Raw genomic sequence first — 230686 nt, 5'->3', positions numbered from 1 at the left:
GAGCGGGGCGATGAGCACCGCGACGATCCCCACCCACAGCGGAACGCTCGGGGCGCCGGTCGGGATCGGCGGCGCACCGCCGTAGACGATGAGGTTGGCGACGAAGTTCGAGGCGAGGAATCCGACCAGCAGGATGATCAGCATGAGCGCTCCCCAGGCCAGGTCCACCCATCGCCAGGGGCGGAACAGATCGAGGAGGCCGCGGCCTTCGGCGCGCATCGCGAGACCGACTGCGGCGAGCGCCGCGATGTCGATGACGACGACCAGGGCGTTGGCATAGATCAGGGACAGGTTCGCGGCGACGAGGATCAGGCCGAGGGCGAGCACGAGCACGGGCCGGACGGCGAGAACTCCGAGCAGGCGCAGCATCGGCGTACGGGGCGGGGAATCGTTGGACGCTGGGGCGGGGTTCGTCGTGGACATGGTCTGAATGTACAGTTTCCTTTACATCAAAGTCAAGGAAGCTTGACATCCGTTCCCCGTCGCACAGCCGCGGGAATACGACTGCCTGCCTCGCGTTGCATCCGCCATGAGAGCTTTCGGATTCCTATCCTTCGGGCATTACGGCCCCGTGCCCGGATCACGGGTGCGCTCCGCCGGGGACATGCTGCACCAGACCATCGAGCTGGCCGAGGGAGCCGACGAGCTCGGCGTGAACGGCGCCTACATGCGCGTGCACCACTTCGCCCGTCAAGCGGCCTCGCCGATCCCGCTGCTCACCGCCATGGCCGCCCGCACGAAGCGCATCGAGGTCGGCACGGGCGTGGTCGACATGCGCTAACGCATGTTGAGGTTGTGACACCCGTTCACGTAAGCTTCGTGACATGGTCGATCTGGTACCGCTGAGGGGGACGAACGAGGTCGCGGCGTACGTCCGTGCCTCCATGGACCGCAAGGGCGACCGCTGGACGGTAGACACGCAGCTGAAGAAGATCAGGGCGCTGGCCGAGGCCAAGGACTGGCAGGTCGTCGAGGTCTACGAGGACAACGCGGTGTCGGCGACGAAGAAGCGCCGCGCTGGCACACGTTGGGCCGAGATGCTGGAGGACGCCCGAGCGGGCCGGTTCTCGATGGTCGTCGCGGTGGATATGGACCGTCTCCTGCGCAGCACGAAGGACCTCAACACCCTGATCGACCTCGGCCTCCGCGTCGTCACCGTTGACGGCGAGATCGACCTCTCGACGGCGGACGGGGAGTTCCGCGCGACGATGCTCGCCGCCCTTGCCCGGTTCGAGGCGCGACGCAAGGCCGAGCGTCAGATCAGGTCGAACGAGCGACGCCGGGCCGAAGGCATCCCGGCGTCCACCTGGAAGGCGTTCGGCTGGACGCGAGATGGCGAGCTGATCCCCGAGGAGGCCGAGGCCGTTCGGCGGGCATTCGACGCGTTCCTCGGTGAACCGGCGCTGTCGATCCGGCGCATCCGCGAGGACCTGAACAGTGCCGGGCACGTCACCGCGCGCGGACAGGCGTTCTCCGTCGATGCCGTGCGGTACTTGCTGGCGAACCCGCTCTACGCTGGCTACATCAAGCACTACGCCTCGGGCGAGCTGTACCCGGTGCAGGGCGGGGCGTTCCCGCCCATCGTCAGCGAGCAGACGTGGCGGGCCGCGGTGGCGAAGCTGGAGGACAACGTGCGGAGGTCGGCGAGGCAGGGCAACCAGCCGAAGTACCTTCTGTCCTCGATCGGCCTGTGCGGGAGGTGCGGCGCGACGCTTGTCTCGGGGACGAACAGCCGCAAGCAGCCGACGTACCGCTGCGGCGAGCAGTTCCACCTCACCCGCCAACGGGAGCCCGTCGATGCGATGGTCACCGAGGCGGTGCTCACCCGGCTGTCCTCGGCGGACGTGCACGACCTCGTGATGCCGCAGGATGACGCTGGGCCGGACCGCGAGGAGCTGCTGACCGAGCGGAACGCCCTGGTCGAGCGTGTCAAGGAACTGAGCCCGCTGCTGCGGGACATCCACCAGCCCGTGCTGGAGATCACCGCGGCGATCAACGACGTGAAGGCCCGCATCGACGAGATCGACGCGGAGCTGCTCGACCGCTCGGTGTCGGCGGCGGCGAAGTTGCTCGCGGACGTGGACGAGCCGGTCGGCACCGCGGAGCGCCGCGAGGTCGTCGAGTCGAAGTGGAAGGAGCTGGACGTGGACCGCCGCCGGATGCTCGTGGACGAGCTGGTGACGGTGACCATCGAGCCCATCGCGCCTGGTCACGTGAAGTTCGACCCTGACCTCATTCGGATAGAGCCGCGTCGCGACTGACTCATGAGTCGACTCGTCATTGCAATGGTGAGTCGACTCATGGTAGAAAAGTTGCAGAGGCGAATGGACGGCGCTTCGTGGTCCGCGGGGGCAGCGAGGTGGCACGTCCCCGGGCAGGTAAACGGAGTGAACCTCGTGCGAGCGAGGGTGAGACACCCCCGGTGAACTGAAAGCTATCCCCGACGGGCAGGCCACCGTCGAAGCTCCGACCGAAAGGTCGCCAGGCGTGAGGGCTCCTGGAACTCCCGAAGAACGATCTTCGGGAGTTTTTCATGTCCACCACGGACACCCGCACCGCTGACCTCGATCAGGGCCGAGTGGTTCCTACCCAGGTCGAGGGCCTGGATGACGTCATCGCCACCGCCCGTGCCGCCGGTCGCCGCGCCGGTGAGCGCCTGGCGCTCACGCCGCTGACCCCGCGCCAGCGCGCCGCTGTCGCTTCCGTGATGGGCGGTGGTCGCTGATGAGCGCGAACTCCGCTGCCCTCGATCACGTCGAGGCGTTCCGCTGGCGTCAGGGCGATCCTGCCCTCTCCGACTCCGAGGCTCGCCTGTACGACCTCGGCGTGCTCCGCTCCGTGCTGGAGGAAGCCGTCGAGATCGCCGTCGCCGACGCCCGCGCCGACGGAGTGACCTGGGCCAGGATCGGCGACGCACTCGGCGTCACGCACCAGGCCGTGATCAAGCGCTACGGCCGGGGCGGTGGTCGCTGATGCACGCTGACGCCCGCAACTTCGTCTGGGTTTCGTACTCCAAGAGTTTCGGGAGCCTAATTCGTTCCTACGGGCGCGGCAAGGGCTTGTCGATTGCCGCGCTTTGCTCCAACTTCCGCGCCAACATGCGGATCCCGCATCCCACTGCCCCTGTGATCCCACGGGTTCATTTAGGGTCTCATTTGGGGGTCATTAGGGGGTCATTTAGGCCCCGCACCCCCTCTGAGACCCTCCGCGCCGCCTGCAGCGGGGGTGGTCGTCGTGGCTAAGCGGGAGAACAACCCGACGAGCATCGGCCTCACGCAGTACCTCGATCCGTCGTACTGGACCTGGGCCGCCGAGGATCCGAACGGTGCCGCACTGCTCCAGCAGGGGGCCGGGACGATCCTCGCCTACGTGGTGCAGCGGCTCGAGGCCATCGGCTGCGAGGTCACCGAGGCCTACGGCATCGTGCACGACAAGGACGAGCGCGAGGTCTGGAGCGACACGGAGAAGGCCCACGTGGTCGAGCCGAAGCCCGAGCACCTGCACGCGGTCATCAAGCTCGCCAGCCGTGCGAAGAGCGCGCCGCTGGATCGGCTGGCGTTCGCAATCGGTGTCGAGCCACAGTACGTCGAGAAGCCGGGTCGCGGCCGGTACGCCTACGACAACATGCTGTCGTATCTGACGCACGTGAAGTACGCGGACAAGCACCAGTACGCGCCGTCGGAGGTTGCCACGGTGCGCGGTCCGGACTACCTCGGCATCGACGCCCAGCGCCGGGAGGCGTGGCTCAAGGGCCGCGCCCACGTGAAGAAGAAGGTCGTCGCCGAGAACTTCGAGGACATGCGCGAGCGGGTGCTCCAGGGCGAGATCACGCGCGATCAGATCATGCTCACCGATGACCTGTTCGACATCTACTCTCGGCATCAGCGGGAGATCGACGACGCGCTGTCGGCCTATGGTCAGCGCCGCGCGTACCGGGCAGCCGCGAAGCTGCGCGCGGGTGAGTTCTCGACAATGGTCGTCTACATCCACGGGGATGCCGGTATCGGCAAGACCAGGTTCGCCACGGACTTCATCACCGAGGCGATCAATGCGGCGAACGCGCACGGCGAGCGGTGGCAGGTCTATCGGGCCGCGACGGGGAACCCGCTAGATGACTGGCGGGGTGAGGAGGTGCTGCTGCTGGACGACCTGCGGGCCTCGGCGATGGACGCGAACGACTGGCTGCTGCTGCTCGATCCGTACAACGCCTCGCCTGCGAAGGCCCGCTACAAGAACAAGGGCGAGGTGGCTCCGCGCCTCATCGTCATCACGGCCACCATCGAACCGGTCGAATTCTTCTACTACGCCCGACAGAAGGGCAACGTGGACGAGGCGCTGGACCAGTTCATCCGCCGCCTGGCGTCGGTCGTGAAGGTCTACCGGGCCGACGACATCAACCGCTACCTCGTGCAGCATATCGGGAAGGTCGAGCCCTACGAGTGGCATCAGTGCGACCTCCCGGCTGCCGTTCACACGCCGGGTGTCAACGGCAACGCCTACCACCAGCATGTGGCTCCGTCGCGCACGCTCACCTACGGCCCGGAGACCTCCGCGGAGCACGATGCTGAGAGCGCGGTCGTCGAGCTGTTGAGCGGGCTCGCGGTGCGTAGCCCGGACGTGCCGCTGGCGCTGATCGGAGGTGCGGCATGAGCACCGCCGCGGACGATCTGAGCAGGGTGAACCACGGGGGTGGGCCCCACGGAACGAGCGCAGCGAGTGCAGTGGGTGCCCCCGTCCCTGACGGCAACGGGAACGAGCGTAGCGAGTTTCCGGGGCCGGAAGGGTTGGTTCGTTATGTTGCGGACCGGGACAGTACAGCTGCGAGGCAGACCCGTACGGCGAAGCCGTTGGGTCGGCCGAAGCAGTTCCACGGGAAGCTCCGCGTGCCGATGACCGACGAGCAGCGCGAGAAGGTCGAGGCGCTGCGGGCGGCCTCCGGCTGCTCCGCTGCCGAGGCCGTGCGGAGGCTGATCGACGGCGTGCCGGTGCCTGCGCCGATCGAGCGCAAGGCGGTCGATCCGGACGACTACCGGGTGCTGCTCGACGCCCTCGGCGGCATTCGCACGGAGCTGAATCGCGGCGTCGGACAGCTCTATCGACTGACCCGCGACGCCTATCAGTCCTGGCAGGTACCGGAGCCCGATCAGCTCGACGAGCTGCGCGCCGATCTGGCTCGCGGGCTCGATGACCTCGGGGCGCTCGCGGAGCGCGTGCGGGAGGTGTCGCCGTGGTAGCCGCACCCCCGCCTCGCAGCTCGCGGAACGCCTCCGGTGGCATCCGCTACCTCACCACGGGCTTGGCGCACGACGGGTCCGACAAGCCGCGCTCCTGGTTCGTAGACGGCCTCGACTGCGCGCCCGAGACCGCCGCCGGGGAGTGGCGCGCCACGCGTCAGCGCTTCGGCAAGGACGGTCTGCGGACGCGGCTGGACGAGAACGGCCGCGAGGTCGTCGAAGGCACGCACGTGCAGGCCGTGCACGTCGTGCTGAGCTACGACGTGAGCGAGTACGACCCGAACGACCCCGAGGCCGTCGAGCGTGCGCACCAGCAGTCTCGCGAGGTTGCCGAGCGCATCCGCGCCGGGCACCCGGTGATCCTCGCGACGCAAACCGACGGCCTCGGCTCCGACGGTGTCGGGAAGACGCACACGCACATCTACATCAGCGCCGTGCACCCGGAGACGGGGCGCAGCATGAACGGGCGGCATCCTGCGAAGGACATCAACCGCCTGCGCCGTACGGTCGATGAGGTCGCGGCCCGCCATGGCTTCGACAATGCGGAGCTCATGGCCCAGCGGAACCGCTCGATCCGGCGCACGCCGGAGGAGATCGCACAGAAGGCCTCCGGCGAGTACATCTGGAAGGACGATCTCGCCGAGCGACTGGAGCGGTCGCTGACCGACGCGACGAGCCGCGAGGACTGGAAGGCCCGCGCCGACGCTGAGGGCGTCGAGATCGTCTACCGGGGCCGCACGGGCGTGTCCTACAGGTTCACCGACGACGAGGGCGAGGAGCGCAAGGTACGCGCCCGCGCGCTGGGCTCGCGGTGGACGGCGGAGAACACCGACGCCGACCTCGCCCAGAACCTCCAGCGCCTCCAGGCGCAGCAGGCCCCGGTCGTCGAGGCCGAGGACGAATGGGACTTCGAGGTCATCGAGCCCACCACCACCCACACTCACGAGAACAAGGAGAAGGACCATGCCGATGAGCCCCGCCGAGGCCATGCTGGAGTTGCGCGAGAAGGTCGCCGCGCTGATCGCCGAGCAGCAGAGCACGCAGGAGGAGGTCCGGAGCGCTCTGGCGCAGATGAGCCGCGCATCGACCTCGCAGCCGTCCGTCAGCACGTCGCCGCAGATCGCGAGCGTCGAGAGCAGGCTGAGCGAGATCGAGAGCACGCTAAGCGAGTTCGTGCAAAGTCTCGACGGGAGGCGGCTGCAGAGCGCCTCGCAGAGCTTGATCGCCGAAGCGCAGAAGAATCACGCGGCTACGGCCTCGGCGATTGACGGGCTCAAGGTGCAGGCCGAGGCGAACCAGAAGCTCGTTAGCCAGGTCGGCGGCGCGGTGCAGCGGATCGAGAAGCGCACCGAGGAGCGGGTCGAGAAGGCCGTCGAGGAGGTCGCCGGGGAAGCCTCTGCCACGATGACGGCGAACCTCGACGCGTCGAACGAGCGGGCCGAACGGATCATCGCCGCCACGGCGAAGCTGGAGGCCCGACAGCTCTGGTCGGCCGCCGCCGCGATGTGCCTCGCGCTCCTGCCAGGGGCCGTGGTCATCGCCGGGCTCTGGATGGCCGTCGCTGGACTCATCACAGGTGCTCAGTGGGCGCTCGACGTGGACGGGAGCGTGTGGCTCGGTATCGGGCGCTGGCTCGTGGTCGGCGCTGGCCTCTCCGGGGCCGGCTACGCCCTCTTCGTCTCCGTCCGCTGGGTCGCCGGCCTCGTGGGGACCTGGTGTGGCCGCGGGATGCCGGAGTGGCCTCGCTGGAGGCGGTAGTGTCCGCGTGACCTCCTGCCGGTGTCGACTCAGCTGCCCCGTCAACCCAGGCCAAGGGCGCACGCGCCCGCGGCAGCCCGCCGGGTCGCGGGTGTTACAACCTCGACATGCGCTACGAGAACCCGCTGTACTTCGCGGAGGAGGCGGCGGCGCTCGACCTCATCGCAGAGGGTCGGCTCGCGCTCGGCGTGAGCCGGGGATCCCCCGAGACCGCGCTCAGGGGCTACGAGGCGTTCGGGTACACGGGATCGAGGGATCCGCGCGGCGCCGACCTCGCCCGCGACAAGTTCGATCTCTTCATGCGCGCCATCGAGGGCGACCCTCTCGTCGACAGCGACCCGCAGATGGCGCCTCCCGGCAGGCTCGCGATCGAGCCGCGCTCCCCCGGGCTGCGCGACCGCATCTGGTGGGGTGCGGGATCCCGCGACTCCGCCGAGTGGGTCGGTCGACAGGGGCTCAACCTCATGAGTTCGACCCTGCTGACCGAGGCGACGGGGCAGCCGTTCCACGAGTTGCAGCGCGAGCAGATCGACCGCTTCCGCGACGCCTACCGGGAAGCCGGGCACGCCGGCACCCCGCGCGTCTCGGTGAGCCGCAGCGTCTTCCCGCTCGTGAGCGAGCAGGACGAGATGTTCTTCGGCGTGCGCGGTCGTGACGGTCAGGATCAGGTCGGGATCATCGACGGCCTGCGCTCGACGTTCGGCAAGACCTACGCCGACACCCCCGACCGCCTCATCGAGCAGCTGCGCGCCGATGAGGCCGTGATGTCGGCCGACACCCTCATGCTCACGATCCCGAACCAGCTCGGCCCCGAGTACAACCTGCACGTGCTCTCGGCGTTCGCCGAGCACGTCGCGCCCGCGCTCGGATGGAAGCCGAACACCGAGGGGCCGGTCGAGGGCTACGCGATCTGAATGCGCCTCTCACTCGGCCCCGGTGACGGTTCAGGGCGCTGAGGCGACCTCGAGGCGAGGGCGCAGAGCAGCCTCGGCCGCGCGGGTCATAGAATCGGCCCGTGCAAGAAGGAACCGCCCAGTTGAACATCCGAGCCGGCCGCGGTCCGGAGGAGTACGCGGAACTCATCGAGATCTGGCGCAGCGCGGTCCGTGCCACCCACGATTTCCTGGACGAATCCGACTTCGCCCGAATCGAATCCCGCCTCGCAACCGACTACTTTCCCGCCGTGAGGATCACTGTCGCCGAGAGGAACGGGCGACGAGTCGGGTTCGCAGGCGTGCTCGACGGCACTCTGGAGATGCTGTTCGTCTCTGACGCAGTCCGCGGCGAGGGCATCGGCTCCGCGCTTCTCGCGGAGGTCATCGAGAACCAGGCGGTCTCGAGGGTGGACGTGAACGAGCAGAACAGCGGGGCTCTCTGCTTCTATCTCAGTCGGGGCTTCAGACAGGTCGGCCGGAGCGACCTCGATGGGGATGGCCGGCCGTACCCGACCATTCACATGGCGCTTCGGGCCACACCCTGAACAGGTGAAGGAACCGCCGTCGAATCAGTGGCGGATTCGCGTCCCGCTCCCGATGCGCACCCCTCGAGAGGCGGGTTTCGCAGCTTTCGGTGAGGGAGGAGCTGCGGAATCAGCCTCTCGGCGGGTGCGGAGGATCAGGATCCCACAGCAGTGCACCGCTGCACGATCAGCGCAAGACCGTCAGTGGTCCCCCATACTCTGGAACCGACCCCGGGCCGACTCCGCACAGAATTGAGGGACGACATGAACCGCGAGAACTTCGAGTACCTGGTGGCGACGTTCTCGGGCCGCACCCGAGGCAAGAAGTACGAGAGCTTCGTGGTCAACCACATCTGGCACGCGCTGGGCGATCCCGATCTCCGCCCGGCGACCCAGCAGTACGTGAATCGGCGCGCCGCGAGCACCGGGGTGGGCCTGGCGAACCTGGCGCGAGTCAAGAACGACGGCGATGAGACCGACAGCCGTCACGCGTTCATCGACCTGTACTTCCCGCAGCTGCACCTCGGAGTCGAGTGCGACGAGGCCCAGCACTTCTCCCGCGGCGAAGCCCGGGCGGCGGACAGTCAGCGCACGAGCGACATCGCGCGGGTGATCCCCGACTATCTGGAGCTGCGCGTCAGCGTCGTCACCGACGCCGAGGGGAACGTGGTCGAGCCGAACGCGATCCTCTCCACGCTCGACGACGTCGTCGAACAGATCCGGGAGCGGAAGCGGGCGGTCACCGAGGGCGCCTTCGACTGGGCGACCGGCTTCACACCCTGGGACACCGCACGGAAGGACTGGGAGCAGGCGCGCGATGCGGGCGTGCTCCGCGTCTCCGACGAGTGGTTGTTCGCGCACAACGGCGAGATCCGCCGCCTCTTCGGACGCGGCAACCCAGAGGGGAGGGCGAGCACGTTCCAGACGAACTTCCGCTTGGACGACACCTTCGCCGTGTGGTGCCCGACGCTCAGCGAGGCCGACGCCGACGGCAGGTACCGCTCCACGAATTCGAAGGGCATCCTGAACGTGCTCTTCCCCGACGGCGATCGCGCGTGGATCGGCCAGGCGGATCCGACTCCCGAATCCGTCGCCCGCAGGCGCGATGCCCGACAGGAGAACGAGTCGAGGAAACTGCGGGGAGAGTCGCAGATTCCCCTTCCCCCGTTCGAGTACGGGGTGACTCGCGAGGAGTACGAGGCGACGCACCAGAGCTCGCACTGGGACACCTCGAGACGCATCACCTTCGCGCGCGTGCGCGACGCGGTGGGCCGCAGCGGTTACCAATTCATCGGCGTCTTCGCGATCTCGCCCGAGGTCTACGCGAATGAGAACGGCCTCTGCTACCGGCGGTGCAACTTCGAGTCGGACGAATTCGCGCTGCCGTGATCCGGCGGGCGGAGTCCGTTCGGTAGACAAGCTATTGCCACCCCGACCAAAAATGTTTACACTGCTCACATTGGAGTATTCACGAAGGGATCCCCGGTGCCAGCTTCAGCGCGCGACGCCTACCACCACGGCGATCTGCGAACGGCCCTGCTCGAGGCCGCGAGCGAGATGCTGGAGGCCGGCGAGAACTTCTCCCTGCGCGCCGTGGCCCGGCGGGCGGGGGTCTCCCAGACCGCCCCATACCGGCACTTCGCGGACCGGGAGGCACTCGAATCCGCGCTCGCCGTGCGCGGATTCGACGATCTCAGGCAGCGCCTCTCGCTCGATGGCAGTCCCGCACGGTCGGAGGAAGAGCTCATCGAGTTCGCCGTCGCGTACGTGCGTTTCGCCCTCAACCGGCCGGCGGTCTTCAAGCTGATGTTCGGTCAGGAGTGCGACGACAGCAACGACGATCGAGTGCGGGCAGCTGCCGAACTGCGCGCCCTGCTCGCCGATTCCCTGCGCGACGTCTTCCCCGGGGCGGACCACGATTCGCTCGCGGTCGCCCTGTGGGCACTCACCCACGGGCTCGCGTTTCTCCATCTCGACGGCAAACTCGCCGCGTCCGATCCATCTGCGGTCGCCTCCCGCGTGCGCGGCTCGGTCGGGGCGCTGCGCAGCGCATTCGGAGGCCCAGCCTGATCCGCCGCACCCCTCGACACCGGAAGAGAAGAGCTTCGCATGTCCGCACGCATCCTGCACGTCGTCACCAATGTCGGCCACTACGACGAGCCCAAGCACCCCACCGGGCTGTGGCTCTCCGAACTCACGCACGCGTGGGAGGTCTTCGAGCGGCAGGGCTTCGAGCAGTCGATCGTCAGCCCGCAGGGCGGATCCTCGCCGCTCGAACCGCGCTCCCTGAAGTTCCCGAACTCCGATAGAACCTCGAAGGCGTGGCTCTCCGCCCCGGAGAAGATGGCTCTGCTCGAACGCACGCTGCACCCCGACGACGTGGACTCCGCCGACTACGACGCCATCTACTTCACCGGCGGTCACGCGGTCATGTACGACTTCCCCGACAGCGAGGGCCTGCAGCGGATCACGCGCGAGATCTTCGAGCGCGGAGGGGTGGTCTCCTCGGTCTGCCACGGCTACTGCGGTCTGCTCAACACGCGGTTGAGCGACGGATCGCTCCTCATCGCCGGTCGCCGGATGACCGGCTTCTCGTGGAAGGAGGAGGAGCTCGCGCGGGTCGACCGCCTGGTCCCCTACAACGCCGAGCAGGCCGCGAAGCAGCGCGGCGCGCACTACGAGAAGGCGCGGATCCCGTTCATCTCGCACACCGTGGTCGACGGCAGGCTGGTCACGGGACAGAACCCGGGATCGGCGAAAGCGACCGCGAAGGACGTCGTCGCAGCGCTCTCCGCCGGCTGAGGCCTCGCACCCCTACGGGCGCATGTCGAGATACGCCTCGCGCATCGCGGGATAGTAGCTCTCGAAGCTCGGCCGCTCGGTGCCCTCGGTCGCGGCGACCAGCAGGTCGAGGTAGTACTCCCAGCCCGGCCCGATCTCGCCGACCTCGTCGAGGGTATCGAGGTGATGCACGAAGGTCAGCAGCGAGTCGTCGCCGTCCCGCTCGACGAGCAGTTCCATGTGCCAGCCGCCGACCTCGTCCTCGGCCTTCAGCACGAGTCGCTCGGGCGCCTCGCACGCGAGGATGCGGATGCCGATCGCGGGTTCGTGATCCTCGAAGCGCATGCGCACCCGCACCGCACCGCCGGTGCGCCCGTCGCCCTCCCACGGACCGAACCACTGCTCCGTCAGCTCCGAATCGGTGAGGTATGCCCATGCCTCCTCGGCGGGCAGGGCGAGGGATCGCGCGAGCGCCAGATCCGCACCCCGATCCGTCGCGGTGATCCGTCCGCTGGTCTCCATCGTCATGTCTGCTCTCCCGTCGCCAGGCTTCCAGCGTACGCCGGTCGCACCTCGCGAGCGCACGGATTCGGCCCTTCGACGCGCTCCGCGGCCGGGGCGGCCGACCGAGGCGGCGAGGAGGGCCCGGCGGAGAGCTTCGGAGCAGAAAAGGCTCGCGCTCCCGTCGTCGGTGGCGTACACTCTTGGGCGTGAAGAACTAACGCAGCTCCAAACCCCAGTTCGGTTCCGCCGGCCTCGATTCGAACGCCGATGACGGCTCCGGGGAAGCTGCACTTCACTCCGGCACGGTCCGCACGATCGTCGGGCGCAGTCGCATCGCCGCGAATTCGCGCCACCGCGCAATCGTAGGACCCCGGCGCCGCACCGCGATCCGGCATCGCCCTCGTCGTTCACCGGACGCGACCCGCCGCCCGCCACGTCACGAGACAGCCGCGCGCAGTCCGCAGCACCCCGCCGAGCCCCGCGGAACACCCGATTCCGAGAGGCGGCCACCATGCCCGCAACGCACACCACAGCTCCAGACCTCACCGCCGCGACCCGCGCGGCCTCCCGCCCCGCTTCGGAGGGCGCGGGATCGGCGCAGGGCGCCACCCACCTGACCGTCGACGGCGTCTCCAAGACCTACGGCGACCGCCGCGTGCTCAGCGACATCTCGTTCACCGCGAAGCCGGGCGACCGTATCGGCCTCATCGGTGAGAACGGCACCGGCAAATCGACGCTGCTCGGCATCATCGCTGCGGCGGGAGCGCCTGGAGCGCCTGGAGCGCCTGGCGATCTGGGCGTGCCGGGTGAGCCGGGTACGCCGGGTACGCCGGCGGCGAGCGCGGCGAGCAGGCCGGCATCGAATGCGACGAACGAGCCGCACGCGCCGCACGCGCCGATCCCGGAGACGACGCCCGACTCCGGCACCGTGACGTTGCCCGGATCCGTCGGGCTGCTCAGGCAGCAGCTCCCCTACCCCGATGCGACCCCGCTCGCGACGGTGCTCGACGACGCCCAGCGCGCCGCGCTCGACGCGCTCACCCGCATCGAGCGCCTCGGCGCGCGCTTCGCCGAGCAGCCCGAAGACGCCGCGGTGGCGGACGCCTACGCCCGGGCCCTCGAGGACGCGGAGCAGACCGATGCCTGGTCTACCGAGGCCCGCAGGGGTGAGATCCTCACCGGGCTCGGGCTCGGCGGCATCTCGGAGCGCCGTCCGATCGGCGAGCTCTCGGGCGGCCAGCGCCTGCGGCTCTCCCTCGCGGCGCTGCTGCTCGAGGCCCCGCAGACCCTGCTGCTCGACGAGCCCTCGAACCACCTCGACGATGCGTCGGCGACCTACCTCGAACGCGTGCTGAGCAGCTGGCCCGGCATCGTGATCGTCGCGAGCCACGACCGTGCGCTGCTCGACGCGGTCACCACGCGCATCCTCGACCTCGACGCCCTGCCGCTGCCCGCACGAGTACTCGCCGACGCCGAGCGCGCGACGGCGTCGGCACCCGCGGCGACCGAGTCCTCCGACGACGACCCGTCGACCGATGACACCGGTTCGGGCTTCGGTATCCGCCTCTGGGGCGTCGGCTACTCCGCCGCGCGCGCCGCGCGGCAGGCGGAGATGCAGCGGTGGCGCGCCCGCTACGCCGCCGAGACCGCCGAGCGGGACGAGCTGATCCACGAGATCGAGGTCGGATCGCGCGAGGTCAACCGCAAGCACGAGTCGAAGTCGGAGGCGAAGATCACGCGCAAGTTCTACGCCGACAAGGACGCGCGGGTGACGGCCCGCCGCGCCCGCAACGCCCGCGTGCGCCTCGAGGCGCTCGAGCGGGAGCGCGTGCGGCGGCCCCCTGAGCCGCTGCGCTTCAAAGGGTTCGGGCTCGCGTCGACCTCTGAACGCGGAGTCCCGATTCGCCGCATTCCCTCGCCCGATAGCAGCGCTTCGGGACTCCGCGATGAGCGGGCGCGGGCTGAGCGCGAAGAGCGGGCGCGGGCCGAGCGCGAAGAGCGCGATCACCGACTCGCCCGGAACTCTCGCTCGGAACCGGCGCCCGCGCCGCTCATCCGCGCGGATCGCGTCGCGCTCGCGGGGCGGCTCCGGGAGACCTCGCTGAAGGTCGAACCGGGCGGGCGGATCATGCTCACCGGCCCGAACGGTGCGGGCAAGTCGACACTGCTCGCGATCCTCGCCCGCCGCCTCGACCCCGATCGCGGCGAGCTCGAGACCGCGCCGAGCACGCGCGTCGGATACCTTCCGCAGGAGGTGGAGTTCGCACACCCGGATCGCTCTGCCGAACGCGCCTACGTCGACGCGGTCGGCTTCGAGATAGCGGACGCCGTTCCGCTCACGGCCACGGGCCTGCTGGCGCAGCGGGATATCGGGCGCCCCGTCGGCACCCTCAGCGTCGGTCAGCGCCGCCGGCTGGCGCTTGCCGCGCTCGTCGCGGATCCTCCCGATCTGCTACTGCTCGACGAGCCCACCAACCACCTCTCGCTCACACTCGTCGAGGAGCTCGAGGAGGCGCTGCGCGAGTTCACCGTCGATCCCGAGTCGGGAACGGGACTCGTGATCGCGACGCACGATCGCTGGCTGCGATCGCGGTGGGAGGGCGAGGTGCTGCGGTTGACCGCGCCCTGATCCCGCACACTCGGTCCGGCGGCGCTCCGATCCCTCGCCGCGGGGTGCGAGGATCCGCTCCCGCGCGGCTCCCGAGATGCCGAGCAGCCCCGAATGACGCCCGCGCGCACGCGTTCGAAGTTCGCCCAGGCGAACTTCGAACCGTCGCCGGACCGAGCTTCAGTCCGGGCTTCTCCCTCGCTCGGCAACCTTGCTACGGTTGCTGCGGTCGCGCGGCATTCCGCGCGGCAATGCCCTGCCCCGAACCGGCCGCTCCGCTCAGCGCTGCCCCGGTGACGGGCAGCGTCCGACTCCCGAGGATCCCATGAACGACACCCCCTTCAACATCGCCAACCCGCACGAGTACGACCACACCCACTCATCCTCGGCGGGCTCGGGTTGGCTGCGGGCGTCGGTATTCGGGGCGATGGACGGGCTGGTCTCGAACATCGGCCTCATCACCGGCATCGCGGCCGCGGGAGCGAGCCCCGGCATCATCGCGATCACCGGCATCTCCGGCCTCATCTCCGGAGCGATCTCGATGGCACTCGGCGAGTACACCTCGGTGCGCACCCAGAACGAGCAGCTCGCGGTCGAGGTGCAGACCGAACGAGAGGCGCTCGACCGCAACCCGGTCGGAGAGCAGGCCGAGCTCACCCAGATGTTCGAGCACCTGGGCATGACCCCCGAGACTGCGAGCGACGCGGCGACGCAGGTGCACGCGAACACGGAGCAGGCGCTGAAGGTGCACCTCGCCCACGAGCTCGGGCTGAGCCCCGACGACCGACCGTCTCCGCTCGTGGCCGCCGTCTCGTCATTCATCGCGTTCAGCGTGGGTGCGATCATCCCGGTGCTGCCGTTCCTGTTCGGCTTCGGTACGCTGTGGTGGGGGCTCGCCTTCGGCGGCGCGGGGCTGCTCACCGCCGGGTTCGCGGCCGCACGGTTCACGAACCGCAGCCCGTTCTCGGGCGCGCTGCGGCAGCTCGTGTTCGGCGGGATCGCCGTAGCCGCGACATACCTGATCGGCACGCTGCTCGGAGTCTCCTCGCTCGGGTAGCGGCACACTGCAGGCCGAGTCGGACCGAGTCGGCCTGGTTGTGTCGGCCTGTTTGTATCGGCCTGGTTGTGTCGACCCGGCCTGTTTCTATCGAGACGGCCGAGAATGCGCGCGAATCGCGGGTCGGCTCGATACAAACAGGCCGGGTCGATGGTCGCCGCGATCCGCAACCTGCGATCCTCGACCCTCGATCCTCGATCCTCGATCCTCGATCCTCCCCGAGGCGTACCCTGGACTCATGCCCAGCCCGGAGTTCGTCGAAGCGGTACTCGACATCGTCGAGCGGATCCCCGCCGGTCGCGTGATGACCTACGGGGACGTCGGGATCGCCATCGGCTCCGAGGCGCCGCGTGCGGTGGGCCGCGTCCTCGCCCTCTACGGGCACGCGGTCCCCTGGTGGCGGGTGGTGCCGGCGAGCGGGCTGCCGCCGCAGGGCCACGCGCGCCTCGCCCACCCGCACTACGTCGAGGAGGGCACCCCGCTGCGGCACGTCGAATCGCCCGAGCACTACCGCATCGCGCTCTCCTCGGCACGGCTCCCGTACACGCACGAGATCTACGCGAAGATAGCGCTGTGAGCGATCCCGAACTTCCCCCCGCCCCCGCAGCCGAACCGACCGCGCTGCGTCTCGGCTTCACGCGCGGAACAGCACCCGGCAAGTGGGCCAGGCGCTGGGAGAAGGCGGGCGGACGTGCACTCGAACTCGTCCCCGTCGAGGCACCCTTCGGACGCGGCGCACGGCCGACGGAGGTCGATGTGATGCTCGAGCGCGCGCGTGCCGGTGAACGCCCGGAGGGGTCTTCGGATCCCGCCCCCACCCGGCACGCGATGCGGCTCTACACGGAAGCGGTGTCGCTCGTGGTGCCCGCCGACCACGAGCTGGCCGACGCCTCGGACGTCTCGATCGACGATCTCGAGCTGGTCACGCTGCTCGACCACCCCGACCACTTCGCCGAGTGGCCCGCCCCGCAGCCGTGGAGCGACCCCTCCTGGATGCCCGCCGACGTCAAGGCCGCCCTCGCACTCGTCGCGACCGGGGCCGGCGCGATCCTGCTCCCCCTCCCACTCGCCCGGCACCTCATCGACAAGAGGCAGCACGCCGTCGTGCCCGTCGTCGGCGACCCGGAACTCGCGGGCAGCACGATCTGGGCGACTTGGGATCTGGATCGCGATGCCCCTGACGTGCAGCAGCTCGTCGGCATCATGCGCGGCCGCACCGCTCGCAGCTCGCGCCCCGCTGCGGCACACGACGAGAGCGCGCGTGCCGGTTCGAAGCCCGCGAAGCGAACCCAGCCGAAGCCTGCGGCGAAGAAGGCTGGACCGAAACCGGGCAGCCGAGGCGCGCAGCTCGCAGCGGCGAAGGAGAAGGCCGAGCGCGCCAAGGCACTGCGCCGCGCTGAGAAGAAGCGTAAGCGGCGCTGAGCGCGAGGCACTGCTGGGTGCCGGGCTGTCGGGTTCCAGTTGTGGCTGAGCTCCGCTCGTGTTTACAGCTCCGAGGCGGGCACGTCGAAGGTGCCGCACGCGGCGGGACCGCTGCGGTAGCCCGCCTGGAACCAGCGCTGCCGCTGCTCGGAGGTGCCGTGCGTGAAGCGTTCGGGGTTCACCTCGACGCCGGCAGACTCCATGATGTGGTCATCGCCCACGGCCGCCGCCGCGCTCATCGCGTCTGCGATCTGCTGCTGCGTCACCGGCTGCAGGAACGGCACGCCGGCGTCGTCGGTGACCGTCGAGGCGTCTTTCACCCAGGCTCCCGCGAAGCAGTCGGCCTGCAGCTCGAGACGCACCGACCCCGACGCGGGGCCGGTCTCGCGACCCGCCTGCTGCAGGGTACCGATGAGGTTCGAGATGTGGTGGCCCCACTCGTGCGCGAGCACGTACATCTGCGCGAGCGACCCGTCGGACGCGCCGTAGTCGCCGCTCAGCATGTCGAAGAAGGCGACGTCGAGATAGATCGCCTGGTCGGACGGGCAGTAGAACGGCCCGGTCGCGGAGGACGCGGTGCCGCACCCCGACTGGGTCTGCCCGTCGTAGAGCACGACGTCGGCCGGAGAGCGGTAGCCGTCGACCTGCCCCTCCCAGTACCGGTCGAGCGAATCGGCGGTGGCGGCCATGCGGCACTCCGCGTCGTCGTTCGCGTCGGCCCCGGTCTCGCACCCGGGCAGCGCCTCGGTGCGCTCACCGGAGAGGGAGCTGCCGCTGATGAGCTGATCGACGACGGGTGCGAACGGCATCAGGTTCACGCCGAGCATCTGCGAGCCGAACACGAGCAGCAGCGCGACGATGCCTCCGCCGCCGGCGATGATCCCGCCGCGTCTCGCGCCGCTCCGCTTCGACACCTTGCCGGTGTCGATTCGCGCGTTGTCGTTGAATGTCACAGGGTGCCCCGTCCGTTCCGCCCGCCGCTCTCCGCCTCGATCTCCTGCGGATCACCTACCGATGCCGTCGAGTCTAGAGGCAATCCGCGCGTGAGGATCGCGGACTCCGCGTGCTCTCGCACCTCCTGACCGTCGCGCGATCCGCCCGTCGACCTTCGCGCACCCTCCGCCCGAGCAGCAGCGCGCCTACCGGCGCGACTTCTTCTTCGCCTTGTACAGCTCCTTCTCGTGCACGGGCCAGGTGCCGGCGGCGCGCTGCGCTTCGACGTAGGCGTGCGCCTCCTCTTGGCGCTCCGCCTCGATCCCGGTGGCGATCTCGGCGCGCAGGAGCTCGGGCGAGAGGCCGAAGGCGTCGACCAGGTCGAGGGCGTGCGGACGCAGCCTGCCGATGAGCCGGTCGATGTACGCGGTCACGGCCTCTGCACGCTGCCCCGAGAGGCGTCCATTCACGAGGTACCAGGCGGCGTTGCTCTCGATGAGCCCGAAGCCGAAGAGGTCGCGCAACCAGGTCAGCACCTGACGCGATCCCTCGTCATCCATCTGCTCGACGGCCTCGGTGAAGGCCTCCCACTGCAGCAGTTCCGCGTGAGCGCGTGCCGCTGCGATGAGCTTGTGCTGCTGGGCGTTGAATGCGTCCTCGGCGGCGATCGCGCGGGCGCGCTTGTCGCCCTTCGGCGTGCCCTTCGACGCTTCGCGCAGCGCCATCGCGATCTCGGAGATTATCGTCTGCACGCGATCCGCCAGCAGCTCGCGCTGCGCAGCGGGGCTGCGCAGGCTCTCGACCGAGCGCGCGACCTGGCCCAGGTCGATGATGCTCTGCCCGACCTGGCGCAGCCCGAACCGGCTCACCTTGCCGCCCAGCTGACTCGCTGCCGCCTTGATGAGGGCCGCACGATCGGCGCCCTTGAACTGCTCGGCGTAGTCGGTGAGCAGGCGCTTGCCCACGAGCTGCAGCAGCACGTTGTTGTCGCCCTCGAAGGTGACGTAGATATCGAGGTCGGCGCGCAGCCCGGTGACCCGGTTCTTGGCGATGAACCCGGCGCCCCCGCACGCCTCCCGTGCCTCCTGGAGCGTGTCGAGCGCCGCCCACGTCGAGAGCGGCTTCAGCGCGGCGGCCAGCGTCTCCAGGTCCTCACGGTTCTCGGGGGTGTCGCGGGCGCCCGAGAACACCTCGTCGAAGACGGTGAGCAGACGCTCGTCCGCGAAGGCCATGGCGTAACTCTGCGCGAGACGCGGAATGAGCCGGCGCTGATGCAGGCCGTAGTCGAGCAGCACGGTCTCGCGGCCCGATGCGCCGGGGAACTGCCGCCTCTCGCTGCCGTAGCGGATCGCGATGGCGAGCGCCGCCTGCATCGCCCGCACCGACGAGCCGTCGAGCGAGACGCGGCCCTGCACGAGCGTGCCGATCATGGTGAAGAAGCGGCGACCGGGGCTCTCGATGTCCGAGGAGTAGCTGCCGTCTGCGGCGACGTCGCCGTAGCGGTTGAGCAGGTTCTCGCGCGGGATGCGCACGTGATCGAAGTACAGCCGACCGTTGTCGATCCCGTTGAGACCGCCCTTCACGCCGTCGTCTTCGCTGCCGACGCCGGGGAGCATCTCTCCCTCTGGCGTGCGGATCGGCACGAAGAACGCGTGCACGCCGTGGTTGACCCCGCGCGTGATGAGCTGGGCGAACACGACGGCGGCCTGGCCGTGCAGCGCGGCGTTGCCGAGGAACTCCTTCCACGCACCGGTGAACGGGGTGTGGATCTCGAACTCCTCGGTCTCGGGATCGTAGGTCGCGGTGGTGCCGATCGAGGCCACATCCGAGCCGTGACCGATCTCGGTCATGGCGAAGGCGCCCGGCAGCTTGAGGCTCATCACGTCGGGCAGCCACTTCTCGTGGTGCTTGCGCGTGCCGAGGTGCAGGATCGCCGCACCGAACAGCCCCCACTGCACACCGCTCTTGATCTGCAGGGAGGGGTCGGCCAGCACCAGCTCCTGGAACGCCGCGATGTTGCCGCCGTGGTTGTCGCCGCCGCCGAGGTCGCTCGGGTACGCCCGCTGGATCGCCCCCTCCTCCACGAGAATGCCGAGCTGCTCGAGCACGCGGGCCCGGTGCTCGTCCATCGGCTGGCCCGGGATCGTGTGCAGCCGGGAGTCCGCCGCGAGTCGCCGCGACTCGAGGCGCTCCTGCTTCCAGCGACCGAGCAGGGCGTCGCCGACCCTGGCGACGTCGATGCGTGGGGTTGACTGCGCGATGGTATCGCTCATCGATTCTCCTTCGACGTGATGCGCGGTTCTGCGGCGCCTCGCGCCGCGATCCGCTGACCTGCTGCCAGGCTAGGGGGCACCTCCGACACCGACAACCTCGCGCCGCTCTCCCCACAATCGAGGCCCGAGGTCACCCCGGTTCCTGTTGTTCAATCCATCCAAAAACAGTCTTGCGTTCATGGAGAACATCTCCACCGCGCAACCGAACACAGCCGCCCGGCTTCACACAACAGCACCGATGGAGCGAACAGCACCTCGATACGACGAAAAGAGGTGCTCCAGCGTGAATCGGTGCAGTTGCGCGACTCGGCGCGGCACCGCGACTCGGCGCGGCACGACTCGGCGCAGCACGACTCGGCGCGGCAGCGCGGAACGGCAGGGACTACGAGGCCGGCAGGGAGTCTCCGGGCTCGTGGTCGCCGAAGTACGTCGGCTCGATCCCCGCTTCCTCGAGCATCTCGCGCGTGCGCTTCTGACGGGTGCGCGGGATGACCGTGAGCACCATCCCACCGCGCCCGGCACGCGCCGTGCGACCGGCCCGATGCAGGTAGGTCTTATAGTCGTCGGGCGGATCCGCCTGCACCACCAGGTCGACGTCGTCGATGTGGAGACCGCGCGCGGCGACATCGGTCGCCACCAGCACCGCGGCCTTACCCGAGGAGAACTTCTCGAGGTTGCGCTCGCGTCGTGCCTGGCTGAGGTTGCCGTGCAGGGAGGTCACTCGGATCCCCTCGTCGGCGAGCATCTCGGCCACGCTCTCGGCATAGGCCCGGGTGCGGCAGAACACCATCGTCCGCGCAGGACCACCCGTGGGACCGGGGCGTGAGGCGAGCTCGACGAGCACCCGGCTCTTGTGCTCTCGCAGCACCACCAGCACCCGGTGCTCGGCCTCGCTCACCGCTTCCCCCGCGACCTCGTGCACGGCCGGATCGCGCAGGAACTCCGACACCAGCTCGCCCACGCCACTGTCGAGGGTCGCCGAGAACAGCAGCCGTTGCCCGCCGCGCACCGTCTCGCGCAGCACCCCCTGCACGGACTCGAGAAACCCGAGCTCGCACATGTGGTCGGCCTCGTCAATCACCGAGACCAGCACCTCGCGCAGGTCGAGCTTGCGGCGGTTCACGAGGTCGCGTACGCGCCCCGGCGTGCCGATCACGATATCGACGCCCCGCTCGAGCGCGTGCACCTGGGGATCGAGCGGCACGCCCCCGACGAGCTGCGCGGTGAAGAAGCCGACGGAGCGGGCGATCGGCCGCACCGTGCGGTCGATCTGAAGGGCGAGTTCGCGGGTGGGGGCGAGGATCAGCGCCTTCGGGTTGCGCGGCGGACGTTTCGGCGCGCGCTGCCGCTCGCCCCGCTTGGGACGGCTGCGCGCCGGGGCGGCGTCATTCGCGAATGCGCCCTCGGCTTTGAGTTTCAGCAGGCGTTCGACCACGGCCGCGCCGAAGGCGATGGTCTTGCCGGATCCGGTGCGGGCGCGCCCGAGCACATCTCGCCCGGCGACCGCATCGGGGATCGTCGCGGCCTGGATCGGGAAGGGGCGCTCAGCGCCGAGCTCGCCGAGCACGCGCAGGATGTTCGGCCCGAGGCCGAGATCGCCGAAGCTGAGGCCCTCGGTATCCGCGGCGGTCGTGATCCGGGCGTCGAGGCGCTCGAGCACCGGCTCCGTCGCTCGGGGTCCTGCGTCGGCTTCTCTCTTCTGTCTGCCGACCTCGCCCGGAGCGCGCCCCCGCTCCCGAGCGCGTTCGCCGCCGCGAGCGGCCCCGGCCGCTCCGTCTCGGCGCTCGGGCCGCGATCCCTCGTGTTTCGGCTGCTCGGATTCCGAGCGCTCCCCTGCCGGCCGGCCCGGAACGCGCCCGCCCGTCCACCGCCTACCGCCGCGAGCCGGCTTGCGGCCCGGCTCGTAATTCGCCGGCGGCTTGAATCCGCGGCGGCCTCTCTGCGCCACGCTATCGCCCGCTCTCGTCTTCGGAGTTCTCGCCGGGCCCACCGGCGCGGCCGTTCTCCTCCGCCTCGACCTCTTGCGTCGCCTGCCACATCAGCTGTTCCCAGTCGAGTTCGCCGGTCACGGGGGGCGCGGCTGCGGTGGTCGCGGCCGTACTCGCGGTCGTGTCATCCGGCGCGGCGTCGAAGTCGAGTTCGTGCTCCGTCCCGGCATCGGATTCGGGATCCGCTTCGGCCTCCGGCTCCGACTCCGGCGACGGAGTCGCCGGGTCCGGCTCCGACGCCGCACGGGGTGAGGAGTCGACCGTCTCAGGCTCCGGATCGGACGCCGGTTCAGGCTCGGACGCGAGCTCCGACGTCGAAACCGGCTCGGATTCGGGCTTCGACTCCGACTCGGATCCCTGCTCGGACTCGGAGAAGGAGCCGGGCGCGGATTCGGAGTCCTCGCCGACCGCGAGCTGGTCGCGCTCGTCGATGAAGCCGAGATCGGAGAGCGCGAGCGACATCTGCGCGGTCGCGGGTCCGACCTCCTGCTCTTCCTGCTCCTCCGGCTCCGGGGTGATGCGCTCCTCCGGCTCAGCGGCGCTGCGCTCCCTCAGCTCGGGGGCGGAGAGCCCGACGCGGATCAGTTCGCTGAGGATCGCGCGCTGGACCTCGGGGTCGGCCTGCGCGGGCATCGGAGCGGGTGCCGCAGGAGCGGCGTCAGCTTCGGCTTCAGCATCAGCATCAGCATCGGCATCGGCATCGGCATCGGCATCGGCATCGGCATCAGGATCAGCTTCTCCGTCGTTCGCCGGCATCGGCGAACCCTCGCCCTCGACTGCTGCTTCCGACTCCGCCTGAGGCTGAGCCCAGCCGTCAGTCACCTCCGCATCGGAAACGTCGCCCTCCGGGGCACCCTCGGTCTCAGCACCCGCCTCGAACGCGGCCTCGGCCTCGGGATCAACACCGGCATCGGGCCGCGCCTCGGCGTCCCCGTCCTCCCGGATCCCCTCGAACAGCTCGAACAGATCGTTCGGAGTCTCGGTGGGATACCCCGTCGCCGACTCGTCGTGCGCGGTGGGCGCAGTGCCGAGCACACCGACCGTTCCGACCGCACCGGCTGCACTCGCGAAGGCCAGTGCCTCGGTGCCGGCGACCGCCGCCGCCCCGTCGGAACCCGGGGCGCGCTTCGGCCCGCGTCGCCCGGAACCCCGAGCTCGGCGACCGCCCGGGCGACCCCCACGGCGATCTCGGCGCCGCTCACGGCGACGCTCGACCGCGTAGTAGAGGGTCGGCAGCACGATGAGCGTGAGCACGGTCGACGACAGCAGGCCGCCGATCACCACCACCGCGAGCGGCTGGGAGATGAACCCGCCCTTGCCCGTGATCCCGAGCGCCATGGGGGTGAGCGCCAGGATGGTCGCGAGCGCCGTCATCACGATGGGGCGCAGACGCTGCAGAGAGCCGTGCTCGACGGCGGCGAGCAGGGTGTCTCCGCGCGCACGATACTGATTCACGAGGTCGATGAGCACGATCGCGTTCGTCACCACGATGCCGACGAGCATCAGCACGCCGATCAGCGAGGCCACGCCGAGCGGGATGCCGGTGGCGATGAGCAGCAGGATCGCACCGGTCGCGGCGAACGGCACCGAGACCAGCAGCAGCAGCGGCTGCAGCAGGCTGCGGAACGTCGCCACCATCACCACGTAGACGATGAGGATCGCGGCGAGCAGAGCCAAGCCGAGCTGCCCGAAGGCCTCGCTCTGCTGCGACATCACGCCGCCGATCTCGGCTGTGGCGCCCGCAGGCAGGTCGACCGAGTCGAGCGCGGCGGTGACGGCGGCCCCGGCGACGCTGAGGTCGTCGCCCTCGGGCAGAGCCGACACCGTCACCATGCGCACGCCGTCCTCGGTGCGCACCGTCACGGGGCCGTCGGCCACCTCGATGGTGGCGAGCGTGTCGAGGGTCTGCGGGCCGAGAGCCGTCATGATCGGCAGGGCGGCAACGCCGGCACGGTCGGTCGCGGCGACGCCGTCGGCGAGGTAGACCGACACGGTGTCGGCGTCCATCGTGATCTGGCCGATCTGGCGGGGCTGCATCTGCTGAGCGATCTGTCCGGCGACCCCGGCCTCCGTCAGGCCGGCCGCCGCCGCGGCTGCACGGTCCACGGCCACCTGGAGGAACGGGCGGGAGGTGCCCAGATCGCTCTCGACCTGCTTGAGGCCGGGCTGCTGCTCGAGTTCGGCGAGGACGGCGTCACTGGCCTGCGCGAGGGTCTCCTGATCGGGGGCGGACACGTTGACCTCGATCGCGCTCGACATGGTCACGCCGCCGCCCGATTGCCCGAGCGAGAACTCGCCCGCATCGTCGAGTGCGTCGACGGCGGCGCGGATCTCGTCCTGCACACTCGTCTGGTCGGCGTCCGACGCCGTGGTGATCGAGTAGCTGACCGCTCCGTCGCCCCCTCCGCCGAAGATCGCGCCCATGCCTCCGCCACCGTTGCCGATGGTCACCTGCACGGTTTCGATGTCGTCGACGTCCGAGAGCGCATCCTCGACGCGCTCGACCTGGGCGAGCTGGGCGTCGAGGCTCGTGCCGGGGGCGAGCGTCTGCACGAGGCCGATCGAGTTCTGCTCGTCGGCGCCCATGAAGTTCGTCTTCATGAAGGGGCTGAGGGCGATCGTGAGGCCGAACACCAGCACCGCGGTGAGCAGCGTCACGGCGGGCCGCTTCAGCGTCCAGTCGATGATGGGGCGGTAACCGCGCTGCAGCGCGGTGAGGGGCTCGGCCGCGGTTTCGGCGGCGGCCGAGCGGGTCGCGAGCACGGGCTGGGCCGCCGACTCGGCGTCCGCCGGCTCGGAGGCGGGCCCGGTGGAAAGCGGGTCGGGATCGCCGTCGGCCGGATCCGCCGCCCGCTCCTTGCGCCGCTTCCGATCCGGTCGCAGGAACCAGTAGGCGAGCACGGGCACGATCGTGAGCGACACGAGCAGCGACGCCACGAGCGCGATGGTGACGGTGAACGCGAAGGGGCGGAACAGCTCGCCCACCATGCCGTCGACGAACGCCATCGGCAGGAACACCGCCACGGTGGTGACGGTCGAGGCGGTGATAGCGCCCGCGACCTCGCGCACGGCCTCGATGATCGTCTTCGCGCGGTCGGCGCCCGAGGTGAGATGCCGCTTGATGTTCTCGATCACCACGATCGAATCGTCGACCACGCGGCCGATCGAGATGGTGAGCGCGCCCAGCGTGAGCATGTTGAGGGTGTACTCGGCGAAGTTCAGCCCCACGAAGGTGAGCAGCACCGAGGTCGGGATCGAGATCGCCGTGACGAGCGTCGCGCGCACCGACATGAGGAACACGAGGATCACGAGCACGGCGAACACGAGCCCGAGCAGCCCCTCGGTGGTGAGTGTCTCGATCGACTGCTCGACGTACGGCGCCTGGTCGAACACGATCGAGAGCTGCGAACCGCCGAGCTGGTCCTGCAGTTCGTCGAGCTTCTGCTGCACCGCGTGGGACACGTCGACGGTGTTCGCAGCCGACATCTTGGTGACCGCGATCGTGAGCGCCGGGGCGCCGTTCACGCGGGAGATGCTCTGCTCGGGGCCCGGCTCGAACTTCACCTCGGCGACGTCGCCGATCGTGAGGGCGGCCGGGGCGGGCGCGGCCTCGAACTCCCCCGGCCCCTGCTGCGCGAGTTGCGCCTGCTGGGCTGCGATCTGCTCGGGGCCGAGTGGCAGCGGGATCGCGGCGACGTCCTCGACGGAGGCCAGGGCCGTGCCCGCCTGCACCGCGAGCGTCTGATCGCCCTCGGTGACGGTGCCCGCCGCCATCAGCACGCCGCTCTGCTGCAGCGCGTCGGCGATGGACTGCGAGGTCAGCCCGTTCGCCGCGAGCGTCTCGGCGTAGGGCGAGATCGAGATCCGCTCCTCGCGAGCGCCCGTGAGCTCCGCGTCGCGCACGCCCTCGATGTCGCTCAGTTCGGGGATCGCGACGCGCTCGATGGTCTGCGCGGCCTCCTCGGGGGTCTCGCCGTCGGCGGGCGTCACAGCGATCTGGATCACGGGGAAGTCGTCGATGCTGCCCGACATGACCTGCGTGTCGGCCGCCTCCGGGAGCATCTGGGAGATGCGGCTGACGGCGCGCTCCACCTTCTGCTCCGTCGCCGTGATGTCGACGCCGTAGGTGAACTGCGCCACCACCATGGAAGCGCCCGTGCTCGAGGTCGCGGTCGAGTTCTCGAGCTGCGGCACGCTGCGCAGCGCCGTCTCGATGGGGCCCGAGACATCGTTGTTGACCACCTCCGGCGAGGCGCCCGGATAGTTGGTGACCACGGCGATCGCCGGGAACTGCACCGAGGGCATCAGCTCCTGCTTGAGCGACCCCACCCCGATGAGACCGAAGACCGCGGCGACGATGGTGACGAGCGCGATCAACGCGCGGTTCTTCAGGCTGAGCGCCGTGAGAAGGTGCATGGAGTCGATTATTCCACGCGCCCCCGACGTTCCCGGGTCGCGCCTCGCCCGACCCACGCCGCCGTGGAGCATAATACAGAGATGCCGACGTCTCGCACCCGCCGCACACTGGGGGCCGTCTCCCCCGCAGATTTCGAACGGCTCGCAGAGCTGCGCCGCATGCAGCGCCTCGCCGTCGCCCTGCTCATCGGCATGGCCGTGGTGTTCGTCGTCTCGTTCGCGCTCCAGGAGCGCTACCCCTGGCTCGGGTACGTCAGGGCCGCGAGCGAGGGCGGCATGGTCGGCGCCCTCGCCGACTGGTTCGCCGTGACCGCGCTCTTCCGGCACCCGATGGGTCTCAAGATCCCGCACACCAACCTCATCTCGAGCAAGAAGGACGACATCGGCGAGGGGCTCGGATCGTTCATCGAGGAGAACTTCCTCGCCGACGACGTCGTCCACGACAAGCTCGCGAGCATCAGCGGAGCGCGGCACGCGGGCGAGTGGCTCTCGCAGCAGCCGAACGCCGAGCGCGTCGGCGACATGATCGCGAGCGCCGGCCTCGGAGCGCTGACGGTGCTCGACGACAACGATGTGCAGGAGCTCATCGAGCTGCTCGTGCGTCGGCACGTCGTCGATCCCGAATGGGGGCCGCTGCTCGGCCGCGCGGCCGAGTCCTTCGTCGAGGGCGGCCACCAGCAGGCCCTCATTGACATCGCGGCGTCCCGCGTCGAGGAGTGGCTGGTCGCGCACCCCGAGGCGTTCGACCGGGTGATCTCCTCGCGCCTCCCCGCCTGGGTACCGAGCATCGTGGATCGGTTCCTCGACGATCGTCTGCACGCCGAGACCGTGCGGTTCGCCCAGCGGGTGGGCGCCGATCCCGAACATCCGTTCCGCATCGCCATCGCCCGCTTCCTCGGCGATCTCGCGCGCGACCTGCAGCACCAGGAGCAGCTGCAGCAGCAGCTCGAGGCGTTCAAGCACGAGGTGTTCGACAGCCCCCGCATCCGCGCCGTCGCCGCGAGCACCTGGGAGACCGCGCGCGCCGCGCTCGTCTCGATGCTCGAGGACCCGGGCAGCGAACTGAGGATCCGGATCGTGTCAGCACTGCGCGACTTCGGACGCAAGCTCCTCGACGACCCCACGCTGCAGTACAAGATCGACGTGTGGGTGATGGAGGTGGTCGAGCACCTCGTGCACAACTACCGCCACGACATCGCGGGTGTCATCACCGAGACCGTGCAGCGGTGGGACGCCAGGGAGGCGGCCGAGAAGATCGAGCTGCAGGTCGGCAAGGATCTGCAGTTCATCCGCATCAACGGGACGGTGGTAGGCTCGCTCGCCGGTCTCGCGATCTACACGATCGCGACGGTCGCGATCGCCCCGCTCACCCACTGAGGTCCACGGGTCCGGGCGCGCCGCATCAGCCCGCGGCCCCGATCCCGTGGGTTCAGCCCGCGGCTTCGTCGAACGCGACCGGCAGCAGCATGTCCTGCACCCGATCGCTTCCGGCGGTGTGGTCGGCCCTCGTCGCAATCGCGCACCGCGTCGCCCGGCAGTCGAGACCCTCGCTCTCGGCCGCGGGGACGGTGAGCTCGGCGGTGAAGGATCCGCTCTGCGCGTCGTCGTATCCCTTCGTGGCGAAGGCCCGCCATGCCCAGTCGTCGGTGATCCACACGCTCGACAGGGCGGCCTGCTCCGCATGCCCCTCCTCGGCTCCCTCCGGAATACCGCCCAGACAGGGGCCGGGCTTCTCGTCCGGGCGATCCGGAATCGCGCAGATCGCGACATATATGCCGATTCCGGCATCAAAGCCGGTACCCCGGACCGTCAGCGACTCGCCCGGCCTCAGCGCGCCGAGTTCCGCCGGCTCGCCGTCCGATGTCTCGACCGCCAGCTCCCGGGTGCGTCCGTCCGCCCCCTTCGCGGTCGTCTGCGAGACGAACTCGTCGGGTACGCGCTGGCCGGATCCACCCGCGCTCTGATGGGTGAGGATCGGCACCAGCACTGCGATCGCGCCGACCAAAGCGAGCACCGCGACCACGAGCACGCCGATGAGCAGCAACCTGAGGATGCGGGATCGGCGCGATGTCATGCCTTCATCGTACTGGCCGCGCTTCGGCGGCTGTCGCGATCTGATAGAATCTGCTCCATACGTCTATTTGTATAAGTACCTGCCTCGCGGAGAATTGCCCGCGGGGCCTGAATGTGTAAGGGGGTCACGCATGGGGCGCGGCCGTCAGAAGGCAAAGCACACCAAGGTAGCCAGGGAGCTGAAGTATTTCAGCCCCAACACGGACCTCTCGCAACTCCAGCGCGAACTCGCGCAGAGTTCGCAGCACGGCTCCGATGAGGACCCCTGGGCTGAGTACGCCAGCAAGTACAACGCCGACGACGATATCGTCGAAGACGAAGACCCCTCGGACGAGCGCGGAGAACGCTGACTCCGCTTCGCTCGGATTGCGTGAAAGGACCCCTCCCGCGAGAGGGGTCCTTTCACGTTCGGCGAGCCGCCGTCAGTGCTTGCCTTGAGCCGCGACGGCTGCCGCGCCCGCCGCTGCAGCCTCGGGATCGAGGTAGCGCCCCTCGCCCGCGGGCGTGCCGTCCTCGTTGATGTCGTACACGAGCGGCATGCCGGTGGGGATGTTGAGGCCCGCGATGTCGGCGTCCGAGATGCCGTCGAGGTGCTTCACCAGCGCACGCAGCGAGTTGCCGTGGGCGGTGACCAGCACGGTCCTACCCGAGTTCAGGTCGGGCAGGATCTCGTTCTCCCAGTAGGGCACGAGACGCTCGATGACGTCTTTCAAGCACTCGGTCTGCGGCTGCTCGCCGTCGATATCGGCGTAGCGGGGGTCGCCCGCTTGCGACCACTCGCTCGAATCGTCGAGGGGCGGCGGGGGCGTGTCGAAGGAGCGGCGCCACTCCATGAACTGCTCCTCGCCGTACTTCTGCAGCGTCTCGGTCTTGTCGAGGCCCTGCAGCGCACCGTAGTGACGCTCGTTCAGCCGCCACGACCGGCGGACGGGGCTCCACAGCCGATCCGCGCTGTCGAGAGCGATGTTCGCCGTCTGAATCGCCCGGCTCAGCACGGAGGTGTGCAGCACGTCGGGCAGCACACCCGACTCCGCGAGCAACTCGCCCGCGCGGGCGGCCTCGCCGCGCCCCTGCTCGGTCAAGCGCACATCCACCCAACCGGTGAACAGGTTCTTCTGGTTCCAGTCGCTCTGCCCGTGACGGAGCAGGATCAGCTTGTTCGTCATGGGTTCTAGTCTATGAGGTTCCGAAGCGGGCGCGTCGACGAGCCCGCCCCGGGACGGCGCCCGCCTACAGGCGCTTGAGACGCGGAATATCTCGGGTGGCGCCGGCGTCGGCGGGTACGATCGGCTCCTGCGAAGCCGCGGCCCGCTCCGCGGTATCGGGCAGCTCGACCTCGAGGGCCGCGTCCTCGGGCAGCGCCCGCTTGAGCAGCGCGAGGGCGATCCCGCCCCACTCGTGGTGCAGCGCGGCCCGGGTGACCCGGCCCACCGGTCGCGCCCCGGGATCCCGATCCTCACCGGGCTCCGGCGCGCGGAACACGAGCGCCCCCGGCTGCGGCAGCTCGCCGCCCGAACCGTCGAGGTGCAGCATGGCCAGCCTCCGCGGCGGGTGCCCGAGGTTGTGCACCTTCGCGACCGTCTCCTGCCCGCGGTAGCAGCCCTTCGTGAGGTGCACCGCGGTGCGCAGCCAGTCGAACTCGTGCGGGATCGCGCGCTCGTCGACGTCGCCGTGCTGCGAGGGCCGCCAGGCGCGCACCTCGAGCGCCTCGAGCGCGAGCAGGCCGGCGGCGCGCAGCTCGCCGCCGCTCGCCAGCGCCGCGACGCGCGGCAGATCCTCGCGCGAGAACACGAACTGCGAGACCGACCAGCCCTCGGCTGCATGCGCCTCGGACCTCGCGTACTGCACTCCGCCCGCGGTCACGCCGGCCCATGGGTCGCGCCACTCGGCGAGCGGTTCGAGCGCCCGCAGCGCTTCCGCGGCGGGCCCGGCCCCAGTGAAGGCCAGCACCGTCGTGTACTCGGCGGAGACGTCGTGCACCTCGACGCGCAACGCGAAGCGCATGCGCTGCAGGAACGCGGTCAGCGGCTCGGCCGATCCCTCGTCGACGAGCAACCAGCTGCGCTCACCGTCGTCGACGAGGCGGATCGCCCGCTCGATGCGGCCGTTCGGGTCGAGCAGCAGCGTCTCCGTGCTCTCCCCCGGCCGCAGCCCCGTCAACTGCTGACTCGTCATCGAGTGCAGCCAGTTCAAGCGGTCGGGGCCCGAGACGGTGACGATGCCGCGGTGCGACAGGTCGACGATCGCGCGCCCCCGTTCGAGGTCGCGCTGCTCGGGCAGCGGCTCGCCGTAGTGCGAGGCGACACCGACCGGATCGGCGACGGCCCCGGGAAGCTCGAGGAACGACGACATCACGCCAGCCCCTTCATCGGGTGCGGCACGCGCGGATGGTTAACGCTGCCCCTTGAAGAGCTTGTAGACGACGGTGCCCGAGATCCACGCGATCGCGACGCCGGCGAGACCGAGGAGGCCGAGAAAGAAGAGTTCAAGCGCGAGAAGCATGACGCCAGTCTAATACACCGGCTCCGGCGCCGGCGCCTCGACCAGGGCCGTCCCCGACTCGGCCTTCGACACCGCCGGCGAGGTGACGCCTGCGGCCCTCAGCCGAACAGCATCCCGATCACGTCGATCACCGCGATCAGCAGCACTGACCCGGCGACGCTGAACGAGACACGGGTGATGAACCCCTCGCGCTGGGCCGTGCCGAGCTGCAGTGCGAACGTGACGAGCGTGCTCGCCCCGATGGCGAAGACGAGCCAGGCGAAGCGCCCCTCCTGCGGCACGAGCAGTGTCACGAGCGCGCCGATGACCGCGGCCACCGCCCACGCGGTGATCATCCGCGGCAGGTGCCAGGACTGCACGTCCGGCATCTCCGGGGCGTCGGGCTGCACGGGTTCGCTCACGCCCCCATTGTTCCACAGCGCGACACCCTTGCTCCCCGCGTCCCCGATCGATGAGCTCCGCTCCGGGCCGACGGCCGGCCCGCAGAGGCCGAGACCGCGAAACATCGGCGAAACGGTCGCGAAACAGTGCCCGCAGTACTATTTACCTCGAGTCGAACGCACAGCGAAGGGAGCCGGTCCATGCAGCTGCTCTGCCTCACCGATCGAGATCCCGCCGATTCGCTGCCCGGCCTGGACCTGCTGCCGCACGACGTGCGCACCTCACCGCTGTCGCTCCGCGTACCCGAGACGCTGGCCGGTCGATTCGACGCGATCCTCGTCGACGGCACGCTCGACGCCCGTCGCGCCCGCACCGCGTGCCTCGCGCTCGCGGAGGGCATCGAGACGCCCCGCGTGGTGATCCTGCCCGAACTCGCGCTCACCGCTCTCACCCGGGAGTGGGGTGTGAGCGAGCTGCTGCTGCCGACCGCGAGTCCCGCCGAGATCGAGCTGCGCCTGCGCCTGCTCGGTCAGCCCGCTTCGACGGCCACCACCCCTCCGCCCGCGGTCCAGGCCGCGGGCGTTGTCATTGACGAGTCCAATTTCACGGCCCGGCTGTTCGGCCGCCCGCTCGACCTCACGTACAAGGAGTTCGAGCTGCTGCACTTCCTCGCCGCGCACCCGGGACGGGTGTTCACGCGGGAGCAGCTGCTCAGCGAGGTGTGGGGCACCGACTACTTCGGCGGCACGCGCACGGTGGACGTGCATGTGCGGCGCCTGCGCGCGAAACTGGGTGAGCACGAGGGGCTCATCAGTACGGTGCGGGGCGTCGGATACGGCTTCGCGCGGGCCCGGGTCGATGAGGGGGATTGATGTCAGCACGGATCGATGTCGTCGAGGGAGCGTCCGAGCGGGCGCTCCGCATCGCGCGGGCGCTGATCGCCGAGGTCGAGGCCGCCGACGGCGTCTCGCCGGTGTCGGATCAGGCGCTACTCGCAGCGGCGCAGGGGCAGCGCGCGCTGCTGCTCTTCACGGACCGGGGCGACGCGGATCGCGGATCACGGGAGGCCGGTGCTGACCTCGAGAGCGCCGACCCGGTCGCCGTCGGGATCGTCGGCCAGGGCGAGGTCGATCTCGCGGTGCGTCCGGCGGCGAGACGGCGCGGGATCGGAGCGGCGGCGCTCGCAGCGCTGCTCTCCCGGGCCGACGGCGACCTGCTGGCCTGGGCGCACGGCGAGAATCCCGCTGCCGAGGCGCTGCTCGCGGGGGCCGGGTTCGCCCCGGTGCGCTCGCTGTACCGCATGGCGCTCGATCCCGCGCTGCTACCCGACGACGGGCGGGATCCGCTCTCCCTCCCCGCCCCGACCGACCTGCGCCTGCGCGCGTTCGACCCGGCGCGGCCCGCCGATGCCGCTGCCTGGGTGCGGGCGAACGCGGCGGCGTTCGCGACGCATCCCGAGCAGGGGAGGATCACGGAGAGCGACTTCGCGCTCATGCGCGACGAGCCGTGGTTCGACGCCGACGACCTGATCCTGCTCGCCGAGGCGTCGGGCGACGAACTCGCGGGGTCGACCTGGATCAAGACGGTGCGCGACGACGCCGGGGTCGAGTGCGAGCTCTACGCGGTCGGCGTGCGGCCCGAGTACGCGGGGCGCGGGCTCGGCAAGCTGCTGCTCGATGTGACGCTCGCCAGAATGGCGCAGCACTCCCCCGATCGCGTCAGCCTCTACGTCGACGGAGAGAACGAGCGCGCGGTGCGCATGTACGAGCACGCGTCGTTCACCGTCGATTCACGCAGCCGTCAGTGGGCGAGGCCCGCTTCGTCAGGGGTCGATGACACAATGGACGCATGACCGAAGAAACCCGAGAGAACGCCGTCGAACGGGCAGAGCTGCCCGCCGACCGGTACATCGATCGCGAGCTGAGCTGGCTCGCGTTCAATCAGCGCGTGCTCGAACTCGCAGAGGATCCGGGGGTGCCGCTGCTCGAGCGGGCCAACTTCCTCGCCATCTTCGCGTCGAACCTCGACGAGTTCTTCATGGTGCGCGTCGCGGGCCTGAAGCGCCGCATCGTCACCGGTCTCGCGCTTCCCACCAACGTCGGGCGCGCTCCCACCGACGTGCTGGCCGACATCAACCGCACCGCCTACGAGCTGCAGCTGCGCCACGCCAGGTGCTTCCGCGAGCAGGTGCAGCCCGGGCTCGCCGAGGCCGGCATCCGGGTGGTCGAGTGGGAGCAGCTCGACGCGGCCGATCGGGTGCACCTCACGAACTACTACGAGCAGCACATCTACCCGATCCTCATGCCGCTCGCGGTCGATCCCGCGCATCCGTTCCCCTATATCTCGGGCCGCGCGCTCAACCTCTCCATCCGCGTGCGCAACCCGCAGACCGAGAAGGTCGAGTTCGCCCGGCTCAAGGTGCCGCAGATGATCCCGCGGTACGTGCGCGTGGATCAGCGCGAGAGCATCGACGACGTGCGCTTCATCGCGCTCGAGGAGTTGATCGCCAATCAGCTCGACGGCCTCTTCCCCGGCATGGAGGTGCTCGACCACCACGTCTTCCGCGTGACCCGCAACGAGGACATGGAGATCGAGGAGGACGAGACCGAGAACCTCATCCAGGCGCTCGAGAAGGAGCTGCTGCGCCGCAGGTTCGGCCCGCCGATCCGACTCGAGATCTCCGACGATATGGACGAGGCGACGCTGGCGCTGCTCGTCAGCGAGTTCGACATCGACGAGCAGCAGGTCTACACGCTGCCCGCCCCGCTCGATCTCAGCGGCCTCTTCGCCCTCAGCGGCATCCGTCGGCCCGACCTCAAGTTCAAGCCGCACATCCCGGTCACGCATCCCCAGTTCCGCACGAACTCGCCGAGCGAGAAGCCCGATGTCTTCGGAGCGATCGCGCGGCGCGAGGTGCTGGTGCACCACCCCTACGAATCGTTCTCGACGAGCGTGCAGGCGTTCGTCGAGCAGGCGGCCACCGATCCCGACGTGCTCGCCATCAAGCAGACCCTGTACCGCACCTCGGGCGACAGCCCCATCGTCGCGTCGCTCATCAAGGCGGCCGAGGCCGGCAAGCAGGTGCTCGCGCTCGTCGAGGTGAAGGCCCGCTTCGACGAGGAGGCCAACATCACGTGGGCCCGCAAGCTCGAGCAGGCCGGCGTGCACGTGGTCTACGGTCTCGTGGGCCTCAAGACGCACTGCAAGCTCGTGCACGTGATCCGCGAGGAGCAGGGCCGCCTCGCCCACTACTGCCACATCGGCACGGGCAACTACAACCCGAAGACGAGCCGCATCTACGAGGACTTCGGCCTCTTCACCTCGTCTCCCGAGGTCGGCCGCGACGTGACCAAGCTCTTCAACGTGCTCTCCGGGTACGCGATCGAGACCGACTACGACCGTCTGCTCGTCGCTCCGCTGCAGCTGCGAAGCGGTCTGCTCGAGCGCATCGAGCGCGAGGCCGAGAACGCCCGCGCCGGCCTCCCCAGCGGCATCAGGCTGAAGGCCAACTCGATGGTCGACGAGGCCATCATCGATGCGCTCTACCGCGCGAGCCAGGACGGCGTGCCCGTCGACGTGTGGGTGCGCGGCATCTGCTCGATCCGCGCCGGAGTGCCGGGCCTCTCCGAGAACATCCGCGTGCGCTCGGTGCTCGGCCGCTACCTCGAGCACTCCCGCATCTACGCCTTCGAGAACGCCGGCGAGCGCGAGGTGTTCATCGGCAGCGCCGACCTCATGCACCGCAATCTCGACCGCCGCATCGAGGTGCTCGTGCGCATCGAGGATCGCGAGCACCTCGCCCGCATCGACCGCTTCTTCGATTTCGCCTTCAGCGACGAGGTGTCGTCCTGGCGCATGCTGCCCGACGGCAACTGGCAGCGCCGCGTGGTGAGCGAGGAGGGCGAGCCGCTGCCCGACCTGCAGGACCTCGTCATGATCGACCGCACCGAGGCTCGCTCCCGGAGAAACCGGTGAGCCCGACGGCCACGAAGAAGCGCTCCTCGAAGGGCGCCGCCGCGGGAGGCGCGGCGACCGAGGTGCTCGCGGCGGGCACCGTGTGCTGGCGCCGCGTCTACGACGAGCACGGCGATCCGCAGATCCTCGTACTGCTGATCCACCGCGCCAAGCAGCGCGACGTATCGTTCCCGAAGGGCAAGCTCGACCCGGGCGAGAGCATGCCTCGGGCCGCCGTGCGCGAGACCCGCGAGGAGACCGGCTACCGGGTGTCGCTCGGCGTCAACCTCGGCACGATCCACTACGCGCTCAGCGGCGGCCGCTCGAAGACCGTGCAGTACTGGGCCGCGAAGGTCACCGCGAAAGCCGAGGCCCGCGCCAAGTTCAAGCCGAACGACGAGGTGCAGGCCATCGAGTGGGTGCCCGCGGAGCAGGCGCGCGAGCGGCTCAGCTACGAAGCCGACCGCGAGCTCTACGACGTGTTCCTGAAGCTCGTCGAGCGCGACCTGGTCGATACGTTCTCGGTGACGCTGCTGCGGCACGCGAAAGCCGAGCCCCGCAGCAGCGCGTTTCCGGTCGACCATCTGAGGCCGCTCGCCGACGCCGGCGAGGAGCAGGCCGAGACGCTCGTGCCGATCCTCCGCTCCTTCGGACCGCGACGCATCTACTCGTCGACGGCGACCCGCTGCCTCTCGACAGTCGCCCCTCTGGCGGAGCAGCTCGGCAAACGCGTGCGCGCCAAGAAATCGCTCAGTCAGGACAACTGGGACGAGGGCGACCTCGCCTCGCTGCGCAAGCTCGTGGCGAAGGTCCTCGGGCGAGGCCGCAACGCGATCCTCTGCAGCCACCGGCCCGTGCTGCCCGACCTGGCGCGCGAGCTCGCGCTCGCGACGGGCAGCCCGCTGGGGCCCTACCTCGACAAGGCGGCCTCGCTGCCGCCCGCGGGCTTCTCGGTGCTGCACTTCTCGCGGTCGCAGCCGGAGGCGGGCATCGTCGCGGTCGAGACCTACCCGATCAAGCACTGAGCGGCCTCCCTCCCGTCATTCGGAGTTCGACACGCGGATCCGGACCGCGCTGAGATCCGTGCCCTCGCGGTCCCGCGCTTCCCCACTTGCACCCCGCGAGTTCACCCCCTGTTCACCTGCTGGCAGACCCCGCTTCACGAAGGATCCCTAGCGTGGGGGTGTGGCCGTTCGCGACCATTCCCTCAATTCAGCTCTGAGATTGGAAGATCCCACAGTGAAGCTTTCTGCATTCGCAAAGGTCGCCGCCATCGGCGGCATCGCCGCGCTCACCCTCACCTCGTGCGCAGCGAACGAGGGCGGCGCCCCCGCCGAGGGCGGCGACGCTCCGGCTTCGTCGCTCACCGGCACCCTCGTGGGCGGCGGCGCGTCGTCGCAGGGATCCGCTCAGGAGGCCTGGACCGCCGGCTTCCAGACGGCGCACGCCGACGTCACCGTGAACTACGACCCGGCCGGCTCGGGCGCGGGCCGCGAGACCTTCCAGCAGGGCGCATCGGCGTTCGCGGGCAGCGACCGCGCGTTCAAGACCGACGAGATCTCGGCCGGCCCCTTCGACAGCTGCGCCACCGACGCGATCGTCGAGTTCCCCGCCTACATCTCGCCCATCGCGATCATCTTCAACCTCGAGGGCGTCGACTCGCTCGACCTCGACGCGGCCACCGTGGCGAAGATCTTCAACGGCTCGATCACCAAGTGGAACGACCCCGCGATCGCCGAGCAGAACCCCGACGCGACGCTGCCGGATCAGAACATCACCGCCGTGCACCGCTCGGACGACTCGGGCACCACCGGCAACTTCACCGAGTACCTCTCGGCCGCCGCGGCCGACGATTGGACCGCGGGCTCGATCGAGACCTGGCCGACCGAGTTCGGCGGCGAGGGTGCGCAGGGCACCTCGGGCGTCGTCGAGGCCGTGACCAACGGCGTCGGCACCATCGGCTACGCCGATGCCTCCCGCGCCGAGGGCCTGGGCACCGTCGCGATCAAGGTGGGCGAGGAGTACGTCGACTACTCCCCCGAGGCCGCAGCCGCGATCGTGGACGCGTCGACCGTCGAGGAGGGCCGCACCGAGCACGACATCGCGATCGAGCTCGACCGCACCAGCAGCGCCGACGGGGTCTACCCGATCGTGCTCGTGAGCTACCTCATCGGCTGCGAGGAGTACCAGGACGCCGCAAACGCGGAGCTCGTCAAGGAGTACTTCAGCTACATCATCAGCGAAGAGGGTCAGGATCTCGCGGCCGAGGCCGCGGGCAGCGCCCCCATCTCGGCCGACCTGCGCAGCAAGATCGAGCCGGCCATCGCGGCGATCAAGTGACCCTGAGGAGCGGGGCATCGTCTCGGGTCAGGTCTCACCTGCTCGATGCGACGCCCCGCTCCTTCAGGTCATCCTGCGTGCGTGGAATGCTTGAGAGAAACGCGCCAGCGTTTCTCGCATTCCGCGGCGGCGCTACCGCGTCGCTGCGAATCGCAAGATCACGCTTGAACCACTTATATAGATTGAGATTCTGCGACTCGCAAGCTCACGCAGAATGACGGAACAGTCAGAAGGACATACCCCGTGACTTCAGCCACGACCACACGGAAACCCGTGCTGAGCCTCGGCGACCGCATCTTCTCGCGCTCCGCGGTCTTCGCGGGCAGCATGATCCTCGTCACGCTGGCCGCGGTCGCCGCCTTCCTCATCGCCCAGAGCATCCCCGCGTTCTTCGCGACCAACGAGACCGCCTCGCTGCTGCCCGAGAACTTCTGGTCGTACGTCTGGCCGCTCATCTTCGGCACGATCTGGGCCGCCGTGCTCGCGCTGATCATCGCGCTTCCCCTCGCCATCGGCATCGCGCTCTTCATCTCCCACTACGCCCCCCGCAGGGTGTCGGCGGTGCTCGGGTACATCGTGGATCTGCTCGCCGCGGTGCCCAGCGTAGTCTTCGGTCTCTGGGGCATCGGCGTGCTGGCGCCCGCCGCTCAACCGGTGTTCGTCTGGCTCAACACTCACCTGGGTTGGATCCCCCTCTTCGGCGGCACCGTCTCGGGCACCGGCCGCACGATCCTCACCGCCGCGCTCGTACTCGCCGTCATGGTGCTGCCGATCATGACCGCGATCTGCCGAGAGGTCTTCCTGCAGGCTCCGGTGCTGCATGAGGAGGCGGCACTCGCGCTCGGGGCGACCCGCTGGGAGATGATCCGACTCGCCGTGCTGCCCTTCGGCCGCCCCGGCATCGTGTCGGCCGCGATGCTCGGCCTCGGCCGCGCGCTCGGCGAGACGATGGCGGTCGCGATGGTGCTCTCGGCCACCGGCCTCGTCAGCATCCGGCTGCTCACCAGCGAGAACCCCTCCACCATCGCGGCCAACATCGCGCTCTCCTTCCCCGAGGCCTACGGCGAGAACGTCAACGTGCTGATCGCCACCGGCCTCATCCTCTTCATCGTCACGTTCCTGGTCAACGCGATCGCCCGCTGGATCGTGAGCCGCCGCGCCGAGTTCTCTGGAGCCAACTGATATGGCACTCACCGTCCGCCCCGTCTCGTCCGGCTCCGTGCTCACCGGCAACCGGCTGCCGAAGCCCGCCCCGTGGATCATCCTCGGCGCGAGCCTGGTCGTCTCACTCGCGCTCTTCGGCCTGCTCGCGGTGGCGGGCGGGGGCGAGTTCAACCTGGTGGGCGCGGTGCTCGTCGGCCTGATCCTGCACCTCGCCGTGACCACGGCCATCTCAGCCGCCGTCGAGGGGCGCCGTCAAGCGACCGATCGCTTCGTGACCAACCTCGTCACCGGCGCCTTCCTGCTCGCGATGGTGCCGCTCGTCTCGGTGGCGATCACCGTCATCGGCAACGGCATCGGGCGCCTGGATCCCGAGTTCTTCAACTCCTCCATGCGCAACGTCACGGGCGAGGGCGGCGGTGCACTGCACGCCATGATGGGCACGCTGATGATCACCCTCGCGGCGACCATCATCTCGGTGCCGCTCGGCCTCATGACCTCGATCTACCTGGTCGAGTACGGCAGCGGCCGGCTGGCCAAGGTCATCACCTTCCTGGTCGATGTCATGACGGGCATCCCCTCGATCGTCGCGGGTCTGTTCGCCTACGCCGCCTTCGCGCTGTTCCTCGGGCCGGGGGTGCGCATGGGCATCATCGGCTCCGTCGCGCTCTCGGTGCTGATGATCCCCGTCGTGGTGCGCTCGAGCGAGGAGATGCTGCGCCTCGTGCCCAACGAGCTGCGCGAGGCCTCGTACGCCCTGGGCGTCTCGAAGTGGCTGACCATCATGAAGGTCGTGCTGCCCACCTCGATCGCCGGAATCACCACGGGCATCATGCTCTCCATCTCACGCGTGATCGGCGAGACCGCCCCGCTGCTCATCACGGCGGGCTTCACCGCGAGCATGAACTACAACCTCTTCAACGACCGCATGCAGTCGCTGCCCGTGTTCGTGTACACCCAGTTCGCGAACCAGGGCAACCCGGCGTGGGCGTTCATCGACCGCGCCTGGGCCGCCGCGCTCGTGCTCATCCTCATCGTCATGGCGCTCAACCTCATCGCACGCTTCGTGGCGAAGAAGTTCTCACCCAAGACCGGCCGCTAGGCGCACACCCGTCATCCTGCGCGAACGGAGAGAGTCGCAGGATCCACCATTCACCAGAGAGATTCTGCGGCCCCGCCCAGAATGACCGGAGAGAAGAAACCACGCAATGTCCAAGCGCATCGAAGTCAACGACCTCAACGTCTACTACGGCAGCTTCCTCGCCGTGGAGGGCGTCTCCATCAACATCGAGCCGCGCAGCGTCACCGCGTTCATCGGACCCTCGGGCTGCGGCAAGTCGACGTTCCTGCGCACCCTCAACCGCATGCACGAGGTCATCCCCGGCGCGCGCGTCGAGGGCGAGGTGCTGCTCGACGGCGATGACCTCTACGGCCCCGGCGTCGATCCCGTGCTCGTGCGCCGCCAGGTCGGCATGGTCTTCCAGCGCCCCAACCCGTTCCCCACGATGTCGATCCGTGAGAACGTGCTCGCCGGCGTCAACCTCAACAACCGCAAGATCTCGAAGAGCGACGGCGACGACCTCGTGGAGCGCTCGCTGCGGGGCGCCAACCTGTGGAACGAGGTGAAGGATCGCCTCGACAAGCCGGGCTCGGGCCTCTCGGGCGGTCAGCAGCAGCGCCTCTGCATCGCCCGCGCCATCGCGGTCTCGCCCGAGGTGCTGCTCATGGACGAGCCCTGCTCGGCGCTCGACCCGATCTCGACCCTCGCGATCGAGGATCTGATCGACGAGCTGAAGCAGGAGTACACGATCGTCATCGTGACCCACAACATGCAGCAGGCCTCGCGCGTCTCTGACCGCACCGCGTTCTTCAACATCGCCGGCACCGGCAAGCCGGGCAAGCTCATCGAGTACGACGACACGTCGAAGATCTTCTCCACGCCCAGCGTGAAGGCGACCGAGGACTACGTCTCGGGCCGCTTCGGGTAGGCCGGCCTCGAGGCGGGGCGCTCTCCGCCATCGGTTTCCCGCAGAGCGGAGTCCCGAATTGCTGCTTCAGTTCGTGCTGAAGCAGCAATTCGGGACTCCGCGTTTCTGTGCGAGCGCACTGCGGAGCCCGCGAGGAGCTGCGGAGCCGCGAGCGCGCTACGGAGCCCACGAGAGGAGTCTGCGGAGTGCCGCGGCAAAACGGAGTAGGCCCCGCCGGGCTCGAACCGGCGACCCGCGGATTAAAAGTCCGATGCTCTACCAACTGAGCTAGAGGCCCGTGGTCACCCATTCTAATGGATTTCTCCGGGCGTTCAGTCCACGCGGGACGGCCCGCAGCGGCGTAGACTCGCGTGGCGCGCGGCCCCGCCGCCGATCCCCCGCTTTCACACCGAGGAGACATGTGACCCGAGAGCATCAGCGCCCCGTCTTGCAGCCGACGTCCGACTTCGACTGGATCATCGGCTCCGACGAACCGGGCGCTTCCCACCGCCTCGCCCAGGAGACCTCCTGGGCGTTGCTCGACCGCGTGCGCGCGGGGGCCGATCCCGCGGTGGTCGAGCGCGTGGTGGGTCTCGCCTCGACGGGTCCCGGCATCGATGACATCGCCGAACTGTGGGCGCGCGAGGGAACGCACTCGCTCGCCGGAGTGCTCTGGCGCCTCTACCTGTTGCGGCGCGTGGTGGCGGGCGACGCCGAGGGATCGGCCGAGCTGTTCAGACGAGGATCGGCCGCGGCCTCCACCATCGACCCCGTCGTGGCCGGTGCCGCCGAACCCGTCACGCCCGCCTCGATCGAGGAACTGTGCGACACGATTCTGCGCGGAGCCTTCGTCGGCGATCTGGGGAGCGCGCTCGACCGCGCCGCCAGCTACTGCCGCATCATGGCGCTCGGCGCCGCCGACCTCGCCGACACCCGCGACGTGCACGACGACGCCCACGCCGAACAGCTCACCAAGCGCGCGCTGCGCTACTCGACGATGGCGCAGGAACTGCACGCCGGCGCCCGGCGCTGGCGCGACGGTTCCCTCGCCTGACTGCGAGGTCGCGCCGGTGGGTGCGGCCCCTCGCGCCGATGGGTGAGGCCCCTCGCGCCGATGGGTGCGGCCCCTCGCGCACCTGCGTTACACTGGTGTCGCCGGGCCGCAGTAACCCCGGGCTCCAATTTTTGCCGCTTCGAGCGGCCTTCCGCCGAGAGGCGTTCTGCGGTCCGGTTTTTTCGTGCCCGTTTCCCTCCCGTTTCGCGCCCGGTCGAATCCTTCGAGCACCGATCGACGCTCAAGCATCCCGTTTTCGAGCTCCAAGGTGCTCGAACGTCGTTCGGTGCCGGAGGCACGATCCGCTACGGGGTCTGGTCGCGCAGGCGCACGAGGCGCTCGTGCCCCGTCTCCTCGAGCTCCGCGACGTCGGCGCGGGACTTCAGGAAATCCGAGAACGACCGGAAGCCCAGCGCCTTCTCGTTGAACGACGGGTCCATGCGGCGCATCTGCTGCTTCACGGCTGAGCTGTGCAGCCACCCCGAGTCGTCCTTCTCCTGGCCGAGCCACAGCGCGCGGATGAGCAGACCGGTCACCGCGATGTCGGTGTCGTCATCGTCGTCGCCCTCATCGGCATCGTCGAGGTCATCCGCGACGGACTCGGCGGGAGCCGGGGCGAGGTTGCGGCCCGCGGAGGCCCCGCGCTTCCCGCGCGTCGTTTCCGCGGCCGCTTCGGGAGCGTCGGCGGCCTCGCCGGCCCCGGCCGACTCCTCGCCTTCGCCGGATCCCCCAGCCTCGACGGCCTCCGCAGCCTCGATCGCGGAGGTCTCCTTCGAGGCGGCCACGGCCTTGCCCCGTCGCTGCCGCTTCGCGGGCTGCTGCTCGCGCTGGGGCTGCTCGACGCCGGGCAGCGAGTCATACGAGGCGAACTCGTCGCACGCCGCCGTGAGCGCCTTGGCCGTGGATCCGGCGACGCCGATCCCGACCACGTACCGGCCGAGCCGCTTGCAGCGCTGCGCCAGCGGAACGTAGTCGGAGTCCCCCGCCACGATGATCACGTGGGTGAGGTCGTCGAGGCGAAACATGTCTTCGACCGCGTCCACGGCGAGCCTGATATCCGCGCCGTTCTTGGCATAGGCCGCAGCCGGGAAGAGCTGCACGAGGTCGACCGCGCGGGCGACCAGCTGCGAGCGGTAGTCGGCGTTGATGGGCGAGGACCAGTCGGCGTAGGCGCGCGTGAGCACGAGCGTGCCGTACGACGAGGCGTAGTCGATCACGGCCCCGACGTCGATCACCGCGTCGCGGAGCCGGCCCGCGATCTCGGCGTCGGAGGGATCCTCGGCGATCCGCTGCCGGTCTCTGGCGTAGGAGTTGCGCCCGTGCACCCGGTCGTACCAGGAGAGCACGATGTTATCGAAGTCGAGGTAGACCGCGACACGGCCGTTCTGAGTATTCGCCACGGTCTCAGTCTGCCAGTTGTCGGCCTTACTCGATGCCGCGGTCGACCGGATCCGCGGTACCGGCGCCTCGGCGCCGCGAGAAGTAGAGGATGAGCGAGATGAAGAAGATCACGGCACCGGCCCCCATCAGGAGGTAGCCGACCATGTTGAGATCGATCCACGCGACCTGGACGTTGAGCGCGAACGCCATGATCGCGCCGATGACGAAGAGCACGATTCCCGACCCCATACCCATGAGCTTCTCCTCTCGCTGTTCCGGCGATGCCGAGCACGGGCCTGGGCCCCGCGCCAACCACTCGCCGGAGACGGATGTGCACCCAGACTCGCCCTCGAGCGGACCCCGGGCAAGGGGGTTGACATCGTGAGCGCCAATGCGAGCGCCCGCTCTCCCCGGCTCTGAGCCCGCACGCCATACCGAACAAAAACCTATTGATTTTCGATAGATAATGAGTGAAGATCGATGCATGCTTCAATCACGTTGGATCGTTCTCCTGCTCCGCGCCGTCCTCATCGTCGCCGCGCTCTGGCTCGTCGTGCTCCTCGCCCTCGCCATGCCCGGCGAACTCTCGGACGAACCGCTCTCCTTCCGCGTTCCCGTGCAGATCGCGCTCTCGCTGGTGATCCTCTGCGTCCTGGCGGTGATCGTCTGCATCTGGCGGCTGCTCACGCTCACGCGCCGCGACCGCATCTTCAGCGAGGCCTCGCGCCGCTGGGTCGACGCGATCGTGTGGGCGCTCAGCATCGGCTGGTCGGTGCTCGCCCTGCTCGCCCTTACCGCGACCTCGATCATCTATTTCACACCCGAGCTTCGCGACCCCGGCTTCCCCATGCTGCTGTTCGGGATCGTCGTGCTCGCAGTCCTGCCCGTCCTGCTCATGCTGGTGATGCGCGGGCTGCTGCGCCAAGCCACCGGCTACCGGTCCGAACTCGAAGAGGTCATCTGATGGCCATCGTCGTTCGCATCGACGTCGAGCTCGCGAAGCGCAAGATGAGCGTGGGCGAGTTCGCCGAGCGCGTCGGCCTCACCCCCGCGAACGTCGCCGTGCTGAAGAACGGCCGCGCCAAGGCGGTGCGCTTCACGACGCTCGACGCGATGTGCCGGGTGCTCGGGTGCCAGCCGGGCGACCTGCTCGAGTGGGTTCCCGACGACGACGCCTGATCCGCTCCTCCGGTCTCCCCGATCCCGCCGAGATGAGCGGCACGCCCGCCGTGTTCCCCTCGGCGATCTCGGGATCACCACCCGCCCCTCACCCGACGAACCGCTCGAGGCTCACGGGCCGCACCAGTTCGCTGCGGCGATCCCGCACCCACACCGCACCGTCGGCCCGATGCTCGGCTCGCGAGGCGAAGCGGTAGCGATACGACACCACGCGCACCCACCGGGGCCGCTCACCGCCGAAGGGGTCACGCCGCAGCAGGGCGAGGGTCGGGGCGTCGGCCTCGAGCAGGCGAGCGAGCAGCATCGTGAACCAGTCGTCGAGCGACCGGCCGAGCGGCAGGAACCACATGAGCCAGTCGAGCCGCAGGTGGTACGGCGCGAACTGCCGCGGCACGCGCCGCACATCGCCCGGCTTGCCCCTGAACTCGTACTCCCGCCAGTCGGCCGCGCCCGGGTCCTCGTCGACCGTCCCCTCGATGACATACTCGACGCGCACCCTCGTGACGGTGCCGAACGCGCCGTAGGCGTTGGCGAGCTGCCAGCGGTTGAAGCTCGCGTTCATGAGCTGACGGCGCGCGAAGAGGTTGCGCAGGGCGGGCCCGCTGAGCACGACCAGGAGCAGGGCGACGGCCGAGGTGATGACGAACCAGTAGAGCGGCAGGCCGCCGAGCCACGCGAGGGCATGGGATCCCGACGGTACTGCGCCAGGCGCGCGACCGTCGGCGGATCCGGATCCCGCAGTTTCCCAGCCGACGCCCGGCACCGAGACCGCCGAGCACGCGAGCACGATCGTGGCCCAGTTGAGCCAGGCGAAGTTGCCGGTGAGCACGAGCCAGAGCTGCGTCGCGATGATGATCGCGGCGGCCGCGGTGCCGACGATGCCGGGTACGGGGCCGGGGATCCAGAGACCGAGGACCGGCGCGAACAGGAAGAACGGCACGACGAGCTGGGCGAAGTGGCTGCCGATCGCCTCTCCTCGGTGGAACCACTTCGGCAGCAGGTGCGCCTGCCGACTGAGCGGACCGGGCATCGGCTGCGTCTCGTGGTGGTACATGAGCGCCGTCAGGTCGCGCCACTCCCGACCGCCGCGCATCTTGATCATGCCGGCGCCGAACTCGAGCCGGAAGACGAGCCACCAGAACAGCACGATCACCGCGGACGGCGGCGGCTGATCCCGCGATCCCAGGAACGCGGCGAGAAACCCGGCCTCGAGCAGCAGCATCTCCCACCCGAACCCGTAGAAGGTCTGGCCGATGCTCGAGATCGACATGTAGCCGATCCACAGCGCGAGGAAGGCGAGCATCGGCACCCACGGCGGGGCCAGCTGCGGCACGCCCGCGACGAGCAGCGCGGAGACCGCGATGCCGATCCAGCAGAGGGTCGCGAGGCGACGATCGGTGTACCGCACGCGGCGGAAGAGCGTGGGCCGGATCAGCTTCGCACGGGCGGGGGCGGATCGCACCCACTCGAGCAGCGCCGGCGCCGGCAGCAGACCGTGCTCCCCGAGCAGGGGTCTGAACTGGTTCAGCGTCGAGATGAACGCGATGAGGTACAGCGCCGCGATCCCCCGCTGGAGAACCTCGCGCGCGAGCCAGAAATCGACAGCCGCGAACCCGTCCATGCCGCAGAGGGTACGCCTGGCGAACCGGGGCCGCCAGGGGGTTGCCATAGAAGGCGAGCCCGCCGCAAGCCCTCTGGCACCGCGCACCCTCGCCACTAGACTGTGGTCACGCGCCGGGCGGGAGGGAAGCCGGGGCGCGTGCATGAGTCGATCTTCGGAGGTCACATGTCTGCGCCAGCTCTCACCCGTCGCGCGCTGCTCGGGGGCGCCGGCGCTCTCGCTCTCGGAAGCCTCGTCGGCTGCGCCCGCGGCTCGACCTCGGGAACGGGAGGCGGCGGAGCCGGCGGCGACGTCACCTACCAGCTGTCGTGGACGCACTCGGTGCAGTTCGGCGGCACCTATCTGGCGCAGGATCGCGGACTGTTCGAGGATCTGGGGCTGAACGTGCGGCTCGCCCCCGGCGGCCCCAACGTGGCAGGCGACACGACCACGGTGAGCGGGCAGGCGCTCATGAACATCTCGTCGGCCGACGGCGTGGCTCGATCCAATGCGGAGGGTGCCGACCTCGTGATCATCGGCGCCCAGTATCAGAAGAGCCCGGGCACGATCCTCTCGCTCGCGGATGCGCCGCTGCAGCAGCCGGGCGACCTCGTGGGCAAGAAGATCGGGGTGGCCGGCACCGATACCCCGGCGCTCGAGGCCTTCCTCGCGCTCAACGACCTCGAGCAGGAGCAGGTCGAGTTCGTGCCCAGCCAGTACGACCCGGCGGTGCTCACGGCCGGGCAGGTCGACGGCCTCTACTGCTTCTACAACGACCTGCCCGTCGCGCTCGCGGTGCAGGGTGTCGAAGCGCACTCGATGCTGCTCGCGGACTTCGGCTACAACCCGATGAGCCAGACCTACACGGTGCTGCGATCGAGCCTCGAGGACGAGCAGAAGCGGGATCAGATCGTGCGCCTCTTGCGCGGCGACGCCCAGGGGTGGCAGCTCTACCGGGAGGACCCGGGTGCCGCCGCCGACCTCGTGGTCGAGCTGTACCCCGATGCCGGGCTCGACCTCGCCACGCAGCAGAAGCAGGCCGAGGTGCAGCTCGACATCATGTTCTCGGAGGCGACGGACGAGTTCGGCTTCGGCTGGTTCACCGACGAGCAGGTCGAGCAGAATCTGCAGCTGTTCGAGCTGCTCGGCATCGAGGGGGCGACTGAGGAGCTGTGGGATCACTCCGTCCTCGACGAGGTCTACGAGAACGGTCCCACCGCGTGAGCACGGCTGCGCGCGGTCGAGCCGCCCCGGGCGAGCAGCGTGCCGCTCGGGGTGACCGGCCCGCCCCGCGGGTCGTGTGCTCGGCGGTCGCCAAGACGTTCCCTGCCGGCGGCTCGGGCGGCGCACGCGGGGCGGGCGAGGCGCTCGCGGCGCTCGAACCGCTCGACCTGACGCTCGATGCGGGATCGGTGACGGCTCTCGTCGGCCCGTCGGGGTGCGGCAAGTCGACGCTGCTGCGGATCATCGCCGGTCTGGAGCACCCCGACCCCGGGGGCGAGGTGCGGATCGACGACGACGCACCCGAGGATCTGCGCGGCCGCGGCGAACTGGCGATCGCCTTCCAGGACGCATCGCTGCTGCCGTGGCGCACGACCGCCGCCAACGTGGCCCTCGCCCAGCGACTCGCGCGCCGGCCCGTCGACCGGGAACGCATCGCGGAGCTGCTGCGCCTGGTCGGACTCGAGGGGTTCGAGCGGGCCCGCCCCGCCGAGCTCTCGGGCGGCATGAGGCAGCGCGCCGCCATCGCCCGCTGCCTCATCACCGAACCGCGGCTGCTGCTGCTCGACGAGCCGTTCGGGGCGGTCGACGAGCTCACCCGGCGGCGCCTCAACATCGAGTTGCCGCCGCTCTGGTCGGGCACCCAGACCACCACGCTGCTCGTGACCCACTCGATCTCCGAGGCGGTGCTGCTCGCCGACCGGGTGCTGGTGATGTCGCCTCGGCCGGGCTCGATCGTCGCCGATATCCCGGTGGATCTCGAGCGGCCGCGCAGCCACGAGCATCTGCGCGGAGCCCGGTTCGCCGAGCTCGTGGAGCAGATCGGCGCGCTGCTCGGCGTCGACGAGACCCCGACCGCCCGGGGCTGAGCGATGGTACTGAGCAGTCCCCCGACCGCGCACGAGCAGGAGCAGGCGGCGGCTCCTGCGATCGCATCGCGCGCCCGCCGCACGACGAGGGGCGGTTCGCGCGGGTCTGCGGTGGTGCGCACCGTGCTCGCGTGGGCCGTCGTGGTCGGCCTGTGGGAACTGCTCGGTCGCACGCTGCTCTCGGGGCGGCACCTCATCGGGTCGCCCTCGGGTATCGTGCTGAAGCTCGTCGAGAACGCCGAGGTCTACGGACGGGGGCTGCTGTTCACCGTTCGAGAGGCCGCGGCCGGCTATCTGTTCGGCAACCTCGCGGCCGTGCTGCTGGCGCTGCTCGTGGTGCTGCTGCCCGGACTCGAACGCATCGTGCTGCGATTCGCCCTCGTCGTCTACTGCCTGCCCCTCGTGGCGCTCGGGCCGCTGCTGAGACTCGTGTACGGGTTCGGTGACGGGCCGCAGATCACCCTGGCCGCGCTGGCCGTCTACTATCTGACGCTCGTGCCGCTGCTCGTCGGGCTGCGGGCCGTGCCTCGCTCGTGGCTCGACCTGACCGCCTCGTACGGCCGCGGCCGGTGGACCGCCCTCGTCACCGTGCGGGCGCGCGCGGCCCTGCCCTACCTGATGGCCGGACTGCAGGCTTCGGTGCCGGCGGCCTTCCTCGGCGCTCTGGTCGGCGAGTTCACGGGGGCGGAGCGGGGGCTCGGCGTGCTGTCGATCCTCGCCCTGCGCAGTCTCGACACCGACGGGCTCTGGGCGCTCATGCTGCTCAGCGCGGCGGTCTCGCTGATCGGGTACGGGATCGTCTCGGCCATCGCGCGCCGCGTCACCCCCGAGCGTCCCACCGTGCTGCTCACTCCTCCTCGCACGGGCTCGCGGAGGTCGCCGCTGGCGCGCTGGGGCCGGGCGATCGCGGGCACGGCGGTGACGGCCGCGCTCGTGCTCGTCGCCTGGATCGTGCTCTTCGAGGCGCTGGGGCTCGATCCCTACTTCGCGAAACGCCCGTGGGACGTGTGGGAGTGGCTCGTGGCCTCGAGCGACGCCGGGGAGCACCGCGTCGAGCTGCTCGCCGCGACGGGCGAGACCGTGGCTGTCGCGATCCCCGGCTACTTCGCGGGCCTGCTGCTGGGTCTGCTGCTCGCGGTCGCGTTCTCGCTGTCGGCGCGCGTGAGCCGGGCGCTCACCCCGGTCGCGGTCGCCCTGCGCTGCGTGCCGATCATCGCGATCGCGCCCCTGCTCGTCGCCGCGCTCGGGCGCGGCCCGTTCGGCACGGCCGTGGTGGTGGCGATCATGACGTTCTTCCCCACGCTCGTGTCGTGCCTCTACGGGCTCAGGCAGCTGCCGGGGCAGGTGGTCGACGTGTTCGCGACGTACGCGACGCCGTCACCGCGCGTGCTGCTGCTCGGGCGCCTTCCCGCGATGGCGCCCGCCTTCTTCTCGGCCGCGAGGATCGCCGCGCCGACCGCGATCCTCGCGGCGACCGTGGCGGAGTGGCTCGCAACTGGCACGGGCCTTGGCAACATGATGGCGGTCGACGCGGCGACGAGTCGGTACACGTCGCTCTGGTCGACCGTGGTGGTGGTCACGCTGATCTCGCTCGTCGCGTACGCGCTGGTGGAGTTCGTGGAGGCGCGCGTGCTGACCCGCGTGGCGCCCGAGCAGATGGGCTGGTAGGACGCGGCATTCTGCCCGCGGTATCCGGGACAGACTCCATTCTGCGACTTCGCGCGGAATGACGGGAGCATCACTCTGCGGGGCTCGAGCCCTTCTCTGTGAACGCCTCGGCGATGGCCCCGGCCGCGGCCTCCCAGGTCGGCAGGCGCGGTCGCAGTTCGGCCGCGCGAGCGCGCCAGTGCTCGCGGAGTTCGGGATCGCCCAGCCAGCCCCGCAGCCGGCCCGTCAGCTGCTCGACGTCGCCGGGCGCGAACTGCGCTCCCGCGCTCTGCTGCGCCTCGACGGCGCCGGTGCCGAGCGGCACGATCGAGGGGATGCCGCGCGCCAGGGCTTCGCTGACGACCATGCCGTACGCCTCGGCGCGCGCGGTGTGCACCAGCAGGTCGGTGCGCGCCCAGATCGCCTCGAGCTCGGCTCCCGTGCGCGGGCCCGTGATCTCGATCCTGCCGCCCAGGCCCGCGCGCTCGATGCGGCGCAGCAGTTCGCGGCGGAGCTCCGGATCCACCGTGTCGGGCCCCACCAGACGCGCCGACCACGGCAGATCCCCCACGCCGGCGAGCGCGTCGACGAGGGTGAGCGGATCCTTCGTCTCCGTGAGCCGCCCCAGCCAGAGCAGTGCGGGTGCTCCCCCGTCGCGCTCGGAGCCGCGCGCCGGATCCGCCCGCGTCACTCCCGGCACGGCGACCAGCGCGTCGGTGCGACCGTAGCGCGCCGCGATCTCCCGCGCGGTCCAGGCGCTCGTCGCCACGACCGTGCTCGCGGTCCGCACCGCCTCAGCCTCCGATGCGGCGAGCGCAGTCCGCTCGCGCGCCGGGAGCGCGGAGTCGTCGGAGGGGAAGTAGTGCATCAGCATCACCACTTTGCGGCCCGCTCGGGTCGCCTCCGCGATCGCCTCGGGCGCCGCGGAACCCACGATGTTCTCGATCAGCCAGCACCGCTCGGCGCGCAGCAGCGACGCGAATTCCCGCCGGTGCCCGGGACCGGGCACCGGCCACTCGCCCGTCACCGGATACTCGCGCAGATCGAATCCGAGGGTGCGCAGCGCGGCCGAGACCTCGTCGTCGTAGCGGTTGCCCCCGCTCGCGACGTCGCTGCGCCAGCGGGCGAAGCCGATCCGGCGATCCGCACCCCGCGCATCCCACGTACCCCGCGCACCAGCCACGCCCGTCATTCCTCGAGATCGCCGCCCGCGCGCTCGCGCCGCGACCCCCGATGCGCCGCACCCGCGGCCCGCTTCACCGTGCGCCCGACCGCGCCGGCGCCCGCCGCGATCGAACCGCCCGCCGTGCGCGCACCCCGCAGCACGCGGCGCTCGAGCTTCTCCGCGCCCTCGCGTGGTGCGAGCTCGGGCGCGAAGCCGAGAGGGGCGGGGCCGAACGCGCGGCGAGACGCGGCGACCACACGACGCCCGAGAATGTGGTTGCCCGCGCCGCCGACGGCGGCGCCGATCCCGAACGGCAGCGCCTTCCCCACGACCGAACCGCCGCCGATCTTCGCGAAGTGCCTGACGAACGAGCGCTGCAGCTTGTCGAGCACCGGACGCACCGCACCGCGGGGCAGCGACTTCGTGACCGTCTCGCCCCAGAACGCGGATCGCCCGATTCCCCTGCCCGCGACCTGCTTCGTGAACTGACCCAGCAGCTCGCCCGCCTCCTGCCCGAGCATGAGCGTCATCACGAGCATGCGGGCGCGATCCGGATCCTCGACCGGGATGCCGTGCACCTCCGCCACCGACTGCGCGAAGAGGGCCGTGCTCTCGAGGAACCCCGCGGTCTCGACCCCCGACAGCGCGAGCGTGACGGGGGTGCTGATACCGGGGATCACCGCTGTCGCCCCCACGGCCGCTCCCCCGCCCGTGATCGCGAGCAGGTAGCGGCGCTCGAGCATGCGGATCACCTGCTCGGGGCTCGCGTCGGGGTGGCGCAGCCGCACGCTGCGGATGTGGGCGAGCACGGCCGGGCGCTGCACCGCGAGCGCACGGTCGAGCGCGCGGGCGAGGCCGGGGCGGTGCTGCATCGTCTCGGGCTGGAGCGCGGGATCCGGCGCGTTCGCAGCGGGTTGCAGTTCGTTCACGCCGTGATTGTACGGATCGCGCATGGGAGCGCCGGGTGTGTTCTCAGTGTGCGAGCTTCGCATGTCGTCTCCTGCGTGTGGTTCTGCCTGACCGGATCGGGTCGGGGAGGGCTCCCGATCCGGCGCTCAGTGGAACGGGCATCGCCCCGTGCCCGACGCAGCGGCGATCCGCCCGCCCGACGCGGGCTTGGTCGGCAGCCTGCGTCGGTTCACCTCGAGGCCGTGACCCAGGATCCGCACCCGCTCGTCGCTCAGCGCCGCGACCGCGGCCGCGAGGCTCGCGATCGCCAGCTTCTCGCCGGGGCATCGATGCCCGCCCGCGACCGATCCGCCGCCCTGCGGCACGAACGCGGTCAGCGCCTCGTAGTCCTCGACCCCCGCGAAGCGCTCGGGATCGAAGCGTGCGGGCCGATCCCACGATCGCTCGTCGAGATCCGTGCCGAGCACGTCGAGCACGACTCGGCCGCCCGCGGGCAGCCGCTGACCGTCGAGCTCGATGTCCTCGAGCGCCCACGCCGGCAGCACGGGCACGAAGGGTGCGGTGCGGCGGATCTCCTGAGCGAAGGCCACCGCGAGCGGGCCGTCGATGAAGGTGCCCCGCTCGGCCGTCTCGGCGGCGATGCGGGCGCGCCAGTCGGGTCGGTCGTGCAGCTCCTTGGCGGCGAAGGCGACGAATCGCGCGACCGCGATCAGCGGCCGGATGCAGTTCTGCAGCTCGACGCCCGCGAGCTCGGCCGGCAGCAGGTCGCCGTTCTCATCGCGGTGCCGCGCCCACGCGTGGAGGGCCGTACCCTCGGCGGCGTCCAGGCGGCCCGCGCGCACGGCCTCGATGAGCCGACGCGCGTGACGATCCGACCAGGCGCGATTCGCGACCGCGAGCACGAACGACGGCGAGTAGGGTGCGCCGAATCCGTCGACGATCTGGGCGAGCCGGGCAGCCCATCGGCTCTGCGCGGCGGCGGTACCGGGCAGCCCGGCCCACTGCATGCCCGAACGTCCCAGCACGCCGACCGCGGCGTCGTAGGCGGATCGGTCGCTTCCGGCGGCCCAGTCCGCGACCTCCGCCTGCCACTGCTCATCGAGCAGCAGTTTCAGCTTCTCAACCTGCTCGTCCTCGTAGGCGACATCGACGAAGGTCGCCTTGCGGTGGCGGTGCTCGGCTCCGTCGAGGCTGTGCACCGAACCGTGCCCGAACAGGGTCTCCTGCACGAAGGCGGGCATGGCCCCGTGGCGGGCGATGCGATCCCCGTCGTAGAACAGCGCGACCCCCTCGGCGCCGCGCACCAGCATCGCCTCCCTGCCGAGCAGACGCAGCGGGGCGGATCGCGCGCCGCTCCGCACGCGCTGCCAGATGCGCGCCCCGAAACCGTAGCCGCGGGTGAGGAGCGAGAGGGTGTCGTCGCGCAGGATGCTGCTCATCGGTGGTCCTTTCTCGGGCGGCCGCCCGGACGGGCGGCACTCGGTGTGGCATCAGATTGGCAGGGCCGGGAAGGCGCTGCCAAGGGGGCGCGCGAGACCGGCCGTTGTGGTAAGCGGGTGGGTCGCCTCGCAGCGGCGGACACGGCCGCGGCAGATAACCTGGGCGGTATGACGAGGAGCACCGAAGCCACCATCCGCGGATTTCTCGACGAGGTTCGCAGCGGGCGGTCGCCGCAGCGCGCCCCCGAGTTCCTGGCGCCCGTCGTGCTCGCGCACCAGATGCGCGCCGGGGCCCGCGAGACCCTCGAGCGCACGCCCGCGAACTACGCCGAGCACGTCGAGGAGATGATCGAGATGTTCGGCGCCTTCGCGTTCACCGTCGACGAACTGCTGATCGACGGCGACAGGGGCTACGCGCGCTGGGTGCAGCACGGGCACCACGCCGGTCTCATCGACGGACGGGAGCCGACCGGGCGGCCGATCGAGACTCTGGGCAGCGCGGTGTACCGGGTGCACGAGGGGATGATCGTCGAGTACTGGATACAGCAGGATGCCGCCGGTCTCGCCGCCCAGCTGGAGTAGTCGCGGGGGTCGCCGGTGGTCGCCCTTCCGCGCGCGCAGTAGGGTCGGAGTGTGACTGCAGATGGCTCGACGGACCAGCGGCAGCCGCTCGAGTGGGGCGAGTTGCACGCGAAGACGCTGGCCGCGGCCGAGGCGAAGCTGGCGCAGGCGATCAGCGCGAGCCGCGGCGTCGAGCTGCCCGCTCCGTCCGCCGCCTGGAAGCCGTCGACCACGGAGCTCTCCGTCGTCGTGGGCACGCCGCGCGGGGTCTTCTGGAAGGAATCGCACTTCTACCTGGTCGACGACGCCCTCGACCCGAACCGCGTCGAGAACCGGCACAGGGTCGAGTACCGCGCCTATCACTCGCGGAACGGGCTGCTGCGGCTCACGATCCCGCCCGAGGCGCAGGAGGCGCTCGCCGATGCGGTGAGGGTGCGCGCCTTCCGAGTCGAGCGCAGCGACGTCGCCTTCGCGCAGCAGTGGCGCGACGCGATCGCGGGGATGGATCGCGGCCCGCGCGCTCTCGATCTCTGGTCGGGCCGCGCCGCTCCTCTGACGCCGTGGAGCCCCGGCCACCTGCCGTCCGATCGCGCGCTCAACCCCGGCCAGCAGCGCGCCCTGGCCGCGATGACCGCGCCGGGCGGGTTCTTCGTCTGGGGGCCGCCGGGCACGGGCAAGACCACGGTCATCACGAGCGCGGTGCACCGTGCGCTCGCCCTCGGGCAGTCCGTGCTCGTCACGTCGCACACGAACGTCGCGGTCGACAACGTGCTCAAGAGCCTCGTCGAGGACGACACCGCATACGGCCTCGGCATGGTGGAGCCCGGCCGCGTGATCCGGCACAGCCCGAAGGATCTCGACAGGGTGCTGGGCTCCGTGCGCGACCACGAGTTCCTGCTCCTCGAGAAGGCCGCCGCGGTGCTGACGCGACACGACGAGCGCTTGAAGGAGATCGACGAGCAGCTGCGGAGCAACAGCGAGCACGCCGACCGCGGGCGGGAGCAGGACGTCCACGACGAGCTGATCCGCCTCGAGGTCGATATCGAGGCGGTGCGGCGGGCGCGACGGACGGAGCCGCTGCGCGACGAACTCGCCGCGACCCTGGCGCGGCTCGGAGAGTTCGAGGAATCGTGCGAGCGGCTCGAGCAGGAGATCGCGAAGCGCGCGAGCGAGGCGGCGGCGTTCGCCGGGCTCGACGACGAGATCGCGGCGGCGCGCGCCGAATACGAGGGGCTGCTCGAGGCCCGCTCCCGCTGGGCTGCGCAGCGCGAGTCGAGCGCCGGCGAACTGACGCGCCTGGCGCACGAGATCGACGCCGCTCGTGCCCGTCAGCAGGCCGCGGAGCTGCGGCTGGAGTCGGCCGCGGCCCGGCTTCTCCCGTGGGTGGGCCGCCGGCACAGGCTCGCGAGCCTCGAAGCGGGCGGAGCGGTCTCCGAGATGCTGGCTCAGGACCAGCAGGCCCGCGAAGCACTGCGGCGGGCCGACACCGCCCTGCAGAGCATCGCCGACGACCTTCGGGAGCGCGAGCCGCGCCGCGCATTCCTCGAGCAGCAGGCGCAACGGCGCGACGAGCTCCTCACCGAGGCGGAGAAGCTGCGGGCGCGGCGACGGAGCGAGCAGGAGCGGATCCGGACCCTGCGCGAGCGCGGCGCCGAACTGCGCAGCACCGTGGAAGCCGACGGCTGGAGCGACGACGCCTATCGCGAACTGCGCGAGAGCGGGCACTGGGACCTCGTGGGGATGTTCGACGCGCTGCTGGATCGCGTCACCGAGCTGGACGAGGAGCGGAAGGAGCTCGAGAACCGGAAGAAGCGCCTCGCCGACGAGTTCGAGCAGAAGAAGCAGGATCTGCTGGCCACCGCTCCCGTGATCGCCACCACCCTCACCTCGCTGAGCTTCAACCCGGCGCTGCTGCAGCGCCGCTTCGATGTCGTGATCATCGACGAGGCGGCGAGCGCGGAGGCCGCGGCCGTCGTCTATGCGGCGGCGAAGGCCGACACGACACTCGCGATCGTGGGCGACTTCCTGCAGAACGCGCCGATCGCCGAGGCCGAGGCGGACGACGGCGAGGACGAGGATCAGCTCGAACTCGTGCGCTGGCGCACCCACGACGTCTTCGCCCTCGCCGGCATCACCGACCGGGCGAGCGCCGAGCGGCACCCCCGCTGCGTGGCCATCTCGCGCCAGTACCGCTACCCGCCGATCATCGCCGACACCGTCAACGAGTTCTGCTACGACGGACTGCTCGAGAGCCACCAGGGTGAGGACGAGAGCGGCGATCCGGTGATCACCTTCCTCGACACCTCCGCGCTCGCCGGGCGCGAGTTCTCGCGCGTGAGCGGCAGCTGGCGGTGCGAGCGCACCGCGGAGGCCGCGGTCGCTCTCGCGGCGGGCATCGGCGCGGGATCGGGAGGTTCGGGATCGATCGGCGCGGGATCGGGAGGTTCGGGATCGGTCGGCTACGTCACCCCCTACGCGCCCCAGGCGACCGCGGTGCAGCGGGGGCTCCGCGCGCGGGGCCTCGGTTTCGAGGCGGGCACCTCGCACCGCTTCCAGGGGCGCGAGTTCGACACCGTGATCTTCGATCTCATGCAGGACAACCGCCCGCGCTGGGTCGCGGCGGCCGATCTCCGAGGGCCGAAACGCGCCGTCTCGGCCGCGAAGCTGCTGAACGTCGCGATGACGCGAGCGAAGCGCAAGCTCTACCTCATCGGCGACTGGCGCTTCGTGCGCGGGCACGAGACGCCGGGCATGCAGGCCCTCGCGGCGCTCGAGGGGCGCGCGAACTTCGAGGTGCGGGATCTCGGCGACTACCTGCGCGGCGTGTGAGCGGACCGGATCCCGAGCATATGCGTGCTTCGGTCCGCAAGCTCCGCGGGATCGGCAGGATCCGCGGACGCGGCTCGCGGGATCGGCGGCCGCGGCTCGCGGCGGCCGCGCTCAGAACAGGGCAGTCGGCAGCGCACCCTCGTGCTCGAGCAGCCATCGTTTGGTGATCAGTCCCTCTCCGGGGTCGCCTCCGGAGTACCCGCCCAGCCCGTCGCCGGCCACGACGCGGTGGCAGGGCACGATGATCGGGATCGAGTTGGCGCCCATGATGGAGCCGATGCCGCGGGCCGGCACTCCGCTGCCGCTGCGCGCGGCGAGTTCGCCGTAGGTGACGGTCTCGCCGAATCCCACCGTCTCGTGCAGGGCGGCGAGCACGGCGGCGGCCGAAGCCGACTGGGGGCCGAGGTCGAACGGCAGGTCGAACTCGGTCAGCTGCCCCGCGAAGTACGCCCGCAGCTGCGCGAGCGCCTCACCGAGCAGCGGATCGGCGTGCGCGCCGCCGGTCTCGGCTGCGTCCGAGGGCGGCTGCATCCGCCACCCCACGCCGGTGACCGCGGTGCCGGTGCTGACCACTCCGATGACGCCCACGGGTGAGGCCAGTGTCGCGAAGAAGGTCATGGCTCGATGGTAGCCGGGAGCAGTAAGTGTCTCCGGATCCAACGTCACCCGATCCTCTTGATCACGGCCACCACCACGTCTTAGCCGACGGTCGCACCCTGCGGAATCAGCGCTGAAGCGCCGATTGCGTCGTCCCTCCACCGGGCGCGCTCGCCCGGTGTAGTATCTCTCGCATGTTTACGGCAGCTCCGACCCCGTCTGCCGAGTCGGGGGATCCGTTCGCCTTGATTCTCGCGCTCGCTGCGCTGTTGGTGTCGTTACTCGCCGTACTCGTGCCCGCAGCTACCGGTCGGCAACAGCGAAAACGGGACGACCGGGCGAAACGAAGCGAAATGTATCTGGAGCTGATGGAGCTCATCGAAGGACACGGGCTCTGGGTCATGGACCGCACACATGACCTGCTCGAGAGTGGCTACTACCTCGTCGATACGCCCCTCCGTGGAACGAGCAAGCCGGACCGGGCGCAAAGAGTCCGGGCTCGCGCGATCGTGAGCGCTTACGGGTCGAGCAGGGTCTCTGAGGCGTTCTCCGAGTGGCAGGGGAGCTTGGAATCGTTCGAGGCGAAACTCGACGAGTTCGCATACATCGTGCAAGAAACCCACCCAGACGCTGTCGATACTGATGAGGCCAAGCCCCTGTGCGAAGCCGAAGCTGCAGCTCGGAGGAGAGTTGCGGATACGGTTAACACCGAGTTGGTGAATGATCGTCGCTGGCGGAGGCACTCGATCCAATAGCGGCTCTGGTTCTCGTCCCGTCGTCCTGGATAAGCTTCCTCGCTATGGGAAGACTCGTTCACCCACCAAAGGCGCGGCTGGGCGATAGAGTGGCGATCCTCTCCCCTTCGTTTGCGGCTCCCGCCATCGTCCCGCAGGTACACGAGCAAGCAATGCGCAGGCTCATCGAGGCAAGCGGTCTGATCTCTCTCCTCCCAAGCCGGGAGCCGGGAATAACGATCGGGGATCCGGCGTTGCATCGCGCACCAGGATGATCACCGCCCTCGTTCCGGGCATGGTGCCCCGGTCGAGGACGATCGGGAAGGAGGACATCATGATCACGGTGGACAGCGTTGTGCACCCGACTTCGGGCATGGTCTTCGCGCCCGGTCCGGAGTGGGAGAGCGCTGACGGCTACGACTGGATCACCGTCGGCGAGCCTCCCTGCTAGTCAGGGATCGGAAGCCGGCGCGACGCCTTCGCCGCGCAAGAACCCGCCTGATCCGTTGCGGGCGACGCGCCGCGCCGGCCGCCCTCAGAGAACCCCGAGCATGCCAGCGCAGGCCTGCTCGCAGCGGCGACAGGCCTCGGCGCACACACGGCAGTGCTCGTGCATCTCGGCGTGCTTCTCGCACTCCTCAGCGCACGAGGCGCAGGCCGCGCGGCACGCCTCGAGCTGCGCGCGCTGCACGTCCCCGTTCGATCCGGTCTGGCGGACCAGCAAAGCGGCGGTCACCGCACAGATATCGGCGCAATCGAGGTTCTTCCGGATGCACTCGACGAGGTCCGCCACCATCTCCTCTCCCAGGCATGCGTCGGCGCACGCCGCGCACGACTGAGCGCACTCCGCGCATGCCTCGACGCAGCGCAGCACCTCATCGCGGAGAGCACCGGAGCTCGCCGCAGGGTGGGTGGACATCATCTGTTCCATGATCGACATTTCATCCTCCTTGCGTGTTTCATTCATCGGTCGTCTCGTTCCGGGTATCGACGGGGATGCGGTCCTCGGTGGTCGGCGAACCACCGGAAAGGAAGTGGTAGGCCGTGCGAACCAGCGCGAGGTGGCTGAAGGCCTGCGGCATGTTGCCGAGCTGCCGGGATCCGCGAACATCCCACTCCTCGCTCAGCAGGCCGACATCGTTGCGCAGCGAGAGCAGGCGCGTGAACAGTTCTTCCGCCTCCTCCCGGCGCCCGGCCCCGATCAGTGCGTCGACCAGCCAGAATGAGCAGGCCAGGAAGACACCCTCGGTGCCGGGCAGCCCGTCGTCGCTGTGCTCCGGGCGGTACCGCAGCACGAACCCGTCCTCCGTGAGATCCCGCTGGATGGCCTCGATGGTGCCGATGACCCGCGGATCGTCCGGGGGCAGGAAGCCCACGCGCGGGATCATCAGCAACGACGCGTCCAGATGCCGGGATCCGTAGGACTGCACGAACGAGTTCATGGAGGCGTCGTATCCGTTGTCCAGGATGTCCCTGCGGATGCGGGCGCGCAGCCGCTCCCACGCGCGGACGTTCCCGGGCAGTCCGTGCTGCCTGGCGCTCTTGATCATGCGATCCACCGCGACCCAGCACATCAGCTTGGAGTGGGTGAAGTGGCGGCGTGGGCCGCGCATCTCCCACAGGCCGTTGTCGGGCTGCTCCCAGATCTCGTGCAGGTGCTCCATCAGCGCGCGCTGCACCGCCCACGCGTCCCTTCCCGGGCCGATCGTCTCCCGTGTCAGGGCGAGGCCGTCGAGCAGCTCGCCCCACACGTCGAGTTGCAACTGGTCGGCCGCCGCGTTTCCTATCCGGACGGGAGCGGCGCCGTCGAAGCCGGCCAGCCAGTCGAGGGTCTCCTCGGGGAGCCGTCGCCTCCCGTCGAGGCCGTACATGATCTTGAGCTCCGCGGGATCCCCCGCGACGGCCCTGAGCAGCCAGTCGCGCCACGCGCGCGCCTCGTCCGTGTACCCCGCGGTGATGAGTGCCTGCAGGGCGAGGGTCGCGTCGCGGAGCCAGCAGTACCGGTAGTCCCAGTTCCGCGGCCCCTGCGGCTGCTCCGGCAGCGAGGTCGTGGGCGCGGCGACGATCCCACCCGTCGGCTGGTAGGTGAGCGCTTTCAGCGTGATCAGCGAGCGCTGGACCGCGTCCCGGTACGGCCCGTACGCGGTGCTCTGGGCGCTCCATCGGGTCCAGTACGACTCGGTCTCGCGCAGCGCCGCCTCGGGATCGGCCGGCGTCGGCTGCGGTTCGTGGCTCTGGAACCAGGTGAGCACCAGGCTCACCCGACTCCCCTCTCGAACGGTGAACTCGGCTGTCGTGCGCAGATCCTCCCCGCGCATCGCGACATCGCCCGTGACGAGGACGGCATCCGGCCCCGCGACCGCGTGCACCCCGCGTTCCCTGGCCGTCACCCACGGCACGACGTGCCCGTAGTCGAAGCGCAGAGCGAGATCCATCTCCATCGGCACCTCGCCCGAGAGCCCCTCGACGATCCGCACCAGGTCGGCGGCGTGATCCCGCACCGGCATGAAGTCGGTGACCCGGACCCGGCCGTCCGGCGTATCCCACTCGGTCTCGAGGATCAGGGTGTCGCCGCGGTAGCGGCGCCGGGTGCATCGTTCGGCGCCCCGCGGGGCGATGCGCCACCGCCCCGCAGACTCGTCGTCCAGCAGCGCGGCGAAGCAGGCCGGCGAATCGAAGCGCGGCAGGCACAGCCAGTCGACGGAACCGCCGGTCGACACCATCGCGCCCGTGTGGAGGTCGCCGATGAGCGCGTAGTCCTCGATCCGCCGACTCACAGCCCGACGCTTCCCTGCATGATCCCGCCGTCGACGAACACGGTCGTCGCGGTCATGTACCGGGCCTCGTCCGTGAGGAGGAACGCGACCACGTCCCCGATCTCGGAGGGCTCGGCGACCTCGCGCAGCGGGATGCTCGCCCGCAGCTTCTCCCGCAGCGCGTCGTCCTGCATCGTCTGCTCGTTGATCGGCGTGTTCACCGCTCCCGGCGCGACGTTGACGACGCGGATGCCCCGCGGCCCGAGCTCCACCCCCGCCGTGCGGGTGAGCATGCGCATCCCGCCCTTGGAGACGCAGTAGCTCAGGTTGCCGGGCATCGGCCAGTCCTCGTGCACGGACGAGATGTTGACGACCACGCCGCCCGAGCCCTGTTCGATGAACCGCTGCGCTGCTCTCTGGGTGCCGAACACCGCGCTCTTCAGGTTCACGGCGATCACCTCGTCGAAGGCGCGCTCCTCGATCTCCAGGATGCCGTGCCGCGTCTCGATGCCCGCGTTGTTCACGAACGCATCCAGCCGCCCGAAGCGGTCCACCGCCGTGGAGACCAGCTCGTCGATCCCGGCCACGGTGCTGACGTCGGCCTCGACGCCGACCGCCCGTCCGCCCGAACTCGTGATCTCCTGCACCAGGTCGGCCGCGTCCTCGGGGTGGGCGACATAGTCGATGACGACCGCGGCCCCCGCCCGCGCCAGCGCTCGCACGATCGCCGCACCGATCCCGGTGTTACCGCCCGTGACCACAGCGCACCTGCCGCTCAGATCCATCGGAGTCTCCCTTCGTCGATCCCGCTCCGGCTCTCGACGTCTTCCGACAGGGCCTTCCGTCGACGTCTGTCGCGTCTTCCGTCGTCGCCGATTCCCCACCAAGATAGGCAGCGCGCAATCGTCGTACCAGGGCGTGTCGCTCGAGCGGAAACAGTGCTAGGGGGCGTCTCCCGCCTCGTCCCAGCCTTCCTGCCGCGTCTCGCACGTCTCCCGGAACACGTACTGCGAGATGAGCCTGCGCTGGCTGCTCGACCAGTCGATCGCCGGGCGGCGCTGCTCCGGCGGCAGGTAGCCGAGGCGGTAGACGGCCATGAGGTCGAGTTCGTCGGGAACCCGGAGCAGCCGCTCGATCTCCTCCCATCTGCCGGGCACCTCCATCGGGAAGGAGACGAACTGGATCCCCATGCCGAGTTCGACGGTGGTGAGCCAGACGTTCTCCATCGCAGCACCCATGCTGAACACCGAGTAGAACGAGGACAGCTCCCCCGGTCGGTGCTCGCCACGGTCGAGCATCACGCCCAGCAGCAGCGGCGCTCCCGCTACGAGCCTTCGATTCTCCTCGCCGAGCGTCTTCGGCACGCCGAATGCGTTCATCAGCATCTGCCCGCGACGGGTGAACACCTGGCCCGTGAACGGCCTGAGTGCCGCGGGCAGCTTGTCGAACAGCATCCCGCTGCGCTTCTCCTCCATCTCCTCCCGGCTGAAGCGGAAGTACGGCTTGTAGCGCTCGAAGAACGTGCCGTTCGACATGGCCTCGGTCATGCTCTCCCCGGAGATGCGGGCGATCCGCTCGATCGTCTCGCGGTTCTCGATGACGACGAATCGCCAGGGCTGGCTGTTCAGCTGCGACGGCGCGCGGCCCGCGGCCTCCAGGAGCAGCCGCTGATGCTCGGGCGAGACGGGATCGGGCAGGAAGGGGCCGTTCGTGGTCTTGCGCCTGCGGATGGCGTCGAGCAGTTCCATGCGATCAGCTCCGATCAGCCGGTTGCCGCGAGCGCAGGAGGCTCGCGGCGATGAACGGGGCGGCGGCGAGCGCGACGATCGGATGCCGCGGGCCGCGCGCGCCGAGGAACGCGACGGCGGCGAGCGGCACCGCGGCAGGTGCCAGGATCAGCGCGGCGTCCACCCGACGCGGTCGAGCGCAGCACGCCGCGACGACCGCTGCGGCTGCGCTCGTGCAGGTCACGATGTACAGCAGGTGGTGCAGCCATCGGTAGCCGCTCGTGTCGACGAGCTTCGCGGAGACCGCCGCGCCGAGACCGCAGTTCAGGGCGTAGCTGACGGCCACGGCCCCGAAGATCGGTGCCGTGCCCCTCGGACGGCGCAGGCGGAGGTTCACCCTCCACACTGTAGTCCCGGGCGCGGATGAACGGACGGTTCGGTGTCGTGTTCGGGATCGGGATCGCTCCGCCGTGGGCGAGCGCCGATGCCCGTCGAGGAGTAACCTGACCTCGTGACCGTCATCATCGCGTTCCTCGCCAACGTCCTGGTCGCAGTCGCGAAAACCGTCGCCGCGATCCTCACCTCATCGGCCTCGATGGTCGCCGAGGCGGCCCACTCCTGGGCGGACGCGGGCAACGAGGTATTCCTGCTGGTCGCCGACCGCCACGGCGCGCGCAGGAAGGATCTCCGGCACCCGCTCGGCTACGGCCGCGCGGCATTCGTCTGGTCGCTGATCGCCGCGTTCGGGATCTTCACCGCCGGTTCGATCGTGTCGATCATGCACGGCATCCAGGAGTTCTCGGAAACCGGGCCGGTGGAGAGCCCGGTCGTCGCGTACACGGTGCTCGGCGTCTCGTTCGTGCTCGAGGGCATCTCGTTCACCCAGGCCATGGTGAAGTCGCGGCGGCTGGCCCGCGAACGCGGCACGTCGACGTGGGACTACGTGCTCGAGACGAGCGACACGACCCTGCGAGCCGTGTTCTTCGAGGACGCGGCCGCCCTCATCGGCCTCGCGCTGGCCGGCGGAGCGATCGCGATGCACCAGATCACCGGCGTCGCCGCCTGGGACGCCGTGGGTTCGATCCTCGTCGGCGTGCTGCTCGGCATCGTCGCCCTGATCCTCATCAAACGCAACATCGCGTTCCTCATCGGCACCAACGCGTCGCCCGCGCTGCGCGCACGGGTGGGGCAGGCGCTGCTGGCATCGCCGCAGATCCAGCGCGTCACCTACCTGCACATCGAGTACGTCGGGCCGAACCGCCTGTTCATCGTGGCGGAGGTCGACCTCGCGGGCGACGCCCGCGAGCACGACGTGGCACGGCGGATGCGGGCGATCGAGCGGCAGATCGAGACGCACGAGGTCGTCGAGACCGTGGTGCTCTCGCTATCGGTCGACGACGAGGAGTCGCTCGACTTCGCTTCGAGCGATCACCGCGCATAGAACGCTGCGCTCTCGCGCGGCGGATGCAGCGGCCGACTCAGGTAGAATGTGCACAAATGAGCACGGATGCTGCTGAGGGAGCAACGGCAAGACTCAGGAGTGACCGATGACTGGCAGAACAGAGGGCGAGTCAGCAGGGCAGTTGCTTGCGGCGGCCGTGGCAACGGGCGACTCGACGGAGATCGCCGAGGTTGCTTCGCGGCACATCTGGCAGTTATTCAGTCGGCATTTTCGAGAGTTCATCGCCGCCGTCATCGCTCTCCCGCGCGATGTATTGCGCGAGTATCCCGCGCTGTATCTGAACCACCCGTCATCCGCTGTAGCCCTGCGGTCGACTCGTCCGCTCCCGCCCTCGGCGTTCAATTCCTTCCGGGGCGAGAACGAGCAAGACGAGCAGATAGCGGTCTGCAGGGCGCTGCAGATGATCGCCTCCCGTGCGGGCGGCGATCTGATTACGGCAGTCACCTACGCGAAGCTTCTCCGCGAGCTGATCCGACAAGAGCGTGCGGGCGACACAGGGGCCGAGAACAGCCCGATCTGGTTCTTCCACTGGCAGGTCGGCTCGACGCTGCTGTGCGCAGGAGACACCGGCTCGGCGCTTCGCGAGTTCGCGATCGCGCGCCAGTACGGCGAAGTCCGCGAGAACATCGATGCCATTCGGAGTACGGCAGGGCGAGAAGCCCTTGCGCACGCGATACGGGGCTCCATAGACGAGGCTCAGCGACAACTCGCACTGGCGGAGAGCCTGCCGCCGCTCTCCGACGCCTTTCACGGAAACGCGTTGAGCACTGAGCGGACGGTCGCCGCACTGATCGCCGTCGAGCGTATGGACGCCGATGTGGATGAGCGCATCTCCGCGCTCGACGATGTCGCTGTCTTCGATGTGATCTGGCCGTTCATCTTTCTCGCACGGGCGCGCCATCAACTGGCTCGTCGGCGCCCTCACGATGCGCTCGAAACGATCCGAGCAACCACGTCTGCGCACCTGATCCAACCGGGCACACTGGCCGATGACCTGATCACCGCCATGCAGATCGAGGCCGAGCTCGTTCTCGGGAACGTCGAGAGAGCAAACTCGATCGTGGAATCTTCCAGCCGCCCCGGGCCTCACACAAGACTGGCGCAGATACAAGTGGCCCTGCATGATTCCGCCTATGCAGAGGCACGACGCCTGTGCCGGGCAGCGTCCAGAGGGCCCTTAAGCCCGGAGCACCTCGCACAGCTGCAGCTGCTCCAGGCCAGCCTTGAGAGCTTGGAATTCGGCGAGGTCTCTCCCGGGCTCGCGAGCCGGGTCGCAGAGCTCGCGTGCTCGGAGCAGTTCCGCCGTCTTTTCACCTGCACCCCGGCCAGCGTCATCGAGCTGGTGAGAGCTCGGCTCACGGCATCCGAGGCGGCAGCGTTCGATACGGCTCTGGCCGGGCTCACCTTCCGTGCTCCTATGCTGGCGAGACCCGCGCTCACTCCCGCCGAGCGCCGCGTTCTCGACGCTCTCACACTGCACACGACCACCGCGGAGGTGGCGGATTCGCTAGGGGTGTCGTTGAACACCGTGAAGACTCAGCTGCGCTCCGTATTCAGGAAGCTCGGCGTCAGCTCCCGCGATGAGGCGATCGCGCGGGCCGCGCAGTTCTCGATCTTCGTTCGGAACGAGGACGAAGCAGCGCTCAACTGACCTCGGCCTTTCGTCGTCTCCTCCAGCGCCGATCAGATCACCATTCAACCGAGAATGCCTACGCCCTGGCCGAGGAAGTACCCGCCGAGAATGAGCAGGATGACGATCGTGATCGCAGTCATGTTCGCTTCGATCCACGTTCGTGTCGCTCCGAGCGCAGGAGCGAGGCGAGGCCCCGCCACGACGGCGAATCCCAGCGGCACCAGTACTCCCAGAGAGGCGACGACCGAGAAGACAGCCAAGGCGACCACGGCGGTGCTTCCGGTCAAGCCGGCCTCGCCGAACCTCGCACCGGCGCCCAAGGCCAGCGGCAGATTTTTGATCACCAGGAGTCCTTGCGCCACGCCTATCCCGAGCGCACCGAAGATGCTCAGACCATCAAGACGATCGAGAAGTTTTGATTTCGCCGGTTCCTCGCCGCGCGGGCGCTTGGTCCAGGCGACCAGAGCAAGGACCAGGAACAGGGCTGCGATGAGAAGCTGAACAATGTCGACTCCCGCTTCCGTGGCTTCGTCATCCACCGCCGCCGCGGACTCGACGATGACGAGCGCGACCGCAGCGATGGCGCAGATGGCGAGCAACCACCCCAGAGCGAAGAAGGCGGTCTTGAGGCGCCCCCTGTCCCCGAGCAGGAGGACGATCCCAGTGGTGATCGCGAACGGGCTCAGAGCCAGACCGATCGCGAGCGGCATCGTATCGCCTATTGCTTCCCACATCTGCGTGTCCTTCTCCAGGTTTCCGCGAACCGCTGTTTTCAGCGGCCCACTCTGTCCAATATGCCTGCGCTTCGGCCTCCTGGGCGCACCTTCACCCGCGACGTCACCCGCCCCTCGATACGCGCTTAGAAGCTGTCGAGTTGGTCATCGATCGCCTCGATGCGGGTGATCGCGGGGTGCTCGATCACCGTGCCGCGCGCGATTACGGAGACCGGGTGCTGCAGCGTTCGCAGCGCCTCCAACGGGTTCTGTTCGAGCAGCACGAGATCCGCCGCCTTCCCGGCCGCGATCGATCCGAGCTGCTGATCAAGACCCAGAATGCGAGCGTTCACCTGAGTAACGGCGTGCAGGGCCTGAGCGGCTGTCAACCCCCCGAACCGTACGAGGCAATCCAGCTCGCGCCAGGTGTTCGAGTGCGTCACATAGGTCACCGAGGAGTCGGAGCCGACGCCGAGGGCGATATCGTTCTCGAGTGCTGAACGAATGCCCGACAGCATCTCCTCCAGAACGAACTCGGCGTTCGCCTTCACGACATCGCTGACCTTGGTGAAGCTCTGGTCGAGCTTCACCAGCGGCAGGCAGGCTTGCAGTGTTGGAATCATCGCTGACCAGCCGCGCAACGATCTCGGATTGTCGCGATACAGTGCGATCATCTCGTCGTCCATGCTGCTGCCGTGCTCAATCGTGTCGACCCCCGCGCGGAGCGCCCGCCGCACGCCCTCAGCGCTCTGAGCGTGCGCGGCGACGAGCACTCCCGCCGCGTGCGCCTCGGCGCAGATCGCGGTCATCGCCTCCTCGCTCATCTCCGGAGTGCCCGCGTGTCCGATGCCTTTCGCGTCGGTGACGCCTCCGGTCGCCGATATCTTGATGGAGCGTGCACCGTGCGACAGGTTGATGCGGGTGCCGGTGCGCGCCTGATCCGGTGTCTCGGCCTCGTGCGCGATCTGGGGTGCGCCGTGCCCGTTGGGGATCGCCAGCAGCGGACCCGACGGGAGGATGCGCGGGCCGACCAGCTCGCCACGCTCGATCCGCTCCCGGATGGCCATCACCTCGAAGGCGACATCGCCGACCGTGCGGATCGTGGTGACCCCGCTGTGCAACTGATTCAGGGCGTTCCGCTTCGTACGGCCTCGCATGAGCGCTTGACCGAGGGGACCGCGCATGAATCTCGTGAGCACCTGCTCCGTCTTCGGGTGCATGTAGACCTTCGAGAGCGGCTTGCCGTTCGAGAACAAGTGGGCATGCGCATTGATCAGGCCGGGGATGACGAACTTGCCCGCCCCGGCGATCGTGGCATATCCGGGCGGAACGACGGCCTCCGCGGCGGGGCCCGCGTACTCGATGATCCCGTCGGCTCCGACGAGGACGGTCCACTCGGGGTGTACCGTTCCTGCGGCGTCCCCCGCGATGACGGTGACGTGGGTCAGCGCTACTGGTGCTTTCATGCAGCCATGGTGCACGAATTCACAGGTCCGGTGCCAAGCATCACCCTCGCCGTCACCCGCTCGGCTGACCGCCTGCGCCGCGATGCCTCGGTGACGGGACGCACGCCATGGGGGCGAGGGTGACGGCGAGGGTGATGCTCCGCCGAGTGCGCCCGCATCTTGTCATCCTTGAAGACGACGAGGCCGGGGAGGCGGTGCTGGTGAGCCTTCCAGCGCATCCGCCCGAAAAGAAAACATGTCGAACCTCGAGGAGCCCGCATGATCGATCCCTTGATCGCCACCTTCACGATCCTGGCCCTCGCGATCGTCGTGTTCATCTGGAACAAGATCCCACCCGCGATCGTCGCCCTCGGCGTCGCTCTCGCGCTCTTCAGCACCGGAGTCGTGACCTTCGAGCAGACCATCGCCGGATTCGGGGATCCGATCGTGGTCTACCTCGCAGGGCTGTTCGTGGTGAGCGAGGCGCTGGACGCGACCGGGGTCACAGCATGGGCGGGACAGCAGCTCACGCGGCGTGTGGGTGAGAAGCGCTCGGCAGTGCTCATCGCGCTGATGCTACTCTCCGCGGGACTGACGGCCCTGATCAGCGTGAACGGCGCCGTCGCAGCGCTCATCCCAGTCGGGGTGATGCTCGCCACCCGAACCAAGCAGCCGCCGTCGCAGATGCTGATCCCGATGGTGTTCGCGGCCCACGCCGGCTCTATGCTGACCCTGCTCGGCACTCCGATCAACCTGATGGTCTCGGACCTCGCCGTCGAAGCGGGCGGCCGTCCGTTCGGCTTCTTCGAGTTCGCGCTCGTCGGCGTCCCGCTGCTACTCGGCGTGGTTCTGATCTGCCTGTTCCTCGGGCCGAAACTGCTGCCCTGGCACAGCTCCGAGAATGCGCCCCGCGACCTCAGCAGGCATGCCGAGACCCTTGCCGCCGACTACTCCCTCGAGCATTCGGAGACGGCAGTGACGTACGAGACCGGTATCACCGAGATCGTGATCCCGCCCCGCTCCCAGTTCCTCGGCGATCACGTCTACCCCGGGATGAGGACGGAGTCGGGGGAGCTCGTCGTCGTCGCGATCCACCGCCAGGGCGCAGCCCTCGCCAGCGCCGACCTCAGAGTAGGCGATGTCGTGCTGCTGCGCGGTGCGTGGGAATCCATCGACCGGCGCGTCGCGCATCCGGGACTCGTCGCGGTGGACGCCCCTGATCAGGTGCGCCGGCAGGCGGTGGTGCTCGGACCCCGCGCCTGGTTCGCCGCCGCGGTGCTCGTGGTGATGGTTGCAGTGCTCGCCACAGGAGTGCTGCCCCCTGCGATCGTGGTGATGTTCGCCGGCGGTCTGCTCGTGGCCACCCGCGTGATCACCGTTACGCAAGCACAGCGATCGATTTCGCTGCCCACCCTCGTGATCGTCGCGGGCATGGTCCCGCTGTCGACCGCGATCCAGACCAGCGGCGCGGCCGACCTCATCGCACAGGCATTGAACTCCTGGTTCGGCGGCGGATCACCCCACCTGCTGCTGCTCGGCGTGGTTCTGGTGGTGCTGATCCTCGGTCAATTCATCAGCAACCTCGCGACCGTGCTCATCGTCGCCCCGATCGCCGTCGCGGTCGCCGAGACCGCGCATATCTCGCCGCTGCCGATGATGATGGCGATCACCGTCGCCGGTGCCGCGTCCTTCCTCACCCCTGTCGCCACAGCCGGAAATCTCATGGTGCAGGAGCCCGGCAGCTACCGCTTCAGCGACTATTGGAGACTGGGCCTGCCCTGCATCGCCCTGTTCGGGTTCGTCGCCGTGCTCATCGTCCCTCTCATCTGGCCGTTCTGACGCATGATCCCGACTGCCGAACAACAATCCGACGAGGTCCGGGCGAGCTGCGAGGCGACTCTCGCACAGATCTCACCAGCTTTGCTCAGCCCTAAACGTCAGAGTTCCACCGCCGCTGAACCAGTTCAAAGGAGTACCGAAATGAAAATCCACCACTCGCTCACCGCTGTTCTCGGAACAACGATGATGCTCGCCCTCATCGGCTGCGCACCCTCCGCTCCCTCGTCGAATGCGTTCGCCGGATCCTGGGGTCTGGAAGAGGCCGGAGAGCCCTCGCTCACGATCTCCCCCGACGGCTCCTTCAACGGCACCGACGGCTGCAACTCCCTCGTCGGCCACGGGAAGATCTCCGAGGCAGAATTCGAGTTCGGTGATTTCGCCCTGACCCGGATGGAATGCATCGGCGTCGACACCTGGCTCTCCGGAGCAGGGTTCGCGAAGGTCTCAGGCGACGAGATGACCGTGTTCGATACCGATCGCACAGAGATCGGAACGCTCCGCAAGCGCTGAGGCTAGACGTCCGATTCGTCGAAGACGACGACGCTGCGGGCCTCTGCACCGGATCGCATCGCGTTGAAGGCGTCGTTCACCTCGCCGAGGGTGATCCGCTTCGAGATGAGGGTGTCGAGCGGCAGACGGCCGGCGAGATAGAGAGCTGCGTACCGGGGGAAGTCGCGCGCGGGCACGCCGCCTCCGTAATTCGACGCGATGACGGTGATGCCGCGGTAGCAGAGATCAAGCACGTCGAACGGGATCATGGCGTTCTCAGGCGGCATGCCGACGAGCACGGCCCGACCGCCCGGCCGCACGTGACCGGGCAGTTGCGGGATCGTGTGCGGGTTGCCGATCGCCTCGAACGCGACATCGGCGCCGCCTTCCGTGAGCTCCTGGATCCGCACCGCGGTTTCGTCATCGGCGAGGAGCGCATGGGTCGCGCCCGCCGCGAGGGCGATCTCGAGCTTCTCGGCGTTGCGATCTACGGCGATGATCGGATGAGCACCGGCGAGTTGCAGACCCATGATGATCGAGAGGCCGACGCCGCCGCATCCGATCACGACCGCGGACTCGCCCGCGATCACCCGCGCGTTGTTGCTCACCGCGCCGAGCCCCGTGTGCACCGAGCAACCGATCAGCGCAGAGACCTCGAAGGGCAGCTCCCTCGGCATGCGGATCGCCGCGCTGGCGGGTACTACGGCGAACTCGCTCATCGAGCCGACCGCCAGGTACGGGTAGGCATCGGCGCCCTCGAGTGAGAGCCGCGTCGTGCCGTCGGGCATCACGCAGTCGTTCGAACGCAGATCGGTGCACGCCCAGGGCTTGCCCGACTGACAGGCGACGCAGGTGAGGCAGGCCTGGTTCCAGACCAGGGAGACGTGATCCCCAACGTCGAGACCCGTGACGCCCTCCCCCAGCTCGACGACCACGCCGGCCCCCTCGTGCCCCATCACGGTGGGCGAGGGCACTCCCCACTCCCCCTCGAGCACGTGGCGATCCGAGCCGCACACACCCGAGGCCTTGATCTGGACCAGCACCTCGCCGCGGTGAGGCGCTCCGACCTCGATCGTCGCGACCTCGATGCGGTCGCCGGCGCCCGGGTAAATCGCGGCCGTGCTCGAATGCGTACTCATGCGGTATGACTCCTTGATCGGTTGGGAAACGAATTGGCGTTGGTTCGGTTGGCGAGTGTTCAGGCGCGCGGGTTCGAGATCACCGGCTCGAGCTCGCCCGCTCGCACGGGGACACCCCGGGCCCCTTCCGGGCCGAACACGTAGTCGGGGTCGGGGTTGACTCGTAGGAGGATCCAGAACAGCAGTGCGGGGATGGTGAGAGCGACGAGGAGGCTGACGTCGATGCCTCCGACCGTGTTTCCGAGTGGGCCGACGAACTGGCCGGGCAGGTTCACGAAGCTGACGGCGAGGACGGCACCGATCAGCCATGATGCAACGGCGTTCACGTTCCAGCCGTGCTGGAACCAGTACTTGCCACCGACCTGCCGTCGGCTGAAGACGAGCAGCGAATCGACGTCGTACCAGCCGCGGCGCGTCAGATAGCCGATGAGCATGATGGCGATCCACGGCACGGTACAGACGACGAGCAGCGTCGAGAGCGTCGTCACGCTCTGCACCATGTCGAAGACGAACTTGCCGATCAGCACGAAGGCGACGGTGATACCGCCGATGAGCACCGTCGAGGCCACGCGGTTCATCACAACCACGATGCTCGAGAAGTCGAGACCCGTCCCGTAGAGCAGGCTGGTGCCGGTGGTCACGCCGCCGGCGACGCTGATCAGCGCGAGCGGGATGAAGAACCAGACCGTGGTGCTCGCGACGAGCCCCCCGACATAGTCGCCGCTCATGATGAGCTCGGGATTCGAGACGGCGATCACCGAGGCAGTGACGTGCCCGAACAGGAACGCGCCGAGGCAGGCGAGCTGCGCCAGGATCACGGCGGCCAGGAGAGACCTGCGGTTGCCCGAGTCGGCCACGTAGCGGGAGTAGTCGCCGAGGAACGGGCCGTAGGAGATCGGGCACGACATGGCGATGAGCATGGTGCCGATGAAGCCGCCGATGTACAGAGGATCCGACCAGCGGCCCGCCACGTCGTAGGCGAGCGCTTCGCCGAAGTCGCGTTGCATCGCGTAGATCACGATCCCGACCACGAACAGCATCGCGACGAGCGGCGGCACGATCCGATTCAACACGACCAGGAGCTTGTATCCGTAGACGCAGATGACGATCAACAGCAGCGCCATGAGCACGTAGACGCCTGCGGAGAGAGCGCCGTTCACCTCGAAGCCGACGAGACGCGCGACGGAGGCGAGCATGGCATCACCCGAGGCCCACACCGCGAGCGCGAGGAAGGTGAAAGCGCCCAGCAGGGCGAGCAGTGATCCGATGAGCCGGCCGTGGGCGCCGAAGTGCGCCGATGACGAGACCGCGTTGTTCGTGCCGTTGCGCGGCCCGAAGAGCACCATGGGAGCGAGAATGAGGGAACCGAGCAGCACACCGAGCACGATCGCGATCACTCCGTCCCAGAAGGTCAGCCCGAAGACCACGGCGAAGGTTCCGAGTACCGCCGTGGAGATGCTGTTCGCGCCGCCGAAGATGAGCCCGAACACGTCTCTCGGTCTCGCCCAGCGCTCCTCGGCGGGAATGGGATTGATGCCGTGCACTTCCACGGCGAACGTCGCTGTGTCAGTGGAAACAGGGGCCGGTGCAGACACAGTGGTTCTCCTCATCGAGTCTCGGTCGGTTCCGTCGCATCCCCAGCTGAGGATCGGACGCGCCCAACTCTAGGCCTCCATAGGACTCTTGAGGAACGAAAGTTCAAGACTTCTTCCTCTGCTCTATTCATTTGTCAGAAAGTCGAACAGATTTTTGCCACTTACTGTGCTTCTCAAGAATCCATCGATACTTTTGGAATAAACGACCGGAATGAATCTGCCGCTGTGCGACGGAAAAGCAGGAGAAGAAGAGCGATGGCGATAGGTGAGGATCAGGTTCGCAGGATCCTGCGCGAGGTCCGAGAGAACGGTCGAGTCAGCTACACCGAGGTCTCGGAGAAGGTGGGAGTTCCGCGCCAGGTCGTTGCTGCGGTGGTCGAAGAGGCGGTCGCGGAGAATCGCATCCGGCTCACGGCGACCATCAGCCCGGACCTCCTGGGCATCACCCGATACTCGTACCTGCTGCTCTCGACATCGGGGCCGAGCGAACCGATTCTGGACGCCCTGAGTTCGATGAGCGAGACCTGCTTCGTCTCGGCGATCGCGGGAACGTACGGCGTAGACGCGGAAGTGCGCGTGACCTCAGATGAGCAGCACCAGGAGGTGCTCGGATCGATCCGGACGCTCCCCGGTGTGAGCGGAGTGGTCTGCAACGTCTACGAACGCATTCTCGTCAACATCGACTCGCCCCTCCCCACGCCTGCGACGACGCCCATACGCATCGATGACGTGGATCGCAGCATCCTCTTCGCGCTGGAGCAGAACGGACGGGCGACCTTCCGCGAACTGGGCGAGGCGTCGGGCGTTTCGGCTGCAAGCGCCCGCAACCGGCTGCACCGGCTGCTGCAGCACCGCGTCGTGAAGGTGGTCGGGCTGCCGGTGCGGGATCACCTCGTCGGCCCGCCTGCGCTCGGACTCGGCATCCGCGTACGGGGCATCATCACTCCAGAACTTGTCGAGTCGATCTGCACCGTTCACCCGGAGTTCCTGGCGATATCCAGTGGGGCCTACGACCTGATCGGCACCATATCCGGCGATACCTCCGAGGAACTGCTCACGAAGCTCGACGCTTTGCGCGGGATCGAGCAGGTCGCCCTCGTCGACGCGTGGTCGCATCTGCGGATCGCGAAGGAGCTCTACGGGGCGAACGAACTGTTCATGTCTGCGTTGCGGAGGTAGGGATACGCTCTGAGCACAGGGCCACGAGCGAAGGGAGGTACAGCCCATGACCCCCGACGATAAGAAATTCCCGGTTCTCGAGAAGCGCACGACGTGCGTCATCGCGGGCGGCGGCCCCGCCGGGCTCGTACTCGGCCTGCTGCTCGCGCGGGCCGGAGTCGAGGTCACGGTCTTGGAGAAGCATGCCGACTTCCTGCGCGACTTCCGCGGTGACACCGTCCACCCGACCACACTGGGCCTGCTGGACGACCTCGGACTGTTCGACCGCTTCGACAGGCTTCCACAGTCTCGGATCAGCCACGTCGCTCTCCCCGGGCCCGACGGCGAAGATGTGCGCATGGTCGACTTCACCCGCCTCCCGCTCCGGCACCCGTATATCGCAATGGTCCCGCAGTGGGATCTCCTCGATCTGCTCGCCGACGCGGCCGCAGCCGAGCCGACCTTCACCCTCCTCAGAGAGCACGAGGTAACAGGTGTGATCCGGCAAGGTGGACGCGTCACAGGCGTCACATACAAGTCTCCGCAGGGCGGAGGGCGCGTGCTCGCCGACCTCACCGTCGCCTGCGACGGCCGTTGGTCGGCGGTGCGCCGCGCGGTGGGACTCCCCGCCAAGGAGTACCCGGTGGGCTTCGACGTATGGTGGTACCGTCCCCCCACCCAGCGGCACCTGGGCGAATCGCTGCTTCCACGGATGAAGAACGGGCACGTCGCGATCGCCATCCCGCGGGAAGGCTACGTCCAGGTTGCGGCCATCGGCGAAAAGGGTACGGACGGCGAAGTCCGCGCACGCGGCATCGAGGCCTTCCGAGCGCAAACCGCCGCGCTCCTGCCCGACTTCGCCGAAGATGTGTCTTCCATCCGCTCGATGGATGACGTCAAACATCTCGACGTCCGCGTCGATCGATTGCGGCGCTGGCATGCCGACGGGGTGCTGTGCATCGGAGACGCAGCACACGCGATGTCACCCATCGGCGGCGTCGGCATCAATCACGCCGTTCAGGACGCCGTGGCCACCGCGAGGCTCCTCGCCAAGCCCCTGCGGGCCGGCCGGCTCACCGGACCTCGCTCCGGTCGCATCCTCGCCCACGTGCAGCGCCGCCGCGCACTGCCCACGATCCTCATCCAAGGCCTGCAGCGCCTCATGCACGCAAGGCTCATCGGCCCGGCTCTCACGGGCAAGACGATCCAGCCTCCACGGCGGCTCGCCGGAGTTCTGCGACGCTCGCCCTGGCTCGCCGCGATACCTGCGGCGGTCATCGGCGTCGGGCCGCGGCCCGAGAGAGCGCCCCGCTGGTCTCGGGCTACTCGATCGGGTTAGCGGCGGTCGTGCCACCCTTGACATGCACTGCGATGCCTCCGGTCACGACGAGGAACTGCTGCGCACTCAAGGGGGATCGATAAGGCTTGAGCTTCGGCATCCCACGAGACGCAGACCGCAGCTACCCCTCGAACGCCGCGACGCCGTCGACCAGCGTCAGGACCGGTCGCGAGCCGATGAGCGAATCAGGAGAGTCCGACAGAGCAGCGGCGTCGACGCCCCACACCGCGAGGTTCGCGCGATAACCGGGCCTCAGCTGGCCCACGGAGCCCTCGCGACCTGCTGCGTAGGCGCACCCGAGGGTGATCGCCTCGAGTGCTTCTTCGGGGTTGAACACTCGCGACGGCTGATAGGCCTCTCGCGAGGGATCGAGCGCCGAGCGTGCGGTCAGCGCGATGAAGAGGTTATCGGGGGCGAGATGAGGCGCCGTAGGCGCATCGGTGCCGAGCGCGATCGTCACGCCCGCCGAGCGGAACTTGTTCCACGCGAACCCGCCCTCGGCACGCGGCATTCCGAGCACGGCCTGCCAATTGTCCATGATGGCCGGATCGCAGTGCACTGGCTGCATCGAGGCTGTGACGTTGAGCGCGGCCATACGTGCGATCGTGTCGTCTGCGGCATACTCGAGGTGCTCAACGCGAGGGCGACGCGCGGCTCGAGGCCCATTGGCGCGTACACACTCCTCGATCATGTCCAGCGCGATCGTGCTCGCCTCGTCGCCGATTCCATGCAGCGCGAGTTGCAGGCCGGCTGAGTCGGCCGCGACGGCCATCGGAAGCGCGAATTCCCGCTCCCAGATCGGGCCCGGCAACTCGCCGTTGACGTAGGGACCGCGCATGGCTGCGGTGCAGGCGTCGATCACCCCATCGAGCACGAATTTCACGCCCACAATACGCAGCCACTCGTCTCCATAGTTCGCGGCGAGGGTATCGCGGATCTCGACCGCCCGATCGATCTGCGCGAGATCTCGCGAGGAATCACCCGTCGCGGTCAGCATCCAGTACGCGTCGACGGGGAAGGGCAGCCGACCATCGCGGTCGAGCATGCGTCGATACGTGGCCACCTCGGTTTCGCCGAACGACATCTCGGTCGCCCCGGTCACCCCGGTGGAGAGATACGCATCAAACGCCGAACGCAAGAACCGGTCGCGATCGCGGTCGGTGGTGATGCTCTCGACGTATCCCCAGCCGTGATGCATCGCGGCGGTCTCGAGCAGATGCCCGGTGGCTTCGCCCGACGTGTCGCGCACGAACTTGCCGCCGACCGGGTCAGGGGTGTCGCGGGTGATCCCCATCGCTTCGAGCGCCGCCGAGTTCACCCACATGGTGTGCAGGTCATTTCCGTCGAGCAGCACCGGTACGTCGCTGACGGCGGCGTCCAGCGCGGCAGCAGTGGGGCGCTCACCGTCTGCGAAGATGTCGAACGTCCACCCCACCCCGAGCACGGCGATGGCATCAGGCTCGGCTGCGCGCCGCTCGGCGATCCTGCGCTGCACCTCAGCCACCGAGGACGCGTCGCGCAGCTGCACCTTCGACAGGGCCTCGCCGAGCAACAGCATGTGCGTGTGGCCCTCGATGACGCCCGGAGTCACGAGCGCGCCTCCCAGGTCGACGTACCGGGCGCCGGGGCCCGCGACGTCACGCACTGCCCCCTCCTCCCCGACCGCGAGGATCTTGCCGTCGGCCACCGCCACGCACTCGCGCGGCGCGAGCCGGGCGTCCCCGATGAAGACGTTGGCGTTCGTGTAGACAGTGGCGTGCCCGCTCATGGTGTTCGCTTTCTGACTGGTGCCTGATCCGGCATGGTTTCTGGGATAGGTGGAATCGGGGGAGGTCAGCTGGTGGGCTGCGAGTAACGCGCGAGGGCTCGCTCCGCTCCAACCGAGACACGGGCGATCCACACCACAGGTGCGATGGCCGCGAAGCTCACGATGCCCATGATGAGCGCGAACAGGGGCGTACCCAGCCATTCGATGAAGGCACCGCCGATGAGCGGGGCGAAGCTCGATCCGACGAGATATGCACCGACCAGCGGCCCCGACCAGCGACCTCGCGCGTCGAGGCCGGCGGCCGTCGCGATGAAGAGCGTGAATGCGAACGCGTACACCGTGTTCACCGCGATGATCAGAATGCACAGCACCACGGGGTCGGTCGTGAGCCCGATCGCGACCTTGATGCCGCCGCCGAGCACGAGCGCGATAGCGAGGGGAAGCGCGCGCCCGATACGTTCGCCCGCGATCGTCACGAAAAGCATGCCCAGGATGCCGCCGGCGGCTGCAAGGCTGAGTGAGAAGCCGAGCGTCTGCTCGCCCACCCCGATCGCGTCGCCCAGCACCGGCGCCATCGTCCAGATCGCGTCCTCACTCGTTCCCCACACGGCGAAAACGATGAGCACCGCGATGCCCGCGATCGTGATCCGGCGAGGCGCGGCGATCTCGAGCGAGGTGGTGACGTCGACAGGTTCGGCGTGTTCGGGCACACCGGGCAGCCAGACCGCCAGCGCTAGCCCCGCAAGCGAGATCAGGGCAAGCGTGGCGAAAACGCTGATCTGCGACACGCCCACGAGCGGAATGATGGCGAGCACGACCGTGATCAGCACCCGGTTGGTGAGCCCGCTCGCGGCAGAGACCCGGTTGGGGTTCTGCAACGCCGCGATTGCCGCCCCGGAGGTGGAGATCGCAGTGCCGACACCGACACCGCCGACGATCAGCGCGACCGCGACGACGGTCGGATCGGATGCGAACGTGCCCACACTGAAAGCGATCGTCGCGATGAGCAGGCCCGCCGCGGCGAGCGGTCTACGAAGAGAGCCGGACGCGAGCCGGGCGCTCAGGAGGCCGACGACGGCAGAGGCGAGCAACGCCCAGGTGAGAATGTTGCCGCTGGCGATGATGTCGAATCCCAGGACGCCGAGGGCGGTGAGGATATGCGGGGCGAGGTTTGCCATCATGAGGCTCGCAAGGGCCACGATGAAGGTGGCGCTCCCGTTACGTGCGTTGAGGCTGAATCGCGGGTCGACCGAGGGATCGGCCTGCGCGGCGCCCGCCGAACCGCCGGTCGCGGTGGGGGCTGGTGTCGAAGCGGTCATGATGGTCTCTTTCCGGCGTCGGTGGCGGGGCGGAGATTAATCGAAACTATTTCGATTAATCGTCTTTATGGTGCTCGCTGTGGGAGGATCTGTCAAGTAGCGATGTCCGTGGCATTGATCCGCGCGGAGCTGAGAAGGAGCCCTGTGGCACGACCCCGTGAAGCCAAACTCTCACGAGAGATCATCGGCCGCGCCGCCATCGAGTACGTCGAGGCCGGCAACGATCTGCAGCTCGTGCCGCTCGCGAAGAAGCTCGGCGTGAGAGTCTCATCGCTGTACCACCATGTGAGAGGACGCGAAGGCGTGATCCAGGCGATGCGTCACGTTCTAGTGGCGGAGTATGTTCCGGATCAACCGATGCAGGAAGACGGCGACTGGGCCGACCGCGTTCGACGCGAGGTCGAGACGACCTGGCGGCTCTACACCGATCATCCGCGATCGCTCGCGCTCATGCTTACCGTGGTCATCGACGAACCCGACGTGATGCGGGTGTACTCGACCCTCGTCGATGCACTCGTCGAGGCTGGAGTGCCCGACGACGAGATCCTCACCACCGTCGAGGTGATCGATGCGTTCACGTTCGGTGCGGCGCTCGACGCGCTCTCACCCGATCAGATTCTCGAGCCCGAGGAGGCCGACGGAAAACTTGGCGAGCTGCTGCCCGGGCATCTCGTCGGTCGCGCGCGCAATCGGGCGATGTTCGATCACGGGCTGGATCTCTTGATCGAGGGGATACGGTCCCGCGTGGACCGCGCTTCCGGCTAGGGGCGGTCTATCAGCGCGGTTCCAAGCCGTACAGGAACCCCGCCTCGCGATAGGAACTCGTGCGACTTCGGCACGTCTGCGAAGGGCGAGGCGGTGGGGGGTGCCCCTTTATTGTCGGAGAAGTTTTCGGCACGCGCTGGCATGGTTCGTCCCGGTCACGGCAATCGCCACCTGGGCCCGATGGCCTCAACGACCAGGCCGTACGTGCTCGTCGTCGCTCCGCGGATCAGGGTGCCATTCGGTTCCACTTAGTAGCTCAGGCCGACGGCGAAAAACACGGACGCACGGCTGGCCTTAGTGTGTCAGAGCTTCGATCCGGTGATGCGACAGGAGATGCTCGCACCGAATTCGGCCTCGGTGAGGACGCGCGTGCACGAATCCCGCGATCGCCTTGCCGTCCCTTCAGCGTTGGTGTCACGCCCAGAACGTCGGCGCCGAAGGCCGCGATGTCGGCCACCCCTCCGCCGCTCAGGATGCGCGGCTACCGGTCGGCGCCCAGGCCCGGGTGACTGCAATGTCCCGAGACATCACAATTCCTCGGAACGGCGAGATTTGAAAGCGCGCCGCCGCATGAAGCTACTCCGGCAGGATTCCGTCAATCATCAACTCCATTTGCGCCGACTTTTACCTCCCGGTTTCCGATGAGGTCCTGGCCAATCATCTTCCGTGATACCGAGATCCCACCCGATATTTCCCGAGCCCACACCATCACATGACCCCATAGGATCCACAAGACCAAACTCTTCGCTCACATGGCAAAGCCCTTCGTACACCGATCGCCCCCGCACCACGAGAGAAGCCGCACGCTGACGCAGTGTCTTCACGTGTGCGTTGTTCGTGGGGAGCCAATCCATATCGTGCGGGCACGTGAAACCCACTTCATACTCCGGTTCCGCATCGCGCTCCGCGTAGAAAGTGAGGCTCAGCAGTTCCCAGTGCAACACTTGGTTGCGCTCTCGGAGTAGATCCAGAACATCATCGATCCATTCTTGAACCGAAGGTGCGTCAATCCTCCCCCAGGGTGGCATCGATATCAGAGTCTGCCGTCTGGCTTTTCGCAATGCAATAGCCGTACTGAGCAGTCCTGGGTCCGTCACTCCGAGCGCTTGGCTGACAAAACAGGCAGCGGACTCCAGTCGTCCTATCTCCAGCACGAAGTAGCCGAGGTCTCGTACATATTCATCATCGACAGGAAATGGGTCGGATTGCACATGTCCATGCTGTGCAGCAAACCGCTCTCGCACAACCCCGGTCTGCCAACGCGCGAGCTCTTGCACGTCTGTCGATAATCCAGAACTCGGTAACATCGATCGACGTGTCTCGACTGCGGCTCTATCCGGCGGTGTGCTACGCCACTTGATCTGAGAGATCTCTCGACATCTCGGGCTCTAAAAAGTTTGAAAGATCACACAGCGTCTGGTTTCAGGATATCCCCGACGCCTGTTCCGCGACTTCCCGGACGCTACGGCACTGTCAGGGCTGACAGGATTTGAACCTGCGACCCCTTGAGCCAGCGACGTGATCTACGTCGCGGACTCTCCATAGCCGTAGATGCCTTACGGGAGTAGGGCACGCGAGCTATCGCGGTTCCTGGCAGTTCCCGCCGATTCCGGTGACATCCTGCGTCTAGCGGTGACACTAGCGGTGACATTTTCGAAGGGCTCGAGGGGCTTTTAAGAAGCCTGAGAGAGACCTTGATATCTGGAGCGGTCTACTGGAGTACGCCGCGGTTGGCGAGCGGGACAGCGTACCAGTCAAGGTGCCCGCGGACGACGACTACCGCACGTGCTCGGTGCGCGGGCCGGGCCCGGCATTCGGTTCGGACGAGCACGGCATGCCGATCGCGTTCGTGTGCCCGGAGCACGGAATTCAGGCCCTGGTTGACCCGTTCGAGGATTCGCGGTGACTCTAAAACCGCGATTCAACTCGAAGGCAGCCCGAGCCTGTCGAAGAATGCCTGGTTGCGCTGCTTCGCACTGTTCACGAGACCGTCGAAGCTGATGACTTCGATGTACGTCTTGTACTGGTCGTTGTAACCGAAGTATCCGAGCCCGTCATGCGTCTTCGTCAGGTCGTACCGCCGGCACCGGCTTTCCATGGTCGGTGTGAGGTCAGCGATTATGTAGCAGAAGGCCGGAGGCTCCTGAGGGCTCGACGGGATCGGCCGTCCCGCTGAGGTCTTCACTCTGCCTTCTCGGATGCGCTCGACGTAGTCCAAGCATTGGTCGATCGGGTTCGCGCCCTCCGTCGCGTCATCACGCAGCGGACGCTTGAGCTCGACGACGACGATCGAATTCAGCGGCGGGTTAGGACGATCGGAGGCCAGCACCGGCAGGTCTGGATGGATCGGGCGAGACACGAGAATGTCCGGCCGCGCCGGCGAGTCCGCCTCAGTGATCGGCATGCTCTTGAACGTCTTGTCAGAAGCGAGATAGTCGTGGAACACGAGCCGTTCGTCAAGGATCCAGAGGTTGGACGCATCGGCACCGACCGAGTTCGAATCCTTCCTCATCGGGAAAATCAGTTCGTGAATAGAGTCCTCACGGGCGTACTTTCCATCGTCGTCCGAACGAATGAGCTCTTCGAGGATGTCAAGCGTGGTGCGACGCCTCGCGACGTAGTTGGCCAAATCGGACTGGTTCAGTTCTGTGAGCGTCTCGAGGTACTTGGCGAGGCGCTCATCGTAGTCCTCAGGCTTCTTGCCGCTCGATGCGGAGAATATCGCCTGCCCCTCGGTCAGCAGCTGGTTCTCGATCCTCTGAGCGTGCTTGTGCAACTCAATCTCAAGATCGCTGTCCTTCATGGCGGGGTCAACGACGATCCCGGACGACTCGATTCGCTTAAAAAGCGGGCGGAACTTCGGTGCCTTCGTACTAATGTAGCGGTTGATTCGCTCCTTGCTCGCGACCTGTGCCGAGGCGAGCGGCTCAGCCAAAGCTTCTGCGATCTTGTCTAGGACACCCGTGCGGATGTCGTCGAGCGTTGGCTCGTCGAGCAACGCGTCGCCAGCCAGGCGCTCGGGCAGGTCGAAATCGGTGCGGTCCGATCTGACGTGGTCGTCGAGAAAGGACGAAGACAGATAGCAGACGTAAGTGAACTCGCCGCCGGCCCCGTCCTTCATACGTGCATAGAGACCGGGGAGCTTCCCCGCGATGCTCTCGTCCTTCACGACCCGGTTCGCGGCGCACCAGTGCAGGCGGGGTGTCGCGTTGCGGGCCGAAGTCTTCAGGCGGAGGTTGAGCATCTCGAACTTCTGGCCCTTGACCTCGAATGAAGCGGCGGTCTCTGTATACCCGAGCTCTTCGACGAAATCCTTGAGCGAGAACATCTCGTCGTCGTCCTCGACGACCACCTCGGGGGCTCCGCCCTCACGCAGGAAGTACCAGATGCAGTGCTCGAAGATCTCGCGCGCGATCGCCTCGGTCGACTTCGGTGCACTCTGCTGGAAGGACTTCTTGAATCCGTCAAGCAGCACGGTCGTGCCCGCGTCTGTCAGCCCCGTAGGCGACACGCCCTGCACGACGTCCTGAAGGATCGAGAAGCTGAACTGCCGGCCAGAGAGCGCGTCGCCGTCGTAGTAAGCGCTGCGCACCTCGATGCGGTCGAAAGCCACGAGCCAGAGGAGGCGGCCTACTCCGCGGCAGCCGATGGGAGCCTTGTAGTCGCTGTCGAGCGTCTCGAATGACGCCATGTTGTCGGGCGTGAAGCCGATGCCGTTGTCCTCGATGCTGAAGCCGGTGATGATCCTCAGCGGCGCACGACCGGGACTCCCATTCGTGAGGTCGAACGTTGCTTGCGTGTCACGATGGATCCGCACGGTGACCCGGCCGCGAGCGGAGGCGTCATTAGGAAAGCGGGCGTCAATCGCCTGGATGCCGTTGACGACTGCCTCGTGCAGGGGCAGGAGCGCATGGGTCTTGGGCAGCGTCGTGTTGCGCACGCGCCCTGCGAGCGAAGTTTTCAGCGCCATAGTTCCTCCTCCGCATTGATAGCCGAAACTCTATTCGATGCCTCCGACATCGCGACAATTACTTCTTGACCGTAGCCGTCAGCGTCTTCATGATCCGACCGATGGAGGGCCGCTTCGCTCTGCAATGCCCCATTTGATCGAAGTCCTCGATTTCAAGGCAATCTTTATGGGTGGCAAGCTGTTTCGTCCCCGAGGTGGGCCCAGTCTGCCTGCGCTGACACGCTGTTCGCAGATGCTCAGCCCCCGCGGTCACCGGGATCGCTGAGCTTGCCGAGAAGGCCGGGAAGGACGACCTAGTCATCCCAGGCTTTATGACGAACATGTGCGTGAAGTTAACTACGGAGGGCGCGTTCCTCGCCGCAAGACCCCCCGGTGATCGCCGACGCCTGCACGACCCGGCTTCTGGAGAGCGACGTGGCACCGGTGTCGGAGCAGCAACTGCACGAGGCCGCGCTGGCCACGATCGGCGAGCCGTACGGCCGCGTCCGCACGGCCGACGAGCCGGTCTGAGCAAGGGCCAAAGCCACGAGGTCTCTGACGCCCCACCACTAGGGCCGGTAGTGTCGGATCCATGGAGCACGACGAGATAGACGGACTAGACAGCATGCCGGTCAGGGTAACTGCGGACGACGGCTACCGCGCACGCGCCCTCTGCGGCGATGACTGCGAGCCCGATCCCAGCTTCGGCTTCACCGCAGACAAGGATGCATCGAGCACAAAACTCGTTGTGCCGTCCATCTGAGCATGGAGAAACTTCCCAATGCCGTTACCCTAGGTCATCGGCTGCGCACGACCATGCTCCGTGATTTCGAGCAACCGACTGAGTCCGATATCAGAGCGTCAAAGGGAGCGCTATCCCGAATCACCATTGGGCTCGAAGAATGCCCCATTCCCGCTGTCATGGGGTTCGCACTCAAGCTCGCGGGTCTGGAGCGCTTCGGCCCGGGAGAGAAGGTGGCCTGGTGGGTATCGTTCATGCGGGAAGGTGTGCTCTACGAAGTGGCGCACCAGAAGTTTGGGCTGCGCCTGCGCATCGGCGGTGACGGCCTGAGCGAATCAGAGATCGAGCTTCGTCTCGCGCAGACCAAGAAGAAGCTCATCTCGGCGACCAAGGTTGTGGAGAAGGGTATCAATGCGCACACTGACCAGCTGTTGGAATCCGGGGATGCAACCGTCGTCAACCAGCACCGCCGTCTGGAACAGGCCTACGAGTACTTCCGCGACCGCTCACTCAACCCGACGGTCGTAGAAGACGAACACATCGAGATCAAGCCAGAAGACGGGTTCGGAATCTCGGGATGGTCTTTCACAAGCGGTGCCGCAGTGATGCAGCTCAATTCGACGCACGACGTGGTCGCCGCCATCACCGCTTTCCTGAGCCGCCTAGAGCACGACCTCGTCCTCTCGTTGCCCTTCGCGGGGTTCGACCCGTCGAAAGACCGCCTCCTCGGCTTCATCGGTCAAAGGTGGGGCCTCAAGTACGAACGAGTGCTTGGCAAAACGGGGCAGGCCAAGGTCTATCTCGACAAGCTGGTCGATGTTATGGAGCGCTGGCGCAACACGTATACGCACGGCGGCTTCGAGAAAGGGAACGAGACAACTGTGTACGCGCACGTACCGGACGTCGGCGCATTGCCCATCGGGGTCAGTTCGCTGCGCGGGCGATCGTTCCTTTCGTTGCCGAATGCCACCGAAGTGACAATTCGTGATGTCTTTGCGCTCTTCGACGAGTTCGACGAATGGTTCTCGGCTGCCGTGCCCCAGGCGAGCGCGTGGATAAGGTCTGGGCTAGACGTACGTTTTGACGACCGCTTTCGCGACCTGGTCCAATCACTCGCCAATGATCCTGATGGGTTCCAACGCTACATCGACTATGCCAACTACCAGGTAGACCAGGCTTGGAACATGGACTACTGATCGCAGAGGGCCCCTGCAGGATGATCCTGCAGGGGCCCTGTCTGCCTAGTTGCCATTGACGCGACGTGCCAGTTCGATCTTCTCGACAAGCGCCTGGTGCAACTCGGCGACGGTCAGATCAGGATTCCCTGCGAGCATCTCGTCGACCGCTCGGGCCACGTACTGCTTGGCGGCGTAGTCCATATAGGCATTGAACTGCGGGTCCGTGATCGCGCTGAGGTCGATGCCCATGATCACGCCACGAGCTTCGACTCGACGAGGGCGTTCAGGCCGGCCTGCCTGTAGAGCACCGAGCCGCCGATCTTGGCGAACTTCGAGCCCTGCCTTCGGAGCGCCACTACTTCGGGGGCGAGTAGCCGACGCCCAAGTAGACGGCTGCGTCAACCGAATCACAAAGCGATCAACGGATGGCTATTGGGTGTAGTTCCTCCTGAGCAGAGGCAAATTGAACCTGCGATCTTGGCTCTTTGGAGACAGGTTCCGAACGAGCAACCCATGCAGGCACAATGCGACCAAGAGCGCTATCTTGGGAGACAGCACTCCAAGTCAGACCGGGCGTGTCGCGGTGACATCCGCCTCTTACTGGTGACATCTGCGGTGACATTTAGTGATCGAGACGACGAAACCCCGACCAGATTTACCTTCTGATCGGGGTTTTTGTCGGGCTGACAGGATTTGAACCTGCGACCCCTTGACCCCCAGGCGTCCAGACGGCTCGACTCTCGCCGAGAACCGCGTGATTCAGCGGCCCAGATTGTGCAACGCACGTCATGAATCGTATGGTTCCCATGATTCTGGTCCCCTTCTGGTCCCCTCACAGCGATGTCTTGCATGGCTGGTTCCAGCCAGTGAGGTATGGGGCGAGGTTCACGACGCAGGAGTCCTCGCTGTTGTATGAGGCTGTCGATAGCGCAGTTCGTCGACGCCATACCTTCACACGGGAAGTGGTCAAGCAAGTTTCACGAGAATGAGGTTCCGGCCGGCGTGGCGGCTCGCATGCCGATGCCGCGCAGGGTGAGGAGGAGCAGCGTGACGGCGGCGGCGAAGATAGCGATGTCGGCGATGTTTCCGATGAACCAGTTGCCGTATGCGATGAAATCGACCACATGCCCTCGCGCGAACCCTGGCGCGCGAAACAGACGGTCAGCGAGGTGAGTCAGCGCCCCGCCGAGCAGCAGTCCCCAGGCCACCGCCCACGCGAGCGATCGAGTTCGCCAGGCGACGAGGCAGACGCCGATGGCGGCCAGACCAGCGACGACCGCGAAGACCCACGTGAACTGCTCGCCCATCGAGAACGCAGCGCCAGGATTGAAGACCAGCTGAAACCCGAGCAGGTCTCCAAGCACCGGCACGCGTCGACTCGTCGACAATTCCGTCTCCGCCCACAGCTTTGAGAGCTGGTCGGCCACGATCGTGACCGCTGCGACAACCGCGGTGATGAGCGGCGCCCAGCGTGTGAAGACGCCACGGCGCCGAATCTGCGACGACGTGGATGCGCTCCGATCGGCCCGCCCACCGTCCGAAGACATACCGGAATCAACCGAACTGTCGGACATACACCGATCCTCTCCATCCACATCGGGAGGCCTGATCTCAGGCCTCCCACGCGTCGCCGGCGAGTTCACGAAGAGCCGCTATGTGCCGGTCGAACGCCCGCCGGCCTTCGGCAGTCATCGACACCGATGTGGTCAGACGCGCATCGCTTCGGGCGAGGGATGGGGCCTTCTTGGTGACCACATATCCGGCGTCCATCAAGCCGCTGATGGTCTTCGAAAGGCTGGCATCGCTGAGCAGAAGCACTTCCCTCAACGCGCCGAAGTCGGCCCGGTCAACGACTCGCAGAGCCGAGCACAACCGCAGACGGTTCGGCGCGTGAATCGCGGCATCGAACAACGACTCAGCCCGCACGCCGCATGTCCCAGGCGAATGCCCGTCCCTCCACTACGACGAAGAGCCACATGGCAACGAAGGCGAGAACGGCCACACCGGCGACCGCTAGCGGCATGCCCGCCCCCTCGAACAGAGACGCGACGCTGTACAGAACGACCATGCTGCCCATCATGACGATGAGCGCGCCAGCGCTCGCGGGCCCGGCCAGGCCGCGCTTGGCAATCCCGACAATACGACGCCGGAGACTCTCCAGAGCCAAGCCCAAACCGATCGCGAGAACCAGCAACGCCGACTTCACCCACACCGCATCGATCATGGGCGTGAGCAACAGCCCGGCAACGAGCACACCACACACGAACCCATACCAGACGGGCGCCCGCATCCGGTCGCCGAGCCGTTTCCTGTCGAGCTCCAGCCCTCGCAGCTCAGCTGCCACGACCTCAGGGCGCTCAGACGACCAATCATTTTCCATGCTGGCAAGCAAATCACTTTCACCCAGGGAAAGCAAGTCGCTCCCGCGCCAGCCTGGCCGAGAGCATCCGGCAACGCCGAGCAGTGCGCTGCGTTCCAACGCTCTTCTTCGGTCGACGCAATCGGGATGAAGGGGGCATTCGGCGCACCGGCCCCAGCCCGGCCCTCCCTGTCGCCGCCACGATACTCAGGCGATACTGGACGGATGGGGAGCACGAACTACACCAACACATTCATCCAGGTCGCAGACGATTGCCCCGTCGCCTCCGCCGAGCAGCCCCCGATCACCGGCAGGGCTCCGACTGAATCGCCCCGGTATGTCCGGAGACTGGATTCCTTGGAAGGATCAGTCTCATGGGACGTCCCAGTAAGTATCCGGCCGAGCTGCGCGAGCGCGCCGTCCGGATGGTCGCGGAGGTGCGACCGGACCACGACAGCGAGTACCGGGCGATCAGCCACGTCGCGAAGCTCCTCGGCGTCGGATCGCCGGAGACGGTGCGGCAGTGGATCCGCCGGCAGCAGGTCGACACCGGCGCTCGGCCGGGTGTGACGAGCGAGGCACAGGAGGAGATCAAGCGCCTCAAGCGCGAGGTATCCGAGCTGCGGCGAGCGAACGAGATCTTGAAGGCGGCTTCGGCTTTCTTCGCGGCCGAACTCGACCGGCCGTTCACGCGATAGTCGCGTTCATCGATGAGCACAGGGACCGCACCGACGGCGGTCTGCGATGGGGTGTCGAGTCGATCTGCAGGGTACTCACCGAGCACGGCTGCACGATCGCCCCATCGACCTACTATGACGCTCGTGGACGCGGGCCCTCGGCGCGGAAGCGGCGCGACGATGACTGGAAGGTCGTCATCTCCGAGGCTTGGAAGGCGCAGCACCGCCGTTACGGAGCCCGCAAGCTCTGGCTGCGGTTGCGACGTAACGGGCACGACATCGCCCGCTGCACCGTCGAACGCCTGATGCGCGAACTCGGGCTGGTCGGCGTCACCCGCGGCAAGCGGCGCAAGCCCGCCGACACGGCCGTGAAGGAGGTCAGGCCGGCTGACCTGGTCGATCGGCACTTCGCGAGGTTCCGCACCGATCAGCTCTGGGTCGCGGACTTCACCTATGTCTGGACCTGGACCGGATGGGTCTACGTCGCGTTCGTGTTCGACGCGCACTCGCGTCGCATCCTCGGCTGGCGGGCCGCCACATCGATGGCCACACCGCTGGTTCTCGACTGCCTCGAGATGGCGCTGTTCACACGCCGACGCGAAGGCGCCAGCGAGTTCGCGTCGCTGACGCATCACACGGACACCGGGTCGGTCTACACGTCGATCGCGTTCACCGAGCGTCTCGCCGATGAGGGCATCGACGCGTCCGTCGGCAGTGTCGGCGACGCCTACGACAACGCCCTCGCGGAGTCGCAGATCGGGCTCTACAAGTCCGAACTCATCCATCACGAGGGCCCCTGGCGGGATCTCGCACACGTCGAAGCGGCCACCGCCGAATGGGTGTCCTGGTTCAACAGCGACCGCATCCACGGCAGCCTCGACGACCTCACCCCGATCGAAGTCGAGCAGATCGACTACGCTCACCACCAGCCGCTCGAAACAGCGGCCTGACACCACAAATTGACTCTCCGGACATGCCGGGGCGATTCAGTCGGAGCACCGTCGCGCCCACGATTTGGTCCACCTCATGGGCACCTTTTGGTGCACTCCACAGCCGACGTCGCGGAACGGAAGTGGACCAATGCGCGAACGGGCAGGACAGGCAGATGAGGGAAGTGGACCAGCCAGTGACCATCTCCGGAAACGACGAAGCCCTGGTGAAAATTGCTTCTCACCAGGGCTTTTTGTCGGGATGACAGAAACTCTGAGCGTCATCCTAGGCTCGCGTTGCCGAGTGTATGGATGAATTTGCCAACCGCTTCAGGCGCTGGCAGGTCGATCCGGAGTCGGATGCTTCCCGCCTGCGGTCCTGTGCCGTTGACGATCGCAGCCCCGCCGAGTTGGTCGAGAAGCGAGCCCATGGCGTCTGCTGCATCGGCGGGCAGATGGCCGACGCCACGTCCGTTGGATGTGACGGCGACCCCGGCTGGGGATCTTCGCGTGCGGGCCTGGGTGCGGAGGACATACATGCGAGGCGCTTGGCTGCCACGTTCGCGATCGTTCACGAGGTAGTGGGTCCGTCCCAGCACGACAGGCCGTGTCGGAAGGTGCCGGAGATCGGGGAGTTCGTGGTGGCGGCTGATGCGACCGGTTGTGATGTGTAGAAGTTGTTCCCACCATGCGGGCATGAGCGCCCCTTCTCCTCGGATCCGTATGCCATCACCGAGGCGGAGCACGCTTCTACTATGTCAGCCCGTGCTGTGAATCCTCCCGCCAGCCGCGGGCCCGGACAGATCCGCAGAGGCAATGTCGTTGATCACCGGTTTTCTCGGGCGATTGAGCGTAGCGTGAGGAGCATGTGGACAGTTCTTCTCATCTTGCTTGTGGCCTGGGTGGTGCTGTCGATCGTGGGATTCGTGTTCGAGGGCCTGCTCTGGTTGGCCATCATCGGGATCGTGCTCTTCATCGGCACCCTGATCTTCGGGATACTCCGTCAGCGCGCCAAGCGCGCCAAGACGTAGTCACCCCGCACGGGACGCACGGGGCGCGGTCCACCTTCCTTGCCGTTGCGCCTGGGTTTCTACGGGCGTGACGGCCGCTGCCGGGCGGCGGTGCTCTTCTCCACCACGATCGTTTGGGCCGGCACGCGCACGTGCAGGGCGCCCGGGCGGACGCTGACGCGGACACGGGTGATGTGGCCGAAGCTGTCGCCGTCGAGTTCGATGAGGTGAGGGGCGTCGAACCGGGCTTCGAACCGGGTTCCTTGGACGTAGGCGAGTGCGTGGAGGTCGGGTGTCTGCTGGAGGATCTTGCGGCTGAGCGGGGAGCGGCGGGCGAGGCCTTGCAGGGTGAGGCGGGTTCCGATCCGCGCCCACCCGAAGCGTCCTGTCGGGCGCATCATTACGACGTCCAGCAGGCCGTCGTCGATGATCGCAGCGGGGATCAGGAGCATGTTCCCGGTGAGGGTTCCGCAGTTGCCGACGATGACCGTGTGCGCCCGGGTCGACCTCACCCGCCCTCCGTCGATTCGGTAGTCGAGATGGAAGAGCTTGTTCGCGATGACCGAGCGGGCGATCGGTGTGACGTACGCGAACCAGCCGAGATGCTTTTTCGCGATGATGCTTGTGCTCTCCGCCATCTCCGCATCCAGTCCGATGCCGGCCATGACCATGAACGTATGCGAACGCCGGGCGCCGCTCTCGTCCTCGAGCTCAGCCACCCCGACATCCACGGACCGGTCCTCACCCGAGAACGCGGCGGAGACGCAGGCGGCGATGTCGTTGAGCGGCGCACCGACATCACGTGCGAGGAGATTACCGGTGCCCAGGGGAACCAGCGCGACCGGAATGCCCGTCCCTTGCATCACCTCCGCGACGGCTCGGACCGTGCCGTCGCCGCCCGCGACCATCACCACCGCCGGAGCAGCAGCGAGAGCGTGCTCCGCGGCCGCCCGGCCCGCGTCGTCGCTGCGCGTCTCGTACCAGCGCGTCTGCTCCCACCTATGCTGGGCCTCATACTCCGCGACCACGGGGCGAAGCCGCTCCAGCGGGGTCTTCACAGGGTTGTAGACGACGGCGGCGTGCCCTCGCCCGGCTGCCGTGTGGTCGTGCGTGCTCACTGCGGGACTGCGGTGAAGTAGCGGCGCTGCTCGACCAGGGGGCAGGTGAACACGTCGCGCTCCCCGAGTCCGACACGGTTGATGTACCGCACGATGATCGCATAGGACGCCAGCAGCCCCGTCTGCACATACGGCACATCATGGCTCCGGCAGTAGGCGGCGATGATGGGCGCTGCCTTGCGCAGGTGAGGGCGCGGCATGGACGGGAACAGGTGATGCTCGATCTGATAATTCAACCCGCCCATCGCGGTGTCGAGCAGACGTCCGCCGCGGACGTTTCGGCTCATCATCGCCTGGCGGCGCAGGAAGTCGAAGCTCGCATCGCTCGGCACGATCGGCATCCCCTTGTGGTTCGGGGCGAACGAGACGCCCATGTAGAACCCGAAAAGCCCGAGCTGCACCGCGAGGAACACGAACGCGATGCCCGGCGACAGCACGAGGAAGACGAGCACCGGGAAACCGACCAGGCGGACCAAGAGGAACCCGATCTCGACCCATCTTCTGCTCAACGGACCGCGCGTGACCACCCGACGCACCCCGGACGCATGCAGCGAGACGCCCTCCAGGAGCAGGATCGGGAAGAAAAAGATCCCCTGATGCGAGCGCAACCACGACAGGACCCGCCCTCTCGGCGCGGCACGCTCCGGAGCCACGACGATCACCGGCAGCTCAATGTCGGGATCGGATCCCAGCTTGTTCGGATTCGCGTGGTGACGGGTGTGCTTGTGCTGCCACCATCCGTAGCTCATCCCCACCAGCAGGTCGCCGAGCACGAGACTTGTCCAGTCGTTCCACTTGCCAGAGACGAAGATCTGCCGGTGCGCCGAATCATGCCCGAGAAAGGCGATCTGCGTGAACACGACCGCCAGGAACGCCGCCGTGAACAGCTGCCACCACGTGTCACCGATCCACACGAACACCAGCAGACCGCCAGCGAGCACAAGCGGCAAGCCGATCAGCTTCGACCAGTAATACCCATACCGGCGACGTAACAGCCCCTGATCCCGGATCGTCTTCGCCAGGGCCGTGAACTCACTCCCAGCCCTGCCGCTCCGCCGATCCATCGAGCGCGGTGTGGTCGAACGAAACCCACCCATGATGCGCCCCACATCCCACGGCCACGGACGCCATCAACGCCCGTGACCACCCTCGTCAGTCCAGTCGTCGATGCGGGCGCGATCGTCGGTCGCCGCGGCATGCCGATCCGGCTCAGGCATTCGTGTCTCGGAGGTGCGGAACGTCACCGACTCCGCGAGAGCCGCGACAGAGGCCGCTCTGTCATGCTCACCCGCAGCCGCCTCGCGGAACCGGACCGCCGCCGCATCCTGCTTCGCACGGACACCCTCGCTGATCTCCGCCAGCCTGTCGGCAAGCACCCCACCGAGACCGTCGCGCAACTCCTCAAGATTCGTGTTCGCGATCTCCAAGCGACGATCCGAGATCGTCAGCTCGACGGTCGAGTACCCAGCCTTCGCGAGACGGTCCCGCGTCTCGCTCCCCAGGATCTCCGTGATCTCGTCCCGTTCGGGGCGGCGCGTGAACACCGCCTCCACCGTGTAACGATCCGGGGCCTCATCAGTCATCAGCGCCGCAGGCAACGAACCCACCAGCACCGATCCCAGGCCCAGCGTCGCGGTATCTGCACCGCTCGTTCGTGTCTGCGTATCCATAACCCCACGGTACGCCCCCAACATGTACGCCTCACAGGTTCAACCAAATTGAAGCGCCCTGCCCGCGGGTGAGAACGAGCGTAAGCGGCCGGGCACGCCTGCCGCAGAGCAGGTGGATCTTCGTCATCGAACCGCCCCGTGCCCCGCAAGCGACGTCGGCGACAGTCAGCATTGCTGTTTGGCGACCTCGTCAACAGCAGAGTGCCCTACTCATCCGTGGCCCACGAACGTCCGTGCTCCTCAGTGAAGGAGAGGGCACGCCAGGTGTAGAGGTCGCTCATGTGGGCGGGGATCATGCGTCCGATGCTCCGTTCTGATGCCCGCGCCTCGTGGTCGCATCCTGGGTCCGTGCCCTGTGGATGTGGCTACGGGCATGAGCGATCGCGGGGTCCAGGTCGGTGTAGAGGTGGTTGTGGTGGCGGAGGGATGCGATCACGCCGACTCGGGTGGCGAGTTGCAGGTGTTTGGGTGGAATGCCTTTGATGAGGACGGTGATCCCCCGCCGCTCGAGGGTGTGGACGAGTTCGGTGAGGACTTGCGCGCCGGTCGCGTCGAGGACCTGCAGCCCGGACAGCCGCAGGATCACGACAGTCACATTTTGGATGGTGCCGATGCGAGCGACGATGCGTTCGGCCGCTCCGAAGAACAGTGCCCCATCGAGGCGGAACAGGGCGATGCGATCGTCCCCGGGCTCCGCAGGCGCGGGGAGTTCTTCCCGGTGCACGCCGGCAGAGATCGCAAGGCGACGCAACGTGAAGAACGCGGCGGCGAGGACCCCAATTCCGACGGCGTAGATGAGATCCACGCTCACGGTGATCACCGCGGTGACCACGAACACGAGCGCGTCGGAGCGGGTGGAGCGGAGAATCGTGCGGATCGTGGTGAGGGAGATCATTCGGGTCGCGGTCACCATCAGCACCCCCGACAGCGCAGCCAGCGGGATCGTGGATACGACGGTGCTTGCCGCGTAGACGACGACGAGCAGGATCAGGGAGTGGACAATCGCGGCGACCCGGGTGCGGGCACCGGATCGGATGTTCACTGCGGTGCGGGCGATCGCCCCCGTTGCGGGCATGCCTCCGAACAGTCCGGAACCGAGGGAGGCGAGGCCTTGCCCGACGAGTTCCCGGTCCGCATCGTAGGGGCCGGTGTCGGAGATCGAGGCGGCGACCCGGGCGGACAGCAGCGATTCGATCGCCGCGAGAGCGGCGATCGTGCACGCCGGCCCCATCAGCGCGAGTACCGTTGCGGGGTCTGCGACCGGAAGGAGTGGGGCGGGCAGCGATGCCGGGAGCTCCCCGATCGACGGCACCGGAACCTGGAACACCACAACCAGCACGGTGACGACGATGATCGCGATAATCGAGCCGGGGAGCGCCCGGTGCAGTTTCGGGGCCAGCACCATGATCGCCGCGACCGTACCGGCGATGGCGAGTGACCACCACATTGTGGGCAGATCCACCGTGCCGGCGGCTTCTATGGCGGCGACGGCGGCGTTGCTGCTGGGACCTGCGGGCACGCCGAGAGCGGCCGGGATCTGCTGCAGGAAGATGATGACCGCGATCCCCAACGTGAAGCCCTCGATGACCGGCCACGGGATGAACGTCACCGCGTTCCCCAGGCGCAGCAGGCCCGCGAGGAGCACAATGCCCCCAGCCATCACGCACACCACGGGCAGGACGGTGAGCCCGTGAGCGGCGATCACCGGTCCGAGGACGACGACCATCGCACCCGTCGGGCCGGAGACCTGCACGTTCGATCCACCGAAGACAGCAGCGATGACCCCGGCGATGATCGCCGTCACCAACCCGGACGCGGCACCGGCACCCGAGGACACTCCGAACGCCAACGCGAGGGGCAACGCCACGACCCCGACCGTCACCCCGGCGAGCACATCACGCCGCCACGACCGCGGGACCTCCCGGTAGTCCGCCCGCCGCGGCCACAACCCGGCCAGCCCTCGCGCCATCAGCGGGCCCCCGGACTTCTCATGCCGCGCCGGGACGTGAAATGTCGGGGAGGGACACCGCGGACACCAGCTGCTGCTGCGTCGTGTGCAGCACCTCGGTCAGAAACGCGCGGGCCGCGCTGAGAAGATCCACGACCTGCGGATGCGCCACCCGGTAGAACACCAGGCTTCCCCGGCGTTCGGCAGCAACAAGATGGTGCTTGCGGAGCACGGACAGATGCTGCGACAGATGCGACGCCTCGAGGCCCGTGTCCGCCAGCAGTTCCGACACCGACGTCTCCGGCTGTGAGCACAGCACTTCCAGCACTCGCACCCGGACCGGGTGCGAGAGCCCCTTGAACAGGTTTGCCTTCACCTCATACAACGGACGCTGCGCATCCCACGTGTCTGCCACAACAACACCTCCCGATTGATGAATCCATCATACGATGGATACTCATATCCGCTACTCGCCCCGCTGCACCGATTGGACCTGCGATGAAGACCGCCTTTACCTTCACCCTCACCATGGGGTTGCTGCTGTTCGGGATCTGGCTCCTCGGTGCCGCGTTCTCCGCACCGACCGGGCAAGCGTTCGTCTTCATCGGCGGCCTGCTGTGCATCGCACTGGCCTGGATGATCCCGCTGCTTATCCTCCCGTCCCGCGAACGACGCTAACCCCGCCACCCTGCACCGAGAGAACCCGCCCGTGCGCCGCGCCACCTTGACCCGCACCTACCAGTCGCCGACAGGTAGCCCCCTCCAGCTCCGCCGGGGGGACCACGTCCACGTCGGCTCCGCCGATCACCCACGCCCCGGGTTCGAATTCGTCCTCACCGCGGACGGGCACGGCTGGGTCCCCACCCGTCACCTCACGACCGACCGCCCCACGGCCGTCATCCGCTTCGCGTACGACACCACCGAACTCGACGCCACCACCGGGGACCGCGTCACCGTCATCGTCGACGATCCGCACGTCGGCCAATCCTGGTGCCGCACACCAGACGGACGCGAAGGCTGGCTCCCCCGCGACATCCTCGACTGAACCCGCCACCCATGGTGTGATGAGTTCATCATGCCGCGGTATCGTGGAGAGCATGGCCGATGTCCTTCCTCCCTGCCCCTCCTGCGCCGGCGAGCACACCTACGAAATGAGCACGCTCTACGTGTGCCCGCTGTGCGGATTCGAATGGTCAGCGTCCGCGCCCTCGAACGACGAGACCGTCTTGGCTGGCCCCGTCGTGAAAGACGCGGTCGGCAACGTGCTCGCTGACGGCGACACCGTCGTGGTCACGGCCTCCATCAAGGTCAAAGGCTCCCCCACGGCATCAAAGCCGGAACGAAGGTCCGCAACATCCGCCTCATCGATCCGGTGAATGGACACGACATCGACTGCAAAGTCGACGGATTCGGTGCCATGCTGCTGAAATCGAGCCTCGTGAAAAGAGCCTGACCCGTCTGTCGTCGCCTTGGTGCTAACGCCCCAGGGCTTGACGGGCATGGGCGAGGCGGTAGGAGTCAGTGCCGGTTTCGATGATCGCGGCTCCGAAGGTGAGCCGGTCGACGATCGCGGCGCAGAGCCTGGGGTCGGTGAAGGTTTTGGTCCAGCCGGCGAAGGATTCGTTGGAGGCGATGGCGACGCTGTTCTTCTCTTCACGTTCGGTGAGGACCTGGAAGAGGAGCTCTGCACCGCGGCGGTCGAGTTGCATGTAGCCGAGTTCATCGATGCAGAGCAGGTCGACGCGCCCGTAGCGGGCGATCGTCTTGGACAGCACGAGTTCATCGGGCGCTTCGACGAGCTCGTTCGCGAGCTTCGTAGCGAGGGTGTACTTGACCCGGTACCCGGCCATCGCGGCCTCGGTGCCGAGCGCGATCAGCAGGTGCGACTTCCCGGTGCCGGAGTCGCCGATGAGGCAGACAGGCTGGCCTTTCGCGACCCAGTCGCATTTCGCGAGGGTGTGGATCAGGGCAGGGTCGATGTTCGGGTTCGCGTCGAAATCGAACGTGCGCAGCGACTTCTCCCTCGGGAACTGCGCGGCGCGAATACGGCGTTCGGAACGCCGCCGGGCGCGGTCATCGCACTCCGCGATGAGAAGTTCGGCGAGGAACCCGCTGTACGACATCTGCTGCGCGGCGGCCTGGTCGGCGGTGTCCGGGAACTGGGCGCGCACGGTCGGCAGCCGGAGCATCCGGCAGGCCTGGTCGACCGCGGTGCGGGCGGCTTCTTCGGTCAGGCCGCGACGTCTGGGCAGCGCCAGGTTCGGGGCGGGCTTGGTCGGCATCGTTCGGCTCCCTTGCGTGTGTCAGCGGTGGTTGCGCCTGCTGGGCAGCAGAGCGTCGTACTGATCGACCGTCGGCAACGGCCTCGTGTCCGCCGGCAACTGCGACGCCCGCAGACGCCGTTCTGTCAACGACGCCACCGGCCTCACTCGCCCCCGCCGGCCTCCTGAGGCACGACAGCGTTGCCATCGTCGATTCGGGTCACGGTCGGAAGGGACACGTCGCTCGCGTCAGCGATCCTTCGCGCTTCCAACGCGACCGCATCAGCGGTGAACGCGCCCGCCCCCAGGGCCGCGGCAAGACCGGCGATCACGAGATCCCGCGGCAGATGCCTGTGCAGGAGGAGCACCTCGATCAGTGCCCGCGTCCCTGCCGCATCGCCGTGCGCTTTGCGGGCCGCAACCCACCAGGCATCGTGGACGGACGTGAACGTTCCTGACGCGCGGGCCTGCTCGAGCGCGGTGGAGCCCGGGAGCGCGCCGGGCTTGCGGTCAAGGACCTCGAGGTAGTGGTCGAGGTCGACCCGGACGCCGCCTTTGGTCATCAACCTCTCGTGACGGCAGGCCTCTGTCCGTCCGTCGAAGACCTGCAGCTCGGACGCATGCAGAAGCACGCGCACCTGGCGTCCGACGAGGCGTGCGGGCACCGAGTACCGGTTCATACGGACCGTGATCTGGCTGTACCTGTCCACCCACGGCGTGAACCACCGCCCCGTCTCGAAGATATCGATCGGCAACGGCTGCAACAGCGGCCGCTCCAGCGCGAAGTGCTCACCCACGGTGCGGATTCGTTGCGCGATCCGCCGTTGCTCGTCCTCGGCATCCCATTGATCGATCAGATCGTTCAGCTCCGCGAGGGACTCGACTTCGGGGACCGGCACGAACCGGTTGCGGCGGAACCTACCGATTTCCCCCTCCACCCCGCCCTTCTCGTGCGCTCCGGTGATGCCCGGCTGACAGTAGAAGGCGTCGATGCCGTAGTGCGAGCGGAACGCGACCCACCGGTCGGTCTCTACCCGTTGCCGGCTGAAACCGACCACGCTCGCGACAGCGGCTTGAGATTGTCGTAACGGATCTTGCCGGCTGGCACGCCGCCGAGGACGTCGAAGGCGTGCGTGTGACCCTCGAAGAACGCCTCCTGACCGGCGGTCGCCGACACCCGGTGCACGGCCTTGCCTGAGTACGACAAGCGCAGGCAGAACACCGTGCACGTCACCGCCTCACCTCTCAGCCGAATCATCACGTCCCCGAAGTCGACCTCCGCATCCTGCCCAGGAAGATGCGACTGCGGAATGAACACGTCCCCCGCTACGCGACCAGCCTCGGCATGGATCTCGCGCGTACGGCGGGCGACGTACGCACGCACCATCCCGTACGACACATCCAACGCACTGTGCTCATCCAACAGGCGTTGATGGATTCGCACGACCGTATGCCGCTGTTTCCGCGGCGCGGACAGATCGTCCCGCAGCCAGCCATCGATCACATCCTTGAACGGGTCCAACCGTGATGCTCGTGGCGGCAGGTCCCGTCCCTGAGCGGGCCAGGCAGAGTCCAACGCCGCAGCGACCGTCCGGAATCCGACACCATGCTTGCGTTGCAGGGCGCGCTTCGACAGGCCGTCCCGCGCGTCACGCCGGATAGCCGCGAACAGACCAACCCGAGAATCCTTCACCAGAAGCTCCCCGCATCGTCGCGGGAACCCTCCCCATGCCGGGTGCTGTCGAGACTCATCAACATCCAAAGACTCTCGTGGTCGAGTGCTGTCGAAATTCACCGATAGTCGCTGTCGGAACTCATCGACAAAATCACACGGGCGAACTCGCCTCCAATCTGACCCATGCTGAGCGGATCATCGTGGCCGGCGGCGCCTACGGCATCGACGCCGCACACCGAGCCGCACTCGCCACAGGCGGGCAGACCCTCGCTGTCATGGTCGGCGGCTTGGATCGCCTCTACCCATCCGGCAATCGTGAGCTGCTGGCACGAGTCGGAGACCTCGGCCTGCTCGCCAGTGAGATGCCGCCCGGCTCCGCGCCGACCAAGTGGCGGTTCCTCGCCCGCAATCGCATCCTCGGTGCCCTCTCCGGTGCAACCGTCGTCGTGGAGGCCGGCTATCGCTCCAGCTCCCTCAACGTCGCCGCCCGCGCTGCGCAGCTCGGCCGCCCGGTCGGCGCCGTGCCCGGTCCGGTAACCAGTGTGTCCAGTGCCGGGACGCACCGGCTGTTGCGCCAAGGCGTCGCGTCCCTCGTGACGGACGCTGCAGACATCTCCGCACTCTTCGGTTCTGCGGATGAAAATTCGCAAACATTCTCACGCGACCCTAGCGTCAGCCATCCCATGCGAAGACCGCCCCGAAGCCTCTAGCCCCACCGCTGCGACCCTTGGGGGCCCTCCGTTCTCGGCAGTCGTGAAGGATTCCGAACCTGGCAAAGCCGCATTCCTGGAACGCCCTCATCGTTCAGGATGCGATGTAGGCAGACCGCGCTGCCTTGGCTCTCTCCCAGTCTTCCTGGACATCTCCGACGGTCGGTTTGGTGCTCATGTACTCGGCCGCGTGAGAGTGCCCGGTCATCCGCTCGCACGCGCGGTCGAAGAGAGGCTCGATAACCGCGATCGCGTCATCGAGTCGGGAACTGTCGATCTTGGACAGGCGCGTCATCATGATGTTCTTGCGATAGCGCTGCGTGACGTTTTGCAGCAGCTCCTGCTCTACGAACGCTTCGCACCAGGCACGGATCAGGTCGTATGTCTCCTTGATGAGCGCATCTTGAACTACGGGTTCGGCACTGGGCATCTCTTGCAGTTTCGCGTTGATCCGTTTCGCGAGGTCCGCGGGCGTGTCCAACCTCGGCTCGACGTCCGGCGCCAGGATTCCCTTGGCCGCCCCGCCATCGCGGACCTCGTAGATGCGTGTTCGTAGTTTCTTGTTCTGCCGAGCCGCGATCAGCGCCGACGCGAACATGATGTTGTGAGTCAAGACAACGACCTGGTGCGTCTCGGCGAGGTTCTGGATACGGGCCGCGACCTCATCGAGCCGACGGTAGTCAAGGCTCGTCACCGGGTCGTCGAAAATCAGCGGCGCCTTCGTTCCACGCATCCGGCTTTCGGCGAGGAAGTCCGCCAGCGCCAAGACCTTCTGCTCTCCTTCTGAGAGCACAGCGGACGGCTTGTAGGAGGCGACGGCCTTCTTACGTTGAGCCTGTCCGCTCCTGCCTTGGAATCGGAGCGCGACCTGTGGCGCACGCAAGCGGGCGCACTCCTCGGCGAAGAGCGTCTCGAAGTTCTTGTTCACGAGATCCTCGCTCGCGAGTTTCGACTGCACCGTGAGCTGCTTCGATGCACCGTTCGATATGACACGAGAGAGCTTCTCGAGTTGCTGAGCTCGTCGCGCGCGTCGCACATACTCGCGGGCACCGGCTAGGTTCCGGTTCAGCTCGATGCGCGCGATCAGCTCCGCGACGGCTTTCTGCTTCTCGGCGAGCGCGGTAGCAGCATTGGCCTTGTCGTCTGCCATCTGTCGGACGGCAGCACTGGTGCTTTCCAGTTCTGTTGACACGGCGGTAGCAAGGGCACGTGCGTCCTCGCGGAGCGAGCTCGGAGCGACAGGCTGTCCGTCAGCGGTCTCCTCCGCGATGGCCCGTATTGCCCCGAGAACCTCACACGCTTGGCTTGCCCATGCAGGAGGTTTCTCACAGTCCTTTTGTTCCGAGGCGAACTCGATCGCGCGAGCCAGTTCTGCTTCGTTGACGGCGAACTTTGAAGCCGCCAGGGCGGCGTTCGCATCTTGCACCTGACGGATGAGCGTCTCGTCCAGGAACGTGCGGTAGCGAGTGAGAAGGTTCAGAGCCGTCGGGCTGAGTTCCTGCATGCAGTACAAGCAGGAGTCGCCGGTGGCCGGGTAGTGCTCGCGGCCGAGGTGCTGTCGATACGACTCGCCGGCAACGATGAACTCTTGCCACTCCTCATCCGCCGGTCCTGGCAGTTCGTCCTGGCTGAAGAGCTGTTCCCGTGCCTCTGCTCTCCGCTGCTCGGCCTGTTCGAGCTTGGATCGTGCGGTCTCATATGCGGCCGCGTCGAAGTTCTGCGCGACGTTGAGGACGCCGAGCAAGCGTGTGAGTTGCCGCTCCGCTTCCTGCGAACTAGAGAGAATCGCGTCGAGAGAGTTCGAACGCAGCGCGGCGACCTCGCTTTCCAGTCGTTCGCGATCGGACTCCGCGTCTTTGGGCAGCGTTGCGAGCGCATCGAGTTCCGCGAGTTCGGTGGTGGCGCCGAGCGTCTCGATCACGGGGTACACCTTCGTGCCGCGTGTGAACCGTGAGAGCAACGGGTTGCTCCCTGGCGCCAAGGTGCTCACCTCTGCTGCAATCCGCTGCTGCACTCCTTGTATGCCCGTAGCGACGTGAGCAAACAGCGCGAGTTCGGCGGGTGTGTAGACATAGCCCAGGTCGCTGTCGACGTGCAGGGACACCGCACTGGCGTCGAACACACTGATGCGAGTGAACGGTGCAAGGCCGGCTTCGTCGCGCCATCGCACCGACGACTCCGTGCCGGACAGGCGATAGGCGATGTCTGCGCTGGGAGACGGCGGGGTGTCGAGATGCACCGCGTGTGCGTTCGGCAGGATGTCCTCGGCCGTACGCACAGCCGATATCCGCTTCAGGATTCGCGCGTATCCGGTCTTCCCTGATCCGTTCTGTCCGAACAGAACCGTCAGCTCCGAATCAAAACCGAGTTCCTGGTCCGCGGCGAGCGCATTGACACCTTCGATGTTAGCCAGACTGACCAGTTCGAGCGTGTCCTCCTCCGCTGCATCTGCCGCGGCCAGCTCGAGCTTCGGGATTTCGGGAGCGTCACCGTCACCGAGACCCTTCTCGGCGAGAAATGTGGCGTACGCGGCGTCCAGCAGGGCGTCACTCGGGGCCTGCCGGGACAGGATCGTTTCGGCGGTGAGCTGACGCACCCACGCGTCCTGCCCGTTCGCCCAATCCACCAGCAGGCGTCGGGGAGTCGCATCCCCCAAGTTGACCGAGACCTCATCGGCGGTCACGTCTACCTCCGTCCTGGCGAACGGTGTCAGGAGATACGTGTCGCCGGTCCAACTCGAACAGTCATGGTGCTATCTATGATGCCCGAGTTACAGGGCCGGAGCGCAGACGACACGACGACCAACGCCAGCGCAGTCATCCGCGCTTACAACGACGGCCTGACCCGCTGCGCGCCCGTGCGGCGCGATGGCCCCTGGTCAGGCTGCTCAGCCTGGGAGAGGCTCCTAGCCCGGCCAAGGGCGGCACGGGCACGGGCGGCGTCGATCATCTGCGTCTCGGCTTCGGCGGGTGCTCCGAGGGGCGCGGGTCCGGTGATGCCGTAGCGGTCGCGGTAGGCGGCGATGGTGCGCGCGGCATGCCGCCATGCCTGGGCTGCTCGTGCCTGCTTCGGCTGGACGCCGAGCTTCGTGATCCACTCGTGCTTCTCGGTGAGCGCGATGTCGAGGAGCGCATCGGCCCGGGTCTCGATGAGGTCGCGTCGCTCGGTCAGCGCCTGCCGCATCTCGGACGGCACGGTGCCGGTGGCTTCGGGGATGAGACCGGCGATCAAGCGTGGTGCGTTTCGCGCGCGCCCGGACCCTGATGGCCGCGCGGTCGCCTTTGCGACGCGGTAGTGCAGGACCGAGGCGATGTCGTCGGCGTCCCCGAACCCGCGTGCTCGCACAAGGCGTGGCAGCAGGGTCTCGACGTCGTGCTGGTTCGCTTCGGCCCGACGGAGCTCGGCGGTCAGCGCTCCGAATGCGGGTGAGGCGATCGCGTCGTCTGCGTCGTCGTCGCTGAGACCCGATGCTCGGATGAGCGCGGCCCAGCGGTCGTGTTGTGCGGCGGCGGCCAGGGTCTCGTACTCGGCGGCGAGCTGCGCGATCGAGGCCCAGGTGTCCTGTTCGGCGGTGATCGTCTCATGCGCGGACAGCTCGGCACCGATGTGCTGCAGCACCCCAAACAGCACCGACCGGGCTGTCACCTCGGTGTTGTCGCCGGGGTGCGGGCCGTCGTGGGCGGGGTCGGGCTTGTCGACGGCGACGTAGGCGATGTTCTCCTCGCGGCCACGGGTCATGGCGACATAGAACGTCTCCCTGGTCATCGACGCATCCGCCAGGACGTACGAGGAGTCCACGGTGATGCCCTGCGCCCGGTATGACGTCACGGCGTAACCGAGGTCGAGATGTTCGGCCGCGTACTCAGCCGGGACCACGACCGAGGCGCCCCACGTGCGCCCTGCGCGGCGGAGGGTGAGAGCGCCGTCGTCACGGACCTCGGTGACCGTCCACCTGTCGCCGTTGCGGACCCAGGACCGTCCCGCGCGGAGGCGGCGGTCGTTGCGGCGAGTGATGACCGTATCCCCGACCGCAGCCCTCATTCCGTCGTGCAGTTCGACCTCACGGCGGGCGTTCACGGTGCCATTGAGGATCAGATCAGCGCGTGCCCGGTTGTTGAGCGCCTGGACGGACTCATTCGAGTCGGTCACGAGCACACTGGCCCGCCCGGCGAGGGTGTCGGTGCGCCAGGCGGTGTAGGCGGCGTCGATCATCTCCTCGGTCTCCCCGCCGATCACGCGGCCGTTCTCGGCGTAGGTGTCGATGACGTCGGTGCGGCCGTGCCGCAGCGCGAGGGATGCCGTCTTCTCCCACGGGTTGACGAACCGGTGCACATCGACCAACTCCGGGGCGTCGTCGCGGTCGTGAACGAGGAGGGAGAACGCGCCACCTGCGGTGACGGACTGGAGCTGGGCGTGATCCCCGACCAGCAGCACCTTCGCCCCGGCCTTCTCCGCCAATGTGGTGATGCGGTCGAGGGAGAGCGTGCCCGCCAGCGACGCCTCGTCAACGATCACGAGCTGACCCTTGCGGAACGTCTCGTCGGTGCGGTCGTGGGTGTCGAGCCACTTCGCCGTGTTCTCGGTGGGGATGCCGAGGTCATCGGCCAGGACCTGCGCCGCGACCGCGGACGGCGCGAGCCCAACCACGCTGCCGCGCCCGTGCTCGTACTCCCACGCCCGCCGCAAAACCGACATCGCCGTCGTCTTCCCAGCCCCCGCCGGGCCGACCAGCACATCGACCACCCGCCCTGAGAGCGCGATCTTCGTCAATGCGGCCGCCTGGTCGTCACCCAGCATCCGCCCCTTGCTGTCGGGCCGCTTCGTAACCCGTTCGACGGTGGTCAGTGGCACGGTCGGTGCCGTGGTGGTGCGGGCGCGCTCGAGGAGGCGGTCTTCGGCGGCCAGCAGCACCTCGGAGGAGAACAGCGCGGAGTGCTTCGGCCGGAACACACTCGTGCCATCCGGCCGGCGGAACGCGGCAGGACTGGAGGCGAGCTCCGGCGGAGTCAGGCACAGCGACGCGGCTTCCGCGGCATCCACAATCAGTCCGACGATGGCTTCTCGATCCTCGGTCGACGCGAACCGGTAGCCCATCGTCTGCCGCGCGGCCTCGGCCGTGAGGTTCCAGCGATGCCAGGTGGAGCGCTTCTCACCGACCGCGGCCACCACGTGCTGCCCGAGCGACGCGATCGCATCCAGCGGTACGTCGTCCGCGCGCAGCAGCAGAGGCTCCTCGTTCACCGTCACACTGCGCGCCCACGAGGTCGCATCCGACCCGAGCACCCTCCCGGCCCGCTCCCGCCACGAGACCGTGAGATCGGCCAGCGACCGCACCTCCTTCTCCGGCCGGGTCGAGAGGGTGGCCTGGGCGCGGAGCTTCATGATCGTCGCCGGCGACGGCCGCCGCCCATGCGCCTCGACGTACTGGCCGATGAGGCGATCCGTCTCGGCGTCGATGTGCCGGGCGCGAGTGGAGAACTCCTTCACCAGCGCCTCCGGCACCGCAGTGATCGCCCACGCAGGGTTGCGGTCGCGGCCCATGTCGCGCGTCTCCCACGAGACGCCGAGCATCCGGGTGAGGTGGTCAGCGAAGACGGCCTCGTGCAGTTCGGAGAGGGCGACGACGGCGGCGTGCATCGGTCGCCCGTCCAGCGACCGCCATTTGCCGTCGAGGACGGTCTGCACCTTGTTGCTGATGACGACATGCGTGTGCAGGTGCGGGTCGCCCGCCCGGCTGTCGTAGTGATCGAACGCCGTGACGATCAGGCCGCGGACGTCGACCTGTGCAACCGCGCCGTCGCCGCCGGTTGCACCCGTGCGGGTGGCTGCAACCTCCCGCTCCATGAACGCAACCACCTCCGCAACCGCCGCATGATGTGCATCCGCGATCAACGCCTGCGTCCCGGCATCCGCAACCGCCCAGAGTGAGCTTGCGGACTTCGGGATGCTGAACGTGAAGTCGAACCCCGCAACCGCCCGTCGCGTACCGCGCTCGGCCTCCTCCGTTTCCATGGCCGCGACCGCCTCCGCGCGTGACGCTGGCCCGAGCGATGGATCGAGTGCCCCGGCCCGCGCCTCAACCCGCTCGGCCACGGTTCGGTACTCGGGGTACGCGCGGCCAAGCGGTTCCCCGGTGATGGGGTCGCGGCCCATGCCGACGAGGAGCTGGAGCTGTGCTTCGGAGACCTGATCGCCCACGTTGATCCGTCCGCCGCCGAGCGTGGCGACTCCGGCGCCGAGCCAACGACCCGGCGGTGTGCCCTCGGCGTTGTAGTAGCGCGTCAACGGAGTCGAGAGCGAGCGGTCACCATCGCCGGCCGCGACAGTGCGCAACAGGTACTTATACCCATCGCCAGCGCTCATCACACGCATCGAAACCGTCATCCACGCCGCCCTATCTGCTTGCTCACGAGGTGAGCAGCGGCCCGCCGACAGGCGGGCTCAACCTCGATCTGCAAGAGGCGTGAAGGGCCGAAGCAGGCCGCTACTGGCACCGCGCATCACGCACCGACGAGCGAACGAGCACGCATCTGGTTTGCGGGGCATGACGACCTATTTATCACGGGTGTGATAGATTTGAGTCATGGCTCATCTCGATGTCGCCTCGGTGGCGTACACGCTGGCGGATGGGCGGTCGCTGCTGCGTGACGTCTCGCTCAGCCTGGGGGCGGGTGAGCGGGTCGCCGTGATCGGCGCGAACGGCGCGGGGAAGAGCACCCTGCTTCGGATCGTCACGGGCGAACTCTCACCGGACTCCGGCGCGGTGACTCGTGACGGCAGCTTGGGTGTGATGCGTCAGTTCGTCACGGGCGCGACGGTCAGCGAACTGTTGCTGTCGGTCGCGCAGCCGGTGATCCGCGATGCCGCCGCGCGGCTTGCGCGCTCTGAGGCCATGATGAACGAGCGGGGCACAACCGAGTCGCAGATGGCGTACGCGTCGGCCGTTGCTGCATGGGGCGAGGTGGGCGGCTATGACGCCGAGGTGTTGTGGGATGTCTGCACGGTCGCCGCTCTCGGAATGCCGTTCGATCGGTGTCGCCACCGGTCGTTGTCCACGCTGTCAGGTGGGGAGCAGAAGCGGCTGGCGCTAGAGGCGCTGTTGCGCGGCTCGGATGATCTGCTGCTGCTGGATGAGCCGGACAACTCCCTGGACGTGCCGGGCAAACGCTGGCTGGAAGAGCAGTTGCGCGCGACGGGCAAGGGCGTGCTCTACGTGAGCCACGACCGTGAGCTGCTGGCCCGGACCGCGACCTCGATCGTGACGCTGGAACTCGGCGCGGCGGGCAACACCGCGTGGACGCATCCGGGCGGATTCGACACCTACCACCGCGCGCGGGGACAGCGGTTCGAGCGGTTGGACGAGCTTCGCCGCCGCTGGGACGAAGAGCATGCGAAGCTGCGCTCGCTCATGCTCATGTACAAGCAGAAGGCTGCGTACAACTCCGATATGGCTTCCCGGCATCGGGCAGCGCAGACCCGGCTGACACGCTTCGAGGAGGCCGGGCCTCCGCAGGAACAGCCTCGCGAGCAGCGTCTTCAGATGCGGCTGCGCGGTGGTCGGACCGGCAAGCGGGTGTTGACCTGCGAGGCGCTGGAGCTGACGGGTCTGATGCGTGCGTTTGACTTCGAGGCGCACTTCGGTGATCGGGTCGCGGTGCTCGGCTCGAATGGGTCGGGCAAGTCGCACTTCCTGCGCCTGCTCGCGGCCGGGGGCACCGACCCCGCACCGGGCCAGGAGCCCGTGACCGATACGAGGATCGAACCCGTGCCGCACGGCGGCACAGCGCGGCTCGGTGCGCGGGTACGGCCGGGATGGTTTGCTCAGAATCGCAGTCGTCCAGACCTCGCTGGCCGCACGCTGCTGGACATCCTGCACCGCGGCGACGAGCACCGCACTGGCCTTCCGCGAGAGGACGCCTCGCGGGTACTCGCGCGCTACGAACTGGCGAAGTCCGCAGAGCAACTCTTCGACTCGCTCTCGGGCGGGCAACAGGCACGGTTCCAGGTGCTGCTGCTGGAACTCGGCGGAGCGACGATGCTGCTGCTGGACGAGCCGACCGACAACCTCGACCTCGTCTCCGCCGAAGCCCTCCAGCACGCGCTCAGGGCATTTGAGGGCACGGTGCTCGCCGTAACTCATGATCGTTGGTTCGCCCGCGACTTCGATCGTTTCCTCATCTTCGGAGCCGACGGAGACGTCTACGAGAGCAGCGAGCCCGTGTGGGACGAGGCCCGCGTCACCAGGGAAAGAAAGTAGGAGTCATGCCCGCACGGATCGATCCGCAGGAGCGTCGTCAGCAGGTGATCGAGGCGACATTCCGCCTCGTGGTGGCCGAGGGCATCGAGGGTGTGTCGCTGCGGAAGGTGGCCGATGAGTCCGGTCTGAACATCGGCTCGGTGCGGCACTACTTCGATGGACATCACGATCTGCTCACCGCAGCGGCGGAGGAGGCGGGCGCCCGGATGGGTCACCGGCTCACCGCCCATCGCGCCGAAGGACTGCGCGGGCTCACCGGTGAGGCGGCGCTTGACGCCCTGCAAGCCCTGGTCGAGGCCGTCATGCCGGTCGATGCGCGGCGTCGTGACGAGGCAATCGTGGTCGTCGAACTGATCATGGCCTCCCGGACGATGCCGGTGTTCCGCGCGATGTCCGAACGCATGGCCGCTGACCTTGCTGCTGTCTTACGCGAGGCGCTCGACTCCCTCGACGTGCCAGACGTCGACCTCGCCGCTGCGCAGCTCGCCGCCGTCATCGGCGGGCTGACCCTGGACACCGTGACACCGCACGGCGCCCTGAGCGTCGAACGCATGCGAGCCGTCCTGCGGGCGCATCTGCAGATGCTGCTCGCGAACGCGCGTCACGGGTAATGCGTATGCCGGCGTGGCTGTTCACGCTGCTGGCCGCTGCGTTCGTGCTCTACACCGACGACCGCCGGACACGTTCACGGCACGATCCTAATCACCTTCCCCTAGACACTTGAGAAACAGACCAGGACTGCCATAAGGCTAGGCTGTGAGGATGCGACGTCCCTACGATCCGTCGATTGACGCGTGGGTCCCATGGTCGGCTGAACGAGTGGCGGCCGCCATCGACGGCACCGGGGCCTGGCTTTCAGGTGGCTGGGGGTTGGACATGTGGCTGGGACGCGTCACGCGAGCACATCGCGACATCGATGTGAGCGTCACGCGCGACGACTGGTACGCCCTCGCAGCGGCGCTTCGAACGGAGTTGAGGTTCTTCCGGGCGGAATCTGGATGGCTCACTGAGCTGCGTGACGACGTCCAGGTTCCACCCGTCAACACGTGGTGCGCAGATTCCGCTGGCCGTTGGTGCCTGCAGATCAACCTTGAGGCCGGCGACGCAGCGGGATGGCGCTACCGCCGAGACGAGCGCGTCACTCGCGCATGGGAGGCGACGGTCGTCGCGATCGAAGGTGTGCCCGTCATGGCGCCCGAGGTTCAGCTGCTGTGGAAGAGTTGCCGCCCGTCACCGAAGGACGAGGCGGACTGGTCCGCGGTGCTTCCCGCACTTGATGACGATTCCCGTGAGTGGTTGCGTGCCGCCGTGCGCCTCGCCCATCCAGAGTCGCCGATGAACAGGGAGTACCAAGGGGGCAGGAAGGCGTCGCCACGGAACCGCGCATCAGTGCCCTGACTTTGTCCGATATAACGTTCTCTGACGCGGGAGCGAGGGACGAGCCCCGCACTCCCCCGGCCAGGAACAGCCCCCGCGCCCCACGGCCGCCAGTGACTTCCGAGGCTCGGATCATCACCGCCGGTCGGAGTCGCGGAGAATGATCTCGGCGAGGCGTTCGATCTGGCCGGCGTATGCGCGTAGGAACTCCTCAGAGGTTGGATCGGCCCCAGTGAGTCCCTGGATGACATGGGGCAGGAAGGTGGGGGCCATCGCCGCACCCATGAGCATGACCATGAGGACCGTAGGGTCGATGCCGTCGTCGAGCTGCCCGTCGACCTGAAGTTGGCGGATCTGTTCGGCATTGCGGCTGAGGCGTTCGGAGCGCGAGGCGTAGTCGGGGTCGCCCTGTGGCCCATCGTATTCAAGCCCACTCCAGGCAAGCAGGCGGACGCTCTCGGGATTGTGGAGCGCCTCGAGAGCATAGTGGCGGATCTTCTCAGGCAGCGGCATGTCCGAGGAGACAAGCTCGTCCTCACGCTCCCGCCAGCGTTCGGAGATGGCCTTCGCGAGGCCCTCCTTGCCGTCGAAGTAGTACGAGATCAGCTGCTGGTTCACCCCCGCACGCGCCGCGATGGAGCCGACTCGCGCGCCAGCGTAACCGTGTGCGGCGAACTCGCTGGTCGCCGCGTCGAGGATTCGCGCCCGAGTCCGCTCGGGATCACGCCGCCGCTCCCCTGGCTTCGGTGATCGACGCGGACCTGCGGAACTCATGCCTCAACCATAACCGCAGGCGACTCATTCATCACGGACGATGCCTCTATCATGTGTATGGGTGATACAGTCATTGCGCTGCTTGATACTGACCAGAAGGAGGAATGGTGGCCGTCCAAGCTTCGCCGCGTACCCAGGGGACGACCATGCGCTGGTGGGCGCTCATGGTCGCGATCGCCGCCGTGCTGGTGGACATGATCGACAACCAGATCGTCACGGTCGCACTGCCCACCATCCAGCGCGAGCTCGGCGCTCTGGATGCCGGCCTGCAGTGGATCTCGGCGGGCTACGCGCTGGGGTTCGCACTGACCTTGATCACGGGCGCACGCCTCGGAGATCGGTTCGGATACACTCGCCTGTTCGTCGCTGGCATGAGCGTCTTCGCTGTCGCCTCGCTGGCCGCCGGGGTTGCGCCAACTTCTGAGATCCTGATTGCCGCGCGCGTGGTGCAGGGCGTCGGCTCTGGGTTGATGGTTCCGCAGGTGCTGTCGTTCATCCACACCGGCTTCCAGGGCGCGGAGCAGGCGAAGGCGATGAGCTTCTACGCCGCCGCGTTCCCGCTCGGCGGCCTCGCTGGTCCCATGCTCGGCGGTATCCTTACCCAGGCCGACTTGTTCGGGACGGGATGGCGCGCCGTGTTCCTCGTCAATGTGCCCATCGGCGTCATCGCGGTGATCGGCGCCCTGATCACCATGCCCCGGCACGCGGTGACGCGGCGCCGCGGGTTGGACCTCAGTGGTCTCCTGCTGCTCACGCTCGCCCTGCTCGCTGCGCTGTTTCCGATCGTGCAGGGCAGGGAGCTCGGCTGGCCGTGGTGGGCCATCGCTCTGATGCTCGCGAGCATCCCCCTGTTCGCGCTCTTCCTCACCGCCCAGCGCTCATCCGCAAGACGCGGAGCAGAGCCTCTGATCGACCCCACTCTGCTCCGTTCGACCAGCCTGCTCGCCGTCCAGGCGGTGTTGTTCGTCGTCAACGCGTCGGTCGCGGTGTTCTTCGTCCTCACGCTCCACCTCCAGGAGACCCTTGGATACACCCCCCTGCAGGCAGCCCTCACGTTCGTGCCGGCAACCGTCGGCATCGTCGCCGGGAACGTCCTCGCATTCCGGCTCACTGCCCGGCTCGGGAGAGTCCTCCCCGCGGCCGGCGTCACGTGCACCCTTGCCAGCCTCACCGTGATCGCCGTTCTCGCGCTCCTGCTCGGACGGGACCTGAGCGGATGGACCATACTCGTCCCCGCGCTCGTGTTCGGGGCAGGCATGGGCGCAGCCCTGAACTCCCTGTTCGCCTCGTACATGGCCCACACCAGCCCCGAACAAGCAGGATCGGCCTCCGGCATCCTGAACACGACCATCCAGCTCGGCACCGCTACCGGCATCGCCCTCTTCGGCACCCTCTACTTCACCGCCGTCGGCCAGGGCTCCGAGACCGCCACCGCATACAGCCTCCTCGCAGCAGCCGCGCTCCTCGCGGTCGGACTCGCCCTCACCCCGGCAACGCCGAAGGCGACCACAGCCACCCCGGCCACCGCCACGCCGGACACCACCGTTCAAGCTCACGAAGGAGTCCGATAGAGCTGAAGGCCGAGAATACCAACAGCCGATGTGGCGTTCCCGAAGCGGATTACGGACAAACGCGACCCCAGCATCGATACGCAAACGGGGGCCTCGCGGCGCATCCAAAAGCCGGAGAAGCGCCTGGAGGAGCGTAGGGGGCTGCGACATGTCCACGCGGCGTTTGTTCAAGCCCGAGTAGCACAGCCTTCCTTGCTTCCACGAGAACAGCTCGTCGCAAGAACATGGGGGCGTCGCCACGGCAGAGGACAGGCGACAGGAACGGGCCGGCACCGTGCTCACGGGACTGCGCCAACCGATATTGCGGTCCTCGGGCGCGGCTAGGCTCCTTCGTGGGGCTTATAGCGTGAGGTCGAGGATCGCTTGCCGCGCCCCCTGCACGGCAAGGGAACCCATCCGGACGTCTGGGCGGCGGGGCTTCCCGCGCCAATGGGAGAATCCCAGTCACAGGGAAGGAGGGGGATGGATCGGACGAAGCAGACCCGCTCGCCTGCCGACGGCGAGCATCCGCACGGCGACAGGAAGCGCCGTCGGTGGCTGATGCCCGCCGTCTGGGTGATGGTGCCACTGCTCGCGATCGCCGGCGTCGTCACCCTCGTCGAGACGACGACCAGCCCGGCCGAGACGCGGCCGTCGAACGCGATCGCCACCGGAGAGATCGTCGGAGGCAGGCATGTCGCGGTTCTCGCGTACGAGACCGACACCTTCCCGCACGTCGACCTTTTCCGCATCGGCTCGATCGGCTACAGCGTGCAGGCCATCGCGTTCGACCTCGACACCGGGGAGCGCCTGTGGGACACGATGCTCTCCAACGACTTCCCGTCGATCGGGGCCGAGGCCCTCGCCGTGGGCGGCGGCTACGCCTACGTCCGCACCGACGACGGGCTGGTGATCCTCGACGCCGCGACCGGCGGCATCGAGGCCCGCGACGAGCAGGTACCGGGGCTGGAGGACGACTACGTCGCCTCACTCACCTCGTACGCCTATGACGAGCCATCCCGGCAGATCGTGCTGCGCGACCGGGACGACGCCGTCCTCGCCATCCCCGTCGGCTCCGTCACCGCGAAGCCTGCACCGCCGGACGTCTCGCTCCGCTGGGAGGGCGAGCTCACCGCCACCGAGCCCGATCCGTTCCTGTACTCGCAGACGATGGAAGACGCCACGAACCACAAGGCTCAGCTACCGGGACCGGAGCCGGAGCCGGACCCGCTGACCGGCATCGTGCCCGACACCAACATGCTGCGCGCCTCCTGGGCGCCGGACGACGCCTGGACCGCGAACATCGTGCTCGACCCGAACACCGGATACGCAGCCGGCTCCGACCAAGGGTTCGCGGTGTCCGAGGCGCACGAGGGCGGCAGGTACACCTACCAGGTCGCCGACCTCGAGACCCGAACGTCGCAGGCGCGGCTCGATGTCCCTTCCGGGGCGGGGATCGACACCGTCACGGTCGACGCGGCCGGATACGTCGTAATGACGGTCCCCAATGCGGATCAGCAAGGCCTCCTCGTCGTCGCCACCGCCGACTCCATCCGCGCGTCGGTGATCGGCGAACGGGGATGGCTCGGGTGGTGACCCGAGCTGCTTCAGCTCGGGAATGAGTGGCGAGATCTCGATCGCCCGTCGAATGGCCTGGCCCAGCGCGGACCTAGCCCGAGACTGCGGCGAAGAGGGCGTCGAGGGACGACAACGCCTCTCGTGCGCACCCCGTTAAGGCGACGGAGAGGTACCGGGCCATCAGCCGCGCGACCGCCCCGTTCCCCAACCGGTCTCGGAGCCGACCTCGCGGTCGCCGCATTGGACGCAATCCAACAGCGAGGGGAAGACCGCCCGCGGGCTCGGACAGACGTCGGCGATCAGCATGCCATCACGAACCTCTTGGGAGTCGGCTGAGATCATCGCGCTTTTCACGACGAAGGACGTCAGCGCCAGGTCCGGTCGCGCTGCCCGGATGACTGCGTGCTCATCGTCGGCTGCATGCCGCGGAGTCCGGCGATCATCTGATACGCCACGGCGCGCGCCAGCGGCATGGGCGAGCGTGGTCATCAGTCATCGGACGAGGGCGATGTCCGGCCCCCGGTGCGGGTTGACTCAGAGGTGAACCTCGTGGAATCCTTTCGATTGTCGAATTATCTATTGATCGAATAAGTGAGGTGTGGGATGCGTGCGGTGGTCGTGGGCGGAGGTATCGCGGGGCCGGCGACGGCGATGGCGTTGCAGGCTGTGGGGATCGAACCCCTTCTGCTGGATGCGAACCCGGCCGACAGGGGCGAGGTCGGGTCGTGGTTCACCATCGCGGCCAACGGTGTCGCCGCACTCGACGCGATCGGGGCGCTGGAGCAGGTTCGCGGGCTCGGGGTCCCCACCGATCGGAACGTCATGGTGAGCGCATCGGGACGCACCCTCGGTGTCATCCCCCTCGGAGCCGCACGCGAGGACGGCACAGTGGCGCTGTCGTTCAAGCGAACCCGACTGGCCTCAGCTTTGACGGATCTGGCACGGCAACGGGGCATTGAGGTGCGCTCGCAGTCCCGCGTGACTAGCGCATCCACGGACGATCGCGGAGCCAGCGTGACATTGGAATCAGGTGAGACGATCGCCGGGGACCTCGTGATCGGGGCCGATGGGATCAACTCGGTGGTACGTTCCGCGATCGACCCACAAGCGCCGACGAGGCGTTACATGGGGCTGGCCAACTTTGGCGGGATCACGGAGAGCACCGCGCTCGCGGCAAGCCTGGAACCAGGCGCGTGGCGACTGGTCTTCGGCAGGCGCGCGTTCTTCGGCGCACTGCCGACCCCGGCCGGTGATGTCGTGTGGTTCGTCAACGTCCCACGACAGCCCGTCTCACGGCAGGAGCGGGCCACCACTCCCCCCGCCACATGGCGGGCGTTGCTCGCCGACCTCGCCGCCGCGGATCCCGGCCCGTTCCACGACCTCATCACCACCGGCCGACTCGAACTCGCCGGCGACAATACCTACGACCTGCCCCACGTCCCCACCTGGCACCGAGGACGCCTCGGACTCGTCGGTGACGCGATCCACGCGCCCGCCCCGAGCTCAGGCCAAGGCGCCTCGATGGCACTGGAAGATGCCGTCGTCCTCGCCTCCTGTCTCCACACGGAGACCACGCCCGAGCGTGCATTCACCACCTTCGAAGAGCAGCGGCGCCGCCGGGTCGAACGCATCGTCGCCGAAGGAGCACGCTCAAGCAGCTCCAAGACAGCCGGCTCCATGCAACGCATCGTCCAAGACGCCATCCTGCGCATCGTCTTCCAGCGCATCGCCACACGAGACACGCAGGCCTGGATAACCGACCACCGCGTCACCCTCCCCGCTGGCGTCACACCACCCTGACGTCGCTACAGTCGCCCCGGACTGGATCGCGATAGCCGACGCCGTCGCATTTCACGAAACCTGGCTCCGTTCGACGCACCCACTCCTAGGCAGGGTATGCGGAGGACGCGACCTGAAACCTGTCAGGCCTTAGCGCGCTCTTATTGGTCGCATTGCTGATCGGAGGAACATATTGCCTCACGCCCCCATCGGATACCTGATAGGCAGCGTAGTCACCGCCGCAATCACGTATCTATCGTTGTGGCCCCGACCGACCAACGGACCGCGAGCTACACCGACGTCAGTACTCGCCATGGCGGGCAGTGAACTGCCGCACATCTTCCTCCTCCTGAATGCCACGTCAACAACGTTGGCAATTGCGGAGGGCGCGCCCTTCTCGATCGTCGGGGGCGTGGCGCTGGCGCTTTCGTCGCTGGCCGCGATCGGGCAGGTCGCCGTGATCGTCTTGGCGAGCCGTGGACGATCCGCCATCTCTGACTCATTGGCTGCCGCTTATGGCGACGTCGGTCTGTCACGATCACCGGGTTGGCGGCATTGGCTGCGCGCCGCGCTGGCCCCGGCACGCCTCCGTCGGCGCAGCGTGGAACGGACTAGCGCCATCCGCTATGGCCCCGACCGGGCAGCACACCTCCTCGATCTCTATCGTGCACGTGATCTGAAAGCCGCCAAGGGCTTCGTCATCCACTTCCATGGCGGGGGCTTCTTTAGCGGCCGCCGAAGCAAAGAGGCGCGCCTGTTGATGGAACAACTGGCAGCAGCGGGCTGGATCGGCATCAGCGCCGACTATCGCCTCGAACCCGCGGTGTTCCCCGACCAGGTAGTCGACGCGAAACGGGTGCTTGCCTGGACACGGGAGCACGCCAGAGACTACGGGGCTGATCCTGAGACCGTCGTTCTCGTCGGAGGGTCCGCCGGTGCTCATATCGCGACGATCTGCGCTCTTGCTGCGGGCGACCCACGGTTCCAGCCGGGGTTCGAAGACGCCGATACGAGAGTGTCGGCCGTCATCGGGTTGTACGGGTACTACGGTCCCGCGCCAACACGCGGACTGCCCTCCGCGCCCGAAGACTACCTCAGCGAGGCAACCGGAAGAACCTCGTCAGTCGACATACCGCCGACCCTGATCGTTCACGGCGACCGCGATCCCATGGTCGCCCCGGCAATGGCGCGGACGATGGCCGAGCAGTTGCGCGATGCCTCGGCCGATCAGGTCGTCTACGTCGAGCTACCCGGGGGGCACCACACCTTGGACCGGTTCGATTCACTACGCTGCTCAGCCTTGACTGACGGCGTTGATGACTTTCTGCAGCGAGCTTTGGGGTGACCAACAGGCCACTGCAGGCTCAGAAGCGCCTAAGGGATGTCCTTCGCGGTGTCACTTAGCCACAGAGCGAGGGCATCGAGCCGCGCCAGGCCGAGGTTCGCTCTCTCAATGAGGTCGTCGCTCGGAATGCTCCGCTAGCCGCCGCTGATCCGGATGAGATATCAGACATCATGGACACGCCCATGCTCATGTGGCTTCTGGTGTCGGGATGCTGTCGGTGAGCAGGTGCGCGAGCAGCAGTTTGATGACGAGCAGCGGCGCGATCCAGACCAGCGCGTCCTCCGTCGGCCCGGTCACGACGGTCCACGTGATCAACGCGGCGGCGCAGGCGAAAGCCACTGGCCGACGGAGCGCGAGCGGCGTCGAGGTGATCAGCAGCGCAGATGCGACCAGTCCCAGGTAGAGGACGGCGCTTGCCGACCAGGACTGTGCGGGGAAGAGCAGCGCGACGACGAACGGGTGCACGTGCGCTGCGACGAACAGCACGGAGCGCCGTCGCCAGTGCGGGCCGCGATGGAAGCGTCGTGCCGCTGCCCGTGTGGCGTTGACGACGACACCGCCGGCGATGTCGAATCCGAGCACGGCGAGGACGAGCACGTGCGCGGCCCCGTATCCGGAGACGATTCCGCCTGCTGTCGCAGCCGCAGCTCCCATCAGGGCAGCACCGTATCCGAGCGCGAGCTCCGGCCTCGTCGCGTGCGGCGCGACGAGCAGCGCGTTGACTCGCCCGAGCGCGGAGAGTCTGTCGTTCATGATGCGTGTGGTCCTTCGTCGTGGGTCGCGGATTCGGTTCTCCGGTGGTTCAACCACTCCTGAAACTCCGTCTCCGAGCGGACGGCGTCCTGGATGACGGCTTCATAGACCAGGTATCCGGGGACGGGGTCATCACCTGTGCCACGCGTTCGGACCGAGCGCTTCAGGGCCAGGATGGCCCCCCGGGATTCGTCGGTTACGAGTGGTGCGAAGCGGCGGAGGTGCTCGAGGTCGGGTTGGCGTTCGGGCTCGCCGACGAACCACAGATCCGCGGTCCACAGCTTCTCGCGCGGCGACATGATCTCCAGCCCCAGGTAGTAGCCGTCCGGGTATCGCGGGTCGGTGTTCCATCGGCCGGTGTCGTCCCGGAGCACGACCTGCCGCACGTCTTCGTGCGAGGCGAGTTCCGCCCCCAGAGAGGTGATGCGTCCGATGGTCTCCTCGTTCAGCGCCACGCACGAGGTGGTGATGTCGATGTCCCGCCGATCGATCACGCCCAGGCCGGCGGCGCCGACCACGACCGGAGCGCCGAGGCTCTCCAGCCGACGCCACAGGCCAAGGCGCTCGCACATCGCCCGTGCCTCCTGGTCGAGCCGCCTCGCCCGCTCCAGCAGATGCTCCCCCTGGTGATCCGCCACCGCTCTACGCTTTTCGTGCACGCCGGTCAGCTCTTCGCGGGGGCGAGGGCGAGGGTCGCGCCCATGCCGACCAGCATCCCGCCGCCGGTCGCGCGCATCGTCGACAACCTCCGCGGCGAGGTCGCGAACCACTGACGCGCCGCGGAGGCCACCAGGGCCCAGCACGCATCGCAGGCGAACGCGATCACCGTGAATACGAGCCCCAGGACCGCCATCTGCACCGCGACGGACCCGTTCTGCGGAGTGACGAACTGCGGGAGCACCGCCACGAAGAACACGATCGTCTTCGGATTCGTCACGCCGACGATGAAGCCCTCGCGCAGCACGCGCCACGACGACGACGGGCCGTTCCCGGAAGCAGTCATCGCGCCGGTGTCCACGCGCCGATGCCGGATCGCCTGCACCCCCAGATACACGAGATACCCCGCCCCCAGCAGCTTGACCACCAGGAACACCATCGCGGACTGCGCGACGACGGCACCGAGCCCCACGGACACCAGGAGAACAAGCGGTAGACCGCCGAGCTCGTTCCCGAGCACGCTCAACAACCCACCCCGCCGACCCAGCGCCAGCGACCGCCCGATGACGAACAGCACGCTCGGCCCCGGCACCACGATCAGCACGAACGACATCACGGCGAACGCTACAAGCGCCTGCATATCCGGCATCTACTTCTCCTCTACTTGTCCTCGCCACGCGCGACTTCTTCAATGCGGCGGGGCTGTCATCTCACGGGCCAGACGTCCCGACGCCCGCTGCCACTCGCCGAGTGTGTTCTTCTGCATTGCTCGCCATCGCGGACAGGAGCCGCTCGAAGGCGAGGATCTGCTCGGCGTCGAACTCCCCCAGAAGCCGGTGCCCATCCTGCACGAGGGGTCCGTACATCCTCCAGAGGACCTCCTGCCCCTCCGGAGTCAACTCGATCAGGACTTTCCGACGGTCCGCCGGTGCCGGCCCACGACGCACGAGACCGCGACGACACAGACGATCGACCAGCGTGGTCGTCGCCGCTGGCCGCAGCCCAATAGCCTTCGCCAACTCGCCCGAAGACATCACACCCTCCGTCAACCAGTCCAAACACCGCAGCTCGGTCGCCCCAAGATCCAACGCGCGACCCACCGCGTCATCGAAGGCCTGCGTCACCCGCTGATACCGCTGGACAGCCGCACCGAACGCCTCCTCAGCGTCTTCCCGCGACGAGCCCACGCCGCCCTCCTTCGACTGACGAATCTTTCGACGATCATAGTATCGGAGGGGCGCTGCATGATGTGAAGCACGTTCGCTTGGTGCGCCGCGTCGTCGGCGAAGCGGACGGACGTCCCGGGGGTTCAAACAGACGGACACCGGCTCTGCGCGACTGTCGGGTCATGAGTCTGCTCGTCGGAATTTCATGGCGCCGAGGCGCGCGTTGATGTCGAAAGAGATAAGCAACGTGCTCGCGGCTCTGACCGACCTTCGGAACGACGCAAGGTAGATCGCCAGTCAACTCCGCTATCTCATCGCATGCCCGGTTCCACAGCTTCGTCCTCGTCCACGGCGCTGTCCCGATCTACAAGCTCTTCGACGCCAGGGACGCTACGCTCAGACATTCACCCACGATGGGTCACCGGGCGACTCATTCCCAGCACCGGCGATCCTGAACGAGTGCGGCGGGCCTCACCTGGCTCTCGTCTTCCCAGTGTGGCCAACGGGCTTCGATCCCCGGTGGGATCCTGATCAGGACTCAGATCATCGCCCTCCGTCACTCGTCAATGAGTACTCGATGGTGCTGAGAAACCGGTCCGTTGCCGGGCTGGGTGGCCGGTTGGCGGCGTACACCATCACAAGTTCGCGACCGATCTCGGGCTCGGTGTTCACCGTCCGCAGGTGCGGGTAGCCAACCATCGTTTCGGGGGGAACCAGGGCGATCCCGATGCCGTGCTCGACGGCGCTCAGCAGGTCCGCGATGGTGTCGGCTTCGAAGATGCTCCGCCGATGGAGGCCCGCTTCCTCGCACGCGACGTCGATCCGTGCGCGGAGCGCAGAGTCGGAGCGATACTCAGCGAACTGACGGTCGGCAAGGTCACTCAGGCGAACTCGTCGGCGGCGGGCGAGCGGGTCGCGATGGTTGACGGCGAGCACGAGCGACTGCGCAACCAGAGGTCGCTCGTGCAGGTGGGCTCTCTCGAACGGGCGATCGGCCACTGCGATGTCGAGGTCTCCGGAAACCACATCGTGGATGAGACTCGGTACCGCGTCGTGATGGACGCGCAAGTGGACTTCAGGATGGCGCTCGTGGAAGTCCGCGAGCCATCGCGTCAACGGGATGCCGCCGAGCGCCTGGATAGTCCCGACGCGGAGACGGCCCCGGAGCACACCGCGTACAGCGGCTACCGCGTCCTGCCCGTCACGGGCAGCCTCGAGAGATCGGTGAGCCGCAGGCAGGAGTGCGCGGCCTGCCTCGGTGAGTTCGACCTTGCGGCTGGAACGAACCAGCAGTTCGGCACCGAGTTCGCGTTCAAGCGCGGCGATCGAACTGGACAGACTCGACTGCGCCAGGTGCACCTTCGCTGCGGCGCGCGTGAAATGTCGTTCGTCGGCCACGGCGACGAAGTGCTCCAGTTGCCGAAGTTCCATAGATCGATGGTACCGATCATGACGATCGAAACATTCTGTTGGACAGATTGTTGGGTCGCCTAACAGCCTGGTCTTCGTGGGGGAACGACGAGCCGGGCGGCCATCCGCCTTCTGGGCGGTGGCTGCCGCGCTGACGGCGACGATGATCGGCACAACGTTGCCGACACCCCTGTATCCAACGCTGCAACGTCGTCTCGGCTTTGACGACCTCACGATCACCGTGCTGTTCGCGATATATGCCGGCGGCGTCCTCGTCGCACTGGTGTTCCTCGGTCGCGTATCGGACCTAATCGGTCCCCGCCCTGTGCTCATGGCCGGCCTGGGAGCCGCTGCGTTCTCGGCCTTGGCTTTCCTCAGCGGCACAGGATTGACCGGGCTGCTCATCGGCCGTTTGCTCTCTGGCCTGTCGGCTGGGATGATCACCGGCACAGCAACCGTGGCATTAGCGGAACTCGAACCGCCCGGCAATCACGGGCGCGCGGCGTTGGTCGCCACCGCGTCGAACACGCTGGGCCTGGGGTGCGGACCGCTGCTGAGCGGGCTACTCGCCGAACTCGGGCTCTTTCCGCTCGTGGCCCCGTTCGTGGTGCACCTCGCGCTGGTCATCGTCGCGGGCACCGGCTTGTGGCTGGCGCCGGAACTGAAGTCGCCGAGGTCGACGCCCACGCGGGCACGTTCTCGTTTCCGCATCGACTGGCCGACGTTGCCCCGTGAGGTACGGCCTGTATTCCCCGCGGTGGCGGTGGCGATGTTCGCGTGCTTCGCGATGCTCGGACTGGTGGCCGCCGTCGAGCCCGCGTTCCTCACCCGGCTGCTGAGTGTGACCAACCCATTGCTGTCCGGGGGCGTTGTGTTTGCGATGTTTGCTGGGTCCGCTCTGAGCCAGGTCGCGACCAGACGCCTCCGTGCGGCGTCGGCGCTCATGGCCGGATGCGCGATCGTCCTAGTCGCGGTCTTCGGATTCGCCACTGCGCTGTTCATCGGCTCAGCCGTGCTGATCGTGTTCAGCACCATCGTCATCGGTATCGGCCAAGGGCTGGCGTTCCGGGCAGCTGTGGCGATCAGCAGCGCGCGTTCACCCGGCGACGCGCGCAGCGGAACCATGTCCAGCTTCTTCCTCGTCGTCTACCTCGGCATCTCGGTACCGGTCGTCGCTGCAGGCTACGCCGCCGACGCCACCGGCCTGCGCACCGCCGGTATCGGCTTCACCGCGGCCGTCGCGGCGCTCCTTCTTACTGCCCTCATCACCACGACCCGCGCACGCATAGGAGAGATCCAATGAAACTTGACGACATCCACGGGTACACCTATCGGCCCGGCGACCCACAGTGGCCGTCCTGCTATCAGACCGCAGTCCGTGCCGAACCTGACCTGCTCATCGAAGCCGAAGACGCCGCCGACGTGCAGCGTGCGGTCGCCTACGCCGCCGAGAACGAACTGCCCATCACTGCACGCAACACCGGACACGGCGCCACGTCCTTCACCGGCGGCGTCATGATCAGCACCCGACGACTCCAGCGTGTGGATATCGATCCGGACGCACGGCTGGCTCGAGTGGGCGGTGGAACAACCTGGGACGCGGTCGTGCGCGAGGCCGCACGCTACGGTCTGGCCCCACTCAACGGCAGCGCACCGACGGTCGGTGTTGCCGGCTACAGCCTTGGAGGTGGCATCGGACCGCTCACCCGGCAGTATGGATACGCAGCCGACCACGTCACCGAGTTCGACGTAGTCACCGCCGACAACCGTCCCCGGCACGTGAGCGCCGACAACCACGCAGACCTGTATTGGGCGATGCGTGGTGGTGGCGGCAGCTTCGGCGTCGTCACCGCGTTGCGGTTCCGGCTCTTTCCCGTCGACCAGGTTCTTGCCGGCGCACTGAGCTTCGACCCTGAGCGATTCCCTGAGATCGTCAGCCGTTACCGGGAGTGGACCACCGGCGTGCCCGACGAACTCACATCCTCACTGTCGCTCATGACCTTCCCCGACCTTCCGACTCTACCGGAACGCATCCGAGGCAAGCGGACCCTGCGCCTCTTCGTCACCTGCACCGACCCCAGGACATGCATCTCCGCGATCGACGTATTACGCACCTGGGGACCGGTCGAGGACACCATCTACCCGATGCCCTACGCCGAGTGCAGCAAGGTATTCGCCGAGCCGGCAACCCCGCACGGCTATCAAGGTGATGCCGTCACTACCGCGGCACTGGACCCCACGGCGGCCGCGACCGTCATGAAACGCATCGATGCCGAGACCGAGAACTGCGTGTTCCTCCAGCTTCATCACCTCGGCGGTGCTGCCGCGCGTCAGCCAGAGCATGAAAACGCGGTCGGCCACCGCGACGCGACTTACGTCGTCCGGGTAACCACACCGGTCGCCCGGCAGGTACCCGGCGACCTCGGGAACAAACAGTCCGCCCTGATCGAAGACCTCGCGCACGGGGCGACCAGTCGAGCACTGAACTTCCTGTTTGGAGACAATACCGCCGAGCTGAGCACAAGTGCCTGCTACGAACCCGAGACCTACCAGCGCCTTGTCAACATCAAGCGCCGCTACGACCCAGCGAACCTCATCCGACTCGGGCGTGCCATATATGTCAACGCATAAGAAGGTGCGCCTTGTTTGAACGTCGGGGCGTGAGGAACGAACTGGTGACAGGTTCGGTTTAGGCCGCGAGTGTGAGTGGCTCGGCTAGCTTGGCTTCGAATTCGATGGGCGTCAAGCCGCCGAGGGTGTCTTGCGCGCGCTGGCGGTGGTACTCCCGCTCGATCCAGACGACGATCGCGAGCCGCAGCTCCTGCCGAGTCGCCCACCGCTGCTGGTTGAGCACGTTCGTCTGCAGCAGTGACCAGAACGACTCCATGGCCGCGTTGTCCCCGGCGGCGCCGACTCTTCCCATCGATCCGACCACGTCGTGGCGGCGCAACTCGCGGGCCATGGCCCGGGAACGGAACTGGCTGCCTCTGTCGGCGTGCAGGATGCAGCCGGCGACCTCACCGCGGCGGGCGACGGCGTTGCGGAGGGCGTCAACGGCGAGCTTCGCGGTCATCCGGTCTGAGATCGAGTAGCCGACGATCCGGTTGGAGAACACGTCTTTGATCGCGCAGCAGTAGAGCTTGCCTTCGCTCGTCCAGTGCTCCGTGATATCTCTGAGCCAGAGCCGGTTCGGCGTGTCCGCACGGAATACTCGCTGGACGTGATCGTCGAACACGGGCGGCCCGGCCTTCTTGCCCTTCCCGCGTCGCCGGCGCTGCGCGGACGAGAGAATCCCGGCCTGCGAGCACAGCTTCCACGCCGTCCGCCTGCTCATCCGCCACCCCGCTCGACGGGCTTCGTCGGCGAGGTATCGGTACCCGAACGTCGGGTCATCGTGGTGCGCGTCATGCAGCGCGTTGATCCGATACGCGCGCAGCAGGTCCGCGTCACGGATCGGATTGTTGCGCCACCGGTAGTAGGGCTGTCTTGCGAGCTTGAGGACCTGGCACGACACCGTCACGGGGACCCCCGAGTCGGCGAGCTCAGATACGAGCGGGTACGTCATTTTAGGGAGCCACCGAGACGCAGATTCGCCTGCGACAGATACGCCGCTGCACGGCGAAGGACCTCGTTTTCTTGTTCGAGCAGGCGGATCCGCTTCTTCAACTCCCGGGCCTCGGCGGCATCGGCGGCGGTCTGACCGGGACGGTTGCCGTCTTCGATATCGGCTTGGCGGAGCCAATTCTGCAGCGTTGCTTCGCTGATACCGAAGTCGGTGGCGATCTGTTTGATAGTGACGCCGCTCTCGCGGCTACGAGCGACCGCGACGACGTCCTCGCGGAACTCTTTCGGATAGGGACCGGGCATGATGACATCCTCCCCGCCAGCGCCTCCCGGCACTAACGATCAGTCGTCACCCATTCGTTCCTCACGCCCGCCGGTCTGGTCGCGACCGATCATCCCGCCCTGCTGGCGCAGCAGCGCGTGCATCTTCCGGACCCCGTAGACGCCATAGTTCTCCGCATGCAGCCGGGTGATCTCCGGAATCAGCAGCTCGTCTCTCAGCTGCCGGGCTGACGCCGGACGCGCTTTCGCGGCCCGGTATCCGCGGGCGGTGAGGAACCCCACCTCGGCCTGCCGCATCACACGGCACACGAGCTCGACCCCGAAACGATCACGCATCTTGTCGATGAACGCGATCATCTCGACGAGGGGCGGCCGAGCTCGGTCGCGAAAAACACGCTCGCAGACCGCAAGATCTCGTTCGCCTTCTCCAACTCGGCGATCTGCTTCTTCAACCGCTTGATCTCCGCCTGCGCCTCACTCGAGGTCCCCGACTGCCGGCCCTCGTCGACGTCGAGGCGCTTCTTCCACAGTCGAAGCGTCTCGGGGTTGACGCCGAGCTTGGCGGCGACGTGCTTGATCGCAGCGTGATCGGTCTTGTGATCAGGGCGAGCCTCGCTCAGCATCCGCAGCGCGCGCTGGCGGAACTCATCCGGATACGGTCCTCAGCGGCGGGGGCCGGTGACGCTATCGGGGCATCTATTGCTGTGGGAGGGTGAGGATCTCGGCGCCATGGTCGGTGATCGCGATGGTGTGCTCGGTGTGGGCGGTGCGGCATCCGGTGGCGCTGCGCAGCGTCCACCCGTCGTCCGGGTCGGTGATGAGCCGGTCGGTGTCGGCCATCACCCACGGTTCCAGGGCCAGCAGCAGCCCGGGCCGCAGCCGGTATCCTCGCCCGGGTCGTCCCTTGTTGGACACGTGCGGGTCCTGGTGCATCGTCGAGCCGATGCCGTGACCACCGAACTCGGTATTGATCAGGTAGCCGGCGCCCGACAGCACCTGCTCGATCGCGTGCGAGAGGTCCCCCAGCCGCAACCCCGGCGCGGCAACATGAATCGCGGCCATCAGCGCCCGTTCGGTGGCGTCGATCATCGCGACGTCCTGCGGGTTGTGGGTGTCGCCGACGATGAAGCTGATCGCGGCGTCCGCCGCGACCCCGTCCTTGATGACCGCGAGGTCGAGGGTGAGCAGGTCCCCATCCGCGAGGCGGTAGTCGCGTGGCATGCCGTGCAGCACGGCGTCGTTGACGGCGGTGCAGATGTAGTGCCCAAAGGGACCGCGCCCGAACGAGGGCGCATAGTCGACGTAGCATGAGGTCGCACCGGCAGCATCGATCATCTCCCGCGCCCACTGGTCAACCTGGAGCAGGTTCGTCCCGACCCGGCAGCGGGCCTTGAGGCGCTGGAGAACGTCGCCGACGATGCGGCCGGTGACTCGCGCCCGGTCCAGCTCGCTCGGAGTGAGGATCTCGATCATCCGGCACCTTCCCGCCAAATCTCCAATACTTATACCGGTACGACTATACCGTGATTAGTATTGGTGGCATGGTCAGATTGCCGCTCACTCGCGAGGACGTCAAACGCGGGCAGCGGCTCGGAGAACTACTCCGTGTCGCGCGCGGTCCACGTTCGATCCTTGACGTCGCGATCGAGGCGGGGATCTCCCCCGAGACGTTGCGCAAGATCGAGACCGGCAGGGTCGCCACACCAGCGTTTCCCACCGTTGCCGCGGTCGCCATCGTGCTCGGCCTGTCCCTCGACGACCTCTGGGCCCAGATCAGCACACCCCACGGATCACCTCCGGAGGCGCTGACGTCAGCGGCGGTGTTGGCTTCGCGCTAACGACACCGCGCGCGGACCTGCTCACCCGCGGTGTTCACCGGGTCGCCTCGTCGTTGTCGTATGGCGGACGGCCGGAGAATGTTGCGCGGTACTCGCTGGGAGAGACTCGGGTGGCGCGGCGGAACTGGTCGCGGAAGGCGCTGGGGCTGCTGAAGCCGATCTGTCGGGCGATGCGCTCGATGCTGTGGTCGGTGGTCTCCAGCAGCTCCTGCGCGTGCCGGATGCGCACACCGGTGACCCATTCCATGGGAGCCTGCCCGGTCTCCTGGTGAAAACGTCGGGTCAGAGTACGGATGCTCGTGTGGGCTGCTGTTGCGATGTCGGCGAGCGTGAGCGGACGGTGGGCGTTCTCCTCGATCCACACGAGCACGTCCTCCAGCGTGGCGGTGCGGTAGGTGGGCGGATTCCGGACGATGAACTGCGCCTGCCCTCCTGTGCGGTGCAGCGGCGCGACCGCCAACCGTGACGCGTGGGCGGCGACCGCTGCACCGAAGTCCCGACGGATCATGTGCAGGCACAGGTCCAGCCCTGCGGCCGCACCCGCCGAAGTGAGCACCTGCCCATTGTCGGTGTAGAGCACATCCGGCTCCACGATCACCCGCGGGAACCGTCGTGCGAGCAGATCGGTGGCGAGCCAGTGGGTCGTCGCGCGCTGCCCATCGAGGAGCCCTGCGTCTGCGAGCACGAACGCCCCCACGCAGATCGAAGCGATGCGCGTCCCCGCCGCCGCTGCCGCACGGAGCGCGTCCGCGACGCCGTCCGGGAGCGGCGCGGCCGCGTCGTTGCGCCCTGGAACCATGATCGTGTCCGCTCGCTCCAGCGCTTCGAGACCCACGCTCGTGGCGATCTGGAGGGGGCCCGCGTCGACCGTGGGCGCCGTCCCGGCGACGATCACCCGATACGCCAGGCGCCCGTCCGGGAGCGTCACACGACCAAACGTCTCCACTGCGGTGGCCAGATCGAACGCGATCACATCAGGAAGAGCGAGCGCGACGACGGTGTACATACCGTGCATCCTACAGATATTCAAGCGCGAGATTGACGTTCAGAACGCGTGGCCAGATTCCGGCGATCATTGGCCATCGGGCCGATTGTGCCCGATCGGAACAGGCCGGAGACTCGATAGCGTCGCCGCCGTTTCCGCCAACGCAAGGGAGTTCCCGTGTCGATGTCCGTGCAGATCGTGCTGTTCGACGGGTTTGATCCGCTCGATGTGATCGCGCCGTTCGAGGTGTTCGTCGCAGGCAGCGAGTACTTCCTCGACAACGCACTCGACATCACTCTGGTCAGCGCCGAAGGGGCGCGCGATGTCGTCTCCGGCTCGCAGGGCCTCAGGCTCCGCGCGACGGCGGCGCTCGATCCCCACCGGCCGGGGATCGTGCTCGTGCCCGGTGCATCCGGGCCGGTTGACGGCGACCCCGACGAGGGCGCCGAGACGATCCCGGTCCTTTTGGCACGGTTCGCGGCGACCGGGGCGATCCCGCTCATCGCCAACGCGATGCGCGACCCCGACGTCCTGGTCACGGCAGTGTGCGGCGGCTCGCTCGCGCTGGCGATGGGCGGACTCTGCGAGGGCCGCAACGTCGTCACCCACACCCTCGGAATGCCACTGCTGGAGGCGACCGGCGCGACAGCGGTCAACGCCCGCGTCGTCGACGACGGCGACCTCGTCACCGCCGGCGGCGTCACCTCCGGGCTCGACCTGGCCCTCTACCTCTTAGAACGGCACTTCGGACCCCGGATCGCCCACGCTGTCGAGGAACTCTTCGAGTACGAGCGACGCGGCACCGTCTGGCGCGCCGCCGGCAAGGCCCCTACCACGGTGCCCAAAGCCCCCCACGCCGTGAGCATCCGGACCTGAGAACGAAAGGAACACCAAAGCGAATGAACCCCATCTGCGGTGACTGGCGACTGAGGATGAAAACTCCCATCGGGACCATCGAAGCCAACTACCACTTCGAAGAACATGACGGTTCGGTCACCGGGACGGCGCACGGCGCGGGCGAAGCAGTCCCCCTGACCGACCTTGTGACCGAAGACACCCCGGATGGCCAGCACGCCACGTGGAGACAGCAGATCACCAAGCCCCTCCGGCTCAACCTCGAATACGACGTCACCATCACCGGCGACAGCCTCACCGGGGTATCCCGAGCCGGACGGTTGCCGCAAACCCACGTCACCGGAGAGCGGGTCACCCGATGAACGCCTTCCTGCTGTCTGTCCACGTCCTCGCCGCAATCCTCACCATCGGGCCCGTCGCGATCGCCGCGAGCATGTTCCCCCGGTTCGCCCGGCTCGCGCTGGCATCCCCGGACGATCCCCGAAAGGCCGCGGTGGCACGCATCCTGCACCGCGTCACCCGCGTCTACAGCGTGATCGCCGTCCTGGTGCCCGTGTTCGGGCTGGCCACAGCGGCGAGCATCGGCGTCCTCGGCGACGCGTGGCTGATCGCGTCGATGATCCTCACCGCGATCGCCGCGGTCCTGCTCATCGCCTTCATCCTGCCCAGACAGTCACACCTCGTCCGCGCTCTCGACCCCGACGCAGCCGATCCGGCCCAGCCCTCGCTCGACCGGATCCCGGGGAGCCTAAGCATGGTCACCGGGATCTTCAACGTGGTGTGGGCCATCGTCGTCGTCCTCATGATCTACCGGCCGGGATCGACCACGGGCGTCGGGCTATGAGTCCCCGCCGCATGCTCCAGATCGCGGGGACGGCCGAACTGGTCACCCTCATCCTCATGCTCGCCAACATGCTCACCGTGCATGCACCCGCGATCTCGCAGATTCTCGGGCCGCTGCACGGCCTGGCGTACATGGCCACCGTCATCACCGCGATCCTCGTCCGCGGTGACCGACACATCGTCTGGGTGCTCTCCCTCATCCCCGGCATCGGCGGACTCCTCGCCGCCCGCTCCGCCTCCCCCCAGCAACTCGATCGGCACATCCTCGACGAGGACGTGTAGCTCGGCCTGCGCCGGGGGCGGGATCAGCCGGTCGACGGCATGGTCACGACGGGCGCGCGCCGAACGAGAGGCATCAGACGGCCGCGACGCACCAGTCAGCTCGCCGAATCCTCTACGAAGGCTGGGGATCTGGCTCGCTCAACGCAACGATCAGATCAACGCAGTCACTGTCACTTTGTGGTGGGGATCGCCCCCTCAACGCCGAAAACCTCCTCGGCGAACCTCTCCCCGAGAAGCCGGTGGGTGGCCGCATCAGGGTGGAGGTCGTCTGGGAGTGGATGTGACTGTGCATCGCTCGCCCCGTAGAGGGCCATTCCGTCGAGTTGGAAAAGGTTCGGGTCGGACGCGGAACGGTCGTGAACTACCCGGTCGATGTCAGCGCGGATCGTGGCGAGATCAAGCTTTCCACTTCGGACCTCCGCTGGGTCGCCGGCAGCGACGAATCTCGTCTCTCCCCGGGAGAGCGCGTCAGGGTCGAACGCTCCGGGCCCGGGTGTGTGTTCGAAGATCGGGCTCCACAGCGGGGTGACCAGCAGCAAAGGCGTGTCGGGGTGACCGTCCCGGATCACGTCGAGGAAGCCATGGAGTGCCGGGGCGAAAGCGCGACGGCGCATGAGATCCGCGTTGACGATGTTGATCCCCACTTTCACGGAGATCAAGTCGGCGGGCAGATCCCGTATCGTTCGTGCGACGAACGGGTCCAGTAGGGCACTGCCACCGAAGCCCAGGTTCGTGAGTTCTACGCCTCCGAGACGCGCGGCAACCGCCGTCCAGATGGTGGCCGCGCTGGCTGCGTTAGATCCCTGGCTGATCGAGGACCCGTAATGAACCCATGTTGGAGCTGGCCGGTGCGCCGGAGCGAGCGGCTCGTCTGCGTCAATGGAGATCAGTTCGACTGACTCCGAATACGGCAGCCATATCTCGACCAGACGTTCCACGCCACCGGACACGCCGAGCTCAAAGGTCAGCTCTTCCGGCTCGGCCTCTGAGCGGGTGATCTCGCCAGTGGTGAGGTCACGAAGGATCTGAACCGCGCTCGAAAGCGAGGCCGAGGCGACGAGTTCCCCGTCGACGAGTACATCGAACACGCCCGGCGCACGCAGCGGAACGCCGACGTAACCGAACCGCTCAGCGCGAGCCACAAGAGTCACGCGTGTTGCGGCAGATCGAAAAGCGACTCGAACTCCCGCGGGCTGCGCTTCGGCTAGCTCGAGCTGCGCATCTGCTTGACGCCGAGCCCACGCAGGTAGGCGATGCGGTCGAACGCCAGTTTCGGTGCGCTCGATCTCGACAGCACCACGAACAAGTTCAGCTGTGATCTCCACTAGATCCTCCTTCACGTTCATCTCGATGCGTTGGCCAATGACTGAGCAGTTGATGTAGCGCATCGATACAGCGTTGCCAGCTGACCTCAGGGTCGGGCTGTGAGTGTGCGAACCCACCCGAACGCTGCAGTTCGATGTAGCCGTGGATGGTTGCACCGATGAACCGGACGGCATGCACCTGCTCTTCCTCCGGAACCTCGTATCCCCTCAACACCGCCCCAGTCAGCTGCACATGCCGCGGGCCATCACTCGAGTGCGCAGTGGGCGAATCCAACCGCAGGCGCGCAGCCTCATACCGCCCAGGATGATCTGCCGCGTACGACCGGTACGTAGCCGCCAACGCCGTCAACGCGTCACGCCCCGACCGACCTGACAGCGCCGCGGACAAGCGATCGGAAAGCTCAGAAAGCGCCCGAAGCGCCATGCGAGTCCGCAGATCCCGCAAACTGCGAACGTGCGTGTACAGGCTCGCTGCCTGCACCCCGGCACGCCGAGCAAGAGCAGACATCGTGACCCGTTCCACCCCCTGTTCATCCGCGAGACGACACGCATCCTCTACGAGACGCTCCGTCGTGAGCCGCGCACGATTCACTTCATCACCTTCCCTTATTAGGATTTACCCTAACATGTTTAGGATTCTGGTTGACATCGATGTGACGAACTGTGGCTCTCGCCATCATCCGATGAACCGCATCACCGCCTACAGCACCCAGAACACGGGAGGTTTGACCTGCTCCTGTCGGGTGATCTTGCGTCGGCGTGTGGACGTTCACGCGTCGCTCACTACGACGTTACGTAGCGTCACATCTCGTGTCGGGCCTCTCTCGTGCTCGCCGCCCCGTAGAACGGCTTCGGAGCGCAGGCGACACTCCCGCGAGGTTCCCCTGCGCCTCCTGCATGAAGAACCCGCGATTGCGCCGCGCCCGAGAAGCACAAGAGGTGGACACGGCTCAACTCAGAGAGGAGAAGATCACGGCGGAATCTCACGATCCTGTCCGAAGCGCCATGGCGCCGTACTCAGCGCAAGTGTGTTCGACGCAGGCCGCTCCGCTGGAAAGCGCAGCCCTGCACAGCGGCTTGCCGATGCGGATAGCCGCCGTTGAGATGGTGCGGCGGTTGCCGACAGCGCGTGCGGTATTCCCGTTCGCGAAGATCGTCAATGTCGTCGATGGCGTCTGCGAGATCCGGACGAGGGAACGGAACGTGATCTTGCCGACGGGTTCTGCGGTCGCGGTCGGGGCTGGCAGGTGGTGTCAGTTGGTCCCGAAGCCTGAGGTGCGGGCCTGGACGGTGTACGCCGACGATGAACTGTGGCGAAGGCAGATGGAATGCTTTCTGCCGATCAAGCAGCGCCTCGTTCCTGGTCTTCATCCTGATGATTGGGATGGCGCGCCGCTCGTGCTGCATGTTGGGAAAGAGCGCTTACACGCACTGGAGCCGATCTGGCGGCAGCTCAGCTTGCTCGACACGAATCGTCAGCCGTTGGAGTTGGTGACCGCCCGCACGATCGAGTTCGTCGCGCGGTGGGTTGCCGAGGTCGTGCCTGTCTTCCTCGCCCCGGACGCCCGATCAGAAGGTCTCGTGGATGCGTGGCACCCTGTGGATGGTCGCCTGACCGACCCAGTGCTGGTCGGGCATATCGGGAAAGCAGTTCACGTGCTGCGCGCCAGGCTCGCCGAGCCGTGGACGGTGTCGTCGCTGGCGCGGGAGGTCGCACTGTCTCGCACACATCTGACTCGTTTGTTCGCCCGGTACGCGGGCGCACCGCCGATGCGATTTCTCACGGAGGTTCGCGTCACTGAGTTCACTCGGCTTATCGAAGAGACCGACATGTCGCTCGCTTGCGCGTCTCAAGCGGTGGGTTGGAGTGATCCACGGGTAGCCTCGCGATGGTTCCGTCAACGATTCGGCGTTACCCCGTCGCAGTACCGGACTGCCCTGTCCATGCACGTCGAGAGCAGCGCCGCGTCGTTGAACTCGGCAGTCGGCTGACCGCACGTCTCAAGAAACTCGCCAGAACGACCGCGTTCTGCGTGACGCGAACCCTCCTCCCTCCCGGGGTCTCCCGCGTGTCCGCCGAGCAGCGTTAGGACGGGACAGACACGTCGGTTTCAGTGTGGATTCTGGCGGTCGCGCTGCCTGGCCGTCGTCCGCCTGGTCCTTCTGCGTTCCCTGGCGCACCTGATGTTCACGACGGGTCGTCTTGTCCGGCTGGTGACCCGTTGCCGGGAGGAGGTCTGTGGTGGCAATGAACGAGGAGGAGCGGGCTGCGCGGGATGCGAAGCTCGAAGAACTCCATGAGCGGTTGACCGCGGCCGTCGACCTGCTTGTGTCGGGTGAGGACTGGAAGCGTGCGCTGGAGTTCGCTGCCCGGTTCCGGGCGCGGTCGTTCCGCAACACGCTGCTGATCTTCGCTCAGCATCTCGATGCCTACGAGCAGGGCCGGGTCGCTTCCCCGGAGCCGTCGTATGTCGCCGGTTACAAGCAGTGGCAGACGCTGGGGCGTCAGGTGGAGCGGGGTCAGGCGGGGTATGTGATCTTCGCGCCGGTGACGGCCCGGTTCGCGTCGAGCAATCCGGCTGATTCTGAGTCGTGGCGGCGGCTGGGGCGGTTCGAGAAGCCGAAGCCCGGCGAGGTGGTGCGTTCCCGGATGGTCGGCGCGAGGCCCGCCTACGTGTGGGATGTGTCGCAGACCAGCGGTGATCCCGTGCCCGAGCGCCCTGCCCCGACGCTCCTGGAAGGCGAGGCGCCCGACGGGCTGTGGGCTGGGCTTGCCTCCTTGGTGGAGGCCGAAGGGTTCACGGTGGTGCGCGTCGCGGATGAGCGGGAGATTCGTGGCGCGAACGGCGTCACGGACTACGCGAACCGCACGGTGGCGGTGCGGATGAACATGGATGAGGCCGCGCAGGTGAAGACCCTGGCGCACGAGCTGGCGCATGTGAAGCTGCACGGTCCGGACAACCCGGATGCGACGGGGCATCGCGGGATCGGTGAGGTCGAGGCCGAGTCGGTGGCGTTGATGATCGGTGCCGCGCACAGCATGGATACCACCGCCTACACGATCCCGTATGTCTCCGGGTGGGCGGGCACGGTGAAAGACAAGGAGCCGGGCGAGGTCGTGCAGGCCACCGGTGAACGCGTCCGCAAGACCGCCGGGGCGATCCTCGATGCCCTCGACACCGTCCAGGTCGGCACCGGAGATCCGCCCGGTCTGACCCGTGAGTCCGCGGCGCCGTCGCGAGGGGCCGGGGCGGAGCGGGCAGTTCCGGCACTGGTCGAGCCAGCGCCTTCCTCGCGTGCGGCGGAGGCCGTGGTGAGGGGGCTGTGATGAGCGTCGCCAGCGTTCTCGCTTCCCTCAGCGGGCTCCCGCTTCCGCAAGCCTCCGCGCGGCTCGCGGCGGCGGGTGTGCCGGTGTTTCCGTGCGTGCCTAGTGAGAAGCGTCCGCTGACCCGGCATGGCTTCCATGAGGCGAGCGTTGATCTGGCGCAGGTGGAGGCGTGGTGGCGCCGGTGGCCGGCCGCGAACATCGGCGTCCCCACCGGCGCCCCATCCGGGGTCGATGTCGTGGACGTGGACCGCAAGCCGGACGGGAACGGGTTCGATGCCTTCGGTCGTGCCCGCCGGGCGGGGCTCGTGGAGGGGTGGGTGGCGGTGGTGCGCACGCCGTCCGGTGGCGCGCACTTCTACTACCCGGCCGACCCCGGCCGGCCGCAGCCGTCATGGCAGGCGGCCGCGGCACGTGTCGACTTCCGCGGCACCGGCGGGTACGTCATCGTCCCGCCCTCCGCCGTCACGACCGACCACGGCCGGGCTGGGTACTCGCTCACGGGGAGTAGTGACCGGGAGCCGCGCCCGGTGGATGCGGCGGCGCTGCGGGATTTCCTCGATCCGCGTCCCGAGCCCGTCGTGCATCGGGCGCGGGGCCCTGTTCGTTCGGAGGACGCGAAGCGGCTGGCCGACTGGGTGGGCATGCGCGCGGAGGGCGAACGCAACCGTGGCCTGTTCTGGGCCTCCTGCCGCCTGGCCGAGGCGGGTCTGTCGCTGCCGGAGATGGTCGATGCGCTCGCCCCGGCGGGTGAGCGGGTCGGGTTGCCGCCGCGGGAGGTCGTCACGACGATCCGCTCCGCCTACCGCGCCACCCACGTCCAACCCGCACCATCCAGCGCGGTACGGGACGATGACCTGCGGCGCGTGCCGCGTCTTGCAGGGCAGGTGCTCTCATGAACCCGCAGGCGCAGGCACCTGTGCGGTCGCGGGGTGGCCGGGTCGCGGTGGCGACGGCGGTCGCCGGGACGGTGTTCATCGCCGCAGGTGCGTTCTGGCTCTCCTTCACCGCTCTGGCGGACCTTGCCCGGCGTTCCGGGATCGAGGCGGGGCAGACGTGGGCGTGGCCGCTGATCGTGGACGGGATCATCGTCGTCGCAACCGTCGCTGTCGTCGCGCTCGCCCGGCAACGGTCGGCTTGGTATCCGTGGGTGCTGCTCGCTGCGGGCGCGCTGGTGTCGGTGACGGCGAATGCGATCCATGCCGTCGTCGCCGCTGACGCCGATGTGCCGGGCGTGCTGGCGGCGTCGGTGGCGGCGGTGCCGCCGCTGGTGCTGCTGGCGATCACGCACCTCACCGTCATCCTCACCCGCCCGGCTTCCGAGCCCGTCCCGCCGCCCCTCGCTGACGAGGAGACGACCCCGGCGGGCGGTCTGCCCGAGTCACAGGCGGTCATCCTCACTCCGGCGCCGGAGCGGACGCCGATGCGGGAGGTGGCGGTGCGGTTGCGGGATGCGGAGGGCTGGTCGAACAAGGCGATCGCCCGGCATCTGGGTGTGCACCCCTCCACTGTGGGCCGCTGGTTCGCGCGGCCCGAACTGACTGCGACCGCTGACAGCGATGAGGAGAAGCCATGAACGACGACCGGAACACGAACATCGAGCCCACCGTGACGGCCGTGCGCGAGCGGGACGAGCGCGAGGGTGGCCACGTCGATGAGACGCCGCACGAGGGCGAGACGTCCGCGCTGGCCCGGCACCGCGACCCGTCACTGACCAAGGACTCGACGGCGAAGGACGCGGCGAAGAAGGAGCTGCCGGGGGCGGAGTGGGTGCGGCCGACTGACCTCATGGCGTCGCGCTCGGCGCGGATGGCGGGTCGGGGCATTGACTTCCAGGCCGAGCTCGCGCGTCGCGCCCGCAGGGTGCCGGGCCAGGCGTACCGGGCGGCGAGGACCGGGGCGCGGTCGGGTGCGCGGTTCGTGAGCGAGCGTGCGCGGAAGTTGCCTCCGGTGACCGCGTTCGGCCGCGGTGGCGGGGAGCGGTTCTCGTGGGTGTCGCGCTCCGGGATCGGGCTCGGGTAGCCGCCATGCACGCCGCCGGCCGATCCGTGAGCATGCCTGCTGGGGAGCATGTGCGCACCTGCCTGTCAGGAGGTGCCCTGATGCAGACTGCAACAGCCCGCGACCGGCGGGAACGTTTCGAGGACTCCGAGGCGCTGCGCGCCCTGCTGAACCGGCTCCACGAGGCCGGGCGCGGGGCGTGGCAGCGTGACCCGGAGGCGGCGGCGCTGATGGAGCACGCCGCGAACAAGTACGCCGCCCTCGCCCGCAAGCACGGCCTCGACCCGTGGGAGGCTGCATCGGCCGCGTTCGAGGCGATGCGGGGCGCGGCGACGCGCCGGGCTGAGGACCCGTGGGCGGTAGTGACGCGGGCGGTGCAGGTGACCTGCACCGCCGAGGAGCGCGGCAACGGGCTGCTGTGCTCCGTGCACCAGGCCCGTCGCCCGAAGTACTCGGTGTTCCACGATGCGGAGCGGTTCAGTGACCGGGAGAATCCGCTTCCCGACTACCACCCGGCGTTCTGCTTCGACCCGTTCACCGACCCCGACGATGATCAGGATGACGAGCGTCCGGTGCGGGAACGGGCGATGAACGTCACCGCCGCGATCGAGGAGACGATCGCATTCCTGACCTGGGTCGGCTGGGAACCCTCGACAGCCCGGGCCGCGGTCGAATACATCACCACGCGGCTCGCGGAGTCGGTGTCGCGGGCGTCGGCGTTCGAGGTGCTGCGCCGCGACCGGCAGGCCCGAGCACTCCTGGACCTTCCGGGTGCGTCGTGGACGGCGCTGCTGCGGATCGTGCTCGGCACCCCCGACCCGACCCTCGCACACACCAACGCCGGGCGCGGGATGCTCGTGCGGCTCCTGATCGGCCAGCCCCTGCGCGCCCTCCTCACCGACGACGACCTCGTGATCGCGGCCGGGCTCGCCGCCCCACTCCTGACAGGGGGCGAGGAGTCATGAGCACGGTGCCGGCGGGACACATCGAACTGGAGCGCGCGGTCGACTCCATCATCGTCGGCCGCCGGCACCGGCACGACCACGGCGACCTCGCGCCCTTGGTGGAGTCGATCCGCCGCAACGGGCTGCTCCAGCCCATCACGATCACCCTCGACGGCCACCTGATCTGCGGGGCGCGGCGCCTGGCGGCGTTGAAACTGCTCGGTATCAAGACCGTCAACGTCTGGGTCAGGTCCGGGATCTCCGACCGGCTCGGGGAACTCCTCGCCGAACAAGACGAGAACGTCCTGCACAAGCCGCTCACCCAGCTCGAAGCCGCCGCCCTCTACCGCGAACTCAAGACCCTGCTCGCCGAAGACGCCGCCCGCCGCCAGGAGGCCACACGGTTCCAGACGACCGCGGACGACGCAGAAGACGGTGGTGCCAATTTGGCACCACCGCAGTTCGAGCAGGGCAAGGCTCGCGCTCAGGCTGCGCGGATGGTGACTGGCCGTGCCTCCTATACGACGTTGGAGCGCATCGGCCGGTTGCAGGACCTGGCCGCGGACGAGTCGCAGCCGGAACCGGTACGGGCGCGCGCGGCGGCGGAGGTCGAGCGGATCAAGGCAGGCGGGAGCGTCTATCCCTCGCACCTGCGCGTGAATGCCGAACTGTCGCTGGCGGAGCTCGACCAGCTCGCCGCGGACCCCGCCCAGCCTGTCGAGGTGCGTGAACAGGCACGGGTCGAAGCAGACACGGTGCGGGCGGCGGAGCAGGAGGCGAGGGCGGCGGAGCTGGAGCAGCTCGCGCAGGCCGCGCTCGCCCGCGTGAAGGCGGCTAAGGCCGCCGGGAAGAAGAAGCCGGCACGGCCCGCGCTGACGGCGGTGAACACCGGGGAGCCGGTGCCGTTCCCGCTGACCGCGTTCCTGGCCATCTGGGACGACATGGCCGGATGGTGGACCCACTACGATCCCGCCGACGTCGGCCCAGCTCTCACCGCTGAACAGTGGGCACGGTTCGAGGAGACCATCGCCGGGACCATCGCGTTCGCCAACGCCGCACGCGCGGCACGGCAGGACCGGGCCGCGCACATCGCCTGAACCCGGTGACGGGTCGCGCACCTTCCTGGCAACCACGCATCCGTTGTTGCCGTCCGGGAAGGACCCCGTGATCATGGACCCCGCCACGTCTGATGACCGTCGCCGTCGTCGCCTGCTGATCGCCGCCACCGCTGGCGGCCTCGCTCTGCTCTTGCTCGTCGGAGTCGGCATCTACGGGCTCGTCCGTGGCCCCGCCGCCCCGTCGGACCCGGCGCGGAGCGAGCGGCCTTCCACCACCGCGCCCGTGACACCGGCCCCGACCTCGGGCGCAGAGCTGGAGCCTGTGGACCAGCACCTTGGGCCGGAAGCGTTCGCCCGAGCAGTTGCAGAGGCACTGTTCACTTGGGACACCACGACCGGGCTTACGCCGTCGGACTATGCGCAGGTGCTCGCGGATGCCGCGCACGGCAGCGAGGCCGACGCCTTCGTCGGTGATGTCCGCGCCTACCTGCCGACGAACGATACGTGGGCGCAGCTGCGCACCTACGCGACTCGCCAGTGGCTGACCATCGACGACGTGTTCGTCCCCGAGGCGTGGGAGACCGCCGTCGAGCAGGCCGCCCCCAGCCAGATACCCGACGGGGCGGTCGCGTACACCATCTCGGGGACACGGCACCGGGACGGCATCTGGGGCACCGATCCGGTCGAAGCGTCCCGCCCGGTCTCCTTCACCGTGTTCCTCGTCTGCACCCCGCCCACGCCCGGTCGCGGCACCGGGTCCGGGTTGTGTGAGGTGCTGCGGCTCTCACAGCTCGACAACCCTCTCCGCTGAGCCGAGTCCGTGATGAAGAAGCTCGCGCTCCTCGCCCTCACCTTGCTGCTTCTGGGGCCGTCCACGATCCTGCTGGGCGTCGCCACGCTCGGCGGCACCTCTGCGACCGCCGCCGTCTGCGCGCCCGGCTCACTCGCGGTCGGCCCGATCCCGGACTCACTGACCGCGACAACCCGTAACGGGGAGACGGTCACGCTGAACCGGCAACAGCTCACCCACGCCGCGACGATCATCACCGTCGGAGGGCAGACAGCCGGCGTCGGCCGCGATGGGGTGCGGGTCGCGCTCATGGCTGCGCTGACCGAGTCGACCCTGCGAATGCTCGCCAACACCAGCGCCTATCCCGAGTCGGCGGAGTACCCCAACGACGGCGACGGTTCGGATCACGACTCGCTCGGGCTGTTCCAGATGCGCCCGGTCAGCGGATGGGGCACCGTCGCAGAGCTCATGGACCCCACCTACCAGGCGCGAGCGTTCTACGGCGGGGAGTCCGGCCCGAACTACCCGTCGCCGCGGGGCCTGCTCGACATCTCCGGCTGGCAGCAGATGGATCCCGGCGAGGCCGCCCAAGCCGTCGAGGTCAGCGCCTACCCCGACCGGTATCAGAACTACCAGCCGGTCGCCGAGGCGATCCTCGCTGCCCTCACTCGGCCCGCTCCTTCCGGCGACGGTGGCGGGGACGAGACGCCCGTCGTGCCCGAGACGACGCGCATCGTGTTTCCGCTCCCGGAAGGCACCTGGGTTCGGACGAGCCCGTTCGGGTGGCGAAACGACCCGATCACCGGCGAACGCCGCTTCCACGCAGGCTCCGACTTCGCCGCCGCGGACGGCACTCCGATCTACGCCGTCGCAGATGGCGTCGTGGTGCGAGCGAATTACACCGACGCAGGCGGCGGAGTCATCGTCATCGAGCACACCGTCGGCGGGCAGCGGGTCGCATCCATGTACATCCACATGTGGTCTCACGGCATCCACGTCGCAGAAGGCGACACCGTGACCGCGGGCCAGCACATCGGAGACGTCGGCTCCTCCGGCCACTCCACCGGCCCTCACCTCCACCTGCAAATCCACCCCGGCGGCGCAAACGCCGGCGCGGTGGACTCCGACGCCTGGCTCACCGACCACGGCGCCGAAGGCATCACCGGCGGCGACACCACACCCGCTCTCTGCACGGCAGGAGGGGGTGCGTGATGGACGTGTTCCCCGACTTCGGCAGCGTCGGCGGCACAGCCAGCCTCCGCGAGATCGTCGGCGCGCTGCTCATGTTCGTTCTCGTCACCGCCGTGCTCATGCTCATCGTCTGCGCCATCACCTGGGCGATCGCCTCCTCCAACGGCAACTACCAGGCAGCGACCAAGGCCCGCGCCGGCCTGCTCGTCTCGGTCGGTGCCGCGGCCCTCGCCGGCGCCGGGGTCGCGTGGCTCAACTTCCTGCTGGACGTCGGCACCCAGCTCTAGGTAATGACCGCCGGCCCAGAAACACCGTTCATCGGACAGACCCGGTTTCTCCCCCGGAGAGTGGAATCCGTCACCCGGACCGCGCGCGTTCAGCGTGCCTCTCACGATCGGGCTGCTCCTGGAAGCTCCGGGAGGCACGGCGGTCGATGACGATTACGTGCAGGCCACGTCGGATGCCGCTGAGGTGCTGTCTGCAATAGGGCATCGTGTCGTGCGTGTGCGGCCCACCGAAGAGGTCAGGAGGGTCGGCTCCGTCTTCGGCGCGATCGCCGGGGCACATCTGGCCAGGCTCCTGAGCGATGGAGAAGACCTCGATCCGGACGTGCTCGAACCGGTGACTGCAGAGGTCGTGCGGGCGGGGCGGAGCATGACAGCCGTCGAACTCCTGCGTGTCCTGACGGAACTGCACGCTCTCAGCTACGCCTTCGCCGATCACTTCTCGGGCGTCGACGTCGTCCTGTCCCCCACGACAGCTCAGCCTCCGCCGCTCATCGGGACGATGAGCACGGACCGCCCCGCAGCGGTGCACTTCGCAGAGCTCTTCTCGGTCTCTCCGTTCGCTGGCATCTTCAACGTCACCGGGGGTGCCGCTCTCTCCGTCCCGTGGGGCCTCGATCAGCGTGGTCTGCCTGTGGGAATCCACCTCGGCGCCGCCATCGGTGACGACGAGCTCATACTCACGCTGGGGGAACAGTTGGAGAACGCTCGCCCCGATCTGACGCGACTGCATCCGCCGGATGCTTGTGGGCCCGGGAATGGGCGACTCCAAACAACACAGGACAGGCCGGCAGACAGAGCCGGCAAGTAGCCCGCCATCGACGCCGAGAAGGTCACCGCGATGACTCTCTGGCAAGTGCATCCCGACATGCGCTGAGCAGTGCGTGGAGCTCGTTGCGCTGCTCCTGCCCGAGGTGCTCGGTCATGGCGCCGACGACGTCCGACACCGCGTTGTCGGCGCGTGCCAGGATTTCGGTTGCCGCGTGAGTGAGCATGGCTCCGCGTTCACGACGCGGGCCGGGCTCGGGGGCCCGCTCAACGAGGCCGTGCCTCTCCAACCCTTGAACGAGCACGTTCATCGACTGGCGCGACACGAAGGTGCGCCGAGCCAGCTCTGATCCGGTGATGCCGGGCTCTTCGTGCAGGTTCCGCAGGCAGGCGTACTGAGAGACGCTGAGCCCGAGTGGACGCAGCACCTCATCCATCCGCTGGTTCAAGACAGCCTGGGTCTCCTTGATCAGCACGCCCAGCTGATCCGGAGACACGTATCCTCCCGACTTCATGTCAACAGTTTGACACACACTCCAGTCAGTGTCAGCATGTTGACACCCCGATGATTGGAGAAACTCATGAACAGCACGACCAGCGGCCCGGACTTCGTCTCGTTTCAGGTGCGCGATCTCGAGGCCTCCGCAGCGTTCTACGAGCACACCGTGGGCATGGTGCGGCTGCCTGCGCCGAACCCGGACGCCGCGGTGTTCTCGGCAGGGGACGCGACCTTCGCAGTGCGCGTCCCATTGCCTGGTGTCGACCTCGACGCCATCCCTCAACCGGGCGCCGGCATCGGCGTCTGGTTTCGCAACGAGGACGCGGCTGGCCTCCACGAGCGCCTGAGCACCCAGGGCGTGGTGATCGTGCAGGAGCCACTCGAAGGACCGTTCGGCACGCAGTTCTCCTTCCGAGACCCCGACGGCTACATCGTCACGGTGCACTCGAAGGGCTGATCCGCCGGTCGGCGCCGGCCGGCGCGCTCGCGGTCGGCGCCGACGCGAGAAGCCGCAGCGCGTGCTCCGACGGGCTTACCGTCTCAGCGCGGTAGACGAACACCGTCTGTTCGGGGTCGTCGCCGGGCGTGAGCGCCTGATAGGTGATGGTGAGCTCGCCGACGAGCGGATGGCGGTAACTCTTGGTGCCGGCGCTGCGTCGGTGGACGCGGTTGCGCGCCCAGAGGCGTCAGAAGTCGGGGCTGTGGATCGCCAGCTCGCCGACCAGGCGGCCGAGCGCCGGATCATCGGGGTGGTCCCCGGCGTCCATGCGCAGCATCGCGGCGGTATCGGCCGCGACCTGTCCCCCGTCGGCGTACAGGTCTCGTGCATGCGGGTCAAGGAAGACGAACCTGGCCTGGTTGCGCTCGGACACGGGCATGCCCTCGAAGTCCGCGATGAGCAGGCCGGCGAGGCGGTTGTGCGCCAGAACGTCCAGGCGTCGGCCGAGGACGAAGGCCGGTCGCAACGAGGCCTCGAACACGTCCAGGAGCGCCCGTGTCTCCGGATGCAGCCGCTGCGGTTTGTCCGAGCGCGGACGGGCTGGCCGCTGCCTGGCGATGGCGTGCATATGCATGCGCTCGGCGTCGTCGAGCTGAAGCGCTCCGGCGATCGCGTCAAGGACCCTCTGGTGATGCGCTCTTGCTGCGCCCCTGTTCCAGGCGGGTGTAATAGTCGACGCTCACGCCGGCCAGCATCGCGAGCTCCTCCCGCCGCAGCCCCTCCACCCGGCGACGCCCGGCAGCATCGGAGATCCCAGCACGCTCGGGTGTCAGACGACCCCGTGCTGCGCGAAGGAAGTCCGCCAGTCGGGGTTCCGGGTGCTCGGGCATGTCTCCAGTTTCCCAGGTGTCACGGCGGCATGACGACGCGAAGGGTGCCCAATCTGTCCTAGGCCGTGTTGCTAAATCCATTGCAGAGCGGCGGAGAGGCAGATCCCTGCCGCGTATGACCGGGCGGTCTTGTCGTAGCGGGAAGCGAGTCCGCGCCACTGCTTCACGAAGCTGAAGCACCGCTCGACGACGTTGCGGCCCTTGTAGCGCTCCCGTTGGTCATCGCCGAAGTCGATCGGACGGCCCGGCCGCTTGCGACGGTGCGCGATCTGGTCGTCGCGTTCGGGGATCGTGGCCTTGACGCCGCGCTCGCGCAGCCAGGCCCGGTTCTTCTTCGACGGGTAGCCCTTGTCCGCGAGCACCCGGTCCGGTCTCGTGCGCGCGGGCCCTCGGCCGGGGATGTGGATCTCGTCCAGCACGCAGGTGAACATGCTCGTGTCTGCGACCTGCCCGCCAGTGAGGACGAACGCCAGCGCCCAGGCCTTCCCGTCGCAGACGAGATGGATCTTCGTCGTCAAACCACCCCGTGACCGGCCGATCGCGTGGTCAGAAGGCTCTGGCCCGGACTTCTTGTAGTTCGACGGATCCCCCTGTGCCCCGGGGCAAGGTCGCGCCATGCTGATGGACACGCGCGATCGAGGAATCCACCGACACGACCCAGTCGATCTCGCCAGCGAGCGACGCCCGCTTCTGCACGTGGGTGAGCAGGTCCTCCCAGACGCCGTCGCTCGCCCACCGGCGGAAGTTCTTGTAGATCGTGTTCCAGCTCCCGAACCGATCGGGGAGGTCTCGCCACGCCGATCCCGTGCGGAACCGCCACGCGGTCGCCTCGACCACTGTGCGCCGATCCACCGGAGGACGGCCCCGTGTCCTCGCCGGCGGGAACACGTCCCGGATCAGCTCCCAGACCTCGTCCGTGATGACATCTCGCGACACGACTCAAGAATCACCCGAAGGCTCCACACCCACATTTAGCAACACGGCCTAGGCCGTGTTGCTAACGCTGCTGATGAACCAGTGTAGTGTCGCGGCGAGACAGAGGCCGGCGTGGCAGTTGCGGGCGGTCTTGTCTGATCGCAGACCAGGTGATTCTTCGTCGTCAGCCCGCCACGGGAGCGGCCGATCGCGTGATCAGGCGGCTCGTCACGAACTTCTTGCAGTTCGACAGACACCCCGGCGATGCGCGGCAGCGTCGCACCGTGCTGATGCACGCGCACGATCGTGGAGCCGATCGAGATGGCCCAATCCAGGTCTCCGGACTGCTGCGCGAGGACTTGCGTCTCCTCCGGCGCCTGCGCACACACGCCCTGCTCGGACCATCGCGGTCGCTTCGACGACGGTGTGTCGATCCACAGGCGGGCGGCTAGGGCGTGTCTCCCATATGCATCGTGAGGTTCGCGGCAGTCTGGTGGGGTGAGGTCGACGGGTTCTCGATATCGGGTGTTCACGGATGCGCAGTGGAAGCGGATCGCTCCGCTGTTGCCGTCCAATGCCGGGCGGCGTGGTCACCCGTTCGGTGACGACCGGCGGGTTGTGGAGGGCATCGCGTACCGGTTCCGCACCGGGATCCCGTGGCGTGACTTGCCCCGCGAGCAGTTCGGACCGTGGCAGACGGTGTGGAAGCGGCATCGCCGTTACGCCGGTGACGGGACGTGGGATCGGGTGCTGGCGCAGATCCTCGCCGAGGCCGACGCGGCCGGGAAGATCGACTGGGCGGTGTCGATCGATGCGACGATCGCGCGTGCGCATCAGCATGCGACGAACACCACCCGCCCCGAGCAGGACACAGGGGGCAGGATCGAATCACAAAGAATCTGCCCTGGCACGAGATTGAACCGCCCGGTCACGGTATCGGCCGCTCCCGCGGCGGTCTGACCACGAAGATCCACCAGGCCGTCGATGGGCACGGCCGCCCGCTCGCGATGATCGTGACCGGCGGGCAGCGCAACGACGGAGCGATGCTCATCCACGTGCTCGGCGAGATCCAGGTTCCCCGGCTTGGCCCGGGTCGCCCACGAACCCGACCCGACGCCGTGATCGCCGACCGTGCCTACGCGACCGGAGTCATCCGCAGCGAGCTGCGCCGCCGCAAGGTCAAGGCCGTCATTCCCGACAAGCGCGACCAGATCATCGCACGAAAACGGCGTGGGAGTCGCGGCGGTCGCCCGCCCGGGTTCGACGCCACCGCCTACCGCGGTCGCAACGTGATCGAGCGATTCTTCGCACTCGCGAAGCAGTGGCGCGGCATCGCGACCCGCTTCGACAAACTCGCCATCACGTACCGCGCCGGCGTCACCCTCTGCGCCATCCTCACCTGGGTCCGACTATTGGGAGACACGACCTAGCGGCGTCGCCCTTGGGAGGCGAGAAGTTCTCTGGCACGTGCGGCCTCGGCATCCAGGAGATCGTCAGCGTCTCCTAGCTGCTCGATGGTCGCGAGTGCGTCGGTAAGGACGCGGCGCGCTTCGTGCACGTCGTGCGTATGCAGAAGGTCTCCCAGAACGATCATCGCCCGTACCCGCAGCGCGCCGGCCGGAGTCGTGCTGAGCAGGCTCCTCAGGGTCGCCTCTGCGCCGGAGGCGTCACCACGGTCCGCCTGCATCAGCGCCTTCTGAAACACCAGCTCACCGGTCACACCGTTCAGCCTACGAGCAGCGCGCGGGCTTGAGGCCGAAGCCTGCGGGGGTCGCGGGGTGCACCTGACCGTCGAGAACCCCTTCTCGTCACCAGTCAGGAGCACTCCGTGATCGACATCGACCCCAACAGCTCGGGCCTTCCGGGCATCGAGCAGCTGCGCATCATCGTCGGCGCCGTCATGACCGTCGGCTTGATCTTGTCCGTCCTCGCCTTGATCATCTCCGCGATCGTGTGGGGCTTCGGCGCCAACTCTTCCAACCCGCACCTCGCCTCACGCGGGAAGGTCGGCGTCCTCGTCTCGTGCGGGGCGGCGATCATCTGCGGTGCCGCGGTGACGCTGATCAACTTCTTCTGGGGCGTCGGGCAGGCCGTGTGATGACCACCCGACATGACTCCCGACCTCGGGGGTGGCTGCGGTGAGCGTCTGCGATGTCCCGGTCATCTCCAACGTGTGCGATGCCGTCGGCGAGGGCACCGCCTCCCTGATCGCGGCGCCGTTCGACTGGCTCGGCCAGGCGATGGCGGGAGCTGCCGCGTGGCTGTTCGAGGCCGTCTGGGCCGTGTTCGACACCACGACTCTCGTGGACGTCACCAGCGCCGAGTACGTGGGCGTCTACAACGTCCTGTTCGGTGCCGCCGTGTTCATCATGCTGGTGTTCTTCTGCCTGCAGTTGATCACCGGGCTCATCCACCGCGACCCCACCGCCCTGTCCCGTGCCGCCCTCGGTCTCGCCAAGAGCGTGCTCGGGTCGTTTCTGGTCATCACGCTCACGGCCCTGCTGCTGGAGGTCACCGATCAGCTCGCTGTTGGAATCGTGCAGGCCACGGGCAACACGATGGAAGACATGGGGACCCAGATCGGGCTCCTCGCCGCCGGGCTGGCCACCATCAACATCACCGCTCCCGGAGTCGGCGCGATCATCACGATCTTCCTCGCCGGGCTTGCCATCTCGGCGGCGGCGATCGTGTGGTTCTCCCTCCTGATCCGCAAGGCCCTGCTGCTGGTCGCGATCGTGTTCGGGCCGGTCGCCCTCGCGGGGGCGACGTGGGATGCGACCAAGGGCTGGTTCGCCAAATGGGCGACGTTCGTCATCGCCCTGATCTTCTCCAAGCTCGTCCTCGTCGTGATCTTCCTCGTCGCGATCGGGCAGGTGTCTGCCCCGATCGAGGCCGACCTCGCCTCGATCAGCGATCCGATCGCGGGGGTGGTGTTGATGTTCATCGCCGCGTTCGCCCCGTACATCACGTACAAGTTCCTGTCGTTTGTCGGGTTCGACATGTACCACGCGATGAGTTCGGAGCAGGAGGCGAAGTCGGCGCTGAACCGGCCCGTGCCGGTGCCGTCCGCGCCGAAGGCTGACTCTGCCAAGACGGTGCTCGACGGCGGCTCCGATCCCGGTAGCACGCCCCCGAGCGGAGGCGGCTCAGCGCCGCCCCCCACCTCGTCTGCGGCACCCGCCAGCGCAGGAGCCGGGGCCGCAGGGACCGGGGCTGCCGCATCCTCGACCGGAGCGGGGGCCGGAACCGGGGCGAGTGCGGGAGCCGGAGCCGGGACCGCAGGTGCAGCGGGTGCAGGTGCTGCCGCCGGGCCTGTGGGGGCGGCGGTGGTCGTCGGCGGCGCTGTGGTGAAGGGTGCGGCGACCGCCGGGCCGAAGGCTGGAGCCGCGGTTGGCGGGGCCGCAGACACCCATGCAGGTGCCGCCGCGGAGCAGGCATCCACGCCGCCTGTCCCGCTCTCGCAGGGCACCCCGTCACAGCGTCCCGCACCGTCGGCGCCACCCCCGGTCGCACCAGCGGCCCCGCCGTCTGGCTTGCCCGGGGGCTCGGTGGAGTCTTCGCCTGCGCCGCGACGCCGGTCGGACCCGCCTCTTCCGCCATCGTCCAAACCGACCGGGAAGGAGTGACCTGCGCATGTCTGCGAACTCGCATACGCACAGTGAGTATCCGTTGGCGGCGGTGCAGTTCTCCCGTCTGACCAAGCGCGGGATCATGCTCGGTCTGTCCCTGCCGCAGCTAGTCGTGCTCGGCGTCGCTGTGCTGACGGTCGTGTTCTCCCTCTATCTGGGCGGAGGGATGGCCTTCGTTTGGACCGCCCCTATCTGGGGCTCCTGCGCGCTGTTGGCGGTGGTCCCGGCGGGCGGGCGGAAGGTGATCGAGTGGGTGCCGATCCTCGCCCGCTGGGCAGCCAGGACGTATCTGGGGCAGCTCACCTACCGGCGCCGCGTCATCAAGCCCCGCCCCGCCGGCACGCTCGCCCTCCCAGGGGATGCGGCGCCGCTGCGGGAATGGGAGGACCCCGAGACCGGCGCGGCGATGATCCACGACCCGCACGCCCAGACCCTCACCGCCATCCTCGGCGTCTCACATCCGGCCTTCGTGCTCCTCGATCCCGGCGAGCAGCAGCGCAGGGTCTCCGGGTGGGGCCGCGTGCTCGCCGCAGCCTGCCGATCCGGGCGCATCGCCCGCATCCAGGTCTCCGAGCGCACCTTGCCGGACTCGGGAACAGGGCTGGCGGAATGGTGGCGCACGCACGGCACCGACGACGGCTCCTGGGCCGCGACCACCTACGCCGAACTGATCGAGCGCGCCGGCCCCGCCGGGGAACGCCACGCGACCACCATCAGCCTGGCGCTCGACATGAAGGCCGCAAGCCGGCAGATCAGAACGTCCGGCGGCGGGATGCGCGGCGCCGCCGCGGTACTGCGGCAGGAGATGACCACGCTCACCACGGCGCTGCGCGCGGCAGAGCTCGCCTCGACCGGGTGGCTCACGCCCGGCGAGGTCGCCGTCATCCTGCGCGGCGCGTATGACCCGGCCGCCGCGCCCGCGCTGGAACGGCACGGCGACCTCGGGCGGGACCTGGCGACCGCCGGGCCGGTCGCGGTCACCGAGACCTGGGAGAGGCTGCGGTCGGACTCCGCGCACCACGCAGTGCTGTGGATCACCGAATGGCCCCGCTCGCAGGTCTACCCAGGGTTCCTCGCCCCGCTCGTGCTCTCCAACGGGATCCTCCGCACCCTCGCCCTGCACTACACGCCGGTGCGCGCCGATCAGGCCGCGCGGGACCTGCGGAAGAAGAAGACCGAGCTCATCAGCGACCAGGCGCAGCGGCGCAAGATCGGGCAGATCGAGGACGCCGCCACCAGCGCGGAGCTGGATGACGTGCTGCAACAGGAGGCGGACCTGACCGCCGGGCACGGCGTCCTGCGCGTCTCCGGCCTCGTGTCCGTCTCTGCGCCGACCGTCGATGAGCTCGAAGCTGCGGTCGCCGCGGTCGAGCAGGCCGCGATCCAAGCCTCCTGCGAGACCCGCCGCCTCGTCGGTCAGCAAGCCCAGGCCTTCACCGCCGCCGCGCTGCCGCTGTGCCGGCCGGTCTGAGCTGGCGCACCTGCCCACCAACCGTCACACCTTCTCCCGAGGAGTATCGCTCATGCCTACCTTCGATGACCCTGTCGCGGACGCGACCGAGGCGTCTGCCGCGTTGCGGGGCCTGGCCCATGCGACCCGCCAGTTCGCCGACCCGGCCGACACGTGTGCGGTGATCGGTGACCTGCTGTCCGGTGTTCGGTCGCTGCGGCAGGTGCTCGACCAGGTCGCCGCCGCCCACATCGCCTCCCGCGCCCGCGCGAACGACGATGCCGGGAGCCAGGCAGCGGGTGCGACGTCGGCCCTCGCGGCCGCGGACGAGCTGCACCAGGCCGGTACGCTCCTCGACAGTGTGGAAGCGCGGCTGGATGCCGCCTCCCAGCACTCCGGCCGCATCGCCTGGCATCCCGCGCCCGCCATCTCGGTGGCGCCCGGGGCGCGGTGGATCAGTGTCGTGTTCCTCCAAGGTTCCGAGGCCGACGAGGCGCTGGACCTGATCGGCCGGGAGGGCACGGATGCGGCGATCGAGCACCTGGCTGGGTTCGACGGCGAGGAGACCGTGCAGGCCGCGCTCGAGAACGGGTACGTCTACGACGAGCCCCCGGCCGGGGCGCTCGACAAGGTGGCGACCCGAGACGTCTACACCCTCACCTACAACCCGTTCCTCGGGCACGTCTCGCTGCTGCGCGAGCACGGCGCCCTGCCCGACCCGGCACTCCTCGGCATCGACACCCCGACCCCCGTGCCCGCGTCGACCGCGACGTCGGTGCGCGTCGCACACCAGCCTGCACCCGCGGGCACCCAGGCAGCGAGCCGGGAGCGAAGCGGCGACTGGTTCACCCGCCGCCCCGGTGCCGCGACGGCGCAGGGCCGGGGGCTCGCGCTGTGACCGGGCAGGACGAGGGCCGTCTGCACACGGCCGTGCTCGTCGGCCCCGAAGGCGAACGACGCCGGGCCCGCAAGGCCCGCCGGCGGGCCGCGACCCGCGTCGAGACCACCGCCCGCGCGACACGGAAGGCCGAGGCGAAGGCCCGGTGGGAGGCGGAGCAGGCCGAACGACGCGCGACGACCTACCTGCCCGCCGCTGGCGAGCCGGGGCCTGCGGCGTTGCGCACACCGGGCAGGTTCCGGTTACCCAAGCACCAGGACACGAGTGCGACGTTGGCCGGGCAGTACCCGTTCCTCGCCGAAGGCGGCCTCGGATCGGAGGGGATCTTCGTCGGTCAGGACCTGTACTCCGGCGGGTCGTTCGTCTACGACCCGTGGGTGCTCTACCGGCGCGGGATCATCACCGCCCCCAACGTCGTCCTGGCCGGAATCGTCGGCTCCGGCAAGTCGAGCCTGGCAAAGTCGCTCTACACGCGATCGCTCCCGTTCGGGCGGCGCGTCTACGTTCCCGGTGACCCGAAGGGCGAGCACACCGCCGTCGCCGAAGCAGTCGGCGGGAGAGCGATCATCCTCGGCCACGGCCTGCCCAACCGTCTCAACCCCCTCGATGAAGGTCACAGGCCATCCGCGGTGTCCGACAGCGAGTGGGCGATGCAGGTCGCCTCCCGCCGCCGCGACCTTATCGGCGCCCTCGCCGAGACCGTGCTGGACCGGGCGTTGTCCCCGCTGGAGCACACCGCGATCGACCTCGCCCTGAGGGACGCGGTCCGAAGTGCGGAGGTTCCGATCCTGCCGATGGTCGTCGACCGCATCCTCACGCCCAACCCCGGCGACGACGAAGACGGGCGACTCGCGGAAGACGGCCGCCTCGTCGGCCACGCCCTGCGCCGGCTCGTCGCGGGCGACCTCCAAGGACTGTTCGACGGCCCGTCCACGGTCCGGTTCGATCCGTCCCTGCCGATGGTGTCCCTCGACCTGTCCCGGGTCGCGGAGAACAGCACCTTGATCTCGGTGCTGATGACGTGCTCGTCGGCGTGGATGGAGTCGGCCCTGTCCGACCCGAACGGCGGGCAGCGATGGGTGATCTACGACGAAGCGTGGCGGCTCATGGCCTACCCGTCGCTGCTGCGGCGGATGGATGCCCAGTGGCGGCTCGCCCGGCACTTCGGGATCGCGAACATGCTGATCTTCCACAAGCTCTCCGACCTCGACAACGTCGGCGACTCCGGTTCCGCGATGCGTGCCCTCGCCTCCTCGCTGCTGGCGAACGCGGAGACCAGGATCGTCTACCGGCAGGAAGCCGACCAACTCGGCACCACCGCAACAGCGCTCGGCCTCACCGGTACCGAGCAGAAGCTGCTTCCGGGCCTGGGCACCGGGCAGGGGCTGTGGCGCATCAAGGACCGCTCCTTCGTCGTGCAGCACCAACTCCACCCCGCCGAGCTCGCCGCCTTCGACACCACCAGCCGCATGACCACGGAAACCCGCACGTTCACGAATCGTGACGCGAGAACTCAGTGATCCCGAACGCACGGGAGGACGCCTGATGCCCCGGCCACGCCATAAGCGCACCACAGTGTCTGCTTCTCGTGACGAGAGCCAGGCGGTGCCGATTGTTCTCCCGCAGGTGGTCATCACGATCACCGACGACGGCCGCATGACGGTCACCGTCGACGGGGTGCCGTTCGAGCCGGAGCCGTTCGCGCCTCCGTGGCAGCGAGAAGACTTCGCCCGTGTCCTCGACCAGCTCACCGAACAACGCCGGTCGCCGGTGCGGGTCGAGGTCCGCGAAGCGGACGGAAGCACGTTCACCGACATCATCACCCCGACCAGACGCCACCGCACCGAACCAAAACCCGCCCCCGCACCTGAGCCACCGGTCGCGAGTGCTCCGCCCGAACTCGTGGCGCTCCACGGCGAGGGGTTCGTTCCGGGCGAGGACGTGGCGATCGCCGTCGTCATCGCCCACAGCGATGCCGCACCTGACGGGACCATGCGCGGCCTGCTCACCGCCGACCAGCTCGCCGTGAGCCCGACCCGAGAGGTGATCCTGCTCGGCCGCGTCTCCGGGACGCTCACGATCGGGCACCCCGAATGAGCACCCCGCGGCCTGCGGGTTCACTCGGGGACGAGCTGAGCAACCTCGGCATCGGCCTCCTCATCGGCGCCGCGATCCTCGCCGCCATCCTCCGCGGCGCCGGCTCGGTCGCCGCGTGGATCACCGGGACCGGTCAGCCCGCCGGCGGAGTCGAGGCCGGGTTGGGCGTGCTGCTCAACCCCTGCGACCCGGCGGAAGCACTCGGCGCACCCGGCCTGAGCGTGGTGGCGTACTGGGTCACCGCTGGCGTCCTCATCCTCGCCGCCGCTGGCGCAGGGTGCTGGGCGTGGCGGTTCTTCCGCGAGCACGGCCGACAGGCCAAGAACGACCCCTACCGCATCCCCGGCATCGCCACCCAAACCGACGTCACCAAGGCCGCCTCCGAGCCCGCACTGCTGCGCCGGGCCGGACACCTGCGACCCTCCCTCGACAAGCCAGCACCGGAGGATGTCGGCTACCGGATCGGCACCTCCCGCGGCAGGACCGTGTGGGCATCCGTCGAGGACTCCATCCTGCTGATCGGCCCGCCCCGCTCCGGCAAAGGCGCCCACATCGTCATCAACGCCATCCTCGACGCGCCCGGTGCGGTCGTGACGACGAGCACGCGGCCGGACAACCTCACCGCGACGCTCCGCGCACGTGAGAGGGTCGGGCCGGTCGCGGTGTTCGACCCGCAGCATCTGGCCGATGGCGTCCCCGCGGGCCTCAGGTGGTCGCCCATCCGTGGGTGCGAGGACCCGCTGACCGCGATGATCCGTGCCACCGGCCTCGCCGCCGGCACCGGTCTGTCCGCTGGCGGCGTCGAAGGTGGCGGGTTCTGGGAGGGGAAGACCCGTACCGCCCTCCAAGCACTGCTCCACGCCGCCGCTCTCGACCGTCGCCCGCCGAGTGAGTTGTTCCGGTGGACCCTCGATCCCTCCGCTGCCGCTGACGCGGTGGCGATCCTGACCTCTCATCCGCACGCTGCGGCGGGGTGGGCGGAGTCGTTGCAGGCGATGATCGACTCCGACCCGAGAACCCGCGACTCCATCTGGCAAGGCGTCTCCCTCGCCCTGGCCGCCCTCGCGGACCCGCGCGTGCTCGATGCCGTGTCGCCACGCGAAGGCGAGGACTTCGACCCCGAAGCGTTCCTCCAAGCCCGCGGGTCGCTCTACCTTCTGGCGACCGGCGCCGGCGCCAACAACAGCGCGGCGCTGGTGGCGGCGTTCGTGGAAGACGTCGTGGAAGCCGCCCGCCGCATCGCCGCCCGCAGCCCCGGGGCCCGCCTCGACCCGCCACTGCTGCTGGCCCTCGATGAGGTCGGCAACCTCGCCCCCTTGCCGTCGCTACCCACGCTCATGGCCGAAGGCGGCGGTACGGGGATCACGACGATGCCGGTGTTGCAGTCGCTCGCGCAGGCGCGGGAGAAGTGGTCGGAGAACGCCGCCGGCGCGATCTGGGACGCCTCTATCGTCAAGATCATCCTCGGCGGGGCATCGAACTCCAAAGACCTGCACGACCTGACCACGCTCATCGGCGAACGTGACGAGGTGACCGACTCCACCACGGTCGGAGACCACGGCTCCCGCTCCGCCCAACGCTCCATCCGCCGCGTCCCGATCATGCCGCCCGACACGATCCGCACCCTCCCGTTCGGGACCGCGCTCGTCATGCTCCGCTCCGCACCGCCCATCGTCACGCGAATGTGGACCTGGACCGACCGCCCGGATGCGAAGGAACTGCGGGCCGACAGGGCTGGCATCGAGGCGCTGCTGCAACGCCGGTCGCTGGAGGAGCCGGGCGCACCTGCCTGACACAAGGGCGGCCCCGGCCGTGGGGCCGCCCATCGATGTCAGAAAGAGGACAGTCCGATGGCTCTCCACACGCAGGAATCCCTCTCCGGGTTCATCGCCTCCGACCCACAACTCACCTACACCGAACGCGGCGACGCCCGCCTGTACGTCAAGATCGGCCAGGAGCACTACCGGCGCGAGGACGACGGGTCGTTCACGCAGACCGAGACGACCTTCCACGACCTCGTCGCGTTCAGCAAGACCGCTGAACGCGCTCACGCTCGCCTCGCCAAGGGTGACAAGTTCGTCGCCGAGGGCTACGTCCGTGAGTACGACCGGACCACGCCGGAGGGCGAGGTAGTCAAGGCCGAGGAGTTCGTGGCGAAGAGAATCGGCCACGACCTCGCCCGCACCCGCTACGACGTCGACCGCACCCGCCGCCAGCCGGCCGTGACGCAAGAGGCCGCAGCGCAGAGCGTCAGCACGAATACCCGCCGTGAAGCTGCGAGTGCCGTCCCGGCGCTCGGTCTCTGACGGGCAGTGGCCGTGATGAACCAGAACGACATCACCCCCGGCCCCGATGAGCCGGACCTGCCAGACGAGCCCGGTCTGAACGAGGAGCCCGACGAGTTCGACGGCCCGTTGATCCCAGAGCCCCCGCATCCGATCAACTGGAATCTTCTGACCGCGGACGAAGCCGAGGCCGAGTGGCTGGAGCTGAACCGCTGGGTTGACTGGCTACGGCGAACCTACGGGCTGCCGGCCTCGGTGATCCCGCCGTTCTGGCACCGTCACCCCGAACTCGTCTGGGAGCTCTCGGCCCTGCACCTGCACTGGCTGGCCGCCTACGACCCCGAGCAGAACGCCTCCGCGCCGCTGGGCTGGCACCGCGACTTCGCCGACGCCCGACAGCGACTCCGTGACTGGGTCGCCACCAGCGGCACCCGGCTCGACCGAGACCGTCCCACCCGGCAGACCGCCTGGCCTGGAGAAGAACCAGCCGACCCCGTCGAGGACACTGTCATTCCCGACCGGGACGAGAACTTCATCCAGTTCGTCCTCGACGACGTCATCGCCCGCCGCAAAGCCGAGGACGACTTCTACGCCAGCCTCGACCCCGCCACCGGGGAGCTGCCATGAACGAACCGGAATTGACGGTCACGGTGTCACCGCTGATGGACAGCCGCGAGATCGCCGCCTACCTCAAAGTGTCGGAGTCGACGCTGTCCCGATGGCGGTCAGCCGGCCAGGGGCCGCCGTTCCTGCGATTGGGCGGTATCGCACGATACCGGCTCGAGGCAGTCGACGCGTGGCTGGCCGGTCTGGAACACGACGATGCCGCGGAAGGCTGACCCGCTCCCGCAGGCGCAGCCCAAGCCCGTCCCGCCGGTCGGAGTGAAGATCTCCACCGACCTCGAACGCCGCTCCTACGGCATCCGAGCCCGCGCCCGCTGGACCGATCCCATCAGCAAGCGCCGCATCACCCGTTCGGAGATCGTCGCCGACGAGGCTGCAGCACACGAGTTCTTCGACTCGCTGCGGCAGTCCTCTGCCAAGGGCATGGACGTGTCCATGACGCTCACCGAGTTCGTCACCGCGATCGGCGACCGGTGGGCGCGGGGGCTGGACCCGACCTCCACCGGGGAGACCTACGGGTACGGGCTCAAGCTCCGCGTGCTGCCCGCCCTCGGGCACCTGCCGGTCACGCAGATCACCGCCGGGATCATCGACCGCACGATCGACGCCTGGGAGAAACGCCACGGGGCGTCAACGATCAAGAACTCCATCGCCCCGCTCGTGCGCGTCCTCGACGAGGCAGTCCGCGACGGGCTCATCCCGATCAACCCCGCGAAGAACCGCGCCAAGCGCAGCCTGAACCGCAACGCCTTCCGAACCCAGCCCGCCGAGCAAGCCTCGCCCCGCGCGCACGCCATCCCCGACATGGGCACCCTGACAAAGCTCGCGGACGCCTGCGGAAAGATCCACCAGTCCTACTCGGACTTCGTGATGCTCGCCGCGCTCCTCGCCGCGCGTTCCTCCGAAGTGTCAGGCCTGCAGGCCGGCGACGTCCGCTTCGACAAGAACATCGTCGTCATCGCCCGGCAGACCTACCCCGGCAAGGGCGGCCTCGTCACCAAACAGACCAAGGGCCGCAAGGAGCGACGCGTCCCGATCCTCGACCCGCTGCGGCCGATCCTCGAACGGCTCACCGAAGGCAAGCAGCCGGAAGAGCGTCTGCTCGTCGGCCCGAAAGGCGGCGCGCTCACCACCGCCACCGTCAGGGACGCCACGAACTGGGACCAGATCGTCAAGGATCTCGGGCTGCCCGATCTCACCCGACACGGGCTCCGGCACACCGGAGCCACCTGGATGGCCGACGCTGGCATCCCGCTGCACGTCCTCCAGGACATCCTCGGCCACGCTTCCGTCGAGACAACCCGCGGATACCTCCACCCCGACGACCGCCACCTGGCCTCCGCCGCGGAGCAGGCCAACGCCTTCCTCGCCCGATCCGCCAAGGCCAGCAGGCCGACCCGGCGCGACGCGTCGAGGTCCCTGTGACCGGGAGCCCGGAGCCCGGATCAGGCGCTCTGGTCCCCTTTTGGTCCCCTTATCCACAGGCGACGAACTCCAGAGAGCCAGATCCGCCCTCCGGCCCCTCGGAGCGAGCATCAGCACCTCGGCGAGGGGACCAGAGGGGGACCAACGAAAACCCGTCACCAGACATGACGAAGCCCTGATGAAAATGGCTTCTCATCAGGGCTTTTCCGTCGGGATGACAGGATTTGAACCTGCGACCCCCTGACCCCCAGTCAGGTGCGCTACCAAGCTGCGCCACATCCCGTCGCTTCAGTTTTCAGTTGTTCGGGCCGACCGGAGCGGGGTAGACCCCTTGACCCCCAGTCAAGTGCGCTACCAAGCTGCGCCACAGCCCGTTGCCACTGCGCCTTCGCGAAGCAACCCCTCTATCTTACCCATACTTTTGGGGCGCGAATGACCACGGCACTGACTGTCCACGGTCGCGAATGGCCGCAGCAGCAGGCGATCCCGGCCGCACATCACCCATCCAGCGAAGAGCAGAGCAGCAACCCCTACCCCTCCTGCTGGTCCTCGCGGCGCGGCTCGGGGCCGAACCGGTACTCGCGGCCGCCGATCGACTCCGCCTCGATCCGCACGAAGGTCGGCTTGAGGGTCGGCACGAAGGGCCTGAGCGGCAGCGCCTCCACGGCCGCGATATCGGCCTCCGATTCGAGCACCCGGGCGTGTCCGCGCAGCACCACACTCCAGCCGGATTCCTCGCCGATCTCATCGACCTCGAGCAGCACGGAATCGTTGATGGTCAGCTCGACGAGTTTGTTACCGGGCGCGGTGCGGAAGACCGCCGATCGCCCGTCGAGCACGAAGTTGAGCGGCACGACGTCGACCACGTCGCCCACGCGGGTGACGATCCGCCCCACGCGCTGCGACCCCAGTCGCTCCCAGCACTCATCCTCCGTCAGCACCGACACGGCATCCTGGTTCTCACTCATACTCCATTCTCACCCGCAGACGTGCTCTGCGAAAGCGCTGACCCGGCACCCACGGAAACACCCATCGATCGCCTAGTCACCTGCACCCGACGCAATCTTCCGGGCGCTCCCCCACCCCGCACCGCTACGCTGAAACCATGAGCGATCTGCGAAACCCGGGCGACGCGTGGGTCACGGCGGCCGACGGCGGGCGCTACTGGGGGCGCTTCGGCGCAGCCGGCCTGCTCGCCCACGATCGCTCTCTCGGCGCCATCCTGCTGCAGCACCGCGTCACCTGGAGCGACCACGGCGACACCTGGGGCATCCCCGGCGGCGCCCGCCACGAGGGCGAGGCCGCGATCGACGGGGCGATCCGCGAGTCGCAGGAGGAGGCCGGGGTTCCCGACAACGCGGTCGCACCCCGCTACACCCACGTGCTCGACCGCGGCGGCTGGGCCTACACCACCCTGATCGCCGACGTCGTCACCCCCTTCGAACCCCGCATCACCGATCCCGAGAGCCACGCGCTCGCCTGGATCAAGCTCGACGACGTCGAGCGGCTCCCTCTGCACCCCGCGTTCGCGGCGAGCTGGCAGCTGCTGCGCCCCCTGCTCGCGGCGAGACCCGCCGTGGTGATCGATGCCGCCAACGTGATCGGCTCGGTGCCGAACGGATGGTGGAAGGATCGCCGCGGCGCCGCCGAGCGGCTGCGCGACCAGCTCGAGGCGCTGGCGGTGCACGGCGACGGGATCCGCGCCGGCTTCCTCGACCTGCCCGAGACCCGCGTGCCCGGCCTCGACCGCGCCTATCCGGAGTGGACCATGGTGGTGGAGGGCGTCGCGAACGGCATCGCGAGCAGCGAGCACGTGCGCGTGGTCTCCTCACCCGGCCTCGGAGACGACACCATCGTGGCCGAGGCCGCCGTCTTCGCAGCATCCGAGCACGCCGTCACCGTCGTCACCGGCGATGCCGAACTGCGGGTGCGCGCGCACGCCGCGGGAGCGGTCACGCGCGGCGCGAAGAAGCTGCTCAGACTGCTTCCCGAGGCCCCTCCGGCTGAGGGCTGAGGAGCCGCGGCCCCGCCTCGCGACGCCACAGCGACGCGACCACGCCATACGAGATGAGCCCCTGCCCGAGCGTGTAGGTGAGCATGACCACACCGCTCGTCCACGCCGGCATCACCTCGGGCATGAAGATGCGGAGCGAGAGGATCGCGTCAGACGCGAAGAACCATGCCCCGCCCCACGCGATCGCCGCCGTGCAGCGCGACGCCATCGCCGCGGTGCCCGCGAGCAGTAGCCCGTAGGCCATCACGGGCACGGTGAGCGCGCCGGCCCGCGGAATCAGCAGCACGATCAGCACCGCGTACGCGAGTGCGTACACGGCCGCCCACATCGGCGCCCGATGCACGGCGAGGCCGCGGGTGCGCCACAGGAGCACCAGATACGCGATGTGGGCGAGCCCGAAGCAGAGCAGCATCATCGGCAGCTCGTCGTCGAACATCGGGAAGAACGTCGCCGCCCCGTCGCCGAGCCACGAGCAGAGGATCGCCGCGACGAGCAGCGCGATAGGCCCACCGGCGCCGCGAAGCACGGTTCGGGATCCGGGCGGCGCCTCAGGCTCTCGCGCTCCGGCCGCCCACACGACGGCGAGCGCCAGCGCGGGCATCAGCGCGAGCTTGCTGGGCCCGGCGACCGCGTTCCCGGCATCGGTATGCCCGGCGAAGAGCGCCGCCACGTGCACGACCGAGATCGCCGCATACGGCAGGAAGGGCAGGAGTACCCGGATCCTCGACCCCATCAGCGCCCCCTCGCTCGCCGAAAGCCCTTAGACGCCGACCAGGATCCCGTCCTCATCGCACCAGACCGTCATGCCCGGCTCGAACACGACACCGCCGATCTCGACCGGCACGTCGGTCTCGCCCGCGCCCGTCTTCGTCGACTTCGCCGGGTTCGACCCGAGCGCCTTCACGCCGAACGGCAGGGTGCCGAGCGCCACGCGGTCTCGCACGGCGCCGTTCACGATGATGCCGGCCCAGCCGTTGTCGACCGCGAGCGCCGCGATGACATCGCCCACGAGCGCCGTCTCGAGCGATCCGCCGCCGTCGATCACGAGCACGGCGCCGTCGCCCGGCGACGAGAGCAGTTCTTTGAGGCGCGCATTGTCTTGAAAGCAGCGCACCGTGCGCACGGGACCGGTGAAACCGGTCACACCACCGAGGTTCAGAAACTGCAGCGACACCGACTGCAGTTCATCACCGCGTTCGTCGTATAGGTCTGCGGTGCTGATCTGAGCCATACCGGCTCCTTCCGTTCGAGGCGCGGCCCCTCGGCCGCTTCGTATCTTCAACGCTACCCGGCACCTCCGACAAAGTCGGCAGGCCGACGGCCGAACTGCAAACTTGCGCAACACAATCGCAAGATGTACAAATGTACATGTACAGATGTCCAACACTGAAGGCTGCTCGAGAGGAGGGCCCGTGTCAGAACCCGCATCGAACTCGCCCGAGCCGCGCCGGCGCGACCCCGAGGGGCGCCGCCGCGCGATCCTCACCGCGGCCGCCGAGATCGTCATCGAGCACGGCCCGGCCGCCCTCACCCACCGCGCCATCGCCGCGCGGGCGGGGGTCTCCCTCGGCTCGACCACGCAGTACTTCAGCTCCATCGACGAGCTGCGCGACACCACCCTGCAGCAGCTGGCCGACGAGATCGACGACTCGCTCACCCAGCTCGAATCGAACCTGACGGACTTCGCCGAGCACCCCGAGCGCGCCATCGCCGAGATCCACGACTTCCTCTGCGACACCCGTGCCGTGCACGCCGACGTCGCACTCATGAGCACCGGCACCACCGATCCCGGCATGCGCGCCCTCGCGCAGCGCTGGACGGATCGCCTGATCGACATGCTCTCCGCGCACGTCGGCCGCGAGCGCGCCACCGCCATCGCGGTGTACCTCGACGGCGCCACGATCCACGCGGCGCTCCACGATGCGCCGCTCGACCGCGATCACCTCGAGCGGGTCGTCGTCGCACTGATGGCGACGCCGGATCCCTAGAGGCCGCTCGAGCCGCACCCTGAGAGGTCGGCAACACCGCGCACGAACTTCAACCCCATCACCCGATCCGAACCCGAAAGCGACCCCATGTCCACCCCCGCCAACGTCACATCCGCAGCACCGTCGCTGAGCCGCGCCCGCCGCTGGGCTGCCGTGTCCGTGCTGACGGCGAGCCTGCTCGTCATCACGATGGATATGACGATCCTCAACATCGCGCTCCCCGAGATGGCCGCCGAGCTGCACCCCACCTCGGACCAGCAGCTGTGGATCGTCGACGTGTACTCCCTCGTGCTCGCCGGCCTGCTCGTCTCGTTCGCCGCGATCGCCGACCGCTGGGGCCGCAAGCGCATGCTGCTCATGGGATACGCGATCTTCGGGGGCGCCTCGCTGATCGTGCTCTTCGCGAACAGCGCCGAGACGGTCATCGCGATCCGCGCGCTGCTCGGCGTGGGCGGGGCGATGATCATGCCGATCACGCTGTCACTGATCCGCGTCATCTTCACCGACCCCAAGGAGCGCGCGACCGCGCTCAGCATCTGGGCCGCGGTGTCGGGTCTCGGCGCGGCTGTCGGGCCGCTCGTCGGCGGTCTGCTGCTCGAGCACTTCTCGTGGCACGCCGCGTTCCTCATCAACGTGCCGCTCATGCTCGCGGGCATCATCGCCGGCATCCTGATCCTGCCGGAGTCGCGCGTTCCGCGCACCGGGCGCTGGGACGCCCTCGCGGCGGCCCTGTCGCTCGCCGGCATGACGCTGCTGGTCTGGGCGATCAAGACCTTCGGCAAGGAGGCCAGCTTCCTCGTGCCCGAGGCCCTCGCGGCCTTCGCCGTCGGCGGCGCGCTGCTGGCGTGGTTCATCGTGCGCTGCGTGCGCAGCGCGTCTCCGCTGCTCGAACTGCGGCTCTTCCGCAACCGCGAGTTCTCGGCGGGCATCATCGCGGCCCTCGGCTCGACGTTCGCCATGGCCGCGGCGCTGCTACTCATTGCGCAGTGGATGCAGCTCGTCGACGGCGCCTCGCCGGTCGAGGCGGGCGTGCGGCTGTTCCCGGTCGCGATCGCGGGGGCGATCGCATCACTCGCCGCTCCCCCGCTCGCGCGCGTGTTCAGCGCCCGCGCGGTGCTCGCGGGCGGAGTGGGCCTCGCCGGTATCGGCATGCTCATCATCGCGCTGCAACCCGGCACCCTGTCGACCCTCACCGTGCTGATCGCCCTCACTCTCGTGGGCGCGGGCACGGGATCGCTCGCGATCGGATCGGCCATGATCATGCACGGCTCCCCCGAGGAGAAGGCCGGCAGCGCGGGCGCCCTCGAGGAGACCTCGTACGAACTCGGCGCAGTGCTCGGCGTCGCGATTCTCGGCAGCATCTCGGCGCTCATGTACCGCGCCGAGCTCGTCGCGAGCGGCGTGCTCGCGGGGCTCGACGCGAAGCTCACGGAGCAGGCCGAGGCGTCGCTCGGCGCCGCGGTCTCGATCGCCGGAGAGACGGGGATCCCGCAGCTTGCGCACGAAGCGGGCGTCGCGTTCACCCACTCGCTGCAGGCGACCGGGATCGCGGGCGGCATCATCATGCTCGCCGTCGCCGCGGTCGTGTTCTTCATGGCGCCGAAGGGGAGCGACGTGTCGGGCGCCTCGCACTGAGCCGGCCTCGCCTCAAAACTCCGGCGATCCGCGGGAGACCGGCAGAGATCGGCCTCAAACAGCCGCCCTCCTGCGGATCACCGGAATCCTGAGGATGGTACCGGGGTATGAGGCCGTCGATACCGCGGCAGGACGCGGTGGCCCGGGGGTCAGACGTAGCGTGGAAGCATCATCGAGCAGACGCCCCGAAAGGACCGATCATGAACACCACCGCCGTCCTCCCGGACACCACCGCCGAGTTCTCGGCACCGGCCGACGACACCGTCCGCGTCCCCGCCCAGAACTCCCAGGGCGCCCCGTCCGCGTACGAGGCGCCGGGCGACCGCCCCGCCGCCGAACCCCAGGCGAACCCCGGCGACAACGCCCGGGCCTTCGCGATCACGAGCTTCGTGCTCGGCATCGCCTCGGTGGTGAGCGGCTGGACTTTCATCGCGCCGATCGCGGGTCTGATCCTCGGCATCATCGCGCTGCGCCGGAACACGAGCGAGCGCACCCTCGCGCTCTGGGGCGTGTGGCTCAACGGGATCATGCTGGCACTCGCCGCGCTCGCGATCGTGGCGTTCGTGCTGATGCTCGGGGCCGGCCTCATCGCGCTGCCGTTCTTCGCGGTCTGATCGGGGGCAGGATCCGGATCCGCACCCCGCAACTCCGAAGACGCGTGTGCCGCGCTCCTCTCCCAGGAGTGCGGCACACGCGTCTCATGCTCGCGGCGAGGGCAGTGACTCCGGACGTCTCGGCGGATACACCCAGGCCACCATCACCACCGAGATGATCATCAGCAGGAACCAGGCGATGAGTTTCTGCGGCGACACGAGCTCCCAGCCGCCCTCCTGATTCGGGTAGAGCCAGGCCCCGGCCCAGGTGCCGATGTTCTCGGCGATCCAGATGAACCCCGCGACCCCCGCGAACACCGGCAGCAGCGACACCCTCAGCGTCGCGCGCCACACCCGGAAGTACATGACCGTGCGCCACCACAGCAGCACCACGAGCGCGAGCAGCACCCAGCGCAGGTCCCAGATGAAGTGGTGGCTGAAGAAGTTGACGTAGATGCCCGCCGCGACCACGGTGGTCGCCCAGACCCGCGGATAGCGAGCGAACCTGAGATCGTGCAGGCGGTAGACGCGCACCATGTACGATCCCACCGCCGCGTACATGAAGCCGCTGAAGAGCGGCACCGCGCCGATGCGCAGCACCCCCTCCGCCTCGTAGGCCCACGAACCGACATCGGTCTTGAACAGTTCCATCGCGGTGCCCGTGATGTGGAACAGCACGATCACCCAGAGCTCGCGACCGCTTTCGAGCTTGAAGACGAGCATGCCGATCTGGATCAGGATCGCCACGACGGTGAGCGCGTCATTGCGGGCCAGCGCGGCATCGTCGGGATACCAGAACCGCGACGCCAGGATCGCCACCAGCAGCAGCGCCCCGAACACGCACGCCCACGCCTGCTTCAGCAGGAACACCGCGCACTCGATGAGCACCGCACAAGCCCCGCGCTCGGGGCGGCCGGCGAGCAACCGGTGAGCCGCGCGATCGATGCTGCGCTCGAGGCGCGTGAGCTCGCGGGGATCTCCGGTCATGATCCGAGGCTATCGGGCGGGATCCGACGTAAGCTGAAGCCGAGGAGGGACTCATGGCCACGTTCGACGATGTGCGCGCGATCGCTCTCGCGCTGCCCGAGACCGAGGAGCGCGAGGGCGGCTGGCACATGGGACCGAGCTGGCGCGTGGTGGGCGGCGCGATGTTCGCGTGGTCCAGACCGGTCACCGGTAAGGATCTCGCCTGGATGCGCGAGCGGGGCGAGGATCCCGGCGAGCCGGTGCTCGGGATCCGAGTCGCCGGCGAGGAGGCGAAGCGGGAGCTGATCACCGCGTTCCCCGACGTCGCGTTCACGATCCCGCACTTCGACGGTTATCCCGCCGTGCTGCTGCGCCTGCCGATCATCGACCGGGAGCTGCTGCGCGAGTTCGTCATCGACTCATGGCTGCTGAAGGCGCGCCGCCGCACCGCTCGCGCCTGGCTCGCCGAGCACGGCATGGCGGAGGGGTGAGGGCCGGCGTTCTCGCCAATGCTGGCAGCCTCACCGAGGTGGGCCTTCTCGCCAATGCTGGCCGCCTCACTGAGGTGGGCGTTCTCGCCATCGTAGACCTTCGGCACCGTTGTAGACCTCTCGCGCGGTGCGGGAGGTCTACAACCGTGCGAGAGGTCTACACCGGCGGAAGGGCGCGGGCGGAACCGCGCGGCGCATCCTCTCGAAGGCCAGAAATGGCCTTCAAGGAAAAGCGGTGCCTGGCTAGCGCCGGGCACGCCTTTCACGCGCGTCTGAGGAATCGCTGACGCGATACTCACCGCAGCCGAGACGACTGCGGCGCATCCTCGAAACAGCGAGAAATCGCTGTTTCGGAGCGGCGACCCCAGCTCCTATCGTCGCTGTCGCCGCTCACGGATGCGCATATTGAGCACGATGGGGGTGCCCTCGAAACCGTAGCGCTCACGCAGACGGCGCTGGATGAAGCGGCGGTAACCGGGGTCGAGGAAGCCCGAGGTGAAGAGCACGAACGTCGGCGGACGGTTCTGCACCTGCGTGCCGAACAGGATGCGCGGCTGCTTGCCGCCGCGCAGCGGGTGCGGGTGCTCCTGCACGAGCTCGGCGACGAACGCGTTGAACTTCGCCGTGGGGATGCGGGTATCCCACGACTCGAGCGCGGTCTCGAGCGCGGGCACCAGCTTCTCGAGGTGCCGACCGGTGCGGGCCGAGATGTTGACGCGGGGCGCCCAGTCGACGTGGGCGAGATCCTGCTCGATCTCGCGCTCGAGGTAACGACGGCGATCGTCGTCGAGCAGGTCCCACTTGTTGAACGCGAGCACGAGCGCGCGGCCCGACTCGAGCACGAGGTCGATGATGCGCAGATCCTGGTCGCTGATCTCCTGGGTCACGTCGATCAGCACGACCGCGACCTCGGCCTTCTCGAGCGCGGCGGCGGTACGCAGCGAGGCGTAGAAGTCGGCACCCTTCTGCAGGTGCACGCGGCGGCGGATGCCCGCCGTGTCGACGAAGGTCCACACGCGTCCGGCGATCTCGACCTGCTCGTCGACGGGGTCTCGGGTGGTGCCCGAGAGCTCGTTGACGACCACGCGCTCCTCGCCCGCCGCCTTGTTGAGCAGGCTCGACTTGCCCACGTTGGGCCGCCCGAGCAGCGCGACGCGACGAGGGCCGGCGAGCTTGGGCTGCGCGACCGCCGACTCCTCGGGCAGCGCGGCAACGATCTGATCGAGCAGATCGGCGACGCCGCGGCCGTGCAGCGCGGAGACCGGGTGCGGCTCGCCGAGGCCCAGCGACCACAGCTGCGCCACCTCGGGCTCCAGCACCGCGTCGTCGACCTTGTTCGCGACGAGGAAGACGGGCTTCTTCGTGCGGCGCAGCAGCTGCACCACCCGCTCGTCGGTGGCGGTGGGGCCGACGCGCGAGTCGACCACGAACATCACGACGTCGCACAGCTCGATCGCGACCTCGGCCTGCAGCGCGACCGAGGCGTCGATGCCCTTCGCGTCGGGCTCCCACCCGCCGGTGTCGACGAGCGTGAAGCGGGTGTCGCCCCACTCGGCGGGGTAGCTGACCCGGTCTCGGGTCACGCCGGGCACGTCTTCGACCACGGCCTCGCGGCGGCCGAGAATGCGGTTGACGAGCGCCGACTTGCCCACGTTCGGGCGGCCGACGATCGCGACCACGGGGAGGGCCTCGGCGAGCGGCTCCGAGAAGCCAAGGAACTCGCCGTCCTCGCCGATGATCGCGAGGTCTTCCTCCTCGAGGTCGAAGCCGTCGAGGTTGGAGCGCATGGCGCGCAGGCGCTCCTCGTCGGTGACCTCGCCGTCGAACTCCTCGCTCACGATCACTTCGTCTTCGGCGATCGCCGAAGCATCGAAGGCCTCCGCCTCGCCCTGCTCGGTCGGCCCACCGGGGGTCTGCTCGTTCATCACTTGCTCTCTTCTGCGGCGCCCTGCACCGCTCGTACGATATCGATCACAGCCTGAACCGACTGCTCGAAGTCCAGATCGCTCGTATCGACGAGCGTCACCCCGGGTGCGGGGTTGAAGAAGTCGACCACCTGCGCGTCCTTCGCGTCGCGCGCGACGATGTCGGCGAGCACCTGCTCGGGCGACATGCCCGCCAGTTCGCCCGCGCGTCGCTGAGCTCGCACCTCCGGCGATGCCGTCATGAGGATGCGCACGGGCGCATCGGGGGCGACCACGGTGGTGATGTCGCGGCCCTCGATGACCACGCCGGGCAGACCCGACTCTGCGACGATGCGGCGGAACATCGCGTTCAAACGCTCGCGCACCTCCGCGTGCTTCGAAACGCGGCTGACCTGGCCGCTCACCGCCGGATCCCTGATCACGGCGGTCACGTCGACGGGATCGCTGGGCACGGCGCCCTCCGGGGCGGGCAGCGTCACGGTGACCCACTGGTCACCGCGCATGGTGATCGTGAAGCCCCACGATTCGAGCAGCTCGAGCACCGAGGCCTCGTCGTCGAGATCGATGCCGGCCTGCAGGGCGGCCCACGCCAGGGAGCGGTAGGCGGCTCCCGTATCGAGAATGCCGAACTCGAGACGATCGGCTGCGGCCCGCGACACGCTCGACTTGCCGCTGCCCGCGGGGCCGTCGATCGCGACCAGAATCGGGAACGCCGCGTCAGGGGTCACCGCCGCGTCCGCACCGATCGTCTCGGGTGCGTCGTGCACAGCATCACTCACAGCGTCCTCCATCCGCGTTCGGCGAGCCCCTCGATCGCGCGCTCGGCCACCTCCGGCAGCACTGCGATCTCCGCGAACCCGATCTGCGCGCCCGGCGAGTGCTCAAGGCGCAAGTCTTCCATGTTAATGCCCAGTTCTCCGAGTTCGGTGAGCAACCTCGCGATCTGGCCCGGCCGATCGTCGACGAGCACCGTGAGCGTCGTGAAGCGCTCCGACGATCCGTGCTTACCCGGAATGCGCGCGACGCCGCGATTGCCCGCCGCCAGCAGGTCGGCGATGCGCCGCTTGGCGCCCCCTCGCTCGGGATCGCGCAGCGCATCGGTGAAGGCTGCGATATCGCCGGCGAGCGCGTCGAGCAGCTCGACGACGGGCTCCCGGTTCGCGCCGAGGATCTGCACCCACAGCTCGGGATCGCTCGACGCGATGCGGGTCGTGTCGCGCAGGCCCCCGCCCGCGAGCCCGATGGCCTGATCGGTGGCGGGCACGAGCCTGGCCGCGAGCAGGCTCGACACCACCTGCGGCAGGTGCGAGACCAGGCCGACGGAGCGGTCGTGCTCTTCGGGTGTCATCTCGATGAGCACCGCGCCCAGGTCGAGCGCCACCGCCTCGACCAGCGCCAGGGCCTCGGCCGGCGTCTCGTGATCGCGGCACACGACCCACGGGCGGGCGGTGAAGAGGTCGGCTCGCGCCATGATCGCGCCGCCGCGCTCGCGCCCCGCCATCGGATGCGAGCCGACGTAATTGGTGAGGTCGATCCCGCGTCGGGTGAGCTCGAGGAACGGCGCCAGCTTCACGCTCGCGACGTCGGTGACGACCGCGTCGGGGTACTCGGAGAGCGCCCGCTCGACCACGTCGGCCGTGACATCGGGCGGCGTCGCGACCACCACGAGCGCCGGCGGCGCGTCATCGGCAGTGCGCACGCGGCCGGCTCCGTAGTCTGCGGCGAGCGCGACCGTCGTCGGCGACAGGTCTTCGAGCGTCACATCGACGCCGTGCTCGCGCAGGCCGAGGCCGACGCTCGCGCCGAGCAGGCCGGCCCCGATCACGTGCACCGTGCCCTTGACTCGGCTCGCCAGTCCGTTCGGCTGTTCGTTCATCTTCCGCCTTCGCGCTCGTCAGGATCCGCTCCGCCCATTCTCCCAGGTCGACGGGCGCCCTCGCAGCCGCGCGGATCACTCTCCCGCGAGCAGACCAGTGACCCGGTAGGGGATGACGGTGCGGAGGAAGAGGCTGGTCGACGTGCGGGTGATGCCCGGGCAGAGCCGGATCTCCTCGCTCACCCGGTAGAGGTCCTCGGGATCGCGCGCGACGACGCGGAGCAGCAGGTCGGTGTCGCCGGCGGGGGCGAAGCACTCGAGCACCTCGGGGATATCGGCGAGCGCCGCGATCGCCTCGGCGATCTGATGCTGGTCGAGCTGCACCTGCACGCTCGCGGCGACCGGCCGGCCGAGCGCCTGCGGGGTGATGCGGGTGCTCGGCAGGCGGAGCACGCCCGCGGCGTCGAGCTTGTCGAGGCGCGCCTGCACAGTGCCGCGGGCGAGGCCGAGCCGCTGCGCGATCATCGCGACCGGCATGCGCGCGTCGGTGTCGAGCTCGCGGAGGATGCGGCGATCCGTCTGATCGAGAACGCTCATTCTGCTCACCTTCTGCCCATGTGCAGGTCTATCAATTGAGCATATCGCTCAACCGAAAGAACTTCGCTTGCGCGATTCGAAGAACAGACCTTGAATGTGAGCGGGGCACGGTCAGTGCACCCGCCCACCACTGAGATCCGAACGTGCACCACCCCGCGCGGCGCGGATCCCGGACACCGCCCCACAAGGGCACGCCCGAAACGGAGAACCCCGTGAGCGCCACCCCTGCTCTCATCACCCCGCCGCTCGCCACAGCCACGGCCTTCCGCCCCCGGATCCGGGTCGCACTGACCGCCCTGACGCTCGCTTCGCTGCTCGTGGCGGCGAACCTCTCGACCCCGCTCTATCCACTGCTCGAGGTGAGGCTCGGGATCGGCGCCCTCGGCGTCTCGCTCGCGTTCTCGAGCTACGTGATCAGCATGCTGGTCGGCCTGATCGTGTTCCGCAGGTGCGCCGACCGCCTCAACCGGCGCACGGTGCTGGTCGCGGCCCTCGCGGTCGGGTCGGGTGCGACCCTGGGGCTCGCGCTCGCCCCGACGCTCGGCTGGTTCTGCACCGCCCGCGCGGTGCAGGGCCTCGCGATCGCCGCCGCGACGGGTACGGCATCGAGCGCCTTCCGGGTGCTGCTGGTCGGGCGTCCCGGAACCGCGGGCCGACTCACCCTGCTCGCGAGCTCCGGCGGCGTGGCGCTCGGCCCCGTGCTCGGCGGCGCGCTCTCGGGTCTCGGCGCACCGCTGCGGACGCCCTTCCTGGCGCTCGCGCTCGTGCTCGCCGCGCTCGCGCCCGTGATCCTCGCGATCGTGCCGCACGGCGCCTGCCGCCCGGAGGACGCCGAGCCCCTCTCCGCCGACCCGCACCGCCCGGTGTCCGCCACCCCGGCCGCTCCGCCCGCTGCAGAAGCTCCGATCGCCGCAGAGGCCCCGACCGCCGCGTCCCGCGGCGCCGTGCGCCGCGCCGCCGGTATCGGCTTCCTGAGCTTCGCCCTCTTCGGCTTCTGCCTCTCACTCGCCCCCTCGGCGTTCGCCGCGCTGCTGCCGGTCGGGTCGCGCGCCGCGGTCGGTCTGCTCGCGGCGCTCACCCTGCTCGCCTCAGCGTGCGTGCAGCTGCTGCCCCTGCGCGGCGGCTGGCGCGAGCCGCTCGGGCTTCCGCTGCTCGCGGCCGGGGTGCTGATGCTGGGGCTCGCGCCGCTGACGGGCCGGGCCGAGCTCGTCGTGGCGGGCGGGATCGTCGCGGGCGTCGGCCAGGGGTTCGCGTTCCAGTCGGCGTTCGGCCGGGCGGTCGCGGCCGTGCCGGTCTCGCGCAACGGAGCCACGGTCAGCGCGGTCTACACGATCACCTACCTCGGCAGCGCGCTGCCGGTGCTCGCGCTGGGGTTCGCAGCGGGCGCGGTCGGGCTGCCGCTCGCGGTGCTCGGCTTCGCCGTGCTCCTCGCCGCGGCCGCCCTGTGCGCCGCGCTACCAGCGCGACGCCGGGGGCGACCCGTACGCTCACCACGCGCGTGACTCGCGGCGCGAGCGTGACTCGCGCGCCCCGTCGCCGACGGACCGCGGCAGGCGCGGAGCTGCGCAGGGCGGCTCGGGATCCCGCCCCTATCCCACCAGCAGCGCGAGCGCGGCCTGCTGCTCCGGCTCGAGCAGCGGGCCGAAGCGGTTCGCGACGGCCTTGCGGGCGATGCTGCCCGCCTCGGTCGCGTCGCGTCGCTCGATGGCGTCGAACAGCCCGCGGTCGATGGCGGCCGACTCGAGCTTCACGCGGTTGTCGTGGTGCGCTCCCTCGGCATCGCGGTGCATCACGGAGCGCAGCACCCCCGACACGGCCTCGCCGCTGAGCGCGAAGATGCGGTTGCCGCTCGCCGACCAGATGAGCTTGTGGAAGGCGAGGTCGAGATCGGCGAAGTCGTCGGAGTTCGCCTCCGCGGCCCGCTGCATCCGCTCAACCGCGACGCGCATCTCATCGCGCTGGGCTTCCGAGTGCTGCAGCGCGGCGAGGGCGCTCGCCGTCCCCTCGAGCACGACGCGGTACTGCACGAGTTCCGCGAGGTCGAGCGCGGCCGTGCCGAGCATCGCACGCAACGACCGTCGCAGGGTCTCGGGCGAGGGCGCGAGCACCTGCGGGCCGCCCCGGGTGCCGGGGCGCGATTCGATGAGGCCCATGCTCTGCAGCACCCGCAGCGCCTCGCGCACCGTCGGCCGACTCACGTCGAACTGCACCATCAGTTCCCGCTCGCTCGCGAGCTGGGAACCGACGGGAATCTCGCCCGTGACGATGGCGTGCTCGATCTGCTCCACGATGCGCTGGTAGGTGTGCACCGGGACGGCGGGAGCGAAGCTGTGGGGGGTGGACAACGGCGGGCGCCTCCTAGCGACTCGGTTGTGATCCGACCCGAGGAGCGTCGCCGCGGCGGTGCGGAGCGCTCGACGACGGGCCGAGGTGCCCCCATCTTAGCGGTGCAACAAGTGGCCTTACCATGTATCCTGGTTCGAACCTCGCGGTTCGAGCGCGCTCATCGAGGAAGATGGTCGCGGAGGGGTGCCACCAGCACCGTTCGAACCACCCGGCGGTCCACCCGCGCCGCCGGCGCCCAGAGCGGCCGATGCCCGTCGGCCACCACCCGCAAGAGGAAGCAACGATGCGACGCAAGAACCCACTGATCTTCGCCGCGGCACTCGCCGCGGCCGGCGCCCTCGCGCTCACGGCGTGCTCGGCCGGCTCGGCAGGCTCCGCCGGCTCCGGATCCGGATCCGGCAGCGACAAGACCGACGTCACCGTCGCGCTCACGGGCGCGCCCGTGAACCTCGATTTCACCAAGACGGCCGGCGCGGCGATCCCCCAGGCGCTCATGACGAACGTCTACGAGGGCCTCGTGCGCGTCGACCAGAGCGGTGAGGTCGTGCCGCTCCTCGCCGAAGACTGGGAGGTCAGCGAGGACCGCAAGACCTACACCTTCACGCTGCAAGAGGGCGTCACCTTCTCGAACGGCGACGAGTTCGACGCAGAGGACGTGAAGTTCAGCCTCGAGCGGGTCAAGACCGACTGGACCACCACCCTCAAGGCGAAGATGGACGTCGTCGAGAGCGTCGAGGTGACGAGCCCGACCGAGGTCGCAGTGCACCTGAGCCGCCCCTCGAACGCCTGGCTCTTCGACATGGCGACGCCGGTCGGCGCGATCTTCTCTCCCGACGGCGTGGCCGACCTTGCGAACGCGCCCGTCGGCACCGGCCCCTTCACCGTCGAGTCATGGAAGCAGAACGAGAACATCGTGCTGCAGACCCGCGACGACTATTGGGGCGAGACCCCGAAGGTCGAGCAGGTCACCCTGCAGTACTTCGCCGACGCCACCGCGACCACGAACGCGCTGCGCACCGGCGACGTCGACGCGATCGTCAACCTGCAGGCGCCCGAGCTCGTCGAGACCTTCGAGGGCGACGACCAGTACACCGTGACCGCGGGCACCTCGAGCGGCGAGGTCTCGCTCTCGTTCAACAACCGCGTCGCACCGTTCGACGATGTGCGCGTGCGCCAGGCCGTGCTCTACGCACTCGACCGCCAGGCGATCATCGACACCGCCTGGAACGGCTACGGCTCGCTCGTCGCGACCTACGCGACCCCGACCGACCCCTACTACGTCGACCTCAACGACGAGTACCCCTACGATCCCGAGAAGGCGAAGGAGCTGCTCAAGGAGGCCGGCGCCGAGAACCTCTCGATCACCTACACGGTGCCGACCCGCCCCTACGCGCAAGCCGTCTCCGAGATCGTCGTGTCGCAGCTCAAGGAGGTCGGCATCGACGTCACGATCCAGTCGTCCGAGTTCCCGGCCGTCTGGCTCGACGAGGTGTTCACGAACCACAACTACCAGATGACGACCGTGCTCGCGGTCGAGGCGCGCGACCTGCTGACGGTCTTCAACAACCCCGACTACTACATCGGCTACGACAACTTGAAGATCGCGCCCATCGCCGCGGCGGCCGACGAGGCCGACGAGCAGGGCTACATCTCGGGCATGCAGGACGTGCAGAAGCAGATCGTCGCCGACGCTGCGTCGGGCGTGCTGTTCCTCTTCCCGAACATCGTCATCACCCAGGCGGACCTCGAGGGTATGCCGGAGAACTCCATCGTGGAGTCGCTGGACCTCACCGGCCTCTCCTGGAAGTGACCCGCTGACGGGGTGGTCGCGCGAGCGGCCGCCCCGTCGTCCCCGATCCCGCCGCGCCCGGCCGCGGCACCGCTCATTCAGAGGACCAGCATGGCCATCCGGATACTCATCAACCTCGCGCGGTTCGCGGTGACGTTCCTCGTCGCGACCGTCGTCGTCTTCCTGTTCATGCGCCTCGTCCCCGGCGACCCGGCGCAGGTGGCCCTGGGCGTGAACGCGAGCCCCGAGCTGCTCGAGCAGACCCGGCGCGAGTTCGGCACCGACCGCCCCCTCATCGTGCAGTACTTCGACTGGGTCGGGGGCCTCCTCACCGGCGACTTCGGCATCTCGTACGTCACCCGCCAGGACATCAGCCCGCTCGTGATCGACCGCCTGCAGGTGAGCCTCATCCTGGTGCTCACCGCGATGGCCGTGGCGCTGCTCGCCGCCATCCCCCTCGGCACCATCGCCGCGGTGCGGCACCGCAACGCCTCCGGCATCCTCATCGGCGCGGCCTCCCAGCTCGGCGTCGCCGTCCCCGGCTTCCTCGCCGGCATCCTGCTCGTGCTCGTCTTCGCGGTCGGGCTCGGCTGGCTGCCCTCCGGCGGCTGGACGCCTCCGGCCGAGGATCCCGGCGACTTCGTGCGACGCCTGATCCTGCCGGTGCTCGCCCTCGCCTCGGTGCAGGGCGCGATCCTCACCCGCTATGTGCGCTCGGCCGTGCTCGAGATCATGAGCGAGGACTACCTCCGCACCGCCCGCTCGAAGGGCCTGAGCCCCACGAAGGCGCTGCTCAAGCACGGCATGCGCAACGCCGCGATCCCCGTCATCACGGTGACGGGCGTGCAGATCGCCGCGCTCATCATCGGCGCGGTCGTGATCGAGCGCGTCTTCGTGATCCCCGGCCTCGGCTCGATGCTGCTCGACGCCGTCGGCAATCGGGATCTCCTGACGGTCCAGTCCGTCGTGATGGTGCTCGTCGCCATCACCCTCATCCTGAACCTCGTCATCGACATCGTCTACACGATCGTCGACCCGCGGATGCGAAAGAGCGCCTGACCATGGATACGAAGCACATTCCGACGCCCCCGTCGCAGGCCCCGCGCACGACCGCGCTCGCGGCCCCGACCCCGCCCCGCTCCCGACGCGCCCGCGGGCGCCTCTCCCCCACGCTCATCGCCGGCCTCATCCTCGTCGGCCTCGTGGTCGTCGCCGCTCTCGTGTCGTTCGTCTGGACCCCCTACGACCCCGTGCAGGTGAACGCTCCCGACCGTCTCCAGGGTCCGAGCGCGGAGCACTTCCTCGGCACCGACAAGTACGGCCGCGACCTCTTCTCCGGCATGCTCGTCGGCGCCCGCATCACGCTCTTCGTGGGCGTCATCTCGGTCGGGATCGCGCTGCTCGTCGGCACGCCGCTCGGCATCCTGGCCGGCATCCGCGGCGGCTGGATCGAGGAGGTCGTGATGCGCGCCTCCGACATCGCGCTCGCCTTCCCGGCCCTGCTGCTCGCGATCATGTTCGCTGCCGTGTTCGGCGCCTCGACGCTCACGGCGATGGTCGCGATCGGCATCTCGACGATCCCGGCATTCGCGCGGGTCGCGCGGTCCGGCACCCTCCAGGTGATGAACACCGAGTACGTGCTCGCGGCGCGGGCCGCCAGCCAGTCGCGGTTCCGGATCGCACTGCGGCACGTGCTGCCGAACATCATCGGCATCGTCGTCGTGCAGTGCTCGGTCTCCTTCGCGCTCGCCGTGCTCGCGGAGGCCGGCCTGAGCTTCCTGGGCCTCGGCACGCCACCGCCCACCCCCTCCTGGGGCCGGATGCTGCAGGAGTCGCAGCAGTTCCTCGGCACCCACCCCCTGCTCGCGATCGTGCCCGGCGTCGCCATCGCGATCGCCGTGATGGGATTCAACCTGCTCGGCGACGGCCTGCGCGATCGATTCGACCCGAAGCTGAACGGGAGCCGCAGCTGATGACCACCGCAACGAAGACGCTGCTCTCGGTCGAGAGCCTGAACGTCCGCACGCCCCACCGCACGCTCGTGCACGACTTCTCGCTGCACATGGCGCACGGCGAGCGGATCGGCCTCATCGGCGAGTCGGGATCCGGCAAGTCGATGACCACGACCGCCCTGCTCGGCCTACTGCCGAACGGAGTCACCGCTGACGGCACGGTGCGCCTCGACGGCCACGCCGGCAACCTGCTCGAAGCCCCCGAGTCGGAGCTCATGCGGATCCGCGGCCGCGACATGGCGATGGTGTTCCAGGAGCCGCTGACGGCGCTCAACCCGCTCATGCGCGCAGGTGACCAGGTCGCGGAGATCATGCTGCAGCACCGGCTCGCGCCTTCGAAGACGGAGGCGCGGCGCCGCGCCGTCGAGATGCTCGATGCGGTCAAGCTGCCCGATCCCGCGCAGGCGGCTCGGGCCTACCCGCACCAGCTGTCGGGCGGCCAGCGGCAGCGCGTCATGCTCGCCATGGCGCTCGCCAACGATCCGGCGCTGCTGCTCTGCGACGAGCCGACCACGGCGCTCGACGTTACCGTGCAGCGACAGGTGCTCGACCTCATCCTCGAGCTCGTGCGCGAGCGCGGCACGGGCCTGCTCTTCATCACCCACGACCTCGCGGTCGTCGCGAACATGTGCACGCGCGTGCTCGTGATGAACCAGGGCACGGTGGTCGAGGAGGGTCCGACCGAGGAGATCTTTACGCATCCGCAGCACCCCTACACGCGCGGCCTGCTCGCGGCCTCCGACCTCGAGGCGACGGACGCCGACGGGCGGCTCTTCACTGTCGCGAGCGCGCAGGACTACGTGCCGCCGACGGTCGATGGGGAGGAGCCCGCGGTCGGCGAGGGCGCGGGATCGGCGGAGGCGTCAGAAGGGGCCGGATCCGCGGTGCCGCCGACCAGCCCGGCACCCGCGAGCCCCGCCGCCGAACCCGTCATGCGCGTCACCGACCTCGTGCGCACCTACACGCGCGGCCGCACGCGCCTGTTCGAGCCGGCGCCACAGGTGCAGGCGCTCAAGGGTATCTCCTTCGAGGTGCCGCGCGGCGGCCGCCTCGGCGTCGTCGGCGAGTCCGGTTCGGGCAAGTCGACGCTGCTGCGCATCCTCGCGGGCCTCGACCAGCCGACTTCCGGCAGCGCCGTCGTGGCCGGCAACGAGGTCGCGGGCGCGCGGGAGCCTCAGCTGCGCCAGTTGCGGCAGCAGCTCCAGATCGTGTTCCAGGATCCGATGGGGTCCCTCGATCCCCGCATGACCGTCGAGCAGATCATCGCCGAGCCGCTGCTCGTACCCGGCCGCCGCGAGACCGCCGCCGAGCGCTCACGCATGGTCGCCGAGATGCTCGAGGCAGTCGGCCTCCCAGCTTCTTCGGCGGAGCGGTACCCGCACCAGTTCTCGGGCGGTCAGCGCCAGCGCATCTCGATCGCCCGGGCCCTGATCTGCCGCCCCGAGGTGGTCGTGGCCGACGAGCCCGTCAGCGCCCTCGACGTGTCGGTGCGCGCGCAGGTGCTCAACCTGCTCGCCGACCTCGTCGACGAGTACGGGCTCACCCTCGTCTTCGTCTCCCACGACCTGAACGTCGTGCGCCACCTCTGCGACTCCGTGATCGTGATGCAGTCGGGCGAGATCGTCGAGGCGGGCGACACGGAGACCGTCTACCGCGACCCGCAGCACCCGTACACCCGACGGCTCATCGAATCGTCCCTCACCCTGCGTCAGGAGCTCGCACATGCCTCATAATGACCTCTCCGCCCTCGACGCCGCCACCCTCGCTGAGCGCTACGCCGACGGCAGCCTCACCCCGAGCGAGGTCGCCGAGAGCGTGCTCGCCCGCATCGCGGAGCGGGAGCCCGAGCTGAACGCGCTCTACCTGCACGATCCCGAGGAGGTGCGCGCCGACGCCGCCGCGTCGACCGCGCGCTGGGCCGCGGGCGAGCCGCTCAGCCCGTTCGACGGCGTGCCCGCGACGGTCAAGGAGAACATCGCGCGCGCGGGGCGGCCGAAGCCCTCGGGCACGGCGCTGCCGAATCCGCCGGTCGCCGCTGCCAACGCGCCCACCACCGACCGCCTGCTCGAGGCGGGCGTCGTCATCGTCGGCTCGACGACGATGCCCGACTGGGGCATGCTCTCCTCCGGTGTCTCGAGCCTGCACGGGATCACCCGCAACGGCATCGACCCGTCGCTCACCTCCGGCGGCTCGAGCGCGGGGGCGGGCACCGCCGCGGCGGCCGGCTACGGCCCCTTCCACATCGGCACCGACATCGGCGGCTCGATCCGCCTGCCCGGCACCTGGCAGGGCGTCGCGGCGCTCAAGCCGAGCGAGGGCCTGATCCCGCTCGACGTGCCATACACGGGGCGCGCGGCCGGCCCGATGACCCGCACCGTCGCCGACGCGATCCGCCTCATGTCGATCGTCGCTCGGCCCGACGAGCGCGATTACCTCACCCGCCCCTACCCGCCGATGGAGTGGTCGCTCGAGCCGCTCGAGCCGGCGGGCCTCCAGGTCGCACTGCAGCTCGACGCGGGCTCGGGCCTGGCCGTCGAGCCGGAGACGCGCGCGTTCATCGAGGCCGCGGCCGAGCGCTTCGCCGCCGCGGGCGCGATCGTCGAGCCGCTCGCCCCGTTCGTGCCGGCCGAGGTGCTCGACGGGCTCGTCGATTTCTGGCGCAGCCGCTCCTACGCCGACCTCGAGGCGCTGAGCAAGGCCGACCGCGCGCTGGTGCTGCCCTTCATCGTGGAGTGGTGCTCGGCCGGCGCCGACTTCTCCGCCGCGCAGACGGTGCGCAACCGGGGCTGCGCAGACGAGATGGCGCGCCTCACCCGCGCCGCCACAGCGCCCTACGACCTCGTGCTCTCCCCGGTCTCCCCCGTCGCGGCCTTCGCCGCCGAGGACCCGATGCCCATCACCGACCCGCTGCAGACGATGGGGCACATCTCCTTCACTGTGCCCTACAACATGTCGGGGCAGCCGGCCGTGTCGGTCGGCGCGGGCATCCAGGCCGACGGCCGCACCGTCGGCCTGCAGATCGCCGGTCCCATCGGCTCCGACGACCGACTGCTGCGCGTCGCGCACTGGTTCGAGACGGTGCGCGGCGCCGACGCCGAGGTCGACTGGTCGAAGATCCGCTAAGACGGCCGCGACCGACCCGCTCGCAGCAACACGGAGTCTCGAAGTGCTGCTTCTCTTCCCCGAGTAGCAGCACTTCGGGACTCCGCTTTTATCTGGTCCGCGCCGCTAGGCAGTCGGCGGGGTGAAGCGACCGTCGATGGCGGTCCAGCCGCCGTCGACCATCAGCGTCGAGCCCGTGACGAAGCTGGAGGCGTCCGAGGCGAGGTAGACGACCGCTCCGGCCAGCTCGTCGGGGCGCGACCAGCGGCCGAGTGCGCTCTTCGTGGCGTAGGCGCGGTCCCAGGCCTCGTCCTGCTTGATCTGCGCTGTCAGCGGCGTCTCCACGATCCCCGGGGCGACGACGTTCACCCGCACCCCCCGCGCGCCGAACTCGGCCGCGGCGGTCTTCGCGAGCTGCACCAGCCCGGCCTTGGTGGCGGCGTAGACGCCCTGTCCGGGCTCCACGACGTGGGCGCGGATCGACGCGAAGCCCACGATGGAGCCGCCGCCGTTCGCCGCGAAAGCCTTGCCGAAGTGCCGGATCAGCTGGAACGACGAACGCAGATTGAGGTTCACGACGCGGTCGTACTCCTCCATCGTGTAGTCCTCCATACGCTTGCGCACGTTCATCGCGGCCGTGAACACGAGCACCGAAGCATCGCCGAAGCGCGCGGCCGCGGCCTCCACCTCGGCATCGTCCAGCACGTCGAGGCGGTACGCCTCCGCCTCGCCGCCGCGCTCCGCGATCGCGGCGACGGTGGCCTGCGCCGCGTCGAGTGAGAGGTCGGCGATGACCAGGCGCGCACCGTGGGCGGCGAGCGCCAGGGCGGCCTCGCGCCCGATACCGCCGGCGCCCACCACGACGGCGGTGCGGCCGTCGAGCCGGAAGAGCTGGGCGTAGTCGGGGGATGCCTGGACGGCGTTCATGCGGTGACCTTTCGGGGTGCGGGGCGGATCATGGCCATGCGGGTGACGGTGAACTCCTCGATGGCGTAACGGGGGCCCTCGCGGCCGATGCCGGAGTCCTTGACGCCGCCGTAGGGCATGATGTCGGAGCGGAAGCCCGGGATCTCGTTCACGACGACGCCGCCGACCTCGAGGCGCTCGACCGCGGCGAAGGCGCTCTCGAGCGAGGCCGTGTAGATCGCGGCCTGCAGCCCGTAGCGGGACTCGTTGACCAGGTCGACCGCCGCGTCGACCGAGTCGACGACGGTGAGGCAGACGACCGGGCCGAAGATCTCCTCGCGCCAGACCTCCGCGTCGTGCGGCACGTCGCCGAGCACGATCGGCGGCACGAGGGATGCGCCCGAGGCCTCTGCACCGGGAGCGGGGAGTTCGGCCGGGCTGAGCAGTTCCGCACCCGCGTCGAGCGCGCGCTCGACGGTACCGCGGATCCGCTCCGCCGACGCCGCGTTGATGACGGGTGCCACGTTCGTCTCGATGTCGCGCGGGTCGCCCACGACGAGCTCGGCCATTCGGGCGACGAGCCGCGCGGTGAAGGCCTCGGCGATGGGGCGTTCGAGCACCACGCGTTGCACCGAGATGCAGGCCTGACCGTTCGCGTAGAAGCCGCCGCGCAGCACGGCGTCAACCGCGGCCTCGACGTCGGCGTCGGCCGCGACGATGAAGCCGGTGTTGGATCCGAGCTCGAGCAGCGTCTTGCGGGGGGCCGCCTGACCGGCGATGAGGTGTCCGATCTTCGCTGATCCCGTGAAGGAGACGACCTGGGCGCGGGGATCCCGCACAAGCGTCTCGCCCACCTCGGGGTCGCCGTTCACGAGCTGCACCGCGGCGCCCGTGACGCCGTGCTCGGCGAGCACCTCGCGCACGATCGCGACGAGCTCGATCGTGGCGAGCGGCGTGTTGGGGGCTGGCTTGACGATGACGGGGCAGCCGGCAGCGATCGCCGGGGCGAGCTTGTGGGTCGCGAGCAGCACCGGGTAGTTGAAGCCGGCGATCCCGACGACGACGCCCGCGGGCTTGCGGGTGTAGTAGCCGATCATGCCGCGGCCGAGCTCCTGCAGGTCGAGGGGAACCGTCTCGCCGTGCACGTGCGACACCTCCTCGGCCGTGGCCTGCAGGGTGACGATCGTGCGGCTCACCTCGGTGCGGCAGTCGACGCGGGGCTTGCCGGTCTCGAGCACGAGCAGGTCCTCGAAGCGCTGCGCGTCGGCCCGCAGCCGGTCGTGCACCGCGAGGAGGATCGACTTGCGCTGCGCCGTGGTGAGCGCCGCCACCTCGGGCCGGGCGGCCTCGGCCGCGTCCAGCGCGTCGTGGGAATCGGAGGCGCGGCTCACGGGGGCCCGGCCCACGAGGCTGCCGTCGTAGGGGAAAACGACGTCGGCGGAGTCGGGGAGCTCGCGCCAGTCGGCGCCGATGGGGAGGGCTCCCGCGGGGGCGAGCCGTGCGGGCGTTGCGTGCATGGGCTGGATCCTTGCTGCCGGGTTGCTGATATCCCGCGCGACTCGGCCGCGGCGTCGCGGCCGCCGTGCGCACGGAGAGCGGGTCGGATCACTCGCCAGGAGTGGTCTTACCAGTTAATATAGTTCAAGATCTGCGACGCAACAACGCCCGCCGCGCGGCCGCGTCGCCCTCGCACTCCACGGAAGGATCCTCGATGACGCGCTCCCCCCAGACCACCGCGCACCGGATCGCGGTGCTACCCGGCGACGGCATCGGTCCCGAGGTCGTCGGCTGCGCGCTCGAGGTGCTCGACGCGGCCGAGGCCCGCTACGGCTTCCGCACCGAGCGCCGCGAGTATTCGGCCGGCGCGAACCACTACCTCGAGACCGGCGAGCTCTTCGCCGCGCTCGAGGATGAGCTGCGCGGAGCCGACGCGATCCTCTTCGGCTCCATGGGCGACCCGCGCGTCACCCCCGGCATCCTCGAGCGCGGCTTCATCCTCGAGATGCGCCAGCGCTTCCAGCAGGCCGCCAACGTGCGCCCCGTGCGCCTCTACCCCGGGGTGCCCACCCCCATCGCCGGTCTCACGCCCGAGCGCTGCGAGCTCGTGATCGTGCGCGAGAACACCGAGGGCGCCTACGTCGGCCGCGGCTCGACCGTGCACGCCGGCACCCCGAACGCGGTCGCGATGCAGGAGTCGCTGAACACCCGCCCCGGCATCGAGCGCGTCGTCGACTTCGCCTTCCGCCTCGCGGCCGCTCGCCGCAAGCGCCTCACGCTCTGCCACAAGACCAACATCCTCGTGGCGGCCGGGCAGCTCTGGCAGGAGGTCGTCGCCGACGTCGCCACCCGCTACCCCGAGGTCGAGACCGACTACGTGCACGTGGACGCTATGTGCTTCCACCTCCCGCTCGCGCCCGAACGCTTCGACGTCGTCGTCACCGACAACCTCTTCGGCGACATCATCACCGACCTCGGGGCCGTCATCCAGGGAGGGCTCGGCGTCGCGACGAGCGCGAACCTCAACCTCGACGGCTCCGCGCCCAGCATGTTCGAGGCCATCCACGGCTCCGCGCCCGACATCGCCGGCACGGGCTGGGCGAACCCGTCGGGCGCGATCCTGTCTCTCGCGCTCATGCTCGGCCACCTCGGCGAGGCCGACGCGGCGCGAGCGGTCGAGGCCGCGACAGTCGAGGTGCTGGCCTCGCTGCCGGAGCTCTCGGGGCCGGGCATGGGCGCGACGACGTCCGAACTCGGATCGCGCATCGCCGCGATCGTGCGCGACGGGGCCGCGGATCCCGCACTCGTGCCCCTCTCGCTCCTCGGCACGCTCGCGAGCCTCGAGCCGAGCCGCCCCGGCGCGTAGCCAGGGCAGGACGGGGCGGGGCAGGACGGGGCGGCACCGCGGCGCGTCAGCGCGAGGGCCGCTTGCGCCGGCCGTGCGGGTTGCCCCGAGCCGCAATCCCGCGCATGCCCCTGGCGCCCTTCCCGTCGCCGGGTCGGCCCGCACTGATGGCACCGCCGCGACGCTGCTTGCCCGCACCCTTCGCGCCGTTCGTCTCCGCGGCGCCCGAGCCGTCCTTCGCAGCCTTCGCTCCCTGGCCGCCCTTACCGCCTTTGCCGCCCTTGGCACCCTTGGCACCCGGCTTGCCGCGCGATCCCGAGCGCCGCGAGGAATCCGATCCGCCCCCAGAGCCCCCGTCCTCGACCGCCGACAGCAGCGCCCCGCGCTCGGCGGCGGACAGCTCGCGCATCTCCCCGACGCGCAGCGTACCGAGGTGCAGCGGGCCGAACTGCCGCCTCACCAGCTCCTCGACCGGGTGTCCGACCTCGGCCAGCATGCGGCGCACGATGCGGTTGCGGCCCGAGTGCAGCGTCACCTCGACGAGGGAGTGCGAGCGGGTCGAGCCGTCGGGCAGCAGCCTCGCGCGATCGGCGCGGATCGGCCCGTCTGCCAGATCCACGCCGTCTTGCAGGCGCTGGATCACGGCGGCCGTCACGCGCCCGCGCACCTTCGCGATGTAGGTCTTCTGCACGCCGAAGCTCGGGTGGGCGAGGCGGTGCGCGAGGTCCCCGTCGTTCGTCAGGATGAGCAGCCCGCTCGTGTCGGTGTCGAGGCGGCCGACGTTGTAGAGGCGGTCGTCGACGCGATCCGCGAACTCACGCAGATCGGGGCGTCCGTTCTCGTCGCGCATGGTCGAGACCACGCCCCGCGGCTTGTTGAGCACGAAGTAGCGCTTCGACACGTCGAGCTGCACGACCACGCCGTCGACGCGCACGGCGTCGTGCTCGGGGTCGATCCGGCTGCCCAGCTCGCGCTGCACCTCGCCGTTCACCGTCACCCGCCCGCTCGTGATGAGCGTCTCGCAGGCGCGACGCGACGCGACGCCCGCGTGGGCGAGGGCCTTCTGCAGGCGCACCCGTCCGTCGTCCTCGGCTGCACCCGCCCGGCCGCCCGGCTGCGAGGTGGGCCGATCCCACCCCCACTCGGCCATGTCGATCTCGACGGCCTGACCATCGACCTCGAAGCTGCCCCCGGGGCCCGCGCCGCCGGCTTCGCTGTCAGAGCGACTCATGCTCAAATCCTTCCGATGGGTCGTCGAGCAGCGGCGCGATGGGCGGCAGCTCTGAGATGTCTTCGATGCCGAGGTGCCGGAGCAGCGCCTCGGTCGTGCCGTAGAGGGTGGCTGTGGTCTCGGGATCCTGCCCGACCTCGGTGATGAGCCCGCGCGCGAGCAGCGTACGCACCACCGAGTCGACGTTGACCGCGCGGATCGAGGCGATCGCACCCCGCGAGATCGGCTGGCGGTAGGCGACCACCGCGAGTGTCTCGAGCGCCGCCTGCGAGAGCTTCGCGGGGGTCTGCTGCTGCACGAAATCGGCGACGACGGGATCGAGGCTCTCGCGCACGTAGAAGCGGTAGCCGCCCGCGACCTCGCGCAGCTCGAAGCCGCGCTGGGATTGGATTCGGGATCCGGATCCTTCCTCTGCCGTGCCGTCGTACTCCGCGACCAGGCCCGCGAGCGCGGCGCGCACCTCGCGCAGCGGCCGATCCGTCGCCGTGGCGAGCGTCACCACGCTCAACGGCTCGTCGGCGACGATCAGCAGCGCCTCGAGCTGCTGCGCCAGCGTGTGCTGCTCGCGGGCGCGGGCGAGCGCGGAATCGGCCTCGGTCTCCGCTTTCGCTCCCGCCTCGGGCTCCGTATCAGTCGCCGCAGCCGCCTCCGTCTCAGCCACCGCAGCCGCCTCAGCCACCGCAGACGAAATCGGGGTCGCTTCGGATGCTTTCGGCGGCTCCGAAATCGCACTTTGCGACCCCGATTCGGCCGCCGTGCCAGAATCCGGCTGCGGGGCAACCGCGCCGTCCATCACATCCTGCTCAGTCATAATCGTTCCCCAGCGTAGAGAGTTCTTCGTCCGACCAGTGCTCGCCGGTCCACTGCACGCGCAGTTCCCCCAGCGGCTCGGCCTGCTCGAATGACACGGCGGCGCGCCGATACAGCTCGAGGATCGCGAGGAAGCGAGCCACGATCACCCCGCGCTCGTTCACCGCGTCGACGCCCGCCACGAGCTCCCGGAACGACCTCGAGCCGCCCCGCCCGTCGGCCGGGCGCAGCATCGACACCACCAGCGCGGCCTGCTCCCTGATCGACACGAGCGGCGCGTGCAGATGGTCGAGCCCGACCGTCGGGATCTCGCGCGGTGCGAACGCGAGCGTCGCGATCGCCGCGAAGTCGGCCGCCGACAGCGACCAGGCGAATTCGGGCGTGCGCTCTCGGTACTTGGCGTCGAGCGGAACGAGGCGCGGATGCCGGGCGCTCTCGGCGTCGAACCGCCCCTGGAACCAGGCGCTCGCCTGCTTGAACGCCCGATACTGCAGCAGCCGGGCGAAGAGCAGGTCGCGCGCTTCGAGCAGCGCGATGTCCTCGGCGTCCACCGCCTCGCCCTGCGGTAGCAGGCTCGCGATCTTCATGTCGAGCAGCGTCGCCGCCACCACCAGGAACTCCGAGGCGCGATCCAGCTCGATCAGCCCCTGGCCCTCGAGCGATGCGAGGTACGCGATGAACTCGTCGGTGACGAGGCTGAGCGAGACCTCAGTGATGTCGAGCTCGTGCTTGCCGATCAGGTTCAGCAGCAGATCGAAGGGGCCGTCGAACACCTCGAGAGTGACGCGGAAGGCGCCGTCGTCGTCTGCGGGATCGGCGGCTGCGGCGGCTGCGGCATCGTCGGCGCCGGCGGCGGCTGAGGCCACGGCGGCGCCGGCATCAGCGGCTGCAGGACCGGCGGCAGGATCGGCGACCGCGGCGTCGGCAGGGCCGGCAGCTGCGCCGGTAGGACCGGCAGGATCGGCAGCGGTACCGGCGACCGCACCGGCTGCGGTTTCAGCCGAATCGTCGGACGCCTCGCGTTCTCCGGGTTCGCCTGCAAGCGCGATCATGACGGCGTTCAGGCGACGGCGCCCCGCTGCACGAGCTCGCGGGCGAGTTTGAGGTAGGCCTCGGAGGCGGCGTTCGAGGGCGCGTAGTCGAGGATCGGCTTCGCCGCGATCTGCGCATCGGGCAGCTTGACGGTGCGCCCGATCACGGTGTCGAAGACCTTGTCTCCGAAGGTGTCGACCACGCGCTCGAGCACCTCCCGCGCGTGCAGCGTGCGCGCGTCGTACATGGTGGCGAGGATGCCGTCGAGCTCGAGAGCCGGGTTGAGGCGATCCTTCACCTTCTCGATGGTCTCGACCAGCAGGGCGACCCCGCGCAGCGCGAAGTACTCGCAGGCGAGCGGGATCAGCACGCCATGACTCGCGGTGAGCGCGTTGACGGTGAGCAGACCCAGCGAGGGCTGGCAGTCGACGAGGATCACGTCGTAGTCGCCCGCGACCTTGCGCAGCACGCCGGCGAGGATCTGCTCGCGCGCCACCTCCGTCACGAGGTGCACCTCGGCTGCCGAGAGGTCGATGTTGGCGGGGATCACGTCGAGGCCGGGGGTCTCAGTGACCTGAATGGCCGCCTGCGGATCCTTCTCCTTGCCGAGCATGAGGTCGTAGATGGTGGGCACGTCGTGCGCGGGCACGCCGAGGCCCGCGGAGAGCGCGCCCTGCGGGTCGAAGTCGACGGCGAGCACCCGGCGGCCGTAGCGCGCGAGCGCAGCCGCGAGGTTGATGGTGCTGGTGGTCTTGCCCACCCCGCCCTTCTGGTTGCACATCGCGATGATGCGCGCAGGCCCGTGCCGTTCGAGCTTGGGCGGCGGCGGGATGATGCGCTCGGGTCGGCCGGTCGGGCCCAACTCGAACAGAGTGTCTGCCATACCCGGCCCCTCTCTCGTGTCGCTCGCTAACGCCCCATCCTATCGCGCCCGATGTGTGGTCGAGGATCCCGCGGATCCCGCTCCAGCAGCACCGATCTGCCGAGATGCACATCAAAACCACGAGTTCGGTGTGTTCCGGGGCAGATCGGTGCGCGAAGGGGACGGGCAGGCGCACGGCCGCGGGCCGGGCGCACGGGCAGCCGGGCGCACAGGCAGCCGGCCGGCCGGGCAGGCCGGGTGCAGCGACAGGAAGCCTCTCTATGCTGGGGGCATGCACCGCTCATCTCCCGACGCCGCCGGCATCCCGTGAACCGGCTGTTCCGGGCGGCGCTGAGCCTGTTCGCCGCCCCGCGCCTCAATATGCGGGAGGACTACGAGAAGGTGCGCCGCCGCCAGCGCCGACTCGCCGCGCTTCCGGTCCCCCGGTACCAGGCATCGGACTGGCGGATCGGCCCGGACGGCGCGAGCCACCGGGTGCCGGTTCGCACCTTCCAGCCGAAGGAGCGCCTGCGCGATGACGTGCTCGTGTTCTTCCACGGCGGCGGCTGGGTCACGGGGGATATCGAGAGCTACACCCCGGCGTGCGCAACGATGGCGGACCTCACGGGCTGCACCGTGCTGTCGGTCGACTACCGGCTCGCGCCCGAGCACCCCTTCCCGGCGGGCCTGGAGGACTGCTACGACGTCGCCCGGCTGCTGCTGGAGGACCCGCAGCGGGCGGGTGCCGACAGCGCCGACCGCATCGTGCTGGTGGGCGACTCGGCCGGGGGCAATCTCGCCGCGGTCGTCTCGCTGCTGCTGCGGGATCGCGGCCGGCACGGAGCGAGTCGCCAGATCCTGCTCTATCCGGTGACCCACTGGGATCATGACCCGGCCTCCTCCCCCTTCGCCTCGGTGCGCAATCACGGCGAGGACTACCGGCTCACGAACGCCGAGGTGCAGGACTACTTCGAACTCTACGTGCCCGATCCCGAGCGCCGCCGCGACCGCCTCGTGGCTCCGCTCATGTCGGAGGACCTCTCCGCGCAGCCGCGCACGCTGGTGATCACGGCCGAGCTCGACCTGCTGCGCGACGAGGGCGAGGCCTACGGCCGCGCGCTCGAGGCCGCGGGCAACGCGGTTCGGCTGCACCGCGTCGACGGAGCGCTGCACGGATTCATCGCTCTGCCCCGCTTCTCCCGGTCGCTCCGGGAGGCGTACGAGGTGATCAACGCCTTCCTCGACGGCGACGCCGAGGAGAGCTCCGTTCACCAGGGCATGCCATGACCCGCCGAGCCTGGGTGCGGCTCGACAACGCGTCCAACATCTTCCTCGCGGCCCGCAGCGATGCGGATCCGAAGGTGTTCCGCCTGAGCGCCGAGGTCGACCACGACGTGGACCCGGCCCTGCTGCAGCAGGCCCTCGACACCACGTACGAGCGGTACCCGCTCTACCACGCGGTGCTGCGACGCGGGGTCTTCTGGTACTACCTGCAGGACAGCGATCTGCGCCCGACCGTCACGGAGGACGAGCAGCACACGTGCGCGCCCATCTACCAGGCCGACCGGTTGAACCTGCTGTTCCGCGTGATGCACCACCGTCGGCGCGTCATCCTCGAGATCTTCCACGCTCTGTCCGACGGCACCGGGGCGCTGTGGTTCCTCTCCGACCTCCTGGCCGCCTACACCCGACTGCGGGATCCCGAGCACCCGCCCGAGGGAGATGCTGCCGGTGAGGCGCACGCCGATCCTCCCAGCTCCGAAGAACGCCTCGACCCCTCTCGAGCGGACGCCGCCCCGCGGCCGGGTGACGACGCGGCCGGCCCGGTGCACGAGCTGACCGCCGACAGCTTCGCCCACTACTTCCGCCGCCGGCGGGGCGCGGAGGCGCCCGCTGCCGGATCCGCGTTCAGCCGCGCGGCGACGCCGGCCGCGCTCACCGTGGCCGAGAGCGCGCCGCCCGCCCCCGAAGCGCGCTGGAGCATTCGCAGCCTGCGGCGCCGGCCGGGCGAACAGGTGCACCGGGTGAGGGGAACGCGCACCCCTGACAACCGCACGCGAGCGGTCGAACTCACCGCCCCGGCCCAGGAGGTGCTCGCACTCGCGCGCGCCGAGGGAGTCGCCCTCACCATGTATCTGACCGCACTGTTCTTCGAAGCCGTGCGCTCCTCCTCGGGCGGACTCGGCAGAGCGCGCACCATCGCGGCGTCGGTGCCGGTGAATCTGCGCCAGTTCTACCCGTCGACGTCGGCGCGGAACTTCTTCGCGACCGTGCGCGTCGCGCACACCTACGGCGAGGGCGCCGACGATCTCGGCTCGATCTGCAGGCGGTTGGAGGCGCAGTTCCGCCCGAAGGCGAGCCCCGAGGCGCTGGGGCGGAAGCTGCGAAGGTTCATCCGGTTCGAGCGGATGATCGGGTTGAGGATCGTGCCGAGGCCCCTCAAGGACGTGCTCCTGGGCCTGATCAACTGGGCCAACAACCGGGGGCTGAGCGTCGCGGTCTCGAATCTGGGCCGCGTGACCCTCCCGGAGCCCGCGGAATCGCGCGTGGGCCGCATGCTGTTCCACGTCTCCGCGGTGCGACCGCAGTTCTGCGCCATCTCTCACGCGGGGCTGCTCACGATCACCTTCACCTCGCCGTTCACGGAGACCGACCACATCCGGGAGTTCGCGCGACTCCTCACCTCGCGCGGGATCGACGTCACCGTCGCCGCAGCCCGGGTGACCGAGGCGGAACTCGCGGAGGAGGAGCTATGAGACGCTGCCTCGAGTGCGCTCTCGACATCGAGGGAGCCTGGACCCGCTGCCCGCTCTGCGAGGGGCCCGTCTCCGGCGAGGCGACCCCGAGCCCGCTGCCGGCCGTACCGCTCGAGTTCTCCCGGCGCAGGGTGCTGCGGGTGCTATTCCTCGCGTCGCTCGCGGTGATCCTCGCATCGTTCGTCGTGCAACTGCTGTTCAGCAGGGACCTCGACGGCATCGGCGCGCTCCGCTCCGTGTGGCTGGGGGTGATCGCGATGTGGCTCGTGGTGCTGATGGCGGTGCGCAAGCGGCGCAACGTCGCCAAGGGGACGGTGTATCTCGTAGTCCTGGTCGGCCTGGTCTGCGTGTACTGGGACTACCTCACCGGCTGGCGCGGGTGGTCGCTCACGTATGCGGTGCCGATCGTCTGCGCGTGTTCGATCGTCGCCCTGCTCATCACGGTGCGGGTGATGCGCATCGAGGTCGGCGAGCACATCGTCTACAGCGGCCTGGCCGTGCTGCTGGGTATTGCGCCCATCGGTTTCCTGGTCTTCGGCTGGGTGACGACACCGCTGCCGTCGGCGATCTGCGGCGCCCTCAGCCTCGTGGTGCTGGGACTCCTGCAGCACGCCCGGAGCGCCGAGGTGCGGCACGAGCTGGCGAAGCGCCTGCACCTGTAGGCGCGGGGCTCCGCCTGCCGCGCGACTGACCCGTCTCCACCCTGCGCCCGATCCGAGCCTTTCCCTCACCCGCGCCGAGATACGGATTTTGCAGCTCTGATCGCGCCCGAACGTGCGAACTCCGTATCTCGGCAGGGTCGGGTCCGGATCCTTCACCCCCTTCGACAGGCTCAGGGAGCCGCTATTTCGCACGCGGGTGCGCGATGCGACAGAGCAACGCGCCAGCGTTGATCCGCATCGCGAAAACGGCGCACACGGCGCCGAATCAGCCCTGTACCCGCGCACGCGGGTGCGACATCAGGTAGTGCTCGCGCAGCGTGTCGGCGGTCACCTGGGTGTAGATCTGCGTGGTGGTCACCGAGGCGTGCCCGAGCATCTCCTGCACGGTGCGCACGTCGGCGCCGCCCGCGAGCAGGTGCGTCGCGAAGGAGTGGCGCAGGGTGTGCGGCGACACCTCGGTAGTGATCCCGGCGCGTTCCGCCGCGGCGCGGATCACGAGCCAGGCGCTCTGACGCGAGAGCCGTGCGCCGCGCGGTCCGACGAAGAGCGCGGGCGTGCCGCTGCCACGCGCCACCATCGCGGGCCGGGCGCGCACGAGGTAGGCGGCGAGCGCGCGCCCCGCGTAGCTGCCGTAGGGCACGATCCGCTGCTTCGATCCCTTGCCGGTCACCCGCAGGAACCCGCCCTCGCCGAGCGCGTACTCCGGGTCCTCCCACGCGTCGCCGCGGCCCGGCACCGCGAGCAGGTCGTCGAGGTCGAGCGCGGTCACCTCGCTCACGCGGGCGCCGCTCGCGTAGAGCAGTTCGAGCAGCGCGCGATCCCGCAGCGCGACGGGCTGATCGGCGGCCGCGTCCTCACCGCCACCGGCTGCTGCGAGCAGCGCCTCGACCTCCTCGACGGGCAGCGCCTTGGGCAGGCGGAGCGCCGGCTTCGGCGTACGCACACCGCTGCCAGCGTGGGTCTCGAGCAGCCCCTCCTCGAACAGGAAGCGGTGCATGCCGCGCACGGTCGACAGCCGGCGGGTGATCGAGGCGGGCGCGAGCCGGGTCGGGGGTGGGGAGGAGGGGGCGGATCCGGATCCCGTCGTCCCCGATCCCGATCCCGCGCCGCCCGCCGTCCCAGCCGCCGCACCCGCCGTCCCAGCCGCCGCACCCGGCGATGAAGCACCTGGCGCTGCACCGGCGCCGCCCCCGTTCAGCTCCGCTACGTACTCCGAGAGCGTGTCGGGGGTGACGTGCCCGAGGTCGGAGATGCCGCGCGCCTCCAGCCAGGCGGCGTAGGCGTCGAGGTCTCTCCGGTACGCCGCGAGGCTGTTCGCCGAGAGCCCGCGCTCGAGCGTGACGTGCCGCAGGTAGCGCTCGGCCCCCTGCTGCGCGGTGAGCCCCATCAGCGCATGCCTCCCCGTGCCCCGCCTACTTCGACCGGGTGCCCCGCGCGGCCTCGCGGGCGACCCAGGGCAGTTCGGGATCGCGCAGTGTCGACCAGCCGCGCCCCCGGGAGGCCGCCGCGGCGAGCACACCGCTCACGGTGACCGCGTTCTGCACCCGCCCCGCGAGCACGGCCTCGACGACCTCGTCGAGCGGCACCCAGCGCGGCACCAGCTCCGCTTCCTCTTCACCGCGCACGTAGTCGTGCTCGGCCGGGGACAGGTCGCGGGCGAGGAAGATGCGCATCGCCTCGCTGGTGCCGCCCGGCGACAGGAACAGGTCGAGCAGCAGGTCCCAGCGCGAGGCCTGCAGGTCGGCCTCCTCGGCGAGTTCGCGCTGCGCCGCGAGCAGCCCGGACTCCCCCGGCGCGTCCATGAGGCCCGCGGGGATCTCCCAGTCGCGATGCGCGATGGCGTGCCGGTACTGCTGGATCAGCAGCACCCGGTCGTCGGCGTCGAGCGCGACGACCGCGACGGCGCCCGTGTGGTCGAGGTACTCGCGGGTGAGCACGTCGCCCCCGAACTCGAAGCGATCGCGGCGCACGTCCCAGACCCGCCCGCGCACGAGCAGCTCGCTGTCGAGCACAGGCACCTCGGCGAGCTGGTCGACCAGCGGCGCCCCGCCCTCGTGGTCTCGCGGGCCGCCCGGCACCGCGGCGTCCTCGCCGGCCATGACCTCTACTCGCCCTCTTCGACCTCGAACAGCTGCGCCGCGTCGCGACGCTGGATCGCGGCGCCGACGAGCCCCGCGAAGAGCGGATGCGGCTTGCCCGGGCGCGACTTCAGCTCGGGGTGCGCCTGCGTGGCGATGTAGAAGGGGTGAGCGGTGCGGGGCAGTTCGACGTACTCGACGAGCGCGCCGTCGGGGCTCGTGCCCGAGAACGAGAGGCCCGACTCGGCGATCTGATCGCGGTAGCGGTTGCTCACCTCGTAGCGGTGGCGGTGGCGCTCGGTGGCGGTGGGCGCCCCGTAGAGCTCGGCCGCGAGGGATCCCTCGGCCAGCGCCGCCTCGTAGAGGCCGAGACGCATCGTGCCGCCGAGATCGCCGCCGTCGATGATGTCGACCTGCTCGGCCATGGTCGCGATGACGGGAACCGAGGTGTCGGGGTCGAACTCGGTCGACGAGGCGCCCTCGAGGCCGGTGACGTTGCGGGCGTACTCGATCACCATGCACTGCAGGCCGAGGCACAGGCCGAGCGTGGGGATGCCGTTCTCGCGTGCGAAGCGCAGCGCGCCGAGCTTGCCCTCGATGCCGCGGATGCCGAAGCCGCCGGGCACGCAGATGCCGTCGACGTCGCCGAGCGCCTCGAGCGCACCCTCGGGGGTCTCGCACGTGTCGGAGGGCACCCACTTGAGGTTGACCTTCGTCGAGTGCGCGAAGCCGCCTGCACGCAGCGCCTCGGTCACCGACAGGTAGGCGTCGGGTAGGTCGATGTACTTGCCGACGAGCGCGAGCGTGACCTCGCCCTTCGGGTGGTGCACGGCGTCGAGCACGGGCTGCCACCCGGCCCAGTCGACCTCGCCGGCGCGCTCGTCGAGGCCGAGGTGCTCGACGATGGTCTGGTCGAGGCCCTGGTCGTTGAGCAGGCGGGGCAGGTCGTAGATGCTGGGCACGTCGACGGCGTTGACCACCGCGTCCTCGTCGACGTCGCACATGAGGGCGATCTTGCGCAGGTTGTCGTCGGTGACGGGGCGGTCGCTGCGCAGCACGAGGGCATCGGGCTGGACGCCAATCGAGCGCAGCGCCGCGACGGAGTGCTGGGTCGGCTTGGTCTTCTGCTCGCCCGAGGCGCCCATGAAGGGTACGAGCGAGACGTGCACGAAGAACACGTTGTTGCGGCCGAGCTCGTGGCGCACCTGGCGGGCCGACTCGAGGAACGGCTGCGACTCGATGTCACCCACGGTGCCGCCGACCTCGGTGATGATCACATCGGGGCGCGGATCCTCCTCGGCCTGGAGGCGCATGCGGCGCTTGATCTCGTTGGTGATGTGCGGGATCACCTGCACCGTGTCGCCGAGGTACTCGCCGCGGCGCTCCTTGGCGATCACGGTCGAGTAGATCTGCCCCGTGGTGACGTTCGCGGCCTGCGACAGGTTGATGCCGAGGAAGCGCTCGTAGTGCCCGATGTCGAGGTCGGTCTCAGCGCCGTCGTCGGTCACGAAGACCTCGCCGTGCTGGAAGGGGTTCATGGTGCCGGGATCGACGTTGAGATACGGATCCAGCTTCTGCATGACCACGTGCAGCCCGCGCGCGGTGAGGAGGTTACCGAGACTCGCGGCGGTCAGCCCCTTACCGAGAGAGGAGACGACACCCCCGGTCACGAAGATGTGCTTGGTAATGCCGGTCTGTTCCGTGCGCTGCTCTGTTCCCACGGGCTTCGATCCTATCAGTTGATCCGCCCCGGAGACAGTGGCGGGGTTTCGAGGTCTGCTGTCGATGCGAGCGGAGGCACTCGCCGGGAGCCGGCTCGCGCTGCCGCAGCGCGGCTCAGCGCATCTCCTGGCGCGGCATCCACACCTGTTTGATGATCATCAGCACCATCGCGGTCACGGGGATCGAGATGAGAGCGCCGAGCAGGCCCAGCAGCGTGCCGCCGGCGAGAGCGCCGATGACCACGAGCGAGCCCGGCACCGACACCACGCGGTTCATGATGCGGGGCGTGAGCACGTACGACTCGATCTGCATGTAGATGAGGTAGTACGCGGCCGCGATGATCGCGGTCATCGGCGAGTCGAAGAGCGCCACGATCGAGACGAGTACCGTGGCCAGCACCGATCCGATCAGCGGGATGAGCGCGAGGAAGAACACGCCCACCGCGACGAGGCCCGCGAACGGCACGCCCACGATCGTCATCATGACGAAGCCCAGCACCGCGTTCGTGAAGGCGAGCACCACCATGCCGTTTACGTATCCGCCCACCGACTTCGTGACCTGCTCGGTGATGTCGATCACCTTCGCGCGGCCCGAACGGGGCACGAGGGAGTAGAACGCCCGCTTCACGCTGCGCAGGGACGACAGGAAGTAGAGGGTGAGGATCAGCACGATCAGTCCGGCGGTGAGCCCGTTGGCGATGCCGATGCCGGCCTGCCACACGCCGCCGGCCATCTGAGCGAGGTTCTCGGGGTCGCCGATGAAGTCCTGCCCCATTCTGAGCAGACCGTCGAAGTCGATGAACTCGCCGAACCGCGTGTTGATGTCCTTGAACCACGGCTGGTTGTTCAGGTCGTGCACGAGAGCGGGCGCGCTGCGCACGAGCAGAGTGATCTGGTTCGCGATCATCGGGATGATGATGGCGAGCAGACCCCCGATCACGAGCACGAACCCGCCGAACACCACGCCGATGCCGAGCGGTCGCTTGATCCCGTGCCGTTCGAGCGCACGCACCACCGGGTCGAGGCCGAGCGCGATGAAGAGCGCCGCGGCGACATACATGATGATCGTGCTCAGCTGGCCGATGATGGAGCCGACCAGCAACGCGACGAGCACGCCGAGGGTCACGGTGAAGCCGAGCTGGAACGGCGCGCGCAGCACGAACTCGCGCGTCGAGGACTTCGCGCGCTCCTCGCGGGCGTCGAGCGCCGCCTCGCGCGCGTCGCGGTACATCTCGCGGGTCTCGGCGTCGAGCTGCTCGAGATCGGCGTGCACGACCTCGGGGTGCGAATCGAGGTAGGCGGCCTTCGCGGCCGCGTTGTCGCTGAGCGTCGGTTTCGCCGTACCGCCGCCCAGGCGGCGACCGAAGATCTTCACCATGTGTGGAGCGTAGCACCTACCGCCGACGCTCCTCGCACCGAGGTGCTCCGCCGCTTCCCGAGCCCCCTAATCCCGCAGCGCGAGCAGCTCCGCAGCGTGCTCCAGAGCGCTCTCGGAATCGCTGAGCCCCGAGAGCAGCCGGGCCATCTCGGCGAGCCGCTCTTCGCCCTCGAGGCGCCTGCAGCTGCTCTCGGTGAAACCGCCCGATGAGTCCTTCACGACCTGCAGATGGTTGTTCGCGAAGGCGGCGACCTGGGCGAGGTGCGTGACCACGATCACCTGCGAGGAGCGCGCGAGTCGGGCGAGCCGTCTGCCGATCTCGATCGCGGCGGCACCGCCGACCCCGGCGTCGACCTCGTCGAAGACGAACGTGGGCACGGGGTCGACCGCCGCGACCACCACCTCGAGCGCGAGCATCACCCGCGAGAGCTCGCCGCCCGAGGCCGACTTGGCGATCGGCCGGGGTTGCGCACCGGGGTGCGGGCTGAGCAGCAGCTGCACCTCGTCGCCGCCCGAGCCGCCCAGCGTGTCGAGCGGCGTGACCCGCACCACGAACTCCGCGTCGGGCAGCGCGAGCTGCCGCAGTTCGATCGTCACCAGCCCGGACAGGCGATCGGCCGCCTCAGTACGCAGCTCCGTGAGGCGCGACGCGAGCGTCCGCTCCTGCTCGCCGAGCTGCTCGAGGCGCGCAGTGAGCTCGTCGATCCGCTCGTCGTCGCCGTCGAGCTCCGTCAGGCGTTTCGCCGCATCCCCGGCGTACTCGACGACCGCCGCCGAATCCGCGCCGTACACCCGGAACAGTCCGTTCAGAGCGGCAAGGCGCTCGTTGGCCTGCGCCAGCTCGCCCGGCCCCTCCTGGTCGAGATCGGCGGCGTACGCCGCGAGCTCGCGCGCGGCGTCGGCGAGCTGGAAGCTCGCGCTGCGCAGCGTGTCGAGCACGGACTCCAGCCGCTGGTCGTGCCCCGCGACGCGTTCCACCTCGCGCACGGCCTCGTCGACCAGCGAACTGGCGTCCCGGCTCATCGGGTCGTCGGAGTCGGTCGCGAGCGCCTCGTGCGCCGAGGAGGTCGCCGCGCGCAGTTCCTCGACGTTGCTCAGCAGCTCGATGCGCTGCGCGAGATCCTGCTCCTCGCCCGGCTGCGGATCCACCGCGGCGATCTCCTCCAGCTCGGCACGCAACCGCGCCGCCTCCGCGGCCCGCTCGTCGCGAGCCTCCGTGAGCTCGGCCACCTGCGCGCTCAGCTCCTGCCTCTCGCGATGCGCAGCGCGGTACTCGCGAAGAGTCTGCGCGATCTCCTCGCCGCCGAATCGGTCGAGGGTATCCCGCTGCGCCGCGGCCGACCGCAATCGCAGCTGCTCGGACTGGCCGTGCACGGCGAACAGCCTCCCGGCCAGCCGGCCCAGGCTCCCGACAGGGGCGCTCGAGCCCCCGACGCTCGCCCGGCTGCGGCCCTCGGCGCTCACCGTGCGGCTGAGCACCAGCTCGTCGTCTTCGATGTCTCCACCGAGTTCCTCGACGATCTCGGCGACCTCCGCGTCCGTCGTGCGCACGATGCCGCCGACCCGCGCCTGCGACGCACCGCTGCGCACCGCCCCGGCGTCGCTCCGCTCGCCCATCAGCAGGCCGAGCGCGCTCACGACCATGGTCTTCCCCGCGCCCGTCTCGCCGGTGATCGCGGTGAACCCCGGGCCGAGCGGCAGGGTCGCGTCGGCGATCACCCCGAGGTCGCGGATGCGCAGCTCCTCGATCACTCGGCGCCTCCGTTCTCGCGGCGTGCGCCTCGCCACCCCGAAACCGGAAGGTGGAACTTGCGCACCAGGCGATCCGAGAACACCGCCTGGTTGAGCCGCGCCAGGCGCACGGAGTGCTTCGAGCGGCGGATGCTCACGGTCGAACCCGCCGGCAGCTCGGTGCGGCGACGGCCGTCGCACCACATCACGCCGGGGCCGATGTTCTCGGGCAGGATGCGCACGCTCAGCTCGGAGTCCGTCCCCGTCACCAGCGGACGGTCGAAGAGCGCGTGCGCGGCGATCGGCACCATCAGCATGGCCTGAACCGTCGGCCACACCACGGGACCGCCGGCCGAGAAGGCGTACGCGGTCGAGCCGGTGGGGGTCGCGAGCACGACGCCGTCGCAGGCGAAGTTCGACACCGGCCGCCCGTCGACGCCGATCTCGACCTCGAGCATGCGCCGCCGCTTCTCGACGCTGGCCTCGTTGAGCGCCCAGGTCTCGGCGATGATCTCGCCGTCGCAGACCGCCTGCACGTCGACCGTCATCCGCTCCTCGACCGTGTAGTCGCGGCGCAGCACGCGGTCGATCGTCTCGGCGAGGTCGTAATTCTCCATCTCGGCGAGGAAGCCCACGTGGCCCAGGTTGACGCCGACGATCGGGCACTCGGAGCCGCGCAGCAGCTCAGCGGCGCGGAGGATCGTGCCGTCGCCGCCCAGCACGATCGCGGCCTCGAGCTCGTGGATCAGCACATCGTCGCCGAGCTCGGCGATGCTCTCGATGTTCAGGTGCGGCGCGAACTCCTGCCGGTCGTGGGCGTCGAGCACCGGCTCGGCGCCCGATGCCCGCAGCGCCGAAACGACCTCGACCGTGGCCGCGACGGCTTCGTCGCGGTGCGTGTGCGAGACGACGAGAAAACGCCTCGCGCCCGCTTCATGCGCAGTGCTCATGGCTCTCCGTTCGCTCGTGTGCGGATGCGGATCGGCCACTCGGCGCCACGCGGCCGTCTTCGCCGCAGAGCTCCGCGATCCGCCCCTCCCATTCTGTCGGATGCGCGCCCTCGGCGGCTGCGAGATGCACCAGGAACTCGCGATTGCCCGTTCCGCCCGCGATGGGAGAGGGCGCGAGCCCCCTGGCCGCGAGTCCCTGCTCCGCCGCCGCGCGCAGCACGATGCGGATCGCATCGGCTCGGAGCGCAGGATCGGTCACGACGCCGTCGCGCACCCGCCCCACCTCGAACTGCGGTTTGATGAGCAGCACCAGGTCGGCGTTCGGCGCCGCGCAGCGCACGATCGCGGGGAGCACGAGGCCGAGGGAGATGAACGAGAGGTCGGCGACCACGAGACTCGGCGCCTCGGACTCACCCGTGTCGGCCGCGAGGTTCTCGGGTGTGAGGTCGCGGGCGTTGCGCCCCTCGACGAGGCGCACTCTCCGGTCGTCGCGCAGGGCGGGCACCAGCTGGTCGTGCCCCACGTCGATCGCCTGCACCAGGCGCGCTCCGCGCTCGAGCAGCACCTGGGTGAACCCGCCGGTCGACGCCCCGATGTCGAGCGCCAGGCGCCCTTCAGGGTCGATGCCGAACTCGTCGAGGCCCGCGATGAGCTTGTGAGCCGCGCGGCTCACGTAGTGGTCGCCTCCGGTGACCTCGATCCGGCTCCCCGGCGCCACGCGAGCCCCGGCCTTCGCCGCCGGCTTCCCGTCGAGCAGCACTTCACCCGCCGCGATGAGCTCGGCTGCCTGGCTGCGAGACCGAGCGAGCCCGAGCAGGGGCAGAACCCTGTCGAGGCGCTCCGCTCCACCTGGCCAGACCGCACCGGCTTCGCCCTCAGGATCCGCCATGATCCCCCCGCTGCAGCTCCGCGAGCAGCTCGTCGTGCAGCTGCTCGAAGCCCGCGGCGCGCTGCGCCAGCGGCTGCGCCTCGATCACGTCGAGGCGCCCGAGCAGACCGTCCTCGCTCGCGCGGCGCTGCGGCGTCGTACCGCTCTGCGCACTCGCGGTGCCGCCCTCGTCCGGCTGCGGATTGCCTTCGATCATGGATCAAGCCTAACCGGCGAAACAGACTACGATGAGGCCATGGCCCCGACCCTGCACGAACAGCTCCTGCAGACTTTGGGAACCCGGATCGTCGGAGGGGAGCTCGCGCCCGGAACGGTCCTCCACGCCGAGCAGATCGCCAGGGACGAGGGCGTCTCGCGCCCGGTGGTGCGCGAGGTGGTCCGGGTGCTCCAGGCGATGGGGCTCGTGGCGGCCACCAAGCGGGTGGGTATCCGAGTGCGCCCCGCCGAAGCATGGAACCTCTACGATCCCCTCGTCATCCGCTGGCGCCTCGCCGTGGGGTCGTCGGGCGGGCAGCTCCGATCGATGACCGAGCTCCGATCCGCGTTCGAGCCCAAAGCGGCGGAGCTGGCGGCCCAGTACCGCGACGACCGCGATGCGGCGAAGCTCCTCGGGCTCGCTCTGGAGATGCGAGAGGTGGGCAGGGCCGGCGACCTCAAGCGCTTCCTCGAGCTCGACATCGCCTTCCATCGATTCGTGCTCACGGCGAGCGGCAACGAGATGATCGCTCAGCTCGAGCGGATCGTCGCTGAAGTGCTCACCGCCCGCACGGAGCAGGGGCTCATGCCACATCAACCGCACGAGGACGCGCTGGAGCTGCACGTGCGCGTCGCCGAGGCGATCTGGGCTCGTGATTCAGGGGAAGCCCACGCCGCGATGGACCGCATCATGCGACGCACCGCCGCGGAGGTCTCCGTCACCTGGTCGGATCTGCCCCGCCCCTCGATCCTTCCCGAGGCGTAGGCACGGAGGCCGCGCCAACAGGCGCGGGCAGACGCCACCTCCCCTGAACGCGGAGTGCCATTCTGCGGGTACCTCACCGTGCACACCAGCAGATCGGGACTCCGCTACGGAACGCGCGCGGTCAGGGTGACGCCTAGCTAGCGCTCGAAGACGGACACCCCGCGCGCGAACGTCGCGTCGACCCGCACGCCGTGCAGATCCTCGTCCGGCACCTCGGTGAGATCAGCATCGAGCACCACCAGGTCCGCGAGCATTCCGGGCTCGATGCGACCTCGGGAGTCGTCCTGTCGCACGGCGTGCGCCGATCCGCTGGTGGCCGCCAGGAGCGCGCTCCGGCGCGATAGGGCCTCGTGCGCCAGGAAGGGCTCCGTGGAATCGCCCGGATAGCTGCGGTTCACCGCGACATGGATCCAGGCGAAGGGATCCGGGGTGGTCACCGGCCAGTCCGATCCGAAAGCCAGGGGCACCCCCGCGCGCTCGAGCGAGCGGAACGCGTACTGATGCGTGTGCAGCGAGGGATCGAGGAACGGGAGCGTCATCTCCATCATCTGCGCGTCGCCCTGCGCCCAGTACGGCTGCACGTTCGCGATGACCCCCGCGCGCGCCATACGGGCGATGAGTTCGGGATTCAGCACCTGCAGGTGCGCGAGCTGGTGACGGCGGTCGCGCGCCGGCGCACCCGCGAGAGCCCCCTCGATCATGGTCAGCATCTCATCCGTGGCGCGATCCCCAATGACGTGCGCGTGCAGGTCGAAGCCTGCGCGATCGAGCTCGGCGACCACGGGTGCGAGCTCCGCGGGATCGAAGAAGGTGATCCCGCAGTTCGGCGTCGCCGTGCCCTCGGCCCCATCGAGGTACGGGATCGACACCGCTCCCGTCAGCGTCTCGCATACCCCGTCGTACATGATCTTCACGCCGCTCGTGCGGAAGCGCTCCTCGCCCGCGAAGGCCGCCCGGCGCTCGACGAGCTGCTCGACCGCTCCCGCGGGATCGCTGCGCGGCAACCACAGGTTGCCCGTCACCTGCCCGAGCAGCCGGCCCGAATCGATCGCGCGACGGTAGCAGCGCTCCACGTCTGTGGTCGGCACGAAGTCGCCGACGATGGCCTCCTGCCACCCGGTGATGCCGAGCGAGAAGAAGTGGCGCTGCCCGGCGAGCAGTCCCTGGAAGCGGGTCTCGTCATCGAGCGCCGGGATCAGCTCGGCCACGAGCAGCATGGCGCCCTCGTGCAGCAGTCCGATCGGCGCACCCGCGGCATCCCGCTCGATACGCCCGCCCTCGGGGTCCGGGGTTCCCGTCGAGATGCCGGCGAGGCGCAGCGCCGCCGAATTCACCCAGGCGCTGTGCCCGTCCTTGTTCGAGAGGTAGGCCGGCCGCTCGCCGGTCACCGAGTCGAGTTCGGCGAGCATCGTGCGCGTGTCCGCGAAGTGGTCCAGCGACCAGCCGCGGCCCACGATCCAGGGATCCGCCGCACGATCGCAGTACTCGGCGATGAGCCGCAGCGCATCGGCCCGCGAGGTGCTCGAGGAGAGATCGCACCGCGCCAGCTCGATGCCTGACTCGACGAGATGCACGTGCGCGTCGGTGAACGCGGGGAGCACGCTGCGCCCCCGCGCGTCGAAGGTCTCGCCGGAGGAGGCCGCGGTTTCGGACATCGGCGTGACGCCGGCGATCCGCTCACCCTCGATGCGCACGGCGAAGCGGTCGCGACCCCCGTCGACGAGCGGCAGCGTGCAGTCGATGATGGTGAGCGCAGAGGTCATGCGCGGCTCCTTCCGAGCGGTTCGATTCAGAGAGGCGTCGGGAGAGGTCATTCCGATCCGACGAGAGCGCGGGCGGTGCTGGCCGCGGATCCGCCGCGGGCGAGGATCGCAGCGGCGAGCGCGAGCAGCGCGAGCGTGGCGATCAGCATCACCGCCGCCATGGCCGCGAGCTCCGGGCGCAGGCCGGAGCGCAGCGAACTCAGCACGTAGACCGGCCAGGGCGTGCTGCCCGTCGCCTGCACGAACGCCGAGATGATGGTGTTGTCGAGACTGAGCGTGAACGCCATGAGGGCGCCCGCGCCGATCGCGGGAGCCAGCTGAGGCAGCAGGATCTGGCGGAAGCTGTTCCAGCGGGAGGCGTAGAGATCCTCCGCGGCCTCGGTGAGCGCGGGATCGAGCGCCCGTACCCGCCCGCGCACGAGGAACGAGACCACGGCCGTGGCGAACAGGGAGTGGCCGATCGCCAGTCGCAGGATCCCGTCGTTGAACAGCGCGAGCCCCCAGTCCACGCTGAGCGACGTGAGCCACGGCATCAGCGACACCGCCTGCACGATCTCCGGGGTGACCAGCACCAGGCCGAGCAGACCGACGATCGCCGAGACGAACGCGCCGGTCCGCAGCCCGATCGCCATCCCCAGGGTAGAACCGAGCAGCGTGGCGAACAGGGTGGCGACGACGCTCGAACGGAGAGAGACGCCCACGGCGTTCAATATCTCGGGGGTGTTGAAGGCGGTCTCGTAGGCCGTGACGCCGAATCCCTCCCACGCCCCGAGCAGGCTCCCGGTGTTGAAGGAGTAGAAGAGGATCACGATGAGCGGTGCGAACAGGAAGAGCAGCACCAGGATGCCGAAGATCCGCAGCGACAGGTCGGCGCCGCGGCCCCGCTCGTGTACCTTGTTCGAACTCATGCCGCGGCCTCCGCTCCGGCACGGGTCGGCTGCCCGGCGCCCCTCTCGATGGGGAGCCGCCGTCGGGCTCGCAGCACCGCGGCGCAGACCAGACCGATCGCCCCGACCAGCAGGATCGTGATCAGCGTGGTCAGTATGAGCGTGATGGACATCGCCGATCCGAGGGCCCAGTTCTGCCCCTGCTGGAACTGCCCGGCGATCATCTGCCCCACCATGTTGCCCTTGGCGCCGCCGAGCACCTGAGCCGTGATGTAGTCGCCCATCAGCGGTATGAACACGAGCAGCACGCCGGAGACGATGCCGGGCATCGCGAGCGGCAGCGTGACCTGGCGGAAGGTCCCCCACCGGCCGGCGCCGAGGTCCTTGCTCGCCTCGCGCAGTGCGGGGGTCAGCCGCTCCATCGCGACGAACACCGGCAGGATCATGAGCGGCAGGTAGTTGTAGACGACACCCAGCTGCACCGCCCCTTTGGTGTAGAGCATCGAGAACGCGGCATCGACGAGGCCGGCCTCCCTCAGCAGAAGCGTCAGCGGCCCCTCGGGAGCCAGCAGGATCTGCCATCCGATGGTGCGGATCAGGAAGTTCGTCCAGTAGGGCACGAGCACCAGCGCCAGCACCAGGTACCGCCACCGCGCACTCACCTTCACCGCGAGCCAGTACGAGAACGGCACGGCGATCAGCAGGCAGACGAGAGTGCCGATGATCGCGATCTGCAGCGTGTTCGCGAAGGTCTGCAGAAACGCGCCGCTCAGCGCCTCCGCGTAGCGGTCGAGCGAGAGCACGGAGTTGTCGTGCGTGCCGTACAGCCCCGGCTTCTGCCCGAAGCTGTACCACACCACCACCAGGATGGGGACGATGAAGAAGAGCAGCATCCAGGCCCCGCCCGGCACCGCGAGCAGAGCAGCGGCCCCGCGCTGCCCGCGATCCGGATTCCGTTTTCTCGCCATAACGCTCACGCCCCGGCGCGGGCCTTCATCTCGGCGACGATCTCCATGCGGGTCTCCTGCGCCTCGTTGATCTGTCCGGTGTACATGCGCTTCTTCTCCTCCTCGCTCGGGAAGATCATGGGGAGGAGCGGTGCATCAGCCGCAGCGAGCTCGGTCTCCGCCTGTCCGATGCCAGTGCCGTAGCCGACGTACTCGATGTTGCGCACCGACTCCTCGACGCCGAGCGAGTAGTCGATGAACTCGTAGGCGGCGTCGATGTTCTGGGCGCCCTTGACGATCGCCCAGTTGTCGGTCCAGAGGTTCGTCTCCGGTGTGGGGAGCACCCACTTCCAGCGATCGGGATCCTTGCTCGCGAGAATGCCTCGACGCGCCTCCCCGTTCCAGGTGTGCACGAGCGCCTGGGATCCCTGCGGGATCGCGCCGCTGCCGGGCGCCGAGTCGAAGGCGGAGATGTGCTCGGCCAGCTCATCCACCAGGAAGGAGCGGATCTCGCCCAGCTGCTGCTCGTCCTGAGTGCTCTGGTTCCAGCCGCGCGCGAAGCACAGGATCGCGCAGATCTCGCCGGGATCATCGGCGAGAGAGGTGCGACCGCTCGCCTCGTTCTTCGCGGCGTCGATGAAGTCGTCCCAGGAGACGAGCTCGCGGCTGATGACCTGCGTGTCGTAGGCGAAGCCCGTGGTGCCCCAGTACTTCGGCACCGTGTAGCTGTTGTCGGGATCCCACTCCTGCCCCAGGAACGCCTGGTCGATGTTCTCGAAGTTCTTCAGGCGGCCGAGGTCGAGCTTCTCGAGCAGGTCGTTCTCGGCCATCTGCGGCACGAAGACGCCCGTCGGGATCACGATGTCGTACCCGCTGGTGCCGCGCGCGGCGACCAGCTTGGCGATCATCTCCTCGTTCGAGGAGTAGGAGTCGATCGCCACCTTCGAATCGAACTCCTCCACGTTGGCGGGGTCGTCGTACCCCGACCAGGAGTAGACGCGCAGGGTGCCGGATCCCGCTCCGGCGTTCGCACCTCCCGAACCGCCGGAGGAGCACGCGGCGAGCGTCAGTGCGGCGCCCGCTCCGACTGCGCTCCCGAGGAACAGGCGGCGCGTGAGGGCGACCTCGCGTGCGCGAGGCATGAGAATCTTGGGGATTCCGTCGGCCATGAGTGACTCTCCTTCGAGTGGTGCGATTCAGTGGGTGGAAGATGCGGGGAAGACCGCGACGTGGTCGGCGCCCCAGCTCGCTAGCACACGGTCGCCGGGCGCGAAGCGATGGGTGTCTGAGGTGCGGGCAGTACGCGTGATGAGCGTGCCGCCCGCAGCCGAACGCACCACGTACTGCCGGGTCTCACCGAGCGTGTTCACGGCCTCGACCGTCGCCGCGCAGGTGTTGACCGTGTTCTCACCGGTCTCCGGGGAGAGCCCGATCGCCTCGGGCCGAATGGCTACGGTCGCGCGGTCGCCGCGCACCGGCGCAGCGGTCCGGAAACGCACGCCGTCCGCGGTCACGAGGACCCCGTCGGCCTCGACGCGCACGTCCTCGAAGAAGTTCTGCTGGCCCACGAAGCCGGCGACGAAGCGTGTGGCGGGGTGCTCGTAGATGGTCTCGGGATCATCGAGCTGCTCGATCCGCCCGCCGTTCATGATCGCCACACGATCGCTCATCGCGAGCGCCTCGCCCTGGTCGTGCGTCACGAAGAGGAATGTCGTTCGCAGACGGGCCTGGATCAGCCGCAGCTCGATCTGCACTTCCTCGCGCAGCTGCCGGTCGAGCGCCGCGAGCGGCTCGTCGAGCAGGAGCACCTTCGGGCGGTTCACCAGCGCGCGGGCCAGTGCGACACGCTGCTGCTGCCCGCCTGAAAGCTGCGCGGGCTTCCGGTCGGCGAACTGTTCCAGGCGCACCAGCCGCAGCGTTTCAGCGACGCGCTCGATGATCTCGCTCTTGGGAACTTTGCGCTGTCGCAACCCGTAGGCCACATTGCCCGCGACCGTCAGGTGCGGGAACAGCGCGTACGACTGGAAGACCGTGTTGACCTCGCGCTTGTTCGCCGGCCGCCCCGTGAGTTCATCGCCGTCGAGCAGGATCTGCCCCGCATCCGGGTGTTCGAAGCCCGCGATCATGCGCAGGGTCGTCGTCTTGCCGCAGCCCGACGGACCCAGCAGCGAGACGAACTCGCCCTGCTGCAAGCTGAGATCCAGCGCATCGACGACGACGTTGCCGCCGTAGCTCTTCGTCACCCCTCGCAGGTCGAGAGTTGATCCTTCAGTCATAGACGGGCTCATCGAGCGACCTCCTGGTCTGTCGGCTCGAGGGTCCGCAACCACGCGATCGCCTGGGAGACGATCAGGTCGACGGGCTTCTCGATATCGATGCGGATCGCACGCTCGTCTCCGAGCGGGGGCTCGAGGGCGCGCAGCTGCGACGGGAGCAGTTCGGCCGGCATGTACTCGTGCTGGCGGCCGCTCATCCGGGCGGCGATGATCTCGGGATCCCCGTCGAGGTAGACGAACGCGATGTCCGGGCACTCCGCGCGCAACTGCTCGCGGTAACCGATCTTCAGGGCCGAGCACGCAACGACCGGCGGTCGTCCTCGCTGCACCTCCGCCGAGATAGCCTTGCCGACAGCACGGAGCCAGGGCTCCCGGTCCGAGTCGTCGAGCGGCACGCACGATTCCATCTTGCGCCGGTTCGCCTGCGGGTGGAGGTCATCGGCGTCGATGAACGGGCGGCCGAGGCGCAGCGCGATCTCCACGCCGACAGTGGTCTTGCCCGCGCCGGAAACGCCCATGACGACGAGCGGCGCATGCGGGGCCGGAGCTTCCTCGTTGGAGAACACGATCCCAATTAAAGCATATTTAATTCGCTCGCGTGAGCATTAAACCTGATGTATTGCTCGTCGGCACCTCGTCGAATCAGAGCCAGTGGTCCTCGTAGAGGATCTCCGGAACCTTCAGCCCGTAGATCGCGAGCCCCGATCCCCATACCGCTGCGCAGCCGGCCCGAAGCAGGTCGAGGGGGGAACCGCCCTCGGCGACCACCTGGGCGATGTGTCCGTCCATGCGCACCTTCGCGGCTCCTACCTGCACGGTGCCGTCGCGCAGCACCTCCGTCTGCGGATACGGTTCGTGCAGCTCCGCGAGCGTGGCGACGATGTAGTCGGGCCGCATATCCTGCGAGGCCGCGATGAGCTGCTTCGGCCGATCCACACCGGTGAGCACCTGCAGCGAGGGGATCCCCGCCGCGCGCGCTCCCTTGATATCGGTGTCGAGCCGGTCGCCGAGCATCAGCGCGTTGCGCGTGCCGAAGCGGTCGAACGCCGCCTCGAAGATCGGAGTCTCGGGCTTCCCGGCGAAGATCGGCAACCGCTGCACGGCGGTGTGGACCGCCGAGACGAGCGTGCCGTTACCCGGGGCCAGGCCGCGAGCGACCGGGATGGTCCAGTCCGTGTTCGTCGCGATCCACGGCAGCGGGTCGCGGCCGGGCTGCTCGGCGAGCGCGAACGCCGCCTCAGCGAGATGCACCCATCCGACCTCGGGCGCGAACCCCTGCACCACCGCTGCGGGATCATCATCGGCGCTGCGGGTCACTTCGAACCCGGCCTTGTGCAGCTCGTCGACCAGCCCGTCCCCGCCGACCACGAGCACCCGAGAACCCGGAGCCACCGATTTCGCGAGCAACGTCACCGCCGCCTGCGGGGAGGTGACGACGTCGTCGGGCTCGGCGCGCAGCCCGAGCTGCCGGAGATGCTCGGCGACGGCCGCATCCGTGCGAGAGGCGTTGTTGGTGATGTAGGCGAGGCGAGCGCGCTCAGCTGCGCGATTCAGCTGCTCCACGGCCCCGGGAATCGCGCCCGGGCCGCGGTACACCACGCCGTCGAGGTCGGAGAGCAGCAGCTCACGGCCGTCGATCGGCGCCGCTCCGAGAGGGGTCCGCTTCTTGCCGAACAGGGCCACTATTCCCGCTCCTCCGCCTCCGAGGCGCCGTCGGCACTGCCAGCACCGGCCCCAGCGGCATCCGCATCGCCGATACCCGCCTCGGCGAGCAGTGCGTCGACCTCGGCCGCGATCTCGGCCGCCTCTTCCGGCTCGACGTCACCGAGGTCCGCCGCGGTACCGTCGAGGCCCGCTTCAGCGTCGACATCGCTGTCGCCCGAGGGCTCCCGGTCGCTCGCTTCCTCGTCGGCCGGTTCCTCGTCGGGAACAGGCTCGGATTCGCGGATCTCGAAGACCTCGAGTTCGTCGAGCGACCCGAGATGATCCTGCAGTGCTCCCGCGGCGCGGTCGGCGTGACGATACCACTCGCGTGCCTCGTCCTCGCGGCCGAGATCCTCGAGCACGGCGGCGTAGGCGCCGAAGAGCTCGGGGCTCCACGAGAAGGCTCGCTTCGGGTTGAGTTCGGGGATCTCAAGCTCGAACAGCGCCTGCTGGGTCTGCCCCAGATCGAGGCGAGCGCCCGAGACCGCGATCGCGAGGTGCACCCGCTGCTCGGTATCGAGCTTCGAGGTATCGGCCTCGAGCGCGGTCTCGATCGCCTTCTCAGGGCGCCCCAGACCGCGCTCGCAATCCACCATCAGCGCGACGTGCCCCTCGAGGCCGCTAAGGCGGCGGTAGGTGCGCAGCTCGCGCAGCGCCAGCGCGAAATCACCCGTGCGATACGCCGTGATCGCGAGCGTCTCGCGGGTCACCGGGATACGGCCGGCGCGGCGGCTCGCGGAGAGAGCATGCTGATGCGCGAGCTCGGGATCGTCATCGATCAGCATGGCGACCATGGCGAGGTGACGCGCGACGCGCTCCTGCACATCCGCCTGCAGCGTCTTCAGCTCGTTGCGAGCCGCCGGGTGAAGATCGTTCGGCCGGATGTCGTCGGGGATCACCGGATCACGATGCTCGGCCCGCACCGGGCGCAGCTCGTGCTGCAGCCGCTCGGCCTCGGTGTACTCGCGATCGCGGCCCCCGCGATCGCTGCGACCGCCACCGCGGGTCCCGCCTCGGCCGAAGCTCTCCTTCCGCTGCGGACGGTCGTCTCCGCGACCACCGCGTTCGCGGTCGCCGTCGCGGCGCGGACGCCGGTCGTCGCGATCGCCGAAGTCGCGGCGCGGACGACGATCATCGCGGGAGTCGCTATCGCGACGAGGCCGCCGGTCTTCTCGCTCCCCGAAGTCGCGACGGGGACGACGATCATCGCGATCGCCGAAGTCGCGACGGGGGCGACGCTCCTGCCCTCCCTCACGGAAGGGACGGCGCTCCCCGCCCCGATCGCCACTCTGACCGCGACGATGGTCGGCGCCGTCACGACGCGGGCCTCGGTCATCGCGGAGATCACCATCACGACGCTGCCGGCGGCGATCCTCGCGGAAGTCCCCGTCGCGACGGGGGCGTCGATCGTCGCGGAAGTCACCCTCGCGGCGAGGACGTCGGTTCTGTCCTCCCTCGTCATCGCGGAACGGGCGCCGCTCGCCACCGCGGTCGCTACGACGATCGTCTCCCTCGCGACGCGGACGACGGTCCTCACGATCGCCGTCACGACGCGGGCCGCGATCGCCACGCTGCTGGCGATCTCCGCTGCCGGAGAACCGCTGATTCCGATCATTGCCCGAGCGGAACCCTCCGCGGGCTTGATCGCCGCTGCGCTTTCGGGGGCTTCGATCCGCGGAGTCGTCCCGCTGGGGTCGATCGTTCATGGAGTGCCTCCCGAAAATGCGCTATCGAATTAAGTCTATGAATGTGTTGAGGGTCGTACCGGTGGGTGCCGTCTTCGGCGTTCACTGGTACGACCCTCAATTAATGGGTGTCCGGCGGTGTCCTACTCTCCCACGAGGTCCCCCTCGCAGTACCATTGGCGCTGTCAGTCTTAGCTTCCGGGTTCGGAATGTGTCCGGGCGTTTCCCTGACGCTATGGCCGCCGTAACTCTGTCAACATGTCGACACACCCCGAGTGTGTGGGGGTGTGGGCCGTCTGTTGGGAACCACAAAGTGGACGCGAATCATCGTTACATTTGCATGCTCACCCCCCTGGGGGGTGGGGTGTTTTCAAGTTGTTGGTGTATTAGTACCAGTCAGCTCCATGAGTTGCCTCACTTCCACATCTGGCCTATCAACCCAGTCATCTCCTGGGCACCTTCAGAACCGAAGTTCTCGGAGATCTCATCTTAAGGCCGGCTTCCCGCTTAGATGCTTTCAGCGGTTATCCATCCCGAACGTAGCCAACCAGCCATGCCCTTGGCAGAACAACTGGCACACCAGAGGTCCGTCCAACCCGGTCCTCTCGTACTAGGGTCAGATCCTTTCAAATCTCCAACGCGCGCAGAGGATAGGGACCGAACTGTCTCACGACGTTCTAAACCCAGCTCGCGTACCGCTTTAATGGGCGAACAGCCCAACCCTTGGGACCAACTCCAGCCCCAGGATGCGACGAGCCGACATCGAGGTGCCAAACCATGCCGTCGATATGGACTCTTGGGCAAGATCAGCCTGTTATCCCCGAGGTACCTTTGATCCGTTGAGCGACAGCGCTTCCACAAGCCACTGCCGGATCACTAGTCCCGACTTTCGTCCCTGCTCGACCTGTCAGTCTCACAGTCAAGCTCCCTTGTGCACTTACACTCGCCACCTGATTGCCAACCAGGTTGAGGGAACCTTTGGGCGCCTCCGTTACTTTTTGGGAGGCAACCGCCCCAGTTAAACTACCCACCAGGCACTGTCCCAGAACCCGATCAGGGTCCGTAGTTAGATATCCAATATGACCAGAGTGGTATTTCAACAACGACTCCACGATAACTAGCGTCACCGCTTCATAGTCTCCCACCTATCCTACACAAGCCACACCGAACACCAATACCAAGCTGTAGTAAAGGTCACGGGGTCTTTCCGTCCTTCTGCGCGTAACGAGCATCTTTACTCGTACTGCAATTTCGCCGAGTTCACGGTGGAGACAGCTGGGAAGTCGTTACGCCATTCGTGCAGGTCGGAACTTACCCGACAAGGAATTTCGCTACCTACCTTAGGATGGTTATAGTTACCACCGCCGTTTACTGGGGCTTAAATTCAAAGCTTCGACCCCGAAAGGTCTAACCTCTCCTCTTAACCTTCCAGCACCGGGCAGGCGTCAGTCCGTATACATCCACTTGCGTGTTGGCACGGACCTGTGTTTTTAGTAAACAGTCGCTTCCCACTGGTCTCTGCGGCCACCACACCCTTTCGGAGCAAGTCCTAATAAGCGGGTGGCCCCCCTTCTCCCGAAGTTACGGGGGCATTTTGCCGAGTTCCTTCACCATGATTTTCTCGATCTCCTGAGTATTCTCTACCTGACCACCTGAGTCGGTTTGGGGTACGGGCAACAGCAAACCTCACGTCGATGCTTTTCTCGGCAGCATAGGATCACCAGCTTCCCCATACGGGTCCGCATCACATCTCACCCACAGAACCCATCTCTTAAACAGGTTCGGGCTACATGTTTACACCGGGACAACCATCGCCCGGCACTGGCTACCTTCCTGCGTCACACCTCACGCTCACCACCCCAGCATCGGGTTCACAGCCGCCACCAGCACATCACCCGAAGGATCCATGCCGGTCTTGGTTTGTTTAGCACTACTGGTTAGGTCTTTGACGGTTTACCGCCGGTACGGGAATATCAACCCGTTGTCCATCGACTACGCCTGTCGGCCTCGCCTTAGGTCCCGACTTACCCAGGGCAGATTAGCTTGACCCTGGAACCCTTGGTCTTCCGGAGGACGGGTTTCTCACCCGTCTTTCGCTACTCATGCCTGCATTCTCACTCGTGTAGGCTCCACGACTGGATCACTCCGCCGCTTCACTGCCCACACGACGCTCTCCTACCCAACCGGACAACTGAACCACGAAGGCTTGTCTCAGTCCGATTGCCGCAACTTCGGTGGTGTGCTTGAGCCCCGTTACATTGTCGGCGCGGAATCACTTGACCAGTGAGCTATTACGCACTCTTTCAAGGGTGGCTGCTTCTAAGCCAACCTCCTGGTTGTCACAGCAACTCCACATCCTTTTCCACTTAGCACACGCTTAGGGACCTTAGTTGGCGATCTGGGTTGTTTCCCTCTCGACTATGAAGCTTATCCCCCACAGTCTCACTGCTGCGCTCTCACTTACCGGCATTCGGAGTTTAGCTGACGTCAGTAACCTTGTAGGGCCCATCGGCCATCCAGTAGCTCTACCTCCGGCAAGAAACACGCAACGCTGCACCTAAATGCATTTCGGAGAGAACCAGCTATCACGAAGTTTGATTGGCCTTTCACCCCTATCCACAGCTCATCCCCTCAGTTTTCAACCTAAGTGGGTTCGGCCCTCCACGCGCTCTTACACACGCTTCAGCCTGGCCATGGATAGATCACTTCGCTTCGGGTCTAGGACACGCGACTGAACCGCCCTATTCAGACTCGCTTTCGCTACGGCTTCCCCACACGGGTTAACCTCGCCACGTATCGCTAACTCGCAGGCTCATTCTTCAAAAGGCACGCCATCACAGAAACAAAGCCTGCTCTGACGGTTTGTAAGCAAACGGTTTCAGGTACTCTTTCTCCCCTCCCGGGGTACTTTTCACCTTTCCCTCACGGTACTAGTCCGCTATCGGTCATCTGGGAGTATTTAGGCTTATCAGGTGGTCCTGACAGATTCACACGGGATTTCTCGGGCCCCGTGCTACTTGGGATACACACCACGCGGCGTACGCATTTCGGGTACGGGACTCTCACCCACTCCGGTCGCTCGTTCCAAAGCGTTCCCCTATACGTCCGCACTCACGTTTGAGACTCAGCAGCGTCTCACGGCATGTCCCGCAACCCCGGTGATGCAACCCCTGCCAGGTATCACACACCACCGGTTTAGCCTGATCCGGGTTCGCTCGCCACTACTACCGGAATCACTATTGTTTTCTCTTCCTGTGGGTACTGAGATGTTTCACTTCCCCACGTTCCCTCACCCCGCCCTATATATTCAGGCGGGAGTCACCAGGTACGCACGCGCCTGGCGGGGTTTCCCCATTCGGAAATCCTCGAATCACAGCCCGTTTATCGGCTCCCCGAGGCTTATCGCAGATTACTACGTCCTTCTTCGGCTCCAGATGCCAAGGCATCCACCGTTTGCTCTTGATCACTTGAAATCACATAAGCATTAAATTCGAACACACACCCCACCACCCCGCAAAAGAGCGGCTTGGTCGGGTGCGCGACCAATGAAATTAAAGTAAATACACCACCATCAACCCCGCACTCACCGGCACCCCTTTCTCACCCGAAAGCAAAAAAGACGCACCCGCGAACCGCGGAAAAATTTGACGCTGGCGTAGATGCTCGCGTCCACTGTGTAGTTCTCAACGTACGGCCGATCCCACCATCACCGGCAACACGTCCGATGACCGCGGGTCAGAAAACCAAGTCCACCCACACCCCACAAAGAAGGTGTGTGCCGGCTGGGCTTCCAGGACCCAATAGCATGCACTCAAAGACACCCCGAACCACTCACCCATCCTTTCCAACACCACGCCCCGCAAAGGGCACAGTGCGTACTCGCACAGACGAACAGTCACGGCATGCCGTGTTGTTTTATGTTCCACCCTTGAGCAGCATGCGTCACGCGTTTGGTGACGTTCATGCTTTCTCTGCACACCCCGGAGGGTGTGAGTGCTCCTTAGAAAGGAGGTGATCCAGCCGCACCTTCCGGTACGGCTACCTTGTTACGACTTAGTCCTAATCACCAGTCCCACCTTCGACAGCTCCCTCCCACAAGGGGTTAGGCCACCGGCTTCGGGTGTTACCGACTTTCATGACTTGACGGGCGGTGTGTACAAGGCCCGGGAACGTATTCACCGCAGCGTTGCTGATCTGCGATTACTAGCGACTCCGACTTCATGGGGTCGAGTTGCAGACCCCAATCCGAACTGAGACCGGCTTTTTGGGATTCGCTCCGCCTTACGACATCGCAGCCCTTTGTACCGGCCATTGTAGCATGCGTGAAGCCCAAGACATAAGGGGCATGATGATTTGACGTCATCCCCACCTTCCTCCGTGTTGACCACGGCAGTATCCCATGAGTTCCCACCATCACGTGCTGGCAACATAGGACGAGGGTTGCGCTCGTTGCCGGACTTAACCGAACATCTCACGACACGAGCTGACGACAACCATGCACCACCTGTACACCAGTGTCCAAAGAGTTGACCATTTCTGGCCCGTTCTGGTGTATGTCAAGCCTTGGTAAGGTTCTTCGCGTTGCATCGAATTAATCCGCATGCTCCGCCGCTTGTGCGGGCCCCCGTCAATTCCTTTGAGTTTTAGCCTTGCGGCCGTACTCCCCAGGCGGGGAACTTAATGCGTTAGCTACGACACAGAACCCGTGGAACAGGCCCTACATCTAGTTCCCAACGTTTACGGCATGGACTACCAGGGTATCTAATCCTGTTCGCTCCCCATGCTTTCGCTCCTCAGCGTCAGTTACGGCCCAGAGATCTGCCTTCGCCATCGGTGTTCCTCCTGATATCTGCGCATTCCACCGCTACACCAGGAATTCCAATCTCCCCTACCGCACTCTAGCCTGCCCGTACCCACCGCAGACCCGAAGTTGAGCCTCGGGCTTTCACGGCAGACGCGACAAGCCGCCTACGAGCTCTTTACGCCCAATAATTCCGGACAACGCTTGCACCCTACGTATTACCGCGGCTGCTGGCACGTAGTTAGCCGGTGCTTTTTCTCCAGGTACCGTCACCCAAAGGCTTCTTCCCTGACAAAAGAGGTTTACAACCCGAAGGCCGTCATCCCTCACGCGGCGTTGCTGCATCAGGCTTGCGCCCATTGTGCAATATTCCCCACTGCTGCCTCCCGTAGGAGTCTGGGCCGTGTCTCAGTCCCAGTGTGGCCGGTCACCCTCTCAGGCCGGCTACCCGTCGTCGCCATGGTGAGCCATTACCCCACCATCCAGCTGATAGGCCGCGAGTCCATCCCCAACCGATAAATCTTTCCCGCACCAGGCCATGCGACCAGTGCGCGTATCCAGTATTAGACACCGTTTCCAGCGCTTATCCCAGAGTCAGGGGCAGGTTACTCACGTGTTACTCACCCGTTCGCCACTCATCCACCCCCTGCAAGCAGGGAGCTTCAGCGTTCGACTTGCATGTGTTAAGCACGCCGCCAGCGTTCGTCCTGAGCCAGGATCAAACTCTCCGTAAAAAAACAAATGCGAACACGACAACGGAATAAGCCGCCGCGCTCACGAGTCTGACCTGACAAAAAAGACCAAACATCAACTGACATTCAATCCATTGTCCAAAAAACATCACCAACACCAACCACAACAGTCAATGCCGGCAACAAAATAATTGGCATAAAACAATCAAGTGCACACTATTGAGTTCTCAAAGACCAGACACCACCCGTACCAACCCAACGGCCTTCCGAACAGCAACCTGTCCAACTTACCACCCGAACCTGCTCCACGCAAATCCGACTCGTTCAGACGAACGAGCATCAGAATCCCATCCTCATCGGGATGAGACCTCAGTGGTGAGATCGAGAGTCTCACTTTACACTCCCGAGCAGACTTCATCAAGTCCCTCGCGGGGTGATCCTCGTGAGATCCGATTCGCAACCGATCCGGGCCGCTTCCGCGTCCCGCTCCGTCGCGCTGACAAGGGAATACATTACGCCCAACCCCCACCCACCACAACAACCACACACACCCCGGGCGTGTCCCCGCACCAAACCGCCAAACCCACCCCCAAACAAACACCACCCCACACCAGCACTCAACAGCGCTGCAACACTCAAAACCCACCCCCTCCGCACCTCCAGACGCGCACCCCGGGCGCGCCGTCCCGCCGCGCCCAAGCACACGAAGAACGCGAACGCCCCGCCCCCTTCGACAGACTCAGGGGACGGGGCGCGGCGGGATCCGAAACGGGGCTCGGCGGGTTCAGGGATGGGCGGGCACGCTCGAAGAGACAGGGCAGAGCATGAAGCGCGGGCCCGCCCACGGAGTCGCGCTCAGCCTTCCAGTCGCAGCGCGGCGGTCTCGTCGGCGCCGTCGAGCAGGTGCCCGGTGGGATTCGCGTCGCGCGGATCCCGAAGCCCCAGCGCACCGCCCCTTCCGATCAGCACCATGAGCCCCAGGTACAGCAGGAAGCTCACCGCGAACGCCGGGATGTTCGCGCCGATCGGGCTCGGCACCACATAGGCGAGCACGTACGACAGCGCCGCGCCGATCACCCAGACCCCCACGGCGATCCAGTTCACGCCGCCCGCGTACCAGTACCGGCTCTCCGGCCGCTCGTGCAGGATCTGCCGCGAGTACCCGCGGCGCTTCAGCAGGTAGTAATCGGCGATCATGATCGCGAAGACCGGCACGAAGAACGCGCTGATGACGAACAGGAAGTCGGTGAACTGATTCAGCAGCCCCAGGAAGGTCGAACCGATCACCGAGATCACGCCGAGCACGATCGCGGTGGGCAGGAACCTGAGGTGCCACTTCGACTGAGCGTTGACCACCGAGGTGACCATGCCGAACACCACCATCGTGTTCGTCGCCATCACCGACAGGAAGATCGCGATGCCGAGCGGCCACCCGAACTCCGCCACGATCACAGACGGGTCGAACGGGATCGCCTCGTGCCCGCGCAGCAGCACGGCGCTGAAGGCGACCAGGCCCAGGAACATCGAGATCGACGTCGACAGGGTGTAGCCGATCCCCGATCCGACGATCCCGGCGGTGCTGCTCTTCGCGTGCCGGTTCATGTCGGCCGAGAGCACCGTCCACGAGATCGCGGTCGCGATGACCATGTCGAGTGTGATGAACGGGGTGCCGCCCAGGGACGCGTCGACCGGGATCGCGGCGAACTCGGCCGGGCTGAAGGCGCCGAACGCGGCCGCGAAGACGAAGCCCATGACCACGAGGATCGCGAGCGCCAGCCACGGCTCGACCCGCGAGATGCCCGTGTGACCGAAGATCGCGAGCACCACGACGATGGCCTGGCAGATCGCCGAGAAGAGCATCGGGTTCGAGAACCCGGTCGCCTCGTGCACGAGGTAGTTGACGGTGACCCCCGCGAGCATGGCCTGCACCCAACTCCACCCCATCAGGATGATGAGGTTCGCGGCCGCGGGGAGCAGGCTGCCGCGAATGCCGAACGATCCGCGCGTGAGCGCCATGGTCGGCAGGCCGGTGCGAGTACCCATGTTGCCGATCAGCACCAGCACCACGACGCCGATGAGGGTGCCGACCACAATCATGGCCGATGCCGTGCCGAACGAGACCGCCGGCGTGAACAGGGTGCCGGTCAGCAGGGTGGTGACGACGAGGTTCGCCGCCAACCAGATCATCGCGATCCTCAGCAGCGATTGCGTGCCGCGGACCGGCCCAGCGGAGTCATCGTGGCCGTCGAGGCTGACGGCCATCGTCTCGGGAGAGGTCACGCCGCGCCCTCCTCGGTCGGCACGGTCGAGAGGTGCTCGTGGATGGCCTCGAGTCCGTCCTCGACCGACCGGAAGATGATGCTCTCGCGCTCGACGTACGAGTCGGGGCCGTCTGCGGAGTCGATGCTCGTCGCGACGGTGTGGCTGAACACCGCTCCGCCGGGGAAGGTCTGCACGAGACGCTCACTGGAGCTGCAGGCCGTGACTCGCCATCCGGAGGCGAGCCATCCCGCCCAGAGCGCTTCGTACTCGGCGCGGGAGTTCAGGCGGGCCGGCTCGGGGTGGAACACGAAGCTGGCGTCCGGGGCGAACCCGGCGAAGTAAGCGTCGGTATCGGTTGCGGCGAACGCCTCGATGATGGCGTCGGCCGCGGCGAGCACCTCGGCCTCTGTGGGGGTGCGCATGCGAATGCTCCCTTGGATTCTTGGTTCGATTGGAGGATCGCGGATCGGCACCCGCGTCTGCCGGGTGCGCGGGATCGGCGACCGGCACCGATCCCGCGCACCCGTCCGTGCGGATCAGTCGCGTCCGGCCATGGCGCTCACGAGCTCGTACACGACGTGGCTCGCGGCGACGGCGGTGATCTGCGCGTGGTCGTAGGCCGGGGCGACCTCGACGACGTCGGCGCCCACGATCTGCAGATCGGCGAGGCCGCGGATGAGTCGGAGCATCTCGCGGCTGGTGAGACCGCCTGCCTCGGGCGTGCCGGTGCCCGGCGCGTGCGAGGGATCCAGCACATCGATGTCGATCGAGATGTAGAGCGGCTTATCGCCCACGCGCTCGCGGATCTTCTCAAGCGCGGCGGGGATCCCGTGCTCCTCGATGAACTCGCTGGTGACGATCTGGAAGCCGAGCTTCACATCGTCCTCGAGGTCGCTCTTGCCGTAGAGGGGGCCGCGGGTGCCGCCGTGCATCGAGGCGGTGAGATCGATGAGGCCCTCCTCCGATGCGCGGCGGAAGGGGGTGCCGTGCGTCGTGGGAGCGCCGAAGTAGGTGTCCCAGGTGTCGAGGTGGGCGTCGAAGTGCAGCACCGCGACCGGCCCGTGCTTCTTGTTGATGGCGCGTAGCAGCGGCAGTGCGATCGTGTGGTCGCCGCCGATCGTGACGATCTTGTCGACCTTCTCGCCGAGTTCGGTCGCGGCCTCCTCGACCTGGCGCACGGCCTCATCGAGGCTGAACGGGTTCGCCACGATGTCACCGGCGTCGACGACCTGCTTGCGGGCGAACGGAGAGATGTCCTGCGCCGGGTTGTAGGGGCGCAGGAGACGCGAGGCCTCGCGCACGTGCGAGGGACCGAAGCGAGCGCCCGGGCGGAAGCTGACGCCGGTGTCGAAGGGGACGCCGACGACCGCGATGTCGGCAGCGGGTACGTCCTCGATGCGCGGCAGCTTGGCGAAGGTTGCGATTCCGGCGTAGCGCGGGGTGAGGCTGGCGTCGACGGGCCCCTGGGGGGTGTGGTCGGTCACGTTCCCACTTCCTTTCGAAGTTGTCTTATAGTAAACATGCGAGTTCCATGAGAGAACTTGCACTCACTATAGGCTGGAGCGTCCCGCAAGGTCAACGACACGACCGGGATCCGCCCGACAGCGAAGAGGGAGAATGCCATGCGACCCGTGCACCCCACGGCCGACGAGACGCCGGTGCGGATCGGCGCCCAGCTGCGCTCCTCCCGCCTCGCCCAGGCGATGACGCTCGAGCAGCTCGCCGGGGCGACCGGCTTGACGAAGGGCTTCCTCAGCCGCATCGAACGCGACGACACCATGCCGAGCGTGCCCACGCTCGTGCAGATCTGCCAGGCGCTCTCGCTTCCCGTCGGCAACCTGTTCGAGGCCCCCGACATGCAGCGAGTCGCCCTCGCCGACGCGCCCCGCATCAACATGGGCGGCTCGGGCGCCGACGAACGGCTGGTCACTCCCCGCACGGAGGAGCGGGTGCAGCTGCTGCGCTCGTCCCTGAAACCGCACGCGAGCGGGGGCGACGAGCTCTACACCGTCAACTGCAGCGTCGAGACGATGCATGTGATCGCCGGCACCGTGAGCCTGGTGTTCGCGGGCCGCGAGGAGACGCTGGACGCCGGGGACACGCTGACCTTCCCGGGCCGCACTCCGCACAGCTGGCGCACCGGGGAGGCCGGGGCCGAGGTGGTGTGGGTGCTGGTGCCCGCGGCGTGGAGCGGATCGGCATAGCGGGTGGTCCCGCCCGCAACGGGCGGGACCACCCGATCCGGATCAGGCCTCGGTCTCGGTCTCAGTCTCGGGGATCAGGATCCCCCGCAGGCCGATACCGGCCTTGAGATCCTCGAACGCGAGCTCCGCCTCCCGCAGGGGGCGAGTCGCACCCACGAGCTGGTCGAGCGGCAGACGCCCGGCGAGGTACAGCCCCGCGAGACGGGGGATGTCGATCGCGGCGACGCTCGATCCGTAGTTGCAGCCGAGGATGCGCTTGCCCTGATCCGCCAGATCGAAGGCGTCGATCGGCACCTTCGCGCCGATCGGGGGCATGCCCACGACCACGGCCGCCCCGCCCGCCCGGATCATCGCGGGCAGCTGCTCGATGAGGCGCGGGCTGCCGACCGCCTCGAAGGCGTAGTCGGCCCCGCCGAGGTGCTCCTGGCACCAGGCGACCACGTCGACCGCCGCCCCGTCGAGGGTCACGGTCGCGCCGAAGCGCTCGGCGGCCTCGCGCCGTTCGGCGGAGAGATCGACCGCGACGATCGTGCCCGCCCCGGCCAGGCGCAGACCCATGATGGTCGCGAGCCCGACGCCCCCGCAGCCGACGACCACCGCCGTCTCACCGGGACGCACCTGCGCGGTGTTCACCGCCGCGCCCACGCCCGTGGTCACCGCGCAGCCGAGCAGCGCGCCCACCTCGAACGGCAGCTCGGGCGCCACCTTGATCGCTGCGGAGCGCGGCACGACCACCGTGCCGGTGAAGGCGCCGAGGCCGAGGAACGGCCACACCTCTTCGCCGTTCGAGCTGAAGGCCGTACCGCCGTCGGGCAGGACGTTCTCGACGGCACGGGTGCCGGTGCAGAGCCAGGCCTTCCCCGAGGCGCAGCGATCGCAGCGACCGCACGGCGCGAACCACGACAGCACGACGTGGTCGCCCGGCTGCAGCTCGACGCCTTCGCCGACCTCCGTCACGACCCCCGCAGCCTCGTGCCCCAGCACGAGCGGGCGCTCCTCGGGCCAGTCCCCGTTCAGGATATGCAGATCGGAGTGGCAGACCCCGGCCGCGCGGATCTCGACCGCGACCTCCCCTGCGCGCGGCGCGCGAACCGATACCTCGCGGACGCGGAGCCCCGCGCCGGGTTCGAAGACGATGGCTGGTGCGGTGGCGTTCATCGCGCGACCTCCTGTTTCTGCGCGGGATCCGCGACTTCGAGATGGGGTTTCTTCACGGCCAGATAGATCAGCCCGATCACGATGAGCACGCTGAACACCAGGATCACGGCCCACACCTGCACCCAGGTGCCGTCGACGGGCGCGAGCTCGACCCGCGGCCAGGCGACGTTGACGACCTCGAACAGCAGCCAGATCACGGCGATCACGTTGACGACCAGACCGAAGCGACCGAGCCTGAACGATCCGCGGCTCGGATCCCAGCGTCCGGTGAGGCGCGCCCACAGGGCGACCGAGGCCACGATCAGGAAGACGATGTAGAAGCCGCCCGAGCCGAACGAGATCAGCGTGGCCGCGGCGTTGCCGTTGAGGCCGAGCAGCAGACCGGCTCCGGCGAGAACGGCGGTGGTGACCAGAGAGACGTGGGGGATCTCCTTCTTCCCGATCCGCGAGAGCGGCTTCGCGAAGGGGATCTGGCGGTCGCGGGCGAAGCTGTAGACCATGCGCCCGATGTAGGTCTGGATCGAGATGGCGCAGGCGAAGAACGCGATGAGCACGACGACGATGAACGGCTTCTCGCTCCAGCCGCCGAACGCCTCGGTGATCGAGGCGAGCACCGGGTCTGCGAGCTCGCCGTTCACGGCGCGAGCCGGATCCTGCAGCGAGAGTGTCACGGCGGTGCCGCTCAGCAGCACCGTGATGCCGACGAACAGGAAGGATCGCAGCATCGCGCGCGGCACCGTGCGGCGCGGCTCATGAGCTTCCTCGGCGACCTGGGTCGTCGCGTCGAAGCCGAGGAACGCCCAGCCCGCGACCGCGAGGCAGACGAGGAAGCCCGAGAACACCGACCCGCCCGCGTTCGCCTCGGCGCCGAGGGTGCTGAACAGGGTGCCGAGATCGTTGTGCATGAAGAAGACGATCAGAAGCAGGCTCACCACGATCGAGGCCACACCCTCCGCGACGATCCCCGCGCTCAGGAAGTGCTTCACCGGGTTCACGCCCAGCAGGTTGATTCCCAGAGCGACGACGAGGAAGATCGCGCCGTAGAGCACGAGGCCGCCCGCGTTGTCCGCGGTGTCGCCGACGAGCGCCTTCATCCAGACTCCGCCGAGGTAGGCCACCGTCGAGAGCGAGGCGATGGCCGCCGCGAGATAGACCCACCCCGTCATCCACCCGAGCCGCGGCCCGGCGAGACGGCGCACCCACTGGTACACGCCGCCGGTCATCGGGAACTGCGAGGCGAGCTGGGCGTACACGGTCGCGACGAAGAACTGGCCGACGAAGGCGATCAGCACAGCCCAGAGCCACAGCGGGCCTGCGAACGTGAAGCCGAGCTGCACGACCGCGTAGATACCGACGACGGGGGAGATGGTCGCGAAGCCGAGCGCGAACACGGACCACAGCGAGAGGGAGCGTTTGAGCTCCTGCTGGTACCCGTAATCTGCGAGCTCGAGCGCGTCGCCGTCCCGGCCGCCGACGTCGTCGGAGGAGGGTGAGGGGGAGGACATGTCGGGGCTACCTTTCGTCGTTGAGAGATGGACGGATCGGGGCGGCCTCGCGACTGCGCCGTTCCGCCCCGTCGCGGCCCCGGTCAGACACGACAGTAGACGGGATGCTCGGTGATGAGAACCGAAAACGGAGAGATATTCGCGGTGCTCTGCGTTTACGTCCCCACCTTTCTCGAATCATGAGAGAATCGGTGGATATCAGGGTCGATCCATCGTGAAACGGCCCGCCCGAGCCGAGAGATTCGAAGACCGTGGAGCACCGAGATCCCATCGCACCCCAGGTGCTCAAGGCGCTGCGCGAGAACGGGCGGGCGAGCTACACCCGCATCGCGGAGTCGCTCGGCATCACCCGCAAGCGCGTCACCCAGATCGTGCAGCGGGCGGTGGAGCACGAGGAGATCGCCTTCACCGTGTCGGTGAGCCCCGATCTCCTCGCCCTGCAGCGCTTCGGCTACGTCCAACTGCGCCTCGACGGGCCGGCCGCCCCGGTCAGGGACGCCCTTGTGGCGATGCCGGAGACCACCTTCGTGGCCGACATCAGCGGCGACGCCCCGCTCGACGCCGAGATCCGCGTGCGGGCGGATCCGCATCTGCAGCAAACCCTCGACCGCATCCGCGGGCTCCCCGGGGTGCGCGAGATGCAGACGCACCTGTACGAGAGCATCGAGATCAACCTCTACTCCCCGCTGCGCACTGACCGCGCCGGGTTCCGCCTCGACGCCGTCGACCGGGCGATCGTGCGGCACCTGCAGCTCGACGGACGCGCCTCGTTCCTGGATCTGGCCGAGGCCGCCGGGGTGTCTCCGAGCGGGGCCCGCCTGCACCTCAGGCGCCTCGTGCAGCACAACGCGGTCAAGGTCGTCGGCATCCCCGTGCGCCGCAACGCCCCCGGAGTGCCGACGCTCGGCGTCGGCATCCAGGTGCGCGGCGAACTGCAGGCGGCGCTCGAACGGGTGCGCAGCCTCGAGCCCGAGTTCCTCGCCGTGACCATCGGCGCCCACGAACTGATCGCCACGTTCTCCGCCGATTCCGTCGAGCAGTTGCTCGACCTCTCCGATCAGCTGCGGGCGAGCCCCGAGATCACCGCGATCCGCACCTGGACCAATCTGCGCATCGTCAAAGAGGAGTACGGGCGCGGCGACCGTCTCGCCGAGTGAGCGCTCCGGTGCTCAACCCGCGACGATCCCCGCCAGGGTCTTCTTGCCGCGGCGCAGCACGGCGAACCGCCCGTGCAGCAGATCCGCCGCCTCGAGCGCGCGATCCTCGGATTCCACCGCCGCATTGTTCACGTAGACACCGCCCTGAGCGATCGCGCGACGCGCCTCGCCCAGGCTCTTGACGAGACCGGTCTCGACCATGAGCTGCGCCACCGACGCCCCCGCGGAGCCCGCCGCCTGCGGCAGCTCCGACACCGCTCCCCGAAGCGTCGCCTCATCGAGCGCGGTGAGATCCCCGCGCCCGAACAGCGCCTCCGATGCGTCGATCGCGCCCTGGGCCGCCGCCGCTCCGTGCACCAGCGTCGTCACCTCGAGCGCGAGCCGCTTCTGGGCGGCGCGCTTGAAGGGCTCCTCGGCGACCTGGCGCTCGTAGTCCTCGATCTCGGCGCGCGACAGGAAGGTGAACACCTTCAGGCGGTCGATCACGTCGGCGTCGGCCTGGTTGAGCCAGAACTGGTAGAAGGTGTACGGCGAGCACATCTCGGGGTCGAGCCAGATCGCGTTGCCCTCGCTCTTGCCGAACTTCGTGCCGTCGGCGTTCGTGATGAGCGGGGTGCCGACCGCGTGCGCAGACCGTCCCTCGACCTTGCGGATGAGGTCGGTGCCGCTCGTGAGGTTGCCCCACTGGTCGCTGCCGCCCGACTGCAGCACGCAGTCGTACTGGCGGTAGAGCTCGAGGAAGTCGAAGCCCTGCAGCACCTGGTAGCTGAACTCGGTGTAGCTGATCCCCTCGTCCGAGTTGAGGCGCGCCGCGACCGCGTCCTTCTTGAGCATGGTGCCGACGCGGAAGTGCTTGCCGATCTCGCGCAGGAAGTCGATCGCGCTCAGCGGCGCCGTCCAGTCGAGGTTGTTGACGAGCCGCACGGCGTTGTCTCCCTCTGCCGAGAGGAAGCGCGACACCTGGGCCTGCAGACGGGTCACCCACTCGCCCACGGTGTCGCGGCTGTTGAGCGTCCGCTCCGCGGTGGGGCGCGGATCGCCGATCAGCCCGGTGGATCCGCCGACCAGACCGAGCGGCTTGTGCCCCTTGAGCTGCAGTCGGCGCAGCAGCAGCAGCTGCACGAGGTTGCCCAGGTGCAGGCTGGGAGCGGTCGGGTCGAAGCCGCAGTAATAGGTGAACGGCTCACCCTCGAGCAGCTCTGACAGCGCCTCGGGGTCGGTCGATACGTGCACCAGCCCGCGCCACTGCAGCTCGTCCCACAGGGTGGGGAAGCTGTCGTCGTTGCGCTGGGCGGCCAGGATCTCGGCTCGTTCTTCTGCTACAGACACGCCTCACATCGTACCGCGGATGCTGCGGCTCGGCGTCACTCGCGGAACAGCATCATGCCGCTCTGACTGCTCCAGATCCGCTCCTGCTCGGGGGCGTCAGCGGTCCCCATGAGGCTCTCGGCCGGAATCGGGGTGCCCGCCGGGTAGTAGGTGCCGAACGGGGCGCCCTCTGCGCTGAGGGCGATGGTGCCGTCGCCCTCGGCCGAGAAGCCGGTGAAGGGCCAGGTCTCACCCGTTTCTTCGATCGTGAAGTCCGGGTAGGCGATCGTCACGCAGCCGTAGGCCTCGTGGCTCTGCGGAGCCTCGCACCAGCGCCCGTTCGCCGTCTCGGGCCCCGATGCTTCGGGCTCCGGCAGCGAGCGACCGGCGAGCACCCAGGCCCGGGTCACCCTCTTCGTGGTGACGCTCTCCGCGCCCTCGCCGTCGGCGCCCACCGCGACCGTCCAGAGATCCTCACCTCGATCGATGATGGGAGCCGAGTCGTCGTCGGGCACGAGCAGCTCCTCGAAGCGCTCACCGTCGCCGTCCAGGCGGGTGTAGGCCACCAGATAGCCGTCCGGCGGCGTGAACGCCCCGCCGTTCACCGCGACGAACATCGACCCGTCCTCGAGCTCGAGCCACAGCGGGTCGGGCTCGTCGGAGGCCTCGGTCGGGGCCGGTGCGGTGCCGTCCAGCTGGATCATCCGCAGGGTCGTCGCCTCCGGCTCGGCCTCATCGAGGCACGCGATCCGATCGCGCTGCTCGGTGAGCCAGCAGGCCGAGAGCGCGTCTGCGGTGCTGCCGCAGGCGATGGTGTTCTCGCCCGCTCCGTGCTCGGAGGCGCGGCAGGTGTCTGCGGGGATCGCGTAGCCGCCCGCGAGAGTGCTGTCATCGACGCTCCACCCATCGGCCGTCGTGCCGTCCTCGGTGAACGGAGCGACCTCGATGACCTCGGTCGCGGGCTCCGGCGTCGCGGTGGGGGTGCTCTCGGTGGGCTCCGGATCCGCCCCTCCTCCGCAGCCGGCGAGCCCGAGTCCCAGCACGACGGTCGCGGCGACGGTCAGCAGTGCATTGCGTGCGCGCATTCGATCCCCCATTCGATAGCTGCGTCGATCCTGCTGGCGGACTACGCCGCGCGGAACTCCGCTATCCGTTCCGCCAGGCGGGCGAGCTGCTCGTCGACGCGCACGCGAGCGGTGCCACCGGCACCCGTGCGCGAGTTCACCGATCCCTCGATCGTGAGCACGTCGCGCACGCCGGGCGTCAGGTGCTCGGACACGCTCAGCAGCTCGTCATCGCTCGGTTCGTGCAGCTCGATCCCGCGCTCCTCGCAGTACCGCACCAGCTCCCCCGAGATCTCGTGCGCGTCGCGGAAGATCACCCCCTGCTTCACCAGCCACTCGGCGACGTCGGTGGCGAGCGAGAAGCCCTGCGGCGCCAGCTCGGCCATGCGGGCGGTGTCGAAGCTCATCGTCGCGACCATGCCGGTGAACGCGGGCAGCAGCACCTCCAGCTGCTGCACCGAGTCGAAGACGGGCTCCTTGTCCTCCTGCAGGTCGCGGTTGTAGGCGAGCGGCAGGCCCTTGAGCGTGGCGAGCAGCCCCGTGATGTTGCCGATGAGGCGGCCCGACTTGCCGCGCGCCAGCTCGGCGATATCGGGGTTCTTCTTCTGCGGCATGATGCTCGAGCCCGTGGAGTAGCCGTCGTGCAGGCGCACGAAGCCGAACTCCTTGGTGTTCCAGATGATGATCTCCTCGCTGAGGCGAGAGAGATCGATGCCGATCTGGGCGCAGATGAAGGCGAACTCGGCGACGACGTCGCGGGCCGCGGTGCCGTCGATGGAGTTCTCGAGCGGATCGCCGAGGCCGAGCTCGCGGGCGACGAGTCGGGGATCGAGGCCGAGCGAGGATCCCGCGAGCGCTCCCCCACCGTAGGGTGAGGAGCTCGCACGCCGCGACCAGTCGCGCAGGCGCTCGAGATCGCGCACGATCGGCCACGCGTGCGCGGCGAGCTGGTGGGCGAGCAGCACGGGCTGGGCGTGCTGCAGATGCGTGCGGCCGGGCAGGATCGCCTCGGGGTGCCGCCCCGCCTGCTCGGCGATGGCGTCGAGCAGGTCGAGCAGCATGCCCTTGATGACGGCGGCGTGATCGAGCAGGTAGAGGCGCACGAGGGTGGCGATCTGGTCATTGCGGCTGCGGCCCGCGCGGAGCTTGCCGCCGAGCTGCACGCCCGTGATCTCGATGAGCAGGCGCTCGAGTGCGGAGTGCACGTCTTCGTCGTCCTCGGCGGGCACGGCCCGGCCGTCGGCCACGCGCGCCGAGAGCTCGTCGAGGGCGGCGTGCATGTCCTCGAGCTCCTGCGCGCTGAGGTACCCCGCTGCGGCGAGCGCGGAGGCGTGCGCCTTCGAACCGCGGATGTCGTACTGGGCGAGCACCCAGTCGAACTGGGTCGACTTGCTCAGCGCGGCGAGCGCGGGCGACGGGCCGCTCGCGAAGCGTCCGCCCCAGAGGGCTCCGGCCTCCGCCGCTCGATTGCCGGTCTCGGTCTGCGTGTTCTCGTTCGCCTCAGTCACCCGACCAGCTTACCTTTCGGCCGGGTTCCGGGGCCCTGCGATGGGCGGCCCCCGGTCGCCGCGCCCTACCCCTGCGCGAGCAGCCAGGCCATGAGGGCCTTCTGCGCGTGCACCCGGTTCTCCGCCTCATCCCACACCACGCTCTGCGGGCCGTCGATCACCTCGGGAGCGACCTCGTACTCCCGGTAGGCGGGCAGGCAGTGCAGGAAGACCGCGTCGGGATCCGCGTGACCCATCAGCTCGGGGCTCACCCGGAATGCGCCGAAGGTCGCGATGCGCGCAGCCTTCTCCTCCTCCTGCCCCATCGACACCCAGGTATCCGTGATCACGGCGTCGGCACCGCGCACGGCCTCGACGGGATCGGTGAGGATCGTCACGCTGCCGCCGGTCTCGGCGGCGATCCGCTTCGCGTCGGCGACGATGTCCGCACGCGGGTGGTACCCCTCGGGGCCGGCGACGCGGATGTGGATCCCCGCGGTCGCGAAGCCGAGCAGATAGGAGTGCCCCATGTTATTGGCGGCGTCGCCCACGTAGGTCGCGGTGAGGCCGGCGAGTTCGCCCTTCCGCTCGCGGATCGTCTGCAGATCGGCGAGGATCTGGCAGGGGTGGAAGTCGTCGCTGAGCGAGTTGATCACCGGCACCGTGGCGTGCTCGGCCATCTCCTCGAGGCCCGAGTGCGCGTAGGTGCGCCACACGATCATCGACACCATGCGCGAGAGCACCTTCGCGGTGTCCGAGATCGATTCCTTGACCCCCAGCTGCGCCTCGCCGGGGTTGACGACGATGGGGGAACCGCCCAGTTCGGCGATGCCGGCGGCGAAGCTGAAACGGGTGCGCGTCGAGGTCTTGTCGAAGAACACGGCCACCGACTGCGGGCCCGCGAGCGGGCGCTCCGAGTAGGGCTCCCGCTTGAGGCGCGCCGCCAGGTCGAGCACCTGTCGCTGCTCGGCGGGCGTGAGGTCGTCGTCTCGCAGGAAGTGTCTGGTCACGCTTCAAGCCTAGTAGCTGTCGACGCCGTGGAAGGATAGGGGCCATGACCGAGCTGCCCCGCCTCATCGCATTCGACCTCGACGACACCCTGGCACCCTCGAAATCCCCGGTCGACCCGCGCATGCTCGCCGTGTTCGCGCGGTTGCTCGGTCGCACCGCCGTCGCCGTGATCTCGGGAGGCAACTTCGAGCAGTTCCAGACGCAGCTGGTCGACCGGCTCGACGCGTTCGAGGACGTCGACGAGGCCGCCCTCGAGCGCCTGCACCTGCTGCCGACCTGCGGCACCCGCTACGAACGGCGCGAGGGCGGCCGCTGGGTCACCGTCTACCGCGAGAACCTCTCCCCCGAGGAGCGCGACGCCGCGCTCACCGCGCTCACCGAGGAAGCCGAGCGGCTGGGACTGTGGGAGGCCGAGCCCTGGGGTGAGATCCTCGAGGATCGCGGATCGCAGGTCACCTTCTCCGCTCTCGGGCAGCGCGCCCCCGTCAGCGCCAAGCAGGAGTGGGACCCCGACGGAGCGAAGAAGAGCGCGCTGCGCGCGGCGGTGGCGGATCGACTGCCCGGGCTCGAGGTGCGCAGCGGCGGCTCGACCTCGGTCGACATCACGCGGCGCGGGATCGACAAGGCCTACGGCATGCGCAAGCTCGAGGCGCACACGGGGATCGCGCTCGACGACATGCTGTTCGTGGGCGACCGGCTCGATCCCGACGGCAACGACTACCCGGTGAAGGCGCTCGGCGTGGCCTGCCACGAGGTCGAGGGCTGGGAGGACACCGCCGACTACCTCGAACGCCTGCTCGCCTGCTGATCCTGACCCAGCTTTCCCGGCGCCCGCCATTTTCCCGGCGCCCGCCGCTTTCCCCGCGCCCGCCGCTTTCCCCGCGCCCGCCGTTTTCCCCCTTCCGCAACTTTCCCCGCGCCGGCCGCCCCTCCTGCTCTCCCCCACACCTCCGCGCACCGATCGACCTTCAAGCACACCGGATTGCGGGTTTCGGTGTGTTTGAAGGCCGATCGGTGCGGCTAGGTAAAGGCGGGGGCGCCTGGGCGCGGCTCGGTGGAGCGGCTCGGTGGCGCGGGGGCGAGACGCCCGACCCCTGGAACGCGAAGAGGGCGCCCTCTCGGACGCCCTCCGTGCAAGTAGGTCGGTGGACCCGACCGCGGTCTGATGCCGGTTAAGCCCCGACCCCGGACTGCGCCGCCGGCGCGAGGCCGAGCACCTCTGCGGTCTCGGCGAGCGTCGCCGCTGCCGCCGCGGCATCACCGTTGACCCCCTCGCCGAGCGCGGGGATCTGCTGCTTGAAGGCGCTCTTCCAGCGCTGCTCGAACTGCTCGGGGAAGCAGCGCTGCAGCACCCCGACCATGGCGTGCACCGCGGTCGAAGCACCGGGCGAAGCGCCGAGCAGGCCCGCGATCGAGCCCTCGGCGCCCGTGATGACCTCGGTGCCGAACTGGAGGATGCCGCCCTTCTGGGGGTCCTTCTTCATGACCTGCACGCGCTGGCCCGCGGTGATCATCTCCCAGTCCTCGGTGCGGGCGGTGGGCATGTACTCGCGCAGCGACGCCATCTGCTTCTCGCGGCTCGCGAGCACCTCGCCGAGGAGGTACTTCTCGAGCGAGAACTCGGTGAGGCCGACCTTGAGCATGGGGCCGAGGTTGTGGGCGCGCACGGATCCCGGCAGGTCCCACCACGAGCCCTTCTTCAGGAAGTTGGGGCTGAACCCGGCGTAGGGGCCGAAGAGCAGGCTCTCCTTGCCGTCGACGATGCGGGTGTCGAGGTGGGGCACCGACATGGGGGGTGCGCCCACCGCGGCCTTGCCGTACACCTTGGCGCGGTGCTGCTTCACGATCTCGGGGTTGTCGCACTTGAGGAACTTGCCGCTGATCGGGAAGCCGCCGAAGCCCTTGATCTCGGGGATGCCCGAGGTCTGCAGCAGGGGCAGCGCACCGCCGCCGGCGCCCACGAACACGAACTTGGCGTTGACGATGGTGCGGCCGTGGCCGGAGAGGTTCTCGACGTGCACGTTCCAGGTGCCGTCGGCCTGACGACGCAGCTTGGAGACGCGCTGCTCGAGGTGCAGACCGGCACCCTCGGTCACGAGGTGGTCGATGAGCTGACGGGTGACGGCGCCGAAGTCGACATCGGTACCGCTCTCTGAGCGTGTGGCCGCGAAGACCTCGTCCTTGGCGCGGCGGTCGACGAGCAGGGGCGCCCACTCGGCGATCTGCGCGGGATCCTCGCTGAACTCCATGTCGGAGAACAGGGGCTCGCTCTTCAGCAGCTCATAGCGCCGACGAAGGTAGTCGACGTTCGCCTCGCCGCGCACGAAGGTCATGTGCGGGGTGGCATTGATGAACGATGAGGGATTGCGCAGCACGCCCTGCTTGACGAGCGACGACCACCACTGCCGCGACAGCTGGAACTGCTCGTTGATGTCGATGGCCTTGGACGCAGAAAGACTGCCGTCCTTGCCCTCAGGCATGTAGTTGAGCTCGCAGAGCGCGGCGTGGCCGGTGCCCGCGTTGTTCCAGGCGTTGCTGCTCTCGGTCGCAACCTGGGAGCGGGATTCGAAGATCTCGATCGACCAGTCGGGCTGGACCTGCTTGATCAGGGTGCCAAGCGTGGCGCTCATTACGCCACCGCCGACGAGGACGACGTCTACCGTGTTCTTACTCACGGTCGCCCAGTCTACCCCTCCCCGAGAGGGCCGGCGCCCCCGCCGTCCGCCGCCCCGCAGCCCGGTCGAACCCGATGGAGCGCGCGAGCGGTTCCTCCGTCACAACCCGGCCTGCTTACGGGCGTTCTGGAGCGTCTCGGCGGCCGCGTCGACCACTCGGGTGTAACCGAGTCGGGCTCCCTCGCTCGCACGCTGCCCGCCTGCCACGACGGGTCGCACCTCGCCGGCGAGGCTGATCTCGCCGAAGGCCGCGAGATCGTGCGGCAGCGGCCGGTCCGTGATGGCGGAGAGAACCGCGAGCGCGATCGCGAGGTCGGCGGCCGGCTCGACGAGCTTGACCCCGCCGACGGTCGACACGTACACGTCCTGGTCGTGCAGCCGCGCGCCGACCCTGCGCTCGAGCACGGCGAGGATCATCGCCACACGAGAGGGGTCGACGCCGCTGGTCACGCGTCGCGGGTTGGGAGTCGCGCTCTTCGCGACGAGTGCCTGCACCTCCACGGGCAACGCCCTCCGCCCCTCCATGGCCACGGTGGCGCAGGTGCCGCTCACGGGGGCCGCCGACCGGCTGAGGAACAGCCCGCTCGGGTCGGGTACCTCGGCGATACCGCGATCCTGCATCTCGAAGCAGCCCACCTCGTCAGTCGGCCCGAAGCGGTTCTTGAGCGTGCGCAGGAATCGAAGCGAGGTCTGCCGGTCGCCCTCGAAGTGGCAGACCACGTCGACGAGGTGCTCGAGCAGGCGCGGCCCCGCCACCGAGCCGTCCTTCGTGACGTGCCCGACGAGGATCACCGGGGTGCCCCGTCCCTTCGCCACCCTGATGAGCGCCGACGCGACCTCCCGCACCTGCGCGGGGCCGCCCGCGGATCCGTCGATCTCGCCGCTCGCGAGCGTCTGCACCGAATCGACGATCACGAGCGCGGGATCGACCGCCTCGATATGACCGAGCACGGTCGCGAGATCGGTCTCGGCCGCGAGGAAGAGGGTGTCGTGCAGCGCCCCCGTGCGCTCGGCGCGCATGCGGATCTGCCCCGTCGACTCCTCGCCGCTCGCGTACAGCACCCGGGCGCCCGAGGAGGCGGCCCGCGCCGCGGCATCGAGCAGCAGGGTCGACTTGCCCACGCCGGGTTCGCCCGAGAACAGGATCGCCGCCCCCGGCACGACGCCGCCGCCGAGCACCCGATCCAGCTCTCCGATGCCCGTCTGCCGGTGCTGCACCGACTCCCCCGTCAGCTCCGTGATGGGACGCGCCTCGCGACCCGCCCCCGGTGCCACGGCCCGAGTCGTGCGGGCGAGCGAGGCCCCCGCTGCCGCGCGCTCCTCGACAGTGCCCCACTGCTGGCACTCCCCGCAGCGCCCGACCCACTTCGAGGTCTGCCATCCGCACTCGGTGCACACGTACGCGCTGATCGTTTTCGCCATGCGGCGAGCCTAACGGCAGCCTCGGACATTTACGGGACCGCCCGGCAACAGGCTCAGGGAGCGATCCCGATCCCGCATCGAGATGACGCGTGCCGCCCCTCCGGGGCCGTCGGAAGGGCCGTACGCGTCATCTCGAAACGTCCGCCCCTTCGGCAAGCTCAGGGGACGAGATCACCTACTTCTTGAAGAGGTTGCGCAGCACCTGGTTCACCACGGTGCGCACGCCCGAGGTCACCACCGACCCGACCCGATCCGCGGCCTTCTTCGCAGCCGCGGCCCGCTCGCGCTCGCGCCTGGCCTCCTCCTGCTCGCGCTTCCGCGCCGCGGCGGCGGCCTCGCGCTCGGCCTTCCGCTCAGCAGCCGCGGCGGCCTTCTCGGCCTCCTTCGCTGCGGCTGCGGCCTCCTTCTCGGCCGCGATCCTGGCCTCCTCCTCGGCCCGGGCGGCCTCCGCCTCCGCCGCCCGTTCCTCGAGAATCTCCTCGGCCGACCGCTCGTCCACGGCCTCGCCGTACTTCGGCTGCAGCGGCGACACCAGCACCGTCGCCTGCACGGTCACCGGCGGCGCGGGATCCATCGCTCCCTGCGGCGCGCGCAATCGCGTCCACGCCACGGGAGTCGGCGCACCCTTCTCCCCCATCACCGTCACGACCGCCTCGCCCGTGCCGAGCGACTGCAGCACCTCGGCGAGCTCGTACCCTGACGTCGGGTACGTCGAGACGGTCGCCTTGAGGGCCTTCGCGTCGTCGGGTGTGTGCGCCCGCAGCGCGTGCTGCACGCGCGAGCCGAGCTGAGCGAGCACGTCTCCCGGCACGTCCTTCGGTGTCTGAGTGACGAAGAACACCCCGACTCCCTTGGAGCGGATGAGGCGCACCGTCTGCGTGATCTGCTGCAGGAACGCCTTCGACGCGTCGGCGAAGAGCAGATGCGCCTCGTCGAAGAAGAACACGAGTTTCGGCTTGTCCTGATCCCCCACCTCGGGCAGCGTCTCGAAGAGCTCGGAGAGCAGGAACATGAGGAAGGTCGAGAACAGCGCGGGCCGATCCTGCACTCCCGGCACCTCGAGCAGATTCACGATCCCGCGCTCCGTCCCGTCGG

At 68.4% G+C, this 230686-nt stretch carries 204 protein-coding genes, 3 tRNA genes, 3 rRNA genes and 10 pseudogenes (2 of these 220 running past the window's edge); 110 read left to right on the top strand and 110 right to left on the bottom strand.

Annotation, left to right across the window (positions count from 1 at the left end; genetic code table 11):
• On the bottom strand, positions 1–423 hold the 5' portion of the coding sequence (locus KVY00_RS12580) for a CPBP family intramembrane glutamic endopeptidase (protein ID WP_223043225.1). It extends 300 nt beyond the left edge of the window; only the first 423 of its 723 coding nucleotides appear in the window; its start codon is at positions 421–423; its stop codon lies off the left edge, out of view.
• Between the two features lie 106 nt (positions 424–529).
• Here KVY00_RS12580 and KVY00_RS12575 point away from each other — a divergent pair.
• The 13 genes and pseudogenes from KVY00_RS12575 to KVY00_RS12515 form a co-directional block, all read left to right on the top strand.
• A pseudogene (locus KVY00_RS12575) lies at positions 530–778 on the top strand (LLM class flavin-dependent oxidoreductase); the annotation flags it as partial.
• Between the two features lie 46 nt (positions 779–824).
• Positions 825–2261 (top strand): recombinase family protein, encoded by a 1437-nt coding sequence (locus tag KVY00_RS12570; protein ID WP_223043224.1) that lies wholly within the window; start codon positions 825–827, stop codon positions 2259–2261.
• 272 nt (positions 2262–2533) lie between these two features.
• Positions 2534–2725, top strand: coding sequence for a hypothetical protein (locus KVY00_RS12565; protein ID WP_223043223.1), 192 nt, complete (start codon positions 2534–2536; stop codon positions 2723–2725).
• The gene (locus KVY00_RS12560; RefSeq protein ID WP_223043222.1) at positions 2725–2973 is read left to right on the top strand and encodes a hypothetical protein; all 249 of its coding nucleotides are present in this window, start codon (positions 2725–2727) and stop codon (positions 2971–2973) included. The genes KVY00_RS12565 and KVY00_RS12560 overlap by 1 nt, the downstream gene beginning before the upstream one ends.
• Positions 2974–3225: 252 nt before the next feature.
• Complete coding sequence (locus KVY00_RS12555; RefSeq protein ID WP_223043221.1) at positions 3226–4650, top strand: Rep family protein; 1425 nt, start codon at positions 3226–3228, stop codon at positions 4648–4650.
• 233 nt (positions 4651–4883) lie between these two features.
• Positions 4884–5234 carry a hypothetical protein gene (locus KVY00_RS12550; RefSeq protein WP_223043220.1) on the top strand — a complete coding sequence of 117 codons (351 nt, stop codon included), beginning with the start codon at positions 4884–4886 and terminating at the stop codon, positions 5232–5234.
• Positions 5228–5755 (top strand): annotated as a pseudogene (locus tag KVY00_RS15705) (relaxase/mobilization nuclease domain-containing protein); the annotation flags it as partial. The gene KVY00_RS12550 and the pseudogene KVY00_RS15705, both read left to right, overlap by 7 nt.
• Before the next feature lie 559 nt (positions 5756–6314).
• A pseudogene (locus KVY00_RS12540) lies at positions 6315–6992 on the top strand (hypothetical protein); the annotation flags it as partial.
• Between the two features lie 29 nt (positions 6993–7021).
• A pseudogene (locus tag KVY00_RS12535) lies at positions 7022–7906 on the top strand (LLM class flavin-dependent oxidoreductase); the annotation flags it as partial.
• 101 nt (positions 7907–8007) lie between these two features.
• Positions 8008–8472, top strand: coding sequence for a GNAT family N-acetyltransferase (locus tag KVY00_RS12530; protein WP_255572637.1), 465 nt, complete (start codon positions 8008–8010; stop codon positions 8470–8472).
• 243 nt (positions 8473–8715) lie between these two features.
• Complete coding sequence (locus tag KVY00_RS12525; RefSeq protein ID WP_223043216.1) at positions 8716–9840, top strand: AbaSI family restriction endonuclease; 1125 nt, start codon at positions 8716–8718, stop codon at positions 9838–9840.
• A gap of 96 nt (positions 9841–9936) precedes the next feature.
• Complete coding sequence (locus KVY00_RS12520; RefSeq protein ID WP_255572636.1) at positions 9937–10521, top strand: TetR/AcrR family transcriptional regulator; 585 nt, start codon at positions 9937–9939, stop codon at positions 10519–10521.
• Between the two features lie 39 nt (positions 10522–10560).
• Positions 10561–11253, top strand: coding sequence for a type 1 glutamine amidotransferase domain-containing protein (locus KVY00_RS12515; protein ID WP_223043215.1), 693 nt, complete (start codon positions 10561–10563; stop codon positions 11251–11253).
• 12 nt (positions 11254–11265) lie between these two features.
• On the opposite strand, the gene KVY00_RS12510 is transcribed toward KVY00_RS12515, so the two are convergent.
• Positions 11266–11760, bottom strand: a complete 495-nt coding sequence (locus KVY00_RS12510) for an SRPBCC family protein (protein ID WP_223043214.1) — start codon at positions 11758–11760, stop codon at positions 11266–11268.
• 487 nt (positions 11761–12247) lie between these two features.
• Here KVY00_RS12510 and KVY00_RS15600 point away from each other — a divergent pair, with 487 nt between their 5' ends.
• The 4 genes from KVY00_RS15600 to KVY00_RS12485 all read left to right on the top strand — a co-directional run bounded on the left by KVY00_RS15600 (position 12248) and on the right by KVY00_RS12485 (position 16823).
• Positions 12248–14365 carry an ABC-F family ATP-binding cassette domain-containing protein gene (locus KVY00_RS15600; RefSeq protein ID WP_255572635.1) on the top strand — a complete coding sequence of 706 codons (2118 nt, stop codon included), beginning with the start codon at positions 12248–12250 and terminating at the stop codon, positions 14363–14365.
• Positions 14366–14669: 304 nt separating this feature from the next.
• A complete protein-coding gene (locus KVY00_RS12495; protein WP_223043213.1) occupies positions 14670–15401 on the top strand; it encodes a VIT1/CCC1 transporter family protein in 732 nt (243 codons plus the stop codon).
• A gap of 238 nt (positions 15402–15639) precedes the next feature.
• Entirely contained in the window at positions 15640–15978 is a 339-nt protein-coding gene (locus KVY00_RS12490; RefSeq protein WP_223043212.1) for an MGMT family protein, read from the top strand.
• Positions 15975–16823 carry a LysR substrate-binding domain-containing protein gene (locus tag KVY00_RS12485; protein WP_223043211.1) on the top strand — a complete coding sequence of 283 codons (849 nt, stop codon included), beginning with the start codon at positions 15975–15977 and terminating at the stop codon, positions 16821–16823. The genes KVY00_RS12490 and KVY00_RS12485 overlap by 4 nt, the downstream gene beginning before the upstream one ends.
• A gap of 62 nt (positions 16824–16885) precedes the next feature.
• Here the strand turns inward: KVY00_RS12485 and ypfJ are convergent, their stop codons facing one another.
• The 4 genes from ypfJ to KVY00_RS12465 all read right to left on the bottom strand — a co-directional run bounded on the left by ypfJ (position 16886) and on the right by KVY00_RS12465 (position 26433).
• Entirely contained in the window at positions 16886–17776 is an 891-nt protein-coding gene (ypfJ, locus tag KVY00_RS12480) for a KPN_02809 family neutral zinc metallopeptidase (RefSeq protein WP_223043210.1), read from the bottom strand.
• Positions 17777–17962: 186 nt separating this feature from the next.
• Entirely contained in the window at positions 17963–20029 is a 2067-nt protein-coding gene (locus KVY00_RS12475) for an acyl-CoA dehydrogenase family protein (protein WP_223043209.1), read from the bottom strand.
• 382 nt (positions 20030–20411) lie between these two features.
• The gene (locus KVY00_RS12470) at positions 20412–21689 is read right to left on the bottom strand and encodes a DEAD/DEAH box helicase (RefSeq protein ID WP_255572634.1); all 1278 of its coding nucleotides are present in this window, start codon (positions 21687–21689) and stop codon (positions 20412–20414) included.
• A gap of 289 nt (positions 21690–21978) precedes the next feature.
• A complete protein-coding gene (locus KVY00_RS12465; protein ID WP_223043207.1) occupies positions 21979–26433 on the bottom strand; it encodes an efflux RND transporter permease subunit in 4455 nt (1484 codons plus the stop codon).
• Between the two features lie 81 nt (positions 26434–26514).
• On the opposite strand from KVY00_RS12465, the gene KVY00_RS12460 reads away from it, so the two are divergent.
• Positions 26515–27810, top strand: coding sequence for a DUF445 domain-containing protein (locus tag KVY00_RS12460; protein WP_223043206.1), 1296 nt, complete (start codon positions 26515–26517; stop codon positions 27808–27810).
• A 52-nt stretch (positions 27811–27862) separates the two neighbouring features.
• Here KVY00_RS12460 and KVY00_RS12455 read toward each other — a convergent pair whose 3' ends face one another.
• Positions 27863–28507: a hypothetical protein gene (locus tag KVY00_RS12455; protein ID WP_223043205.1), complete on the bottom strand. Its 645-nt coding sequence runs from the start codon at positions 28505–28507 to the stop codon at positions 27863–27865.
• Between the two features lie 130 nt (positions 28508–28637).
• On the opposite strand from KVY00_RS12455, the gene KVY00_RS12450 reads away from it, so the two are divergent.
• Positions 28638–28856, top strand: coding sequence for a DUF3073 domain-containing protein (locus KVY00_RS12450; protein ID WP_223043204.1), 219 nt, complete (start codon positions 28638–28640; stop codon positions 28854–28856).
• Positions 28857–28928: 72 nt separating this feature from the next.
• On the opposite strand, the gene KVY00_RS12445 is transcribed toward KVY00_RS12450, so the two are convergent.
• The 3 genes from KVY00_RS12445 to KVY00_RS12435 all read right to left on the bottom strand — a co-directional run bounded on the left by KVY00_RS12445 (position 28929) and on the right by KVY00_RS12435 (position 31409).
• Positions 28929–29672 carry a phosphoglyceromutase gene (locus tag KVY00_RS12445; protein WP_223043203.1) on the bottom strand — a complete coding sequence of 248 codons (744 nt, stop codon included), beginning with the start codon at positions 29670–29672 and terminating at the stop codon, positions 28929–28931.
• Between the two features lie 64 nt (positions 29673–29736).
• Positions 29737–30858, bottom strand: coding sequence for a CAF17-like 4Fe-4S cluster assembly/insertion protein YgfZ (gene ygfZ, locus KVY00_RS12440; RefSeq protein WP_223043202.1), 1122 nt, complete (start codon positions 30856–30858; stop codon positions 29737–29739).
• 248 nt (positions 30859–31106) lie between these two features.
• Positions 31107–31409, bottom strand: coding sequence for a hypothetical protein (locus KVY00_RS12435; RefSeq protein WP_255572633.1), 303 nt, complete (start codon positions 31407–31409; stop codon positions 31107–31109).
• Positions 31410–31589: 180 nt separating this feature from the next.
• Here KVY00_RS12435 and KVY00_RS12430 point away from each other — a divergent pair, with 180 nt between their 5' ends.
• The 8 genes from KVY00_RS12430 (at position 31590) to pstB (ending at position 40832) form a co-directional block, all read left to right on the top strand.
• On the top strand, positions 31590–32261 hold the full coding sequence (locus tag KVY00_RS12430) for a winged helix-turn-helix transcriptional regulator (RefSeq protein ID WP_223043201.1): 672 nt from the start codon (positions 31590–31592) through the stop codon (positions 32259–32261).
• Positions 32261–33241, top strand: coding sequence for a mycothiol synthase (gene mshD, locus KVY00_RS12425; protein WP_223043200.1), 981 nt, complete (start codon positions 32261–32263; stop codon positions 33239–33241). The genes KVY00_RS12430 and mshD overlap by 1 nt, the downstream gene beginning before the upstream one ends.
• Positions 33238–35364 carry an RNA degradosome polyphosphate kinase gene (locus tag KVY00_RS12420; RefSeq protein WP_223043199.1) on the top strand — a complete coding sequence of 709 codons (2127 nt, stop codon included), beginning with the start codon at positions 33238–33240 and terminating at the stop codon, positions 35362–35364. Before mshD ends, KVY00_RS12420 begins: the two co-directional genes overlap by 4 nt.
• Positions 35361–36368 carry an NUDIX hydrolase gene (locus tag KVY00_RS12415; RefSeq protein WP_223043198.1) on the top strand — a complete coding sequence of 336 codons (1008 nt, stop codon included), beginning with the start codon at positions 35361–35363 and terminating at the stop codon, positions 36366–36368. The genes KVY00_RS12420 and KVY00_RS12415 overlap by 4 nt, the downstream gene beginning before the upstream one ends.
• A gap of 214 nt (positions 36369–36582) precedes the next feature.
• A complete protein-coding gene (gene pstS / locus KVY00_RS12410) occupies positions 36583–37683 on the top strand; it encodes a phosphate ABC transporter substrate-binding protein PstS (RefSeq protein ID WP_223043197.1) in 1101 nt (366 codons plus the stop codon).
• A 243-nt stretch (positions 37684–37926) separates the two neighbouring features.
• Positions 37927–38865, top strand: a complete 939-nt coding sequence (gene pstC / locus KVY00_RS12405) for a phosphate ABC transporter permease subunit PstC (RefSeq protein WP_223043196.1) — start codon at positions 37927–37929, stop codon at positions 38863–38865.
• 1 nt (position 38866) lies between these two features.
• Positions 38867–39946: a phosphate ABC transporter permease PstA gene (gene pstA / locus KVY00_RS12400; RefSeq protein ID WP_223043195.1), complete on the top strand. Its 1080-nt coding sequence runs from the start codon at positions 38867–38869 to the stop codon at positions 39944–39946.
• Positions 39947–40052: 106 nt separating this feature from the next.
• Complete coding sequence (gene pstB / locus KVY00_RS12395; protein ID WP_223043194.1) at positions 40053–40832, top strand: phosphate ABC transporter ATP-binding protein PstB; 780 nt, start codon at positions 40053–40055, stop codon at positions 40830–40832.
• A gap of 204 nt (positions 40833–41036) precedes the next feature.
• Here pstB and KVY00_RS12390 read toward each other — a convergent pair.
• A tRNA-Lys gene (locus KVY00_RS12390) sits at positions 41037–41109 on the bottom strand.
• A 123-nt stretch (positions 41110–41232) separates the two neighbouring features.
• Here KVY00_RS12390 and KVY00_RS12385 point away from each other — a divergent pair.
• Positions 41233–41865 (top strand): hypothetical protein, encoded by a 633-nt coding sequence (locus KVY00_RS12385; protein ID WP_223043193.1) that lies wholly within the window; start codon positions 41233–41235, stop codon positions 41863–41865.
• Between the two features lie 305 nt (positions 41866–42170).
• Here the strand turns inward: KVY00_RS12385 and KVY00_RS12380 are convergent, their stop codons facing one another.
• Together KVY00_RS12380 and KVY00_RS12375 are read right to left on the bottom strand one after the other, a co-directional pair.
• A complete protein-coding gene (locus tag KVY00_RS12380) occupies positions 42171–43265 on the bottom strand; it encodes an NYN domain-containing protein (protein ID WP_223043192.1) in 1095 nt (364 codons plus the stop codon).
• Positions 43266–43290: 25 nt separating this feature from the next.
• Positions 43291–43500, bottom strand: a complete 210-nt coding sequence (locus tag KVY00_RS12375) for a DUF6458 family protein (RefSeq protein ID WP_223043191.1) — start codon at positions 43498–43500, stop codon at positions 43291–43293.
• A 229-nt stretch (positions 43501–43729) separates the two neighbouring features.
• Here KVY00_RS12375 and KVY00_RS12370 point away from each other — a divergent pair, with 229 nt between their 5' ends.
• Positions 43730–44209 (top strand): DUF2975 domain-containing protein, encoded by a 480-nt coding sequence (locus KVY00_RS12370; protein ID WP_223043190.1) that lies wholly within the window; start codon positions 43730–43732, stop codon positions 44207–44209.
• Positions 44209–44424: a helix-turn-helix domain-containing protein gene (locus tag KVY00_RS12365; RefSeq protein WP_223043189.1), complete on the top strand. Its 216-nt coding sequence runs from the start codon at positions 44209–44211 to the stop codon at positions 44422–44424. Before KVY00_RS12370 ends, KVY00_RS12365 begins: the two co-directional genes overlap by 1 nt.
• 88 nt (positions 44425–44512) lie before the next feature.
• Here KVY00_RS12365 and KVY00_RS12360 read toward each other — a convergent pair whose 3' ends face one another.
• Positions 44513–46045 (bottom strand): lipase maturation factor family protein, encoded by a 1533-nt coding sequence (locus tag KVY00_RS12360; RefSeq protein ID WP_223043188.1) that lies wholly within the window; start codon positions 46043–46045, stop codon positions 44513–44515.
• 165 nt (positions 46046–46210) lie between these two features.
• Between KVY00_RS12360 and KVY00_RS12355 the strand changes: the two genes are divergently transcribed.
• Genes KVY00_RS12355 through KVY00_RS12345 form a run of 3 tightly spaced genes read left to right on the top strand, consistent with a single transcriptional unit; the run spans position 46211 to position 49782 of the window.
• Positions 46211–47248, top strand: a complete 1038-nt coding sequence (locus KVY00_RS12355; RefSeq protein ID WP_223043187.1) for an ABC transporter substrate-binding protein — start codon at positions 46211–46213, stop codon at positions 47246–47248.
• Positions 47245–48114 (top strand): ABC transporter ATP-binding protein, encoded by an 870-nt coding sequence (locus KVY00_RS12350; RefSeq protein WP_223043186.1) that lies wholly within the window; start codon positions 47245–47247, stop codon positions 48112–48114. The genes KVY00_RS12355 and KVY00_RS12350 overlap by 4 nt, the downstream gene beginning before the upstream one ends.
• Positions 48115–48117: 3 nt before the next feature.
• Positions 48118–49782 carry an ABC transporter permease gene (locus tag KVY00_RS12345; RefSeq protein ID WP_223043185.1) on the top strand — a complete coding sequence of 555 codons (1665 nt, stop codon included), beginning with the start codon at positions 48118–48120 and terminating at the stop codon, positions 49780–49782.
• A 70-nt stretch (positions 49783–49852) separates the two neighbouring features.
• Here KVY00_RS12345 and KVY00_RS12340 read toward each other — a convergent pair whose 3' ends face one another.
• The 3 genes from KVY00_RS12340 to KVY00_RS12330 form a co-directional block, all read right to left on the bottom strand.
• Positions 49853–50944, bottom strand: a complete 1092-nt coding sequence (locus KVY00_RS12340; RefSeq protein WP_255572632.1) for a glycosyltransferase family 4 protein — start codon at positions 50942–50944, stop codon at positions 49853–49855.
• Positions 50945–50949: 5 nt separating this feature from the next.
• Positions 50950–51879, bottom strand: a complete 930-nt coding sequence (locus tag KVY00_RS12335; protein ID WP_394358288.1) for a hypothetical protein — start codon at positions 51877–51879, stop codon at positions 50950–50952.
• Between the two features lie 102 nt (positions 51880–51981).
• Entirely contained in the window at positions 51982–53274 is a 1293-nt protein-coding gene (locus tag KVY00_RS12330) for a cytochrome P450 (protein WP_223043183.1), read from the bottom strand.
• A gap of 168 nt (positions 53275–53442) precedes the next feature.
• Here KVY00_RS12330 and KVY00_RS12325 point away from each other — a divergent pair, with 168 nt between their 5' ends.
• Both KVY00_RS12325 and KVY00_RS12320 read left to right on the top strand, forming a co-directional pair.
• On the top strand, positions 53443–53856 hold the full coding sequence (locus KVY00_RS12325) for an ester cyclase (protein ID WP_223043182.1): 414 nt from the start codon (positions 53443–53445) through the stop codon (positions 53854–53856).
• 51 nt (positions 53857–53907) lie between these two features.
• The gene (locus tag KVY00_RS12320) at positions 53908–56664 is read left to right on the top strand and encodes an AAA domain-containing protein (protein WP_223043181.1); all 2757 of its coding nucleotides are present in this window, start codon (positions 53908–53910) and stop codon (positions 56662–56664) included.
• Positions 56665–56775: 111 nt separating this feature from the next.
• Here the strand turns inward: KVY00_RS12320 and KVY00_RS12315 are convergent, their stop codons facing one another.
• Positions 56776–57282 (bottom strand): methylated-DNA--[protein]-cysteine S-methyltransferase, encoded by a 507-nt coding sequence (locus KVY00_RS12315; RefSeq protein WP_223043180.1) that lies wholly within the window; start codon positions 57280–57282, stop codon positions 56776–56778.
• A 173-nt stretch (positions 57283–57455) separates the two neighbouring features.
• Here KVY00_RS12315 and KVY00_RS12310 point away from each other — a divergent pair, with 173 nt between their 5' ends.
• Entirely contained in the window at positions 57456–58016 is a 561-nt protein-coding gene (locus tag KVY00_RS12310) for a hypothetical protein (RefSeq protein WP_223043179.1), read from the top strand.
• Between the two features lie 514 nt (positions 58017–58530).
• Here KVY00_RS12310 and KVY00_RS12305 read toward each other — a convergent pair.
• The 5 genes from KVY00_RS12305 to KVY00_RS12285 all read right to left on the bottom strand — a co-directional run bounded on the left by KVY00_RS12305 (position 58531) and on the right by KVY00_RS12285 (position 62875).
• Complete coding sequence (locus KVY00_RS12305) at positions 58531–58917, bottom strand: four-helix bundle copper-binding protein (RefSeq protein ID WP_449405452.1); 387 nt, start codon at positions 58915–58917, stop codon at positions 58531–58533.
• Positions 58918–58954: 37 nt separating this feature from the next.
• Positions 58955–60772, bottom strand: a complete 1818-nt coding sequence (locus tag KVY00_RS12300) for a glycoside hydrolase family 15 protein (RefSeq protein ID WP_255572631.1) — start codon at positions 60770–60772, stop codon at positions 58955–58957.
• Positions 60769–61536, bottom strand: coding sequence for an SDR family NAD(P)-dependent oxidoreductase (locus KVY00_RS12295; protein WP_223043177.1), 768 nt, complete (start codon positions 61534–61536; stop codon positions 60769–60771). The genes KVY00_RS12300 and KVY00_RS12295 overlap by 4 nt, the downstream gene beginning before the upstream one ends.
• 156 nt (positions 61537–61692) lie before the next feature.
• Entirely contained in the window at positions 61693–62499 is an 807-nt protein-coding gene (locus KVY00_RS12290; protein ID WP_223043176.1) for a nitroreductase family protein, read from the bottom strand.
• Between the two features lie 4 nt (positions 62500–62503).
• Entirely contained in the window at positions 62504–62875 is a 372-nt protein-coding gene (locus tag KVY00_RS12285; RefSeq protein ID WP_255572630.1) for a hypothetical protein, read from the bottom strand.
• Between the two features lie 114 nt (positions 62876–62989).
• On the opposite strand from KVY00_RS12285, the gene KVY00_RS12280 reads away from it, so the two are divergent.
• On the top strand, positions 62990–63919 hold the full coding sequence (locus KVY00_RS12280) for a cation diffusion facilitator family transporter (protein WP_223043175.1): 930 nt from the start codon (positions 62990–62992) through the stop codon (positions 63917–63919).
• Positions 63920–64076: 157 nt separating this feature from the next.
• The gene (locus KVY00_RS15590; protein ID WP_255572629.1) at positions 64077–65591 is read left to right on the top strand and encodes a helix-turn-helix transcriptional regulator; all 1515 of its coding nucleotides are present in this window, start codon (positions 64077–64079) and stop codon (positions 65589–65591) included.
• Positions 65592–65635: 44 nt separating this feature from the next.
• Here the strand turns inward: KVY00_RS15590 and KVY00_RS12270 are convergent, their stop codons facing one another.
• Both KVY00_RS12270 and KVY00_RS12265 read right to left on the bottom strand, forming a co-directional pair.
• Positions 65636–66283 (bottom strand): GAP family protein, encoded by a 648-nt coding sequence (locus KVY00_RS12270; RefSeq protein ID WP_223043174.1) that lies wholly within the window; start codon positions 66281–66283, stop codon positions 65636–65638.
• 149 nt (positions 66284–66432) lie between these two features.
• Entirely contained in the window at positions 66433–67752 is a 1320-nt protein-coding gene (locus KVY00_RS12265; RefSeq protein WP_223043173.1) for an amidohydrolase family protein, read from the bottom strand.
• A 258-nt stretch (positions 67753–68010) separates the two neighbouring features.
• On the opposite strand from KVY00_RS12265, the gene KVY00_RS12260 reads away from it, so the two are divergent.
• On the top strand, positions 68011–69570 hold the full coding sequence (locus tag KVY00_RS12260) for an SLC13 family permease (protein ID WP_255572628.1): 1560 nt from the start codon (positions 68011–68013) through the stop codon (positions 69568–69570).
• Positions 69571–69711: 141 nt separating this feature from the next.
• Positions 69712–70080 (top strand): META domain-containing protein, encoded by a 369-nt coding sequence (locus KVY00_RS12255; RefSeq protein WP_223043172.1) that lies wholly within the window; start codon positions 69712–69714, stop codon positions 70078–70080.
• Between the two features lie 2 nt (positions 70081–70082).
• On the opposite strand, the gene KVY00_RS12250 is transcribed toward KVY00_RS12255, so the two are convergent.
• The gene (locus KVY00_RS12250) at positions 70083–71198 is read right to left on the bottom strand and encodes a zinc-binding dehydrogenase (RefSeq protein ID WP_223043171.1); all 1116 of its coding nucleotides are present in this window, start codon (positions 71196–71198) and stop codon (positions 70083–70085) included.
• A 59-nt stretch (positions 71199–71257) separates the two neighbouring features.
• Positions 71258–72793 carry a purine-cytosine permease family protein gene (locus KVY00_RS12245; protein WP_223043170.1) on the bottom strand — a complete coding sequence of 512 codons (1536 nt, stop codon included), beginning with the start codon at positions 72791–72793 and terminating at the stop codon, positions 71258–71260.
• A gap of 255 nt (positions 72794–73048) precedes the next feature.
• Here KVY00_RS12245 and KVY00_RS12240 point away from each other — a divergent pair, with 255 nt between their 5' ends.
• Positions 73049–73972: an AsnC family transcriptional regulator gene (locus KVY00_RS12240; RefSeq protein WP_223043169.1), complete on the top strand. Its 924-nt coding sequence runs from the start codon at positions 73049–73051 to the stop codon at positions 73970–73972.
• A 46-nt stretch (positions 73973–74018) separates the two neighbouring features.
• Positions 74019–75290: an FAD-dependent oxidoreductase gene (locus KVY00_RS12235; protein ID WP_223043168.1), complete on the top strand. Its 1272-nt coding sequence runs from the start codon at positions 74019–74021 to the stop codon at positions 75288–75290.
• Positions 75291–75411: 121 nt separating this feature from the next.
• Here KVY00_RS12235 and KVY00_RS12230 read toward each other — a convergent pair whose 3' ends face one another.
• Positions 75412–77058 (bottom strand): amidohydrolase, encoded by a 1647-nt coding sequence (locus tag KVY00_RS12230; RefSeq protein WP_223043167.1) that lies wholly within the window; start codon positions 77056–77058, stop codon positions 75412–75414.
• 65 nt (positions 77059–77123) lie between these two features.
• A complete protein-coding gene (locus KVY00_RS12225) occupies positions 77124–78377 on the bottom strand; it encodes an MFS transporter (RefSeq protein WP_223043166.1) in 1254 nt (417 codons plus the stop codon).
• A 144-nt stretch (positions 78378–78521) separates the two neighbouring features.
• Between KVY00_RS12225 and KVY00_RS12220 the strand changes: the two genes are divergently transcribed.
• Positions 78522–79142: a TetR/AcrR family transcriptional regulator gene (locus KVY00_RS12220; RefSeq protein ID WP_223043165.1), complete on the top strand. Its 621-nt coding sequence runs from the start codon at positions 78522–78524 to the stop codon at positions 79140–79142.
• A gap of 1921 nt (positions 79143–81063) precedes the next feature.
• Here the strand turns inward: KVY00_RS12220 and KVY00_RS12215 are convergent.
• Complete coding sequence (locus KVY00_RS12215) at positions 81064–83112, bottom strand: ATP-binding protein (RefSeq protein ID WP_223043164.1); 2049 nt, start codon at positions 83110–83112, stop codon at positions 81064–81066.
• A 372-nt stretch (positions 83113–83484) separates the two neighbouring features.
• On the opposite strand from KVY00_RS12215, the gene KVY00_RS12210 reads away from it, so the two are divergent.
• The 3 genes from KVY00_RS12210 (at position 83485) to KVY00_RS12200 (ending at position 85029) form a co-directional block, all read left to right on the top strand.
• Positions 83485–83622: a hypothetical protein gene (locus KVY00_RS12210; protein WP_223043163.1), complete on the top strand. Its 138-nt coding sequence runs from the start codon at positions 83485–83487 to the stop codon at positions 83620–83622.
• A gap of 61 nt (positions 83623–83683) precedes the next feature.
• Positions 83684–83854, top strand: coding sequence for a hypothetical protein (locus tag KVY00_RS12205; RefSeq protein WP_223043162.1), 171 nt, complete (start codon positions 83684–83686; stop codon positions 83852–83854).
• A 2-nt stretch (positions 83855–83856) separates the two neighbouring features.
• Positions 83857–85029 (top strand): hypothetical protein, encoded by a 1173-nt coding sequence (locus KVY00_RS12200; RefSeq protein ID WP_223043161.1) that lies wholly within the window; start codon positions 83857–83859, stop codon positions 85027–85029.
• A 45-nt stretch (positions 85030–85074) separates the two neighbouring features.
• On the opposite strand, the gene KVY00_RS12195 is transcribed toward KVY00_RS12200, so the two are convergent.
• From KVY00_RS12195 to KVY00_RS12180, 4 genes are all read right to left on the bottom strand, one after another.
• Positions 85075–85266 carry a hypothetical protein gene (locus KVY00_RS12195; protein ID WP_223043160.1) on the bottom strand — a complete coding sequence of 64 codons (192 nt, stop codon included), beginning with the start codon at positions 85264–85266 and terminating at the stop codon, positions 85075–85077.
• 722 nt (positions 85267–85988) lie between these two features.
• Positions 85989–86585, bottom strand: coding sequence for a signal peptidase II (locus KVY00_RS12190; RefSeq protein ID WP_223043159.1), 597 nt, complete (start codon positions 86583–86585; stop codon positions 85989–85991).
• Positions 86586–86622: 37 nt separating this feature from the next.
• Positions 86623–86922 carry a transcriptional regulator gene (locus tag KVY00_RS12185; RefSeq protein WP_255572627.1) on the bottom strand — a complete coding sequence of 100 codons (300 nt, stop codon included), beginning with the start codon at positions 86920–86922 and terminating at the stop codon, positions 86623–86625.
• A gap of 4 nt (positions 86923–86926) precedes the next feature.
• Positions 86927–87490, bottom strand: coding sequence for a hypothetical protein (locus KVY00_RS12180; RefSeq protein ID WP_223043157.1), 564 nt, complete (start codon positions 87488–87490; stop codon positions 86927–86929).
• A 254-nt stretch (positions 87491–87744) separates the two neighbouring features.
• On the opposite strand from KVY00_RS12180, the gene KVY00_RS12175 reads away from it, so the two are divergent.
• A protein-coding gene (locus KVY00_RS12175) for an IS3 family transposase (RefSeq protein WP_223043156.1) occupies positions 87745–88997 on the top strand; the annotation gives its coding sequence in 2 pieces (ribosomal slippage) (positions 87745–88027 and positions 88027–88997; 1254 coding nt in all).
• A gap of 845 nt (positions 88998–89842) precedes the next feature.
• On the top strand, positions 89843–90007 hold the full coding sequence (locus KVY00_RS12170) for a hypothetical protein (RefSeq protein ID WP_169797676.1): 165 nt from the start codon (positions 89843–89845) through the stop codon (positions 90005–90007).
• A gap of 59 nt (positions 90008–90066) precedes the next feature.
• Here KVY00_RS12170 and KVY00_RS12165 read toward each other — a convergent pair whose 3' ends face one another.
• The 5 genes from KVY00_RS12165 to KVY00_RS12145 form a co-directional block, all read right to left on the bottom strand.
• Positions 90067–91104 (bottom strand): diacylglycerol/lipid kinase family protein, encoded by a 1038-nt coding sequence (locus KVY00_RS12165; protein WP_084344525.1) that lies wholly within the window; start codon positions 91102–91104, stop codon positions 90067–90069.
• Positions 91101–92201 carry a fatty acid desaturase family protein gene (locus tag KVY00_RS12160; protein ID WP_067245956.1) on the bottom strand — a complete coding sequence of 367 codons (1101 nt, stop codon included), beginning with the start codon at positions 92199–92201 and terminating at the stop codon, positions 91101–91103. Before KVY00_RS12160 ends, KVY00_RS12165 begins: the two co-directional genes overlap by 4 nt.
• Before the next feature lie 33 nt (positions 92202–92234).
• Positions 92235–92774 (bottom strand): hypothetical protein, encoded by a 540-nt coding sequence (locus tag KVY00_RS12155; protein WP_067246056.1) that lies wholly within the window; start codon positions 92772–92774, stop codon positions 92235–92237.
• Between the two features lie 292 nt (positions 92775–93066).
• The gene (locus KVY00_RS12150) at positions 93067–94743 is read right to left on the bottom strand and encodes a SulP family inorganic anion transporter (RefSeq protein WP_223043155.1); all 1677 of its coding nucleotides are present in this window, start codon (positions 94741–94743) and stop codon (positions 93067–93069) included.
• Between the two features lie 19 nt (positions 94744–94762).
• Entirely contained in the window at positions 94763–95137 is a 375-nt protein-coding gene (locus KVY00_RS12145; RefSeq protein ID WP_223043154.1) for an ArsR/SmtB family transcription factor, read from the bottom strand.
• An 83-nt stretch (positions 95138–95220) separates the two neighbouring features.
• On the opposite strand from KVY00_RS12145, the gene KVY00_RS12140 reads away from it, so the two are divergent.
• The 3 genes and pseudogenes from KVY00_RS12140 (at position 95221) to KVY00_RS12130 (ending at position 96175) form a co-directional block, all read left to right on the top strand.
• On the top strand, positions 95221–95400 hold the full coding sequence (locus KVY00_RS12140; protein WP_223045359.1) for a hypothetical protein: 180 nt from the start codon (positions 95221–95223) through the stop codon (positions 95398–95400).
• Positions 95401–95431: 31 nt separating this feature from the next.
• Positions 95432–95767: a hypothetical protein gene (locus KVY00_RS12135; protein ID WP_223043153.1), complete on the top strand. Its 336-nt coding sequence runs from the start codon at positions 95432–95434 to the stop codon at positions 95765–95767.
• A 19-nt stretch (positions 95768–95786) separates the two neighbouring features.
• Positions 95787–96175 (top strand): annotated as a pseudogene (locus KVY00_RS12130) (zinc ribbon domain-containing protein YjdM).
• 22 nt (positions 96176–96197) lie between these two features.
• Here KVY00_RS12130 and istB read toward each other — a convergent pair.
• Both istB and istA read right to left on the bottom strand, forming a co-directional pair.
• Complete coding sequence (gene istB / locus KVY00_RS12125; protein ID WP_223043152.1) at positions 96198–97004, bottom strand: IS21-like element helper ATPase IstB; 807 nt, start codon at positions 97002–97004, stop codon at positions 96198–96200.
• Between the two features lie 21 nt (positions 97005–97025).
• Positions 97026–98676 (bottom strand): annotated as a pseudogene (gene istA / locus KVY00_RS12120) (IS21 family transposase).
• Positions 98677–98858: 182 nt separating this feature from the next.
• On the opposite strand from istA, the gene KVY00_RS12115 reads away from it, so the two are divergent.
• Entirely contained in the window at positions 98859–99368 is a 510-nt protein-coding gene (locus KVY00_RS12115; protein ID WP_394358248.1) for a DNA-processing protein DprA, read from the top strand.
• Positions 99369–99462: 94 nt separating this feature from the next.
• Here the strand turns inward: KVY00_RS12115 and KVY00_RS12110 are convergent, their stop codons facing one another.
• Entirely contained in the window at positions 99463–102051 is a 2589-nt protein-coding gene (locus tag KVY00_RS12110) for an AAA family ATPase (protein ID WP_223043150.1), read from the bottom strand.
• 143 nt (positions 102052–102194) lie between these two features.
• Complete coding sequence (mobF, locus tag KVY00_RS12105) at positions 102195–105752, bottom strand: MobF family relaxase (RefSeq protein ID WP_223043149.1); 3558 nt, start codon at positions 105750–105752, stop codon at positions 102195–102197.
• 199 nt (positions 105753–105951) lie between these two features.
• Between mobF and KVY00_RS12100 the strand changes: the two genes are divergently transcribed.
• The 3 genes from KVY00_RS12100 (at position 105952) to KVY00_RS12090 (ending at position 109023) form a co-directional block, all read left to right on the top strand.
• Positions 105952–107625 (top strand): ATP-binding cassette domain-containing protein, encoded by a 1674-nt coding sequence (locus KVY00_RS12100; protein WP_223043148.1) that lies wholly within the window; start codon positions 105952–105954, stop codon positions 107623–107625.
• 5 nt (positions 107626–107630) lie between these two features.
• Positions 107631–108236, top strand: a complete 606-nt coding sequence (locus KVY00_RS12095) for a TetR/AcrR family transcriptional regulator (protein WP_067246030.1) — start codon at positions 107631–107633, stop codon at positions 108234–108236.
• A 151-nt stretch (positions 108237–108387) separates the two neighbouring features.
• On the top strand, positions 108388–109023 hold the full coding sequence (locus KVY00_RS12090; RefSeq protein ID WP_157518024.1) for a nucleotidyltransferase domain-containing protein: 636 nt from the start codon (positions 108388–108390) through the stop codon (positions 109021–109023).
• 114 nt (positions 109024–109137) lie between these two features.
• Here the strand turns inward: KVY00_RS12090 and KVY00_RS12085 are convergent, their stop codons facing one another.
• Entirely contained in the window at positions 109138–109776 is a 639-nt protein-coding gene (locus KVY00_RS12085) for a TetR/AcrR family transcriptional regulator (RefSeq protein ID WP_067246036.1), read from the bottom strand.
• A gap of 107 nt (positions 109777–109883) precedes the next feature.
• Here KVY00_RS12085 and KVY00_RS12080 point away from each other — a divergent pair, with 107 nt between their 5' ends.
• Positions 109884–111347, top strand: a complete 1464-nt coding sequence (locus tag KVY00_RS12080) for an MFS transporter (protein WP_223043147.1) — start codon at positions 109884–109886, stop codon at positions 111345–111347.
• Positions 111348–111809: 462 nt separating this feature from the next.
• A complete protein-coding gene (locus KVY00_RS12075) occupies positions 111810–112922 on the top strand; it encodes a PA2928 family protein (RefSeq protein WP_067246042.1) in 1113 nt (370 codons plus the stop codon).
• A 162-nt stretch (positions 112923–113084) separates the two neighbouring features.
• Here KVY00_RS12075 and KVY00_RS12070 read toward each other — a convergent pair whose 3' ends face one another.
• Positions 113085–113393 (bottom strand): hypothetical protein, encoded by a 309-nt coding sequence (locus KVY00_RS12070; RefSeq protein ID WP_223043146.1) that lies wholly within the window; start codon positions 113391–113393, stop codon positions 113085–113087.
• A gap of 114 nt (positions 113394–113507) precedes the next feature.
• Between KVY00_RS12070 and KVY00_RS12065 the strand changes: the two genes are divergently transcribed.
• Positions 113508–114704, top strand: coding sequence for an FAD-dependent oxidoreductase (locus KVY00_RS12065; RefSeq protein ID WP_067246045.1), 1197 nt, complete (start codon positions 113508–113510; stop codon positions 114702–114704).
• Positions 114705–114996: 292 nt separating this feature from the next.
• Positions 114997–116028, top strand: coding sequence for an alpha/beta hydrolase (locus KVY00_RS12060; protein WP_223043145.1), 1032 nt, complete (start codon positions 114997–114999; stop codon positions 116026–116028).
• Between the two features lie 186 nt (positions 116029–116214).
• On the opposite strand, the gene KVY00_RS12055 is transcribed toward KVY00_RS12060, so the two are convergent.
• The 5 genes from KVY00_RS12055 to KVY00_RS12035 form a co-directional block, all read right to left on the bottom strand.
• The gene (locus tag KVY00_RS12055) at positions 116215–116781 is read right to left on the bottom strand and encodes a hypothetical protein (protein WP_223043144.1); all 567 of its coding nucleotides are present in this window, start codon (positions 116779–116781) and stop codon (positions 116215–116217) included.
• A complete protein-coding gene (locus tag KVY00_RS12050) occupies positions 116778–117419 on the bottom strand; it encodes a hypothetical protein (protein WP_067243767.1) in 642 nt (213 codons plus the stop codon). The genes KVY00_RS12055 and KVY00_RS12050 overlap by 4 nt, the downstream gene beginning before the upstream one ends.
• Positions 117420–117445: 26 nt before the next feature.
• Positions 117446–118087 (bottom strand): LysE family translocator, encoded by a 642-nt coding sequence (locus KVY00_RS12045; protein ID WP_067243766.1) that lies wholly within the window; start codon positions 118085–118087, stop codon positions 117446–117448.
• A 61-nt stretch (positions 118088–118148) separates the two neighbouring features.
• Positions 118149–118625, bottom strand: coding sequence for a MarR family winged helix-turn-helix transcriptional regulator (locus KVY00_RS12040; protein WP_067243765.1), 477 nt, complete (start codon positions 118623–118625; stop codon positions 118149–118151).
• Positions 118626–119147: 522 nt separating this feature from the next.
• Positions 119148–120035, bottom strand: coding sequence for a LysR family transcriptional regulator (locus tag KVY00_RS12035; protein ID WP_067243760.1), 888 nt, complete (start codon positions 120033–120035; stop codon positions 119148–119150).
• A 118-nt stretch (positions 120036–120153) separates the two neighbouring features.
• On the opposite strand from KVY00_RS12035, the gene KVY00_RS12030 reads away from it, so the two are divergent.
• Both KVY00_RS12030 and KVY00_RS12025 read left to right on the top strand, forming a co-directional pair.
• Positions 120154–121317 carry an MFS transporter gene (locus KVY00_RS12030; RefSeq protein WP_217996184.1) on the top strand — a complete coding sequence of 388 codons (1164 nt, stop codon included), beginning with the start codon at positions 120154–120156 and terminating at the stop codon, positions 121315–121317.
• Positions 121314–122645: an FAD-binding oxidoreductase gene (locus tag KVY00_RS12025; RefSeq protein WP_223043143.1), complete on the top strand. Its 1332-nt coding sequence runs from the start codon at positions 121314–121316 to the stop codon at positions 122643–122645. Before KVY00_RS12030 ends, KVY00_RS12025 begins: the two co-directional genes overlap by 4 nt.
• A 58-nt stretch (positions 122646–122703) precedes the next feature.
• On the opposite strand, the gene KVY00_RS12020 is transcribed toward KVY00_RS12025, so the two are convergent.
• From KVY00_RS12020 to map, 4 genes and pseudogenes are all read right to left on the bottom strand, one after another.
• Positions 122704–123881 (bottom strand): IS3 family transposase gene (locus KVY00_RS12020; RefSeq protein ID WP_394358247.1). Its coding sequence is split into 2 segments (ribosomal slippage): positions 122704–123612 and positions 123615–123881, totalling 1176 coding nucleotides; the frame shifts between segments, so codons are not numbered across the junction.
• Between the two features lie 39 nt (positions 123882–123920).
• The gene (locus KVY00_RS12015; RefSeq protein ID WP_067243755.1) at positions 123921–124217 is read right to left on the bottom strand and encodes an IS3 family transposase; all 297 of its coding nucleotides are present in this window, start codon (positions 124215–124217) and stop codon (positions 123921–123923) included.
• Positions 124214–124504, bottom strand: a pseudogene (locus tag KVY00_RS12010) (transposase); the annotation flags it as partial. The pseudogene KVY00_RS12010 and the gene KVY00_RS12015, both read right to left, overlap by 4 nt.
• A gap of 52 nt (positions 124505–124556) precedes the next feature.
• Positions 124557–125333, bottom strand: a complete 777-nt coding sequence (gene map, locus KVY00_RS12005; protein ID WP_067243750.1) for a type I methionyl aminopeptidase — start codon at positions 125331–125333, stop codon at positions 124557–124559.
• Between the two features lie 68 nt (positions 125334–125401).
• Between map and KVY00_RS12000 the strand changes: the two genes are divergently transcribed.
• The gene (locus KVY00_RS12000) at positions 125402–125698 is read left to right on the top strand and encodes a helix-turn-helix transcriptional regulator (RefSeq protein ID WP_006902578.1); all 297 of its coding nucleotides are present in this window, start codon (positions 125402–125404) and stop codon (positions 125696–125698) included.
• A 34-nt stretch (positions 125699–125732) separates the two neighbouring features.
• On the opposite strand, the gene KVY00_RS11995 is transcribed toward KVY00_RS12000, so the two are convergent.
• Positions 125733–126704 carry a GlxA family transcriptional regulator gene (locus KVY00_RS11995; protein ID WP_067243748.1) on the bottom strand — a complete coding sequence of 324 codons (972 nt, stop codon included), beginning with the start codon at positions 126702–126704 and terminating at the stop codon, positions 125733–125735.
• Positions 126705–126866: 162 nt separating this feature from the next.
• Between KVY00_RS11995 and KVY00_RS11990 the strand changes: the two genes are divergently transcribed.
• Genes KVY00_RS11990 through KVY00_RS11975 form a run of 4 tightly spaced genes read left to right on the top strand, consistent with a single transcriptional unit; the run spans position 126867 to position 128663 of the window.
• Positions 126867–127559, top strand: a complete 693-nt coding sequence (locus KVY00_RS11990) for a DJ-1/PfpI family protein (protein WP_067243793.1) — start codon at positions 126867–126869, stop codon at positions 127557–127559.
• Between the two features lie 23 nt (positions 127560–127582).
• Positions 127583–127900: a hypothetical protein gene (locus KVY00_RS11985; RefSeq protein ID WP_067243746.1), complete on the top strand. Its 318-nt coding sequence runs from the start codon at positions 127583–127585 to the stop codon at positions 127898–127900.
• The gene (locus tag KVY00_RS11980) at positions 127897–128382 is read left to right on the top strand and encodes a hypothetical protein (RefSeq protein WP_067243745.1); all 486 of its coding nucleotides are present in this window, start codon (positions 127897–127899) and stop codon (positions 128380–128382) included. The genes KVY00_RS11985 and KVY00_RS11980 overlap by 4 nt, the downstream gene beginning before the upstream one ends.
• Before the next feature lie 11 nt (positions 128383–128393).
• The gene (locus KVY00_RS11975; RefSeq protein ID WP_231492954.1) at positions 128394–128663 is read left to right on the top strand and encodes a hypothetical protein; all 270 of its coding nucleotides are present in this window, start codon (positions 128394–128396) and stop codon (positions 128661–128663) included.
• Between the two features lie 170 nt (positions 128664–128833).
• On the opposite strand, the gene KVY00_RS11970 is transcribed toward KVY00_RS11975, so the two are convergent.
• Both KVY00_RS11970 and KVY00_RS11965 read right to left on the bottom strand, forming a co-directional pair.
• Positions 128834–130051 (bottom strand): SGNH/GDSL hydrolase family protein, encoded by a 1218-nt coding sequence (locus KVY00_RS11970; RefSeq protein ID WP_255218100.1) that lies wholly within the window; start codon positions 130049–130051, stop codon positions 128834–128836.
• A complete protein-coding gene (locus tag KVY00_RS11965) occupies positions 129972–130580 on the bottom strand; it encodes a TetR/AcrR family transcriptional regulator (RefSeq protein WP_084344388.1) in 609 nt (202 codons plus the stop codon). Before KVY00_RS11965 ends, KVY00_RS11970 begins: the two co-directional genes overlap by 80 nt.
• A gap of 347 nt (positions 130581–130927) precedes the next feature.
• Between KVY00_RS11965 and KVY00_RS11960 the strand changes: the two genes are divergently transcribed.
• From KVY00_RS11960 to KVY00_RS11910, 11 genes are all read left to right on the top strand, one after another.
• Entirely contained in the window at positions 130928–131980 is a 1053-nt protein-coding gene (locus KVY00_RS11960; protein ID WP_223043142.1) for a helix-turn-helix domain-containing protein, read from the top strand.
• A 256-nt stretch (positions 131981–132236) separates the two neighbouring features.
• On the top strand, positions 132237–133316 hold the full coding sequence (locus tag KVY00_RS11955; RefSeq protein ID WP_067243742.1) for an ArdC-like ssDNA-binding domain-containing protein: 1080 nt from the start codon (positions 132237–132239) through the stop codon (positions 133314–133316).
• Positions 133316–134212 carry a bifunctional DNA primase/polymerase gene (locus tag KVY00_RS11950; protein ID WP_067243740.1) on the top strand — a complete coding sequence of 299 codons (897 nt, stop codon included), beginning with the start codon at positions 133316–133318 and terminating at the stop codon, positions 134210–134212. Before KVY00_RS11955 ends, KVY00_RS11950 begins: the two co-directional genes overlap by 1 nt.
• Complete coding sequence (locus tag KVY00_RS11945; protein WP_174522513.1) at positions 134209–134889, top strand: DUF2637 domain-containing protein; 681 nt, start codon at positions 134209–134211, stop codon at positions 134887–134889. The genes KVY00_RS11950 and KVY00_RS11945 overlap by 4 nt, the downstream gene beginning before the upstream one ends.
• Positions 134886–135335 carry a hypothetical protein gene (locus KVY00_RS11940; protein WP_067243738.1) on the top strand — a complete coding sequence of 150 codons (450 nt, stop codon included), beginning with the start codon at positions 134886–134888 and terminating at the stop codon, positions 135333–135335. Before KVY00_RS11945 ends, KVY00_RS11940 begins: the two co-directional genes overlap by 4 nt.
• 80 nt (positions 135336–135415) lie before the next feature.
• Complete coding sequence (locus KVY00_RS11935; protein ID WP_067243736.1) at positions 135416–136279, top strand: serine/threonine-protein kinase; 864 nt, start codon at positions 135416–135418, stop codon at positions 136277–136279.
• Positions 136276–137355, top strand: a complete 1080-nt coding sequence (locus KVY00_RS11930) for a ParB N-terminal domain-containing protein (RefSeq protein WP_067243733.1) — start codon at positions 136276–136278, stop codon at positions 137353–137355. Before KVY00_RS11935 ends, KVY00_RS11930 begins: the two co-directional genes overlap by 4 nt.
• 73 nt (positions 137356–137428) lie before the next feature.
• A complete protein-coding gene (locus KVY00_RS11925; protein ID WP_067243786.1) occupies positions 137429–138127 on the top strand; it encodes a hypothetical protein in 699 nt (232 codons plus the stop codon).
• A 12-nt stretch (positions 138128–138139) separates the two neighbouring features.
• On the top strand, positions 138140–139318 hold the full coding sequence (locus tag KVY00_RS11920) for a M23 family metallopeptidase (RefSeq protein ID WP_067243731.1): 1179 nt from the start codon (positions 138140–138142) through the stop codon (positions 139316–139318).
• A complete protein-coding gene (locus tag KVY00_RS11915) occupies positions 139318–139584 on the top strand; it encodes a DUF6112 family protein (RefSeq protein ID WP_022883064.1) in 267 nt (88 codons plus the stop codon). Before KVY00_RS11920 ends, KVY00_RS11915 begins: the two co-directional genes overlap by 1 nt.
• Before the next feature lie 94 nt (positions 139585–139678).
• Positions 139679–140392, top strand: coding sequence for an amidase family protein (locus KVY00_RS11910; protein WP_084344386.1), 714 nt, complete (start codon positions 139679–139681; stop codon positions 140390–140392).
• 22 nt (positions 140393–140414) lie between these two features.
• On the opposite strand, the gene KVY00_RS11905 is transcribed toward KVY00_RS11910, so the two are convergent.
• Positions 140415–140864, bottom strand: a complete 450-nt coding sequence (locus tag KVY00_RS11905; protein ID WP_027479446.1) for a MarR family winged helix-turn-helix transcriptional regulator — start codon at positions 140862–140864, stop codon at positions 140415–140417.
• 66 nt (positions 140865–140930) lie between these two features.
• Between KVY00_RS11905 and KVY00_RS11900 the strand changes: the two genes are divergently transcribed.
• On the top strand, positions 140931–141305 hold the full coding sequence (locus tag KVY00_RS11900; protein ID WP_067243721.1) for a VOC family protein: 375 nt from the start codon (positions 140931–140933) through the stop codon (positions 141303–141305).
• On the opposite strand, the pseudogene KVY00_RS11895 reads toward KVY00_RS11900, so the two are convergent.
• From KVY00_RS11895 to KVY00_RS11890, 3 genes and pseudogenes are all read right to left on the bottom strand, one after another.
• Positions 141283–141915, bottom strand: a pseudogene (locus KVY00_RS11895) (MmyB family transcriptional regulator). The gene KVY00_RS11900 and the pseudogene KVY00_RS11895 sit on opposite strands and share 23 nt — an antisense overlap.
• Before the next feature lie 46 nt (positions 141916–141961).
• Positions 141962–142177 (bottom strand): helix-turn-helix domain-containing protein, encoded by a 216-nt coding sequence (locus KVY00_RS15585; protein WP_245556858.1) that lies wholly within the window; start codon positions 142175–142177, stop codon positions 141962–141964.
• Between the two features lie 71 nt (positions 142178–142248).
• Positions 142249–143113, bottom strand: a pseudogene (locus tag KVY00_RS11890) (IS5 family transposase).
• A gap of 504 nt (positions 143114–143617) precedes the next feature.
• Between KVY00_RS11890 and KVY00_RS11885 the strand changes: the two are divergent.
• Positions 143618–144522 (top strand): IS5 family transposase gene (locus tag KVY00_RS11885; RefSeq protein WP_255572624.1). Its coding sequence is split into 2 segments (ribosomal slippage): positions 143618–144020 and positions 144020–144522, totalling 906 coding nucleotides; the frame shifts between segments, so codons are not numbered across the junction.
• On the opposite strand, the gene KVY00_RS11880 is transcribed toward KVY00_RS11885, so the two are convergent.
• Positions 144519–144812: a hypothetical protein gene (locus tag KVY00_RS11880; protein ID WP_022883068.1), complete on the bottom strand. Its 294-nt coding sequence runs from the start codon at positions 144810–144812 to the stop codon at positions 144519–144521. The two genes, KVY00_RS11885 and KVY00_RS11880, sit on opposite strands and share 4 nt — an antisense overlap.
• Positions 144813–144920: 108 nt before the next feature.
• Between KVY00_RS11880 and KVY00_RS11875 the strand changes: the two genes are divergently transcribed.
• From KVY00_RS11875 to KVY00_RS11825, 11 genes are all read left to right on the top strand, one after another.
• Positions 144921–145190, top strand: coding sequence for a DUF6112 family protein (locus tag KVY00_RS11875; RefSeq protein ID WP_022883069.1), 270 nt, complete (start codon positions 144921–144923; stop codon positions 145188–145190).
• A gap of 40 nt (positions 145191–145230) precedes the next feature.
• On the top strand, positions 145231–146718 hold the full coding sequence (locus KVY00_RS11870) for a conjugal transfer protein TrbL (RefSeq protein WP_067243778.1): 1488 nt from the start codon (positions 145231–145233) through the stop codon (positions 146716–146718).
• 7 nt (positions 146719–146725) lie between these two features.
• Positions 146726–148192 (top strand): SCO6880 family protein, encoded by a 1467-nt coding sequence (locus KVY00_RS11865; protein WP_067243716.1) that lies wholly within the window; start codon positions 146726–146728, stop codon positions 148190–148192.
• 52 nt (positions 148193–148244) lie between these two features.
• Positions 148245–149069 (top strand): hypothetical protein, encoded by an 825-nt coding sequence (locus KVY00_RS11860; RefSeq protein ID WP_067243715.1) that lies wholly within the window; start codon positions 148245–148247, stop codon positions 149067–149069.
• Positions 149066–150589: an ATP-binding protein gene (locus KVY00_RS11855; protein WP_067243714.1), complete on the top strand. Its 1524-nt coding sequence runs from the start codon at positions 149066–149068 to the stop codon at positions 150587–150589. The genes KVY00_RS11860 and KVY00_RS11855 overlap by 4 nt, the downstream gene beginning before the upstream one ends.
• Positions 150590–150674: 85 nt before the next feature.
• The gene (locus tag KVY00_RS11850; RefSeq protein WP_255218099.1) at positions 150675–151166 is read left to right on the top strand and encodes a hypothetical protein; all 492 of its coding nucleotides are present in this window, start codon (positions 150675–150677) and stop codon (positions 151164–151166) included.
• Positions 151163–152959, top strand: a complete 1797-nt coding sequence (locus tag KVY00_RS11845; RefSeq protein ID WP_223043141.1) for a type IV secretory system conjugative DNA transfer family protein — start codon at positions 151163–151165, stop codon at positions 152957–152959. Before KVY00_RS11850 ends, KVY00_RS11845 begins: the two co-directional genes overlap by 4 nt.
• 57 nt (positions 152960–153016) lie before the next feature.
• A complete protein-coding gene (locus KVY00_RS11840; RefSeq protein ID WP_223043140.1) occupies positions 153017–153472 on the top strand; it encodes a single-stranded DNA-binding protein in 456 nt (151 codons plus the stop codon).
• Positions 153473–153487: 15 nt separating this feature from the next.
• The gene (locus KVY00_RS11835) at positions 153488–154078 is read left to right on the top strand and encodes a hypothetical protein (RefSeq protein ID WP_067243775.1); all 591 of its coding nucleotides are present in this window, start codon (positions 153488–153490) and stop codon (positions 154076–154078) included.
• Positions 154075–154290, top strand: coding sequence for a helix-turn-helix transcriptional regulator (locus KVY00_RS11830; protein WP_067243709.1), 216 nt, complete (start codon positions 154075–154077; stop codon positions 154288–154290). Before KVY00_RS11835 ends, KVY00_RS11830 begins: the two co-directional genes overlap by 4 nt.
• Complete coding sequence (locus KVY00_RS11825; protein WP_223043139.1) at positions 154274–155500, top strand: tyrosine-type recombinase/integrase; 1227 nt, start codon at positions 154274–154276, stop codon at positions 155498–155500. The genes KVY00_RS11830 and KVY00_RS11825 overlap by 17 nt, the downstream gene beginning before the upstream one ends.
• A 209-nt stretch (positions 155501–155709) precedes the next feature.
• Here the strand turns inward: KVY00_RS11825 and KVY00_RS11820 are convergent.
• The 3 genes from KVY00_RS11820 to KVY00_RS11810 form a co-directional block, all read right to left on the bottom strand.
• Positions 155710–155783: transfer RNA gene (locus tag KVY00_RS11820), tRNA-Pro, on the bottom strand.
• 20 nt (positions 155784–155803) lie between these two features.
• Positions 155804–155874, bottom strand: a tRNA-Pro gene (locus KVY00_RS11815).
• A gap of 156 nt (positions 155875–156030) precedes the next feature.
• Positions 156031–156468: a pyridoxamine 5'-phosphate oxidase family protein gene (locus KVY00_RS11810; protein WP_223043138.1), complete on the bottom strand. Its 438-nt coding sequence runs from the start codon at positions 156466–156468 to the stop codon at positions 156031–156033.
• Between the two features lie 137 nt (positions 156469–156605).
• On the opposite strand from KVY00_RS11810, the gene KVY00_RS11805 reads away from it, so the two are divergent.
• Positions 156606–157514: an NUDIX domain-containing protein gene (locus KVY00_RS11805; RefSeq protein WP_223043137.1), complete on the top strand. Its 909-nt coding sequence runs from the start codon at positions 156606–156608 to the stop codon at positions 157512–157514.
• Here KVY00_RS11805 and KVY00_RS11800 read toward each other — a convergent pair.
• Together KVY00_RS11800 and rraA are read right to left on the bottom strand one after the other, a co-directional pair.
• On the bottom strand, positions 157477–158247 hold the full coding sequence (locus KVY00_RS11800; protein WP_223043136.1) for a lysoplasmalogenase: 771 nt from the start codon (positions 158245–158247) through the stop codon (positions 157477–157479). The genes KVY00_RS11805 and KVY00_RS11800 overlap by 38 nt on opposite strands.
• Positions 158248–158274: 27 nt before the next feature.
• Positions 158275–158745, bottom strand: coding sequence for a ribonuclease E activity regulator RraA (rraA, locus tag KVY00_RS11795; protein WP_223043135.1), 471 nt, complete (start codon positions 158743–158745; stop codon positions 158275–158277).
• A 181-nt stretch (positions 158746–158926) separates the two neighbouring features.
• Between rraA and KVY00_RS11790 the strand changes: the two genes are divergently transcribed.
• The 3 genes from KVY00_RS11790 (at position 158927) to KVY00_RS11780 (ending at position 161751) form a co-directional block, all read left to right on the top strand.
• Positions 158927–159502 (top strand): TetR/AcrR family transcriptional regulator, encoded by a 576-nt coding sequence (locus KVY00_RS11790; RefSeq protein ID WP_223043134.1) that lies wholly within the window; start codon positions 158927–158929, stop codon positions 159500–159502.
• Between the two features lie 87 nt (positions 159503–159589).
• The gene (locus tag KVY00_RS11785) at positions 159590–161137 is read left to right on the top strand and encodes an MFS transporter (protein ID WP_223043133.1); all 1548 of its coding nucleotides are present in this window, start codon (positions 159590–159592) and stop codon (positions 161135–161137) included.
• Positions 161138–161337: 200 nt separating this feature from the next.
• Positions 161338–161751, top strand: a complete 414-nt coding sequence (locus KVY00_RS11780; RefSeq protein WP_223043132.1) for a DUF4190 domain-containing protein — start codon at positions 161338–161340, stop codon at positions 161749–161751.
• Positions 161752–161835: 84 nt separating this feature from the next.
• Here the strand turns inward: KVY00_RS11780 and KVY00_RS11775 are convergent, their stop codons facing one another.
• Positions 161836–162717: a DUF817 domain-containing protein gene (locus tag KVY00_RS11775; protein ID WP_223043131.1), complete on the bottom strand. Its 882-nt coding sequence runs from the start codon at positions 162715–162717 to the stop codon at positions 161836–161838.
• 53 nt (positions 162718–162770) lie between these two features.
• Between KVY00_RS11775 and KVY00_RS11770 the strand changes: the two genes are divergently transcribed.
• Positions 162771–163187: an MmcQ/YjbR family DNA-binding protein gene (locus KVY00_RS11770; protein WP_223043130.1), complete on the top strand. Its 417-nt coding sequence runs from the start codon at positions 162771–162773 to the stop codon at positions 163185–163187.
• Between the two features lie 371 nt (positions 163188–163558).
• On the opposite strand, the gene der is transcribed toward KVY00_RS11770, so the two are convergent.
• From der to KVY00_RS11750, 4 genes are all read right to left on the bottom strand, one after another.
• Positions 163559–165112, bottom strand: a complete 1554-nt coding sequence (gene der, locus KVY00_RS11765) for a ribosome biogenesis GTPase Der (protein WP_223043129.1) — start codon at positions 165110–165112, stop codon at positions 163559–163561.
• Positions 165112–165903 (bottom strand): (d)CMP kinase, encoded by a 792-nt coding sequence (gene cmk / locus KVY00_RS11760; RefSeq protein ID WP_223043128.1) that lies wholly within the window; start codon positions 165901–165903, stop codon positions 165112–165114. Before cmk ends, der begins: the two co-directional genes overlap by 1 nt.
• Complete coding sequence (locus KVY00_RS11755) at positions 165888–166988, bottom strand: prephenate dehydrogenase (protein ID WP_223043127.1); 1101 nt, start codon at positions 166986–166988, stop codon at positions 165888–165890. The genes cmk and KVY00_RS11755 overlap by 16 nt, the downstream gene beginning before the upstream one ends.
• Before the next feature lie 75 nt (positions 166989–167063).
• Positions 167064–167525 (bottom strand): Lrp/AsnC family transcriptional regulator, encoded by a 462-nt coding sequence (locus tag KVY00_RS11750; RefSeq protein ID WP_223043126.1) that lies wholly within the window; start codon positions 167523–167525, stop codon positions 167064–167066.
• A gap of 212 nt (positions 167526–167737) precedes the next feature.
• Between KVY00_RS11750 and KVY00_RS11745 the strand changes: the two genes are divergently transcribed.
• Entirely contained in the window at positions 167738–169027 is a 1290-nt protein-coding gene (locus tag KVY00_RS11745) for an MFS transporter (RefSeq protein ID WP_223043125.1), read from the top strand.
• An 87-nt stretch (positions 169028–169114) separates the two neighbouring features.
• Here KVY00_RS11745 and KVY00_RS11740 read toward each other — a convergent pair whose 3' ends face one another.
• Positions 169115–169870: a FadR/GntR family transcriptional regulator gene (locus KVY00_RS11740; protein WP_223043124.1), complete on the bottom strand. Its 756-nt coding sequence runs from the start codon at positions 169868–169870 to the stop codon at positions 169115–169117.
• A gap of 284 nt (positions 169871–170154) precedes the next feature.
• Between KVY00_RS11740 and KVY00_RS11735 the strand changes: the two genes are divergently transcribed.
• The 5 genes from KVY00_RS11735 to KVY00_RS11715 all read left to right on the top strand — a co-directional run bounded on the left by KVY00_RS11735 (position 170155) and on the right by KVY00_RS11715 (position 176795).
• Positions 170155–171681, top strand: coding sequence for an ABC transporter substrate-binding protein (locus KVY00_RS11735; protein ID WP_223043123.1), 1527 nt, complete (start codon positions 170155–170157; stop codon positions 171679–171681).
• A 90-nt stretch (positions 171682–171771) separates the two neighbouring features.
• Positions 171772–172719 (top strand): ABC transporter permease, encoded by a 948-nt coding sequence (locus KVY00_RS11730; protein ID WP_223043122.1) that lies wholly within the window; start codon positions 171772–171774, stop codon positions 172717–172719.
• Between the two features lie 2 nt (positions 172720–172721).
• Positions 172722–173633, top strand: coding sequence for an ABC transporter permease (locus KVY00_RS11725; protein ID WP_223043121.1), 912 nt, complete (start codon positions 172722–172724; stop codon positions 173631–173633).
• On the top strand, positions 173633–175405 hold the full coding sequence (locus KVY00_RS11720; RefSeq protein WP_223043120.1) for a dipeptide ABC transporter ATP-binding protein: 1773 nt from the start codon (positions 173633–173635) through the stop codon (positions 175403–175405). The genes KVY00_RS11725 and KVY00_RS11720 overlap by 1 nt, the downstream gene beginning before the upstream one ends.
• A complete protein-coding gene (locus KVY00_RS11715) occupies positions 175395–176795 on the top strand; it encodes an amidase (RefSeq protein ID WP_223043119.1) in 1401 nt (466 codons plus the stop codon). Before KVY00_RS11720 ends, KVY00_RS11715 begins: the two co-directional genes overlap by 11 nt.
• A 105-nt stretch (positions 176796–176900) precedes the next feature.
• Here KVY00_RS11715 and KVY00_RS11710 read toward each other — a convergent pair whose 3' ends face one another.
• Together KVY00_RS11710 and KVY00_RS11705 are read right to left on the bottom strand one after the other, a co-directional pair.
• On the bottom strand, positions 176901–177701 hold the full coding sequence (locus KVY00_RS11710; protein WP_223043118.1) for an SDR family NAD(P)-dependent oxidoreductase: 801 nt from the start codon (positions 177699–177701) through the stop codon (positions 176901–176903).
• Positions 177698–179197, bottom strand: a complete 1500-nt coding sequence (locus KVY00_RS11705; RefSeq protein WP_223043117.1) for an aldehyde dehydrogenase family protein — start codon at positions 179195–179197, stop codon at positions 177698–177700. Before KVY00_RS11705 ends, KVY00_RS11710 begins: the two co-directional genes overlap by 4 nt.
• A gap of 194 nt (positions 179198–179391) precedes the next feature.
• Here KVY00_RS11705 and KVY00_RS11700 point away from each other — a divergent pair, with 194 nt between their 5' ends.
• Complete coding sequence (locus KVY00_RS11700) at positions 179392–180543, top strand: 3-isopropylmalate dehydrogenase (protein ID WP_223043116.1); 1152 nt, start codon at positions 179392–179394, stop codon at positions 180541–180543.
• Positions 180544–180859: 316 nt separating this feature from the next.
• Here the strand turns inward: KVY00_RS11700 and KVY00_RS11695 are convergent.
• From KVY00_RS11695 to KVY00_RS11680, 4 genes and pseudogenes are all read right to left on the bottom strand, one after another.
• Positions 180860–181672: pseudogene (locus tag KVY00_RS11695) on the bottom strand (pseudouridine synthase); the annotation flags it as partial.
• Positions 181673–181739: 67 nt separating this feature from the next.
• Complete coding sequence (gene scpB / locus KVY00_RS11690; protein WP_223043115.1) at positions 181740–182414, bottom strand: SMC-Scp complex subunit ScpB; 675 nt, start codon at positions 182412–182414, stop codon at positions 181740–181742.
• Positions 182415–182556: 142 nt separating this feature from the next.
• On the bottom strand, positions 182557–183615 hold the full coding sequence (locus KVY00_RS11685; protein WP_394358246.1) for a segregation and condensation protein A: 1059 nt from the start codon (positions 183613–183615) through the stop codon (positions 182557–182559).
• A gap of 8 nt (positions 183616–183623) precedes the next feature.
• Positions 183624–184478, bottom strand: coding sequence for a ParA family protein (locus KVY00_RS11680; protein ID WP_223043114.1), 855 nt, complete (start codon positions 184476–184478; stop codon positions 183624–183626).
• Positions 184479–184784: 306 nt separating this feature from the next.
• Between KVY00_RS11680 and KVY00_RS11675 the strand changes: the two genes are divergently transcribed.
• Genes KVY00_RS11675 through KVY00_RS11665 form a run of 3 tightly spaced genes read left to right on the top strand, consistent with a single transcriptional unit; the run spans position 184785 to position 187875 of the window.
• Positions 184785–185744: an alpha/beta hydrolase gene (locus KVY00_RS11675; protein WP_223043113.1), complete on the top strand. Its 960-nt coding sequence runs from the start codon at positions 184785–184787 to the stop codon at positions 185742–185744.
• Entirely contained in the window at positions 185741–187213 is a 1473-nt protein-coding gene (locus KVY00_RS11670; RefSeq protein ID WP_223043112.1) for an alcohol acetyltransferase, read from the top strand. The genes KVY00_RS11675 and KVY00_RS11670 overlap by 4 nt, the downstream gene beginning before the upstream one ends.
• Complete coding sequence (locus KVY00_RS11665; protein ID WP_223043111.1) at positions 187210–187875, top strand: DUF6320 domain-containing protein; 666 nt, start codon at positions 187210–187212, stop codon at positions 187873–187875. The genes KVY00_RS11670 and KVY00_RS11665 overlap by 4 nt, the downstream gene beginning before the upstream one ends.
• A gap of 265 nt (positions 187876–188140) precedes the next feature.
• On the opposite strand, the gene KVY00_RS11660 is transcribed toward KVY00_RS11665, so the two are convergent.
• The 8 genes from KVY00_RS11660 to KVY00_RS11625 all read right to left on the bottom strand — a co-directional run bounded on the left by KVY00_RS11660 (position 188141) and on the right by KVY00_RS11625 (position 196818).
• Complete coding sequence (locus KVY00_RS11660; RefSeq protein WP_223043110.1) at positions 188141–189262, bottom strand: site-specific tyrosine recombinase XerD; 1122 nt, start codon at positions 189260–189262, stop codon at positions 188141–188143.
• Between the two features lie 25 nt (positions 189263–189287).
• Positions 189288–189974, bottom strand: coding sequence for an NUDIX domain-containing protein (locus tag KVY00_RS11655; protein ID WP_223043109.1), 687 nt, complete (start codon positions 189972–189974; stop codon positions 189288–189290).
• A 5-nt stretch (positions 189975–189979) separates the two neighbouring features.
• Positions 189980–191674 (bottom strand): CTP synthase, encoded by a 1695-nt coding sequence (locus tag KVY00_RS11650; protein ID WP_305069210.1) that lies wholly within the window; start codon positions 191672–191674, stop codon positions 189980–189982.
• Positions 191675–191789: 115 nt separating this feature from the next.
• Positions 191790–193052, bottom strand: a complete 1263-nt coding sequence (locus KVY00_RS11645; RefSeq protein ID WP_223043108.1) for an AI-2E family transporter — start codon at positions 193050–193052, stop codon at positions 191790–191792.
• 66 nt (positions 193053–193118) lie between these two features.
• Positions 193119–194804: a DNA repair protein RecN gene (recN, locus tag KVY00_RS11640; protein WP_223043107.1), complete on the bottom strand. Its 1686-nt coding sequence runs from the start codon at positions 194802–194804 to the stop codon at positions 193119–193121.
• A complete protein-coding gene (locus KVY00_RS11635) occupies positions 194801–195733 on the bottom strand; it encodes an NAD kinase (protein ID WP_223043106.1) in 933 nt (310 codons plus the stop codon). Before KVY00_RS11635 ends, recN begins: the two co-directional genes overlap by 4 nt.
• Positions 195717–196622, bottom strand: a complete 906-nt coding sequence (locus KVY00_RS11630; RefSeq protein ID WP_223043105.1) for a TlyA family RNA methyltransferase — start codon at positions 196620–196622, stop codon at positions 195717–195719. Before KVY00_RS11630 ends, KVY00_RS11635 begins: the two co-directional genes overlap by 17 nt.
• Positions 196609–196818, bottom strand: coding sequence for a hypothetical protein (locus KVY00_RS11625; RefSeq protein WP_223045358.1), 210 nt, complete (start codon positions 196816–196818; stop codon positions 196609–196611). The genes KVY00_RS11630 and KVY00_RS11625 overlap by 14 nt, the downstream gene beginning before the upstream one ends.
• 39 nt (positions 196819–196857) lie before the next feature.
• Between KVY00_RS11625 and KVY00_RS11620 the strand changes: the two genes are divergently transcribed.
• A complete protein-coding gene (locus tag KVY00_RS11620; protein ID WP_223043104.1) occupies positions 196858–197583 on the top strand; it encodes a FadR/GntR family transcriptional regulator in 726 nt (241 codons plus the stop codon).
• A 137-nt stretch (positions 197584–197720) separates the two neighbouring features.
• Here KVY00_RS11620 and KVY00_RS11615 read toward each other — a convergent pair whose 3' ends face one another.
• The 8 genes from KVY00_RS11615 to KVY00_RS11580 form a co-directional block, all read right to left on the bottom strand.
• Positions 197721–199346, bottom strand: a complete 1626-nt coding sequence (locus KVY00_RS11615) for an amidohydrolase (RefSeq protein WP_223043103.1) — start codon at positions 199344–199346, stop codon at positions 197721–197723.
• A 47-nt stretch (positions 199347–199393) separates the two neighbouring features.
• Positions 199394–200254 (bottom strand): ABC transporter permease, encoded by an 861-nt coding sequence (locus tag KVY00_RS11610; protein ID WP_223043102.1) that lies wholly within the window; start codon positions 200252–200254, stop codon positions 199394–199396.
• Positions 200251–201201, bottom strand: a complete 951-nt coding sequence (locus tag KVY00_RS11605; protein ID WP_223043101.1) for an ABC transporter permease — start codon at positions 201199–201201, stop codon at positions 200251–200253. Before KVY00_RS11605 ends, KVY00_RS11610 begins: the two co-directional genes overlap by 4 nt.
• A gap of 5 nt (positions 201202–201206) precedes the next feature.
• Positions 201207–202349, bottom strand: a complete 1143-nt coding sequence (locus KVY00_RS11600) for a polyamine ABC transporter substrate-binding protein (protein WP_223043100.1) — start codon at positions 202347–202349, stop codon at positions 201207–201209.
• Positions 202350–202376: 27 nt separating this feature from the next.
• Positions 202377–203456 carry an ABC transporter ATP-binding protein gene (locus tag KVY00_RS11595; protein WP_255572621.1) on the bottom strand — a complete coding sequence of 360 codons (1080 nt, stop codon included), beginning with the start codon at positions 203454–203456 and terminating at the stop codon, positions 202377–202379.
• Positions 203457–203464: 8 nt separating this feature from the next.
• The gene (locus KVY00_RS11590) at positions 203465–204022 is read right to left on the bottom strand and encodes a gluconokinase (protein ID WP_255572620.1); all 558 of its coding nucleotides are present in this window, start codon (positions 204020–204022) and stop codon (positions 203465–203467) included.
• Positions 204023–204098: 76 nt separating this feature from the next.
• A complete protein-coding gene (locus KVY00_RS11585) occupies positions 204099–205139 on the bottom strand; it encodes an HAD-IIA family hydrolase (protein WP_223043098.1) in 1041 nt (346 codons plus the stop codon).
• On the bottom strand, positions 205139–206059 hold the full coding sequence (locus tag KVY00_RS11580; RefSeq protein ID WP_255572619.1) for a tetratricopeptide repeat protein: 921 nt from the start codon (positions 206057–206059) through the stop codon (positions 205139–205141). Before KVY00_RS11580 ends, KVY00_RS11585 begins: the two co-directional genes overlap by 1 nt.
• Here KVY00_RS11580 and KVY00_RS11575 point away from each other — a divergent pair.
• Entirely contained in the window at positions 206024–206899 is an 876-nt protein-coding gene (locus KVY00_RS11575; RefSeq protein WP_223043097.1) for a hypothetical protein, read from the top strand. The genes KVY00_RS11580 and KVY00_RS11575 overlap by 36 nt on opposite strands.
• 76 nt (positions 206900–206975) lie before the next feature.
• Here the strand turns inward: KVY00_RS11575 and rrf are convergent.
• The 6 genes from rrf to speB form a co-directional block, all read right to left on the bottom strand.
• Positions 206976–207092 (bottom strand): 5S ribosomal RNA (gene rrf, locus KVY00_RS11570).
• Positions 207093–207211: 119 nt separating this feature from the next.
• Positions 207212–210318: ribosomal RNA gene (locus KVY00_RS11565) — 23S ribosomal RNA — on the bottom strand.
• A 531-nt stretch (positions 210319–210849) separates the two neighbouring features.
• Positions 210850–212380 (bottom strand): 16S ribosomal RNA (locus KVY00_RS11560).
• The 16S, 23S and 5S rRNA genes sit together here, the layout of an rRNA operon.
• An 813-nt stretch (positions 212381–213193) precedes the next feature.
• Positions 213194–214618, bottom strand: a complete 1425-nt coding sequence (locus KVY00_RS11555; protein WP_223043096.1) for a purine-cytosine permease family protein — start codon at positions 214616–214618, stop codon at positions 213194–213196.
• Positions 214615–215022: a YybH family protein gene (locus KVY00_RS11550; RefSeq protein WP_223043095.1), complete on the bottom strand. Its 408-nt coding sequence runs from the start codon at positions 215020–215022 to the stop codon at positions 214615–214617. The genes KVY00_RS11555 and KVY00_RS11550 overlap by 4 nt, the downstream gene beginning before the upstream one ends.
• 114 nt (positions 215023–215136) lie before the next feature.
• Positions 215137–216084, bottom strand: coding sequence for an agmatinase (gene speB, locus KVY00_RS11545; RefSeq protein WP_223043094.1), 948 nt, complete (start codon positions 216082–216084; stop codon positions 215137–215139).
• 138 nt (positions 216085–216222) lie between these two features.
• Here speB and KVY00_RS11540 point away from each other — a divergent pair, with 138 nt between their 5' ends.
• On the top strand, positions 216223–216804 hold the full coding sequence (locus KVY00_RS11540; protein WP_223043093.1) for a helix-turn-helix domain-containing protein: 582 nt from the start codon (positions 216223–216225) through the stop codon (positions 216802–216804).
• A gap of 42 nt (positions 216805–216846) precedes the next feature.
• On the opposite strand, the gene KVY00_RS11535 is transcribed toward KVY00_RS11540, so the two are convergent.
• Together KVY00_RS11535 and KVY00_RS11530 are read right to left on the bottom strand one after the other, a co-directional pair.
• Positions 216847–217962 carry a zinc-binding dehydrogenase gene (locus KVY00_RS11535; protein WP_223043092.1) on the bottom strand — a complete coding sequence of 372 codons (1116 nt, stop codon included), beginning with the start codon at positions 217960–217962 and terminating at the stop codon, positions 216847–216849.
• Complete coding sequence (locus KVY00_RS11530) at positions 217959–219467, bottom strand: APC family permease (RefSeq protein WP_223043091.1); 1509 nt, start codon at positions 219465–219467, stop codon at positions 217959–217961. Before KVY00_RS11530 ends, KVY00_RS11535 begins: the two co-directional genes overlap by 4 nt.
• Positions 219468–219718: 251 nt before the next feature.
• Between KVY00_RS11530 and KVY00_RS11525 the strand changes: the two genes are divergently transcribed.
• Entirely contained in the window at positions 219719–220624 is a 906-nt protein-coding gene (locus KVY00_RS11525) for an Lrp/AsnC family transcriptional regulator (protein WP_223043090.1), read from the top strand.
• A 12-nt stretch (positions 220625–220636) separates the two neighbouring features.
• Here the strand turns inward: KVY00_RS11525 and tyrS are convergent, their stop codons facing one another.
• From tyrS to argF, 4 genes are all read right to left on the bottom strand, one after another.
• Positions 220637–221953 carry a tyrosine--tRNA ligase gene (tyrS, locus tag KVY00_RS11520; RefSeq protein WP_305069209.1) on the bottom strand — a complete coding sequence of 439 codons (1317 nt, stop codon included), beginning with the start codon at positions 221951–221953 and terminating at the stop codon, positions 220637–220639.
• Between the two features lie 35 nt (positions 221954–221988).
• Positions 221989–223017, bottom strand: coding sequence for a hypothetical protein (locus tag KVY00_RS11515; protein WP_223043089.1), 1029 nt, complete (start codon positions 223015–223017; stop codon positions 221989–221991).
• Positions 223018–223058: 41 nt separating this feature from the next.
• Positions 223059–224504: an argininosuccinate lyase gene (gene argH / locus KVY00_RS11510; RefSeq protein WP_223043088.1), complete on the bottom strand. Its 1446-nt coding sequence runs from the start codon at positions 224502–224504 to the stop codon at positions 223059–223061.
• Positions 224505–224569: 65 nt separating this feature from the next.
• Positions 224570–225493: an ornithine carbamoyltransferase gene (gene argF / locus KVY00_RS11505; protein ID WP_223043087.1), complete on the bottom strand. Its 924-nt coding sequence runs from the start codon at positions 225491–225493 to the stop codon at positions 224570–224572.
• 44 nt (positions 225494–225537) lie between these two features.
• Between argF and KVY00_RS11500 the strand changes: the two genes are divergently transcribed.
• Positions 225538–226302: an HAD-IIB family hydrolase gene (locus KVY00_RS11500; protein WP_223043086.1), complete on the top strand. Its 765-nt coding sequence runs from the start codon at positions 225538–225540 to the stop codon at positions 226300–226302.
• A 364-nt stretch (positions 226303–226666) separates the two neighbouring features.
• Here the strand turns inward: KVY00_RS11500 and KVY00_RS11495 are convergent, their stop codons facing one another.
• The 3 genes from KVY00_RS11495 to KVY00_RS11485 all read right to left on the bottom strand — a co-directional run.
• Positions 226667–228169 carry a malate:quinone oxidoreductase gene (locus KVY00_RS11495; RefSeq protein ID WP_223043085.1) on the bottom strand — a complete coding sequence of 501 codons (1503 nt, stop codon included), beginning with the start codon at positions 228167–228169 and terminating at the stop codon, positions 226667–226669.
• A gap of 99 nt (positions 228170–228268) precedes the next feature.
• Positions 228269–229591 (bottom strand): DNA repair protein RadA, encoded by a 1323-nt coding sequence (radA, locus tag KVY00_RS11490; protein ID WP_223043084.1) that lies wholly within the window; start codon positions 229589–229591, stop codon positions 228269–228271.
• A 175-nt stretch (positions 229592–229766) separates the two neighbouring features.
• Positions 229767–230686: the 3' portion of a helicase HerA-like domain-containing protein gene (locus KVY00_RS11485; RefSeq protein ID WP_223043083.1), read on the bottom strand. The gene runs 736 nt beyond the window's last position; only the last 920 of its 1656 coding nucleotides appear in the window; the start codon falls outside the window, past its right edge — the gene reads right to left on this strand; the stop codon is at positions 229767–229769.

It is taken from the genome of Leucobacter tenebrionis (assembly GCF_019884725.1).
Lineage (GTDB): Bacteria > Actinomycetota > Actinomycetes > Actinomycetales > Microbacteriaceae > Leucobacter > Leucobacter tenebrionis.
The sequence above is the reverse complement of the archived record's forward strand: the minus strand, read 5'-3'. Positions and strand labels throughout refer to the sequence as shown.

Bases quoted from the DNA above. Each gene is read 5' to 3' on its own strand.
- KVY00_RS12570 (WP_223043224.1), top strand. From the start codon at position 825: ATGGTCGATCTGGTACCGCTGAGGGGGACGAACGAGGTCGCGGCGTAC.
- KVY00_RS12565 (WP_223043223.1), top strand. From the start codon at position 2,534: ATGTCCACCACGGACACCCGCACCGCTGACCTCGATCAGGGCCGAGTG.
- KVY00_RS12560 (WP_223043222.1), top strand. From the start codon at position 2,725: ATGAGCGCGAACTCCGCTGCCCTCGATCACGTCGAGGCGTTCCGCTGG.
- KVY00_RS12525 (WP_223043216.1), top strand. From the start codon at position 8,716: ATGAACCGCGAGAACTTCGAGTACCTGGTGGCGACGTTCTCGGGCCGC.
- KVY00_RS12515 (WP_223043215.1), top strand. From the start codon at position 10,561: ATGTCCGCACGCATCCTGCACGTCGTCACCAATGTCGGCCACTACGAC.
- KVY00_RS12510 (WP_223043214.1), bottom strand. From the start codon at position 11,760: ATGACGATGGAGACCAGCGGACGGATCACCGCGACGGATCGGGGTGCG.
- KVY00_RS15600 (WP_255572635.1), top strand. From the start codon at position 12,248: ATGCCCGCAACGCACACCACAGCTCCAGACCTCACCGCCGCGACCCGC.
- KVY00_RS12495 (WP_223043213.1), top strand. From the start codon at position 14,670: ATGAACGACACCCCCTTCAACATCGCCAACCCGCACGAGTACGACCAC.
- KVY00_RS12490 (WP_223043212.1), top strand. From the start codon at position 15,640: ATGCCCAGCCCGGAGTTCGTCGAAGCGGTACTCGACATCGTCGAGCGG.
- KVY00_RS12475 (WP_223043209.1), bottom strand. From the start codon at position 20,029: ATGAGCGATACCATCGCGCAGTCAACCCCACGCATCGACGTCGCCAGG.
- KVY00_RS12465 (WP_223043207.1), bottom strand. From the start codon at position 26,433: ATGCACCTTCTCACGGCGCTCAGCCTGAAGAACCGCGCGTTGATCGCG.
- KVY00_RS12460 (WP_223043206.1), top strand. From the start codon at position 26,515: ATGCCGACGTCTCGCACCCGCCGCACACTGGGGGCCGTCTCCCCCGCA.
- KVY00_RS12455 (WP_223043205.1), bottom strand. From the start codon at position 28,507: ATGACATCGCGCCGATCCCGCATCCTCAGGTTGCTGCTCATCGGCGTG.
- KVY00_RS12450 (WP_223043204.1), top strand. From the start codon at position 28,638: ATGGGGCGCGGCCGTCAGAAGGCAAAGCACACCAAGGTAGCCAGGGAG.
- KVY00_RS12445 (WP_223043203.1), bottom strand. From the start codon at position 29,672: ATGACGAACAAGCTGATCCTGCTCCGTCACGGGCAGAGCGACTGGAAC.
- ygfZ (WP_223043202.1), bottom strand. From the start codon at position 30,858: ATGTCGTCGTTCCTCGAGCTTCCCGGGGCCGTCGCCGATCCGGTCGGT.
- KVY00_RS12430 (WP_223043201.1), top strand. From the start codon at position 31,590: ATGCAGCTGCTCTGCCTCACCGATCGAGATCCCGCCGATTCGCTGCCC.
- mshD (WP_223043200.1), top strand. From the start codon at position 32,261: ATGTCAGCACGGATCGATGTCGTCGAGGGAGCGTCCGAGCGGGCGCTC.
- KVY00_RS12420 (WP_223043199.1), top strand. From the start codon at position 33,238: ATGACCGAAGAAACCCGAGAGAACGCCGTCGAACGGGCAGAGCTGCCC.
- pstA (WP_223043195.1), top strand. From the start codon at position 38,867: ATGGCACTCACCGTCCGCCCCGTCTCGTCCGGCTCCGTGCTCACCGGC.
- pstB (WP_223043194.1), top strand. From the start codon at position 40,053: ATGTCCAAGCGCATCGAAGTCAACGACCTCAACGTCTACTACGGCAGC.
- KVY00_RS12375 (WP_223043191.1), bottom strand. From the start codon at position 43,500: ATGGGTATGGGGTCGGGAATCGTGCTCTTCGTCATCGGCGCGATCATG.
- KVY00_RS12370 (WP_223043190.1), top strand. From the start codon at position 43,730: ATGCTTCAATCACGTTGGATCGTTCTCCTGCTCCGCGCCGTCCTCATC.
- KVY00_RS12365 (WP_223043189.1), top strand. From the start codon at position 44,209: ATGGCCATCGTCGTTCGCATCGACGTCGAGCTCGCGAAGCGCAAGATG.
- KVY00_RS12360 (WP_223043188.1), bottom strand. From the start codon at position 46,045: ATGGACGGGTTCGCGGCTGTCGATTTCTGGCTCGCGCGCGAGGTTCTC.
- KVY00_RS12355 (WP_223043187.1), top strand. From the start codon at position 46,211: ATGTCTGCGCCAGCTCTCACCCGTCGCGCGCTGCTCGGGGGCGCCGGC.
- KVY00_RS12345 (WP_223043185.1), top strand. From the start codon at position 48,118: ATGGTACTGAGCAGTCCCCCGACCGCGCACGAGCAGGAGCAGGCGGCG.
- KVY00_RS12335 (WP_394358288.1), bottom strand. From the start codon at position 51,879: ATGCGCGATCCGTACAATCACGGCGTGAACGAACTGCAACCCGCTGCG.
- KVY00_RS12330 (WP_223043183.1), bottom strand. From the start codon at position 53,274: ATGAGCAGCATCCTGCGCGACGACACCCTCTCGCTCCTCACCCGCGGC.
- KVY00_RS12325 (WP_223043182.1), top strand. From the start codon at position 53,443: ATGACGAGGAGCACCGAAGCCACCATCCGCGGATTTCTCGACGAGGTT.
- KVY00_RS12315 (WP_223043180.1), bottom strand. From the start codon at position 57,282: ATGACCTTCTTCGCGACACTGGCCTCACCCGTGGGCGTCATCGGAGTG.
- KVY00_RS12310 (WP_223043179.1), top strand. From the start codon at position 57,456: ATGTTTACGGCAGCTCCGACCCCGTCTGCCGAGTCGGGGGATCCGTTC.
- KVY00_RS12305 (WP_449405452.1), bottom strand. From the start codon at position 58,917: ATGATGTCCACCCACCCTGCGGCGAGCTCCGGTGCTCTCCGCGATGAG.
- KVY00_RS12295 (WP_223043177.1), bottom strand. From the start codon at position 61,536: ATGGATCTGAGCGGCAGGTGCGCTGTGGTCACGGGCGGTAACACCGGG.
- KVY00_RS12290 (WP_223043176.1), bottom strand. From the start codon at position 62,499: ATGGAACTGCTCGACGCCATCCGCAGGCGCAAGACCACGAACGGCCCC.
- KVY00_RS12270 (WP_223043174.1), bottom strand. From the start codon at position 66,283: ATGCCGCTCGCGATCGGTCTGGCTCTGAGCCCGTTCGCGATCACCACT.
- KVY00_RS12265 (WP_223043173.1), bottom strand. From the start codon at position 67,752: ATGAAAGCACCAGTAGCGCTGACCCACGTCACCGTCATCGCGGGGGAC.
- KVY00_RS12260 (WP_255572628.1), top strand. From the start codon at position 68,011: ATGATCGATCCCTTGATCGCCACCTTCACGATCCTGGCCCTCGCGATC.
- KVY00_RS12255 (WP_223043172.1), top strand. From the start codon at position 69,712: ATGAAAATCCACCACTCGCTCACCGCTGTTCTCGGAACAACGATGATG.
- KVY00_RS12250 (WP_223043171.1), bottom strand. From the start codon at position 71,198: ATGAGTACGCATTCGAGCACGGCCGCGATTTACCCGGGCGCCGGCGAC.
- KVY00_RS12240 (WP_223043169.1), top strand. From the start codon at position 73,049: ATGGCGATAGGTGAGGATCAGGTTCGCAGGATCCTGCGCGAGGTCCGA.
- KVY00_RS12235 (WP_223043168.1), top strand. From the start codon at position 74,019: ATGACCCCCGACGATAAGAAATTCCCGGTTCTCGAGAAGCGCACGACG.
- KVY00_RS12230 (WP_223043167.1), bottom strand. From the start codon at position 77,058: ATGAGCGGGCACGCCACTGTCTACACGAACGCCAACGTCTTCATCGGG.
- KVY00_RS12225 (WP_223043166.1), bottom strand. From the start codon at position 78,377: ATGACCGCTTCGACACCAGCCCCCACCGCGACCGGCGGTTCGGCGGGC.
- KVY00_RS12215 (WP_223043164.1), bottom strand. From the start codon at position 83,112: ATGGCGCTGAAAACTTCGCTCGCAGGGCGCGTGCGCAACACGACGCTG.
- KVY00_RS12205 (WP_223043162.1), top strand. From the start codon at position 83,684: ATGGAGCACGACGAGATAGACGGACTAGACAGCATGCCGGTCAGGGTA.
- KVY00_RS12200 (WP_223043161.1), top strand. From the start codon at position 83,857: ATGGAGAAACTTCCCAATGCCGTTACCCTAGGTCATCGGCTGCGCACG.
- KVY00_RS12190 (WP_223043159.1), bottom strand. From the start codon at position 86,585: ATGTCCGACAGTTCGGTTGATTCCGGTATGTCTTCGGACGGTGGGCGG.
- KVY00_RS12170 (WP_169797676.1), top strand. From the start codon at position 89,843: ATGTGGACAGTTCTTCTCATCTTGCTTGTGGCCTGGGTGGTGCTGTCG.
- KVY00_RS12160 (WP_067245956.1), bottom strand. From the start codon at position 92,201: ATGGGTGGGTTTCGTTCGACCACACCGCGCTCGATGGATCGGCGGAGC.
- KVY00_RS12155 (WP_067246056.1), bottom strand. From the start codon at position 92,774: ATGGATACGCAGACACGAACGAGCGGTGCAGATACCGCGACGCTGGGC.
- KVY00_RS12150 (WP_223043155.1), bottom strand. From the start codon at position 94,743: ATGGCGCGAGGGCTGGCCGGGTTGTGGCCGCGGCGGGCGGACTACCGG.
- KVY00_RS12140 (WP_223045359.1), top strand. From the start codon at position 95,221: ATGAAGACCGCCTTTACCTTCACCCTCACCATGGGGTTGCTGCTGTTC.
- istB (WP_223043152.1), bottom strand. From the start codon at position 97,004: ATGCCGACCAAGCCCGCCCCGAACCTGGCGCTGCCCAGACGTCGCGGC.
- mobF (WP_223043149.1), bottom strand. From the start codon at position 105,752: ATGACGGTTTCGATGCGTGTGATGAGCGCTGGCGATGGGTATAAGTAC.
- KVY00_RS12100 (WP_223043148.1), top strand. From the start codon at position 105,952: ATGGCTCATCTCGATGTCGCCTCGGTGGCGTACACGCTGGCGGATGGG.
- KVY00_RS12095 (WP_067246030.1), top strand. From the start codon at position 107,631: ATGCCCGCACGGATCGATCCGCAGGAGCGTCGTCAGCAGGTGATCGAG.
- KVY00_RS12090 (WP_157518024.1), top strand. From the start codon at position 108,388: ATGCGACGTCCCTACGATCCGTCGATTGACGCGTGGGTCCCATGGTCG.
- KVY00_RS12085 (WP_067246036.1), bottom strand. From the start codon at position 109,776: ATGAGTTCCGCAGGTCCGCGTCGATCACCGAAGCCAGGGGAGCGGCGG.
- KVY00_RS12075 (WP_067246042.1), top strand. From the start codon at position 111,810: ATGGATCGGACGAAGCAGACCCGCTCGCCTGCCGACGGCGAGCATCCG.
- KVY00_RS12070 (WP_223043146.1), bottom strand. From the start codon at position 113,393: ATGACCACGCTCGCCCATGCCGCTGGCGCGCGCCGTGGCGTATCAGAT.
- KVY00_RS12065 (WP_067246045.1), top strand. From the start codon at position 113,508: ATGCGTGCGGTGGTCGTGGGCGGAGGTATCGCGGGGCCGGCGACGGCG.
- KVY00_RS12060 (WP_223043145.1), top strand. From the start codon at position 114,997: ATGGCGGGCAGTGAACTGCCGCACATCTTCCTCCTCCTGAATGCCACG.
- KVY00_RS12055 (WP_223043144.1), bottom strand. From the start codon at position 116,781: ATGAACGACAGACTCTCCGCGCTCGGGCGAGTCAACGCGCTGCTCGTC.
- KVY00_RS12045 (WP_067243766.1), bottom strand. From the start codon at position 118,087: ATGCCGGATATGCAGGCGCTTGTAGCGTTCGCCGTGATGTCGTTCGTG.
- KVY00_RS12035 (WP_067243760.1), bottom strand. From the start codon at position 120,035: ATGGAACTTCGGCAACTGGAGCACTTCGTCGCCGTGGCCGACGAACGA.
- KVY00_RS12025 (WP_223043143.1), top strand. From the start codon at position 121,314: ATGAAACTTGACGACATCCACGGGTACACCTATCGGCCCGGCGACCCA.
- KVY00_RS12015 (WP_067243755.1), bottom strand. From the start codon at position 124,217: ATGATCGCGTTCATCGACAAGATGCGTGATCGTTTCGGGGTCGAGCTC.
- map (WP_067243750.1), bottom strand. From the start codon at position 125,333: ATGATCGAGATCCTCACTCCGAGCGAGCTGGACCGGGCGCGAGTCACC.
- KVY00_RS12000 (WP_006902578.1), top strand. From the start codon at position 125,402: ATGGTCAGATTGCCGCTCACTCGCGAGGACGTCAAACGCGGGCAGCGG.
- KVY00_RS11995 (WP_067243748.1), bottom strand. From the start codon at position 126,704: ATGTACACCGTCGTCGCGCTCGCTCTTCCTGATGTGATCGCGTTCGAT.
- KVY00_RS11990 (WP_067243793.1), top strand. From the start codon at position 126,867: ATGTCCGTGCAGATCGTGCTGTTCGACGGGTTTGATCCGCTCGATGTG.
- KVY00_RS11985 (WP_067243746.1), top strand. From the start codon at position 127,583: ATGAACCCCATCTGCGGTGACTGGCGACTGAGGATGAAAACTCCCATC.
- KVY00_RS11980 (WP_067243745.1), top strand. From the start codon at position 127,897: ATGAACGCCTTCCTGCTGTCTGTCCACGTCCTCGCCGCAATCCTCACC.
- KVY00_RS11975 (WP_231492954.1), top strand. From the start codon at position 128,394: ATGCTCCAGATCGCGGGGACGGCCGAACTGGTCACCCTCATCCTCATG.
- KVY00_RS11970 (WP_255218100.1), bottom strand. From the start codon at position 130,051: ATGCGCTACATCAACTGCTCAGTCATTGGCCAACGCATCGAGATGAAC.
- KVY00_RS11955 (WP_067243742.1), top strand. From the start codon at position 132,237: ATGAACGAGGAGGAGCGGGCTGCGCGGGATGCGAAGCTCGAAGAACTC.
- KVY00_RS11950 (WP_067243740.1), top strand. From the start codon at position 133,316: ATGAGCGTCGCCAGCGTTCTCGCTTCCCTCAGCGGGCTCCCGCTTCCG.
- KVY00_RS11945 (WP_174522513.1), top strand. From the start codon at position 134,209: ATGAACCCGCAGGCGCAGGCACCTGTGCGGTCGCGGGGTGGCCGGGTC.
- KVY00_RS11940 (WP_067243738.1), top strand. From the start codon at position 134,886: ATGAACGACGACCGGAACACGAACATCGAGCCCACCGTGACGGCCGTG.
- KVY00_RS11935 (WP_067243736.1), top strand. From the start codon at position 135,416: ATGCAGACTGCAACAGCCCGCGACCGGCGGGAACGTTTCGAGGACTCC.
- KVY00_RS11930 (WP_067243733.1), top strand. From the start codon at position 136,276: ATGAGCACGGTGCCGGCGGGACACATCGAACTGGAGCGCGCGGTCGAC.
- KVY00_RS11925 (WP_067243786.1), top strand. From the start codon at position 137,429: ATGGACCCCGCCACGTCTGATGACCGTCGCCGTCGTCGCCTGCTGATC.
- KVY00_RS11920 (WP_067243731.1), top strand. From the start codon at position 138,140: ATGAAGAAGCTCGCGCTCCTCGCCCTCACCTTGCTGCTTCTGGGGCCG.
- KVY00_RS11915 (WP_022883064.1), top strand. From the start codon at position 139,318: ATGGACGTGTTCCCCGACTTCGGCAGCGTCGGCGGCACAGCCAGCCTC.
- KVY00_RS11905 (WP_027479446.1), bottom strand. From the start codon at position 140,864: ATGAAGTCGGGAGGATACGTGTCTCCGGATCAGCTGGGCGTGCTGATC.
- KVY00_RS11900 (WP_067243721.1), top strand. From the start codon at position 140,931: ATGAACAGCACGACCAGCGGCCCGGACTTCGTCTCGTTTCAGGTGCGC.
- KVY00_RS15585 (WP_245556858.1), bottom strand. From the start codon at position 142,177: ATGCCCGAGCACCCGGAACCCCGACTGGCGGACTTCCTTCGCGCAGCA.
- KVY00_RS11865 (WP_067243716.1), top strand. From the start codon at position 146,726: ATGTCTGCGAACTCGCATACGCACAGTGAGTATCCGTTGGCGGCGGTG.
- KVY00_RS11860 (WP_067243715.1), top strand. From the start codon at position 148,245: ATGCCTACCTTCGATGACCCTGTCGCGGACGCGACCGAGGCGTCTGCC.
- KVY00_RS11845 (WP_223043141.1), top strand. From the start codon at position 151,163: ATGAGCACCCCGCGGCCTGCGGGTTCACTCGGGGACGAGCTGAGCAAC.
- KVY00_RS11840 (WP_223043140.1), top strand. From the start codon at position 153,017: ATGGCTCTCCACACGCAGGAATCCCTCTCCGGGTTCATCGCCTCCGAC.
- KVY00_RS11835 (WP_067243775.1), top strand. From the start codon at position 153,488: ATGAACCAGAACGACATCACCCCCGGCCCCGATGAGCCGGACCTGCCA.
- KVY00_RS11830 (WP_067243709.1), top strand. From the start codon at position 154,075: ATGAACGAACCGGAATTGACGGTCACGGTGTCACCGCTGATGGACAGC.
- KVY00_RS11825 (WP_223043139.1), top strand. From the start codon at position 154,274: ATGCCGCGGAAGGCTGACCCGCTCCCGCAGGCGCAGCCCAAGCCCGTC.
- KVY00_RS11810 (WP_223043138.1), bottom strand. From the start codon at position 156,468: ATGAGTGAGAACCAGGATGCCGTGTCGGTGCTGACGGAGGATGAGTGC.
- KVY00_RS11805 (WP_223043137.1), top strand. From the start codon at position 156,606: ATGAGCGATCTGCGAAACCCGGGCGACGCGTGGGTCACGGCGGCCGAC.
- KVY00_RS11800 (WP_223043136.1), bottom strand. From the start codon at position 158,247: ATGGGGTCGAGGATCCGGGTACTCCTGCCCTTCCTGCCGTATGCGGCG.
- rraA (WP_223043135.1), bottom strand. From the start codon at position 158,745: ATGGCTCAGATCAGCACCGCAGACCTATACGACGAACGCGGTGATGAA.
- KVY00_RS11785 (WP_223043133.1), top strand. From the start codon at position 159,590: ATGTCCACCCCCGCCAACGTCACATCCGCAGCACCGTCGCTGAGCCGC.
- KVY00_RS11780 (WP_223043132.1), top strand. From the start codon at position 161,338: ATGAACACCACCGCCGTCCTCCCGGACACCACCGCCGAGTTCTCGGCA.
- KVY00_RS11775 (WP_223043131.1), bottom strand. From the start codon at position 162,717: ATGACCGGAGATCCCCGCGAGCTCACGCGCCTCGAGCGCAGCATCGAT.
- KVY00_RS11770 (WP_223043130.1), top strand. From the start codon at position 162,771: ATGGCCACGTTCGACGATGTGCGCGCGATCGCTCTCGCGCTGCCCGAG.
- der (WP_223043129.1), bottom strand. From the start codon at position 165,112: ATGAACGAGCAGACCCCCGGTGGGCCGACCGAGCAGGGCGAGGCGGAG.
- cmk (WP_223043128.1), bottom strand. From the start codon at position 165,903: ATGGAGGACGCTGTGAGTGATGCTGTGCACGACGCACCCGAGACGATC.
- KVY00_RS11755 (WP_223043127.1), bottom strand. From the start codon at position 166,988: ATGAACGAACAGCCGAACGGACTGGCGAGCCGAGTCAAGGGCACGGTG.
- KVY00_RS11750 (WP_223043126.1), bottom strand. From the start codon at position 167,525: ATGAGCGTTCTCGATCAGACGGATCGCCGCATCCTCCGCGAGCTCGAC.
- KVY00_RS11735 (WP_223043123.1), top strand. From the start codon at position 170,155: ATGCGACGCAAGAACCCACTGATCTTCGCCGCGGCACTCGCCGCGGCC.
- KVY00_RS11730 (WP_223043122.1), top strand. From the start codon at position 171,772: ATGGCCATCCGGATACTCATCAACCTCGCGCGGTTCGCGGTGACGTTC.
- KVY00_RS11725 (WP_223043121.1), top strand. From the start codon at position 172,722: ATGGATACGAAGCACATTCCGACGCCCCCGTCGCAGGCCCCGCGCACG.
- KVY00_RS11720 (WP_223043120.1), top strand. From the start codon at position 173,633: ATGACCACCGCAACGAAGACGCTGCTCTCGGTCGAGAGCCTGAACGTC.
- KVY00_RS11715 (WP_223043119.1), top strand. From the start codon at position 175,395: ATGCCTCATAATGACCTCTCCGCCCTCGACGCCGCCACCCTCGCTGAG.
- KVY00_RS11710 (WP_223043118.1), bottom strand. From the start codon at position 177,701: ATGAACGCCGTCCAGGCATCCCCCGACTACGCCCAGCTCTTCCGGCTC.
- KVY00_RS11705 (WP_223043117.1), bottom strand. From the start codon at position 179,197: ATGCACGCAACGCCCGCACGGCTCGCCCCCGCGGGAGCCCTCCCCATC.
- KVY00_RS11700 (WP_223043116.1), top strand. From the start codon at position 179,392: ATGACGCGCTCCCCCCAGACCACCGCGCACCGGATCGCGGTGCTACCC.
- KVY00_RS11685 (WP_394358246.1), bottom strand. From the start codon at position 183,615: ATGATCGCGCTTGCAGGCGAACCCGGAGAACGCGAGGCGTCCGACGAT.
- KVY00_RS11680 (WP_223043114.1), bottom strand. From the start codon at position 184,478: ATGGCAGACACTCTGTTCGAGTTGGGCCCGACCGGCCGACCCGAGCGC.
- KVY00_RS11670 (WP_223043112.1), top strand. From the start codon at position 185,741: ATGACCCGCCGAGCCTGGGTGCGGCTCGACAACGCGTCCAACATCTTC.
- KVY00_RS11665 (WP_223043111.1), top strand. From the start codon at position 187,210: ATGAGACGCTGCCTCGAGTGCGCTCTCGACATCGAGGGAGCCTGGACC.
- KVY00_RS11660 (WP_223043110.1), bottom strand. From the start codon at position 189,262: ATGGGGCTCACCGCGCAGCAGGGGGCCGAGCGCTACCTGCGGCACGTC.
- KVY00_RS11655 (WP_223043109.1), bottom strand. From the start codon at position 189,974: ATGGCCGGCGAGGACGCCGCGGTGCCGGGCGGCCCGCGAGACCACGAG.
- KVY00_RS11645 (WP_223043108.1), bottom strand. From the start codon at position 193,052: ATGGTGAAGATCTTCGGTCGCCGCCTGGGCGGCGGTACGGCGAAACCG.
- KVY00_RS11635 (WP_223043106.1), bottom strand. From the start codon at position 195,733: ATGAGCACTGCGCATGAAGCGGGCGCGAGGCGTTTTCTCGTCGTCTCG.
- KVY00_RS11630 (WP_223043105.1), bottom strand. From the start codon at position 196,622: ATGGCGGATCCTGAGGGCGAAGCCGGTGCGGTCTGGCCAGGTGGAGCG.
- KVY00_RS11625 (WP_223045358.1), bottom strand. From the start codon at position 196,818: ATGATCGAAGGCAATCCGCAGCCGGACGAGGGCGGCACCGCGAGTGCG.
- KVY00_RS11620 (WP_223043104.1), top strand. From the start codon at position 196,858: ATGGCCCCGACCCTGCACGAACAGCTCCTGCAGACTTTGGGAACCCGG.
- KVY00_RS11615 (WP_223043103.1), bottom strand. From the start codon at position 199,346: ATGACCTCTGCGCTCACCATCATCGACTGCACGCTGCCGCTCGTCGAC.
- KVY00_RS11610 (WP_223043102.1), bottom strand. From the start codon at position 200,254: ATGAGTTCGAACAAGGTACACGAGCGGGGCCGCGGCGCCGACCTGTCG.
- KVY00_RS11605 (WP_223043101.1), bottom strand. From the start codon at position 201,201: ATGGCGAGAAAACGGAATCCGGATCGCGGGCAGCGCGGGGCCGCTGCT.
- KVY00_RS11600 (WP_223043100.1), bottom strand. From the start codon at position 202,349: ATGGCCGACGGAATCCCCAAGATTCTCATGCCTCGCGCACGCGAGGTC.
- KVY00_RS11595 (WP_255572621.1), bottom strand. From the start codon at position 203,456: ATGACTGAAGGATCAACTCTCGACCTGCGAGGGGTGACGAAGAGCTAC.
- KVY00_RS11550 (WP_223043095.1), bottom strand. From the start codon at position 215,022: ATGCGCACCCCCACAGAGGCCGAGGTGCTCGCCGCGGCCGACGCCATC.
- KVY00_RS11540 (WP_223043093.1), top strand. From the start codon at position 216,223: ATGCGACCCGTGCACCCCACGGCCGACGAGACGCCGGTGCGGATCGGC.
- KVY00_RS11535 (WP_223043092.1), bottom strand. From the start codon at position 217,962: ATGAACGCCACCGCACCAGCCATCGTCTTCGAACCCGGCGCGGGGCTC.
- KVY00_RS11530 (WP_223043091.1), bottom strand. From the start codon at position 219,467: ATGTCCTCCCCCTCACCCTCCTCCGACGACGTCGGCGGCCGGGACGGC.
- KVY00_RS11515 (WP_223043089.1), bottom strand. From the start codon at position 223,017: ATGCGCGCACGCAATGCACTGCTGACCGTCGCCGCGACCGTCGTGCTG.
- KVY00_RS11500 (WP_223043086.1), top strand. From the start codon at position 225,538: ATGACCGAGCTGCCCCGCCTCATCGCATTCGACCTCGACGACACCCTG.
- radA (WP_223043084.1), bottom strand. From the start codon at position 229,591: ATGGCGAAAACGATCAGCGCGTACGTGTGCACCGAGTGCGGATGGCAG.